Origin of the sequence: Arthrobacter globiformis, assembly GCF_046536215.2 — a bacterium.
In the GTDB taxonomy this organism is placed as follows: domain Bacteria; phylum Actinomycetota; class Actinomycetes; order Actinomycetales; family Micrococcaceae; genus Arthrobacter; species Arthrobacter globiformis_E.
The window spans coordinates 514,980-745,665 of sequence record NZ_CM143421.1 but is presented as its reverse complement, the minus strand read 5'-3'; the positions used below and the strand labels follow the sequence as shown (position 1 = coordinate 745,665).

At 66.2% G+C, this 230,686-nt stretch carries 192 protein-coding genes and 3 pseudogenes (2 of these 195 only partly in view); 111 read left to right on the top strand and 84 right to left on the bottom strand.

Annotated elements, in window-relative coordinates; genetic code table 11:
* The 3 genes from R5O87_RS03445 to R5O87_RS03435 all read right to left on the bottom strand — a co-directional run.
* Window positions 1-375, bottom strand: the 5' portion of a protein-coding gene (locus R5O87_RS03445) for a DUF429 domain-containing protein (protein WP_410557594.1). The gene continues 378 nt to the left of window position 1, outside the view; only the first 375 of its 753 coding nucleotides appear in the window; the start codon lies at window positions 373-375; the stop codon falls past the left edge of the window.
* A 108-nt stretch (window positions 376-483) separates the two neighbouring features.
* On the bottom strand, window positions 484-1,182 hold the full coding sequence (locus tag R5O87_RS03440; RefSeq protein ID WP_410557593.1) for an Lrp/AsnC family transcriptional regulator: 699 nt from the start codon (window positions 1,180-1,182) through the stop codon (window positions 484-486).
* 159 nt (window positions 1,183-1,341) lie between these two features.
* The gene (locus R5O87_RS03435; RefSeq protein WP_410557592.1) at window positions 1,342-1,488 is read right to left on the bottom strand and encodes an AsnC family protein; all 147 of its coding nucleotides are present in this window, start codon (window positions 1,486-1,488) and stop codon (window positions 1,342-1,344) included.
* A 140-nt stretch (window positions 1,489-1,628) separates the two neighbouring features.
* Between R5O87_RS03435 and R5O87_RS03430 the strand changes: the two genes are divergently transcribed.
* Complete coding sequence (locus R5O87_RS03430; protein WP_410557591.1) at window positions 1,629-3,038, top strand: MFS transporter; 1,410 nt, start codon at window positions 1,629-1,631, stop codon at window positions 3,036-3,038.
* On the top strand, window positions 3,035-4,258 hold the full coding sequence (locus R5O87_RS03425) for an amidohydrolase (protein WP_410557590.1): 1,224 nt from the start codon (window positions 3,035-3,037) through the stop codon (window positions 4,256-4,258). The genes R5O87_RS03430 and R5O87_RS03425 overlap by 4 nt, the downstream gene beginning before the upstream one ends.
* A 66-nt stretch (window positions 4,259-4,324) precedes the next feature.
* On the opposite strand, the gene R5O87_RS03420 is transcribed toward R5O87_RS03425, so the two are convergent.
* Window positions 4,325-5,542 carry a CaiB/BaiF CoA transferase family protein gene (locus R5O87_RS03420; RefSeq protein WP_410557589.1) on the bottom strand — a complete coding sequence of 406 codons (1,218 nt, stop codon included), beginning with the start codon at window positions 5,540-5,542 and terminating at the stop codon, window positions 4,325-4,327.
* A 166-nt stretch (window positions 5,543-5,708) separates the two neighbouring features.
* On the opposite strand from R5O87_RS03420, the gene R5O87_RS03415 reads away from it, so the two are divergent.
* Complete coding sequence (locus R5O87_RS03415) at window positions 5,709-6,527, top strand: IclR family transcriptional regulator (RefSeq protein ID WP_410557587.1); 819 nt, start codon at window positions 5,709-5,711, stop codon at window positions 6,525-6,527.
* 89 nt (window positions 6,528-6,616) lie between these two features.
* Here the strand turns inward: R5O87_RS03415 and R5O87_RS03410 are convergent, their stop codons facing one another.
* A complete protein-coding gene (locus R5O87_RS03410; RefSeq protein WP_410557586.1) occupies window positions 6,617-8,089 on the bottom strand; it encodes a purine-cytosine permease family protein in 1,473 nt (490 codons plus the stop codon).
* A 255-nt stretch (window positions 8,090-8,344) separates the two neighbouring features.
* Between R5O87_RS03410 and R5O87_RS03405 the strand changes: the two are divergent.
* The 3 genes and pseudogenes from R5O87_RS03405 (at window position 8,345) to R5O87_RS03395 (ending at window position 14,359) form a co-directional block, all read left to right on the top strand.
* Window positions 8,345-9,534: pseudogene (locus R5O87_RS03405) on the top strand (acyl-CoA dehydrogenase family protein).
* A 169-nt stretch (window positions 9,535-9,703) separates the two neighbouring features.
* Window positions 9,704-11,425 carry a urocanate hydratase gene (hutU, locus tag R5O87_RS03400; RefSeq protein WP_410557585.1) on the top strand — a complete coding sequence of 574 codons (1,722 nt, stop codon included), beginning with the start codon at window positions 9,704-9,706 and terminating at the stop codon, window positions 11,423-11,425.
* 204 nt (window positions 11,426-11,629) lie between these two features.
* Window positions 11,630-14,359 carry an aminotransferase class I/II-fold pyridoxal phosphate-dependent enzyme gene (locus R5O87_RS03395; RefSeq protein WP_410557584.1) on the top strand — a complete coding sequence of 910 codons (2,730 nt, stop codon included), beginning with the start codon at window positions 11,630-11,632 and terminating at the stop codon, window positions 14,357-14,359.
* Between the two features lie 202 nt (window positions 14,360-14,561).
* Here the strand turns inward: R5O87_RS03395 and R5O87_RS03390 are convergent, their stop codons facing one another.
* Both R5O87_RS03390 and R5O87_RS03385 read right to left on the bottom strand, forming a co-directional pair.
* Window positions 14,562-15,521: a 2-hydroxyacid dehydrogenase gene (locus R5O87_RS03390; RefSeq protein WP_410557583.1), complete on the bottom strand. Its 960-nt coding sequence runs from the start codon at window positions 15,519-15,521 to the stop codon at window positions 14,562-14,564.
* Entirely contained in the window at window positions 15,518-16,717 is a 1,200-nt protein-coding gene (locus R5O87_RS03385; protein ID WP_410557582.1) for a pyridoxal phosphate-dependent aminotransferase, read from the bottom strand. Before R5O87_RS03385 ends, R5O87_RS03390 begins: the two co-directional genes overlap by 4 nt.
* Before the next feature lie 212 nt (window positions 16,718-16,929).
* Between R5O87_RS03385 and R5O87_RS03380 the strand changes: the two genes are divergently transcribed.
* Window positions 16,930-17,880: a cation diffusion facilitator family transporter gene (locus R5O87_RS03380; protein WP_410557581.1), complete on the top strand. Its 951-nt coding sequence runs from the start codon at window positions 16,930-16,932 to the stop codon at window positions 17,878-17,880.
* A gap of 163 nt (window positions 17,881-18,043) precedes the next feature.
* Entirely contained in the window at window positions 18,044-18,649 is a 606-nt protein-coding gene (locus R5O87_RS03375; protein ID WP_410557580.1) for a dihydrofolate reductase family protein, read from the top strand.
* 12 nt (window positions 18,650-18,661) lie between these two features.
* On the opposite strand, the gene R5O87_RS03370 is transcribed toward R5O87_RS03375, so the two are convergent.
* The 5 genes from R5O87_RS03370 to R5O87_RS03350 form a co-directional block, all read right to left on the bottom strand.
* On the bottom strand, window positions 18,662-18,940 hold the full coding sequence (locus R5O87_RS03370) for a hypothetical protein (protein WP_410557579.1): 279 nt from the start codon (window positions 18,938-18,940) through the stop codon (window positions 18,662-18,664).
* A 356-nt stretch (window positions 18,941-19,296) separates the two neighbouring features.
* Window positions 19,297-20,205: an alpha/beta fold hydrolase gene (locus R5O87_RS03365; protein WP_410557578.1), complete on the bottom strand. Its 909-nt coding sequence runs from the start codon at window positions 20,203-20,205 to the stop codon at window positions 19,297-19,299.
* Complete coding sequence (locus R5O87_RS03360) at window positions 20,202-20,810, bottom strand: RraA family protein (RefSeq protein WP_410557577.1); 609 nt, start codon at window positions 20,808-20,810, stop codon at window positions 20,202-20,204. The genes R5O87_RS03365 and R5O87_RS03360 overlap by 4 nt, the downstream gene beginning before the upstream one ends.
* Window positions 20,807-21,469 (bottom strand): RraA family protein, encoded by a 663-nt coding sequence (locus tag R5O87_RS03355; protein ID WP_410557576.1) that lies wholly within the window; start codon window positions 21,467-21,469, stop codon window positions 20,807-20,809. Before R5O87_RS03355 ends, R5O87_RS03360 begins: the two co-directional genes overlap by 4 nt.
* Complete coding sequence (locus R5O87_RS03350; protein ID WP_410557575.1) at window positions 21,469-22,137, bottom strand: RraA family protein; 669 nt, start codon at window positions 22,135-22,137, stop codon at window positions 21,469-21,471. The genes R5O87_RS03355 and R5O87_RS03350 overlap by 1 nt, the downstream gene beginning before the upstream one ends.
* Window positions 22,138-22,215: 78 nt before the next feature.
* Between R5O87_RS03350 and R5O87_RS03345 the strand changes: the two genes are divergently transcribed.
* Window positions 22,216-23,124: a LysR family transcriptional regulator gene (locus R5O87_RS03345; RefSeq protein WP_410557574.1), complete on the top strand. Its 909-nt coding sequence runs from the start codon at window positions 22,216-22,218 to the stop codon at window positions 23,122-23,124.
* A 335-nt stretch (window positions 23,125-23,459) separates the two neighbouring features.
* Here R5O87_RS03345 and R5O87_RS03340 read toward each other — a convergent pair whose 3' ends face one another.
* The 5 genes from R5O87_RS03340 to R5O87_RS03320 form a co-directional block, all read right to left on the bottom strand.
* A complete protein-coding gene (locus tag R5O87_RS03340; RefSeq protein ID WP_410557572.1) occupies window positions 23,460-25,154 on the bottom strand; it encodes a SulP family inorganic anion transporter in 1,695 nt (564 codons plus the stop codon).
* A 78-nt stretch (window positions 25,155-25,232) separates the two neighbouring features.
* Window positions 25,233-26,420, bottom strand: coding sequence for a metallophosphoesterase family protein (locus tag R5O87_RS03335; protein ID WP_410557571.1), 1,188 nt, complete (start codon window positions 26,418-26,420; stop codon window positions 25,233-25,235).
* Window positions 26,421-26,526: 106 nt separating this feature from the next.
* Entirely contained in the window at window positions 26,527-27,582 is a 1,056-nt protein-coding gene (locus R5O87_RS03330) for an LLM class flavin-dependent oxidoreductase (RefSeq protein WP_410557570.1), read from the bottom strand.
* Window positions 27,583-27,771: 189 nt separating this feature from the next.
* A complete protein-coding gene (locus tag R5O87_RS03325) occupies window positions 27,772-28,209 on the bottom strand; it encodes a CBS domain-containing protein (protein WP_410557568.1) in 438 nt (145 codons plus the stop codon).
* A gap of 109 nt (window positions 28,210-28,318) precedes the next feature.
* Entirely contained in the window at window positions 28,319-28,711 is a 393-nt protein-coding gene (locus R5O87_RS03320) for a nucleotide pyrophosphohydrolase (RefSeq protein WP_410557567.1), read from the bottom strand.
* A 54-nt stretch (window positions 28,712-28,765) separates the two neighbouring features.
* On the opposite strand from R5O87_RS03320, the gene R5O87_RS03315 reads away from it, so the two are divergent.
* A complete protein-coding gene (locus R5O87_RS03315; RefSeq protein ID WP_410557566.1) occupies window positions 28,766-29,128 on the top strand; it encodes a cupin domain-containing protein in 363 nt (120 codons plus the stop codon).
* Window positions 29,129-29,135: 7 nt separating this feature from the next.
* On the opposite strand, the gene R5O87_RS03310 is transcribed toward R5O87_RS03315, so the two are convergent.
* The 3 genes from R5O87_RS03310 to R5O87_RS03300 form a co-directional block, all read right to left on the bottom strand.
* Window positions 29,136-30,377 carry an NAD(P)/FAD-dependent oxidoreductase gene (locus R5O87_RS03310; protein WP_410557565.1) on the bottom strand — a complete coding sequence of 414 codons (1,242 nt, stop codon included), beginning with the start codon at window positions 30,375-30,377 and terminating at the stop codon, window positions 29,136-29,138.
* A gap of 66 nt (window positions 30,378-30,443) precedes the next feature.
* Complete coding sequence (locus tag R5O87_RS03305; RefSeq protein WP_410557564.1) at window positions 30,444-31,469, bottom strand: aldo/keto reductase; 1,026 nt, start codon at window positions 31,467-31,469, stop codon at window positions 30,444-30,446.
* A gap of 18 nt (window positions 31,470-31,487) precedes the next feature.
* Window positions 31,488-32,375 carry an aldo/keto reductase gene (locus tag R5O87_RS03300; RefSeq protein WP_410557563.1) on the bottom strand — a complete coding sequence of 296 codons (888 nt, stop codon included), beginning with the start codon at window positions 32,373-32,375 and terminating at the stop codon, window positions 31,488-31,490.
* Window positions 32,376-32,477: 102 nt separating this feature from the next.
* Between R5O87_RS03300 and R5O87_RS03295 the strand changes: the two genes are divergently transcribed.
* Window positions 32,478-33,359, top strand: a complete 882-nt coding sequence (locus tag R5O87_RS03295; protein WP_410557562.1) for a helix-turn-helix transcriptional regulator — start codon at window positions 32,478-32,480, stop codon at window positions 33,357-33,359.
* A 143-nt stretch (window positions 33,360-33,502) separates the two neighbouring features.
* The gene (locus R5O87_RS03290) at window positions 33,503-33,778 is read left to right on the top strand and encodes a hypothetical protein (protein WP_410557561.1); all 276 of its coding nucleotides are present in this window, start codon (window positions 33,503-33,505) and stop codon (window positions 33,776-33,778) included.
* A gap of 81 nt (window positions 33,779-33,859) precedes the next feature.
* On the opposite strand, the gene R5O87_RS03285 is transcribed toward R5O87_RS03290, so the two are convergent.
* The gene (locus R5O87_RS03285; protein WP_410557560.1) at window positions 33,860-34,531 is read right to left on the bottom strand and encodes a hypothetical protein; all 672 of its coding nucleotides are present in this window, start codon (window positions 34,529-34,531) and stop codon (window positions 33,860-33,862) included.
* A gap of 139 nt (window positions 34,532-34,670) precedes the next feature.
* Between R5O87_RS03285 and R5O87_RS03280 the strand changes: the two genes are divergently transcribed.
* The 3 genes from R5O87_RS03280 to R5O87_RS03270 all read left to right on the top strand — a co-directional run bounded on the left by R5O87_RS03280 (window position 34,671) and on the right by R5O87_RS03270 (window position 37,813).
* Window positions 34,671-35,285, top strand: coding sequence for a carbonic anhydrase (locus R5O87_RS03280; RefSeq protein WP_410557559.1), 615 nt, complete (start codon window positions 34,671-34,673; stop codon window positions 35,283-35,285).
* Window positions 35,286-35,430: 145 nt separating this feature from the next.
* Window positions 35,431-37,251: a glycoside hydrolase family 15 protein gene (locus R5O87_RS03275; RefSeq protein WP_410557558.1), complete on the top strand. Its 1,821-nt coding sequence runs from the start codon at window positions 35,431-35,433 to the stop codon at window positions 37,249-37,251.
* Between the two features lie 199 nt (window positions 37,252-37,450).
* Window positions 37,451-37,813: a cupin domain-containing protein gene (locus tag R5O87_RS03270; RefSeq protein ID WP_410557556.1), complete on the top strand. Its 363-nt coding sequence runs from the start codon at window positions 37,451-37,453 to the stop codon at window positions 37,811-37,813.
* Window positions 37,814-38,011: 198 nt separating this feature from the next.
* Here R5O87_RS03270 and R5O87_RS03265 read toward each other — a convergent pair whose 3' ends face one another.
* Together R5O87_RS03265 and R5O87_RS03260 are read right to left on the bottom strand one after the other, a co-directional pair.
* Complete coding sequence (locus R5O87_RS03265; protein ID WP_462836433.1) at window positions 38,012-38,311, bottom strand: LysR substrate-binding domain-containing protein; 300 nt, start codon at window positions 38,309-38,311, stop codon at window positions 38,012-38,014.
* 119 nt (window positions 38,312-38,430) lie between these two features.
* A pseudogene (locus R5O87_RS03260) lies at window positions 38,431-38,574 on the bottom strand (hypothetical protein); the annotation flags it as partial.
* Between the two features lie 361 nt (window positions 38,575-38,935).
* Here R5O87_RS03260 and R5O87_RS03255 point away from each other — a divergent pair.
* On the top strand, window positions 38,936-39,082 hold the full coding sequence (locus R5O87_RS03255) for a hypothetical protein (RefSeq protein ID WP_410557636.1): 147 nt from the start codon (window positions 38,936-38,938) through the stop codon (window positions 39,080-39,082).
* 26 nt (window positions 39,083-39,108) lie between these two features.
* Here the strand turns inward: R5O87_RS03255 and R5O87_RS03250 are convergent, their stop codons facing one another.
* Entirely contained in the window at window positions 39,109-39,333 is a 225-nt protein-coding gene (locus tag R5O87_RS03250; RefSeq protein ID WP_410557555.1) for a hypothetical protein, read from the bottom strand.
* A 263-nt stretch (window positions 39,334-39,596) separates the two neighbouring features.
* On the opposite strand from R5O87_RS03250, the gene R5O87_RS03245 reads away from it, so the two are divergent.
* Complete coding sequence (locus tag R5O87_RS03245) at window positions 39,597-41,057, top strand: MFS transporter (RefSeq protein WP_410557554.1); 1,461 nt, start codon at window positions 39,597-39,599, stop codon at window positions 41,055-41,057.
* Here R5O87_RS03245 and ftsW read toward each other — a convergent pair.
* Together ftsW and R5O87_RS03235 are read right to left on the bottom strand one after the other, a co-directional pair.
* Window positions 41,054-42,289, bottom strand: a complete 1,236-nt coding sequence (ftsW, locus tag R5O87_RS03240; RefSeq protein ID WP_410557553.1) for a putative lipid II flippase FtsW — start codon at window positions 42,287-42,289, stop codon at window positions 41,054-41,056. The two genes, R5O87_RS03245 and ftsW, sit on opposite strands and share 4 nt — an antisense overlap.
* A 163-nt stretch (window positions 42,290-42,452) precedes the next feature.
* Window positions 42,453-42,941, bottom strand: a complete 489-nt coding sequence (locus R5O87_RS03235) for a CHAD domain-containing protein (protein WP_410557552.1) — start codon at window positions 42,939-42,941, stop codon at window positions 42,453-42,455.
* 239 nt (window positions 42,942-43,180) lie between these two features.
* Between R5O87_RS03235 and R5O87_RS03230 the strand changes: the two genes are divergently transcribed.
* Window positions 43,181-43,801, top strand: a complete 621-nt coding sequence (locus R5O87_RS03230; protein ID WP_410557551.1) for a dihydrofolate reductase family protein — start codon at window positions 43,181-43,183, stop codon at window positions 43,799-43,801.
* Window positions 43,802-43,818: 17 nt separating this feature from the next.
* Here the strand turns inward: R5O87_RS03230 and R5O87_RS03225 are convergent, their stop codons facing one another.
* Window positions 43,819-45,132, bottom strand: a complete 1,314-nt coding sequence (locus R5O87_RS03225; protein WP_410557549.1) for an aspartate aminotransferase family protein — start codon at window positions 45,130-45,132, stop codon at window positions 43,819-43,821.
* Window positions 45,133-45,337: 205 nt separating this feature from the next.
* Here R5O87_RS03225 and R5O87_RS03220 point away from each other — a divergent pair, with 205 nt between their 5' ends.
* Window positions 45,338-45,973 (top strand): dihydrofolate reductase family protein, encoded by a 636-nt coding sequence (locus tag R5O87_RS03220; RefSeq protein ID WP_410557548.1) that lies wholly within the window; start codon window positions 45,338-45,340, stop codon window positions 45,971-45,973.
* Between the two features lie 39 nt (window positions 45,974-46,012).
* Here R5O87_RS03220 and R5O87_RS03215 read toward each other — a convergent pair whose 3' ends face one another.
* The 5 genes from R5O87_RS03215 to R5O87_RS03195 form a co-directional block, all read right to left on the bottom strand.
* On the bottom strand, window positions 46,013-46,756 hold the full coding sequence (locus R5O87_RS03215; RefSeq protein WP_410557546.1) for a GntR family transcriptional regulator: 744 nt from the start codon (window positions 46,754-46,756) through the stop codon (window positions 46,013-46,015).
* Between the two features lie 36 nt (window positions 46,757-46,792).
* Window positions 46,793-47,566 carry an IclR family transcriptional regulator gene (locus R5O87_RS03210; RefSeq protein ID WP_410557544.1) on the bottom strand — a complete coding sequence of 258 codons (774 nt, stop codon included), beginning with the start codon at window positions 47,564-47,566 and terminating at the stop codon, window positions 46,793-46,795.
* Window positions 47,567-47,747: 181 nt separating this feature from the next.
* Window positions 47,748-49,394: an L-glutamate gamma-semialdehyde dehydrogenase gene (gene pruA / locus R5O87_RS03205; protein ID WP_410557543.1), complete on the bottom strand. Its 1,647-nt coding sequence runs from the start codon at window positions 49,392-49,394 to the stop codon at window positions 47,748-47,750.
* A 48-nt stretch (window positions 49,395-49,442) separates the two neighbouring features.
* Complete coding sequence (locus tag R5O87_RS03200; RefSeq protein WP_410557542.1) at window positions 49,443-50,117, bottom strand: GntR family transcriptional regulator; 675 nt, start codon at window positions 50,115-50,117, stop codon at window positions 49,443-49,445.
* 73 nt (window positions 50,118-50,190) lie between these two features.
* Window positions 50,191-51,102: a proline dehydrogenase family protein gene (locus R5O87_RS03195; RefSeq protein ID WP_410557541.1), complete on the bottom strand. Its 912-nt coding sequence runs from the start codon at window positions 51,100-51,102 to the stop codon at window positions 50,191-50,193.
* A 655-nt stretch (window positions 51,103-51,757) separates the two neighbouring features.
* Here R5O87_RS03195 and R5O87_RS03190 point away from each other — a divergent pair.
* The 4 genes from R5O87_RS03190 (at window position 51,758) to R5O87_RS03175 (ending at window position 54,796) form a co-directional block, all read left to right on the top strand.
* The gene (locus R5O87_RS03190; RefSeq protein WP_462836376.1) at window positions 51,758-52,549 is read left to right on the top strand and encodes an amino acid ABC transporter ATP-binding protein; all 792 of its coding nucleotides are present in this window, start codon (window positions 51,758-51,760) and stop codon (window positions 52,547-52,549) included.
* 7 nt (window positions 52,550-52,556) lie between these two features.
* On the top strand, window positions 52,557-53,204 hold the full coding sequence (locus R5O87_RS03185) for an amino acid ABC transporter permease (RefSeq protein WP_462836375.1): 648 nt from the start codon (window positions 52,557-52,559) through the stop codon (window positions 53,202-53,204).
* Window positions 53,204-53,866: an amino acid ABC transporter permease gene (locus R5O87_RS03180; protein ID WP_462836432.1), complete on the top strand. Its 663-nt coding sequence runs from the start codon at window positions 53,204-53,206 to the stop codon at window positions 53,864-53,866. The genes R5O87_RS03185 and R5O87_RS03180 overlap by 1 nt, the downstream gene beginning before the upstream one ends.
* 63 nt (window positions 53,867-53,929) lie before the next feature.
* The gene (locus R5O87_RS03175) at window positions 53,930-54,796 is read left to right on the top strand and encodes a substrate-binding periplasmic protein (protein ID WP_462836374.1); all 867 of its coding nucleotides are present in this window, start codon (window positions 53,930-53,932) and stop codon (window positions 54,794-54,796) included.
* A 368-nt stretch (window positions 54,797-55,164) separates the two neighbouring features.
* Here the strand turns inward: R5O87_RS03175 and R5O87_RS03170 are convergent, their stop codons facing one another.
* Both R5O87_RS03170 and R5O87_RS03165 read right to left on the bottom strand, forming a co-directional pair.
* A complete protein-coding gene (locus R5O87_RS03170) occupies window positions 55,165-56,412 on the bottom strand; it encodes an allantoate amidohydrolase (protein WP_410558474.1) in 1,248 nt (415 codons plus the stop codon).
* The gene (locus tag R5O87_RS03165; RefSeq protein ID WP_410558473.1) at window positions 56,409-57,569 is read right to left on the bottom strand and encodes an FAD-dependent oxidoreductase; all 1,161 of its coding nucleotides are present in this window, start codon (window positions 57,567-57,569) and stop codon (window positions 56,409-56,411) included. Before R5O87_RS03165 ends, R5O87_RS03170 begins: the two co-directional genes overlap by 4 nt.
* Window positions 57,570-57,700: 131 nt before the next feature.
* Here R5O87_RS03165 and R5O87_RS03160 point away from each other — a divergent pair, with 131 nt between their 5' ends.
* From R5O87_RS03160 to R5O87_RS03135, 6 genes are all read left to right on the top strand, one after another.
* The gene (locus tag R5O87_RS03160; protein ID WP_410558472.1) at window positions 57,701-58,579 is read left to right on the top strand and encodes a LysR family transcriptional regulator; all 879 of its coding nucleotides are present in this window, start codon (window positions 57,701-57,703) and stop codon (window positions 58,577-58,579) included.
* A 134-nt stretch (window positions 58,580-58,713) separates the two neighbouring features.
* Entirely contained in the window at window positions 58,714-60,063 is a 1,350-nt protein-coding gene (locus R5O87_RS03155) for a flavin monoamine oxidase family protein (RefSeq protein WP_410558471.1), read from the top strand.
* A gap of 337 nt (window positions 60,064-60,400) precedes the next feature.
* Window positions 60,401-62,884 carry an FAD-dependent oxidoreductase gene (locus tag R5O87_RS03150; RefSeq protein WP_410558470.1) on the top strand — a complete coding sequence of 828 codons (2,484 nt, stop codon included), beginning with the start codon at window positions 60,401-60,403 and terminating at the stop codon, window positions 62,882-62,884.
* A 148-nt stretch (window positions 62,885-63,032) separates the two neighbouring features.
* Window positions 63,033-64,046, top strand: coding sequence for an Ldh family oxidoreductase (locus R5O87_RS03145; RefSeq protein ID WP_410558469.1), 1,014 nt, complete (start codon window positions 63,033-63,035; stop codon window positions 64,044-64,046).
* Between the two features lie 40 nt (window positions 64,047-64,086).
* Window positions 64,087-65,229 (top strand): proline racemase family protein, encoded by a 1,143-nt coding sequence (locus tag R5O87_RS03140; protein WP_410558468.1) that lies wholly within the window; start codon window positions 64,087-64,089, stop codon window positions 65,227-65,229.
* Between the two features lie 263 nt (window positions 65,230-65,492).
* Window positions 65,493-66,557, top strand: a complete 1,065-nt coding sequence (locus R5O87_RS03135) for an MFS transporter (protein WP_410558466.1) — start codon at window positions 65,493-65,495, stop codon at window positions 66,555-66,557.
* A gap of 46 nt (window positions 66,558-66,603) precedes the next feature.
* Here R5O87_RS03135 and R5O87_RS03130 read toward each other — a convergent pair whose 3' ends face one another.
* Complete coding sequence (locus R5O87_RS03130) at window positions 66,604-67,947, bottom strand: MFS transporter (protein WP_410558465.1); 1,344 nt, start codon at window positions 67,945-67,947, stop codon at window positions 66,604-66,606.
* A gap of 288 nt (window positions 67,948-68,235) precedes the next feature.
* Here R5O87_RS03130 and ribA point away from each other — a divergent pair, with 288 nt between their 5' ends.
* Entirely contained in the window at window positions 68,236-70,110 is a 1,875-nt protein-coding gene (ribA, locus tag R5O87_RS03125) for a GTP cyclohydrolase II RibA (RefSeq protein ID WP_410558464.1), read from the top strand.
* Between the two features lie 73 nt (window positions 70,111-70,183).
* Here ribA and R5O87_RS03120 read toward each other — a convergent pair whose 3' ends face one another.
* Genes R5O87_RS03120 through bioB form a run of 6 tightly spaced genes read right to left on the bottom strand, consistent with a single transcriptional unit; the run spans window position 70,184 to window position 75,956 of the window.
* Window positions 70,184-71,374 carry a cytochrome P450 gene (locus R5O87_RS03120; protein ID WP_410558462.1) on the bottom strand — a complete coding sequence of 397 codons (1,191 nt, stop codon included), beginning with the start codon at window positions 71,372-71,374 and terminating at the stop codon, window positions 70,184-70,186.
* An 8-nt stretch (window positions 71,375-71,382) separates the two neighbouring features.
* Entirely contained in the window at window positions 71,383-72,057 is a 675-nt protein-coding gene (gene bioD / locus R5O87_RS03115) for a dethiobiotin synthase (protein ID WP_410558460.1), read from the bottom strand.
* Window positions 72,054-73,211: an 8-amino-7-oxononanoate synthase gene (locus R5O87_RS03110; protein WP_410558477.1), complete on the bottom strand. Its 1,158-nt coding sequence runs from the start codon at window positions 73,209-73,211 to the stop codon at window positions 72,054-72,056. The genes bioD and R5O87_RS03110 overlap by 4 nt, the downstream gene beginning before the upstream one ends.
* An 8-nt stretch (window positions 73,212-73,219) precedes the next feature.
* Window positions 73,220-74,605, bottom strand: coding sequence for an adenosylmethionine--8-amino-7-oxononanoate transaminase (locus R5O87_RS03105; RefSeq protein WP_410558476.1), 1,386 nt, complete (start codon window positions 74,603-74,605; stop codon window positions 73,220-73,222).
* 32 nt (window positions 74,606-74,637) lie between these two features.
* A complete protein-coding gene (gene bsaP, locus R5O87_RS03100; RefSeq protein WP_410558458.1) occupies window positions 74,638-74,910 on the bottom strand; it encodes a biotin synthase auxiliary protein BsaP in 273 nt (90 codons plus the stop codon).
* Window positions 74,907-75,956: a biotin synthase BioB gene (bioB, locus tag R5O87_RS03095; RefSeq protein ID WP_410558457.1), complete on the bottom strand. Its 1,050-nt coding sequence runs from the start codon at window positions 75,954-75,956 to the stop codon at window positions 74,907-74,909. Before bioB ends, bsaP begins: the two co-directional genes overlap by 4 nt.
* A gap of 183 nt (window positions 75,957-76,139) precedes the next feature.
* On the opposite strand from bioB, the gene R5O87_RS03090 reads away from it, so the two are divergent.
* Window positions 76,140-77,180: an LLM class flavin-dependent oxidoreductase gene (locus R5O87_RS03090; RefSeq protein WP_410558456.1), complete on the top strand. Its 1,041-nt coding sequence runs from the start codon at window positions 76,140-76,142 to the stop codon at window positions 77,178-77,180.
* 81 nt (window positions 77,181-77,261) lie between these two features.
* On the opposite strand, the gene R5O87_RS03085 is transcribed toward R5O87_RS03090, so the two are convergent.
* The 3 genes from R5O87_RS03085 to R5O87_RS03075 form a co-directional block, all read right to left on the bottom strand.
* Window positions 77,262-78,674, bottom strand: coding sequence for an aldehyde dehydrogenase family protein (locus R5O87_RS03085; protein ID WP_462836373.1), 1,413 nt, complete (start codon window positions 78,672-78,674; stop codon window positions 77,262-77,264).
* Between the two features lie 27 nt (window positions 78,675-78,701).
* The gene (locus tag R5O87_RS03080; RefSeq protein ID WP_410555545.1) at window positions 78,702-79,502 is read right to left on the bottom strand and encodes a MoaF C-terminal domain-containing protein; all 801 of its coding nucleotides are present in this window, start codon (window positions 79,500-79,502) and stop codon (window positions 78,702-78,704) included.
* 62 nt (window positions 79,503-79,564) lie between these two features.
* Window positions 79,565-81,004: an APC family permease gene (locus R5O87_RS03075; protein WP_410555544.1), complete on the bottom strand. Its 1,440-nt coding sequence runs from the start codon at window positions 81,002-81,004 to the stop codon at window positions 79,565-79,567.
* 217 nt (window positions 81,005-81,221) lie between these two features.
* On the opposite strand from R5O87_RS03075, the gene R5O87_RS03070 reads away from it, so the two are divergent.
* Window positions 81,222-81,830, top strand: coding sequence for a TetR/AcrR family transcriptional regulator (locus tag R5O87_RS03070; protein WP_410555543.1), 609 nt, complete (start codon window positions 81,222-81,224; stop codon window positions 81,828-81,830).
* A gap of 20 nt (window positions 81,831-81,850) precedes the next feature.
* On the opposite strand, the gene R5O87_RS03065 is transcribed toward R5O87_RS03070, so the two are convergent.
* Both R5O87_RS03065 and R5O87_RS03060 read right to left on the bottom strand, forming a co-directional pair.
* Window positions 81,851-83,158: a flavin monoamine oxidase family protein gene (locus R5O87_RS03065; protein ID WP_410555542.1), complete on the bottom strand. Its 1,308-nt coding sequence runs from the start codon at window positions 83,156-83,158 to the stop codon at window positions 81,851-81,853.
* A 35-nt stretch (window positions 83,159-83,193) separates the two neighbouring features.
* Entirely contained in the window at window positions 83,194-83,547 is a 354-nt protein-coding gene (locus R5O87_RS03060; protein WP_410555541.1) for a cupin domain-containing protein, read from the bottom strand.
* Between the two features lie 117 nt (window positions 83,548-83,664).
* Here R5O87_RS03060 and R5O87_RS03055 point away from each other — a divergent pair, with 117 nt between their 5' ends.
* The 6 genes from R5O87_RS03055 to R5O87_RS03030 all read left to right on the top strand — a co-directional run bounded on the left by R5O87_RS03055 (window position 83,665) and on the right by R5O87_RS03030 (window position 89,155).
* Window positions 83,665-84,249 (top strand): TetR/AcrR family transcriptional regulator, encoded by a 585-nt coding sequence (locus tag R5O87_RS03055; RefSeq protein ID WP_410555540.1) that lies wholly within the window; start codon window positions 83,665-83,667, stop codon window positions 84,247-84,249.
* A gap of 18 nt (window positions 84,250-84,267) precedes the next feature.
* Complete coding sequence (locus tag R5O87_RS03050) at window positions 84,268-84,843, top strand: dihydrofolate reductase family protein (RefSeq protein WP_410555539.1); 576 nt, start codon at window positions 84,268-84,270, stop codon at window positions 84,841-84,843.
* 73 nt (window positions 84,844-84,916) lie between these two features.
* A complete protein-coding gene (locus R5O87_RS03045; protein WP_410555538.1) occupies window positions 84,917-86,050 on the top strand; it encodes an amidohydrolase family protein in 1,134 nt (377 codons plus the stop codon).
* A 15-nt stretch (window positions 86,051-86,065) separates the two neighbouring features.
* A complete protein-coding gene (locus R5O87_RS03040) occupies window positions 86,066-87,412 on the top strand; it encodes a type I glutamate--ammonia ligase (protein ID WP_410555537.1) in 1,347 nt (448 codons plus the stop codon).
* Between the two features lie 6 nt (window positions 87,413-87,418).
* Entirely contained in the window at window positions 87,419-88,600 is a 1,182-nt protein-coding gene (locus tag R5O87_RS03035) for a M20 metallopeptidase family protein (RefSeq protein WP_410555536.1), read from the top strand.
* 90 nt (window positions 88,601-88,690) lie between these two features.
* The gene (locus tag R5O87_RS03030) at window positions 88,691-89,155 is read left to right on the top strand and encodes a phage tail protein (protein WP_410555535.1); all 465 of its coding nucleotides are present in this window, start codon (window positions 88,691-88,693) and stop codon (window positions 89,153-89,155) included.
* Between the two features lie 46 nt (window positions 89,156-89,201).
* Here the strand turns inward: R5O87_RS03030 and R5O87_RS03025 are convergent, their stop codons facing one another.
* Complete coding sequence (locus R5O87_RS03025) at window positions 89,202-89,789, bottom strand: HhH-GPD-type base excision DNA repair protein (RefSeq protein WP_410555534.1); 588 nt, start codon at window positions 89,787-89,789, stop codon at window positions 89,202-89,204.
* Between the two features lie 67 nt (window positions 89,790-89,856).
* Here R5O87_RS03025 and R5O87_RS03020 point away from each other — a divergent pair, with 67 nt between their 5' ends.
* On the top strand, window positions 89,857-90,795 hold the full coding sequence (locus R5O87_RS03020; RefSeq protein WP_410555533.1) for a 5'-3' exonuclease: 939 nt from the start codon (window positions 89,857-89,859) through the stop codon (window positions 90,793-90,795).
* 3 nt (window positions 90,796-90,798) lie between these two features.
* Here the strand turns inward: R5O87_RS03020 and R5O87_RS03015 are convergent, their stop codons facing one another.
* The gene (locus R5O87_RS03015; RefSeq protein ID WP_410555532.1) at window positions 90,799-92,955 is read right to left on the bottom strand and encodes an amylo-alpha-1,6-glucosidase; all 2,157 of its coding nucleotides are present in this window, start codon (window positions 92,953-92,955) and stop codon (window positions 90,799-90,801) included.
* A gap of 196 nt (window positions 92,956-93,151) precedes the next feature.
* Between R5O87_RS03015 and R5O87_RS03010 the strand changes: the two genes are divergently transcribed.
* A complete protein-coding gene (locus R5O87_RS03010; RefSeq protein WP_410555553.1) occupies window positions 93,152-94,393 on the top strand; it encodes an MFS transporter in 1,242 nt (413 codons plus the stop codon).
* Window positions 94,394-94,519: 126 nt separating this feature from the next.
* Window positions 94,520-96,346 (top strand): gamma-glutamyltransferase, encoded by a 1,827-nt coding sequence (ggt, locus tag R5O87_RS03005; protein WP_462836372.1) that lies wholly within the window; start codon window positions 94,520-94,522, stop codon window positions 96,344-96,346.
* Window positions 96,347-96,396: 50 nt separating this feature from the next.
* On the opposite strand, the gene R5O87_RS03000 is transcribed toward ggt, so the two are convergent.
* Window positions 96,397-97,035, bottom strand: a complete 639-nt coding sequence (locus R5O87_RS03000) for a hypothetical protein (RefSeq protein WP_410555530.1) — start codon at window positions 97,033-97,035, stop codon at window positions 96,397-96,399.
* A gap of 189 nt (window positions 97,036-97,224) precedes the next feature.
* Between R5O87_RS03000 and R5O87_RS02995 the strand changes: the two genes are divergently transcribed.
* The 3 genes from R5O87_RS02995 to R5O87_RS02985 all read left to right on the top strand — a co-directional run bounded on the left by R5O87_RS02995 (window position 97,225) and on the right by R5O87_RS02985 (window position 102,649).
* Entirely contained in the window at window positions 97,225-97,956 is a 732-nt protein-coding gene (locus R5O87_RS02995; RefSeq protein WP_410555529.1) for a hypothetical protein, read from the top strand.
* 199 nt (window positions 97,957-98,155) lie between these two features.
* The gene (locus tag R5O87_RS02990; RefSeq protein WP_410555528.1) at window positions 98,156-99,598 is read left to right on the top strand and encodes an HNH endonuclease signature motif containing protein; all 1,443 of its coding nucleotides are present in this window, start codon (window positions 98,156-98,158) and stop codon (window positions 99,596-99,598) included.
* A 339-nt stretch (window positions 99,599-99,937) separates the two neighbouring features.
* Window positions 99,938-102,649 carry an ATP-dependent RNA helicase gene (locus R5O87_RS02985; protein ID WP_410555527.1) on the top strand — a complete coding sequence of 904 codons (2,712 nt, stop codon included), beginning with the start codon at window positions 99,938-99,940 and terminating at the stop codon, window positions 102,647-102,649.
* 65 nt (window positions 102,650-102,714) lie between these two features.
* Here the strand turns inward: R5O87_RS02985 and R5O87_RS02980 are convergent, their stop codons facing one another.
* A complete protein-coding gene (locus tag R5O87_RS02980) occupies window positions 102,715-103,746 on the bottom strand; it encodes a glycosyltransferase family 4 protein (protein ID WP_410555526.1) in 1,032 nt (343 codons plus the stop codon).
* 100 nt (window positions 103,747-103,846) lie between these two features.
* Window positions 103,847-105,976, bottom strand: a complete 2,130-nt coding sequence (locus R5O87_RS02975; protein ID WP_410555525.1) for an amylo-alpha-1,6-glucosidase — start codon at window positions 105,974-105,976, stop codon at window positions 103,847-103,849.
* 249 nt (window positions 105,977-106,225) lie between these two features.
* On the opposite strand from R5O87_RS02975, the gene R5O87_RS02970 reads away from it, so the two are divergent.
* Window positions 106,226-108,406 (top strand): elongation factor G-like protein EF-G2, encoded by a 2,181-nt coding sequence (locus R5O87_RS02970; RefSeq protein ID WP_410555524.1) that lies wholly within the window; start codon window positions 106,226-106,228, stop codon window positions 108,404-108,406.
* 34 nt (window positions 108,407-108,440) lie between these two features.
* On the opposite strand, the gene R5O87_RS02965 is transcribed toward R5O87_RS02970, so the two are convergent.
* Together R5O87_RS02965 and R5O87_RS02960 are read right to left on the bottom strand one after the other, a co-directional pair.
* Complete coding sequence (locus tag R5O87_RS02965) at window positions 108,441-110,309, bottom strand: M23 family metallopeptidase (protein WP_462836371.1); 1,869 nt, start codon at window positions 110,307-110,309, stop codon at window positions 108,441-108,443.
* Between the two features lie 591 nt (window positions 110,310-110,900).
* Window positions 110,901-111,590 carry an alpha/beta hydrolase family protein gene (locus tag R5O87_RS02960; RefSeq protein ID WP_410555522.1) on the bottom strand — a complete coding sequence of 230 codons (690 nt, stop codon included), beginning with the start codon at window positions 111,588-111,590 and terminating at the stop codon, window positions 110,901-110,903.
* 191 nt (window positions 111,591-111,781) lie between these two features.
* On the opposite strand from R5O87_RS02960, the gene R5O87_RS02955 reads away from it, so the two are divergent.
* Window positions 111,782-111,946, top strand: coding sequence for a hypothetical protein (locus R5O87_RS02955; protein ID WP_410555521.1), 165 nt, complete (start codon window positions 111,782-111,784; stop codon window positions 111,944-111,946).
* Here R5O87_RS02955 and R5O87_RS02950 read toward each other — a convergent pair.
* Window positions 111,913-113,775 carry an alpha-amylase family protein gene (locus R5O87_RS02950; protein ID WP_410555552.1) on the bottom strand — a complete coding sequence of 621 codons (1,863 nt, stop codon included), beginning with the start codon at window positions 113,773-113,775 and terminating at the stop codon, window positions 111,913-111,915. The two genes, R5O87_RS02955 and R5O87_RS02950, sit on opposite strands and share 34 nt — an antisense overlap.
* A gap of 314 nt (window positions 113,776-114,089) precedes the next feature.
* Here R5O87_RS02950 and ligD point away from each other — a divergent pair, with 314 nt between their 5' ends.
* Window positions 114,090-115,112, top strand: coding sequence for a non-homologous end-joining DNA ligase (ligD, locus tag R5O87_RS02945; protein WP_410555520.1), 1,023 nt, complete (start codon window positions 114,090-114,092; stop codon window positions 115,110-115,112).
* A 340-nt stretch (window positions 115,113-115,452) separates the two neighbouring features.
* Here ligD and R5O87_RS02940 read toward each other — a convergent pair whose 3' ends face one another.
* The gene (locus R5O87_RS02940; protein WP_410555519.1) at window positions 115,453-115,608 is read right to left on the bottom strand and encodes a hypothetical protein; all 156 of its coding nucleotides are present in this window, start codon (window positions 115,606-115,608) and stop codon (window positions 115,453-115,455) included.
* Between the two features lie 103 nt (window positions 115,609-115,711).
* Between R5O87_RS02940 and R5O87_RS02935 the strand changes: the two genes are divergently transcribed.
* Window positions 115,712-116,158, top strand: a complete 447-nt coding sequence (locus tag R5O87_RS02935; RefSeq protein ID WP_410555518.1) for a hypothetical protein — start codon at window positions 115,712-115,714, stop codon at window positions 116,156-116,158.
* A 33-nt stretch (window positions 116,159-116,191) separates the two neighbouring features.
* On the opposite strand, the gene R5O87_RS02930 is transcribed toward R5O87_RS02935, so the two are convergent.
* Together R5O87_RS02930 and R5O87_RS02925 are read right to left on the bottom strand one after the other, a co-directional pair.
* A complete protein-coding gene (locus R5O87_RS02930) occupies window positions 116,192-116,509 on the bottom strand; it encodes a PAAR domain-containing protein (RefSeq protein ID WP_410555517.1) in 318 nt (105 codons plus the stop codon).
* A complete protein-coding gene (locus R5O87_RS02925) occupies window positions 116,509-117,321 on the bottom strand; it encodes a COG1470 family protein (protein ID WP_410555516.1) in 813 nt (270 codons plus the stop codon). The genes R5O87_RS02930 and R5O87_RS02925 overlap by 1 nt, the downstream gene beginning before the upstream one ends.
* A gap of 253 nt (window positions 117,322-117,574) precedes the next feature.
* On the opposite strand from R5O87_RS02925, the gene R5O87_RS02920 reads away from it, so the two are divergent.
* From R5O87_RS02920 to R5O87_RS02880, 9 genes are all read left to right on the top strand, one after another.
* Entirely contained in the window at window positions 117,575-118,195 is a 621-nt protein-coding gene (locus R5O87_RS02920) for a response regulator transcription factor (RefSeq protein ID WP_111902576.1), read from the top strand.
* A gap of 237 nt (window positions 118,196-118,432) precedes the next feature.
* Window positions 118,433-119,089, top strand: coding sequence for a Pvc16 family protein (locus R5O87_RS02915; protein ID WP_410555515.1), 657 nt, complete (start codon window positions 118,433-118,435; stop codon window positions 119,087-119,089).
* A gap of 79 nt (window positions 119,090-119,168) precedes the next feature.
* Window positions 119,169-121,175, top strand: a complete 2,007-nt coding sequence (locus R5O87_RS02910; RefSeq protein ID WP_462836370.1) for an ATP-binding protein — start codon at window positions 119,169-119,171, stop codon at window positions 121,173-121,175.
* A 130-nt stretch (window positions 121,176-121,305) separates the two neighbouring features.
* Window positions 121,306-122,052, top strand: a complete 747-nt coding sequence (locus R5O87_RS02905) for an eCIS core domain-containing protein (RefSeq protein WP_410555513.1) — start codon at window positions 121,306-121,308, stop codon at window positions 122,050-122,052.
* Window positions 122,053-122,237: 185 nt separating this feature from the next.
* Window positions 122,238-126,149 (top strand): phage tail protein, encoded by a 3,912-nt coding sequence (locus R5O87_RS02900; RefSeq protein ID WP_410555512.1) that lies wholly within the window; start codon window positions 122,238-122,240, stop codon window positions 126,147-126,149.
* A gap of 262 nt (window positions 126,150-126,411) precedes the next feature.
* Window positions 126,412-127,971 (top strand): phage tail sheath family protein, encoded by a 1,560-nt coding sequence (locus tag R5O87_RS02895; RefSeq protein WP_410555511.1) that lies wholly within the window; start codon window positions 126,412-126,414, stop codon window positions 127,969-127,971.
* Window positions 127,972-127,996: 25 nt separating this feature from the next.
* Window positions 127,997-128,440: a phage tail protein gene (locus tag R5O87_RS02890; protein ID WP_400481560.1), complete on the top strand. Its 444-nt coding sequence runs from the start codon at window positions 127,997-127,999 to the stop codon at window positions 128,438-128,440.
* A gap of 170 nt (window positions 128,441-128,610) precedes the next feature.
* The gene (locus R5O87_RS02885; protein WP_410555510.1) at window positions 128,611-128,904 is read left to right on the top strand and encodes a hypothetical protein; all 294 of its coding nucleotides are present in this window, start codon (window positions 128,611-128,613) and stop codon (window positions 128,902-128,904) included.
* Complete coding sequence (locus R5O87_RS02880) at window positions 128,901-129,059, top strand: DUF6760 family protein (protein WP_395403622.1); 159 nt, start codon at window positions 128,901-128,903, stop codon at window positions 129,057-129,059. Before R5O87_RS02885 ends, R5O87_RS02880 begins: the two co-directional genes overlap by 4 nt.
* A 1,182-nt stretch (window positions 129,060-130,241) precedes the next feature.
* On the opposite strand, the gene R5O87_RS02875 is transcribed toward R5O87_RS02880, so the two are convergent.
* Window positions 130,242-130,394 (bottom strand): hypothetical protein, encoded by a 153-nt coding sequence (locus R5O87_RS02875; protein ID WP_410555509.1) that lies wholly within the window; start codon window positions 130,392-130,394, stop codon window positions 130,242-130,244.
* Window positions 130,395-131,991: 1,597 nt separating this feature from the next.
* On the opposite strand from R5O87_RS02875, the gene R5O87_RS02870 reads away from it, so the two are divergent.
* The 7 genes from R5O87_RS02870 to R5O87_RS02840 all read left to right on the top strand — a co-directional run bounded on the left by R5O87_RS02870 (window position 131,992) and on the right by R5O87_RS02840 (window position 139,264).
* Window positions 131,992-132,426, top strand: coding sequence for a phage tail protein (locus R5O87_RS02870; protein ID WP_400481564.1), 435 nt, complete (start codon window positions 131,992-131,994; stop codon window positions 132,424-132,426).
* 15 nt (window positions 132,427-132,441) lie between these two features.
* Window positions 132,442-133,287 carry a CIS tube protein gene (locus tag R5O87_RS02865; protein ID WP_410555508.1) on the top strand — a complete coding sequence of 282 codons (846 nt, stop codon included), beginning with the start codon at window positions 132,442-132,444 and terminating at the stop codon, window positions 133,285-133,287.
* On the top strand, window positions 133,277-135,097 hold the full coding sequence (locus R5O87_RS02860; RefSeq protein WP_410555507.1) for a VgrG-related protein: 1,821 nt from the start codon (window positions 133,277-133,279) through the stop codon (window positions 135,095-135,097). Before R5O87_RS02865 ends, R5O87_RS02860 begins: the two co-directional genes overlap by 11 nt.
* A 39-nt stretch (window positions 135,098-135,136) precedes the next feature.
* Complete coding sequence (locus R5O87_RS02855) at window positions 135,137-135,550, top strand: GPW/gp25 family protein (RefSeq protein WP_410555506.1); 414 nt, start codon at window positions 135,137-135,139, stop codon at window positions 135,548-135,550.
* Window positions 135,550-137,499 (top strand): putative baseplate assembly protein, encoded by a 1,950-nt coding sequence (locus R5O87_RS02850; protein WP_410555505.1) that lies wholly within the window; start codon window positions 135,550-135,552, stop codon window positions 137,497-137,499. Before R5O87_RS02855 ends, R5O87_RS02850 begins: the two co-directional genes overlap by 1 nt.
* A gap of 10 nt (window positions 137,500-137,509) precedes the next feature.
* Window positions 137,510-138,055, top strand: a complete 546-nt coding sequence (locus tag R5O87_RS02845) for a phage tail protein I (protein WP_410555551.1) — start codon at window positions 137,510-137,512, stop codon at window positions 138,053-138,055.
* Window positions 138,056-138,724: 669 nt separating this feature from the next.
* Window positions 138,725-139,264, top strand: a complete 540-nt coding sequence (locus tag R5O87_RS02840; protein WP_410555504.1) for a hypothetical protein — start codon at window positions 138,725-138,727, stop codon at window positions 139,262-139,264.
* Between the two features lie 5 nt (window positions 139,265-139,269).
* Here the strand turns inward: R5O87_RS02840 and R5O87_RS02835 are convergent, their stop codons facing one another.
* From R5O87_RS02835 to R5O87_RS02825, 3 genes are all read right to left on the bottom strand, one after another.
* Complete coding sequence (locus R5O87_RS02835; protein ID WP_410555503.1) at window positions 139,270-142,227, bottom strand: BTAD domain-containing putative transcriptional regulator; 2,958 nt, start codon at window positions 142,225-142,227, stop codon at window positions 139,270-139,272.
* Between the two features lie 138 nt (window positions 142,228-142,365).
* Entirely contained in the window at window positions 142,366-142,986 is a 621-nt protein-coding gene (locus tag R5O87_RS02830; RefSeq protein ID WP_410555502.1) for an L-threonylcarbamoyladenylate synthase, read from the bottom strand.
* A 68-nt stretch (window positions 142,987-143,054) separates the two neighbouring features.
* Window positions 143,055-145,031: an APC family permease gene (locus tag R5O87_RS02825; protein WP_410555501.1), complete on the bottom strand. Its 1,977-nt coding sequence runs from the start codon at window positions 145,029-145,031 to the stop codon at window positions 143,055-143,057.
* Between the two features lie 210 nt (window positions 145,032-145,241).
* Here R5O87_RS02825 and R5O87_RS02820 point away from each other — a divergent pair, with 210 nt between their 5' ends.
* The 3 genes from R5O87_RS02820 (at window position 145,242) to R5O87_RS02810 (ending at window position 148,482) form a co-directional block, all read left to right on the top strand.
* Complete coding sequence (locus R5O87_RS02820; protein WP_410555500.1) at window positions 145,242-147,242, top strand: DUF4118 domain-containing protein; 2,001 nt, start codon at window positions 145,242-145,244, stop codon at window positions 147,240-147,242.
* On the top strand, window positions 147,239-147,913 hold the full coding sequence (locus R5O87_RS02815) for a response regulator (protein WP_410555499.1): 675 nt from the start codon (window positions 147,239-147,241) through the stop codon (window positions 147,911-147,913). The genes R5O87_RS02820 and R5O87_RS02815 overlap by 4 nt, the downstream gene beginning before the upstream one ends.
* Before the next feature lie 137 nt (window positions 147,914-148,050).
* Complete coding sequence (locus R5O87_RS02810) at window positions 148,051-148,482, top strand: VOC family protein (protein WP_410555498.1); 432 nt, start codon at window positions 148,051-148,053, stop codon at window positions 148,480-148,482.
* Between the two features lie 110 nt (window positions 148,483-148,592).
* Here the strand turns inward: R5O87_RS02810 and R5O87_RS02805 are convergent, their stop codons facing one another.
* The 5 genes from R5O87_RS02805 to R5O87_RS02785 all read right to left on the bottom strand — a co-directional run bounded on the left by R5O87_RS02805 (window position 148,593) and on the right by R5O87_RS02785 (window position 154,770).
* Window positions 148,593-151,001 (bottom strand): phosphoketolase family protein, encoded by a 2,409-nt coding sequence (locus R5O87_RS02805; RefSeq protein WP_410555497.1) that lies wholly within the window; start codon window positions 150,999-151,001, stop codon window positions 148,593-148,595.
* Window positions 151,002-151,104: 103 nt separating this feature from the next.
* Window positions 151,105-151,884, bottom strand: coding sequence for a maleylpyruvate isomerase family mycothiol-dependent enzyme (locus tag R5O87_RS02800; RefSeq protein ID WP_410555496.1), 780 nt, complete (start codon window positions 151,882-151,884; stop codon window positions 151,105-151,107).
* Window positions 151,884-152,708: a fumarylacetoacetate hydrolase family protein gene (locus R5O87_RS02795; protein WP_410555495.1), complete on the bottom strand. Its 825-nt coding sequence runs from the start codon at window positions 152,706-152,708 to the stop codon at window positions 151,884-151,886. Before R5O87_RS02795 ends, R5O87_RS02800 begins: the two co-directional genes overlap by 1 nt.
* Window positions 152,709-153,839 carry a cupin domain-containing protein gene (locus R5O87_RS02790; protein ID WP_410555494.1) on the bottom strand — a complete coding sequence of 377 codons (1,131 nt, stop codon included), beginning with the start codon at window positions 153,837-153,839 and terminating at the stop codon, window positions 152,709-152,711.
* A gap of 133 nt (window positions 153,840-153,972) precedes the next feature.
* The gene (locus tag R5O87_RS02785; RefSeq protein WP_410555493.1) at window positions 153,973-154,770 is read right to left on the bottom strand and encodes an IclR family transcriptional regulator; all 798 of its coding nucleotides are present in this window, start codon (window positions 154,768-154,770) and stop codon (window positions 153,973-153,975) included.
* Window positions 154,771-154,819: 49 nt separating this feature from the next.
* Between R5O87_RS02785 and R5O87_RS02780 the strand changes: the two genes are divergently transcribed.
* The 6 genes from R5O87_RS02780 (at window position 154,820) to R5O87_RS02755 (ending at window position 160,250) form a co-directional block, all read left to right on the top strand.
* Entirely contained in the window at window positions 154,820-156,133 is a 1,314-nt protein-coding gene (locus R5O87_RS02780; RefSeq protein WP_410555492.1) for an MFS transporter, read from the top strand.
* Entirely contained in the window at window positions 156,126-157,394 is a 1,269-nt protein-coding gene (locus R5O87_RS02775) for an FAD-dependent oxidoreductase (protein WP_410555491.1), read from the top strand. The genes R5O87_RS02780 and R5O87_RS02775 overlap by 8 nt, the downstream gene beginning before the upstream one ends.
* A 71-nt stretch (window positions 157,395-157,465) precedes the next feature.
* A complete protein-coding gene (locus R5O87_RS02770; protein ID WP_410555490.1) occupies window positions 157,466-157,984 on the top strand; it encodes an HAD domain-containing protein in 519 nt (172 codons plus the stop codon).
* Between the two features lie 188 nt (window positions 157,985-158,172).
* Window positions 158,173-159,402, top strand: a complete 1,230-nt coding sequence (locus R5O87_RS02765; RefSeq protein ID WP_410555489.1) for an inorganic phosphate transporter — start codon at window positions 158,173-158,175, stop codon at window positions 159,400-159,402.
* Window positions 159,399-159,620: a hypothetical protein gene (locus R5O87_RS02760; protein ID WP_410555488.1), complete on the top strand. Its 222-nt coding sequence runs from the start codon at window positions 159,399-159,401 to the stop codon at window positions 159,618-159,620. Before R5O87_RS02765 ends, R5O87_RS02760 begins: the two co-directional genes overlap by 4 nt.
* Before the next feature lie 81 nt (window positions 159,621-159,701).
* On the top strand, window positions 159,702-160,250 hold the full coding sequence (locus R5O87_RS02755; RefSeq protein WP_410555487.1) for a dihydrofolate reductase family protein: 549 nt from the start codon (window positions 159,702-159,704) through the stop codon (window positions 160,248-160,250).
* Between the two features lie 36 nt (window positions 160,251-160,286).
* On the opposite strand, the gene R5O87_RS02750 is transcribed toward R5O87_RS02755, so the two are convergent.
* Window positions 160,287-160,799 (bottom strand): hotdog fold thioesterase, encoded by a 513-nt coding sequence (locus R5O87_RS02750; protein WP_410555486.1) that lies wholly within the window; start codon window positions 160,797-160,799, stop codon window positions 160,287-160,289.
* Between the two features lie 178 nt (window positions 160,800-160,977).
* Here R5O87_RS02750 and polA point away from each other — a divergent pair, with 178 nt between their 5' ends.
* From polA to rpsA, 3 genes are all read left to right on the top strand, one after another.
* Window positions 160,978-163,617: a DNA polymerase I gene (polA, locus tag R5O87_RS02745; RefSeq protein ID WP_410555550.1), complete on the top strand. Its 2,640-nt coding sequence runs from the start codon at window positions 160,978-160,980 to the stop codon at window positions 163,615-163,617.
* A 119-nt stretch (window positions 163,618-163,736) separates the two neighbouring features.
* Window positions 163,737-165,023: a GNAT family N-acetyltransferase gene (locus tag R5O87_RS02740; protein ID WP_410555549.1), complete on the top strand. Its 1,287-nt coding sequence runs from the start codon at window positions 163,737-163,739 to the stop codon at window positions 165,021-165,023.
* 191 nt (window positions 165,024-165,214) lie between these two features.
* Window positions 165,215-166,690, top strand: coding sequence for a 30S ribosomal protein S1 (gene rpsA, locus R5O87_RS02735; protein ID WP_076803245.1), 1,476 nt, complete (start codon window positions 165,215-165,217; stop codon window positions 166,688-166,690).
* 105 nt (window positions 166,691-166,795) lie between these two features.
* Here the strand turns inward: rpsA and R5O87_RS02730 are convergent, their stop codons facing one another.
* A complete protein-coding gene (locus tag R5O87_RS02730; protein WP_410555485.1) occupies window positions 166,796-167,362 on the bottom strand; it encodes a type 1 glutamine amidotransferase domain-containing protein in 567 nt (188 codons plus the stop codon).
* An 86-nt stretch (window positions 167,363-167,448) separates the two neighbouring features.
* The gene (locus R5O87_RS02725; protein WP_410555484.1) at window positions 167,449-168,135 is read right to left on the bottom strand and encodes a YigZ family protein; all 687 of its coding nucleotides are present in this window, start codon (window positions 168,133-168,135) and stop codon (window positions 167,449-167,451) included.
* Window positions 168,136-168,512: 377 nt separating this feature from the next.
* On the opposite strand from R5O87_RS02725, the gene coaE reads away from it, so the two are divergent.
* The 3 genes from coaE to R5O87_RS02710 all read left to right on the top strand — a co-directional run bounded on the left by coaE (window position 168,513) and on the right by R5O87_RS02710 (window position 173,217).
* The gene (gene coaE, locus R5O87_RS02720) at window positions 168,513-169,748 is read left to right on the top strand and encodes a dephospho-CoA kinase (RefSeq protein ID WP_410555483.1); all 1,236 of its coding nucleotides are present in this window, start codon (window positions 168,513-168,515) and stop codon (window positions 169,746-169,748) included.
* A gap of 59 nt (window positions 169,749-169,807) precedes the next feature.
* Window positions 169,808-171,928 carry an excinuclease ABC subunit UvrB gene (gene uvrB, locus R5O87_RS02715; protein ID WP_410555482.1) on the top strand — a complete coding sequence of 707 codons (2,121 nt, stop codon included), beginning with the start codon at window positions 169,808-169,810 and terminating at the stop codon, window positions 171,926-171,928.
* Window positions 171,929-172,191: 263 nt separating this feature from the next.
* A complete protein-coding gene (locus R5O87_RS02710; protein ID WP_410555481.1) occupies window positions 172,192-173,217 on the top strand; it encodes a TerC family protein in 1,026 nt (341 codons plus the stop codon).
* A gap of 197 nt (window positions 173,218-173,414) precedes the next feature.
* Here the strand turns inward: R5O87_RS02710 and R5O87_RS02705 are convergent, their stop codons facing one another.
* Both R5O87_RS02705 and R5O87_RS02700 read right to left on the bottom strand, forming a co-directional pair.
* Window positions 173,415-174,770, bottom strand: a complete 1,356-nt coding sequence (locus R5O87_RS02705) for an alpha/beta fold hydrolase (protein ID WP_410555480.1) — start codon at window positions 174,768-174,770, stop codon at window positions 173,415-173,417.
* Window positions 174,763-175,263: a GNAT family N-acetyltransferase gene (locus tag R5O87_RS02700; protein WP_354260201.1), complete on the bottom strand. Its 501-nt coding sequence runs from the start codon at window positions 175,261-175,263 to the stop codon at window positions 174,763-174,765. Before R5O87_RS02700 ends, R5O87_RS02705 begins: the two co-directional genes overlap by 8 nt.
* A gap of 99 nt (window positions 175,264-175,362) precedes the next feature.
* Here R5O87_RS02700 and R5O87_RS02695 point away from each other — a divergent pair, with 99 nt between their 5' ends.
* A complete protein-coding gene (locus R5O87_RS02695) occupies window positions 175,363-176,172 on the top strand; it encodes a 4'-phosphopantetheinyl transferase family protein (protein WP_410555479.1) in 810 nt (269 codons plus the stop codon).
* A 35-nt stretch (window positions 176,173-176,207) separates the two neighbouring features.
* Here the strand turns inward: R5O87_RS02695 and R5O87_RS02690 are convergent, their stop codons facing one another.
* Window positions 176,208-177,218, bottom strand: a complete 1,011-nt coding sequence (locus R5O87_RS02690; RefSeq protein WP_410555478.1) for a M28 family metallopeptidase — start codon at window positions 177,216-177,218, stop codon at window positions 176,208-176,210.
* 490 nt (window positions 177,219-177,708) lie between these two features.
* Between R5O87_RS02690 and ectB the strand changes: the two genes are divergently transcribed.
* The 5 genes from ectB to R5O87_RS02665 all read left to right on the top strand — a co-directional run bounded on the left by ectB (window position 177,709) and on the right by R5O87_RS02665 (window position 185,883).
* Complete coding sequence (gene ectB, locus R5O87_RS02685) at window positions 177,709-178,986, top strand: diaminobutyrate--2-oxoglutarate transaminase (protein WP_410555548.1); 1,278 nt, start codon at window positions 177,709-177,711, stop codon at window positions 178,984-178,986.
* 75 nt (window positions 178,987-179,061) lie between these two features.
* Complete coding sequence (locus tag R5O87_RS02680; protein WP_410555477.1) at window positions 179,062-180,573, top strand: aspartate kinase; 1,512 nt, start codon at window positions 179,062-179,064, stop codon at window positions 180,571-180,573.
* A gap of 43 nt (window positions 180,574-180,616) precedes the next feature.
* The gene (locus R5O87_RS02675; protein ID WP_410555476.1) at window positions 180,617-184,882 is read left to right on the top strand and encodes a Pls/PosA family non-ribosomal peptide synthetase; all 4,266 of its coding nucleotides are present in this window, start codon (window positions 180,617-180,619) and stop codon (window positions 184,880-184,882) included.
* 109 nt (window positions 184,883-184,991) lie between these two features.
* Entirely contained in the window at window positions 184,992-185,537 is a 546-nt protein-coding gene (locus R5O87_RS02670) for a hypothetical protein (RefSeq protein ID WP_410555475.1), read from the top strand.
* Between the two features lie 106 nt (window positions 185,538-185,643).
* Complete coding sequence (locus R5O87_RS02665; RefSeq protein WP_410555474.1) at window positions 185,644-185,883, top strand: hypothetical protein; 240 nt, start codon at window positions 185,644-185,646, stop codon at window positions 185,881-185,883.
* A 36-nt stretch (window positions 185,884-185,919) separates the two neighbouring features.
* Here R5O87_RS02665 and R5O87_RS02660 read toward each other — a convergent pair.
* Window positions 185,920-188,465: pseudogene (locus R5O87_RS02660) on the bottom strand (DEAD/DEAH box helicase).
* A gap of 103 nt (window positions 188,466-188,568) precedes the next feature.
* Between R5O87_RS02660 and R5O87_RS02655 the strand changes: the two are divergent.
* The 17 genes from R5O87_RS02655 to R5O87_RS02575 all read left to right on the top strand — a co-directional run bounded on the left by R5O87_RS02655 (window position 188,569) and on the right by R5O87_RS02575 (window position 208,376).
* Window positions 188,569-189,342, top strand: coding sequence for a trans-aconitate 2-methyltransferase (locus R5O87_RS02655; protein WP_410555472.1), 774 nt, complete (start codon window positions 188,569-188,571; stop codon window positions 189,340-189,342).
* 128 nt (window positions 189,343-189,470) lie between these two features.
* Window positions 189,471-191,297 (top strand): ABC transporter ATP-binding protein, encoded by a 1,827-nt coding sequence (locus R5O87_RS02650; RefSeq protein WP_410555471.1) that lies wholly within the window; start codon window positions 189,471-189,473, stop codon window positions 191,295-191,297.
* Between the two features lie 13 nt (window positions 191,298-191,310).
* Window positions 191,311-193,170 (top strand): ABC transporter ATP-binding protein, encoded by a 1,860-nt coding sequence (locus tag R5O87_RS02645; protein WP_410555470.1) that lies wholly within the window; start codon window positions 191,311-191,313, stop codon window positions 193,168-193,170.
* Window positions 193,167-193,547 carry a GntR family transcriptional regulator gene (locus R5O87_RS02640; protein ID WP_410555469.1) on the top strand — a complete coding sequence of 127 codons (381 nt, stop codon included), beginning with the start codon at window positions 193,167-193,169 and terminating at the stop codon, window positions 193,545-193,547. Before R5O87_RS02645 ends, R5O87_RS02640 begins: the two co-directional genes overlap by 4 nt.
* A 60-nt stretch (window positions 193,548-193,607) precedes the next feature.
* Window positions 193,608-196,532 carry an excinuclease ABC subunit UvrA gene (uvrA, locus tag R5O87_RS02635; RefSeq protein ID WP_410555468.1) on the top strand — a complete coding sequence of 975 codons (2,925 nt, stop codon included), beginning with the start codon at window positions 193,608-193,610 and terminating at the stop codon, window positions 196,530-196,532.
* Window positions 196,533-196,760: 228 nt separating this feature from the next.
* The gene (locus tag R5O87_RS02630; RefSeq protein WP_410555467.1) at window positions 196,761-197,477 is read left to right on the top strand and encodes an HAD hydrolase-like protein; all 717 of its coding nucleotides are present in this window, start codon (window positions 196,761-196,763) and stop codon (window positions 197,475-197,477) included.
* Entirely contained in the window at window positions 197,464-198,132 is a 669-nt protein-coding gene (locus tag R5O87_RS02625; protein WP_410555466.1) for a lysophospholipid acyltransferase family protein, read from the top strand. The genes R5O87_RS02630 and R5O87_RS02625 overlap by 14 nt, the downstream gene beginning before the upstream one ends.
* A 105-nt stretch (window positions 198,133-198,237) precedes the next feature.
* Window positions 198,238-200,298, top strand: a complete 2,061-nt coding sequence (gene uvrC, locus R5O87_RS02620) for an excinuclease ABC subunit UvrC (protein WP_410555465.1) — start codon at window positions 198,238-198,240, stop codon at window positions 200,296-200,298.
* 121 nt (window positions 200,299-200,419) lie between these two features.
* Window positions 200,420-201,343 (top strand): RNase adapter RapZ, encoded by a 924-nt coding sequence (rapZ, locus tag R5O87_RS02615; protein WP_410555464.1) that lies wholly within the window; start codon window positions 200,420-200,422, stop codon window positions 201,341-201,343.
* On the top strand, window positions 201,343-202,356 hold the full coding sequence (locus tag R5O87_RS02610; protein WP_377996036.1) for a gluconeogenesis factor YvcK family protein: 1,014 nt from the start codon (window positions 201,343-201,345) through the stop codon (window positions 202,354-202,356). Before rapZ ends, R5O87_RS02610 begins: the two co-directional genes overlap by 1 nt.
* Before the next feature lie 10 nt (window positions 202,357-202,366).
* The gene (gene whiA / locus R5O87_RS02605) at window positions 202,367-203,347 is read left to right on the top strand and encodes a DNA-binding protein WhiA (protein WP_003805560.1); all 981 of its coding nucleotides are present in this window, start codon (window positions 202,367-202,369) and stop codon (window positions 203,345-203,347) included.
* Window positions 203,348-203,480: 133 nt separating this feature from the next.
* On the top strand, window positions 203,481-204,104 hold the full coding sequence (locus R5O87_RS02600; protein WP_003805561.1) for a superoxide dismutase: 624 nt from the start codon (window positions 203,481-203,483) through the stop codon (window positions 204,102-204,104).
* Between the two features lie 260 nt (window positions 204,105-204,364).
* Entirely contained in the window at window positions 204,365-205,375 is a 1,011-nt protein-coding gene (gene gap, locus R5O87_RS02595; RefSeq protein ID WP_003805562.1) for a type I glyceraldehyde-3-phosphate dehydrogenase, read from the top strand.
* Between the two features lie 10 nt (window positions 205,376-205,385).
* Entirely contained in the window at window positions 205,386-206,612 is a 1,227-nt protein-coding gene (locus R5O87_RS02590; RefSeq protein ID WP_410555463.1) for a phosphoglycerate kinase, read from the top strand.
* Between the two features lie 114 nt (window positions 206,613-206,726).
* Window positions 206,727-207,542 (top strand): triose-phosphate isomerase, encoded by an 816-nt coding sequence (gene tpiA / locus R5O87_RS02585; RefSeq protein ID WP_410555462.1) that lies wholly within the window; start codon window positions 206,727-206,729, stop codon window positions 207,540-207,542.
* 47 nt (window positions 207,543-207,589) lie between these two features.
* Window positions 207,590-207,847 (top strand): preprotein translocase subunit SecG, encoded by a 258-nt coding sequence (gene secG, locus R5O87_RS02580; RefSeq protein WP_306923517.1) that lies wholly within the window; start codon window positions 207,590-207,592, stop codon window positions 207,845-207,847.
* Between the two features lie 151 nt (window positions 207,848-207,998).
* Window positions 207,999-208,376, top strand: coding sequence for an RNA polymerase-binding protein RbpA (locus R5O87_RS02575; RefSeq protein WP_410555461.1), 378 nt, complete (start codon window positions 207,999-208,001; stop codon window positions 208,374-208,376).
* Here the strand turns inward: R5O87_RS02575 and pgl are convergent.
* The 6 genes from pgl to tkt are packed head-to-tail and all read right to left on the bottom strand — an operon-like array spanning window position 208,347 to window position 216,575.
* Window positions 208,347-209,165: a 6-phosphogluconolactonase gene (gene pgl / locus R5O87_RS02570; RefSeq protein WP_410555460.1), complete on the bottom strand. Its 819-nt coding sequence runs from the start codon at window positions 209,163-209,165 to the stop codon at window positions 208,347-208,349. The two genes, R5O87_RS02575 and pgl, sit on opposite strands and share 30 nt — an antisense overlap.
* On the bottom strand, window positions 209,155-210,096 hold the full coding sequence (locus tag R5O87_RS02565) for a glucose-6-phosphate dehydrogenase assembly protein OpcA (protein WP_307102693.1): 942 nt from the start codon (window positions 210,094-210,096) through the stop codon (window positions 209,155-209,157). The genes pgl and R5O87_RS02565 overlap by 11 nt, the downstream gene beginning before the upstream one ends.
* Window positions 210,093-211,652: a glucose-6-phosphate dehydrogenase gene (zwf, locus tag R5O87_RS02560; RefSeq protein ID WP_410555459.1), complete on the bottom strand. Its 1,560-nt coding sequence runs from the start codon at window positions 211,650-211,652 to the stop codon at window positions 210,093-210,095. The genes R5O87_RS02565 and zwf overlap by 4 nt, the downstream gene beginning before the upstream one ends.
* A 15-nt stretch (window positions 211,653-211,667) precedes the next feature.
* Complete coding sequence (locus R5O87_RS02555; RefSeq protein ID WP_410555458.1) at window positions 211,668-213,302, bottom strand: glucose-6-phosphate isomerase; 1,635 nt, start codon at window positions 213,300-213,302, stop codon at window positions 211,668-211,670.
* Between the two features lie 6 nt (window positions 213,303-213,308).
* Window positions 213,309-214,427, bottom strand: coding sequence for a transaldolase (gene tal / locus R5O87_RS02550; protein WP_410555457.1), 1,119 nt, complete (start codon window positions 214,425-214,427; stop codon window positions 213,309-213,311).
* A 30-nt stretch (window positions 214,428-214,457) separates the two neighbouring features.
* Entirely contained in the window at window positions 214,458-216,575 is a 2,118-nt protein-coding gene (tkt, locus tag R5O87_RS02545; RefSeq protein ID WP_410555547.1) for a transketolase, read from the bottom strand.
* A 520-nt stretch (window positions 216,576-217,095) separates the two neighbouring features.
* Between tkt and R5O87_RS02540 the strand changes: the two genes are divergently transcribed.
* A complete protein-coding gene (locus R5O87_RS02540) occupies window positions 217,096-218,043 on the top strand; it encodes a heme o synthase (RefSeq protein ID WP_410555456.1) in 948 nt (315 codons plus the stop codon).
* Window positions 218,044-218,559: 516 nt separating this feature from the next.
* Here the strand turns inward: R5O87_RS02540 and R5O87_RS02535 are convergent.
* Genes R5O87_RS02535 through R5O87_RS02525 form a run of 3 tightly spaced genes read right to left on the bottom strand, consistent with a single transcriptional unit; the run spans window position 218,560 to window position 221,235 of the window.
* On the bottom strand, window positions 218,560-219,504 hold the full coding sequence (locus tag R5O87_RS02535; protein ID WP_410555455.1) for a COX15/CtaA family protein: 945 nt from the start codon (window positions 219,502-219,504) through the stop codon (window positions 218,560-218,562).
* A gap of 7 nt (window positions 219,505-219,511) precedes the next feature.
* Window positions 219,512-220,270 carry an ABC transporter permease gene (locus R5O87_RS02530; protein ID WP_410555454.1) on the bottom strand — a complete coding sequence of 253 codons (759 nt, stop codon included), beginning with the start codon at window positions 220,268-220,270 and terminating at the stop codon, window positions 219,512-219,514.
* Window positions 220,267-221,235, bottom strand: coding sequence for an ABC transporter ATP-binding protein (locus tag R5O87_RS02525; RefSeq protein ID WP_410555453.1), 969 nt, complete (start codon window positions 221,233-221,235; stop codon window positions 220,267-220,269). Before R5O87_RS02525 ends, R5O87_RS02530 begins: the two co-directional genes overlap by 4 nt.
* A 106-nt stretch (window positions 221,236-221,341) precedes the next feature.
* Between R5O87_RS02525 and R5O87_RS02520 the strand changes: the two genes are divergently transcribed.
* From R5O87_RS02520 to R5O87_RS02495, 6 genes are all read left to right on the top strand, one after another.
* The gene (locus R5O87_RS02520; RefSeq protein ID WP_410555452.1) at window positions 221,342-222,193 is read left to right on the top strand and encodes a helix-turn-helix transcriptional regulator; all 852 of its coding nucleotides are present in this window, start codon (window positions 221,342-221,344) and stop codon (window positions 222,191-222,193) included.
* A complete protein-coding gene (gene sufB, locus R5O87_RS02515; protein ID WP_387103375.1) occupies window positions 222,193-223,656 on the top strand; it encodes a Fe-S cluster assembly protein SufB in 1,464 nt (487 codons plus the stop codon). Before R5O87_RS02520 ends, sufB begins: the two co-directional genes overlap by 1 nt.
* Entirely contained in the window at window positions 223,656-224,897 is a 1,242-nt protein-coding gene (gene sufD / locus R5O87_RS02510; protein ID WP_410555451.1) for a Fe-S cluster assembly protein SufD, read from the top strand. The genes sufB and sufD overlap by 1 nt, the downstream gene beginning before the upstream one ends.
* 55 nt (window positions 224,898-224,952) lie before the next feature.
* Window positions 224,953-225,312: a non-heme iron oxygenase ferredoxin subunit gene (locus tag R5O87_RS02505; RefSeq protein ID WP_395403716.1), complete on the top strand. Its 360-nt coding sequence runs from the start codon at window positions 224,953-224,955 to the stop codon at window positions 225,310-225,312.
* Between the two features lie 108 nt (window positions 225,313-225,420).
* Window positions 225,421-226,209, top strand: coding sequence for a Fe-S cluster assembly ATPase SufC (gene sufC, locus R5O87_RS02500; protein WP_387103381.1), 789 nt, complete (start codon window positions 225,421-225,423; stop codon window positions 226,207-226,209).
* A gap of 16 nt (window positions 226,210-226,225) precedes the next feature.
* Window positions 226,226-226,558: a metal-sulfur cluster assembly factor gene (locus R5O87_RS02495; RefSeq protein ID WP_377966737.1), complete on the top strand. Its 333-nt coding sequence runs from the start codon at window positions 226,226-226,228 to the stop codon at window positions 226,556-226,558.
* Between the two features lie 152 nt (window positions 226,559-226,710).
* Here the strand turns inward: R5O87_RS02495 and ypfJ are convergent, their stop codons facing one another.
* Window positions 226,711-227,607, bottom strand: coding sequence for a KPN_02809 family neutral zinc metallopeptidase (ypfJ, locus tag R5O87_RS02490; RefSeq protein ID WP_410555450.1), 897 nt, complete (start codon window positions 227,605-227,607; stop codon window positions 226,711-226,713).
* Window positions 227,608-227,667: 60 nt separating this feature from the next.
* Between ypfJ and R5O87_RS02485 the strand changes: the two genes are divergently transcribed.
* Window positions 227,668-229,074, top strand: coding sequence for a class I adenylate-forming enzyme family protein (locus R5O87_RS02485; RefSeq protein ID WP_410555449.1), 1,407 nt, complete (start codon window positions 227,668-227,670; stop codon window positions 229,072-229,074).
* Window positions 229,046-230,317, top strand: coding sequence for a thiolase family protein (locus R5O87_RS02480; RefSeq protein ID WP_410555448.1), 1,272 nt, complete (start codon window positions 229,046-229,048; stop codon window positions 230,315-230,317). Before R5O87_RS02485 ends, R5O87_RS02480 begins: the two co-directional genes overlap by 29 nt.
* Window positions 230,318-230,328: 11 nt before the next feature.
* Here R5O87_RS02480 and R5O87_RS02475 read toward each other — a convergent pair whose 3' ends face one another.
* Window positions 230,329-230,686 carry the 3' portion of an SRPBCC family protein gene (locus R5O87_RS02475; protein ID WP_410555447.1) on the bottom strand. The gene runs 77 nt beyond the window's last position, so the window shows 358 of its 435 coding nt (coding positions 78-435); its start codon lies off the right edge, out of view — the gene reads right to left on this strand; the stop codon is at window positions 230,329-230,331.

Below are 230,686 nucleotides of genomic sequence, written 5' to 3'. Positions count from 1 at the left end.
AATAACGGCGCAGCGCATGGCCGGATGCGCCAGCCTGTCCGCTGACACGCTCAACGGAATCAGCCCTGTTTTCTCAGTGACGAAACGGTCGGTGGCCCGGTAGACAAGCTCACGGCGTCCCGCCAATCCGTCATGGCAGAGGACGGCATCTGGGTCTTCCCGGGAATGACCGAGAAGGAACGAGAGGAAGGGCGTCGGCCAGCCGAGAGGACAGTCGACGCCGGTCACGTCTGAGGCTCCGAAAAGCTCGACGACGGCTTCGTCCGTTACGCCGAGGGACAAGTGGACTAGCCTCGCTTGCCCGTCGCGCCACTCGATGACCGCAGCAGCCGTTCTCTTCGGATCAGCAGCCAGATCAACCCCAAGAGTCTTCACCCTGCCACTTTAACCACCAGAGAAACCTCAAACCCACGCACCGCTGCTTGCCGCCAGGGTGACTTACCTCCGGGCCCTTCCCGCTGGCTCCACGTTTCCTGCTTGTTCCTAGGAACCGTTCCGCCACAGCGATAATGGCACCACTTTCCGGCTGCATCCCGATTCGTCCAGGACGTGGCCCAGGCGTTTATAAGTCCTGACTACAGCCTGGCGGGAGATGACAGTGCTGCCGGGAGCCCGCTCGGACAGTTCGCGTTCGTAGGTCTGGACTTCCAGGTAGTTGCGGACCCACAGGGTGACCAGCAGGTTCTGCGCACCCAGGACTTGGGCGCTGAGCCGGCAGTTGCCCAAAGCAGCGAAGTAGCGTCCGACGTCGTCAACATGCTGGGCAGGGACGTTCAGGACAAGCGTGACTTCCCGGAGTCCCTGCTGGGCAGAAGTCGACGTATCGCACCGAAGCGCTATGTAGCCCGTTGCGAGGAACCGTTCCACCCGCCGTCGGGCTGTTTGCGGTGAGACGCCGCAGGCGGCACCCAGCTCTGCCCAGCTGGCACGGCCATCCCTGGTGAGTTCGTCCAGCAGCGCCGCATCAACCCGGTCCGGCGCGAAGGCCGGCTGCTCCCGGAGGGGTTCCGCGGATACGAGCCTGGCGCGTGCGGGTTCGAGGGTCCCGCTGCGCCAATCAGAGGCTTGCCGGTACAGCTTGGTGACGAAAACAACCTCGCGGTGCGTGACGCCGGGCAGTCCCGGGAAGGAGCCTATGACGATGTCCATCAGTTCGTCGTGGCTGGATGCGAAGCAGTCCACGAAGAGGTCGTGCGAGCCGGTGACCAGGGAGACGGTGCCGAACGCGGGTTCCGAGCACAGGCGTTCGATGAGTGCCTCACTGTCGCCGGGCGTCGAGGAGAGGTGGATGAACGCCGACCAGCCCGCATTGAGGTATCGCTGACCGGGAGCAGGCGTGATTCACGCCTGGCCGTGGCCGCTGAGGGCGTTCCATCGTCGTGCGACCGTTGGGCCCGACAGGCCCAAGGCATCCGCAACGCGGCTCCATTCCGCCCGGGGGTTGATCTGGAGCGCATTTACGATTTCAAGATCTAGCTCGGAGATCATGGCCGATTCATTCAATATTTCCTGCCTAAGCGCGATTTAGAACATTTCTAAGGCCAGTTTAGACGGCCGCCATAACGTGGTGACTTGCATCACGAGTGGCGGATCCCGCCGAAGACAGCAAGCACACCATAAGGAATCACATGGAAAGCAAGACGGCCACGGCGGACACAACACGCAGGACGATCGCGGGCATGATCCTGGCGATGGCATTGATTGAGTCCCTCAGCGGAGTTACGCAGGGATACCTGAATCCCATCCTGCCGGCGCTTGGGCCGGTCTTCGAGATCGACGACCCGACCATCAACGGCATCTTCCTCATCTCGAACGTCAGCTTTGCGGTACTCACCCCGATCATTTCCCGGCTCGGCGACAGCTACGGCTACCGGCTGGTGCTCCGTTGGTCCATCGGCGTCGTAGCGGTTGGCGTGCTTCAAATGGCCCTGTGGCCGTCACTGTGGACGGTAACGCTGGGTGTCGTCATGATCACCTGCGTGGTGGGCTTCATCCCGCTGATGATGGGAATCCTGCGCGTGAGCAGCCCCGCGCGTACCCGCACGGGCGTGAGCGTCATGATCGGCATGCTGATGATCATGGTGGGGGCCGGCGGGCTTCTTGCCGGCATCGTCGGCGTCACCGACCCGACGCTCGGATTCTGGGTGGCCGTCCCGTTCGCGGTGGCCGCCGTCGCCTGTTCGTTTGTGCTGCCCGACGCCGGGATCCCGACTCGTGAGGGCATCGCCCTGGCGCCGCTCCTGGCTTGCTCGCTCGGGCTGATTGGTTTTGTTGTGGCGCTCTCCATGGCACCCGAGTGGGGGTGGGTCGACGCCCGGACCCTGGTGGCCGGAGTGGCAGGGCTCGCACTTCTGGCGTACTGGGCCAAACGCGATTCCAGCGCCTCCGAAGGCCGCCGGTTCATGGACCTGCGCATGATCGCCAACCCGCGCATCCGCACCGTCTCGCTGGCTACCTTCTTCTTCGGCTTCGCTTCCATCAGCTACTTCGGCACGAATGGCATCTTCCTGCATGCCAGCCCGGACAAGACCGGTTATGGCTTCGCCCTGAGCCCCCTGATGATCGCGATTGTCCTCGCTCTGGCCTCAGTTCTCTCGCTGGTCTCCTCACTGCTGACCGCCAGGGCCATGAGGAAGTTCGGCGAACGCTCCACCCTGGTGTTCGCCGGCGTCCTGCTGGCGGCCGGCTTCCTGGTGATGGTGGCTGCCCACGGCTCGCTTGCGGGCTACTCCGCTGGTTTCGCCATGTTCAACCTGAGCCTGGGCATGTACCAGGCGGGAACCCGGGCGCTGTCCGTTGAAGGCGTCCCCTTGGAGGAAACTTCGACCGCGGCCGGGCTCAACGAACTGGCCCTGTCCGTAGGTGTCGCGGTAGGAGCGGCCGTGGTGAAGCTGATCTCTTCAGCGTCTGTGGAATCCGGGCACATCACTGAGGCCGGGCTTTTCCTGATCTGGGGGGCCTTGGCCGCCGCAGCCCTGGTCGCTGCCGCTGCCGGTGCCCGCTACCCGAAACGGCAGGCTATGGAGGCGAGTGCATGATGACCGGACCCAACAGCGAGATGCGGGGAACCGCCGTCGAGCACGTATCCCACGACGGCATCCAGGCAGCACTTGCTGCCGAGGTGGAACGCTGGCAGACGGACGTCCTGGATCTAAGCCATGCCATCCACGCAGACCCTGAGCTTGGCGGGCAGGAATTCCGTGCCGTCAAGCGGGTGCGGCGGCTGCTGAGGAAGGCTGGGTTCAGCTTTGATGAGGTCCAGCCCGGGCAACCCACGGCATTCAGTGCACGCTTCGGAACCGGTGACCTTGTGGTGGCACTCTGTGTTGAATACGACGCACTGCCCGCCATCGGCCATGCATGCGGGCACAACGTGAACGCTGCCAGCGCGGTTGGGGCAGCGCTGGCTCTGGCTGCCGTGGCGGAGGATGTCGGCATCACCGTCAAAGTGCTTGGGACCCCCGCCGAAGAGACCACGGGCGGCAAAGTGGACCTCATCGAGGAAGGGTTCTTCGACGACGTGTCCCTGGCGATGATGGCCCACGCCGCGGCAACTGATGTGGTTGGTGGTACGTCGTTAGCCATGTGCATGTGGAATGTGCTGTTTGAGGGGTATCCGTCGCATGCCGCCGCTGCTCCTTCGGAAGGCGTCAACGCCTTGGATGCGCTGGTTGTTGCACAAACGGCCATCGCCCTGGCCCGGCAGCAGCTGCCCGCCGGTTCGATCGTTTCGCTGATCGTCACCGAAGGCGGCAGCGCAGTGAACGTGATACCCGACCGGGCCCGGGCGACCATCGAAATGCGGGCTCCCGGCATCGCGAGCCTCAGCAGGATCCAGGACAGGGTGCGGCGGGCCCTTGAAGCGGGCGCCCACGCAAGCGGCAGCACGCTACAGATCACGCCGCACGGCAACGACTATGCCGAACTCCGTCAGGACGCTTTCCTCTCGGAGGCCTACCACGCAGCCATGACGTCACGGGGAAGGAGCGTTGCCTTCAGCGCAGAGCCCGTCGCCTCCACAGACATGGGGAACGTTTCACAGACTGTGCCAAGCATCCATCCGATGGTCGGCTATGACGTGAGGGGCAGTGCCCACCACACCGCAGAATTCGCCGCGTTCGGGGCGTCAATAGGGGCGGACCAGGCAGTCCTGGACGCTTCCTTCGGCTTGGCAGCGGCCGCCTGCGCCGCTGCCCTGGACCGGGAGGAGAGGAACCGGCTGCTCCGCCAGGCACACGGGTTGGCATGTCAGGCCTGACCAACAGCGCGTCAGGATCGTGACGTTGTTGCTTCGGACGCCCGGGGGTCTCTCGTGCGCGTGCGACTACCCGCACAGGCCGGTACGTTCGGGGCCGGCCAGCCAGGCGTCAAGACAGTCGTTGTGTTCTCCGAGTCCGGGGGCAGGGACGGGGGTGGACGAGCCCAGGAGCCGCAGGGGGGAAGCCAAGGTGCGGAAGCCGTCAGATTCTGTATAGACCAGACCTCGGGCAATGCTGTGTTCGCTGGCCAATGCCTGGTTGACGGAAAGGACCTCCGAGGCAGGTACCTGGTGGGCATTGAGGATTTCCAGGGCCTCTTCGCTGGTCCACAGGGCGAGGGCTTCTTCCAGGGCCTCCCTGAATTCGGCCCGATGATGATTGCGTTGCCGGGCCTCGTTGAATCGTTGATCGTCGAGCCATTCCGGATGGCGGAGGGCCTGGGCGAGCCGTTGAAACAGTCGATCACCGGTGATGGCGATGGCAATGCTTCCAGTCTTTGTGCGGAAGGTTCCGAAGGGCGTGGACATGGCGTGGTCGCTGCCGCAGGCCACGGGTGTCTCCCCGTGCAGGGCCCGCAGCCCTACAGATTCGAGGATTGATACCAGGGAGTCGAGCATGCCAACGTCAACATGCTGGCCCCTACCTGTGATGCCCCGCTCGTTGATGGCTGCCAGGGTCGCGATCGCACCGTAGAGCCCCGGAACGATGTCTCCGATGCTTATCCCGACGCGGGTAGGCTCGCCGCCTGGCCACCCGGTAACAGACATGAGCCCGCTCATCGCCTGTGCAATGAGGTCATAGGCAGGGGCCTCGCGAAGAGGCCCCTGCTGCCCGAAGCCGCTGATGCTTATGACGACCAGACGCGGATTGATGGTCAACAGGCGGCTGGCCGGGATGCCCAGCCGGTCCATCACTCCCGGCCGGAAGTTCTCCACAACGACGTCGGAACGGCGGACGAGCTCCAGGAAGCTTGCCCGGTCTGCACCGTCCTTGAGGTTCATCGTGATGCCGTATTTGTTTCGGTTGAATAGCCGGTAGTAGGCAGAGTCACCGTTGTAGTCGGGGCCGAAATGCCGGGAGTCGTCGCCTCCGGCGCTTTCGATCTTGATGACTTCGGCGCCGAGGTCGGCAAGGATCATTGCGCAGAACGGGCCGGCCAGGACTCGGGAGAGGTCCAGGACGCGCAGGCCTTCCAACGAGCCTGGGCGGCCGGTGCTGGTGTGCGGAAGCGTTTCGGGGGTGTCATCCGTTACGTTCCGGAGTGCCGAAGGCTGAGAAAGCATGGTTTGTTCCTTACTGGTTTTAAGCGCTTGCTGTTATTGACGGATTGGTTAAATCACAGCGGACCAGCGGCAGGAGGGCCATGGTGTGGGCGGGCTGGCCGTACGGTATACCGGACAGCCGAGGGCGTATTCTGTGCTCATGAATCATTCCAGGATCCGGGCGAAAGTGCCTGCCGCCACGAACGTGCTGGCGGTTTTGAGGTATCTGGGGAGCCAGGCCGGCCCGGTCGGGGCTTCTGTGATCGCCAGGGATGTGGGCTTGGCGCGGTCCAGTACATATGACCTGCTGCAGGCGCTGATGGATGACGGTTTTGTTGTCCACCTGCCGGAGGAACAAAAGTATGCCTTGGGTGTGAGTGCCCACGAACTGGGGACCGGGTACTCCCGGCAGGTGCCCCTCCAGCGGATCGGACGCTTTCCCTTGTCCAAGCTTGTGGCACGGACCCGCCGCACAGCGCATCTGGCCGTGATGCATGGGCGGGATGTCATTTATGTGATCGAGGAGCGGGCGCCCCGGCAGAGGCCGTTGGTGACGGACTTGGGCGTACGGCTGCCGGCGCATCTGACCGCCAGCGGGCGGGCGATGCTGGCCTGGATGGAGCCGGCCCAGGTAGCAGCGCTCTACCCTGACCGGGACGCCTTCACATCCCGCCTTGAAGACGGTCCGCAAACCCTGCCGGAGCTCCAGGAACTCCTGTCCCGGATCCGCAAAGCTGGCTTCTCTTGGGAGCAGGATGAAATCACCGTGGGGTTTTCCTCCGTTGCCGTGCCGGTACTGGACCGCGAACAGTATCGGGTCGCGAGTGTGACATTGACAGTGGCGAACCGTGCCTTTCCCGCGCGGGCGGCAGCCGCCCGGGCCGCCGGCGGGGAGCGAACCCATCATGAGCGAACAGTCCGGCTGGAGGACATGGCGAAGGAATGGGTGCCTGAAGTGGCAAGGTGCGCAAGGGAAATATCGCGGAGGCTGGGGCCGGCCGGCTAGCTAACCGGCCGGGCAGGCAGAAGACCGCCCAGCTGCTATTTCGGCAGCTGGGCGGTCTGAGGCCGTGTCAGGGCACTAATTTCACCCTCTTAAAAAACTCCTTCGGACTCGCGGTGGTTCGGTACCGCTTGGGCTGCTTCGTCGCTGGGGTAAACCATTTCGGCGGGGGGATTGGCAGTCTTCTTGGCCAGCGGATAGTAAACAAGGGCAGTGGTCACGAGCCCGACCAGCCAGGAAATGTCTGCGCCGCCCAGGAGCTCCGTCATGGGTCCGGTGTAGAGGGTCTGCGCCAGGAACGGGATCTGAACGATGATGCCGAAGGCGTAGGTGGCAAGCGCCGTGACATTCCAGCGTCCGTACCGCCCGTTCAGATCGTAAAGCGCCGGGATGTCTACCTTTTCCTTGGAGATGAGGTAATAGTCCACGAGGTTGATGGAGCTCCACGGAATGAAGACCATGAGGAGCAGAAGCACAAAGTTTTTGAAGTTGGCGATGAAGTCAGGCGAGGCAAGCACTGCAATGAGCACCGACACCGCGATGAAGCCGACCACATATGCAAACCTTGTCCAGGCCGCGACGGCGGACTTTTGGGTAAACGCCGTGATGGACGTCAGCATGGTCATGTAGCCGCCGTAGGCGTTGAGGGTATTGACAGTCAGTTTTCCCACCACGATGACGAGGTAAATAACGACGGCGACGAGACCGCCACCGCTGAGGTTGCCGAGAAAGGCGACCTGACCGTCCAGGAAGCGTTCACCCTTGGGCAGGGCAAGTGCGGCGAACAGTGCACCAAGGGTCATTGACCACTGCGAGCCGATGATCGTGCCCAGATAGGAGGATCGGAAAGTGCTCCCGGTGCTGGTTTTGGTTGGCAGGTACCGGGAGTAGTCGGCCACGTAGGGCCCGTAGGTCAGCTGCCACCCGGCGCTCAGGGAGATAGCCAGCAGGAACGTGGGGAACTCGAAGTGGCCTGCCCCCATCACTGCCCCCACATCGAAGTTGGTGAAGAGCCGAATGCCCAGATACGTGAAGCCGACGATACCCACGATGGTGGAAACACGGCCCAACAGGTGGATGTATTTGTAACCCAGTGTCGCGACCAGCACCGTGAGCGCGCCGAAGCAAACCATGCCCAAGGCTGGCGTCCCCGTATGCAGTATCTCATCTACTGCCTGGCCGGCGAGGACGGTGCCCGTTGCGGCAAATCCGAGATACATAATGACCACCAGGACCAGGGGAATAACGGCTCCGAGAATGCCGAATTGGGCTCTGCTGGAAATCATTTGTGGAAGGCCGAGCCGCGGACCCTGTGCGGCATGCAGCGCCATCACTGCCCCGCCCAGGAGATTTCCGATGAACAGGCCGAGGATGGCCCAGAGCGCGTCCGCGCCGAAGAGCACTGCCAAGGCGCCGTCAACGATTGCGGTGATCTGCATGTTGGCGCCAAACCAGAGAGTGAATTGGTGGAACGGGGAACCATGCCGTTCACTTTCAGGGACGAAGTCGATAGTGCGGCGCTCCACGCGCGGACCGCCCGTCCCGGTTCCTGTATTCGCCTGCATTGCGTATTCCTTCTATTGGAATTGAAAAGTTCTCCCCGTGGGGTCATTTCCATCAGAGCATGATGTGGATCACTGGCACCGGCCCGGAGGGCGGGTGCTGTCCGGTGTACCGGACGTCGAGGCAAAAACTGTGATCCAGCTCATCCGGGGAAAAGTATCTGGATTACCTTCGAAGAGCGGCCGTCGACGGGGGAATCCCCCCAGAGGCCTATCCACCCCAACGTCACCATCAGCCCCTTCATCGGAGGTACCACCATGGGCAACAAGACAACAGACGGCACCGTTCTTCCGTACCCAACGGCGGACTTCCTCGGCTATGAGGAACTCCTGCGGACAGAGGAACGCGTGCGCCTGCAGAGCGTCAGGGACTGGCTGGAGGCAGAAGTCCGGCCGATAGCCGGGGACCACTGGAACCGCAGCGTATTTCCCCAACACCTGATTCCAAAGATTGCCGAACTCGACATCATCAGCCCCGTCCGCCGGCAAGGTCACTCGCATCTGTTTGCCGGCATGCTTACCGCAGCCATCCACCGGGTAGATGCTTCCTTCGGCACGTTTTTCAGCGGACATGACGGGCTATTCACCGGTTCAATCGAATTGCTTGCATCGGAGGAGCAGAAGGCTGCCTGGCTCCCCGACATCTACGCGCTCAGGAAGACCGGCGTCTTTGCCATTACAGAACCCCTTGCCGGTTCCGACGTGGCAGGAGGAACCCGGACGACCGCCCGCAGGGAGGGCGGGCACTGGGTTCTCAATGGTGAAAAGCGCTGGATCGGCAACTCCACCTTCTCCGATTACGTCATCGTGTGGGCCAAGGATGAAGCCGACGGCCAGGTCAAAGGCTTCCTCGTCGAAACCGGCCTTCCGGGATTCAAAGCGACTCTGATTCCGAACCGGATTGCCCTCCGGGCCGTCCAGAACGCCGACATAGTTCTGGACAACGTACGCGTACCGGGCGACTTCAAACTCGCCGGGGCCAACAGTTTCCGCGATACCAACAAAGTGCTCAAGTCCACCCGCGCTACCGTCGGGTGGCAGGCAGTCGGCCTGCAGATGGCCGCTTTCGACGTCGCCCGGAAGTACGCGTCGAACGCCGCCAGTTCGGTAAACCGATCGCCAGCTACCAGCTCATTCAGGAACAGCTGGTAACCATGCTGAGCAACGCGATGAGCTCCATGGGCATGATGGTCCGGCTCGCCCAGCTTGAAGAGGCGGGGACAAGCAAGAATGAACACTCGGCCATGGCGAAAGCCTTCACCACCAAAAGAATGCGCGAGACAGTCGCCATGGGCCGCAGCATCCTTGGGGGCAACGGCGTGGCCGTGGATTACGAGATCGGCAAAATATTCTGTGACGCCGAAGCGATCTACACCTATGAAGGCACCTACGAAATCAACACTCTCGTGGCAGGCAGGGCCATAACCGGAGTGGCTGCGTTCACCTGAGCGGCCACCAGCATCCTTCCGGCAGTCTCCCATACCGGACAGCCGACCCATCCCTGACCTGTCGTGGAACCCGTTCGCTGGGATTCCATGGAGGCAGAAGATCTCCTGCCCGCTGATGCGGCGACAACAGCGGCTTTCAGACAGACCTCCACCTACCAAAGGAAACATCATGTCCACTTCACACGGCTCCGCCGATTTCACTACCGGTGCCCGTCCGGTCAAAGCAGCCCGCGGCACCGAGCTCACCGCCAGGTCCTGGCAGACCGAGGCGCCCCTGCGCATGCTGATGAACAACCTCGATCCCGAGGTGGCCGAACGCCCGGATGACCTGGTGGTCTATGGCGGCACCGGCCGGGCCGTGCGTTCCTGGGCCGCGTTCGACGCGATCACGCGGACCCTGGAAACGATGGAGAAGGACGAGACCCTGCTGGTCCAGTCCGGCAAGCCGGTGGGCGTGTTCCGCACCAACGAGTGGGCACCGCGGGTGCTGCTGGCCAACTCCAACCTTGTTGGTGACTGGGCCACGTGGCCCGAGTTCCGCCGGCTCGAGGCCGAGGGCCTGATGATGTACGGGCAGATGACGGCCGGTTCCTGGATTTACATCGGCACCCAGGGCATCCTGCAGGGCACGTTTGAGACGTTCGCCGCGATCGCCCGCAAGCTCACCGGGGACGGCAACGGCACGCTGGCCGGGACCCTGACCCTGACCGGCGGGTGCGGCGGCATGGGCGGGGCGCAGCCGCTGGCCGTGACCCTGAACGAGGGCGCCTGCCTGATTGTCGACGTCGACGAGACCCGCCTGCGCCGCCGGGCCGGCAAGCGCTACCTGGACGAGGTGGAGACCGACCTGGACGCCGCGATCGCCAAGGTCATGAAGGCCAAGGAAGAGCGCCGCGGCTGGTCCGTCGGGTACGTCGGGAACGCCGCCGAGGTGTTCCCGGAGCTGCTGCGCCGCCACCAGGCCGGTGAGCTGGCCATTGACATCGTCACGGACCAGACCTCCGCGCATGACCCGCTGTCCTACCTGCCGGAGGGCATTTCGGTGGAGGAGTGGCACCGTGAGGCCGAGGCCGACCCGGAGGGGTTCACGAAGAAGGCGCAGGCGTCGATGGCCAGGCACGTCCAGGCGATGGTGGAGTTCCAGGACGCCGGCGCCGAGGTGTTCGACTACGGCAACTCGATCCGCGACGAGGCCCGCAAGGGCGGCTACGGCCGGGCGTTCGAGTTCCCCGGCTTCGTGCCGGCCTACATCCGGCCGCTGTTCTGCGAGGGCCTGGGCCCGTTCCGCTGGGTCGCGCTCTCGGGTGACCCGGAGGACATCGCCGTCACGGACAAGGCCATCAAGGAGCTGTTCCCGGAGAACCAGCACCTGCACCGCTGGATCGACGCCGCCGGTGAGCGCGTCGAGTTCGAGGGCCTGCCGGCCCGGATCTGCTGGCTGGGCTACGGCGAACGCGCCAAGGCCGGCCTGCTCTTCAACCAGCTGGTCAGGGAGGGCAAGGTCAAGGCGCCCATCGTGATCGGCCGCGACCACCTGGACTCGGGCTCCGTCGCCTCCCCGTACCGGGAAACCGAGGCCATGGCCGACGGCTCGGACGCGATCGCGGACTGGCCGCTGCTGAACGCGCTGATCAACACCTCCTCCGGCGCCACCTGGGTCTCGATCCACCACGGCGGGGGAGTGGGCATCGGCCGTTCCATCCACGCCGGGCAGGTCTCCGTGGCCGACGGCACCGACCTCGCCGCCGAAAAACTCGCACGGCTCCTCACCAACGACCCCGGCATGGGCGTCATCCGCCACGTCGACGCCGGCTACGACCGCGCCATCGACGTCGCCAAGGAACGCGGCGTCCGCATCCCCATGCAGGAATCCCGCGGCTCCGGTCGCTGACCACCCGGAACAGGGAGTGACCTGATGGCAGACGCAATGGTCCTTGAACGCTCCGTCTCCCCGCTGGCTCACGCCGGCCTGCCCGCGCAACGCCAGACTGACCTCATCGAATGCGATGACGATTGCCTGTTTTGCCGGTGCCCGGAGACCGACTAGCCGGTCGCGGGGACCGGCAAAAACATAAGACACCTAAAGGGAACAAGAATGAGCGCCCATACAGAGGCACCAACGGTCAACGAACCAACGATTGGAACGCCGAGCAGCGTATGGAGGGTCCGCCGTGACGCCTGGGACTTCCTCCGTTATGCGGCCAAACAGTTGGCCTCCGACACGTCAGGGCCGCAAAATTCGAAACTGCAGAGCGAAGTCCGCAGGCTTCTGCGAGTGCTCGAAGCCATCGAAATGTACTGGGCAATGCCAGGACTGGCCTTCGTTGAGCGGCTGCGCGAGAAGGCTGAGGCGGGGGACTACAGGGACGTACTCGAATTGTCGACCACCGCGTCCTGCTCGCTGCCCGGCACGCAAAAGGAAGGGGAAGCAGACCAGCAAGCCGGCCGTCTCCGACGGGATGGTCATGGGTTGACCCGGGACGGTCGTCCCAAATTCGAGGTCCTGGTCATTGATGACACCACCGGACAGGACCAGGAGAACTTCAAGGAAGAAATGCGGAACCGTCGCCGCGCCGGTGATGACTTCCTGTACGAGCTCAATGTTGTTCCCAGCTTCGAGGACGCCATAGTCGCAATCCTGCTCAACCCCGATATTCAGGCATGCATTATCCGCCCGGGCTTTAAGTCCACGACATCACGCAGGCTTGGACGTGACCTGCTGAAGTTCCTCGACTCATTCATAGACGGAGTCCCCGACGAGGCACAACCTGTCCGCCGTATTCTGACATTGGCTGAAAGGCTGGCAGATCTCCGACCTGAGCTTGACCTATACCTGATGGCGGGGGTGTCCATAGAGAGGGTTGCGGGAGCCCTGACCCAGCGCTTCAGCCGTATATTCCGCAAGGATGACACCCTGGAACTGCACCTGTCGCTGCTGGCCGGCATCGCCGCCCGCCATGACACGCCCTTCTTCACCGCGGTGCAGCACCACAGCAGGAAGCCCACCGGAGTTTTTCACGCATTACCGATCTCCCGCGGTTCCTCGGTCGTGAACTCCAAGTGGATTCAGGACATGGGCGAGTTCTACGGCCTCAACCTCCTCCTGGCCGAGACGTCAGCCACCTCCGGCGGACTGGACTCCCTCCTGGACCCACACGGTTCCATCAAGGAGGCGCAGACCCTGGCAGCCAGGGCCTTCGGGTCGAAGAAGACCTTCTTCGTCACGAACGGCACGTCCACGGCCAATAAGATCGTCCATCAATCGATCGTTGCACCCGGGGATGTGGTGCTCGTCGACCGCAACTGCCACAAGTCCCACCACTATGCTCTTGTCCTTGCCGGCGCGCGGGTCGCCTACCTCGAGGCATACCCGCTGGACAAGCACTCCTTTTACGGTGCCGTTCCCCTGGAAAACATCAAGAAGATGCTCCTTGACTACAGGAGCGCAGGCCGCCTCGACGAGGTCAAAATGATCGCTCTCACCAACTGCACGTTTGACGGCATCGTCTACGACGCGGAGCGGGTTATGGCCGAATGCCTCGCCATCAAACCGGATCTTGTTTTCCTGTGGGACGAAGCCTGGTTCGCGTTCGCGGGCTTCCACCCCATCTACCGGCGCCGAACAGCAATGGCGGCCGCGCGCAAACTGGAGAACGACTTCAACGACCCTGCCTATGCCCAACGCCATGCTTCGCAGGCGCGGGTGCTTCACGACCCTGTCACCAGGCAACCCGTCGGCGATGAACAGTGGCTTAAAACGAGGCTTCTACCTGACCCCGCAAGGACCCGCCTGCGCGTCTATGCGACCCAATCAACCCACAAGACGCTCACGGCTCTCCGGCAGGGCTCCATGATTCACGTCTTCGACCAGGACTACGGCAACCTGAATGAAGAAGCCTTCCGTGAAGCGTATATGACCCACACCTCGACCTCGCCCAATTATCAGATTCTCGCTTCCCTCGATATCGGCCGACGGCAGGCCGAACTCGAAGGTTACGAACTCGTACAAAAGCAGACCGACCTCGCGGTCAGCGTCAGCCAGGCCATTGCACAGCACCCGCTCCTGCGGAAATACTTCCGCATACTCTCCGGCACGGACCTTATTCCCGAGGCCTACCGTCAGAGCCGTGTACCCAGCCCGTTGCGTGAAGGGCTGGCAGCGATGGAAGAGGCATGGCGGCTGGACGAGTTCGTCGTGGATCCAAGCCGCTTCACCCTCGACATCGGACGCACCGGCGTCGACGGTGACACGTTCAAGCACAAGTACCTCATGAACGAATTTGGTATCCAGGTCAACAAGACCTCACGGAACACCGTTCTGTTCATGACCAATATCGGTACCTCCCGCAGTGCAGTGGCGTACCTGATCGAGGTCCTCGTAAAGCTTGCTCGCACCTTCGAAGAAAGCACGACGGAAATGAGCACCCGAGCGAGGAAAAGCTGGGAGGGCCAAGTGGAGGCGTTGACAATGCAGCCACCCCCCTTGCCGGACTTCAGTCACTTCGCCGACCGTTACCGCACCACACCCTCCACCCCGGACGGCGACATCAGAACGGCCTACTTCGACACCTACAAGCAAGATGGCACGGCGTACCGGACACCCGCCCAGTTGAGGCAACAAATTGCGGCCGGAAAAGAAGTTGTCTCCGCTAGCTTCGTCACGCCATATCCGCCAGGTTTCCCGGTCCTGGTCCCAGGGCAGGTCATAACCCAGGGAATCCTTGACTACATGACGGCTTTGGACACCCGCGAAATCCACGGATACAACCCCGACTTCGGTTTTCGCGTTATGGCAGAACCAGAGGCGGATCAGCACGGCGCTTAGGTGAAGGCGGCTTCCGTCCCACGGCTACCAGGACGCCGGGCTGCGTACTGCCTGAACACGCAGTAACGACGGCGGTGCCCCACAGTTTATAACCGCACCCGCTGTTTGCCCCTCAGCCGGGTTAATGACGTTGGCGCCGGACTAAAAGTCCGGCGCCAACTTTGTCGTATGCCCGGGCGGACTACCTGTCCGCCACTCGCCACTAACCGATCGGTGTGGGTGGCTGCTCGCCGCGGAGCACGGCGAGCGTGTTGTCGGCGGCGAGCACTGCCATGGCGGTGCGCGTCTCGACGGTGGCCGAGCCGAGGTGCGGCACGAGTGTCACATTCTCCAGGTCCAGCAGCTCGGGGTGGACCTGCGGCTCTTTTTCGAAGACGTCCAGCCCGGCGCCGGCGATGACGCCCTCGCGCAGCGCTGCGGCGAGGGCCGCTTCGTCGACGATGGGTCCGCGGGCGGTGTTGATGAGGTACGTGGAGCTCTTCATCGCTGAAAGCTGCTCGGCGCCGATCAGGTGGTGCGTGTTCGGTCCGTAGGGACAGTGCAGCGAAATGACATCGGAAACAGTCAGGAGCTCGTCGAGGTCGACCCGCCGCGCCCCCAGTTCGGCGGCGATCGCGGGGTCGATCTCGCTGCGTGACTGGTAGACGATGTCCATGCCGAAGGCCTTGGCCCGGCGTGCTGTCGCCTGGCCGATGCCGCCCATGCCGACGACGCCCAGCGTCTTGCCCTGCAGGCTGGATCCGAGCAGGAAGAACATGCCCCATTTCCAGGCCTGGCCAGCGCGGATGAGCCGTTCGCCCTCGCCGAGCCGGCGGGTTGCCATGAGGATGAGCCCGAACGCGATGTCGGCCGTCGCCTCGGTAAGCACCCCGGGTGTGTTGGTGGCGACGATCCCGCGTTCGGTGCAGGCCGGCACGGTGATGTTGTCGTAGCCGACGGCGACGTTGGAGACGACCTTGAGCTGGGGGCCCGCGGCGTCGAGCAATTCGGCGTCGACGCGCTCGGTGAGCAGACTGACGATGGCATCGGCGCCGGCGACGCGGCGCAGGAGCTCGTCGCGGCTGATCGATTCCGGGCCGGCCCAGGCATCGACCTCGTGCTCGGCGCGAAGCTTTTCGAGTGCGGCGTCAGGAATGCGTCCTGTGACGACTACGCGGCTCATGCGGTCACGATCCATTCGCGCAGGCGGCCGAGGCCCTCGCGGATGGCTTCCGCTTCGATGCCCGAGTAGGCGAGCCGGATGTACTGCCGGTCCTCGCCGGGCAGCCGCCGGCCGAAGTGCTCCCGTGTGCAGAAGGAGACGCCGGTCTTGTACAGAGCGTCGGAGGCGAAGTCGCCGACCGCCGTGTAGCCCATGCGTTCCATGACCTCGGTGACGTCGGGGAACAGGTAGAACGTGGACTGCGGCACGGCGACGTGCATGCCGGGGATGGAATTGACGAGGTCGCATGCTGTGTCGCGGCGCGTCTGCAGGATGTCCAGCATCTGCTGCACGGAATCCTGGGGTCCGCGGAGCGCTTCGACGCCGGCCCACTGCACGTAGTGCGTGGTGCAGGACTCGTCGTTGGTGTTGAGCGTGCTGAGCACCTGGGCGATCTCGCGCGGGGCGACGGCGCAGCCCAGGCGTGAGCCGGTCATGGCGAACTTCTTGCTGAACGTGTAGAGGATGACGGTGCGCTCGGCCATGCCGGGAATCGAGGTGATCGAGCTTGAGACGCCCTCATAGCGGGTCTCGAAGTAGGCCTCGTCGGAGAGGACCCACAGGTCGTGTTCGATCGCGAGCTGTGCGATGGCCTCACGCTCAGCAGCAGTCGACTCGGCCGAGATGGGGTTCTGCAGGTCGTTGTAGATGATGGCGACCGTGTTCGGGGTGATCGACGCGCGGATCTGCTCGAGGTCGATCGCGAAACCGGTGCTGGTGGGCACATAGCGGTACGGCACGGCCGTGCCGCCGAGGTACTCGATCTGCGATTCGTAGATCGGGAAGCCGGGGTTGGGGTAGAGCACTTCCTGGCCGGGGTTCATGACAGCCTGCAGGAACTTCGTGATGACGGGCTTGCCGCCGGTCATCACCACCACGTTCTCGGGGGAGAACTCGATGCCGCGGCGCGAGCCGATGTCGTCGGCAAGGGCCTCACGCAGCTGCGGGATGCCGGGGCCGGGGCAGTAGCCCGTGTAGCCGTCGGAGATCGCCTTGTTCATCGCTTCCACGATGTTCGGGGCGGTGGGGATGTTGATGTCACCGAGGTGGAAGGGGTACACCAGGTTCCCCTTCGCCTTCCAAGCGGCGGCGGCTTGGGCGACGCTGAAGGCGGTTTCGGTGCCCAGGCGTTCAAGCCGGTGCGCGAGTTGCTGCATATTCCACTCCTCATCGAGTTGGCGTTCGATCATTCATTGACCACACCTAGTATAGAACTAATATATTAGAACGCGGAAGTTGATCGTCAAGTGAAGTTTCAGCAACTTTGGCCGCGATGGCGGGAACCTTCCAATTTCATCCCCTCCGCCACTGGATCACCGGCCAGCTGCAGGCAGGGCATCATTTCCTTCCCGTTGGGTACGGTATTTCCATGGCGGCATCCGATAAGCGCGAAGAGCCCGGCTCCACACTGCTGACTGTCATCATCGCCTTTACGGCGAACGCCCTCGTGGCGGCCGCCAAGTCGGTGGCAGCCGTCCTCACCGGATCTGCCTCCATGACCGCAGAAGCCGCGCATTCCTGGGCGGACACCGGCAACCAGGTGTTCCTCTTCATGGCGGAGCGGCGTTCCCGGCGCCCGCGGGACGGAAGCCATCCAATGGGCTATGGCCGCGAGGCCTATGTCTGGTCGATGTTCGCCGCTTTCGGGCTGTTCACCGCAGGGGCGGTGGTGTCCATCATGCACGGCATCCAGCAACTCATCGAACCGGAGCCCGCGTCCGACTTCCTGGTGGCGTACGTGGTCCTGGCGGTGGCCTTCGTCCTCGAAGGATCTTCGTTCGTCCAGGCCTTCCGCCAGACCCGCGAGGCAGCCCGCGAGCTGGACCGGAACACCCTGGAGCAGGTCCTGATCAGTTCCGATCCCACCCTGCGCGCCGTGTTTGCGGAGGATGCTGCCGCGCTCGTCGGTCTGGTGGTTGCATTTGCGGGCGTGTTCCTGCACCAAATCACCGGATCGGCTCTGCCGGACGCCGTGGGCTCGATAATCGTCGGTGTTCTGCTGGCGGTTGTTGCCGTTGTGCTGATCGACCGCAACCGGCGGTTCCTGGTGGGGCAGGGCGTGACCCCGGACATCGAACGTTCAATGTCCCGCCGGTTGCTCGAACACCGGGATATCGCCCGGCTCACGTACCTCCACATGGAGTTCGTCGGCCCCCGCAAGCTGTACCTTGTGGCGGCGGTGGACCTGCAGGGCGATCACCCGGAACACGAAGTAGCCGTTGCCCTGCGCAGGATCGAGCGCGAACTGGAGGACCACGAAACCGTGGAGGAAGCCGTGCTGACGCTGGCGACTCCGGACGAGACCGCCTTGCGCTTCTAGGCAGGCGCAGTTATGACGAGGGCTGTGAGGAAAGCCCCGGCCAAAGAGAAATGACCGCAAAGATGAGGAGCGGCGCGGCCGTCGGCGAGAATGCGGTCGCATGCTATGCTCCCCACAATTCCACTCGAACGGGTGCAAGTCGCTTTCACTCAGGAGGTTTGCGATGCCGGACACCACCTGCCACATGTCGATCTCGCTGGACGGTTTCGTCGCCGGACCTGACCAGAGCCGTGAGAACCCCTTAGGGAAGCGGGGGCGGGAGCTGCACGGCTGGCACATCGGCGACCCGCGAGCCAACGATGCCGACAAGCTCGCGAACGAGTGGCTCATGCGGCCACGGGGCGCTTATGTGATGGGCCGGAACATGTTCAGCCCGATCCGAGGGGAATGGGATGAGGAATGGACCGGGTGGTGGGGCCCCGAGCCGCCGTACCACGCGCCGGTGTTCGTCCTGACCCATTACGAACATGACCCGATCCAGATGGAGGGCGGGACCACCTTCCACTTCGTCACCGGGGGTTTTGACGCGGCCTACGCTGCAGCATGCGAGGCCGCCGGGGACAAAGGCGTGGACATCGCCGGCGGTGCCTCGACTGTCCGGCAGGCGCTGATGGCCGACGTGGTCAACGAACTCACCCTCGACATCGCACCGGTCCTGCTTGGTTCGGGCGAGCGTATCTTCGACGGCGTTGAATCCTTCGGCTTCGAACCTGCCGAAGTGCTTCACTCTCCGCTGACCACCCACATCCGCTATCGCCGCGTCAGCTAGCTCGCAGGCTGATCAGAATGCCCCTACGAGGGCGTCAAATTGAGCCGCCAAGGAAAGCTGTTCGCTGTTGCGTGGGTTGAAAAGGGCCGGCTCCCGGCTGTCCGTGGCCTCGGCCTCGGTCATCCGCTGCCCGTACAGCGTCTCGAACGGTTCGCTGTCCGAATACACCAGACGGTGGAGACCGGTCATATTGAGTTCCTCGATGCAAGACGAGCAAATGGGCAAGTCGCGGATGTGGGCGTGACTCCGATTCGTCCAGCAGACGTCGCAGTAGATTGCTTCTTCGGGCATATCGGTTCCTAACTGTCATCGCCCGCCTCCCGGGGCTTTGTGCCGGCGACTTGCGAGCAGAAGCCAAGCAAGGGATAAGGCCGAGGCATGCGACCGCTAAGACCAGCTGTTGATCTGCGAGCTGGGCTTCAGCGTGTCGGGGGCAGGTTTGTCACGGAAGTTCGGTGCATCCATCGTCGGGTTGAACTCCTGTACTCAATTTTGCCAGCCCACCGCGTCAGAGTTGGCACGGGCGACCTGTGAGATTCGCCATTAGGGGAAACCGTCACCCCGGGCGGCGTCGTATCAGGCGATCGTATAAGCCAGTTGCTCGAGCCCCGCCAGGACGGCCGCTGACCTGATCAACGACTGACGCGTCAGGAATTACGACGGCGGCCGGTCACCCGGGGTTCCAGAGACCTTGGGTGACCGCCGCAACTGATCACGGCGTGGCGGCCCCGGTGCAGGGTGAGGGTCCCGTTGGCCAGGGCCTGGAAGGCAGCAATCCTGCGCCACATTTCCTTGGCGTTGGAGTACATGGGGAAGTGGCCGCTGTTGGGGATCTCCGCGAGGACCACGCCGTTTGAGGCAAGGTGCGGGAGGTAGCTGAGGGTTTTGTTCTGCTCGCCGTACATGAACATGCGGGGGAACGGCAGAGCCAGGAACTTCCCCATCAGTTCTGCGTTGTCGGAGAGGTCCACCATGGATTCGAAGATTCCGCGGACGGCACCGGCACGCACCTTGTAGCGGACGCTGGTGGCGTACAGCGGGCTGGAGTAGAAGGGCGCCGCCCAGTTGCGGGCGATGAAGTCCTCCAGGAACCGCTCGGGGTCCTCGTGCGGGTGCAGGAAAATCTGGCGGCTGAGGAAGCAGTCCTCTGGCGCCACGTTGCCCTCAATGTCCGTGAAGCTCGCCACCCGTTCCGGGTGCTGGTGGGCGAGCATTAAGGATGTCAGCCCGCCCATGGAATGCCCCACCAGGTCGAATCGGTCGATGCCCTGCCCGGCAAGGGCGGCCAGTGCTGTTGTGACCAGGAAGGGGATGGAGACTTTGCCAAGGTTTGAGCACTCGGATTCGCCGCAGCCGGGAGCATCGTAGGCGAAGATGGGCCTGCCGGCGAAGGCAGGGTGCAGCGCGGCATCGGCGTAGTCCTCCTTGGTGGAGCCGAAGCCGTGCAGGAACACGATGGGAAGCCCGGAGCCTTTCCTGCTGATGCAGGACAGCCGCACTTCGGTCCCGTCGATGGTCAGCGTCATCGGGTGCCTGGTTAGGGCGCCGGCGGTCACCGGGCCGCCTCAGCACTCAAGCCGTAGAGCTCGAGCGTGGTCTTGCCGGCGCGGATCTCGGCGATGATGCGGTGTTCGTCGCCGACGCGCTGGTCCGCGCGGCTGATGATGGCTGCGGCCGAGTCCTGGGGAAGGACGACGACGCCATCTGCGTCTCCGACGACCAGGTCGCCGGTGTGGACCACGATGCCGCCCACACGGACGGGGGAGCGCATGTCGCCGGGGTAGTCCTTGACGGTGCCGACGACCGTAACGTGGCGGGAGAAGACCGGGAAGTTCATGGCGCCCATTTCCTCGGAGTCGCGGACGCCCCCGTCGATGACGAGCCCGGCGATGCCGCGGTGCTGTCCGGCGACGGCGAGCACTTCGCCCCAGTGGCCGTAGGCTGCGCCCTGCAGGTCGACGACGAGGACGCTGCCGGCGGGTGCGGCGAGGACGGCGTTGTGGAGGGCGAGGTTATCCCCGCCGATGCCGCGGACGGTGAACGCGGGGCCGGCGACCTTGGCCCCGGGCCAGGCTGCCTTCAGGCCCGGGTCGCACGCGCAGGGAAGTTTCGCGGCTTCGTACAGGGTGGCTGCGGAGTGTCCGCCGGCTGGGTTGCTCATGCTTTCCTCGTCTGCAGGTCGTGGTAGCCGAGGTCGGCGCGGGCCTGGACCAAAGTGGATCCTGCCTTGACGGCCTCGATGATGCGGGCTTCGACGTCTTCGATGCGTTCGGCGATCTCAGCTATCTCTTCGGCGCAGGCAGCCGGGACGGCCAGGGCACCGTCGGCATCGCCGCAGATGATGTCCAGCGGGGAGATCTGAACGTCGTTGATCGTCACCGGCTTGTTGACGGCGACCAGGCGGACGCGGTCCTTGCCGGTGCGCATGAACCGGCCGCGGCTGAACAGCGGGTAGTCCTGGCGCAGGGCGGCGTTCAAGTCGCGGCAGACGCCATTGATGACGGTGCCGCCGATGCCGCGGGCGGCAGCGATTTCAGTCATGATGCCGCCCCAGACGGTGACATCGGTGCGGGCATGGTTATCGATGAGCACGACGGCGCCGGGCGGCACATCGTCAAGGAAGTCACCGACGCTGCCGCGCTCGGACCCTGCCGGTTCGTACTGGACGGTGAAGGCGGGCCCGCCGATCCGGAAGTCGTAGGTCAGCGGGGCCAGTCCGTGCAGGGTGCCGTGGATGCCGAGGGAATCCATGGCGTCGGAAATGGACGCTGTCGGGATCGCCTTCAGTCGGGCGGCAATGTTAGAGGTGGCGGTGTTCATCAGTGTCCTTCGGTGGTTCCGGCAAGGCGCGCGTCGCGCATGGCCTCGTGGAGGGCGACGCCGGCGCGCAAGTCTGCGGCAATGCCGCGTTCGCGTTCTGCGAAGGCCTGGGCTTTTTCCAGGACTTCTTCGGCGTGGGCGCGGGGGACGACGACGACGCCGGTTTCGTCGGCGAACACCACGTCGCCGCGGGTGACGGTGACGTTGCCGAGCCGGACCGGTTCTCCGGTGGAGCGCTGCTGCAGCCGGCCCCGGGCCGTCGCCGGGATCCGGCCCTTGGCGAAAACGGGGAAGCTCAATTCCCGGGCTTCGTTCACGTCGCGGACGGCGCCGTCGGCCACGACGCCGCGGACGCCGTTCAGTGCCGCGCCCAGGCTGAGGAGCCCGCCCCAGCAGGAAACGTCTGTGCGGCCCTCGTTGTTCACCACGATCACGTTCTCGTCCGTGGCGGCAGCCACGGCAGCGGAGCCGATGTGCGCGCCGGACGGCCCGGGGACATAGGGTTCGAGCTGGACGGTGACGGCGAAGCCGACCATTTTGGGATGACCCCAGACGGGAAGGAAGCCGGCCTGCCCGGGCGGCAGGCCCAGGGCATCCAGGGCATCAGAGACAGCAGCGGAATCCAACTCCGTGTAACCGGCCAGAAGAGCAGTGTTGGAAAAGGTCATGCTTCAAGTACAGCGGAGCACGTTGATAGAGTGAAGGTCTGATTCGCTATAGCTATGAGACGAAGGGCGACTAGATCAATGGTGGAGGTACGGCAGGCCAGGTACTTCATCGCCGTGGCCGAGGAACTGAATTTCAGCCGCGCGGCGGACCGGCTGAACATGTCCCAGCCGCCCCTGAGCCAGGCCATCCTGCAACTGGAACGCCAGCTGGGCCTCACACTGCTGAACAGGTCAAGCCGCAGCGTTCTGCTGACCGATGCCGGGCAGGTGTTCCTTGAGCAGTGCCGGCTGCTCGTGGGGGCATCCGAACGAGCCCGCGAGGTCGCGGCCCTGGCAACCGGCGGCCTGGCCGGCACTCTGCGCATCGGCGCTGTGACCTCGGCGTTCGCTGAAACCCTTCCCCGGATCCTGAAGCGCTTCCGCGCCTCCCGGCCGCTCGTGGAGCTGCACGTCCGGGAGATCGACTCCCACCACGGACGCAACGCCCTCGAGCGGAGCGAACTCGACCTCGCCATCATCCGGCAAACCCCGACCGGCAAACGCCTGACCTCGGTCCCTCTGCGGCGGGACCACTTTGTCGTCGCCATGCCCGAAGACCACCGGCTGGCCGGCGCCGAGGGGCCAGTCAGTCTGGCAGAGTTCCGCGACGACCCCTGGGTGTGGCTGCCGCGGCACATCTCCCCGGACTACCACGACGAACTCGTCACTGCCTGCCGCCAGGCAGGCTTCAGCCCGGAAGCCCAGCACTACGCGAATTCCATCAACTCCCAGCTCGCCATGGTGACATGCGGGCTCGGGGTAACAATCGCCCCCGAATCCTCGGTCAGGCAGCAACGCCAGGGCCTGGTCTGGCGCGAGCTACGCAGACGCGTCGACCTGGTGGAACTCTCCGTGGTCGTCCGCGCCGGCGGCCACGAACCCCTCGTAGAACACTTCATCGCCTGCACGACGCCGGAGGGGGAGCGCGCGGAGGACGTGGCCGGATAACGTCCAAGAACTGCGGTGAAGGCGGCACCCGCGGGGCGCCGGGCCGAACATGTGGTGACTACACGGCTGATCCCCACGCACCTCCCAGATTTGCCCAGCATCCTGAAAGGGCATGCAACTAAAACTCTTGGAGTGGCAGCAAGAAGGAAAGTTGGCAGGATGGCCATGGTTGAAAACCCCGGACGGACTTCATCGCCGGTGCTCTTCTGGATCGTGATATGCACGGTCCTGGCAGTCACCGCGGCAGCATTTTGGTACTTTACCGTCACTACCGTCATCCCCTTCATCGCAGCAGTGAGGGAGGCGTACTTTTAGGCACGGCGGCGTCGGTTCCCTTATTCGTCCCTGCGCTCCCGCTGGAACGCCCTCACCGCTGCGCCCACTGTTGGGTAGAAATGTTCGGGCGTGAAGCGGGCGCCCGTGCCGTAGCGCAACAGTCTGTCTTTGACCGGTCCTTTAAGTTCGGCGAAGACCAGGTCCACGCCGTGCCGGTCCAGCCATTCATCGAGCTGCACCAGCTCGTCCAGTGCCGTCGTGTCGATTCCCGTCACAGGCTCTGCCGCCAAGACTACGCGCTGCGTGCCGTCCGCCGCCTGGTCCAGTTCGTCACGCACAAAGGATCCCAGCAAGGCTCCGTTGCCGAAGAACAGCGGCGCGTCGAAGCGCAGAATTATCATGCCGGCTATGCGTTCACCCTCGGGGTGACGGCTTAGGTCGTGATACCCCGGCACCCCAGGGACGTCCACCAGTTCAGCGCGGTAAGGGTTCCAGGCCCGGCGGATGAAATCCAGGATAGCCAGGCCGATGGCAACGGCGATGCCCGGGAGGACGCCCAATACGGTGATCCCCAGGAATGCCGCGAGCATCACCAACGATTCACTGCGGCTCATGCCGATGAGTCGCCGCACACCGGCGGGGTCGGCAATTCCTGCAGCTGCGGCGATGACAATCGCGGCGAGCGTTGCGGCGGGCAGGAACTCGGTGGCACCCGGCGCTGCGAGCATGAAGCCGAGCACCAGCACCGCGCCTACTGCGCCCGTCAGCTGTGATTTCGCCCCCGACTCGACTGCCACCGGTGTCCGGGAGGTGCTGGCCGATACAGGGAAGCCGCCCAGCAGCCCAGCGGCGGCGTTTGCGGCGCCCAGGGCTGCCATCTCATGGTTTCCCGATACCCTGCCGTCTCCGGCGACGGCCAACGATTGGGATAGGGTTCCGGTATCAACGAAGACGATGAGAGCGATCGCGGCGGCGGCGGGCAACAGGGTCACGACGTCGGCCCAGTCAATTCCGGCGAGGGCCGGTGCGGGGAGCCCCTGTGGGAGGGGCCCGGTGACCTTCAGGTTTTCGCGGAGTCCCAGCAGTCCCACGGCGATGCAGGACAAAACCACTGCAACAAGCACGCCCGGAACCTTCCATTTCAGCCAGCGGGGAATCGAAATGAGCGCCAGTGAGAACAGGCCGAGAAGCAGCGCCGTCAGGTTGGCCCCGCCGGCAATCACCTTCGGGGCGGCGGCAATAAGTTTGTCCCAGGGTGTGCCGCTTTCCACGGAGATCCCCAGCAGGGTGGGAAGCTGGGAAACTGCCACCAACAGGGCGATGCCGTTAAGGTAGCCAAGCCGGATGGGCTTCGACAGCAGTCCGGTGACGATTCCCAGTCTCAGCACCGAGCCGAGGAGCAGGATGCCGCCAATCATTATGGCCAGCAGACCCGCCAGCGCAACGGATTTCTGCTCGTTGTCCGCGGCCAGGGGAACCAGGGCTGCAACGATCATCGGCGCGAGCGCGGAGTCCGGTCCCAGCACCAGTACACGCGATGGCCCTACTGCCGCGTAGACAATCAGGGACACTACCGTTGCGTAGAGACCGGTCACCGGTGGAAGGCCGGCGGCCTGGGCATACGCCATCCCCGCGGGGATCAGGATCGCGAAAAGCGCGGCGCCGGCCATCAGGTCGTGCCGAAGCCACGCGATCTTGTAGCCGCGCAGGGCTGGCGGAACCGGCCAGACTATGGTCTTTCCGGATCGGCGCATATTCCGATAATGGCCCATCCTGCCCCCGGCACGCCATGGCGAGGTTTGTGGGTCTTCCCTGCCATGGTTCCTGCCCGGCTACTGCTGGGCCGGATCCAGCGGGAGGGGCGTTATGGGCTGGTCATTGGCGGCCAGGTCGATGCCGAAGTCCTTGGCGAAGACAAGCCGCGTGGACTTATAGACCCGTGGGTGGCTTTCGTCGAGTTCAAAGACGCGTGCACCGCGAAGCCGGTTCCGTTCAGCGCCGGGCAGTCCGTAGGCACCGAATCCCGTGCCGGGCGCATATCCAAGCTCAACGCCGTAGTAGTTGCCCACATAGGTGTTGACGTGGTCGTGGCCCACAAAGTACCCGAGCACGTCTCCGCGCTCCAGGAAGGCATTGAAGAGCCCGGAGTTGAACGGCCCCGGGCACTCGTCCTCGTTCCGCTCGCCGATGAGGCTGTGCTTGGCGACCGCGCGGTCATGGTCCGCCACGGTTCTCGAGTCGAGGCTGGCGAACCACATGTTGCGGTGCTCGTGCAGGGCGATGTGGCCCCACATGAGTGACGGAATTTTTGCTCCGTACTTCTGCTCGGTGGCGATGGACTGGTTCCGGTACCAGGCCACCTGGTCCATGCGCACCCAGTCCCAGTCGGGGTAGCCCGCGAAGTCCTGGCCATTGATGCTCTCCGGGGCGTACCGGCCGGTATCGATGAGCCAAAGGCCGAAGGCCGGAGCCTTGGTCCGCGAGGACTGGACCAGCAGCTGCGAGTTGGACGTGCCGGTCAGTCCCGGGACGGAGTCGGCATTCATGTTGTGCCCGTAGCTCTGCAGGAACTGGAGCATCTTCGCTTCAGTCATGCCTGTCCGCTGTACCGAGTCTTCGTCGTGGTTGCCGAAGGTCACGGCCCAGGGGATCTGCCGGGTCTCCATGGGCCGGACCACATGGTTGAGCGCCTGCTTGACCTCAAGTTCCGTGTCGCAGCCTCCATTGATGACGTCTCCGTTGATCACCACGAAATCCGGCTTTTCGGCATCGAGCGTACGGTCCATGAGTTCGATGGTGCGGCGGTCCGTCTGCTCATCGTCCTGGGTGTCGTTGAACTGCACGATCTTGAATGTGCCGTCCGCGCGGAAGGCCAGCGTGGGCTTGGGTGCCTTCGTGTCCGTCCCGGCCTTGCTGGCGGCGGCAGCTGACACGGTTATCCCAAGTGCACCCAAAGCTCCTGCGGTTGCCAGCGCCGCCCGCCTGCTGATGGTGGACTGGTGGCTGGGGGTGGACTCCATGATTTGCCTCTCTTCGCGGTTACGGCCTTTGGTTCAGGCCCTCGATTCCGCTCAGACGATAGGAGAGAAAAGCATCCCGCACCGGAACACCCGGTGAACGAAACACCTACAGCAAGTCCTGCCTGCCCTGGGCCGGAGTCCACCCCAGGGCAGGGCCCAGCTTGCCGGCGATGTCGGTGAGGATCTGGACGTAATCGTCGTGGTCGAAGCTGAAGGGCAGCGCGAATGCCACCTCGTCGACTTCCTGGAATCCTGCGTGTGCGTGCAGCTGCCCGGCGATTTCATCGCTGGTGCCGATCAGATCCGGGGCGAACAACATGCCCTTTGGCCCCTGCGGCGCCCGTGTGCGGGGCGTGCGTTCATCGACGTAGCGCTGGTACTTCTCCCTTTGGTCCGGGGACGCTGAATCGGTCGGGATCACAACCAGCCCCTGCGAGACGCGGGCCGGTGCATGCAGTTGGGACGCGGCGGCGGCTTTGCGGAAGGCGCGGATCTGCGCCTGCTGAATATGGGCGAAGTCCGGTTCCTGGTTGGCTTCGGGAAAGACCACGCTGCTGGAGAGCAGATTGAAACCGTTCGCCCCGGCCCAGACGGCCGACTTGCTGCTGGCAGCCCCGTACCAGAGGCGGTCCCGGAGCCCGGGGGAGTGCGGTTCGACGCGGGAGGAGTATTCCTCGACCACGCCTTGTCTCCCGGAAAAGTCCCGCACCGGTTCGCCTGCGATCAGACGGGCAAGCCGCTCCACACGGGGGTAGCCGAAATCCTCCGACTCCGAGGAATCCGGGTACAACTCGTGCTTCACGGTGTCGTAATGCATGGGTTCCCCCACGCTCAGCCCCGGGTTGATGCGTCCCCCGGCGAGCAGATCCACGGTGGCAAGGTCCTCGGCCAGGCGCAGCGGGTTTTCCCAGCCGAGTGGGGTGACAGCGGTTCCAAGCTCGATCCGCGAGGTGCGCTGGCTGGCGGCGGACATCATCGCGATAGGAGAGGAGATTCCGAACTGCAGATGGCGGTGGCGCAGCCAGGCGCTGTCGAACCCAAGCCGCTCACCCAGTTCGATGACCTGCAAAGTCGATTCATGGCCCGAGGCGGGATCCGCCGGATCGAAGAGGCCAATGGTGAGAAATCCAAGCTTGCGTAAGGGGCGTGAGGAGTCGGGCATGGGCTTCCTTCGGAATCGGGACGGCTGATCCCCAGAATATGCGCCCGGACCCCACATTCGATTCCGAAGTCAGCGCCGACAACCTCCTGGTGCACGCCGGCAAAGACGGATAAGGCGATTCAGGGGCACAAAAGTAGCGCCACGGGCGTATTCCGTGGCGCTGGGTTGCCCATGAATGGCTTGACTTTATTAGCTGCTCGGCTGCATTCGTGTGCGCTCGGAAATGTGCTCCACCAGTTCGCCCACACGGTCCTCCGAGTAGTTGCGTGCGATGTCGCCCTGGCTGATGATGCCAACCAGCTTGTGGTCAGCGATGACCGGGAGCCGCCGGACCTGGTACCTCTCCATCATTTCGATGGCCGCGTCAACGTTCACGTCGGCGTCGATCCAGTACGGCTTGCCCGTGGCGAGGTCGCGGGCCATCATTTCCCGGGGATCGCGGCCTGCGGCCACGCACTTAAGCACGATGTCCCGGTCAGTGATCATGCCCTTCAACTTGCCGTCGTCACCACAGATCGGTAACGATCCGCAGTCCAGGTCCAGCATCATCCGTGCTGCATCGGCGAGGGACTGGTTCTCCTTTATGCACTGTGCATCCGTAGTCATGAATTCACGTACAGCACTCATTGGTCCTCCTTCATCGATTGGGGTGTCGACGCAAGAGTCACCGGGCAGATGCGCCGATGGTGCCAGCCTACGCCGGGGCCGGTGCGGTGTCGACGGCGGTTCGGAACCTTCAGGGATGAGTGCGTGGCTGGCCCCCCGCTGCACCCCTGCCGGCCAGAACTGTGTACTTCAGGGCATTGCCGCGGGCGAGTTCGACTGGGTATTTCTGTTCGTTCAGGTCGATTTTGGCCCGGAGCGCAGCTTCGAGGTCGACGTCCAGCACGTCGGCGAGCCGCAGGAGGTAACCGAAGACGTCGGCCATCTCATGCTCCACCGCAGTCCTGTTGGGCGGCTCATTGAACCATTCGCCCAGCTGCTCTTCCCGGAGCCACTGAAATAGCGACAGCAGTTCGCCTGCCTCGCCGCTCAGGGCCATGGTCAGGTTCTTGGGGCTGTGGAACTGCTCCCAATCGCGGTCCTGCGCGAAGTCCCGCAACTGGGCCGTCAAAGACTCGATACTCATGGAGCCAGCCTAAGGCGCGAACATGACGCCGCAGACACCACGATGAGGAAGCACATGACGAGCGTACAAGTGAAAGTACTCCGCTCACTGGAGACCCTTTCCTTCGCTGACCTGGTACTCAAGCCAACGGCCATTAACGGCACCGAGCCAAAGGATGCAACCGATAGCACCTTGACGGTCAACGCCAGCAAAGTGGACCTCGGATTCTGGGAATGCTCGCCGGGCAGCTTTAAGACCGCCCGCGACGGTGTGAATGAGGTCATCCTAGTGCTTGAGGGCAAAGGGACCCTCGTCTCCGACACCGGCGAACGCGTGGACCACGAAGCCGGCGACATGGTGCTGATCCCGAACGGCTGGAGCGGCATCTGGGAGATTCACGAGCACTTCAGGAAGCAGTACATCACCATCGCCGTCTAGCAGGCGCCTAGTCGGGCCTCCCGACGACGACGTGTGACGGGCTGTGCGTGACGTACCCAGTGAGCCAGGAGGAAAGGGCCCGGATTTTCTGCTGGGTGCCGGGGAGCAGCGCAAGGTGAACCCCAAGCCAGGAGAGGAACGCCAGCGGTCCTTGGAGCTGGATGCGTTTGCGGCCGAGTTCGGCGACTGCTGCCCCTCGGCCGACCATGGCCATGTAGCCCTTGTCCCAGTAGGCGAAGGGCTGCCGCGTGCCGCCGGTCAGGTCAGCGTGGATGTTGCGGGCCGCCCATTTCCCGGACTGCTCGGCGACTGAGCCGAGCTGGGGCAGTTTGGCGCCGGTGGCGTCCGTAATGTTGGCCGAGTCGCCCAGGACATAGACGCCCTCGGCGCCGGGCGCAGTCAGGTCCGGCAGCACGTCGATGCGTCCGCCTTTCCCCTGCGGCAGGCCGGATTCGGCAATGACTTTTCCGGCCTTCAGGCCGCCTGCCCACACGACGATCTGCGCAGGAATGGTGGTCCCGTCCGCCAGGGTCACGCCGTCGGCCCGCACCTCTGTGACACCCTGGCCCATGTGCAGCTGAACGCCGAGCTTTATCAGCCGGTCACGGGTGTACGCCTGCGACTTGGCAGAGAAGGGCATGAGCACGTTCGGCACCATGTCCACAAGATGGACTCGGCACCGAGCTGCCAGCGCGGGCGAAAAGTACTTTGGAACTAGGTACTTGATGTTCTCCGAGAGGGCACCGGCTGTCTCGACCCCGGTGGGGCCGCCGCCTACCACGACCACGTCTGCCCGGCCGGAGTTCGCACGGTCCGCGTGGTCCAGGGCCGTCGTGAGGGCAGTGCTGAGGCGGGTGGCGTCGGCCACTGAGTACAGCGGGTAGGCATGTTCTTCGGCGCCGGGAGTGTCGAAGAAGTTCGGTACCGCACCCGCCGCAATGACCAGGATCTTCGCCTGGTAGCGGGAGCCGTCGACGGTGGTGACGGTGCGGGTGGCGGAGTCGATCGCCGTCACCTCCGCGGTGAGGACCCGGACAGTTTTGGTGCCGCGGAACACCGACCGCAGCGGCCGGGCCACAGCGGACACGCCGATCTGCGAAGCGGCGACCTGGTAGAGGAGGGGCTGGAACTGGTGGTAGTTGTTCGCGTCGATGAGGAGCACCCGGACGCCTTTGCGCCCGAGCTGCTCGGCTGCTGTCATGCCGGCGAACCCGCCGCCGACCACGATCACCTGATATGTATCGTCCATTCGTGCAACATACCCTGCCAGGCAACGGCGCAACAGGGCAGGATTCCGGTTCTGGACCATCCATCCTTAAGGGTTCCTCCGCCGTGCCCGTGCGGCGAGCTCGTGGGCCCCGTAGCTGTTGTCCTCGGGGTTGACGGTCACGCCGGGTGCCGTGATCCTGTCGATGCGGTCCAGGACGTCGGCGGACAGGGTGATGCCGGCCGCCGGGAGGTAGGACTCCAGCTGGTCCATGGTCCGGGGCCCGACGATCGCGGAAGTGACGCCCGGATGGTTGATGACAAAGGAGATCGCCAGCTCGATGAGGCTCAGTCCCGCCTCCTCGGCCAGCCGGGCGAGTTCCTCGACGATGTCGAGCTTGCGCTGGTTGGCCGGGCTGGACATGTCGAAGCGGGCGCTGGGGCGGGCCGACGATGTCGGTGCGGACGCGGAGTCTTTCCGCCAGCGCCCGGACAGCCAGCCGCCGCCGAGCGGGCTGTAGGTCAATGTGCCCATGCCGTGGCGCTGCACCGTGGGGAGGATGTCCTCCTCGATGCCTCGCACCAGGACCGAGTACGGCGGCTGCTCGGTGACGAACCGTTCCAGATTGCGTTCCCGGGACGCCCACTGGGCTTCCACGATTTGCGATCCGGAGTACGACGACGAGCCGAGGTACCGCACTTTGCCCTGGCGGACGAGGTCGGTCAGGGCGCCGAGGGTCTCCTCGACGTCGGTGTCCGGGCTGGGGCGGTGGACCTGGTAGAGGTCGATGTAGTCTGTGTTCAGGCGGCGGAGGGAGTTTTCCACCTCGCGAATGATCCAGCGGCGGGATCCGCCGCGCTGGTTGGGATCGTCCTCGCTCATGGGCATGAAGAACTTCGTGGCGAGGAAGACGTCGTCGCGGCGCCCGGCCAGCGCGTCCCCGACGATCTCCTCGGACACTCCTCCTGAGTAGACGTCGGCCGTGTCGATGAAGTTGATGCCGGCGTCGAGGGCGCGGTGGATGATGCGGGTGCTGTCGGCTCGGTCGTCGTTGCCCCAGGGGCCGAACATCATCGCGCCGAGGCATAAGGGACTGACTTGCACGCCGGTGCGGCCAAGGGGACGGTATTCCATCTGGCTTCTTCTCTCTGATCAGGCTTCTGGGATGACCATGGCGAAGCGCTCCTCGCGGGCTTCGTCCGGATCGGGTCCGTTGCGGACGCCGGCGTCGAGGGCATCGATGGCGGCGAGCTCCTGTGTGCTGAGCTCGAAGTCGAAGACGTCGAAGTTTTCGGCGATGCGTGCCGGGTTGGTCGATTTGGGGATGGCTGCGCGGCCCTGCTGCAGGTGCCAGCGCAGCATGACCTGGGCGGCGGTCTTGCCGTGTGCGTTTCCGATGGCGGCGATCGCAGGGTCTTCCATCACGTTCCGGCGGTCCTCGCCCCAGCCGGGGTAGAAGGTGATGCCGCCGATCGGTGACCAGGCCTGGGTGAGGATGCCGTTTACGGCGTCGGCAGACTGGACATCCGGTTGGGTGAAGTACGGGTGCAGTTCGATCTGGTTCACTGCCGGGACCACATCGGTCGCGGCGAGCAGCTGCTCGAGGTGGTGCGGCATGAAGTTGCTGACGCCGATTGCCCGGACCCGCCCGTCGCTGAGGAGGGTCTCCAGCGCCTTGTAGGCGGCGATGGTCTTGTTGAACCGGTCCGGGGCGGGCTGGTGCAGGATGAGTAGGTCAAGGTAGTCGACGCCGAGCTTGGCCGCTGCCTTTTCCCAGGCGTGCAGCGTTTGGTCGTAGCCATAGTCGCTGACCCAGACTTTGGTTTCGATGAACACCTCCCGACGGTCGGCGCCGGAGCGCCGGATCCCTTCGCCGACCTCCCGTTCATTGCCGTACGCGGCCGCCGTGTCGATGAGCCGGTAGCCGGCCGCGAGCGCGGCCTCGACTGCCGCCGTCGTATCCTCCGGCGGACTCTGGAAGACACCGAGTCCAAGGGCGGGCATCGTGACGCCGTTGTTGAGTTTGAGTTCCGGTTTCATGTTTTCAATGCAACCGTGATCTGCGCGCGGCCGGGAGTTCCTGCTGTTCCAAGTAATGCCAGTGCCTCCCGCGAGTAACGACTGCCGCGTAGCGTTGGCCCCATGACACACAGCGACGACGTGCGGAAGTTCCTGAGCTCCCGCCGTGCCCGGATCACGCCCGAGCAGGCCGGCCTGCCCGCCTACGGCGGCAACCGACGCGTCGCGGGCCTGCGCCGCGAGGAAGTTGCGCTGCTCGCCGGGATGAGCATCGACTACTACATACGTCTGGAGCGCGGAAACCTCTCCGGCGCGTCGGACAGCGTCATTGAGGCACTCGCCCGGGCGTTGAAGCTCGACGACGCCGAAACGGCTCACCTTTTCGACCTCGCCCGTGCCGCCACCGCATCTCCCCGTGTGCGGCGCAGGAGCAGCCCGCAGACAGTCCGGCCCAGCCTGCAGCGCGTTCTCGACGCGATCACCACGGCCCCTGCCTGGGTCCGCAACGACCGCGGGGACGTCCTGGCCTCCAACGAGCTCGGAAGCGCTCTTTACATGGACCTGATGGCCGAGCAGGTCACCCCGCCGAACAGCGCGCGGTTCACCTTCCTGAACCCGAAGGCACGGGAATTCTTTGCCGACTGGGAACGGAGTGCGGATGACATCGTCGCTGTCCTGAGGTCCACCGCCGGGAAAAACCCCTACGACAAGGACCTCACAGACCTGATCGGTGAGCTCTCCACACGCAGCGAGGAGTTCCGCACCCGCTGGGCCAGGCACGACGTGAAGTACCACCGCACCGGCCGCAAACGGCTCCACCACCCGGTCGTCGGGGACCTGGACCTGAGCTTCGAAGCGCTCGAGCTCCCCGCTGATCCCGGGCTGCGGATCAACGTGTACACGGCCGAGCCCGCGACCCCGTCCGAGGATGCGCTGAAAGTCCTGGCCAGCTGGGCCGCCACCCAACGGGCCGCGGCAGAAGTGCCCGTCGAGGAGAAGAAATAAACAGCGCACCTCCACAATGCTGATCGTCGGCGCCGCCGGACCGTGACCTTCGACTCTTATCCGCCCGGACAGGAATAACAGTGTCCCCAAGTAGCTTTCACCAGACGGGCCCCGACCACCGGTTGCCCGTGAAAGGACACTTTTTGCCCACCGCTTTCATCCCGTTCACCATGTGCGCCACAGCCGGCGACGACCGTTCGCGCTCCTTCCGCACCGACTTGGAACGCCTCACCTCCAGCCACCGCAGTTGGGCGCCGTTGGACGTTGTGAAGTCCACCAACACCAAGGCGCTTCTCCGTGGAGCCATCCCGCAAAGCGATCACACCGCCACAGACGCGAGTCTTGCCCGCTACCTCCAGGACCGCCTTGTGGCCGACGTCGACATCCACCTGGATCTTGTGGTCAGCATCCAGCGCTAACTGAATCTCGGAAAAGCCCCGGACCGTGCGTCCGGGGCTTTTGTGTGGACACTCAGGAGCAGGTGCGCACCAGGGGCCGCCTCAGGCGTACGTCAGGCTTACCAGCAGAGCCTTGAGCTGGGCGTACTGGTCTGTGGCCATCCACGCCCTGGCTGCGCCCGCGTTCAGGAAACCCGGTTCGGTGAAAAGAACACGGGTGCTCAAGCCGCCGTTGCCTGTTGGCACGAGATTGCACCATGATGCGACGTCCCCGCCTTCCTCGAGTGACCGGTGATCGGTCAGCCCCATTATGTAGGCAGTTCCATTACCGTTCCCGTAGCTTTCCGCGGCGAACCCGAAAACAGGCACCGTGCCATCCGATGCGGTCATTCCCGGAACGGTTGCCTGGTCGAGTACACGACGCGACACGGGACCGCCGGTACAACCAGCGGTGAATCCATTGCCCACGGACAGCAGATCGTTGCCGGCATTGTCAGCGACGATCGCTTCAACACCGGGAACGCCGGCAGGGGGGAGCACGGTCCGCACCGTCCACGTCGCCGGATAGGCGAACGAGATGAGTCCGTCGGGAAATGTGAAGGTCTTCAGTTCCGGATCTGCATGCTTCTTCGACGAGGCTGCCACCACTGATACGGGCACCTTGTCGGCGGCAGGGTTGGTTCCTGTATGCGACCCGCATCCGCCAAGCACGAGGCTGGCGGCAATACCTGCCGTGACGACGGCCGTAAAGAAGCCGCTGCGCTGTGCATTCATTTTCTGTACCCCCGGTTTCTGTGACGGCGGGCTGAACTGCCCGCTCGACAACTAGGTTTCCGGGACTCCGCCAGGGGTTACCGTCAGAGGAACGAAATTCGCCCGCTGCGCGGGGCAGGACGCCCGTAAGGTAAGCAGGGTGACGAATAGAATCAGCCCGTACGACGCATGGCAGCGCCTGCTTGAAGGCAATGAACGCTTCGTCACGGGGGATTCGAAGCACCCGAACCAGAACGCCTCCCGGCGCAGCGAACTGGTGCACGCCCAAAATCCGTTCGCCGTCATTTTTGGCTGCGCGGACTCCCGTCTGGCTGCGGAGATCATTTTCGATGTCGGCCTTGGCGACGTCTTCGTCGTGCGGACGGCCGGGCATGTCATCGATGACGCCGTTCTCGGCTCACTCGAATACGCCGTCTCGGTGCTCCACGTACCGCTGATCGTCGTCCTCGGACACGACAACTGCGGTGCTGTCACCGCCGCAAAGGAAGCGGTGGAAACCGCAGAGGTGCCGCATGGCCACATCCGCGACCTGGTGGAACGGATCACACCATCGGTGCTGAGCGCGCTGCGTGAGCACAAAACCGACATCAACGACATGGTGGTCGAGCACGCCAAGCAGACGGTGCGCCGGCTGCTGGACAGTTCACGGACCATCTACGATGCCGTGGACAACTACTCCGCCGCGGTCGTCGGCGTCGCATACCGGCTCGATGAAGGCCGGGCGCAGCTCGTATCTACGTCGGGCGTCCTCTAAAAGCCTGCGAGTCTCACTTACGCAGATATCCGGTCCTTTGCGGTTTGCGGGGCCAGACATATGTTCCTCGGGGTCTGATTCCCGCCAGGGCAACTTTTCCGCCAGCGGCCTGACGTGGACAAGCCAGTTGTGCTTTAGTAAAGCCATGGCTGCTCCCATTGAGGACTACGCGCTGCTGTCGGATCTGCAAACCGGGCCTCTGATCTCGAGGAATGGGAGCATTGACTGGCTTTGCTTCCCGCGGTTCGATTCGCCGTCGCTGTTCAGTTCCCTGCTTGGAGTCGAGAGCCACGGCCGCTGGCTCCTGGCTCCCCGCCAAGCCGAAGCAGCCGTCGTGGAGCGGCACTACGTCGACTCAACATTTGTGTTGGAAACGGTCTGGAAGACGCCCACGGGACTTGCCCAGGTCACGGACTTCATGCCGGTGGGGCACACCGGTTCGTCGATTCTGCGCCGGGTCACCGGACTGGAGGGGCGGGTCGAGATGTGTCAGGAACTCATCATCCGCCCGCGGTACGGCACGGTGGTGCCCTGGTCCAGGCGAGTCCAGGACGGCGCAGCACCCGGCGGCATGGTGCTTTTGGCCATGGCCGGCCCGGATGCCGTTGCGCTGCGGGCGCCGCACCTGCCTGAGGCCCACGCGCATGGGCACTCCGGCGAATTCGACGTAGCGGAGGGCGAGGTTGTCGACTTTGAACTGACGTGGTTTCCTTCACACCGGCCTGTCCCTCCGGCGGTGGACGTCGACGCCGCACTTGAACAGTCCATCGATTACTGGACACGGTGGGGAAGCCACTGCCGCTCCGACGGTCCCTACGGGGGCGCGGTGAAGCGTTCCCTGCTGGTCCTGCGGGCGCTGACGAATTACGAGACCGGCGGCATCGTTGCCGCGCCCACCACCTCCTTGCCGGAGGAGTTCGGGGGACCGCGGAACTGGGACTACCGCTTCTGCTGGTTACGTGACGCTGCCTTGACCCTGGAGTCCATGCTGACCCACGGCTATGAAACCGAAGCCCTCCAGTGGCGTAACTGGCTGCTTCGTGCCCTCGCCGGCGAGCCGGAGGATCTGCAGATCATGTATGGCATCGGGGGCGAACGTGACTTGCCGGAGAGCGTCCTGGACCATCTGCCCGGTTACCAGGACTCACGGCCCGTGCGCATCGGTAACGCTGCGGTCGCCCAGTTCCAGGCCGACGTCGTAGGCGAAGTGATGGTCGCCCTTGAAAGACTCCGTCTGGCTGGCGGCAAGGAAGACCACTTCTCCTGGGCACTGCAGCAAATCCTGCTCGGCTACGTTGAGAAGCACATCGAGGACAAAGACTTTGGCCTGTGGGAAATGCGGGGCGACCCGCAGTTCTTTACACACTCACGGGTGATGATGTGGGCTGCCTTCGACTGCGGAATACGCGCAGTCCGGAACCATGGGCTGGAAGGACCTGCAGATCACTGGGAGCAGCTTCGCGAGAGGCTACGGGCCGAAATTCTTCGCGAAGGATTCGATCCGGAGCTCAATTCCTTCACTCAGACCTACGGCGGAGGCCAGACGGATGCGGCCCTGCTCGTCATGCCCCAGATCGGGTTTCTTCCCTACGACGACAACCGCATGCTGGGGACGGTTGCGCGGCTGGAGGAGGAACTCCTCACCGACGACGGTCTGTTGTTGCGGTACCGCACCGAGACCGGCGTCGACGGGCTGGACCCGGGGGAGCACCCCTTCCTTGCGTGTTCCTTTTGGCTGGTAGAGCAGTACGCCCGCACGGGCCGCAAGTTCGAGGCGAGGAACCTCATGGACAAGCTGGTGGGCTTCTCCAATGAACTTGGCCTGCTCAGCGAAGAGTACGCCACGAAGGAAGACCGGATGGCCGGCAATTTCCCGCAGGCGTTCTCGCACCTGGCGCTGGTCCGGGCAGCGGACGCCATGCACGGCGTGGACCTCCTGAGCCTGGCAACCGAAGCCAAAATCTGACTCAGCGCTCTTCTTGGAGAACCCCCGTCTGGCGGCCGGGAAAAGCGACCAGCCCAAAAGGGTAGTTAAAACCATCCAGAATAGGTGTTTTATCTGCCTGTCGACCCACGAATGATGGAGTCAGGCCCACCCCTCGGGGAGGGGTGAACCAGGACTTCGCCGTTGCCGACACGGTGAGTACAGCAGAAAGGCAGACCCAATGAGCAAAACCTTCCAGCCCACCGCTCTCTTCCAGGGGAAACTCGACGAAGCCCCGCTCGGACCTCCCCTGGCAGAGGTGCTGGGCGACGAGATTCAGACGCGAATCGCCGTACCCTTCACTAGCGACGACTCCCGCATCCTCTCCGGAGTCTGGGAAGCCGAACCGGGCCTCTCCCGGTGGGAGTTCCTGGAGCGCGGTGAAGTCATCCACGTCCTTGAAGGACGCATGGTTGTTACCGAGGACGGCGGGCAACCGGTCACTCTGGAAGCCGGAACTGCGGGCTTCTTCCCCATCGGCTGGCAGGGAACCTGGGAGATCCAGGAACGGATCCGCAAGTTCTTTGTGATCTTCAATTCCTAACAGCTGCCGGTGAAGGCCCGGCGCGCATACCTGGCCTGACAGGCTGAAATCGTGAGCGGGCTCCCCATCGGGGCAGTGGTTACCGGATCTTCCGTGTCTCTCAACCGGGGGGACTAAGCGAGGCATACGGACATTCGGTAGCCACTGCCACCCTGGGGAGCCCGCTCTATTTGTTTTGCCGTCAATCGTGCCCATCGATCAGCTGGTGGCCGGCGCAGGGCGGGTGGCGTAGGCGGCGCTGGCCCGCTCCGCGGAGGACGTGGCAGGGCGGATGGCGGGCCGGTCCCGGGCCGCCTCCCGGCAGGCGAGCAGCACTTTCCGGTTCTGGATGCCCGGCGCGGTGGGGAACATCCGGACGTTGGATGCAGCTTCATGCAGGGCCAGCCCGGGCAGGACGGCCACCCCGGCGCCGGTTTCCACGAAGCGCAGCTGGACGGCGAGGTCCTCGGTGGAGCAGATGATCCTGGGGTCGAAGCCGGCCTTCCGGCATTCATTGATGACCCAGGTCCACGGGGCGGAATGATGCTTTGCCGGTGATCGAGGGAATCAGCGGTGGAAGCGTCCGTCGCCAGCCACAGCGGGTCGTCGAAGAGCTCGGTGAAGCTGATCCCCGGCGTCGATTGCACAGGAATGCCGGGATACGACTCGGTGATGACGAGGTCGTATCCGGCGGACTGCAGTGCGGGCAGTGTCTTCTCGGGCTCGCCCTGATGGAACTCGATGGTCAGTTGGGGATGCCGGTCCCGGAGGTCCTTGATCATCTGGGGGACCAAGGTCATGGCGGCCGACTGGAAGGCGGCGATTTCGAGGCCCAGAGGGCACGGCATACTGCCCATGAGGCACCAAGGATCTCCAGCGTGGTTCCGGACCTGGCAGAGATCACCGTTGACCTTCGCAACCCCGATAACGCACTGATGGCAGAGGCGGAAGCCGATCTGGAGGCTTTCCTGGCCGGGCTTCCGCAGGCGCAGCCCGGCCTGCGCGTTGAAACGAAAAGGATGGCCAAAACCAATGCCGTTCCCTTCAGCGAGGAGATCCAGTCGGCCATCGCGTCCGCAGCCGGGGAACTGGGACACGAAAACCATGAGGCTCATGTCCGGGGCCGGGCATGATGCCCAGGAAATGGCTGCCATCACGCTAACAGCCATGGTCTTCATCCGCGGCCAGTACGACGGGATTAGCCACAACCCCCGCGAATACTCGACTCCCGACGATTGCGCGGCAGGCATCAACGTCCTCGCCAGGACTGTACTGGAGCTCACCGCGTAGGAGCCGTGCCGGGCTGGCCGACCCGGTCAGTGCAGAATGGCGCTGATCTCAGCCCGGACCAGCCGCTCGGCCAGTTCGCCCAGGTCCAGGTTCAGGACGGCCTTGAGGGCGCGGGCCATGGTGGGGGCGGCGGCGAGGAATTCGGCGAGGCCGGGATCGGATTCCAGGTCCCGGCCAAGCTTCTCCCTGACGTCATCGGCGGTCCAGTGGCTGTCGGTATGCTGACTGGTGAGTACAGTCCTGGTGTTCATGGCCCTGCCCTTCCTTCGTCCCATGCATTGGCTTTGCCATTACCGACTTTGCCGCCGCGGGCTCAAGAATCGGTCAGGCAACAGTCCAGATTTGGACAGGTTTCGCCCAAGTTTTGATAAAGGACGTGGCGCCGGTCACCCGGGAGGCGGGACTAATTCGGCGGCCGGCGCAGTTATGCACAAAGGGCTGGGGGCTGGAACTTGGGGGCAGGCCGGGCTGCGCCGTACGCGCCGCACTTGAATGACGACGGGAATGAGATTAAATGACGACGACGGCTGCCGAAGGAGTCGGATTCCGTTCCCGGCGGGGACCCATCCTCATCGCCCTGATGCTCTCGACGGGCCTCGTGGCGATCGATTCGACCATCGTTGCGACGGCGGTACCTTCGATCGTCGATGACGTTGGCGGATTCACGTCGTTTCCGTGGCTTTTCTCGGCTTATCTGCTGGCGCAGGCCGTCTCGGTGCCCGTCTACGCGAAACTCTCGGACGTCGTCGGCCGCAAGCCGATCATCCTCACCGGTATCGGCCTGTTCCTGCTCGCTTCGATCCTGTGCGGCGTGGCCTGGAGCATGCCCGCCCTGATCGCGTTCCGCGTGCTGCAGGGCCTTGGCGCCGGAGCTGTCCAGCCGGTGGCGATCACCATCGCCGGGGATATCTACTCGCTGGCCGAGCGGGCCAAGGTGCAGGGCTACCTTGCCAGCGTGTGGGCGGTCTCCTCTGTTGTTGGACCGACGCTCGGGGGTGTGTTCTCCTCGCTGGGCATCTGGCGCGGGATCTTCCTCGTGAACATTCCCCTCTGCCTCCTGGCAGGCTGGATGCTGGTCCGGACGTTCCACGAGAACGTCGAGCGCGCGAAGCACCGGGTGGACTATCTGGGGGCGGCCCTGCTGACAGTCTCGCTCAGCCTGCTCATCCTTGGGGCCCTCGAGGGTGGGCAGGCATGGGCCTGGAACTCTCCGGCCAGCATCGCTGTCTTTGCCGTCGGGGCGCTCCTGTTCGCTGTTTTCGTGCTCGTCGAGCGGAAGGCCGCGGAGCCGGTCCTGCCGCCGTGGGTCGTGTCCCGGCGGCTGCTCGCGACGACGGCGATGATCTCCTTCGGCGTCGGCGCCGTCATGCTTGGCCTCACCTCATATGTCCCCACGTTCCTCGAAGGAGCCCTCAGGACCTCGCCGATTCTGGCCGGGCTCGCCTTGGCGGCATTGACCATCGGCTGGCCGATCAGCGCGTCCCAGGCCGGCCGGTTCTATCTGCGCATCGGGTTCCGGAGGACCGCCCTGATCGGTGTCACGGTCACGGTCATCGGGACAGCCGTTCTGGCCCTGACTGCCCCGGCACCCAACATTCTGGTGGCAGCGGCAGGCTGCTTCGTCGTCGGACTTGGCCTGGGGCTGGTGGCGACCCCGAGCCTCATCGCCGCCCAGTCAAGCGTCGAATGGAATGAGCGCGGCGTGGTCACCGGAACCAATCTCTTTGCGCGCTCGATCGGCAGCTCCATCGGCGTCGCCGTATTCGGTGCGGTGGCCAATGCGATCTACGCCGGTGCCCCCGGCGGCATCACCGATCCGCAGACCATCGTGTCGGCGTCGACCGCTGTGTTCATCGCCGTTCTGGTCACCGCAGTACTCACCGTGATTGCCGTAGTCGCGATGCCCGCGGCGAGCAGCAAGAGCACCACTCCCGGCGCGGCCGCCAAGGCCGGCGCGGCGGCCGCGCAGGACTAAGGCCGGACTCGGCCCGCGGTCGCCGCCAGCCGCTGCCTCTTCGGCCGAACAGCCTGAACCGGCTGCGGACGGGTGACGGCCAGGATCATCCCGACTCCGGCGAGGGAAGAGATCATCGCTGAGCCGCCGTAGGAGATGAACGGCAGGGGCACGCCAATGACCGGAAGCAGGCCAGTGACCATGGCGATGTTCACGACGGCCTGGCCGATGATCCACGTGATCACGCTGGAGGAGACAATGCGGGCAAACGTGTCCTGGGTCCGGGCAATGACCTTGAACACTGCGATGCCGAGGACCGTAAACAGCACGAGCACCAGGAGGGTTCCGGCCAGGCCGAGTTCCTCGCCGAGGATCGTGAAGATGAAGTCATTGTGGGCTTCGGGGATCCAGTTCCATTTTTGCCGGCTTTGCCCCAGGCCGACGCCGAACCAGCCGCCGGAGGCCAGGGCGTACTGGCCGTGCAGCGCCTGGTAGCCGACTCCCTCGGAATCGTCGGCCGCACCTGCTCCGAGCCAGGACGAGATTCGGGACACGCGGTTGCCGCTGGTGGCGGCCAGGACGAGGGCCAGCGCCACGCCGGCGGTGCCCGCAACACCGAAGACCTTCATCCGCACGCCGCCGTAAAACATGGTGGCGGCGAGGATCATCATGATGATCATGGCGGTGCCCAGGTCATGGCCGAAGGCGACGAGCCCGATGATGATGGCGCCGGTCGGCAGCAGCAACGGGACGATGGCATGCTTCGACTGGTGCAGGAGTGCCTGCTTGCGGGACAGGACGGCCGCCGCCCAGACGATGAGGGCGAGCTTGGCGAACTCGGAAGGCTGGACCGTGAAACCGCCGAAGCCCAGCCAGTTCCGGTTGCCGTTCACGGTCATGCCCAGGGGTGTGAACACCAGGCCGAGGGCTACGACGGCGGCCCCTAGGAGCGGCCACGCGAGCCAGCGGATGTGCCGGGTCCGGAGGCGTGCCAGCCCGAACATGATGGCTATCCCGGCTGCCGTCCACATGGCCTGCTTCAGGGGAAGGTCGTACGGGTTTTTCCCTGCCGCCACGGACTCCACTGACGACGCGGACGCCACTTCGATGAGGCCGAGGGCTGCCAGGACCAGCACGACTGCCAGGATGACCGGCCGGGTGCGGTCCCCGGACTCATCACCGAGCCAGCGCCCGATGCGGAGCAGGATGTCGCCGCGACCCGTCACCGTGCCCGACGGAAGTTTTACGGTCATTTGGCCATCACTTGTTTCCTTCCCACGGGTCCGGCCCTGCTCCGGGCCATTCCGGGAAGGAGAAACCCACCGGGGAGAAATCATACGTCCTGTCAGGCGGGATGCCGTGCTTTTCCGGGCTCCGGTGCATTGCCGGAGGCGGGCGCGCTGCCGGATACGGCTGTCATCCGCGGTAGAGATTCAGGCTGTAGAAGAGGCTGCGCCGCGGCTGCGCGGCCGGGGGACCGGAGCAGAGCTGTTGGAGATCGGCCACAAGCCGGAAATACCTGGCGGATTCGAGGGCGGCCAGTGCCCTGTCGTAGGCCGCTTCGTAGGCGGACCCGTGGGCTTCGTGGGCGGATCCGTGGGCGGCGCCCTGGCTGTTGGACCGGCTCGGATGGTGCACCGAAGCGCAGCGGCTGAGCGGAGCCAGGGACTCGGAGAGCCACGTCAGCTCTGCGCGCAGCCCGTCCACCGCGGTCCGGTTATACAGCCTGCGGTCCCCGAGGACTGACCAGACCCGGCCCGCGGCGGCACTCATGGCAGCGGAAGCGTCCTGCCCGCCGGACCGCACGCTGGGATCGTAGCGGAGCAGCGCAGCAACCTGATCGAAAAGGAAGGACGACTCCACCGATGCGTCTTGGTGGTGGGTTTTCTCCAGAGCTTTCAGCATTTTCTGTCCCGACTGTCCTGATGCCCGGGCCGGAAGAAGGCCCAGATGACTTCATCGCCTTCGATATCTTCATAGTGATCCGGGGAACTGAGACTGCCATGAGAAGCCTGTGAGGGTCTTCTCATCCGCAGGGCCACTGGACGCAGGACCATTGGACGCGGTGCCGTGGCTGTCTATGCTGATGCTTGCAAGCAAGCTCACCGCGAGGCGGCGGAGGCCGCCGTGAGGAGGGTAGTGCAGTGACCGAAGGCACGGGCCGCGTGGTCTGCGACATCACCGTCACCGCCGACGGATACTCGGCAGGGCTCAACCAGACCGAGCAGCGCCCGTTCGGCGACGACGGCGGGGACGGCTCCGGCGATGCACTGCACGCCTGGATGTTCAAGACTCCCGACGAGAACCGGGCGGAGATTGACCAGATCGTCTCCGCCAAGGCATTCATTATGGGACGCAACATGTTCGGCCCGGTGCGTGGTGAGTGGGACCGGCAGTGGAACGGGTGGTGGGGCCAAGACCCGCCCTTCCACCGCCCGGTCTTCGTGCTCACGCACCACGCCCGCGAACCGCAGCTGATGGACGGCGGCACCACGTTCCACTTCGTCACCGACGGCATCGAATCGGCGCTGGCTCAGGCACGCGCGGCGGCCGGCGGCGGAGACGTCGCGATCGGGGGCGGCGCCACCACCATCAACCAGTACCTCGCCGCCGGACTGATCGACGAACTGCGCGTCCATATCGCGCCGCTGATGTTCGGCGCCGGCACGCGGCTGTTTGAGGGCGTGCCGCCGCTGAAGCTCGAGCAGGTGAAGTCGCGGGCGGCTAGCCTGGTCACGCACGTGACCTACCGTGTGCTGTCCTGATCCGGACTTCCCAGGTTCTAGTTCAGGTACGCGTCGGCCACGGACAGTGCCTCGTCCAGGATGGCCACGCCCTCGGCTGCATCGGCGTCGCTGACGTTGAGGGGCGGGGCGACATTGACACGGTTGCCCTGGACCAGCGGCAAAAGCCCCCGGTCCAGGCACGCCCTGGCGACGGCCGTCATCGGCGCGATGTCAGCGGCTGTTGCCCCGGCCCGGACGAGCGGCTCTTTCGTCTGCCGGTTCCGTACCAGCTCCAGGGTCCAGAGACCGCCGATACCCCGCGCATCCCCAACGGACTCGTGCTTCCCTGCCAGCTCCCTGAGGGCCGGCCCAAGGACATCGTTGCCAAGTCGGGCAGCTGCCGCCGCGGTCCCTTCCTCGTGCATCGCGTTGATGGCGCCGACTGCTGCCGCGCAGGCCAGCGGGTGGCCGCTGTAGGTCATGCCCGCCGGGTAAGGGCGTTTGGTGAATGCCTCGTAGATCGCGTCACTGACCAGGACGCCGCCCAGCGGAACATACCCGGAGTTGACCCCCTTCGCGAACGCCATCAGGTCCGGTGCCACGCCTGCGTGGTCCACGCCGAACCAGGCTCCGGTGCGGCAGAAGCCCACCATCACCTCGTCGGCGATGTAGACGATGCCGTGGCGGTCGCACAACTCACGGACCCCGCGCAGGTAGCCGGGCGGCGGCACGATGACCCCCGAACTGCCCACGACTGATTCCAGGACCAGGCCGGCGATCGTCGCCGGGCCTTCCAGCAGGATCACCTGCTCGAGATGGGCGAGCGCCCGCTCGGACTCTTCCTCCGGTGTTTGTGAGCCGAAGGCCGAGCGGTACAGGAAAGGACCAAAGAAGTGCACAACGCCAGCCGTGCCCGTGTCCGAGGCCCAGCGGCGCGGGTCACCTGTGAGGTGGATCGATGTGGTGGTCGAGCCGTGATAGGAGCGGTAGGCGGCGAGGACCTTGGGCCGTCCCGTGTAAAGCCGCGCCATCCGCACTGCATGCTCGATGGCCTCGGTCCCGCCGGTGGTGAACAGCACGTGGCCAAGATGCTCCGGTGCCACCTCGATGATCAGCCGGGCCGCTTCGCCCCGCACATCGGACGCGTGCCCCGGGGCGAGGGTGCACAAGCGGTCTGCCTGGTCCTTGATCGCGGCCACGATTCGCGGATGCTGGTGACCGAGGTTGGTGAACACCAGCTGCGAGCTGAAGTCCAGGTAGCGCCGTCCGTCGACATCGACGACGTGGCTTCCTGAGCCTCCGACCAGCGTGGGCACCTCGCGCGGCCCCTGCACCACCCAGGGGTGGAAGACCAGATCGTCGGGATTCATGACATCCTCCGTTGCTTGCGTGCCCGGTTGTTTGAATCCGGGCGTTTCGCTCCACGGCTTCACCTTGGCACCTTCCAGCGGGAGTTTCCAGATGGTGCGGGCCCTTGAACGGCCGCTCGCTCCGTGGATAGCATTGCCGGCACGGGCGTCGACGGCGGGAGCGTTCCGGCGTCCGCATCACATCGATCAGATCAGGGAGACGGCCATGGGCGGGACAACTGCAGAAACGTCATCAGCGGAACTGATGGTCGACCTGATCATTTCCCTGGACGGATATGCCTCGGCCGAGGGGTGGCCCGGCTGGTGGGGACTGGAGGGCCCGGAATACCTGGCCTGGCTCGAGGAGGAGGGAAAGAAAAACTACACCTTCCTGCTGGGCGCCAACACCTACCGGGTGATGTCCAGCATGTCTGGGGAAGCTGCGGCCGAGGACTCAGGATTTTCCGGGGACGAGGGCGCCGCCCTGACGGGCCTCGACGCCGTGCCCAAGGTGGTCTTCTCCTCCACCCTGCAGGCACCCCTGGAATGGGCCAATTCGGAGCTGGTCACCGGCGACGCCGTCGAGGCCGTAAGGGAGATGAAACGGACCGGATCACGGCCTTTGAGCACCCTTGGCAGTCTCAGCCTCTGCCGGTCGCTGCTGACCGCCGGCCTGGTGGACAGATTCCGGCTGGTCGTCTTTCCGGTGATCACAGGCCGGACCGGGCGGGAGCGCATCTACGACGGCTATCCGGACGTCTCGCTGGAGATGGTGGACAGTCGGATTTTCGACGGCCGGCTCCAGCTGCTCGAGTACGTCCCCACGGTGATCGATGGTCCGCCGGGCAGCGGCCCAAGGTAGGTCGGCTCCGGGAAAAGCGGCCGCCAGGGGGCAAAAACCCTAGTGCGGAACGAGGCGCTTCTCGAGGCGCTGCCGGGCGCTGGCCAGGGACTGCTTGGTCAGCTTGGTGGCCTCCTTCACATCCCGTGCCCGTGCTGCTTCGAGAATGGCCGGTTGCGGGGTCCACAGGCTGGCGTCGTCGTGGTCCACGGCTTCCGTCGCACCGATGACCTTGTAGGGCCTGCACTGCAGCCACAATGAGTCGATGACATTTACCAGGACCGGGTTGCCGCCGGCGGAGTAGAGCGTCCGGAGCAGGTCTTCGTCGTCGTCCAGCGCATCCCAGACCCGGCGTTCCGCAACTGCCTTCTGCATCCGGGCCAGGGCGGCTTCCATGCGGGTGACGTCGGCGTCCGTGACGTTCGCGGCTCCCCGCCGGGCGGCCTCCACTTCCAGCGTGGCCCTGACCTCGTAGATATGGATCAGTTCCCCCACCGTGAACTCCCGGACGACCGCACCCCGGTGGGCGGCCACCCGCGTGGCGAGGCCGGTCTCTTCGAGCCGGCGGATGGCCTCCCTGACCGGCATCACGCTGGTGCCCACCATCTCGGCCACGTCCCGGACCCGCAGCGGGGACCCGCCTGCCAGTTCCCCGGTAAGGATGGCGGTGCGCAGGGCCTCATAGACCTGGTCCGCCACGAGGGTGGGGGTGATGGCAAAAGCCGGCGAAGACTGGGCGGCGACGGCAGCCCCTGTCCTCCTGGTCTCCGGTGCTTGGGCAGCTTCGACTTTTTTTCCTGGCATGGAAACGATCCTATGGCGCGCGGACCGGTTTTGCTGTTATTGCAGGTCTGCGGCCGCCTGGCGGGTGGAGCTGATGAACCCGGCCCGTGCCTCGTCGGTGGCTGCGCGCTCGAGCGGCACCATGGTGGTGACGACGCCGGACAGCCGTCCGCCGTGGTCGAGCACCGGGGCGCTGACGCCCCAGACGCCCGGCGCGAGGGCGCCGGAGCTGGTTGAGTAGCCGCGCTCCCTGATGGCTGCCAGGTCGGATCGGATGGCGTGCCCCTCGTCCGGGGGAAGGAAGTGGCCGGCGAGAATGTCGTCCGTTTCCTCCTCGGGCAGGAACGCGAGGATGGCCCGGGCGCTTGCCCCGTTCAGCAGGGGGCGGGAGCGTCCGGCGGCGTAGCTGCAGCTGAGGATGTGCGCGCTTTCCACGGATTCGACGCACAGGACGTCGCTGCTGCTCTGCACCAGGTAGGCGGCCAGCTCGCCGGTGTCCTGTGACAGTTGCTCAAGCCGGTTCCGTACCTCGCCCTGGGCCAGGGCTTCGTCGCGGTAGTTGTCGGCAAGCCGGACCACTTCAGGGCCCGCCGAATAGCGGCCGATGAGCTGGTTTTCCACCACGAATCCGGCCTGGAGCAGGGTCTGCAGGTGCCGGTAGACAGTGGAGGCCGGTATACGGAGGAGGCCGGAGATCTGTTCGCTGCTCAGGGTACGGTGGCGGGCAAACAGGAGCAGGATGGACATCGCCGTGCCGCGCTCGTCGCGCCGTTTCAGGGGCGCCAGTGCGTTCGGGGTGTTTTTGGGTCGGGAGCTGATGCGTTTTTTCATGGTGAACTTCCGTGGCTGGGTGGAAGGCCGGGGGAGGGCAGCAGCCGCTGCCTGCACAGGTCAGGCAGCGGCTGCTGGGAAGCCGTTCGGTTCGTTGCGGGAGTCCGACGGCGGTTGGAGGGCTGGGTGCGCGGGTGCGCACCCAGCCGGTCACGGGACGCCCGGGTCAGGGGCGCCTGGATTAGTCGGCCAGGTAGGGCTGGCGCCATTCGCTGGACGGGGAGAAGTTCTCGTGGATGAAGCGGCCGCTGAGCCAGCGCTGCAGTGCCAGCCGGGAACCGGTCTTGTCGTTGGTGCCGGATGCCCGGCCGCCGCCGAAGGAGACCTGGCCCATGAGCGCGCCGGTCGGCTTGTCGTTGATGTAGGTCATGCCGGACGCGTTCCGGAGCTTGTCCAGGGCGAGCGAGACCGCGCGGCGGTCGTTGGCAAAGATGGAGAGCGTCAGGGCGTAGTTGCTGGTCTGGTCCACCAGGTCAAGCACCGACTCCCATTCGGCATCCTCGTAGACGTAGACCGTCAGGAAGGGGCCGAAGAACTCCTCGCTCATGGTGAAGGCGTGGGGATCCGTGGTCTCGAAGATGGTCGGTTCGACGAACCAGCCCTCTTCGGCGTGGACCTTGCCGCCGGCCAGGAGCGTGTGGCTCGGGAGGGCCTTGGCCATCTCGATGGCGGACTCCAGCTTGCGCAGGGACGTCTCGTCGATGACGGCGCCGGTGAAGGTCTCGTGCTCGGCCGGATCGCCGATGCGGAGGGACTTGACGGTCTCGACGAGTTCGTCCTTGATCTGGTTCCAGACGCTGCGCGGGATGTAGGTACGGGACGCCGCGGAGCACTTCTGGCCGGAGTATTCGAAGCCACTCCGGATCAGGGCGGCACGCAGGGCGTTGGCGTCTGCGCTGGGGTGTGCCACGACGGCGTTCTTGCCGCCTGTTTCGCCTACCAGGCGGGGGAAGGAGCGGTAGTTGTCGATGTTGTCGCCGGCCTTCTTCCAGAGGCTGCGGAAGACGTCCGTGGAGCCTGTGAAGTTCAGGCCCGCAAAGTCCGGGTGGCTCATGGCCTGGTCGGAGATCGCACGGCCGGAGCCGTGGACCAGGTTGATGACGCCCGGCGGGAGGCCGGCTTCCTCGAACATCCGCATGAGGACGTCGTTGCTGAGGGCTGCCTTCTCGGAGCACTTCCAGACCACCGTGTTGCCCATGAGGGCGGGTGTGGTGGGCAGGTTGCTTCCGATGGCGGTGAAGTTGAACGGCGTGATGGCCAGGACGAAGCCTTCCAGGCCGCGCTGGTCCAGAGTGTTGCCTTCGCCCTGCAGGGAAGCAGGCTGGTCGGCGTAGATCTGCTGGGCCAGGTGGGCGTTGTAGCGGAAGAAGTCAGCTACCTCGCTGGCGGCGTCGATTTCGGCCTGGTGGAACGTCTTGGACTGTCCAAGGATCGTGGTGGCCACCAGTTCGTCACGGTACTTTCCGGCGGCAAGGTCGCCGGCACGCAGGAAGATGGCGGCCCGCTCCCACCACGGGGTCCTGGACCAGTCGTGCTGTGCGGCCAGTGCTGCGTCGATCGCGGACTGGACCACTGCCTCATCTGCGGTGGGGATGCGGCCCAGCACCTGGGCGTGGCGGTGGGGAGCAGTGACGTCGCGCAGCTCGCCGGTCATGGAGCGAACTCCGTTGATGACGTGCGGCAACTCGCGGACGCTGGAAGTCACCTCGGCGATCACCTTCTTGACGGACGCTGCTTCGGGTGAGCCGGGGCGGAATTCGCGTGACGGCTCGTTGTACGGGGTGGGTACCTTGAAGTTTCCAGTAACGCTGACTGATTGGGTGGACATTATCTGGGTATCTCCTTGAGTGTTCCCGGGCCGGAAGGCGCAGGTTGGTTAGTGGGTTTCGAGACGGCGCTCCAGCCGGCGCAGTGCGCTGGCCAATGAGTCCGCGGTGATGGTGGTTGCAGCGGCGGCGTCGCCGGCAACCAGTGCCTGGACCAAAGCTGGCTGCGAGGTCCAGAGGGTGCTGTCGTTCTGGGCGAGGGCTTCAGTCGCGCCGATGACCTTGTAGGGCCGGCACTGGAGCCAAAGCTGTTCGATGGTGCTGACGAGGACGGGATTTCCAGAGGCCCGGTACAGGGTCCGGAGTACGTCCTCGTCGAGGTCCAGGGCATCAATGATGCGGCCGTCCGCGACGGCTTGTTGCATCCTGGCGCAGGACGCTTCCATGTCCCGCAGGTCCGGCCGGGTGACCCGGCTGGCGCCCTGGGTTGCCGCCTGTACCTCGAGAATGGTCCTGACGTCGTAAATGTGAATCAGTTCGGTGACAGTGAACGTCCTGACCGCCGCACCCTTGTGCGGGATGCGTGTTGCCAGTCCTGCCTCTTCGAGGCGGCGGATCGCTTCCCGGACGGGCATGACGCTGGTGCCCACCATGGCGGCGAGGTCGCGGACCCGCAGCGGTGATCCGGATTCCAAGGACCCGGTCAGGATGGCATTCTCCAGAACCTCGTACACCTGGTCAGCCACCAATGTAGGGGTGACCGGACTGGACGTGTGAAGGCTCATGGCGTTCTCCGCTCTGCACCGCATCGCTCACTGATTGATATGTGATCACATCCAAGACTACGTTAAAGTCCGCTTAGCCTCCAATAAGGGAGCGGAGGAAGAGTAGGAGGTTGGCCGGCTTCTCAGCCATGCGGCGCATCAGGTACGGGTACCACTGCGTCCCGTAGGGGAGGTAGACGCGGACCCGGTACCCCTCGCGGACCAGCTCATCCTGCAGCTTCCGCCGTACGCCGTACAGCATCTGGAACTCAAAGGAGCGCTTGCCCAGCCCCAGCTCGCGTGCGGTGTCCTTGATGACGTCGATGCACGTGTCGTCATGGGTTCCGAAGGCGGGGTCCGGAAGGTGCTGCAGCGCCCAGCGGGACAGGTACTTGTACTGCTCGGTGACTTCATCCGCATCGCAAAGGGCCGCGGATGAGGATTCGTCGAAGGCACCCTTGACGAGCCGGATCCGGGGCTTGATGTCCACGAAGGACAGCAGGTCCTCGGGGGTCTGGCGCATGTTCGCCTGAATGGCAACACGCGTGTTCGGGTGGTCGGGAAGGATGCTCCTAAAAATGGCGAGCGTGTCCCTGCCAACAGAGCTGTGCTCCATGTCCACCTCGACGGTTGCCCCGTGGGTGGCGGCGGCGTCGAGGAGCGTCTTGAGGTTGTTGGCGCACTCCTGGGGGTCGATCATGATCCCCAGCTGCGACAGCTTTACCGAGACGGTGGAGCCCGGCGCCTGGTTCTGGATGTTCTCGATGGCTCCCTGGTATTCCCGGGTGGCCACCTTCGACTGTCCAAGATCCCGAACCGATTCGCCCAGCAGGTCCAGGCTGACATCGATCCCGGCCTGGTTGAGGGCCTTGGTGGCTTTCCAGGCCTCGGCCAGTCCGCGGCCGGCGACGTACCTGTCCACGAGTGGGCGGGTGAGCCGGTTCCGTGTGGCGATGGCTTCGAGTTTCTTGTTTTCTGCGACATGCAGAAGAAGTCTGTTCGGCATGGGTGCACTTCCTAAGAGTCGCCGCGGACGGACCGCGGTTCCCGGCCGTTCCCTGGATTTGGGTCCGGCGATTTTTCCAACCCCCTTGCGAGTGTTGCTTAGACCACAGTATGTTGTGATCACAAATCACACAAGAGGGCGGGAAATATATTTTCCCCGGTTCGAAAGGAATGGATCCGTGAATGCAATCCCTGCACCAAATGCCTTGCCTGACGACGACGACAGCTGCACCGACGGCTGCTTTTACTGCACAGGCCCGGAAACGGACTAGGCCGGCGTGCACGACCACGTCAGCTTCCCGCCCGGCATCGCCCGGTTGATCCGCCCTGGGGCGGCAGCCGGGTGACCGGCGCGGGCGGAATGAATTTACAGCAGTGTTACAAGTCATCCATTGACCGATTTGTGATCACAGATTACAGTTTTGAATGTGACTCCAACCACATCGGGCCCGGCTCCCAAATGGCCGGGTCCCCCTGGCACCCAAGACCGGGGCTAAAACCTAGGGCCGGCGGCACCGCCGGCCCTCAGATGATGCAGTGAGGCATCATCTGACAACTTACGCAGGCGCTGAGCATCCGCCCGGCCCTTGCAGATCATCAAAAATGCGCGGACCGATATCGGGGTACACGCGTCCGCTACCCGAAGGAATCGAAAAATGGGCTTAAGTTTTGGCACAAAAGCTCCGCCGACCGCGCTCTCTGGCGAGGTTGTGGTGTCCGGGCTCGGCAAGAGTTATGGAGCAGCCCGTGTGTTGTCGGATGTGAATCTGACGATGAACGAGGGCGAAGTCGTCTCGATCATCGGGCCCTCCGGAGCGGGCAAGAGCACGTTCCTGCGGTGCCTGAATTACCTGGAAACACCGACGGAGGGCACGATCTCGATCGGCGGGGCCACCGTTGTGGCCGGCGGGAAGCTGCCGGACAAGGCGAGCCTGGACCACCTCCGGCGGGTTACTGGCATGGTCTTCCAAAGCTTCAACCTCTTCCCGCACCTGACCGTGATGGAGAACATCACCCTGCCCCAGCGCAAGGTCCTAGGCGCCAGCAAGGAACAGGCCCAGGACACCGCGGAAAAACTCCTCAAACGCGTCGGCCTCCCGGACAAAGCACAGGCCTACCCGGCCCGGCTGTCGGGCGGGCAGCAGCAGCGCATCGCGATCGCCCGCGCCCTGGCCCTCTCGCCGAAGGTCATGCTCTTCGACGAACCGACCTCGGCCCTGGACCCGGAGATCGGCCTCGAAGTTTTGGCCGTCATGCGCGACCTGGCGGATGAGGGCATGACGATGCTGGTGGTCACGCACGAGATGCACTTCGCCCGGGACGTGTCCGACCGGATCATGGTGATGGGCAACGGCGGCGTGCTGGAGATCGGCCCGTCCGAACAGGTGATGTCGCACCCGGAGAACGAACGCACCCGGCAGTTCCTCAAAGCCGTCCTGGACCGGTGACACAGCGATGATCACCCAACTGCTGTCCTCGATCGCCCAGGGCGTCGGACTCACCCTCTACGTCACCGGCGCCTCGCTCCTGTTCGGCGGGATCATCGGCCTGCTCCTGGTCGGCGCCGCCCGCTCACCCATCGCCATCATCCGTGGTGCCGCCACGCTGTATATCAACGTGGTCCGGGTGATCCCGCCGATCACCTGGCTGTTCCTGATCTATTTCGGCCTGCCCCAGTTCGCGCTGCGCCTGACCACGATCCAGGCCGCGATCATCGGGTTCTCCATCATCGCCTCCGCGTTCATGGCCGAAATCTACCGCTCAGGCCTGTTGAGCATCCCCGACGGGCAACGCGAAGCCGCCCACGCCCTGGGCCTGTCCACCATCACCACCGTCGGGCACATCATCACCCCGCAGGCGTTCCGGGTCGCCCTGCCCGCGATCGCCACCTACGGCATCGGACTCCTGAAAGACTCCGCCCTGGCCTCCACCATCGGCGTCCGCGAAATCACCTACTACGCCCAGCAGGCCGCGAAACAAACCCACGAAGGCCTCCTCTCGTTCGTCGTCGCCGGGGCGCTCTACATCGTGATCAGCCTCGTCGTCGCCCTCATCTCACGCCGGGTCGACCTCACCCTGCGCCGGAAGATCGGAGTCGCGTGATGGACATGCTCACCCAATGGCTCGGCTGGCTGCCCAACCTCACCCCCGGACTCATGGTCAGCCTCCAACTGACCGGACTCTCCCTGCTCTTCGGCTTCCCCCTCGGCCTGCTCTTCGCCGTCATGGCAGCCTCCAAACTCGCGCCCCTGCAGTGGATCTCGTTCCTGTTCGTCGAAATCGGCCGCGGCCTGCCCGCCCTGGTCCTGCTCTACCTGCTCTACTTCAGCCTCCCCGACGCCGGCATCACCCTGACCTCGCTCACCACGGCGATCATCGCGCTGACCTGGAACACCGGCGCGTACGCCTCCGAATACTTCCGCGCCGGAATCGCGTCCGTCCCGCTCGGGCAGAAAGAAGCAGCCCTCACCTCCGGGCTGCGCGGCTGGACCGGGTTCCGGCTCATCATCCTGCCCCAGGCCCTCAGGATCTCCACCCCGCCCCTGGCCGGCCTCGCCGTCCTCGTCTTCCAAGGCAGCGCCCTCGCCTTCGTCATCGCCGTCCCCGAACTGATGTCCAAGGCCTTCGAAATCGGATCCATCACCTTCGAATACCTGTCCGTCTACCTCCTCACCGCGGCCATCTACGGCTCCCTCACCCTCGTCTTCCTCGGCCTCGTACGGGTCCTCGAACAACGGCTCGGCCGCCACCTCCAACGCAACTAGAACCCCCAGTCCCACCCCTCCAGGGCAATCCGCCCCACCACCTCAGGAAAGAAAGAAAAATCCATGTCTCGAACTCCCCGTACCCTCGTGCGCGTGCTCTCCGCCGGCAGCGCCGCCGGCCTGCTCGCCATCTCCCTCAGCGCCTGCGGCGGCAGCGAAGCCAGCAGCGTCGCCTCCGACTGCAAACCGGCCCACGCCGACCTCAAAACCATCACCCAGGGCGAGCTCACCGTCGCCAGCTACGATTACTACCCGGCCACAAGAGTCGAAGGGGACACCGTTACCGGCATGGAGGGCGACCTGATCGGCGAGATCGCCAAACTCGAATGCCTCAAGGTCACCGTCAGCACCTCCGGCGGCGCCGGAGCCGTGATCCCGTCCGTCCAAACGAAGCGCGTTGACATTGGTTCGGGAAGCTGGCTGCGCACCAAGGAACGGAAGAAGATCGTCTACTTGAGCACGCCGCTGTGGAACGATCCCCAGGCAATCATTTCAACCAAGGGTCTCACCAGCGACGACCTCGAGGGCAAGGTCGTTGGCTCCGTCGCCGGCAACCTTTATAACAACAGCCTGCAGAAGTGGCTGGGCGACAAGTTCAAGGTCTACCAGGACGACGAGTCCATCTACGGAGACCTCAAAGCCGGCCGCATCGATGCCATCGTGGCATCCGCCGCGTCCGCCAAGGGCCGCTTCAAGGACGCCCCCATCGAGGGCGCCAAGGTGGTCGACGTCAAGCCCAACGCGCATGTGCCCGAGTTCGCTTCTGTCGGTCAGGTGATGTTGCCGTCGAGCCTGGACAACGAAGCGCTCGGCAAGGCACTGGACGAGGACATCGAAAAGCTGCGCGAAAACGGCACCATCAAGAAGATCCTCGAAAAGTACGGACTGAACCCTGCTGTCGGCCAGCCGGGGGCAGCCACCGAGCTCTGACAGGAGCGTAGTGCTGCACTTTGGCGGCGTCGGATTTAATCCGGCGCCGCCAAGGTGTCTTAAGGGCCAAGCGTGGCACGGGACTCCCGCGCGCCGCGGCCGGCGGGAGGCGTAGGGGGCAGCTGATTGCAGGACAAGCAGGAACCGGACCAACAGGAAAGGGCGGTGGGGATCATGGGATCCCACCGCCCTTTGGTCCTTCCCCGCGCTCACCCTGCTGGGTTCCATTCTGCCCACTCCGCCTTTCCGGGCAGGGGCTAGGAGCCCAAAAGCCCCGGCCGGCCGGCTGCCGCGCGAAGAGCGGCCCATGTTGCTGCACGCCAAAACACCCGCGCCGTGAAGCCGGCGCGGGTGTTTTGGTTATGCAGTCAGGCCATCAGCCCCTGCAGGGCGTCTGCCAGGGTTTGTGCCCCGGTCTCGGCGTCCTCGTCCACCACGTGTTCTTCGGGGGAGTGGGATACTCCACTGGGGTTCCGGACGAACACCATGGCCGTCGGTACGAAGGGCGCCAGCACGCCGGCGTCGTGGCCGGCCCCGGTGTCCAGGACGGGCGCCTGCGGCAGGGCGCGCTGCAGTTCCTTCTGCAGGGCGGGATCGAAGTGGACGGTTGGACTCAGCGATTCCTCGCGGAGTTCGACGCTGCAGCCTTCCTCGGCTGCGATGACCCGCGCCTGGGCATGGATGCTCTCCACCAGGGCCGCCGTGACGGCATCGTCGGGATGCCGGACGTCCAGCCAGAAGTCAACGCGCGAGGCGATGACATTGGTCCCGCCGGGGACCGGCTGGAGCCGTCCGACGGTGGCACGCGCATGGGCCTGGTTCCGGGCAATGTCGCGGATGGCAACCACCATCCTGGACGCGGAGACCATGGGATCGTGCCTGTCGGCCATCAGCGTGGTTCCGGCGTGGTTGCCCTGCCCGTGAACGCTCAGCCGCCAGCGTCCGTGTCCCAGGATGGACGACGCGATCGCAATGGGCTGGTCCAGGTCGATGAGGCCGCGGCCCTGTTCCACATGCAATTCGACGAAGGCGCCGATCTGGCCCAGGAGTTTTTCGTCCTTGCCTACGAAGCGTGGGTCCAGGCCGTTGGCCCGTGCGACGTCGGCGAACGTTGAGCCGTCCGGGTCCCGCAGGTTGCGGGCCTTGTCCGGATCGATGGCACCGGTCATCAGCCGCGAGCCCAGGCACGCGACGCCGAACCGGGAGCCCTCCTCCTCCGGGAAAACTACGACGGCGAGTGGCCGGGTGGGGGTGGCCATGCGTGCCTTGAGGATGTCCACGGCCACCAGGGCTGACGCGACGCCGAGGGGACCGTCGAAGGCGCCGCCGCCGGGCACCGAGTCGAGGTGGCTGCCGGTGACCAGGCTGTTGCTGCGGTCACCGCCGGGCACGTCCCACCAGGCCCAGATGGCGCCGTTCCGGTCCGTTTCCACGGTGAGGCCGCGCTTGGTGGCCTGATCGATGAACCAGCTGCGCAGGTCCAGTTCGGCGGTGGAGTACACAGGCCGGGTGTAGCCGCCGCGGAGCGTGTCGGTGCCGGTGCCGGCAATCTCCTGCAGCAGCCCGGTGACCGTTGCTGTCGATGCCGGGGGCAGGGGAGTGGTGCCGGGGATCATGCGTGCGCCCCGGTTGCTGCCTGCGCCTGGGCTGCGAGCCGGAACTGGTCCGGAACGGCGCCTGCACCGGTTGCCAGGTCGGCCGCGAGCCGCCCGATCAGCGGGGCAAACTTGGCCCCGTGGCCAGAGCAGGGGGAGAGGATGGTGATGCCGTCGGCGCGGTCGAGGATGAAGTCCTCCGTGGGGGTGTTGGTGAAGAGGCAGGTGGTCTCTGCGTAGGGCTCCGGAACCAGGCCCGGCAGGTACTGTTCCACGTACTCGATGACCCGGCGGCGGTTGTCCGGGTTGATCTGGCCGTCCTGTTCGGCGGCGGAGGGCAGGATCTTCCCGCCGTTGTATTCGGCGACCTTCTGCCCGCGGAATCCGGCATCGCGGCCGCCCGGCAGGCCGTAGGCCTGCCAGCCTTCGCGCTTGTGGATGAAGGTGGGCCACGGCGAGGCGTCATGGTCAGTGCCGTCGGCGTAGGGGAAGTGGTAGGCCTGTTCCTGCCGCACCTCGATCGCGGGCATGCCGGCCAGGAAGGACGAGGGCAGCGACAGCGATCCCAGCAGTTGGGGGAGCCAGCCGCCGGCCGCAACAATGACGTTGGCGGCCCGCAGCGTCCGGCCGTCCTCTGAGGTCAGCACGTAGCCGCCGTTCGAGGCGGTGATCGAGGCGACCGCCCAGTTGTTGTGGAGTTCCGCGCCGTGAGCCACGGCCTGGTCCACCATGGAGGCGACGGACTCGTGGGCGTCGATGACGCCGGTGTCCGGGTGCCACAGCACCTGGGTGTCAAAGGCGATTTGGGGCCACCGGCGGCTGGCCTCTTCCGGGGTGAGAAGCTCGTGGTCGATGCCGCGTGCTTCCAGCACGGCCGCCAGGCGTTCCGGTTGCCGGATTGCGCCGTAGTCCACTGCGCCCGTGGGCGTGATGAGCTGCTTGCCGCTGAGGCGGGCCAGTTCGTCCCATCCGGTCTTCGCTTCCTGGACGAGGCCCGTGTAGAACTCCTCGGGGTAGGCGTAGCGGAAGATGCGGGCGGAACCGTGGGAGCTGCCTGCATCGTTGGCGGGGGTTGAGCGTTCGAGCAGGGCAACGTCGTGCCCGCGGGCGGCGAGATGCCAGGCGGTGGCAGCTCCGGACAGCCCTGCACCGACGACGGCGTATTCGGTCGATTCCATGGGGTGGCTCCTCTTGGCGGGGGATGGTCAATGGGGCAGCGCCCCTCTTCCCCTCCAGTAACTCACCCATTTGTGCCTACGGTCCAATATCATTTGACTTGTAATTATTAGTGTCTGTCGAAAGAATCGCCGTGGAACTCAGGCAGCTCAGGTACTTCCTCGTCGTCGCGGACGAGCTGCACTTCGGCCGCGCCGCCGAACGCCTGCACATCACCCAGCCGCCGCTGACCGTCGCCGTCAAGGGGCTCGAGCGCGAGCTTGGCGTCCAGCTCTTCGACCGCACCACCCGCCGCGTGACGCTGACGGCGGCCGGCCAGGCGTTCAAGGACCGCATCCAGGCTGCCGTTGCGGACCTGGACGACGCCGCCGGAGATGTTGCCGACGTCGCTGCCGGGAAGAGCGGCAAGATCAGGGTGGGCTTCGTCAGTTCCGCCAGCTACACCACCGTTCCCGAAGCCATCCGGGCCTTCCGGCAGCAGCGTCCCCGGATTGACCTCGTGCTGCACCCGCTCACCAGCGGGGAACAGATTGAGCAGCTGCTGTACGGAAACCTCGACCTGGGGCTGATCCGGGATCCGGGTGACGTGCCCGGGCTGAACCTTGAACTGCTCAGCGCGGAAGACCTGGTGGCGGTCCTTCCGGAGGCACACCGTTTGGCGGCGGCGAAGGAGCTGCGTCCCGAGGACCTCGAAGGGGAGCCGATGATCCTGTTTCCCTACCGGCTGATGCCCGGGTTCGTGGCGAGGGTGCTCCGGCTCTTCGGGGCACTTCCCACCCCGCCCGTCGTCGTCCAGCAGGCCATCCACCAGGAAACCGTCCTCGGCCTTGTCGCCGCAGGGTTGGGGGTGTCGGTTCTCCCTGAGTCGGTGCAGCGGTTCCAGATGCCAGGCGTCACCACCCGCCGCTTTGTGGACAGGCCGCAGACGGAGCTCCACATAGCCCGTGCTTTTGGCGCTTCTCCCGCCGTGGACGAATTTGTCCGCTGCCTCAGGGGAGAGATTCCGGAATAGGTCTTGTGTGATCACATATCCCGGCTCTAATCTGGGCGGACATCCCAACTGGCCCGAAGTATTTGTCGTTTTGACACCCCAAAACGACAACTACTGCCAGTCAGTTGGGTCTTCGAATCAGAAAGTGGTCAAGCATGAAGACAATTCACGACGTCGTGGTGGTCGGGGCCGGGCCGGCGGGCCTGGCTCTCGCGTACGAACTCCGCGGCCTGGACATCGACGTCCAGGTGCTGGAGGCCGACGGCGACATCGGCGGGCGGACGCGCAGCATCCAGCTCGCCGGTGTCCCCGTCAACACGGGTGCCATGTTCATTTACCGCGGCACGCGGGCCGAAAAGCTCGCCAATGAACTCAACCAGGAGACCGTGCCGTTCCACCCCGCCACGTACGGCGTGCATATCGACGGCGTTACCTCCGTCGCGGGATCCACTCCGGAAATCGCCGAACGGCTCCCGCTGCCGCCGGAGTCGAAGGCCGCACTGGTCGGTTTCATGGAAGGACTGGCGCGCGAGTACCGGGACCATGTGTCGGACGAAGCCATCACGGACAGGGCTGCCGGGCTGGCGAACGAAACCGTGGCCGCCAGGCTCGCAGGCCTCCCCGGGCCCGCCCGGAGCGTCATCGAGTCCGCAGTCCGCGGCGGGGCAGTGGGGGATGCGGCCCAGCTTTCGGCGAAGTACGCCCTTCGCTACCTCGCCAGCTACATCGCCCACGAACGCGACAATCGCCTCTATCCCGTGAACGGAATGCATGCCCTGCCGCGCGCACTGGCCGCCAACGTCGGGTCCGGCACGGCCATCCGGACCGGCATCCGCGTCCAAACTGTCCGTGAGCTGGACGGCCTGTGTGAGGTGAGTGCCGCCAGCGACAGCGGGCAGGAAGTGCTTTTGGCCCGGCACGTGGTGATGGCGGTGCCGGCACCGTTGGTGGCCGGCGTCTGCCGGGACCTGCCGGAATGGAAGCGTGAGGCGCTCCGTGCCGCTGAAACGCCGGGCAGCACGACCTTTACCGTCGCCGCCAACATCGAGGGCCTGCCGGACTTCGCGGACTGGTCCTTTGTTTCCACGGTCGGCAAGAAGTTTGACGCCATCATCAATCCGCAACCGGGCGTCATGCCGGCCGATGGGATCGTCAGGTTCACCTGCTACGGCAACTCTGCAGGTTTCATTCCGGGGATCGAAAACGACGAGAGGCTCATCCAGGAGTGGACCGAGGACTTCCTGGCGGTCGCACCGCAGCTTCGCGGCCGGATCGTGGGCGCGGCAGCAGCCAGCTGGGAACACTGCTTCTCTGTCCTGTCTCCGAAACGGAACGCAGCACTGGCAGATCTGCAGCGCAGCGTGGGAAACGTCCACTTCGCGGGGGACTACACCTCGGAAACGGCCGGTTCGCACGGCGCTTATCATGAAGCCCACCGGGTGGCAGAGGCGCTGCGCGAAGCCCTCGCGCAGCGTATGGCCGAGCCCGCCGCCGCGAGGGCATAGGCGATCCACTGGCAAATATTGCGCTGATTCAATGGATTATTAAGCCGCCTGCAGTCCCGCGGCAACGGCACTTTTTCCGCGAAGCGCAGCCCGCGGAGGGCTGCGCTTCGCCCATTTAACGGCCACCCCGGGGTTCAAAAAAGAACTTCCCGAAAACGGGTAGTTGTGATCACATATCTCACCTATACTGTGATTCAGCCGACCATCAACGGGGCGTCTCGAACCCTGCAGGCGGCTGCCCAAATCTTGCCTCCCGGCCGGCGCGCAGAGCGCGGCCCGGAAGCCAACTGACATTTTGACTTGAGACGTTGACGTCTCTGACTGCAAGGGAGATAACGTGGCCTCAGCCCGAATTGACGCAGACACCCGGATCCTTATCATCGGTGCCGGTGTGGTTGGTGCCGCCCTGGCCGACGACCTGACCCAACATGGCATGAAGTCCGTGACTGTAGTGGACCAGGGGCCCCTTTACCGCACGGGCGGGTCTTCCTCCCACGCCCCTGGCTTCGCATTCCAGACCACAGGCTCACCGGTCATGACTGAACTCGCCCGGCGGACACTCGACAAGCTGGACGGGGCCACGCTCGACGGTCAGTGGATCCTTAAGCGGGTCGGCGGGCTCGAACTGGCGTGCGAACCGGAGCGGCTGGAATACCTGCACCGGCGGCACAACCTCGCCCGGTCCTGGGACGTTCCGGCCCGGATGGTTTCAGCCGACGAGTGCGGGAAGTTGTTCCCCGGCCTCGACACCACCGCGGTGCTCGGCGGCCTGCACACCCCAACGGACGGAGTAGTGAAAGCCGTACGCGCGGTTGAGTGGCAGGCCCGGCGCGCTATCGAGAACGGGGCGCGGTTCTATGGCCACACCGCGGTCACCGGGTTCCGGACGGACCGCGGCCGGGTGACCGGCGTCGACGTCCGGCCGACGCCGCCGGTACCGGGCAATCCCTCCAAAGGTGACCAGCTCCCCGAGGGGACGTCGTTCATCGAGGCGGATATCGTCGTCGTCTGCGCCGGGTTGTGGGGACCCGGGCTCGGAAAGCTGCTGGGACTGGAACTGCCCATGGTTCCGATGGAGCACTGCTCTTCCCACACCAGCCCGCTGCCGTCGCTCGCCGGCTTCAGCGATGGGGCAGAGATCGAGCTCCCGATGGTCCGGCACCAGGCCACCGGTTCCTATCTGCGCCAGATGGGCGACCGGCTGACGTGGGGTTCCTACGAGCACCGGGTGATCCCGGTGGACCAGTCCGGGATCGCCTCTCCCGAGGAATACGCCAATACCCAGGTTGAGCCCGCCATCCACCCGTTGACGTGGAACGACCTGAAGGACGGCTGGGCCGAGGTCCAGCGGCTCTTCCCCGAGACCCGGAGCTGCGAAGCGGTTGAGGGGTACAACGGGATCTTCTCCTTCACCCCGGATGGGAACCCGCTCCTCGGCGAGGTGCCCGGCATCGCAGGCCTGTGGCTGGGCGAATCCGTCTGGCTCACCCAGTCCGCCGGCGTTGCCGGCGTCCTGGCCGATTGGATCGTCACGGGGGATCCCGGCGTCGACACCACCAGCCTGGACTTCCGCCGGTTCGACCAGACGCACCTGACGCGCACCGTCAGCATTGAGCGCGCCAGCGAGAACTATGACGAGGTCTACGACATCAGCCATCCCCGCAAGCAGACGCAGAAGCTGAGGAAGTTCGCCACGACCCCCTTCTACACCCGGCAGGAAGCCCTGGGCGCGGTGTTCGGCACCTCCCAGGGCGGCTGGGAACGCCCGCTGTGGTACGGGTCCACCGACTGCCCCGATACAGCAGGCCGACGGCGGGATGCCTGGGGAACGTACGGATGGTCGCCCGCCATTTCCGTCGAGGCGAACCAGGCTGTCAGCGGCGTGGGGCTCGTCGACAGGGGAGCTGCCAGCGTCTTCGAAGTCCGGGGCAGCGGCGCTGAAAAGCATCTCCAGGAAATCCTGATGGCCGGCCTGTCCCTGGAGGTGAACGAATCCACCGGCGCCTTTGTGCAGAGCCCATCCGGCGGCATCGCCGCCGACCTGACCGTTGTGCGGACCGCAGGGGACGCGTTCCTGGTCATCGGCAGCAGCGCCGAGGATGTCTGGCACCTGCGTAGGGAAACCCCGCACCTTGCCGGCGTGGAAGTTTGGGACGTTTCGTCAGCGACGACGGCCGTGGCGCTCATCGGTCCTGACGCGGCAGCCCTCCTGGCGTCGGTCACGCGCGGCGGGATCCCGGCGGCTTCCTCGCCTGAAGCGCCTGTGCTCGACGTCGGCGGCGTCCCGGTCCGTGCGGTCGCCGACACGGCTACCGGCGTTGGCGGCTGGACGCTCTACGCGGCCACGGAACATGGGTTGTATCTGTGGGACCTGTTCGTTGCGGCAGGTGCGAAGCAGGGGATGGCCCTCGTGGGCGACGAGGCATTTACGGCACTACGGATTGCCAACGGCGTCCCCGCCTTCGGCACTGACTTCGGCCCGCAGGACACCGCCTACGAAGCCGGTCTTGCCGGGTCTCCCGCCGGTGCCGGCGACGGCGCCCTTGGTGAGGCCCGCCCCGGCCACCGGCTCCTTGTCCGGCTCCGGCTGTCCAGTGACCGCCACGCGGTGGTCCAGGGAGAACCTGTATCCCGGGGCGGAAACGTTGTGGGTTACATCAGCAGCGTTGCGGAGGATCCCGCCTCCGGCCGCTTCCTGGCACTGGCCTGGGTTGACCCGGAGGCCGCCGCGGTTGGGAACGGGCTGGAGGTGTCGCACCTTGACGCCGTATGGCCCGCCAAGGTGGACCGTTCCCCGCTGAAAACCGCCCCGCAGGATTGAGATTCCCTTAGCCGATTGCCCGCGATGCTATTGACTGATATGTGATCACAAAATAGTGTTATTGTGAGGCGAACCACAGGACTGCGGGGCCATCCGCTCCGCAGCCGAATACCTTCCAACGCGTCCCGATGAGAGGACTGAACTCCCAGTGAGCACCATCCCCAAAGAAGAACTTGCAGCATTGTGCGAACGTGCTCTGCTGGCCGCCGGCGCCCATCCAGAGGATGCCAAAGTCCTCTCAAGCGCGACGGTCGAAGCCGAACTCGTCGGCAACCGCGCCGTCGGTGTGGGACATCTCTTTGACTACCTCGACGGCTACCGGCAGGGCCGCATTGCCAGCGCCACCGAGCCGAAGGTCCGCCGTGCCGCGCCGGCGGTCATCGACGTCGATGCCGCCAGCGGCCTGGCCCAGACAGCCTTCCAGTCCGCTTTCAGGGATCTGCTTGCAGCGACGCACGAGGCCGGGATTGCCGCGCTGTGGATCCGCGACTCGTACACCTGCGGCGAGCTGGGGTATTACGCACGCAAGGTGGCGCAGCAGGGCTACATCGCCGTGGCGACCGCCAACAGCCCGGCACTGATGTCCATCGGCGGCGCTCCCAAGCGCATCCTCGGCACCAACCCGCTAGCCTACGGCATCCCCCGGCCGGGCGGCTTTCCCATGGTCATCGACCAGGCGTCCTCCTCCACCGCCTTCGTGAACATTCGGCGCGCGGCCGACGCGGGCGACCCAATCCCCGCGGGCTGGGCGCTGAATGCCGACGGTGAACAAACGGTGGATGGCAACGAAGCCCTGGCGGGAACCCTGCTGCCTTTCGGCGGGCACCGCGGCGGCAACATCGCCCTGCTGGTGGAGATCCTTGCCACGCTCTCCGGCGCATCGTTCTCCCTGGATGCGGCACCCTTCGACAGCGGCAGCACCTCGCCCGGCATCGGCGTCTTTGTCCTGTGCATCGATCCGGCCAACTTCACCGGCTCGGCCGACCGGCTGTCCAGGCAGCTGGAGAACCTCCGCGACGAGCACCAGGTCCGGCTGCCTGCCATGGAGCTCACCGAACTGCCCGGCCAGGTGGAGATTGACGCCGGCGTCCTCCGGCGGCTGGAGCAGGCCGCAAACACCGAGTCAGGCGCCAGCGAGGCATTGCACAGCCAGCGTGCCTGACTAAACACTTATTAGAAACACCTAAAAGAAGGTAAAGAGCATGACCTTTAAGCGGATGATCCAGGCCGTGGAAACCCATTCCGGGGAACCGATGCGCGTCATTACCGGCGGCGTGCCCCATATCCCGGGCAACACCGTGTACGAGCAGATGAAGTGGCTCGAAGAGAATGACGACCAGATCCGCATGCTGATGCTGCGCGAACCCCGCGGCTACCCGCCGCTGTGCTGCAACCTGATCGTTCCGCCGAAGCACCCGGAGGCGGCGGCAGGATTCATCATCATGGAGCAGGTGGAATACCCCGTGATGAGCGGCGGAAACACCATCGCCGTGGCGACGGTCCTTCTTGAGACGGGAATGATCCCGATGCAGGAGCCGGTCACGGAGTTCAAGCTCGAAGCCCCGGCGGGCCTCATCGCCATCAAAGCCGAATGCCGCAACGGCAAGGTCAAGCAGGTGACCTTTGAGAATGTCCCGGCGTTCTCGGTTTACACCGACGTGGTCATCGACGTTCCAGAGCTTGGGAAGGTGACAGTCGACGTAGCCTGGGGAGGCATGTTCTACGTCATCGCGGACGTGGCACAGTTCGAATCCCTCGAGCTCGTCCCGGAACGCGGCCGGGACATTACGCGCATTTCGTCCCTCATTCTTAGGGCGGCGCAGGACCAGCTGCCGGTGGAGCACCCCGACTACCCGGGCATCGGCATCACCATCTCCCAGCTCTCCGGCGTCACCCACAACCCCAACGCCGACCGCAGGAACGCGGTGACGGTCGCCAGCGGGCCGGTTGATTTCGACAATCCCGCCACGTGGACCGGCGGCGTTGACCGGTGCCCCTGCGGAACCGGCACCTGCGCCAAGATGGCCACCCTGCATGCAAAGGGCGAACTGGGCCTCAACCAGCCGTTCCGGCACGAGGGCGTCCTGGGCACCGTGTACACCGGGGAACTTGTTGAAGAGGTCGAGATCGCCGGCCGCACAGGCGTCGTTCCCCGGATCAGCGGCCAGGCCTGGATCACCGGATTCAGCACCTACGTGCTCGACCCCGAGGACCCTTTCCCCAACGGCTTCACGCTCGGCGACATCTGGGCACCTTCCGCGAACGAAGAGGGCGCTCCGGAGGCGGGTTTGCCCGTTGCCAGGGACGGTGACCGTACGGTCCGGCAGGTCGAAGCCTCCGTTTGATGTCCTGCTGCAGGCACCCCGTCTTCGGACCGGGGTGCCTGCAGCTTTAACGTGATTCAATGTTTCCGGACGGCAGGAATGCCGTCCCTTTTTCTGATTCGTGCTCGCGCTTTTGGCGAAGCAAATTCAATGGCCTGAAGGGGTTCTGACTATCAATGGGCGCGCTCGGATACCTCGCCGCTTCTGTCCCACCCAGAATGGCGAGTGCCGGCTCCGCCGTTGCGCTCCCCATTCTTGCCGTGCAGCAAATACATGATGTCGCCATGGGAGGGGCGCTGGTCGCGGCGTCCCTGGGCCCAAGCGTCATCGCGGCTCCGCTGGCAGGCGCAGCCCTCGACAGGGCCCGCCGGCCGGGCCTGCTCGTGGCGGCTGCCGGCCTGCTCACCGCCGTCGCCTTCGGGGTGACCGCCTTCATCGGGCAGGTGCCGCTGCCGGTTGCGTTCGCATCCCTGGCCGTGGCCGGAGCGCTCTCGCCCTTTTACATGGGCGGGCTGTCCAGTTTCGTTCTCGGCGCGATCCCTGACGTTCGCAGGGCATTCGCCTACGATGCCCTCTCCTATAACGTCTCAGCCGTTGCCGGCCCGGCATTCGTGGCCCTGGTCGCGGCGTTCCTGCCTGCCCAGATGGGTCTTTTTGCGCTGGCGGCCGCCGCCGCACTGGGCTCCATGGCCGTCCGCGCCGTCGGGCTCCGTCCCCATGCTCGAGCGGGGGGTTCGCCCTGGCAGGCCGTCAAGGCAGGTTTGCACAGAATCCTTGCCCACCGTCCGTTAGCCGTGATGACCGCCGCGTCCACGCTGACCCAGTTCGGCCAGGGCGGGTTGGCCATCGCAGCGGTTGCGCTCTCGATCGACCGGAGTGGTTCACCCAGGGACGGGGCAACCGTGGTGACGGCCTTCGCCATCGGCAGCCTGCTCGGCGCCCTCATGGAGACGGCCCGGCCCACGCGCAGCCGACCCCACGCCGTCATGATGGCGGGTTTCTTCGCCACGGGGCTGCTGACCGTCGGTGCCGCATTCGATTTCGGCACCACGTGGACCGTCGTCGCCATAGGACTGTCAGGTTTCTTTACCGCGTCCTCGACCGCAGCCATGCTCTCCCTCCGCAATCGGCTCAGCCCGCCGCATCTCAGGTCCCAGATTTTCACCGTAAGCGCCGGCCTGCGCGTCAGCGCTACGGCGGCCGGCGCGGCGCTGGCAGGCGCGGCCACGGAATCAGGCGGCGGCGTCATCCTGGGCGCAGTGGGCCTCATATGGATTGTCTCGGCCGCCCGGCTGATCGCCTACCCGCCGTCCACTCCGGATCACGCACAACTGCCCTCCGCCCGGTAGGCGGAGGGCAGTTGTGCGTTGTCACTGCAAGAGGGGGGCGGCTGGCTTAGTGCGAGAACCCTGCGGCCGTCTCGGTCAGGGACTTTCCCTTGGTTTCGGGAGCCAGCCACTGGGACAGGATGGCGCCGACAAGGGTGAGTCCTGCGGCCATCAGCATGGTGGCCTGCGGACCGTAGTTCGCCATGGACGACGGCAGCAGGAAGGTTCCTGCGCCCGCTCCCACGCGACTGACGGCAGTGGCGAACCCGGTTCCGATCCCGCGGATTTCGGTCGGGAAGACCTCGCCGGGGTAGATGCCTGTCAGCGTGTTGTACCCCGCGTTGAAGAAGGAAAAAGCGAGGAAGCAGACCAGCACCACCCAGGCTGGTGCACCTGCCCACAGTCCGATAATCAGCAGGAGCACAAAGCACAGCCACTGCGGCGGGACGGTCAGGAAGCGCCGGCCGGCCCGGTCGATGAGGATCACGGTGAGCACAACACCCGCGGTGGCGACCGCCGAGAGCCCAACCCCGCCCGCGAGTCCTTCGCTCATTCCGTAGCCCTTCAGCACGCTTTCGGCGAAGGTGGCAATCGCGAAGTAGGGAGTGACGGCACAAAGCCAGAACATGGAGCAGAACAGGGTGGCCCGCCAGTAGCGGCGCGAGAACAGCATCTTGAAGCGGCCCTCCGGCCGCTCGTGCTCGTGCTCGACGTCGTCCATGTCACCGGCGTTTTCCATGTACTTGTAGGCGACGGCGCGGGCCTCGTCGCGGCGGCCCTTGCTCCAGAGCCAACGCGGCGACTCCGGCAGCCCGAAGCGGGCGAAGAACAGGATCAGGGCAGGGAGGGTGCTTGAGCCGAGGATGATCCGCCAGTCCACCGACGTGGTGGTGGTCAGCGCGTAGCCGACGATGAACGCCACCATGAATCCGACGTAGAAGGCGACCAGCGTCAGGCCCATCAGGCGGCCCCGCATCCTGGCGGGTGCGAACTCCGACATTAGCGGCCAGCCAACCGAGTATTCGACGCCGACCGCGATGCCCATTAGCAACCGGACCAGGAACAACTGCCAGGGTTCGTGGACGAAGAACTGGAGAACGGAGCCGACGAGGAAGATCCCCATGTCGATCATGAACAGCGGTTTGCGGCCGAACTTGTCCCCGAGCCAGCCACCGACAGGCGACCCTGCCAGGATCCCGAGCGAGGAGGCAACGATCAGGCCCTCCCACAGCGGGGTGAACTCCAGTTCGGTGGAGATGGCGCCGATCACCGTGCCAATGATCCCGAGGATGTAGCCGTCCAGGAACATCCCTCCAACCAGGACAGCTGTCAGCCGGGTCAGGAAGCGGCGCTTGAAGCGTGTGGCTGCGAAATCGTCTGTGGGCGGTCTGTGGTTCTTGATGGAAGACACCTGTGGCTCCTTGCATTCAGGGGTGGCGACGTGGACTTCGCCTTCGTCTTTGGACAAGGGAGTATTTGCGGAAGGTCGGACGGACTGGAGTGTCGCGGGACCAGCCACACATGATGTGGTCGCCATCACGTCCAATGTAATGTGTGATCACATATCAGGTCAATGCGCATGTGTAACGTCAATGTAAATTCTTCAAGGTGGTCCAGGAAATTACTTGAAGCTTGAACTAAAAAGGAGTACGGTCAGTGGAAGCTTCAAGTACTTCCGTTGGAAAGCCGAGGATCGCAGATGACTGCTTGTGTTGAAACCGCCCTGCAGGCTGCAGCGCTCCCAACTGGCGTTGCGCCTGACCACGCCGGCGTGCGAACCCAGGTCACTGTGCCGCTGCGCTTTCCGGACGGATTCAGCACCACGGCCGAGGTGCTGACCTTCCGCGGCCTCGCGGACGGCAAGGAGCACCTGCTGCTCGCCCTGGGCCAGTGGGAACAGCAGCTCCTCAACCATGATGTGCCGCTGGTCCGGCTGCACAGCGAATGCATGACCGGTGACGCGTTCGGCAGCCAGCGGTGTGACTGCGGACCGCAGCTGCGCGAGGCTGTGGAGGAGATCGCCGCGGCCGGCGGATTCCTGCTTTACCTCCGCCAGGAGGGCCGCGGCATCGGGCTCTACTCCAAGCTTGACGCTTATGCCCTGCAGGACACGGGCCTCGATACGTACGACGCCAACCTGGCCCTGGGGCACGGCGAGGACGAGCGAGACTACACAGCGGCCGCCCAGATGCTGGACGCCCTCGGCGCCACCCGGATCCGCCTTCTGAGCAACAACCCGGATAAGGCTGAACAGCTGGCGGCCCTCGGCATTGACGTCACCGAACAGGTTCCCACCGGGGTGTACCTCTCGCCGGCCAACGAGGGCTATCTGGTGGCGAAGCGGGACCGGACCGCACACACGCTGGAACTTGGAACGGCCGACGTCGGACCCGCAGTTCCGGTGCCGGGAGGCACCGTTCCGGGCCACGACGAGATGCTCAGCCGCGTTGACGGCCTGGTTCCCCGGCTGCGGGAGCGGGCGGAGGAAACCGAGCGGCTCCGCCGCCTCCCGGAATCCACGATGAATGAGCTGAAGGACGCCGGCGTGTTCCGGATCCTGGCACCGAAGGAGCTGGGCGGATACGGCATGGGCGTGGAAACCTATGCTGAGGTCATCCGGCGGCTTGCCCGGGGCTGCGCCTCGACGGCGTGGACGGCCGGGCACCTGATCGAGCACGTCTGGATGCTGGCCCGCTGGCCCCAACGGGTGCAGGACGAAGTCTTCGCTCACGGACCTGCTCCGCTGGCCGCGGCCACGAGCGCTCCCGTGGGCTCGGCCAGGAAGGTACCGGGCGGATTCTCGATTTCGGGCCACTGGAGCTTCGCGTCCGGGGTGATGCATTCGGAGTGGGCCCTGCTGGCGGTGGACTCCGACGGCGTCCGCCTGCAGTGTCTCGTTCCGGTCGCCGAGTTGGAACTGCTGGACGTGTGGCACACGGACGGGCTCCGGGGGACGGGCAGCAACGACCTGCGGGCGAAGGACCTGTTTGTGCCGGAGCACCTTGCCATGGACTGGACCCTGCTGAGCGCTGCGGACAACCCGGGCAGCCTGATCCACGAGGATCCGATGATCCACACACCGATGGCTACGCTGCTGAACCTGGTGGCGCCCTCGGCCGCTCTGGGAGCCGCCGAGTACGCCGTCGACGTCTTTAGGGAAAAGATGCTGGTGCGCAGGGTTAAGAACACCGCTGACAACCGGCAGGCGGATTCACCACTGGCACAGGCCCGCTTCTCGAAAGCCCATGGACTGGTGGGCACCGCGCGCCTGCACTGGCAGGAAGCGGTCAGGGCGGTGGCTGAATCCGACCGCCGCCGGCCGTCATCGCTGACGGATGAGGAACGCGCCGGCTACCGGCTCTCCCTTGCGCTCAGCGGAGAGGCGGCGGAGGAAGCTGTCCGGCTCACCGTCGCGGGCTCGGGCGGGAGTGCCCACCGGCTGTCGCATCCGCTCCAGCGGATCCAGCGCGACGTGAATGTGCTCCTCAACCACCCGACCCTGAGTATGGATCCGATCCTTGAGCAGGCGGGCCGGGGTTTGCTGGGGCTTGGATTCACGGTGTCCTCCTTCTAGCCAGCGTCCTCCTTCCAGCCCACTGTCCTTCCAGCCAGCGTCCTTCCAGCCCAGCCCGTTTACCTGCGGCCTGTCAGCCTGCCGGACCCACCACGCTGACGGTCCGGGGTGCCTGGAAGGACAGGAGCCGGATCCATTCCGGTTCGTGGTCCCGCAGCTGAATCCCGGGCAGCGCGGCCGCGGCTTCCTGGATGATGACGGCGGCTTCCAGCTCGGCGAGCTTCGCTCCGAGGCAACGGTGGATGCCGGAACCGAAGACCAGGCCGGTTGACCGACCATGCCCGGCGTCCTCCTGCGGAGACGTGCTTCCTGGGCCAGCGGCCGCCGTGATCAGGTTGCCGGACAGTTCAAGGAGTATCTCCGTGCCGGCGGGGATGAGGTCGCCGCCGAGGATGGTTTCGTGGTCCGTCACGCGGCGCCAGGTGGGGACGGATGATTCGGTGGCCAGCACGTGCTGCACCACTGACTTGGCGCCGGCTTCTGAGGCCGCGTCCTTCCAGGCCCCGGGTGCTGAACCCTGCAGCAGCCGGAACAGCGTGGTGCTGATCAGGTGGGTGGTGGTTTCCTGGCCCGCGATCAGCAGGAAGTAGCCGAGCGAGCACATCTCGGTCCTCGAGAGGCCGTGCCCGGCCAGCGACTTGAACAGGTTGCGTCCCGGGGCGGCTACGGATTCGGCGACCAGGCGGCGCAGCCAGACGTAGAACTCGGCTGCACTGTTGGCCAGTTCAAGCTGCCGCTCCGGGCTAGGCCACCCCCAGAACAGCTCCATGGAGTCCAGTCCCCAGCGCTTGAGATTGGCAAGATCCCGCACGGGCAGCCCGAGGAGTTCAAGCATCACGACGGCGGGCGGAAACGCCGCCATCGCCTGCACGAGGTCCGCCTGGCCGGTCCGGGCGAGCTGCTTCGCGGCGTTCCCGGCAGCTTCGCGGGCCAGTTCCCGGATGCGCGGTTCCATGGCGGCGACGGTGGCAGGCGTGAAGAAGCCTGCCACCACCTTGCGGATCCCGCCGTGTGAATCCGTGTCGTTGCTGGCCAGCACGGGAGGCAACGCAAAGCCCACGCGCTGCAGCACGCGCAGCGCAGGTCCCTCCAGTGCTGTCACGGCCACCAGCGCATTCGCGGGGCTGAAGTCGGCGGGCCGGTGCAGGACGTCGCGGACCGCATCCGGGTCGCGCACCACGAGGTAAGGGCACTTGGATCCGTCGGGAGCCTGCGCCGGCGGCGCGGCCGTCGCGGCTGCGGCCATCGGCTTCGCGGTTGTCACGGCCGCGGTCATGCGGGCACCCCGTTCAGCCACGCGGCTGCGCAGGCGCGGAAGTCAGCCGGGGACAGTTCCGAGGCGCGCTCGGGCAGGGCCCCGATCACGGGAACGCTCAAGGACCCGAGCACCTGCCGGTTGCTGTGGTGCACCGCATCGGGGCGGGCGGGCCAGCTTCCGAGTACGACGCCGAGGACATGCAACCCGCGCACGGCCAGTGCCTCGAGGGTCAGGGCAGTGTGGTTCAGCGTGCCCAGCCCGGGCCGCGCGACGACCACAAAGGCCGCCGCCAGCAGCGATCCGAGGTCCGCCAGGGTGCCGCCGTTAGTATCCAGCTCCACCAGCAGGCCGCCGGCGCCCTCCACCAGGACGTGGTCGTGGGCGGCGGCGAGTTCGCGGATCCGGTCTGCGTGCGAAGCCACAGCGGGCAGCGGTGTTCCGTCGATGGCCGCAGCCGCGACGGGAGCCATGGGTTCCTGAAGAACCACGCCGGCTTCGGCCGGCACGCCGGTGAGCCGGGCAATTTCGGCCGCGTCGGAGTCGCCGTCGGCGGCACCCGACTGGCACGGCTTGTACACCGCCACGCTGCGGCCCCTTCCGTTCAAGGCGGCGGCGAGGGCCGCCGTCGTGATGGTTTTGCCGACGCCGGTGTCCGTTCCGGTGACCAGAACGACGGGGGACAGGTTCATGGAAGTTCCTCCAGAATGCCGCGCAGCACTGCGCAGCTGTCTTCGATTTCTTCGGGTGTGAGGGTGGCGCGGGCGGTCAGCCGCAGCCGCGAAATCCCGTCCGGAACGGACGGCGGGCGGAAACAGCCCACCCGGACGCCGGCGCGGCGCGCGGATTCGGCGGCGGCCAGGGCCGCTTGCGCGGACGGCAGTGGGATGGACTGGACGGCCCCCGCTGTCGGGTCTGCCATGACGCCACGGCCGGCCAGGGCCGGTGCCAGTCCGGCTGCCAGCGCTGCCGCGTTGCTGTGCACGGATGCCGCCCGCCAGGGCTCGTCCCTGATGATCTGCACGGCGGCGAGGGCGGCTGCGGCGGATGCCGGTGCCAGCCCGGTGTCGAAAATGAAGCTGCGGGCACGGTTGAGGAGGTGTTCGCGCAGCAGCGCGGATCCCAGGACGGCCCCGCCCTGGCTGCCCAGTGCCTTGGACAGCGTGGCTGTCACGGTCACGTTGGGGTGCCCGGCAAGGGCGGTCCCGGCGACGGAACCGCGCCCCTGGAAAACGCCGCGGCCGGTGACGCCGAGGCTGTGGGCCTCGTCGATGAGCAGCATGGCGTCGTACTGCTCGGCCAGGGCCAGCAGGTCGGTGAGCGGCGCCGCATCGCCGAGGACGCTGTAGACGGATTCGACGGCGATAATCGCCCGCGGTTCATTGCGGCCGGCGAGCAGCCGGCTGGCTTCGGCCATGCAATTGTGGGCGAACGATTCGGTGCGTGACCGGCTGAGCCGGAAGCCGTCGATCATCGAAGCATGGCAATGCTCGTCCGCGACGATCAGGGTCCCAGGACCGCCCAGCGCCGTGATCACCCCGATGTTGGCCAGGTAACCGGAGGAGAAGACCAGCCCGGCTTCCATCCCGGCGAAGGTGGCCAGTTCCTGTTCCAGGTCCAGGTGCAGGTTGGTGGTTCCGGCCACCAGGCGGGAGGAGGTGGCGCCGGCGCCCCACCGCGTTGCGGCCTCCGCCGCTGCCCCGGCAACGCGCGGGTCCGTGGCAAGGCCAAGGTAGTCGTTGCTGGCCAGGTCAATGTATTTGTCGTGCGCGGCGCGGGGGAGCGGCCGGCGGACCTGGCCCCGGCGTTCCCGGACGGCGGCCTGCCGTTCGAGCCACTGCGTCATCGATCCGCTCATGATGCACCTCCGGTGTGAGCCGGGACCCGTTCGTAGACCCTTTGGCCTGCCGTTTCATGGACCTCGGCGACGGCCGCCGCCATCCCGGCGGTGATCTGCGCGATGTCCGACGCGGTGCTGATGTACGGCGGCATGGTGTAGACGAGGTTGCGGAACGGCCGGACCCAGACGCCGCGGCGGACGGCAGCCGCGGTGACGGCGGTGACGTCGACGGCGTCGTGCAGCTCGATGACCCCGACGGCGCCGATGGTGCGGACGTCCCGGACCGCCCCGAGTTCCATGGCAGGTGCCAGCCCGGTGGCCAGTCCGGTGCCGATCCGGGCGACGTCGGCCCGCCAGCCGCCGCTTTCGATGATGCCGAGGCTGGCGTTAGCCACGGCACACGCCAGCGGGTTGCCCATGAACGTGGGGCCGTGCAGCAGGGCACCCGCTTGGCCGCCGGACACAGCCGCGGCCACCTCAGCAGTGCAGAGCATCGCGGCGAGGGTCAGGTACCCGCCGGTCAGGGCCTTGCCGACGCACATGATGTCCGGTGCAACGCCGGCGTGGTCGGCCGCGAACAGTTCGCCGGTGCGGCCGAAGCCGGTGGCGATCTCGTCGAAGATGAGCAGCAGCCCGTGCCGGTCCGCCACCTCACGCAGTACTGTCAGGCATTGGGCCGGGTACGCGTGCATGCCGCCGGCACCCTGCAGGACAGGCTCGACGACGATCGCCGCCAGTTCCGCCGCGTGCGCGGCCGCCAGCTCCGCCACGTTGGCTGCCCACGCCTGCACCGTCTCCGATGTTGCCGACGCCGCCGCGGGAGGGCGGGGCGCAAACACGTTGCCTGCGAGCAGACCCGGGAAGGCCGAGTGCATGCCGTCCACCGGATCGCAGACCCCCATGGCAGCGAAGGTGTCGCCGTGGTAGCCGCCGCGGAGGCTCAGGAACCGCTGCCGGCGCGGCAGGCCGGCGGCGGTCTGGAACTGGACCGCCAGCTTCAGCGCCACCTCGACGGCGACCGACCCGGAGTCCGCGAGGAACACCCGCTCCAGCCCCGGCCGGCCGGGTACGGCGGGGGCCATGGCCACCAGCCGCTCGGCCAGTTCCACCGCCGGAGCGTGGGTGAGCCCGCCGAACATCACGTGGCTGAACGTGTCCAGCTGTGCTTTCGCGGCGCCATCCAGCACCGGGTGGCGGTAGCCGTGGATCACCGACCACCACGAGGACATCGCATCGATCACCTCGTGCCGGGTGCCGTCTTCGCCGCGGAGCCGCAGCCGCACGCCGTCGGCCGCCTCCACCTCCCACAGCGGAAGGTCCGGGGACGCGGGCGCGTACGGGTGCCAGAGCCGGGCGCGGTCCCGCCGGATCAGGTCCGGCTGCTGGGAATCCTCCGTCACGGTTGACCCCTGCTTCACGGTCGAATTCTGCGTCACTGGACCAGCACCCCGTGCCGGGAGCATTCGGCGGACCAGCCCAGCGGCGTGACCTGCACCTTCATCCGGCGCCGGCAGGCGGCGCAGTAGCGCGGCGGTTCCATGGCCAGCCGTTCGCGGCACTCACGGTGAGCGGACGACGGCGGACCGTCGCCGCCGTCGTACGTCCCGCCGCAGTGCCCGCAAAAGGCACCCCCGCCGGTTGGGCTTGCCGAAACCCCGGTGGTGGCCCCAACCCCGCTGGTTGAGCTTGCCGAAACCCCGGTCACAGCGTCTTCTGGAGTTCCTTGATCGGCATGTTCAGCTCGACCAGAAGGTTCAGGTCCGCCGTCGCCGGGCGTCCGAGCGTAGTGAGGTAATTGCCGACGATCACGGCGTTGATGCCGCCGAGGAGCCCGTCGCGGGTGCCAAGGTCGCCAAGGGTGAGCTCGCGGCCGCCGGCATAGCGCAGCACGGTCCGCGGCATGGCGAGGCGGAAGGCGGCGATGGCGCGGAGGGCGTCCTTGCCGTCCATGATGCCCTGGTTCTCGAGCGGTGTTCCCGGCCGGGGGTTGAGGAAGTTCAGCGGGACCTCGTGCGGTTCCAGGGCTGCGAGCTGGGCGGCGAGTTCGGCGCGCTGTTCGGGGGTTTCGCCCATGCCGATCAGGGCGCCGCAGCACAGTTCCATGCCCGCGGCCTTGACCATGTTGCAGGTGTCAAGGCGTTCCTCGTAGGTGTGCGTGGTGACCACCTCGGGGAAATAGCTGCGGGCCGTCTCCAGGTTGTGGTTGTAGCGGTGCACGCCCCACTCGGCGAGCTGGTCCACCTGCCGCTGCGTGAGCATCCCGAGCGAGCAGGCGATGTTGATGTCCACTTCCTCGTTGATGCGGTCGATCGCGAACTTGATCTGGTTCATGAGCTTGATGTCGGGGCCGCGGACGGCGGCGACGATGCAGAACTCGGTGGCTCCGGTGGCGGCGGTTTCCTTCGCGGCCTTGACCAGTTCGGGGATGTCCAGCCAGACGCCGCGGACGGGGGAGTCGAACAGGCCGGACTGGCTGCAGAAGTGGCAGTCCTCCGGGCAGCCGCCGGTCTTGATGGAGATGATGCCCTCCACTTCGACGTCCTCACCGCAGTGCCGGAGCCGGACCTCGTGGGCCAGCTGCAGCGCGGCGGGAAGGGCCTCATCCGGAAGCCGAAGTACCTCCTCGAGCTGCGACTGGGTGAGCCCGATGCCCTCCTCGAGGACCTGCTGCTTAGCGGTTTCAAGGATGGGGAAAGTGGCCGGGATGGGCGCGTGGCTTGTGGCTTCGCCCGCGTCTGCCTGAATCGTCATTGATGGGTCCTTTGCGTGTGATGGCTGCGGATATTCCTCCGAACTGACGCTAATTCCCCAACAAGGGCAAGATTTTGTGGGGTCCCGACAAGGAGACCGGCGGGACGTTAGTCAGGTCCCTACTTTGGCGGCGCATCGGATCGCAATGGGAAATAAAACCGCATACTTGAAGGTTCAATAAATATGGACTTTGGCATCTTTACCTTCGGAGAACTGTCCCGGAGCCTCAGCACCGGCTCGGTGTTGTCACCCCAGCAGAGACTCGCGGACACCATTGAACTGGCCAAGCTCGCGGACCAGGCCGGCCTGAGCTTCCTAGGCTTGGGTGAGCATCACCGGCCGGACTTCGCATTGTCCGCACCGGAGATCGTCCTGGCAGCCATTGCCCGGGAGACCACAAACCTCAGGCTGAGTACGGCTGTCACTGTTCTGTCCACGCAGGATCCGGTGCGGCTCTTTGAGCAGTTCGCCACCCTGGACCTGATTTCCGGCGGGCGGGCCGAGATCATTGCCGGCCGCGGAGCTTTTGTTGATTCGTATCCGTTGTTTGGCCACAGCACGGCGGACTATGACGCACTCTTCGACGAGAAGCTGAGGATGCTGCTCGAACTCCGCGAGCACCCCAGCCTCAACTGGGAGGGAAGGTTAACGCAGAGCATTCCCGGAATGGACATAGCGCCCCGGCCCCTGCAGGAGAAGCTGCCGGTCTGGGTCGGGGTGGGCGGTACGCCGGCAAGCTTTGTCCGGGCCGGGCGGCTGGGCCTTCCCCTGTTCATTGCGCTCCTCTCCGGACCCCATCGGTTCCGGCACCTGGTGGAGCTTTACCGGCAGAGCGCAACCGACGCCGGCAACGATGCTGAAACCCTCCAGGTCGGAGCAGGAGGCCACTTTTACGCGGCACGGACGTCCCAGCAGGCACGGGACACGTTCTATCCCTACTACCGCGCCTACTTCGAGCAGAACATGCCACGCCCCGTGGACCACTTCCCGCGCTCAACTTTCGACGACTGGAGCGAACCGGGCGGCGGGCTGCTGGTGGGCAGCCCCCAGCAGGTCACCGAGAAACTGATCGAAATCCACCAGGCTCTTGGCAACAGCCGGTATATGGCGCAGGTCGGCCTGGGCGGCCTCCCCTTCGCGGAGACTGCACGGTCCATCGAACTGCTCGCCACCGAAATCATGCCAGCAGTCAACCGCGAGCTTATGGGAACGAAAACGGCCTAGCCACGGCGCAAGGGCCGCCGTCGCGTTGGTGCGACGGCGGCCCTCTTGTCCTGCTGTGGGTCCGGTGTTCCGGTGTGCCGGTTAGCCGTTGATGATTTGGGGGACGCCGAGGGCTTTGAGGCCTTCGACGCCGAATTCGAGGCCGTAGCCGGATTGTTTGGCGCCGCCGAAGGGGACGCGGGGGTCGACGGCGCCGTGTTTGTTGATCCAGACGGTGCCGGCCTGGATGCGGGCGGCGACTTCGCGGGCTGCGGGGAGGTTGGGGGACCAGACGGAGGCGCCGAGTCCGACGTCGAGGGCGTTGGCCATCTCCACTGCCTCGTCGATGGTGGTGTAGCGGATGATGGGCAGGGCGGGGCCGAATTGTTCTTCGGTGACGAGGGGGTTGGTGTTGTCGATGTCGGCGACGAGGGTGGTGGGGTAGAAGTAGCCGGGCTGGCCGGGGTCGGGGTTGCCGCCGAGCAGGATCCGGGCGCCGGAGTCGCGGGCAGCGTCGACGAGGGTGGCGACGATGTCGTATTGGGCTTTGTTTTGGAGCGGGCCGAGGACGTTGTTTTCGTCCAGGCCGTTGCCCATAGGCATGGTTTTGGCGATGGTGGTGAGTTCGTTGCAGACGGCGTCGTAGATGCTGTCGTGGACGTAGAGGCGTTTGAGGGCGGCGCAGGTCTGGCCGGTGTTGATGAACGCGCCCCAGAACAGGTCCTGGGCGATGGTTTTGGGGTCGGCGTCGGGCAGGACGATGCCGGCGTCGTTGCCGCCGAGTTCGAGGGTGAGGCGTTTGACGGTGTCGGCGGAGGATTTGATGATCGCTTTGCCGGCGGGGGTGGAGCCGGTGAACATGATTTTGCCGACGGCGGGGTGTTCGGCGAGGCGGGCGCCGACTTCGCGGTCGCCGGAGATGGCGGTCAGGACGTTCTCGGGGAGTTCTTCGTTGAGGACCTTGATCAGGGCCAGGACGGAGAGCGGCGTCATTTTGGAAGGCTTGACCACCACGGCATTGCCCATCCGCAGGGCGGGGGCGATCTGCCAGATGGTGATCATCATGGGCCAGTTCCAGGGGCCGATGGCGCCGACGACGCCGATGGGCTTGTAGTGGAGTTCGGCGTAGGTTTCGCCGTCGTCGACGATGACTTCGGGTGTGAGTTCGGTGGCGGCGGTGGCGCGGAGCCAGGCGGCGCAGGCGCCGACTTCGAAGCGGGCGTTGGGGCCGTTGAGGGGTTTGCCCTGTTCGCGGGAGAGGAGCTGGGCGAGTTCCTCGGCGGAGCGTTCGACGGCGTCGGCGGCCTTGAGCAGCGCGGCGGACCGGGCGTCGTGGCCCAGTGCGGCCCAGGCGGGCTGGGCGGCGACGGCCGCGGCCACCGCGGTCTCGAGGTCCTCAACGGTGTGGACCGGTGCCTCGCCCACGACGCCGCCGGTGGCGGGGTCGTACATGGTCCGGCTGTCCTGACCGGGCGCTGCGGTGATGCTGGCAAGTAATGAATCGTAGGTTTCCATTGGTGTTCCTCGGGAGTGGCCTTTTGGCTAATGCTTGTGGTTGTCCTGCGGGTATTCGGTGGTGTTCAGGACGGTGAGGCGTGAGTTGAAAGGCAGGATCACGGGTTCGGCGGCCGGTTCGTCCCAGCCAAACATCCGCCCGATGGAGCGCTGCTCGCGCAGGTCTATGAGGAGCACCGCCTCAACAGTCATCACCTTTTCGGTCCAGAAGAACAGGTACAGGTCCTCGCCAACGTCGAAAGTGAGGCAGCGGTCGGTGTCGGCGAGTCCGGCCTCGCCGCCGCGAAGGCAGTGCCAGGTGAAGGTGCCGGCGTTGAGGTAGATGTGTTCGTAGGTTTCGACGTCGCTGTAGCGGTAGTAGATGCGCTTGCCGACCAGCCCGGTGGATCGGGAATGGATGGCAGCAGACCCTTCCATGTTTCCGTGGCTGAAGTTGGTGGTGCTGCGGGTCTTGTCTCCTTCGGTGATGAAGGAGCTGACCGCTGTCGTGACGGCGCCGGTGTTCCTGTCGAGGATGATAGTGACATTCTGAGCCTGGCGGTCTTCGCCCTGGATGAAGTCGATGATGAAGATCCCCGGGCGGGCTTCGATCGCCTTGTACCTGGCTGCCCCGCCGTGGCGGTCTTCGCCGGCCGCCGTCCATGTCAGGGAATGCGCGTCGTGGAAGGTGTAGGTGGTGGTGTGGCCGCCGTCCCGGGGGAGGTGCAGCGCGGTGCCGGTCAGGGCCGCGGAGGCGGGCAGGGTCTGGTCCCCGAATCCGTCGAGCATGGTGGCCACGGAGGGCCATTCATTTTCGGGAACGTAGTCCTGGATGTCAGTCGCGGTCATGGTTTTCCTTTGGTAGAGGTGATTCGTGCTGAACGGGGTTGGTGAGGAGGAGCGTTTTAGCGTCAGACGATTTCGGAGGCGTAGTCGATGGACGGTTTCTGGGCTCCCCGGGCAATTCCTGCGATGAGGACGAGGGGGATGCCGAGCAGGAGCCAGCGGGCAACACCGCCAGCGCCGCCGAGCAGGGCGTCGTAGTTGTCCAGGGTCAGGTAGCCGATGGTGATGAACGAGATGAAGGACAGGACGGGTGCGATGACGGTTACCCAGAGGTTGTCCCGGATCCCGGCCCTGGCGAAGAAGACGATGATCGCTGCGGACGTCAGGAGGAGGATGCTGATGAAGCCGGCGGTTCCGAGGGCGACGAACCACGCGAAGACTGTGGTGATGGGATCGGCCCCTGAAATCAAGAAGACGCTGATGATCGCCAGCACTATGATGCCGTTGGCCAGCCCGGCGAACGTCGGGGCACCGGTCATGGAAACTGACGCCAGCTTTGCCGGCAGTGTTCCCGCGCGGCCCAAGGCGAAGAGGTACCGGGCGAACATGTTGGCAAGGCCGAGCATCATGGCAATAAAGCTGGTGACGACGAGGATTTGCATGGAGAGGCCGAGCCACGAGCCGGCGCTGGATTGGGCGAGGTCGAAGATCATGCCGGCGGGATTCCGGGCGGCTTCGGACTGGATGCGGTCAATGCCGATTGCTCCGCTGATGGCCCAGGTTGAAATCATATAGAAGAAGCCAACGAAGGCAATGACCAGATACGCCGCGCGGGGAATCGTCTTGCGCGGGTTCACCGCTTCTTCGGCGAAGACGACCGTCGCCTCGAAGCTGGTGAAGCAGGCAAAGGCAAACAGCAGCGAGATGCCCAGTCCGGGCCCCACGATGTTGGCGCCGGTGAACCCCTCAAACGTGAAGATCCCTAGCCCCTTTTGCGCGATCAGGGAGACTACAAGGGCCGCGACGACCAGGGTTTCGCCCAGGATCAGCACCCCCAGAACTTTCAGGCTCGCGTCCACCCCTTTCATGGTCAGGGCGGTGGCCAGGGACAGTACTAGGACGATCCAAAAGTAGGGCGGGAGCCCCAAGCCTGTCAGGCTCCCAACGAGCTGCTGGGCGAAGACGCCGAACTGGGACCAGAGCCCCACCTGGAGGCTGACATAGGTCAGGACCGCGATGCCCGCACCGCCGGTGGCCCATTTCGTTCCGAGCCCCTTCGCTATGTAGGCGACAAATCCGCCGGCGTTGGTGATGCTGTGGCTCATCCGAAGGTAGCCAACGGAAAACAGGGCCACCAGGAGAGCCGCGATGACGTAGATGACGGGGGTTCCGGGGCCGCTGGCCGCAAAGAGGACGGGGCTCGCGCCGACAACGGCCGCCATGGGTGCGGCCGCTGCGATGGCGAAGAAAGCGACCGCGACGACCCCCAGCTTGTTGGGGCGCAGGCGGCCCGAGGTGGCCGCGGTGTTCTGGTACGCGGGCATCTGCCCGGTTTGCTGGTTCATGGTGTGGCTCTTTCGCCAGGGCATGGATTCATGGGTCATGCCGGTGTGGGTAGGTATGGATACCGGCTGAAGGCGCACCCCCTTGTGCGCGTCTTCCGGCGGAAGCGATGGTGATGCGCGGCACGTGAGCCGGATCACGAAACAAAACTCTACAAGTGTTTAGTTTGGTGTGTCAAGGGTGCCCAAAGGGAAGGGGTGGGCGGGCTAAAATCGGCTTATGAGCCTGGATTCCCAACGTTTGCCCTACGGGGATGGCCGCGATGCCCTGCTGTCGGCGGTCATAGATGTTGTTGCCGAGAAGGGCCTCCGCGGCGTCACTTACCGTTCTGTCGCCGCCCGTGCGGGTGTGAACCATACGCTGATCACACATCACTTCGGTTCGATCGAGGGGTTGCTTGCCGCCACCCTTGAGTGGGCCGTGCAGCGCTCGATCGACGAAACCGGGCTGGCCCGCGTGGCGGATTTCGACGAGAAGTTCGCCGATGCCCTCCTGGCGTCCGTGTCCTCCGAGCCGGAACTGCAGCTCTTTCAGTTCGAGATGCTTCTCGAGGCCCGCCGAAAGCCCGAGCTGAGAGCCCTTCTGGACCGCCTCTATGACAACTACATCTCGACAGTGGAAACGGCTCTCCGCGGGCGTTCCCTCGATACCGACGACGAACTTTCGAGGGCGATTTTCGCTGCTCTGGACGGGCTCATGCTCCAGTTCCTGACCTTCGGAAATCCGGCGAAGATCCGTTCCGCCGTCGTCCAGGTTGGCCGCTTACTGGAGCGTTCGGGCGCAGCCGGCGACGCGAACGCCGCCGGCCTCTCCCCGGCCGGTAAGTAGCGTCTTTCGCTGACCTGCGCTCAGGCGCTGCGCTCGTCGAGGATGCTCCGGGCCGCCTCCAGGCCGCTTTCGATGGCGCCGTCGATGAAGCCGCCCCAGCCATTGGCATAATCCGAACCTGCGAACAGGAGGGCACCCTGCGGCTGTTGGAAGCTGCCCAGGGATTCTGTCAGGAAGCCCGGCCGGTGCATGGGCCAGGTCTGGCCGGACAGCGGGTCGCTGGACCAGTCGTGGCTGGCCACGTCCAGGACTTCCAGGTCCGGCGCGAGCAGGTCCAGCGCTGCCTGGACCTGCGTGGCGTCAGTGGCGTCGAGCCGGGCGGTATCGGGACCGAAGGCAACGAGGATGGTGTTGCCGTCTTGGTCGTATTCGGCCTGGACGAAGTTCAGTGGCCACCCCGCTGAGCCAACGGCAACGAACGGCTGCACTTCGCCTTTGACGGTGATCCAGACCTTGATGCCCTTGGAGACCTGGCCTTCGGCGATGCCCTTCTGGCTCGGCGCCGGCAGGGGAGGATCGAAGGCGATGGCACCCATGGCGCCGAGGGGAGGCGTGCAGATCACGTGCGCCGCCTGGAACTCCTCGCCGTCGCTGGTAATGACGGTGGCGTTCCCTTCGGCGTAGTTGACGGCCGAAACGGTTTTCCCGAGGCGGACGTGTGTTCCGGCGGCGATGCCGTTGATCAGTTTGCCTGTCCCGCCCTCGATCTTGAAGGTGGCGCAGGCCTCGAAGTTGACCATCCAGTCGCCATTGGTGAGCGCCACCCACCGGAGGGCCTGGGTGTAGGCGGCGTCGTCGACTGGACCGTTGAAGTTCAGTGCCCAGAAGGATTCCAGAATCTCGCGGGAGGAGTCCGGGATCTGCAGTTCAGCGATTTTCCGGGACAGGGAAACGTGGTCGATGCCCTTGATGTCCGGGTTAGTGAAGGGGGCGAAAGGCTCCGGGAAGTACTCACGCGACTGTTCCATCAGCTTCCGGTTGGGGGCGTCGATTTCATGCAGCAGCTCGTCCGGAGTGCCCTCGTGCCGCGCACCGCCCGCCCACCAGTAGGCCCGTTCCGGGACGGGGCTCTGAACGGTGCCGACTCCGTAGCGCTTCATTTCCGCCCAGACGTAGGGCTGGGTCCAGTGGACCCAGGTGCCGCCGATTTCCAGCGGGCGGCCAAGCCGGTCATCGAGCCAGGTGCGGCCGCCGATCCGGTCCCGTGCTTCGAGAACGGCTACGGACAGGCCGGACTGGCGCAGTTCACGGGCGGCTGTAAGGCCGGCGAAGCCTGCGCCGATAATTACGACGTCGGTCTGCTGGCTGTGGTTGTTGGTGGCAGTCACGGTGAGCCTTCTGTTTCAGGTCTTCTGGTTGACGTTCAGGAGTAGACGAAGAATTCGGTGGTGTCTTCAACGACTGTCCAGCGGGTCTGCGCGCCTTTGTTGAAGGAAGCGGCCGAGCCGGGCAACAGGACGAAACCCTCGCCGCCGTCGACCTCGATGTGCAGGTGGCCCTCGATGATGTGGATGGTCTCGTCCGCCTCGATGAGCAGGTCGAACGGCTCGGGGGCCTCGTCAGTGGTGACGTGCCAGAAACCGGCGGACAGGGCGGGGCGGTCGCCGTCTCCGCGGCGTCGCACCCACTGGACCTGGCCCAGGATGAAGGGCTCGTACTTCTGGGGGTCGAAGGCATCATGGACGGTGAATTCGACGGCGTTCGTGGACGTGGACATTGGTTCCTCCTTGGTTACTAGCAACTATGCAGATACTTAGTTGTGTGTTGCATCACAGCTAAGCATTTGCTGAGGTTCGAAGTCAAGACGCTGCTGTAAGCGGTTAGAATCGGAGGCATGAGCGGGCAGAAACAGAACGGCTATGGCACCGGGCGGGAGGCTCTGCTCGCGGCAACCGTGCATGTGGTGGCGCGCAAGGGACTGCGGGGCCTGACATTCCGTGCCGTGGCCGAGCACGCCGGCGTCAATAACACCCTGGTGGTCCATCATTTCGGCAAGCGGGATGCCCTCATCGAAGCCGCTCTCGAGTGGTCCGTGCGGCAGTCGATCGGGCTGTCACAGCTGGCAGCGCTGCCTGCCACCGAGGAGGAGTTCTGCCAGAGCATCCTGTCGCTGATTGACGACAACCCCGACATCCAGATCTTTCAGTACGAGATGATCCTGGAATCGCGGCGGCGCCCCGAGCTGGCGGGGCCAGTACAGCACCTTTACGAAAGCTACATTGCAGCGCTCTCCGACGGCCTGCAGCGGATCGGCTTCGGGGGCCAGGAAGGTGCTGCCCGGGCCGCCTTCGCGGCGCTGGACGGCCTGGTGCTGCAGCTCCTGGCCGGCGCGAACACCAAGGGCGTCGAGGCGGCAATCCGCTACCTTTGGGCCGCGTTGGGCGGCCACGTAACCACACCGGCGGTCAACGCCAGCTGACAACGGACGGAGTCCAGCATGCGCGTTCTGGCAGTGAATCACCTCAGCCTCGACGGTGTTCTGCAGGGGCCGGGGCGCCCCGACGAAGACACTCGTGACGGCTTCCGGCACGGCGGCTGGGCCCAGCAGGACAATGATCCGGCAATGTTTGCCGCCATGGGGGAGCGGATGGGCCAGGGCTTCTCGTGGCTGTTCGGCCGGCGCAGCTACGACGACATGCTCTCGTACTGGAACCAGGCCGGCGGACCGTTCAAGGACAGCCTCAACGGGACAAGAAAGTACGTCGCCTCCTCCAACCCCGAGGCCATACTGAAGTGGCCGAACTCCACGCTCCTCGGCGGGGACGTCCCCGCTCAAATCGCTGCACTGCGCGAACAGCCCGGCGGCAACCTCGTGATCATGGGCAGCGGCCAGCTCATCCGGTCCCTGCTCCCGCATGGCCTCGTCGATGAGCTATTCCTGATGATTCATCCGCTGGTGCTCGGCTCGGGCCGCCGCCTGTTCGGACCGGACGACGACGCGCGCCGGCTGCGGCTGGTCGACTCCACGCCCACGGGGACGGGGGTGCTGATGGTGACATACCGGCCGGCGTAGCGGCTTTCCTCCCGGTGACATCGGATCCATACTCGATCTAGGTGTGGCCAAACACGACCAGTTGGCGGTGACCATGACTGACACGAGCAACCGCAGGATTGACGTGCCGCTGGTCGACCACCACTGCCACGGCGTTGTCGAGGCCGAACTGACCGACGGCGAGTTCCGGAGCCTGGCCACGGAGTCCGACTGGCCGGCACCGGCGGGCACGGACAGCCTCGAGTCGCCCTTCGGCCTGGCGGTACGGCGGTTCTGTGCACCGGTCCTCGGACTCGAACCCCTGGCGCCGCTTGATGAATACCTCGCGCGCCGCAGGAGCATCGGCCCCGCTGAAGCGAACAGGCTGCTGCTTCGCAGCACCGGAACTTCCCACTATCTCCTTGACACTGGCATACGGGATGCGCGGCTTCCCGGCCCGGACGCCATGGCGGCGCGTGCTGATGCGCGTGTTCGCGAGATCGTTCGCATCGAGAGAGTAGCCGAGGACTTTGCGTCGGAGTCCACTGCGGCCGGCTTTGCAGCTAAGTTCCCGGAGACGCTGGCAGCCAAATCCCGGGACGCCGTGGGCCTGAAATCCATCCTTGCCTACCGGCACGGTTTCGACATCCCCGCGGAACGGCCATCCGGGCGTGAGGTCCTCCAGGCGGCTGACGCATGGTTCCGTACCGCCGAGGAATCCGGGTCCTTCCGGGTCACTGACCCGGTTCTGCTGAGGTTTGGGCTTTGGTCCGGGATCGATTTGGGCATCCCCATGCAGCTCCACACGGGATACGGCGACTCGGACCTTCAGCTCTTCCGCGCAGATCCATCCCGGCTCAGTCCGCTGTTCCATGCCACCAGGTCACTGGGCGTCGACTTCATGCTGCTGCACTGCTACCCCTTCATCAGGGAAGCCGGCATCCTCGCCCAGGTCTTCCCGCACCTCTACCTGGACGTGGGCCTGGTCTCGCATTACCTGGGCCCAAGTGCCGGCACGGCGATCCGCCAGGCGATGGAGATCGCACCGTTCGGTAAGATCCTCTACTCATCGGATTCGTACGGCCTTGCCGAACATTACGCCGTGAGCGCGGCCAACTGGCGGACTTCGTTTGCTGCCCTGATGGACGACTGGATCGCCTCGGGCTGGGCAACCGCGAACGACGCCGACAGAATTGCCACGAGGGTCGCCTCGGAAAACGCCAAACGCGTTTACAACCTGAATCCCTGAATCGAAAGGAAAGCTGTGACTTCAAATCCAAAGACGGATATGGATCTCCAGTACGTCAGGGCACTTGTCATTTCCTGCCTCGACAACGCGGGTGTAGCAAGGGTCAAGGTTCTGCCAGGACCCAAAGTTGAAGATGCTTTCTCCAATGGCTGCGGCGTCTCAGTGAGCGTCGGAGCCCTTTTGGCCGCTGACGACCATGTCGAGCGGTCATCCGGGATCGATCCCATCGTTGGGGACCTCCGCGGAATGCCGGACCGCTCGGCCGTTGCTGTCATCGACAAGACCAGCGGCCTCGCCTGGGCGCCGGCCGACCTGGTGGACATGCACGGTGCTCCTTATCCAACCTGCCAGCGCACGGCACTCAAACGTGTTGCTGCCGAATGGGCAACAGCCGGACTGGAGGTATCCGTGGGCCTCGAGCTGGAGTTCACGGTCTTCAGCGGCACTCGGGATGAGCCCGTCCTGGCGCACGAGGGACCGGGCTACGGTGCAGCCGCGTTCCTGCAGCTGGAGGCATGGAACCTGGACGTGCTGGCAGCGCTGGTGGAAGCCGGCGTTCCGGTTGAGCAGATCCACCCGGAGTATGGCCGCGGCCAGGTGGAAATCGCCCTGGCCCCCCGGAACCCGGTCCAGGCCGTGGATGATTACCTCCTCGCCCGGTTCATCGTCGCCCGGGTGTCCCGCCGGCATGAACTGCATGTTTCCTACTCGCCGATTGCGGATTCCAAAACTGCGACCAACGGTTGCCACATCCATTTCTCCGTGCGGAACGGTGACGGCAACGTCTTCCACGACGCTGCCTCCGCCACGCAGATGAGCCCGGCAGGCGAGCGCATGGTCGCAGGCGTCCTCGGGTACCTGGCCGAGAGCGCAGCTTTGCTGGGCGGCAGCGCACTGAGTCTGGACCGGCTTCAGCCGCAGCAGTGGGCGGGCAGCTTCATCTGCTGGGGCACGGGCAACCGCGAGGCCGCCGTCCGCTTCGTGCCGGGCCTCAAGGGCTACGAGGACAGGCAATCGAACGTGGAAGTGAAATGCTGCGATGGTGCCGCCAACCAGTACCTCGCCGTGGCAGCAATTCTTGCAGCCGCACTCGAGGGCTTCAGAGGAAAGCTGAGGCTCCCCGCCGAGGTCACCGTCGACCCCGGCACATTGAGCGAGGCGGAGAGGGAGCGCCTGGACATCCGGGCATTTGCCCGCAACATGGCCACGGCCCTGGACGATCTGGACGGCAGCAGTTTCCTCCGCAGGACGTTGGGCCATGATTTGGTGGACGCTTATGTGGCCGTGCGGCGGGGCGAAGCCGAACGTTTTGCCAAGCTCGACCGTGAGGCCGTGATCGCCGCCCTGCGCTGGCGGTACTAGCCCGATATGGACAGGGCCGCAGCCTTCGATACGGGTCCTGTACACGTACGCCTGGCCATCGAGGTGCAGAAGGCGGAGGAGCTGTACAGGCAACTGCATGCTGAGCCTCGGGTCTCGGGGGATGAGGGCGACACGCTGGCCACGCTGCTGAATGAGCTGCCGGACGCATTCCAAAAGGAAACCCTCACCGGAAACATCGGGATCGTCCGACTCGGCGGGGCCGGGGTCTCGGTTGCGATCAGGGCCGAGATGGATGCCTTGCCGATCGTGGAACAGACAGGACTTCCCTGGGCCGCCGGCAACGGCGCCATGCACGCCTGCGGACACGACGTGCACATGGCTGCATTCGTCGCGGTTGCCCGCGCCCTTGCGTCAACGTCGCCGCTGCCCTTTCCGTTCGTGGGGATTCTCCAGCCCCGGGAGGAAGTCGGCGAATCGGGCGCCCACGACGTAGTGCGGTCCGGGGTGCTGGCGGCGCAGCAGGTGGGGGCTCTCGTCGGGGCGCACCTGCAGCCGGCGATGGACTCCCTGGGGTACTCCTGCACACCGGGACCGGTCAACGCCGCCGCCGACGAATTCGAAGTGGTCATCACCGGCCAGCCCTCGCACGGCGCTTACCCCCACCATTCCTCGGACGCCCTTCTTGCCGCCAGCGCCTTTGTGGTTTCGTGCCAGCAGATCGTTGCGCGCAACGTCGATCCCACCATGTCCGCGGTGCTCACGGTCGGGACCATCCATGCCGGCGGCAGCCCCAATGCGATCCCGGAAGAGGCTGCGGTGACCGGAACCATCCGCACCATGTCAGAGCCGCAGCGGCAGATGATCCACACCCGTCTCCGCCAGGTGGCAAACGGCGTCGCCACTGCCCACGACTGCACGGTGCGCCTCGAAATCCGGAAGGGTGAGCCCATTCTGGAAAACGACGCCGAACTTGCCGTCGAGATCGGGCGTCACCTTGGCGCGCGAGGCTATGAGGTTCGTGAGTTCCGTTCGTACGGATCCGATGATTTCGCCTTTTATGCCTCGGCGGCCCGCGTGGTGATGATCTTCACCGGGATGCCCGCGGCGGGCGGCAACCTGCATGCCAGCACCTTCGCCCCGGATGAACAGGCCGTCGGCCGCGTGGCCACTGCCATGCTCACCGGCTACCTGGCTGCCGCCCGGGTGCTCGGCCGGGGCAGGGCATGAATCGCGCCCAGCCAATCAGGAATCAAGAAGCCCGCTGCCGCAAGGGACATTAAGGTGAGGAGTGTGATGAATGACAACCAGGAGGGGCGCATGCCATACACCGTAGACTTCCAGAACGTTTCCACCGTTGGCCTCGAGTCGTCACCAGTGGCGGACGCTCTGGCGGGACTGCGTGCCAACGAGGCACGTTATTACAAGAACAAGTACGACCACGTGTTCACGGTCGAACCCGCCAGCGAGGCGCCGGAAACGCTCGACTGGGTGAACCGGATCCTGTCCGACGAGCGCATCATCTCGTTCTCCGCACGTCCGCTCGAGGTCACCTCCTTCGAGGTGGACGGCCTCCGGATGGCGTATGTGTTCTACGAATCCGGGCTGTCCGTCAACGTCATGTACGGCATCGACGAAGGTGCCAAGCGGGCCGTCGGATTCAAGCTCTCACAGGGCATGGAAGTTCCCGAGGAACTCGCACCCAGCTTCAAGTTCGCACGCCAAAAGTCGAAGCTTGCCGGGGAGATCCGCGGCTCCTACTTCGTGATCAAGGGCGAGTACTAAGCTGCCCCCCAAAGGCGTCCGGCCGCCGTCGTGATTAGCTAGTGAGCTAACCGGCGGCCGGCGCCTTTGCTGCCTTCGCGGCGGCCTTGGCCGCCTGCTTGCTGGCACGCACCTTCGTCAGTGATTCCGGGTCCACGATGTCCGCGACCGAAAGGTAGGAGCCCTCCTCGCCGTAGTGGCCCGCGGCCTCACGCCAGCCCGGCGCCTGCAGCCCGCACTGCTTTCCGAGCAGAGCCAGGAAGATCTTGGCCTTCTGATCGCCGAATCCCGGCAGTGCCTTCAGCCTTCGGAGAACTTCCTTGCCGTCGGGTTCGTCCCGGGTCCAGATGGCAGTCGCTTCGCCGCCCCACTCGCTCTGCACGGCCTCGGCGAGCGCCTGGACGCGGGCGGCCATGGAACCGGGGAAGCGGTGGACCGCCGGACGTTCCTTGAAGACCTCAACGAAGCCGTCCGGGTCATGTTCGGCCACGGCGGCAGGGCTGATCGAGCCAATGCGCGTGCGGATCTTTTCGGGACCGGCGAAAGCCGACTCCATGGTCACCTGCTGGTCCAGCAGCATGCCGGTGAGCAGTGCGAAGGCGTCATCGCTGAGAAGTTTGTCGGCGGCTTCGTCGCCGGTGATGTGCAGTTCCATGCGCCCATCCTCCCACTTCCGGGCCGTGTCCCGGGCACCGCACGGTGAATCCGTGTCAGGATCAGTCATGGTCAACCGCCTGATGCTGCTCGACACCGCGTCCCTGTACTTCCGCGCCTTCTACGGCCTGCCCGACACCATCCGCCGCGCCGACGGCACACCGGTGAACGCCGTCCGCGGCCTGCTCGACATGATCGCGCGGCTCACCACCGACTACGGCGCCACGCATCTGGTGGCCTGCTGGGACGATGACTGGCGCCCCCAGTGGCGGGTGGACCTCATTCCCACGTACAAGGCCCACCGCGTGGCCGAGGTGCTGGCCGGTGCGGCCGACGTGGAGGTGGTGCCGGACGAGCTGGAGGCGCAGATCCCGCTGATCCGGCACGTACTGGGTTTGGCCGGCATCGCCGTCGTGGGCGTCCGGGAGCATGAGGCCGACGACGTCGTGGGCACTTACGCCAGCCACGCGGGCCTTCCGGTCGACGTGGTGACGGGGGACCGGGACCTCTTCCAGCTGGTCGACGACGACCGCCAGGTGCGTGTCATCTACACCGCCCGCGGCATGCGGAACCTCGAAGTCCTGACCGACGCCGTCGTCGTGGAAAAGTACCGCGTGCTGCCGCAGCAGTACGCCGACTACGCGACCCTCCGCGGCGACGCCTCGGACGGGCTGCCCGGCGTGGCCGGCATCGGCGAGAAGACCGCCGCTTCGCTGCTCCTGGAACACGGCACGCTGGACGGGCTGCTCGCTGCGGCGGCCGATCCTGGCGGCGGAGTGTCCGCCTCGGTACGCAACAAGCTCGCTGCCGCCGCGGACTATCTCAAGGTGGCCCCCGCCGTCGTCAACGTGGTGCGCAATCTGGAGCTGCCGTCCCTGGAGGAAGCGGGCGCGGAACTGCGTCCGGTCACCGGTGAGGCGAGGGAGGAACTCGAGCGGCTTTCCACCGGGTGGAACCTCGGCGGTTCGGTCGGGCGGCTCCTGCAGGCGCTGGACCGCCTCAGCTAGTCCCTACTTTCCCAGCCCGGCCTCCGCCATCAGCTCTGTCAGCCACGGCCGGTGCTCGCGGTGGAACGTCAGTCCTTCCGGCAGGCCCTGCACGGAAGCCTCGGAACCGGTGATGTCGATGGTGATCCGGCCGGACCCCATGGGTGCGTTGGTGATGTGCAGGTCCCCGTAGGAGACCGGCAGGACCGGATCCATCCATACCCCGCCGCGGGACACATGCGCGTCGTACCGCATCAGGCTGGTAACCAGCATGATCGGCGTGGTGGCAGCCCACGCCTGCGGGGAGCACGCCGTCGGATACGGCACCGGCTCGGTGACCTGCTCCCGGCTGAAACCGCAGAACAGTTCCGGAAGCCGTCCGTCGGTGTAGTCCGCAGCCTCCAGGAGGGCCGTGGCGATCCGCTGCGCCTCCTCCACGAAGCCGTAACGCAGTAGGCCCACCGCGATGACCGCATTGTCGTGCGGCCAGACCGAGCCGTTGTGATAGCTTGCCGGATTGTAGGCACCCATGTCGGTGGCCAGAGTCCGGACGCCCCAGCCGCTGAACATCTCGGGGGACATCAGCCGCTCGGCCACCATCGGCACCTTGTCCTCGTCGATGATGCCGTGCCACAGGCACTGCCCCATGTTGGACGCGCACGCGTCAACGGGCCGCTTGTCCCGGTCGAGTGCCACCGCGTAATAGCCGCGGTCCGGCAGCCAGAACTGCTCGTTGAATTTCCTCTTCAGCTCCGCCGCCTCGTCGGTAAGGCTCGCCGCCATAGCAGTGTCGCCGGCGTCGTACGCCATCCACGCCCGGGACAGGAACGCCGAATACACCAATGCCTGCACCTCGCACAGTGCGATCGGAGGCTCCGCCAGCGTCCCGTCGGCAAAGTTGATACCGTCCCACGAATCCTTCCAGCCCTGGTTGATCAGGCCCTGGTCGTTGAGCCGCTGATACTCGACGAACCCGTCGCCGTCTTTGTCGCCGTAATGCCGGACCCAGTCCAGCGCGCGGTCCGCGTGCGGCAGGAGGGCGGCGATGGTGTCCCGGCCGAATCCCCAGCGGCTGACCGAACCAAGGGCCATCACGAACTGCGGCGTGGCATCGACGCTCCCGTAGTACGCGGACTTGCCGCCCAGAGCCAGCCCGCTGGACACGCCCAGCCGGACCTCGTGCAGGATCTTCCCCGGTTCCTCCTCGCTCATCGGGTCCACCACCTTGCCCTGCCGGTCAGCCAGCGTCTGCAGGGTGCCCAGCGCGAGCGACGGATCAACAGGCAGCGCCATTTCCGAGGCCCAAAGGGAGTCCCGGCCAAACAGCGTCATGAACCACGGGGCTCCCGCGGCCACGACGATGCGCTCCGGATGGGCAGGGTCCTCGATGCGCAGCGCACCCAGGTCGTCGTAACTGCGGCGGAGGGTGCGCTCGATGGAGCGGTTGCCCATGTGCAGCTTGGGAATCTTGGCCACCCATTCCTGCCGGCGCCGGTCGCTCGGGGACAGCTCACCTGCGGCGGGACGGATTAACGACGACGGCGGGACCCCGCCGCCGTTGGCGGCCGGCGCCACGCTCACCCGCGAGCTCCACTCACCGCGCGGCGGGACCACCGTCCGGAAAGTCAGGGAGTCGGCGGTGACCTCCGCGCCGCTGGAGTTGACGATGACGCTCTTAACAAGGTCCTGCCAGCCGGCCTTAATCACCAGCGAGTCACCCTCCGGCCGGCGGGATTCCTCCCATCGCCGCTGGACACGCGCCTCCTTCACCTCAAAGAGGTCCGCGAAATCCGATTCAACACTGAGCGAAACGACGCACTCGGTCTCCTTCGAGGAGTAGTTCCGGATGGTGATCTCCTCGCGGATGCCGGCACCGACCTCCCGCAGGCGCTCCACGATCAGGGGACTGTCCGCATACCCGTCAGAGCGGGGCACCCGGCCAATGAACAGGGCCCGGTATGGCTCCTTGGTTTCCGCTGTCAGCGGCTCCAAGGGCAGGCCGTTCACGGACAGGTTCCAGCGGGACAGGATGCGGGTGTCCTCATGGAACACCCCGTGCGGATGCTCCGGATGGATGTCACCGTTCGCCGAGGAAATGCAGAAGGACGAGCCTTCCACCAGGGTGACCGTGCCCGCCCCCACAGGACCGGCAGCCGTATCAGCGTTCCAGCCAGCAGCCATTTCCGCCTCCTTCGAAGGCTCGGAAGGGAGGGCGGAACAGTGCGGACCGGGGCCGCACCGCCGTTCGCCGCCTACTCCGTTGGGCATGACGCTACGCTCGAACGCCCCTCGATAAAAGGGTCTCTGGCGGCACCGGGTGAAGACGACGAGAATGGGTTTCGTGCCCCAACTCCGCGCCGGGCCGGACAGCGAGGCGATGAACCCGGCGGCCCGCAAGGTGCAGCGCATCTATCTGACGCTGACACTGGGCAATACCCTTGCGGCGTCGTTCATCTGGGGCATCAACACGCTCTTCCTCCTCGATGCCGGGCTCAGCAACCTGGAAGCCTTCGCCGCAAATGCATTCTTCACCGCCGGGATGGTCATTTTCGAGGTGCCCACCGGTGTGGTGGCCGACGGCTGGGGACGCCGGGTCTCCTTCCTGCTCGGCACCGCCACGCTGTCCGTCTCCACGCTCCTCTACTACCTGCTGTGGCAGCTCTCCGCGCCGTTCTGGGCGTGGGCAGCGGTGTCCGTGCTGCTCGGGCTGGGGTTCACCTTCTTTTCAGGCGCCGTGGAGGCGTGGCTCGTGGATGCACTGCACTTCTCCGGCTACGTCGGCGCGCTGGAGATCGTCCTCGGGCGCGGCCAGATGGTGTCCGGCACCGCCATGCTTGTAGGGTCCGTCGCTGGCGGCGTCATCGCCCAGGCCACCAACCTCGGTGTGCCGTTCCTGCTCCGGGTGGGTGTGCTATTGGCCATGTTCGGTGTGGCCCTCTGGCTCATGCACGACGTCGGCTTCACCCCCGACCGCTCGGCGCGCCCCCTTCAGGCGGTGCGTGCCGTGCTCTCGGCGTCCATCGAAAACGGCCTGAAAAATCCGCCCGTGCGCTACGTGATGCTGTCCGCGCCCTTCACTGCCGGCGTCGGGATTTACGTCTTCTACGCCCTGCAGCCGTTCCTGCTTGAGCTGTTCGGCGACCGCGGCGCCTACGCCATCGCGGGGCTGGCCGCAGCCATCGTGGCCGGGGCCGAGGTCCTGGGCGGCTGGCTGGCACCGCGCTTCCGGCGCCTGGTACGCAAACGCACCACTGTCCTGATCCTCAGCGGAACCGTCAGCGCACTGATCCTGGTGGCGCTCGGGTTCACCCGTGAGTTCTGGGTGGCCCTGGTGCTGCTGGCTGTGTGGGCGCTGGTCGCCGAGGTGGGGATCCCGGTGGGGCAGGCCTACCTCAACGACATGATCGACTCCAGGCAGCGGGCCACGGTGCTCAGCTTCGCCTCCCTCATGGGCTCCAGCGGCGGCGTGGTGGTGCAGCCGGTGCTCGGCCGGGCGGCCGACGTGTACGGCTATTCAGCCTCGGTGGCGCTCAGCGGCGTGATCCAGCTGCTCGCCGTGCCGTTTCTGTATGCCAGCCGGCGGCAGTCCGCCGCGGCTGACGAAGCCCACAGCCGGTGACCGGGCCCGAAAGAGAGCAGGTCTGGAACTCCGGACAGGATGAATCTTTTCGCCGTTGAGTGTCCTTCCGCCGCGGAGTAGCGTGACAGTACCGTCAACCCGCATTACTCACACCCGGGAGCGACCATGCCATACCTGAGAAGCCGAGTAGCAGCCGTCACCACGGCCCTGGCGATGAGCGTGACGGCAGGGGCCGTCACCAGCCCCGCGTTCGCTGACGAGCGGGTGACCGAAAAGACCGCCACCGCCACCGGTTACGGCGGTGCCGTCAGCACCGTGGACCCGGAAGCATCCGCCGCGGCCGTCGACATTCTCCGCAAGGGCGGAAACGCGGCAGACGCCGCTGTCGCCGCGGCGGCCACCCTCGGCGTGACCGAGCCGTACAGCGCCGGAGTGGGCGGCGGCGGATACTTCCTCTTCTACAGCGCGCACACCGGGCATGTGAGCACCATCGACGGCCGTGAGACGGCGCCCGCCGCCATGCCGCATAACGCGTTCATCGACCCCAAGACGGGCAAGCCCTACAACTTCACCCCCGAGCTTGTCACCAGCGGCGTGTCGGTGGGCGTGCCCGGCACGCCGGCCACGTGGGAGCGCGCGCTGGACCGGTGGGGAACCAAGGACCTCGATGAGGTCCTCGAGCCCGCCATCAAGGTGGCCGACCGCGGCTTCGTGGTGGACGGCACCTTCCGGCAGCAGACCCTCGACAACAAGCTGCGCTTCGAGGCGTTCACCTCCACCAGCAAGCTGTTCCTTCCCGGCGGTGACGCACCCGCCGTCGGCAGTATCTTCAAAAACCCGGACCTCGCGGCCACCTACCGGCTGTTGGCGGGCAAGGGCACCCGCGGCTTCTACCACGGCGCGCTCGCCAAGGAGATAGCCTCAACCGTCCAGGCGCCGCCGAAGACCAAGACCACCAAGCTGCCCATCCCGGCCGGCCACCTGACGACGGCGGACCTGGCCAAATACTCCGCCCTGAACCAGCGGCCCACCCACATCGAGTACCGCGGCCTGGACGTCTACGGGATGGCTCCCTCGAGCAGCGGCGGCACCACGGTAGGCGAGGCGCTGAACATCCTTGAGCCGTTCGACCTCTCCGGGATGTCCAAGCCCAGCGCCCTGCACCACTACCTCGAAGCCAGCGCGCTCGCCTTTGCGGACCGCGGCAAGTACGTGGGCGACCCCGCCTTTGTGGACGTTCCCACCGACGCACTGACAGACCCGCTGTTCGGCAAGGAACGCTCGTGCGAGATCAACCCGAAGCAGGCCGCCGTGAAGCCCGTCGCGCCGGGTGACGTGGCAAATTACGACGGCGCGTGCCCGGCCGCCGCGGCGGCCCCCGCCAGCGAGAAGGACACCGAGAACATCTCCACCACCAACCTGACGGTCGCGGACAAGTGGGGCAACGTCGTCGAGTACACGCTCACCATCGAGCAGACCGGCGGGTCCGGCATCGTGGTTCCCGGCCGCGGCTTCCTGCTCAACAACGAACTGACCGACTTCTCCACCGTGTACGACCCGAAGGACCCGAACCGGATCGAACCCGGCAAGCGGCCGCGGTCCTCGATGTCGCCGACGATCATCCTCGAGGACGGCGATCCGTTCCTCGCACTCGGCTCGCCCGGCGGCTCGACGATCATCACCACCGTGCTGCAGACTATCCTGAACCGGGTTGACCTGGGAATGAACATCTCGGATGCCATCGCGGCTCCGCGGGCGGCGCAGCGCAACTCGGCCAAGGTCACCGCCGAACCCGGGTTCATTGCGCTTTACGAAAAGCAGCTGATGCCGTTCGGGCACGTGTTCACCCCGTCCGGTGACGCGTTCACCTCGGCCGCCGAGATCGGCGCGGCCACAGCCATCGAGTTCAAGTCCGGCGGGCGCATGGTTGCGGCGGCCGAGCCCGTGAGGCGCGGGGGAGGCTCCGCCATGGTGGTTAAGCCCGCGAGGTGAGTCCCGCCGTCGTTCTTCCGGGAACGCGCGGTGCTACGGAAGGCGGGCCGCTACGGAACACCGTCGCTGTTGCCCGGCAGCAGCTGCCCGTTCCTGATCTGCGACGGTCCGAACTCCACCGTGAGCGGACGGATTTCCCAGGAGCCGCTGCGTTCCCGTGACCGGTGTTCCCCTGGCTGGCTTTCCTTTAGGTAGCCCGGTGACTTCGGTTTGCCGACGGCAACGTGGGGGTGCCACCGAGGGTACCTGTAGCCCAGGGCGCGTGAGCTGAGGATGAAATCATCGGGGTTGTCCACGAGCAGGTCATCCAACAGCCCATGGAGGGCCTGGACCAGCGAGACCTGGAAATCCCTCACGTGCTGGGGCACCTCCACGTCGAGTCCGGACACCCGGCCCCCGCCGAAGAGAACGAGTCTCTCCGCCGTTCCAGAGAAGCCCTCCAGCACGGGCAGAGCGCGCAGCCACTCGGCAGTCATGACGGTGGCCTCGCCGGGATCCGTGGCGCCCTTGGTCCAGTCGGCAACGTCAGCCGCGAAGTCCTCAAGGATGCCGATGTGAAGCAGTGTCATGTGCAGCCCCTGCGGCCTGCGCAGCCCGTCTGCGTACGCGGCGAGCTGTTCGTAGTCCGCCGGTTTGGTGCCGACGCCAAGCACCGGAACCTCGATTGTGATGCGGGGAAGCCTCAGCATCCGGACCTCCTTGTCCCTGGCGGCCGTCGGAGACTCTGATAGCCGCCGTCGTATTTTTTGCCTGCGGATGATGCCATTATGCGCTTCATAGGGTTCCCCAAGGTTTCTCCAACTTCCGGAGCCGACCATGTGCCCGGGGTGCAAGCTGTATGGCTACGGAGACCAACCGAACAACAGTGAGGACATGCCATGGGCGAGCTACGGAAACTCGGCACGATCGGAAGCCTTGGGCTGCTGCTGGCGGGCAGCCTGATTTTCGGTTCATCGCAGGCCGCTTTGGCGGCCACCTGCAGTGCCGGAACGGCAGTCCCGGTGACCAACCTCGGGGGCAAGGTACTGACCGCCACAACCTTCGAGGACAACACCATTGCACCGTTCGTCGCCACCCGGTCGGGTAACAGCACGGTGGCCGTTGCCAGCCCCAGGGCCCATACCGGCACTTGTTCGGCGCACTTGCAGGCCACGAATACCGTCGGGTCCATCGCCAACATGGGCTACGGCCTGGAGGCCGGCACCAAGCGTGCCAGCGCCGACGCGTGGGTCAACATCGTGTCCGGCGGGCTGCGCGGGAACAATGTTCCCTACGTTCGGTTCTTCTCCGGCGCCACCCGCATCGCCGACGTCTTCCGCGACAACGCCACGGGCACGCCCTGGCTGCGCACCACCAACCCGAACGGAACGTTCGCGTTCACCAGACTCTCGGCGGCGAATATGAAGCTCAACGCCTGGCACCATGTGCAGATGCAGGTCAGGGCCAACGGCGACAAGTCCTCCATTGACATCTGGCTGGACGGCGCGAAGGTGTTTTCCAACAACCAGGTCGTCCTCGGCGCCACCAGCCTCAGCAAGGTTCAGTTCGGAGCCGAGCACCCGCGCCAGATGGGCGACACCTACGTCGACGACGTCGTGATCCGGCGGTAGCTTGGTCCGGAGGTAGCTGGGTCAGAAAGTAGGGCGGCCTGCCCAACTGGGTAGCAGATGAGGGCGTTCTCAGCGCTGGGAACGCCCTGTGCTGCTACCTGGTTTTCGTTCTCGGGCGGCTCGAAAAAATATTTGCGGGCGGGCCCGCGGCAGGCCCTGGCCGCCCCTAAATTGTCGTACCCCCTGTCATGCTGTGGGTATGGAAAACGCGGCAGCAGTGGAGGCGATGGAGGGCATTGGGTCCTCTGTTGCTGTGTTGGCTGGCTTTGTCCGTGAGGCCACCGGCGCCGAGGCCGGTAGTAGCTCCGTTGCCGGTGCTGCGTCCCTGGTTGGTGCCGGCTCTGTTGCTGGTGTCGGTTCCGTGGGCGCTGCGGGTCTTGGGGTGGCTGGTGATCCGTTGCGGGATGAGGCGGATGCGTGGCTGGATGTGCTGGCCGAGACGGCCCGGCTGGAGGCCCGGGTGGCGGCGTTGAAGGTGCAGGCCGGGGCCGGTTTCGTTGCTGCCGCGGCGGCTTTCACGGCTCCTGATGCGTCCGCCTCGGAGCGGGACGCGCTGGAGATGTCGGTGACGGCCGAGGTCGCTGGCGCCCTGACTGTAAGCGAAGGTGCAGCGGCGCGCTTTCTGGAAGAGTCGGCCAGGCTGAGCACGAACCTGCCGCTGACCCTCGCCGCGCTCGGGGCAGGAACACTGTCATGGCAGCACGGGCGGATCATGTGCGACGAAACCGAGGGCCTGTCAGCCGAAGCCGCGGCGGTGTTTGAGGCGCACTTCCTGGACCCGGACGCACCAAACCCGGCGCGGGGTTGCCCGGCCGGGGAGCTGACGCCGGCCAGGTTCCGGGCGAAGGCACGGTACTGGCGGGAACGGCATCATCCGGTCAGCATCGAAAAACGCCACCACAAGAGCGTGGAGGACCGGCGGCTGGAGTATGCCCCGGACCGGGACGGCATGGCCTGGCTGCCGGCGTATCTGCCCGCGGACCAGGCGGCCGGGATCTGGAACCGCACCACCGCCGCCGCCCGGGCCATGCAGGGCCCGACCGAAACCCGAACCCTGACCCAGCTCCGCGTGGACGCGTTCGCCAGCTGGTCGCTTGAACCGGCCCAGAGGGTCGCTGGCGGGGTTGATGTTCCGTCCCCGAAGGCGCAGGTCCTGGTCACGGTGCCGGTGTTCTCGCTGCTCGGCCTGTCCGAGGAACCGGCCACACTCGACGGGTACGGGCTGATCCCGCCGTCCATGGCACGCCGGCTCGTGGCCGACGGCGCAACCTCATTCCTCCGGGTCCTCACCGACCCGCGCGACGGGGCACCTCTGGAGATCGGACGCACCAGCTACCGGGTGACGAAACCAATGCGCCAATGGCTGCGGCTCCGCGACGCCAAATGCACATTCCCCAACTGCAACAACCACTCCCTCGACAACGACGCCGACCACATCCTCGCCTGGGCCGACGGCGGCGGCACCGGCGTCGCCAACCTCGGCCAACCCTGCCCCAAACACCACAGACTCAAACACTCCACGGCGTGGCAGCCGGTCGGCGCCACCCGCCACGCCCCACCGGGCTGGATCTCACCCATGGGCCGGTCCTACCCGGCCGAGCAGCAGGACTGGGAACCACCCGCTTGCCAGAACTACCGCTAGTCCAAGAACTGCCCGAGTTCCCGGCCTTGCAGAACTGGCCCGAACCGCCGCCCGTCGAAGACCGGCTGGAGCCACCGCCAGACCAGGACTGGCGGCAACTGCCAGCCAGCCAGGACTGGTCCGAACTGCCACTCAGCGACGACTGGCCCATGCCACCGAGCTGCCCTGAGCTTTCGGAACCTCCCGACGACCTTGACGGTGGTGAGTGCCCGGTGGACATCGAAGCCGTTGACTCGCCGATGCCTGCGGATCCATGGCCTTACTGGTCCTCGATCACAGCAGCCTAGGAAGACGCGCACGCGTGTCAGGTGCCGCCGCTGCCACCGGCACAATGGAAGGGTGACTTCCGCACCACTCCCGAAAGACGCTTCACCCGTCGCCCAAGCCCCATCCGCCCCGTTCAACCTCCAGGACATCGGCTCCGGCCTGGTCTTTGCGGAGTCGCTGGCGGAGCTGGCCAGTGTGCTGGCAAGGCAGGGTGAGGGCGGAACTGCGGTGGTCCAAGCGCCGCCGGGCACCGGAAAAACAACATTGGTCCCTCCGTTGGTTGCCAACTTGGCCCAGGCTGCCGCAAACGGCGGCAGGGCACGCATCGTGGTCACCCAGCCGCGGCGCGTCGCGGCCCGGGCGGCGGCACGTCGCCTTGCCGCACTGGACGGGACGAAGCTGGGGGACCGGGTGGGCTACACCGTCCGCGGCGAACGGCAGGCAGGTCCGGCCACCCTGGTCGAGTTCGTGACGCCGGGCATCCTGCTGCGCCGCCTGCTGGCCGATCCCGGCCTCGAGGGCACAGCCGCCGTCATCCTCGATGAAGTTCACGAACGCGGCCTGGAGACCGATCTCCTGCTGGGCCTGCTCGCAGAGGTACGCCAGCTGCGCGGCGATCTCGTGCTCGTCGCCATGTCGGCCACTCTGGACGCGCCGCGGTTCGCGGCCCTGCTCGGCGCGGACCCCGATGGACAGCAAACCGGACAGCAAACGGGCGAGACCCACGGCGGCGGGCCGGCTCCCGTCGTGGACTGCCCTTCCGCTCTTCACGCGCTGGAAACGGTATGGGAGCCGGCACCCGTTGCACGGCTCGACGGGCGCGGCGTGACGCGTGCCTTCCTGGACCATGTGGCGGACACCGCCGCAGCGTCCTACGCCGAAGTCCATGCCGCGGACGCCGGAACCGACGCCCTCGTGTTCCTGCCGGGCGCCTGGGAGGTGTCCCACGTGGCCGGCCGGTTGCGCACCCGGGTGGGTCCCGGCGTCGAAATCCTGGAACTGCACGGCCAGGTCAGCCCGGCAGCCCAGGACCGTGCGGTATCCGGCCGGAAACCCGGGGATCCTGCCCGGATGATCGTGTCCACCGGCCTCGCCGAATCCTCCCTGACCGTGCCCGGCGTCCGGCTGGTGGTCGACGCCGGGCTGTCCCGGGAACCACGCCGCGACGCCGGCCGCGGCATGACCGGCCTGGTCACCGTCTCCTGCTCGCGGGCCTCTGCGGAACAGCGGGCCGGACGTGCTGCGCGGCAGGGGCCAGGGAAGGTGGTCCGCTGCTACGACCAGAAGACCCTCGGCGCAGCGCCTGCCCATCAGACACCCGAGATCGCTGTCTCCGACCTGACGGGCGCCGCCCTGGTCCTCGCCTGCTGGGGTTCGCCGGGAGGCCGCGGGCTGGCCCTTCCGGACGCCCCGCCGCCGGCTGCGATGGCCGACGCCGAAGAGGTGCTGCGCGAGCTTGGCGCGATAGGGGAGGACGGACTCGCCACGGACCTGGGCAAAGCCCTGGCGCGCATCCCCGCCGACCCCCGGCTGGGACGCGCCCTCCTGGTGGGCACGGCACTGCTGGGCACCAAGGCTGCGGAGGTTGTTGCCGCCATCGAAGGGGACCAGCGAGCCACGGGCGCCGACCTGCCGCGGCTGGTTTCCGCGCTCCGCTCAGGCAAGGATCCCGCGTCCAGACGCTGGGCCGAGGAGGCACGGCGGCTGGACACCCTGGCACGCCAGGCGGCGGCCGGCGTCGGGCTTCCCTCGGTGGCGGTTCCAGCACTCGACGTGCCGGCGGGAAGCGCCGAACAGGTCGGCCTGGTGGTGGCACTGGCGTTCCCTGACCGGGTGGCCCGTCGCGTCCCCGGTGATGGCCCGGAGCGCTACCTGTTGACTTCCGGAACGCGGGCCGGCCTTCCCGCAGGGAGTCCGCTTGCCGGACATGAATGGCTGGCCGTGGCTGAGGTTGCCCGGGCGGAAGGACGGGACGCCGCCGGGACCGGTGCCGTGATCCGCTCCGCCGCACCGCTGACGGCGGACACCGCCGAGGCCGCCGCGGCGCACCTGCTGTTCGATACGGTGGAGGCAACGTTTGGCCAGGGCCGGGTGACGGCCCGCCGGGAGCGGCGGCTGGGTGCCATCTCGCTCTCGTCCACGCCCGTGCGGGCGTCCGCGGCTGAGGCCCGCGCGGCCGTCGCAAGGGCATTGGCGGACAAGGGGCTGGGAGCCATCGGATGGTCGACGGCGGCAGATGCGTTGCGCCGCCGGCTGGCCCTGCTGCACCGGGAACTGGGCGATCCGTGGCCGGACATGTCCGAGCAGGCGCTGCTGGCCCGGCTCGACGACTGGCTGGGCCCGGAGCTGGAGGCGCTGGCCGGCGGGGCCGCAACCTCCGGCATCGACCTCACCGACCCGCTCCGGCGGCTGCTGCCCTGGCCCGACGCCGCCCGGCTGGGCGACCTTGCGCCGGAATTCCTCGAGGTGCCCAGCGGTTCCCGCATCCGGATCGACTATCCGGCGGTGGGGGACGACGGCGGCAGGCCGGTTGTCGCGGTCAAGCTCCAGGAATGCTTCGGCTGGGACCGGACGCCGTTGCTGGCCGGCGGACGGGTGGCCGTGCAGTTTCACCTGCTGTCGCCGGCCCGGCGGCCGCTGGCCGTCACGGACGACCTCGCCTCCTTCTGGTCCGGACCCTATGCGCAGGTGCGCGCCGAAATGCGGGGCCGCTACCCGAAGCACCCCTGGCCCGAGGACCCGTGGACCGCGACGGCGACAGCACGGCCCAACACCCGGAAGTGAGTTGAGCGCGGCAGTGATTGCCGCGCCGAACGACTCACGCGCCGCACTATGTGGTGCCGAAATGGTTACCGCGCGGACGTCACGCCGGTAAGCCGTGCGTACAGGGCCAGATGGGCATCGACCATCCGCTCCGTGCTGAAACGGTCTTCGGCCTGGGCCCGGACTGTCCCGCGGTCCAGATCCCGCGCGCGCTGAAGAAGGCCGGCCAGGTCCTCCGGCGACGAAGCCAGGTAGCCGCTCACGCCGTCGTCAACAATTTCCGGGGCTGACCCCATCGGTGTGGCAACAACGGGTGTGCCGGTGGCCATGGCCTCGATCATCACCAGGCCGAACGGCTCCATCCACTGGATGGGGTTGAGCAGGGCGGTGGCTTCTCCGAGCAGTGCGTACTTCTCCGCGCCGCCCACCTCGCCCAGGAACTCCACGTCCGGACCCTGCAGCGGCTTCACTACATCGCGGTAGTACTGCACCTCGGCCGGTTCCCGCATCTTCGCGGCGATCCGGAGCGGAATCCCGGCCAGCTGGGCCACCCTGATGGCCTCCAGCACGCCCTTGTCGGGGCACATCCGGCCGAGGAAGCACGCGTAGCCGCCCCGCCCGTGCCCCACCGGAACAGCGGCCACCTCCATGCCATGGGGGATGATGGCCGCCACGCGGTCCGCCAGCACGCTGCTGATCTGGCTTTTGGAGATGGCGATCAGGGTGGTGTCCCGGGCCGCCGCGCCATACACGGCGGCGAACGAGGGCGACAAGTCGCTGTGTATGGTGGTCACCACCGGCAGCCCCTCGGGACGGCCCCGGTAGAGCGGGCCGGCCAGTGTGTGGTCATGGACCAGGTCCACCATGCCGTCCATCCCGGCATACGCGCTGATCACGTGGCTGAGCTCCGAGGAGGTGAACCCAACGAAGTCGGGTTCGGAGGAACGCATCCCGGGAAGGCGTTCCACCGGGCAGGTGCTGTCCGCCGCGGCGGCGAGCAGCACCTCGTGGCCCGCCCTGGAAAATCCCCTCGCCAAGGCGTCGACCACCAGTTCGATGCCTCCGTAACCGGCCGGGGGAATCGGGTACCAAGGCCCCGCAATTAAACCGATACGCATCCGCAGCTCCCTTGTCGTCCGGATCTACTGAGACCGATTAACTACTGAGACCATTCAGTTGTGGTTGGGACCGTCAGCCGGCGCTACTGCGCCATTATTGTCACGGCGCCATCAGCCGCTCCAGCGGCGGCCGGGGCTGGTTGAGCACGGTCATGCCCTGCGGCAGGCCCTCAATGGAACCCTCGTTACCGGCGGCGCTCAGGGTGATCCGGGAATGATCCATCTGCACGTTATCGGCGCGGAAACTGCCGAACCCGGCAGGCAGAACCGGGGCCAGGCAGACCTCCTCGCGGGGAAGCAGGGGATCGAAGCGCAGAAGCGTCCGCATCAGGTGCACCGGCGCCGCTGAGGCCCAGGCCTGCGGCGAGCAGGACGTGGGGAAGGGCACGGGATCGGGGAAATCGTCCCGGGAGAATCCGCAGAAGAGTTCCGGCAGCCGTCCGTCGAACTGTTCCGCCGCGTCGAACAGGCCCGTGGCAATGCGCGTCGCCTCCTCGACGAACCCATAGCGCATGAGCCCGGCGGCCACCAGCGCTGTGTCGTGCGGCCACACCGAGCCGTTGTGGTAACTGACCGGGTTGTACGCGCCCATGTCCGAGGCGAGCGTCCGGATTCCCCATCCCGTGAACATCTCGGGCGACATGAGCCGCTTGGCCACCTGGGGCGCCTTGTCCGCGTCCACGATGCCCACCCAGAGGCAGTGCCCCATGTTGGAGGCACAGGCATCCACCGGGCGCTTGTCCTTGTCCAGGGCCACGGCGAAGTATCCCCGCTCCGGGAGCCAGAACTTCTCGTTGAACTCGGCCTTGATATCAGCGGCGCGCCGGTTCCACTTGGCCGCGGTCTCCTCGTCGCCCAGCTGCTGGGCAAGCAGCGCGCGTCCCAAGTAGGCGCTGTAGACGTAGCCCTGCACCTCACACAGTGCGATCGGAGCCTCCGCCATCCGGCCGTCGGCGAAATTGATGCCGTCCCAGGAGTCCTTCCAGCCCTGGTTTAGGAGCCCGTGCTTGTTGGCGCGCTGGTACTCCACGAAGCCGTCGCCGTCGCGGTCGCCGTAGTGCTCCACCCAGTCCAGCGCCCGGTCGGCGTGTGGCAGGAGCGAGTCCAGCAGGTCGCCCGCCAGCCCCCAGCGTCCCAGTTCCGCCAGCAGCGACACGAACAGGGGCGTCGCATCCGCGGTTCCGTAGTATGCCTGGCTGCCGCCGAGTGCGAGTCCGGCGGTGACGCCCAGCCGCACCTCGTGCAGGATCCTCCCTGGCTCCTCCTCGGTGTCCGGGTCAACCTTTTCGCCCTGCAGTGAGGCCAACGTCTGGAGGGTCCCCGCGGCCAGCTTCGGATCCACGGGCAGCGCCATGTAGGAAGACAGGATGGAGTCCCTGCCGAAGAGTGCCATGAACCAGGGTGCGCCGGCGGCCACTGCTGCCCGCTCCGGGTGGTCGGGATCGAAGATCCGGAGGGCACCCAGATCCTCCTGGCTGCGGGTGAGGACCTTCTCCACGTTTTTGTCCGTCACGGTCAGCCGGGGAACATGTTCCTCCCAGGCGGCGTAGCGCTGGGCGCCCACGTGCGGAGCCGACTCATGCGTGAAGGGCTGCTCCGGCCCCGTGCCGTCAATCAGGGGTGTGGTGAGCACGGTGGCAGTCCACAAGCCGCGGGGGGCCAGTTCGGCGTCGAACGTCAGGGCATCCTCGGAGACCGCGGCGCCCGCGGCGCTGATGACCACGCCGCGATGGACGCCGTTGCGTATGGCATCAATCTGCAGGGCGTCGGCCCGGACCTTGCGGCTGTGCTCGGCGGACGGCACCACCTTTCCGCCTTTGACGTCGAACAGGTCGCTCAGGTCTGCATCCACCCTGATCTGAACCCGGCAGGTCCGCGGCTGTTCCGAGTAGTTGTGGATGTTGATGTCGTCACGCAGGCCGGGCCCGACCTGCCGGCTGTGTTCCACCACCAGCGGGCTCTCCACCGCACCGTTGGCCCCGCGGGGCCTGCCGACGAAGACCGCCCGGTAGGGCTCACGGGTCTGGCCGGACAGCGGTTCGAGAGGCACGCCGTCGACCGTTAACTGCCAGCGGGACAGAATCCTGGTGTCCTGGTAAAAGGCGCCCTGCGGCTGGCCGGGAAGGACGTCCCCGCTTTCGGCCGAGATGCAGAAGGAGGAGCCTTCCACCACGGTCACCGCTGTCAGCCCAGATGATCCTGCACCGATATTTTCATTCCACGCACTCATCGACTGCTCCCTGGCGACTAGTCGGATGGCATGGGCCGGCCTGTGCGGCCACGTTATCCATCGTCCCCCTACCGGGATGACGCCGCAACGGGTTATTCCCATCCGGCGGGGACGCTCCGGGGAGTGGCGCCCCGGCGCCGTCGGACTCCTGCCGAGGGGCCGGACCTCTTGCTGAACAGCGGGTTTAGGTGTCGAATCTTCTTACCAAGGCCGCTTGGCGGCTCACGACTAGCACGCCGGGAGATGGTCATGTCGGCAAGAGGTACTAATGGCCGGGGCAAGGGTCCCGGCCGCGGAAGTTCCGATCTCCGGCGGGCGGACGCGTCCGCCGGGTCGCCGGTGGATAAGCCGCAGGGCATCCGCAACGTTGCGCTGGTGGGACACTCCGGGGCCGGCAAGACCATGCTCCTCGAGGCGCTGCTCGCCGCCGCCGGAACCATCCCGCGGATGGGTTCCATCGTTGACGGCAACACAGTCAGTGATGCGGAGCCGTCCGAGATCCACCAGCAGCGTTCCGTGGTCCTGTCCGTGGCACCACTGATTTACGACGGCGTGAAGGTGAACCTGCTCGACACGCCGGGCTACGGGGACTTCACCGGCGAACTGCGGGCCGGGCTGCGCGCCGCGGACGCGGCACTGTTCGTGGTGTCGGCCGTGGACGGCATCGATGCCGCCACTACCGCACTGTGGGCAGAGTGCGCCCAGCTGGATACGCCACGGGCCGTGGTGATTAGCCGCCTTGACCATCCGCGGGCCAATTTCGACGCCGCCCTGGCCGCCTGCCAGAGCGCCTTCGGCCAGTCTGTGGTTCCCGCCTACCTGCCGGTCAGCGGGAATGGCGGCGTGACGGGACTGCTGGGGCTCCTGTCCGGGCAGGTCTCGGAGTACGACGGCGAGTCCCCGGAACCGGCGGTCCGGGACGCGAGTGCCGATGAGCTCGCCGCCGCCGAGTCCGAGCGCGGCACACTGATCGAGGGCATCATCTCCGAGAGCGAGGACGAGTCCCTGATGGACCGCTACCTCGGCGGTGAGGACATCGACGTCGACGTCCTGGTGGGGGATCTTGAAACGGCTGTGGCGCGCGGATCATTCTTCCCTGTCCTGCCAACCTCTGCCGAGACGGGACTGGGGATCTCGGAGTTGCTGGACATGCTGACCCGGGCGTTCCCGACGCCCCTGGAGCGTGCCGTGCCGGACGTGACGGACCTTGCCGGGGAGCCGGCCGGGCCGCTGTCCTGCGATCCGGCCGGGCCGCTGGCCGGCGAGGTCGTCCGCACCACCATGGACCCGTTCCTGGGGCGGGTATGCCTGGTGCGCGTCTTCTCCGGCACGCTGCGCGAGGATTCAGCGGTGCACGTCAGCGGCCGCGGCCTGGCCGAACGCGGCCATGAGGACCACGACAGCGACGAGCGGCTCACACACCTCTACTCCCCAATGGGGGCAAGCCTGAAGCCCGTCCCGTACAGCGTGGCGGGTGACATCTGCGCCATCACCAAGCTGGGCAGCGCCGAGACCGGCGATACGGTATCAGCGAAGGACGCCCCGCTGCTGATCACCGCCTGGGACATGCCGGAGCCGCTCATGCCGGTGGCCGTCGAGGCCGCCACCCGCAGCGACGAGGACGCGCTGGCCAAGAGCCTGGGCAAGGTGGCCGCCGGCGACCCGACACTCCGGGTGGAACGGAACTCAGAAACCCACCAGCTGATCCTGTGGTGCATGGGTGAGGCGCACGGCGAGGTGGTCCTGGACCGTCTGCGGGACCAGGGCGTGAAGCTGCAGACCGTGCCGGTGGTGACGCCGCTGCGGGAGACCTTCGCCGCGCCGGCCGCCGGGCACGGGCGCTACGTCAAGCAGTCCGGCGGCCACGGCCAGTACGCGATCTGCGACATCGAGGTGGAGGCGCTCGACCGCGGGGCGGGCTTCGAGTTCGTGGACAAGACGGTGGGCGGCGTGGTGCCGAACCAGTTCATCGGCTCGGTGGAGAAGGGCGTGCGGGCGCAGATGCAGAAGGGCGTTTCCGCCGGCTTCCCGGTGGTGGACATCCGGGTGACCCTGGTGGGCGGCAAGGCCCACAGCGTTGATTCCTCGGACGCCGCGTTCCAGTCAGCCGGCGCGCTGGCCCTGCGCGAGGCCGCGGCCGCCGGCCGCATCCAGCTGCTGGAGCCGGTCTCTTCCGTCACCATCAGCATCCCGGACGAGTACGTGGGGGCGGTCATGAGCGACCTGTCGTCGCGCCGTGGCCGGCTCACGGGCACGACGTCGTCCGGCGGGGACGCCACGGAAGTCACCGCCGAGGTCCCGGACGGAGAATTGCTCCGGTATGCGGTCCAGTTGCGGGCGCTGACCGCCGGCACCGGCCGGTTCCGGCGCAGCTACCTGCGGCACGAGCCGGTCCCGGGCAACGTGGCGCCGGCTGCGGCGAACGCCTGAGGGCCTTGGCCGGCTGCGCACAATTAGGGTGGCACTAGCTTGAGCTCACCAGCGTCTGGAATCTAGATGATTCGCGGGTGGCTGGCTTTTTCCAGGGTGGCGGACTGCCGGAAGCCTCATGTTCCTTGGCTGACGCTGGCGGTTTAGGACACCAGGGCGGCAACTGCTCCGGCAGCACTTGGCACTCGAGCGGCAATGGACACGTGGCCGGCAATTGCGCCTGTACCCCGCAGCCAGCCGGGAGGGGGCAGTTGGCAGGCATGGCGACCCCGGGTTGGTAGGCGCAAGCGGCCGGGAGGGGGCATCCGTCGGGGACTGCCGTGTTGGCCTGGGTGAGGCAGGCTGGCGGGATGGGGCAGCCCGCGGTGACGGGTTGGTTGGGCTGGATTACGCAACCTGCCGGGATGGGACAGCTGGGGGGCATGGTGCCGTTGGCCTGGATGATGCAGCCGGTGGGGAGTGGGCAGCCGGCGGTGACGGTGACCCCGGGTTGGTAGGCGCAGTTGGCAGGCAGGGGGCAGCCGTCGGGGACTGTCGTGTTGGCCTGGGTGAGGCAGGCTGGCGGGATGGGGCAGCCCGCGGTGACGGGTTGGTTGGGCTGGATTACGCAACCTGCCGGGATGGGACAGCTGGGGGGCATGGTGCCGTTGGCCTGGATGATGCAGCCGGTGGGGAGTGGGCAGCCGGCGGTGACAGGTTGGTTGGGTTGGAAGGCGCAGCTGGCAGGCAGTGGGCAGCCGGCGGTGACAGGTTGGTTGGGTTGGAAGGCGCAGCTGGCAGGCAGTGGGCAGCCGTCGGGGACTGTCGTGTTGGCCTGGGTGACGCAGGCTGGCGGGATGGGGCAGCCCGCGGTGACGGGTTGGTTGGGCTGGATTACGCAACCTGCCGGGATGGGACAGCTGGGGGACATGGTGCCGTTGGCCTGGATGATGCAGCCGGTGGGGAGTGGGCAGCCGGCGGTGACAGGTTGGTTGGGTTGGAAGGCGCAGCTGGCCGGGAGTGGGCAGCCGGCGGGAACCGGTGTGTCGGCCTGGGCGGTGCAGCCCGGCGGGAGGGAACAGCCTGCCGCCATCGGGACGTCCGGGGTGGCCTTGCATGTGTCTGTCGGCGGGCAGCCGGGTGCTTGTGGGTCGGTTTTGCATGTGTCTGTCGGCGGGCAGCCGGGTGCTTGTGGGTTGGTTTTGCATGTGTCTGTCGGCGGGCAGCCGGGTGCTTGTGGGTTGGTTTTGCATGTGTCTGTCGGCGGGCAGCCCGATGCCTGTGGATTGGTTTGGCATCTGTCTGTCAGTGGTGGACAGCCGGGTGCTTGCGGGTCGAACTTGCACTTGTCTGGCGACGGGCAGTCCGACGGCAGCGGTTTAGTGCTGCAATGCGGCGGTTGAATTGGTGGATCAGGCTCCTTCGGGCTGAAGGTTTTTCCCGCCATCGAGGGGATTGTCCAGCCCAAGGTACTCACCGAGCTGGGGTCAAAGCTGATCATCTTCTCGTCCCCGCGCAGGCGATCAATCTGACGGATGCTCAACAGGTGCCACAGATTCGGGTCCTTATGCTGTCCGTTCTCGATGACTTCAAAATGCAGGTGGCACCCAGTAGATGATCCTGTGGTGCCAACTTTGGCAACAACCTCCCCGACCCTGATCTTGCTGCCTTTCTCGGCACCTAACTTCAGCAGGTGGTTATAGGTCGTGATCAGGCCATTCCCGTGGTCAATCTCCAGTCTGTTGCCGCCTCCCCAGGGGTGCCAGCCCGCTGCACGTACGACGCCGGCGTCGGCAGCGTAGACCCGCGTTCCGCAGGGTGCCGCGAAATCCTGCCCATAGTGGAACTCGCCCAATAGACCCGTGAGTGGACTCCTACGCGAACCAAACGGAGACGTTCTGACCAAGACTTCGAGAGGCGCCATGAGGGATCCTTTAGGCGGCCGTTTTAGCAGTGCCGACGCAACACCAAGCGTCGTTGCCCCCTTGATGTCAGACTTAGAGATCACTGGTGCAAAGGGCACCTTCACCTGTGGAGTGTTGTTCGGGTCAAGGAGTGGTGCGTCTTCGCTTCCGGTGGGAGCCATCGGCAACGTGACCTCACCAGCAGAGTGTTGACCCAACTTGATTGGGCCTTGGGCGAAGGCGAACACGGCGAAACCAAGGATCAGTGCCGCCGCGAGAGTTCGCAACGTCAGCCTGCCGGCGATCTTCCTTCTAGCCGAATCCCGTTTCTTCGTTGCTTGTCGCCTACTCTGAGCTGCCACAGAATGCTCCCGAGGTTGGCCCGCCGAACTGGGCACACGGCAGGCATAGACCTCATTGTGGCTTCACGCCGACAACAGGGGAACCGGCGGTCACTGCTCCTGGGTTCTAGCATTGCCCCAAAGACCCACTTTGAGCCATGGGACATCAGCAATTCTCACAGTGAACGCGGGGAGATCTGAAGCAAGGGGGCTCGCGGGACTCAGATTGACTGCCCACTTGGGCATTGAACTGTGCCCGGACCGTGCGACTTAGTGGCCTGAAGGCTTGTTGGCTAGCAGGAACGCGGCGACGGGTGCGGCCAGCGAGGCACCGATATCCTCGGCCGTGCGCTTGTTGCCGGCAACGGCGAACGAATGGTCGCCGCCCTCGCACCACTGCAGCGTCGCGGTCGGTCCGATCCGGGACACCACGCCTTCCAGCAACTCCCGGGTAGCGAAAGTGTCGCGCGTCCCCTGCAGGAACAGCATTGGGGTTTCCACTCCATAGAGGTGCTCGTCGCGGAGCTTCTCGGGCTTGCCTGGCGGGTGCAGCGGGTAGCCGAGGAAGATAAGCCCGGCAGCCGGCATTCCCTCAGCCACCGCCATGGACGCCATCCGGCCGCCGAACGACTTCCCGGCCGCCCACACCGGCTCGGTGCCCCCAGCGGACTCCGCGCGGGCGGTAGCCTCGGACATCGCCGCACGCCAGGTGGCGATCGCCGCCGGCGGCCGGTCGGGGAACTTCCGCCCCGCCTCGCGGTAGGCGAAGTTGAAGCGCAGGGTGGCCACGCCGTCGTCGTTCAATGCGCCGGTGAACCCGCGCATGAACGGATGCTCCATGCCAGCGCCCGCACCGTGGGCCAGCACGAGCGTTGCGAACGGATTGGCCGGCCGGGCATACGCGCCGGAGACCTGGCCGTCACCGACGGCAATGGTGATGGGCGAGTCAGCGGTGGGCATGACTCCATCATGCCTGATTGGAATGCGCAGCCCGGACAGATTGCCGGAACGCCGGCGTGGTGATGCACAGCGCCCAGCATGCACAGCCCGGGCACAGACAGGCGAAAGTCTCCAGCCAGCTCCGGGCCGGACAGTTGTTGCAGAAGCGGGAGATGCCGGACACAGCACAACATCCGCCAGGAGGAACTACCATGGTCGTGTACCGGCCCGTCGCACCCCTGACCGTCGGCAGCGGCACACTCGACGCGGCGCTTGTTGCCATGGTCGTTGCCACGTTCTGCGGAACCGCAGCCTTCAATCTCGATGCAGGCGGCGACAGTTCTCAGGAAGCCGGGACCACCCGGAGCCAGGTGTAGTCCTGCGGCAGCAGCACCAGCCCCTCGTCGATCCGCACGGGATCCTCGGAAAACAGATCCAAGGCTTCGGCCGCGAACCCGGATAGTGTATCCGCCGCCACTACCTGCGGCCCGTCACTGAAATTAGCCAAGGCCAGGACCACCGTACCCTCGCCGGGCCGCTGGTACCCCAGCACGGCGGGGTTGTTCGTGTTGAACGGAATGAGGCGGGTGCCCGCCAGCTCCGGGGTTGCTGCGCGGACCTCCGTGAGCCGCCGGAGCCCCGCATACACGGCCCCCTCAGGGGTGGCCGGGTCCAGCCGCTTCGCATACTTTTCGGCAGGGAACTGCGGCCGGTGCACCCACCGGCTGTCCGCCTCGTGGCCATCCTCCTGTGCGTAGCCGTAGTCGTTGAGCTGTCCCACCTCGTCGCCCAGGTAGAGCAGTGGAACGCCACCGGTGCTGAAGGCCACCGAGTGCGCCAGCAGGACGCGGCGGATCGCCTCGGCAGACCCGTCCTCCAGGCCACACAGCGACGCCGTGGTGCCCGAGATGCGGCAGTCGCCGGTCCGCGGGTTGTCCTGGAACGGCACGCCGTGGGCGAAGCTGCCGGGGAACCGGTTGACGTAGAACGAGTTCAGGAACCGGCGGTGGTCGAAGCCGTTGATGCCGAACTCGGCGGCGTCCTCATCGGCGAAGGTCCAGCCGATGTCGTCGTGGCTCCGCACGTAGTTCACCCAGGATGTTCCCTGCGCGATGTTGTGCCGCCGCTCCAGGGCCTGGGCCAGCAGCGACACGTTCCTTGTGGCCAGTGCCTCCCAGGTCAGCGCCATCTGCAGGGGGTTGTAGGACAGCTGGCACTCGGCCGGATCGATGTACAGTGCCACTTCGTCCGGGTGCACGATCGCTTCGGACTTGAACAGCAATGACGGCGCCGCCAGCCGGCAAACGGCGTTGAACGCCTGCAGCAGGGTGTGCGCCTCGGGCCGGCTCTCGCACGAGGTTCCCAGCTGCTTCCAGATGAAGGCCACCGCATCCATCCGCAGGATGTCCACGCCGAGGTTGGCCAGGAACAGCATCTCTCCCGCCATGGCCCGGAACACCTCGGGGTTGGAGTAGTTCAGGTCCCACTGGAAGCTGTGGAAGGTGGCCCAAACCCACCGGCCGTCGGGCAGCTGCACGAAGGAGCCGGGGTGGTCTTCGGGGAAGATCTCCCGAACGTTCTGTTCGAACGCGTCCGGCATGGTCCGGTCCGGAAAGATCCAGTAGTAGTCGCTGTACCGCGCATCGCCCTCGGCGGCCCGCTGCGCCCACTCGTGCTCGTTGGAGGTGTGGTTGAAGATGAAATCCACCACCAGGCTGATGCCGCTGGCCCGCAGCTCGGCGGCGAGTGCCCGCAGCTGGTCCATGGTGCCGAGCTTCGGGTTGACCTGGCGGTAGCTCGAGACCGCATAGCCGCCGTCGGACAGGGGCTCCGGGGCCAGGAACAGCGGCATCAGGTGCAGGTAGGTAAGGCCGAGTTCCTTGAAGTACGGAATGCGGGCGCGGACCCCCTCCAGGTCGGCCGCGTACCGGTCCACGTAGCAGACGCCGCCGAGCATGCGGTTGGACTGAAACCATTCGGCGTTGCCCTCGCGGCCGGCGTCGAGCTCCTTCAGATCCGCTGGCCGCTCCTGCCAAGAACGGGCGATCTCCAGCGCCAGGGCTCCCAGCTGCTCTTCGATGTCCGGCCGTGATCCGTACAGCGAACCGAACAGCCGCGACAGGTCGGGGTAGTGGCGGTCGAAGCGCTGCTCCAGTGCCTTCCAGTCCCTGCTGCCCGGCTCCAGGCCGGCCTGCGCGGCCGCCATGCCGAACAGCTGGCGGTTGGCCGCCTGTGAGTCCCGTGCCGAGCCGGATCCCTCGGCAGCGGATGGTCCTTGGGTGGCGTCCAGACTCGGGGATTCAACCATGGAACGGGTCTCCTTCGAGGTTGCTCTGCGCCGGGCGGCGCCCGGTGAGTTTCATCCTTACAGATGGCCCCGCCGGTGCCCAGAGAGCCGGCAGAAGTTTCTGGGGGGCACGACGGCGGGACTCACCTGGGCGGTCTGCCCGCCGTGGACCGCGGCACAATCGCCGGACGCGTACTGCTGACGTCCGCGGGCCGGCGGGGTAGGTTGTCCCCATGGCCAGTGAACAGACCACCATCAGTGTCGACGGGCCCGACGGCCCCCGGGAAATGCGCGTTTCCAGTCCTAGCCGGGTGTTGTGGCCCGAACTGGGACTGACCAAGCTGGACCTGGCGCGCTACTTCGTGGATGTCGGGGAGGCGTTCATCCGGGCCAACGGAGACCGGCCGGTAGCTCTGCAACGGTTCTCGGGCAACGTGGACGGCGAGCATTTCTTCTCCAAGAACCCGCCCAAAGGAGCGCCGGACTTCATACGCACGGTGAAGGTGGTATTTCCCAGTGCGCGTTCACACCCCATGCTGGTCTTCGACGAGCCGGCTGCAGTGGTCTGGGCTGCGCAAATGAACACGGTGGTTTTTCATCCCTGGCCGTCCCATGCGGACAACTCGGACAATCCCGACCAGCTGCGAATCGACCTGGATCCCCAGCCGGGCACCGACTACGACGACGCCATCCCCGCCGCCCTGGAACTGCGGAAGGTGCTCGCCGAGGCCGGGCTGGAAGCGTTCCTGAAAACCTCTGGAAACCGCGGCCTGCACGTCTACGCCCCGATTGAGCCGACACGCGAGTTCCTGGACGTCCGCCACGCCGTGATCGCCGCAGCCAGGGAGCTGGAGCGGCGCATGCCGGACAAGGTCACCACCAACTGGTGGAAGGAGGAGCGCGGCGGGCGCATCTTCGTCGACTTCAACCAGGCCAACCGGGACCGCACCATCGCCGGCGCCTACAGCCCGCGTGCCCTGCCGCATGCTTCCGTGTCCTGCCCGATCACCTGGGACGAGCTCGCGGAGGTCAGGCCCAAGGACTTCACCATCCTCACCGTGCCGGACAGGCTAAAAACGGTGGGGGACCCATGGGCGGACATGCACGCGACAGCGGGCACCATCGACACACTGCTGGAATGGTGGGAGCGCGACCTCAAGAACGGGCTCGGCGAACTGCCGTTCCCGCCTGACTATCCCAAGATGCCGGGCGAGCCGCCCCGCGTGCAGCCAAGCAGGGCGAAGAAGCCGGAGTAGCCGGAGGGACACCGCTATCGAGAAGGCAACCGTGCCCCAATGACTGCCCATTTAGGCACGGATGCCCCGCATAAGCGACGCAGGATGGATGCCAACTGGCTGTGGGGGTGACGAACTGCCCGCCGCAGTAGCCCGCAGATGGATGGGCTTCGGTCTGAGCGGAGTGTGCGTGGATGAGTCGTTACAGGAAGCGCTGGCGCATTGTGCCGGTTCTGCTCATGGTGTTGGCCCTTGCTGGCTGTGGTCCGCGTGTGCCCGACTTGACCACCCGTCCAACGCCGGTCGTTACCGGGGGCCCGACTGGCCAGACGACGAGTTCCAGCGAGACCCCCACGCAATCTCAGCCCTCCTCGGGTTCTGGATCGCCCTCGGAGTCGGAATCGACTGGCGCCACGGAGACGGCCTCGCAGTCGACATCGCCGACGGACACGAACACCCCGACTAATACGACCACCTCATCGGGGTCGGCGGCACCGTCAACAGAGATTCCGACCATAGTGTGCACGCCTGATATTCCCGCCACGCCAGCAACTCAAGTGACCGCACGGCCGGCCCCCTTGGAGTCAACAGACGTCCTTACGGAGAAGCCAGACCTCAGCGTGGCAGTGCCACAAAAATGCGCCGTGGGCTTGGGGAATCCGCCCGAAACTACTGCTTGTCTTTTCGTGTGGCTGGAGTTGCGAATTCTGGGGCAAGGGATCCCGGCGATTCAGGTGGGAATTCACAGCGGGTCGTTAGCGGGAGATGGTGGGCTGCATCAGGAGAGAACTTTGGAAGCGGCTCCAGGAATGAAGCTGGCGGAAATTCATGCCAACATCCGGATTACTGACCTAGGACAAACTCACGAAGTGACATTCATTGCGGACCCGAATAGTGCCGTTGAAGAGACCGATGAGAAGAACAACTCAACCACCGTGAAGCTCAGCCTGCCCGCCACCTCGTCCCCTTTGTCGGTCTGCCCCACGGAAACAACTGCTCCACAGGGTGGAACGGATGGCCCTACCGCGCCCGCTCCATCTACCGAAACCGCCGCCGCCGGTGGATAAAAGGATGGACCCCGCAGGACCGACGCCAAACGTCTAACCGCCGATGATGACCGTCGGACAACCGGGGCCAGGCGCAACGGGCGCGCCGTGGAGGCTTAGATCACCCACGCGGGCAGCAGGGAAGCCACCTATGAGCACCGTCAGGCTGCCCGTAGCGATCCCGTTCGGTGCCGGAGAAACACAGACAATTCCGCCGGGAAGGGCGTTCGCCACGGCAGCAGGCATCCCGCCGATCAGCACAGTTGGTACCCCGGCGGCGGGCGTGACGGGCCCGCCGGCATGGGGCTTGGGACCGTCGGACAGTGGGCACAACGCCGTATCACCGGCCCGGAGCGCAGGGCCTGTGGGCATCACTGAATCCCGTACGGCAGAACGTTCAGGGCAGCCCCTTGGGAGGCGCCCGGCTTCGAGGGTTCGCTCACCCTGACAGACTCGACCGAGAGGTTCCACGCCACCGTCAGCGCCGCGGCGAGAAGCAGGAGAAAAAGCACCGCCTTGATCGTTCTCCACGGCAGCACGGGATCCTGAACGTGGCTCCCGTCGAGCAGAACGGGAAGTCCGCCCTCCGGCGTCGCCGTCACCGCGAACATGCGCGTGGCAGGCGTGCCACTCCAAATCTTCTCTGCGGGACGAACACGGACTGCCGTGAACTGAACCGTGCCAGGTTCGATTGTCAGTTCCGGGGGCTCCAGCTCAAATTCCAGCAGCTCGCCGGGGTCAGACCCGGCCAGTTCCACTGTGACAGGGACATTTCCCCAGTTGTCGAGGGCAACATGGTGCTTGCCCCCGCGCTTGCCCCGGGACATGCGCGGCATGAGTTCACCTGTCGTCTCAACGAACGGGAGGACCTCGACAACCCCTTCCGGCAGCACGGCGTCTTCAGGATGCTCGGTGGGCAACACGTGGATTCCAAAGACGAAGTCTCCAGCGGGGATGGAAGCGGACCGGAGAGGTTTGAATGTCGCTGCGGCCGTGGTGTTGTGTCCGGGATATAGCGAGATACGGTCTGGAAGGATTTCGGCCCAGGACGCTGCCGGGCCCACAACCCGTAGCGCATACTCCTCTACTACGTCGCTGTCGTTTCGGAGAGTCAGATGGACAACCCCCTCGGCACCAGCCTCCAGGCTGAGGCGGGGCATATCAAGCGATGCAGTAGTGCTCATAGCCTCTCCTCCGGAGCCGAGCACACGGGAAAATGCGCTCGCAAGTCCTCAGAGATTACGGCGCCGGATAAGACCGGCAGCACTCCGCCCGGCCGGACTTCTGGGCACTGCGGTTGCCCGTTGAGCCCTTGTTGACTGCACGAAGAGAAGCATCCGCTAAATTCAGGGCAGCGGATTGCCAAAATCGGGTACGTGACGCTGGTGGGGGCTACCGGTCTGGTCCGCGGCCGTTACAGGTAGCAGGGGAGGATTCATGGAACCAATAACTGTGAAAGTCCATGCGCGCGATCCGATTTCCGAAGCCGGAGTCGCCAGCGAGTTGCGGGCACGTCCCGAAGTCCGCGTGGTGCGGGCGCCGAACGCCGAAGCGAGGGTCGTCGTCGTGGTCGCAGATTCAGTCGACGAAGATGCACTGACTCTACTCCGCATTGTGCAGCGGCAGGGCGCCGCCCGGGCTGTCCTCGTGGCGGGCCGCCTGGACGACGGCGACCTCGTCAAGGCGGTGGAAACAGGGGTGGTGGGGATTGTACGTCGCAGCGAAGCGACTCCGGACCGCCTTATCTCTGTCATCCTGGCCGCCGCTGCGGGGGAGGGCAGCGTGCCGCCCGACCTGCTGGGCCGCCTGCTGGATCAGGTCGGGAAGCTGCAGCGCCACGTCCTCGGACCCCGGGGGATCATGTTCACCGGTCTTGCTCCACGCGAGGTGGAGGTTTTGCGTCTGCTGGCTGACGGGCTGGATACGTGTGAGATCGCGCGGAAACTTGCGTACTCGGAGCGCACAGTAAAAAACGTGGTGCACGACGTGACCACGCGGCTCCAGTTGCGCAACCGGTCCCATGCCGTGGCGTATGCACTCCGCGAGGGGCTGATCTAAGGGTTTGCCCGAAGGGGTAGGGAGCGGTTCCCGGACGCCTGCCCCGCACAGGGTACCGGCCGTTCGCCGTGTCGATCACCGTGGACATACGGTCCGCCGCATGGCGGACCGTATGTCCCGGCAAACGGGGGAGTCATCAGTTGTCCCTACCAAGACCAGGAGTTGCGGTCCCGACGGCGGTCGCAGCTTTGGGGCGCGGCCGCAGCCGCCGAACGCCAGGCCGACGGCGGCGGTCACGTGATTGCCCAAGTTGATGATGCGCTGCGCACACTCATCCGGAATGACGCTCTCAACGGTTCGGAAGTCGACGTCGTCTTCGACGCACCGACGAAGGACTGGGCTGCCCGCCGGAATGCGCCGACGGTCAACCTGTACCTATACGACATCCGCGAGGACGTCCGCCGTCGGGAGCGGGGTCTGTCAGAGCAGCGCGGCGAGGACGGCCATGTCCGGACCCGCCGCCCGGCGCCCCGTCATTACAAGCTGTCCTACCTGGTCACGGCTTGGACCCAAAGGCCGGAGGACGAGCATCGGCTCCTCGACCAGCTGCTTCGGTGCTTCCTCAAGTACGAGGCCCTGCCTGACGAGCTCGTGGTTGGCCAGCTGGCGGAGACCGGGCTCGCAGTGCCGCTGACCGTGGGTCTTCCCCCGCCGGAGGATCGTGCGTTCGCTGACGTGTGGTCCGCGTTGGGCGGGGAGCTGAAGCCCTCGCTCGACATCGTAGTCATCGCACCCGTCGACACAGGCATCGTCTATCAGGCCGGCCCGCCGGCGTCGCAAGGCACGCACCTTGACATGGCAGACCTGCTGGATGGGGGAGCCGACGTAGGCCGTCACCAGCACGTTGCACCGCCGGCGTCCGCCCAAGGCAACGGCAAGCGGCAGGCCCGGTGATCCCCGCATGGGGCAGAATCCGAGCCTTGCGCACATTCTGGGAAGAGTTGGCGTAGTCGAGGAGCGCATACGCGCGCTGGTGGCTTTGCGACGGGCCGATGATCCGCAACCTGACGACCCGTTCCGGGGGCTGTATCTCAGCGAAGAAGCGGTGGACCGCCTGCTTGAGGGCGCGCAGTCGTCCCTGGAGGATGGCAGCGACGGGCCCGGCGCAGCCACAGTACGGCAAGGGGAATGCGAAGCGCTGGCTGACGCTGCCCAGGAGGCAGGTCACCCGCTGAGGCTGCGGGAGCTTGCAGACACTTTCGGACTATCTGCTCTCGACCTTGACCTTCTGCTGGTGGCGCTCGCAGCTGATCTGGACCCGCGCTTCGAACAGTTCTTCGGCTACCTGAATGACGACGTCACGCGGCGCCGCCCGTCAGTGGCCGTTGCGCTGGCGCTTTGTGGCGAACCGCTTACATCCGCCGGCGCCCGCGCGCGGCTATTGTCTGGCCCGCTCATTTCGGGCGGTCTGCTGGCCGTCGAGGATCCGGAGCGCCCGCTGCCTGGCAGGGCGCTGCGGGTGCCGGACCGCGTTGTCGGGCATCTCCTGGGTGACGATGCCCCCGAGCCCGCGCTCGCCGCAGTTCTGGCCGCCGCACCCAAAATTTCGTGGGGCAATCCGGGTCCTCTGACAAGGGCGCTCAAGGCGGGCGTAAGGCTTGCCTACCTGCGGGAACCCGCAACAGGATCCGGACGCATCCTGGCAGCGGAGGCTCTCCGTTCCTTCAGCTTGCCGGCGATCCACCTTGATCTGGGACGGCTGGCGAATGAGCGGGAACCGCTTGCGCTGGTGGACGCCGCAGTGCGGGAGGCGAGGCTGAGGGGCGCCGGGCTTGTGGCCGCACCCCTGGCCGCGGTTTCCGGACATCCCGCTGTGCTGGAGGCCCTGCACGCCGAACCCCAGCCGGTGCTCCTGGTGGGCGACGCCGGGTGGGATCCGGCGTGGACCAGCCGGCCGCCGCTGTTGGTAGACGTTCCTGCAAGTTCTTCAGGCGAGCGATTGGAGCTGTGGCGGGCGGCCCTTGGGTCGCCCAACGGGCTGGACATGGAGGCAGCGACATCGGCTTTCAGGCTGCGGCCCGAGCAGGTTGTCCGCGCTGCCGGAACCGCACTTGTGCAGGCCACCCTGGCCGAGGACGGGCGGGCCACCAGCGCACATCTGCGGGCGGGGGCGCGCGGCGAGAACGGTTCGGCCCTGGACCGGCTGGCCCGGCGGGTGGAACCGGTTGTCGGGTGGAGTGACCTGGTTCTGCCCGACGCCGTCCTGCAGGCGCTCCAGGAAGTGGCGCTGCGGGCCAAGCACCGGGAGAGGGTGCTCGGCGACTGGTCCATGCGTCCCGGAGCCGGACGCGGGCACGGCGTGGCGGCACTGTTCGCGGGGGATTCGGGGACCGGCAAGACGATGTCCGCCGAGGTGGTAGCCGGGGAGCTGGGACTGGACCTTTACGTGGTGGACCTGGCCACCGTCGTCGATAAATACGTGGGGGAGACGGAAAAGAACCTGGAGCGGATTTTTGCTGCCGCAGCGGGCGTCAACGGCGTGCTGCTGTTTGACGAGGCCGACGCCGTCTTCGGTCGCCGCTCCGAGGTGAAGGACGCCCATGACCGCTATGCCAACATCGAAAGTGCATACCTGCTGCAGCGGATGGAGACATTCGACGGCTTGGCGGTCCTGGCCACGAACTTGCGCGCCAACATCGATGAGGCGTTCACCCGCCGGCTGGATGTCCTGGTGGACTTCCCGTTGCCGGATACGGCCCACCGCAGCGTGCTGTGGGACAGGTGCCTCCGGACGCTGGACCGCTCGGCGGACATCGACCTCGTATTCCTGGGCAAGGCCTTCGAGCTGGCGGGTGGTTCCATCCGCTCTGCCGCCATCACGGCAGCGTACCTCGCAGCGGACGACGGCGGCACGGTGACCATGAGGCACCTGGTCACCGCCGTGCAGCGCGAGTACCGCAAGCTCGGGCGGCTGATGCTGGAGAGCGAATTCGGCCCGTACTGGGGAATGCTCTCCACTGGGGGCAGACCGGGTGGGTGAGGGACGGAACGGTCAGGTCCGGCGACTTGCCCGTATGGGCAGCGACGGCTGCCCTTACCGTCGCCGTGGTGGCGCTTGTAGCCCCGTTAGGCAGGGGGCATCGTCGGTGTAGGTCCGATGAAAGGGATGCATGATGCTCAGCCATGACCATGACCAGACCGATGTCGACAACCTGCGGAACAAGCCTGCGCGGGCGGACACAGCGGAATCTGCCGTGCTGTTCCGGGCGGCGGCAGCCGGCCGGACCGACGTCGTCGGGTCCCGGGGAATCCTGGCGCTTCAGCGCGCCGTCGGCAACAGCGGCGTCCGCGGGCTCGCGGAAGAGGAACGGTCATCCGTGCTCGACGTCGTCTCGTCCGGAGGCGGCCAGCCACTGGAGGAGCCGGTGCGGGCCGACATGGAGGGCCGCCTGGGCCACAGCTTCTCGGACGTCCGTGTCCATACAGGCGACGCCGCCCATGATTCAGCAACTTCAGTGAACGCACATGCTTACACTGTCGGCTCCAATATCGTCTTCCAGCGGGACAAGTATGATCCGGGCTCGGACGCGGGCCGGACGATGCTTGCCCATGAGCTCACCCATGTGGTCCAGCAGCGTAGTGGGCCGGTTGACGGAACGGCGACGGGTACGGGCGTGCGGGTCAGTGACCCCTCCGACCGCTTCGAGCGGGAGGCGGCCGCCACGGCCGAACGGGCCATGTCCATTCCGGCGGTGCCGGCCACGGCCCAGCGGTCAGCGGGGGATGCCGCCGTCGTACAGCGCGATGCATCCGTCCAGCGCGAGGACGAGGAACAGGAGAAAGACACGGCGCAAGGCTCCTTCATGGCAGGTGCGCCGGTCCAGCGCGACGAGGCCGAAGAGGAAGAGCCCGGCTGATCCGGCCGGGGCAGGCCATGTCGACGGCTTTTCACAGCCAAGCGGGAAAGGTTCCGGCGCAGCGCGCCGGTCCTACAGCTTCGCGCTGGGCCACTGGCACTGCGGACAGGGAGGTCAGCGGTGCGCTGAACGCAGGCAGACTGCGGGCAGTCGATGGTTCACGGGCCGGTATGGATCCCCGTACCGTGCTGGCACTGCAGCGGCAAGCCGGTAATGCTGCTGTGGGTGCGCTCATGGCAGCGAAGCAGAAATCGCCGGGGGAGCAGGCTGTCGCTGAGATTGACTCAGCACTGACGGAGATCCGGAAGAGCGATCCCGCCATCGCCACGGTTGAGAAGGGCCTCAAGGCCGCGAGCGCCGCCGGAGTGCCCGTGGATCTGGACGGCCCGAAGCCGCCCGCCGCAGCCCTGGCGGTGACCAGGACGGGATTCGGCCCGGGGCAGGTAGCAGGGAAGAAACCGGTGCCGCCGCCTAAACCGGTGCCCGCGGTAAGCCCGCTTGGGAAGGCCGCGGGAGCCAAAGCTGGCGGCCCGGGCAAAGGCTCCACAGGAGGGAAAGTTCCTGCCGCCGCGGCGGCGCCCGTCGGCGGGACCGCGGTCCCCCTGGCACCTCTTGCGCTGCCTGCTGACAAACTCCTGCAGCCGCCCGTGGCCCCAATTCCGGTGCGGCCGGAGGAGGATCCTGCCTTCAGTCAGGTCACCGGAAGTATCGCTGGTTTCGCGCAGTCACGAAAGGCACATCCTCCCGCTGCCTCCAAGGCGAGCGAAGCCCAGGCGGCGGCGCTCCCGCCGTCGGACGACGTGGCCGGGCAGGCCAAAGCCGCCAAGGTCGACGCCATGGACGCCCAGCAGGCGGGATCCTTCGACAAGAAAGCCTTTATCGCTGCGGTCAAGGCGGCCATCGAGTCGAAGTCGCCGAAGACCCTTCAGGAGGCCGACGAGTACAAGAAGTCCGGTAAGGCGGGGGAAGCGAAGGGCGAAGTCAAGGGACTCGTCACGCAGGGCAAGGAGGGCCAGGCCAAGGACATCGAGGCGGCTACGGCGGCCCCGCCGGACCAGTCGAAGGCCGTCCCGAAGCCGGTCACACCGATGGCCCAGGAACAGCCCAGGCAGGCTGCGCCCGTTCCGGCCACCGGAGCTGTGCCCAAGCCGGCGCCCGCCGAACAGGTCAACCTTGCTGCCGGAGCCCACCAAGCCAACCAGGAGATGGCGGACGCCGAGGTCACCGAGCAGCAGTTGGCGCAGTCCAACGAGCCGGAGTTCCAGCAGGGGCTTGCCGATAAGCGGGCCGCTGCTGACCATGCCCAGGCAGCACCCGCGGAATTCCGCCAGCAGGAGCAGCAGGTTCTTCAGCAGGGCAAGGCCGAGGCTTCGGCGGAGACGGCGGCGGGCGTAACGGGAATGCAGAGCGCCAAGGCAGCGGCGCTGGCCAACCTGGTCGCAGACAAGGGCAAGACCAAATCCAAGGACGAGGCAAAGCGCGCCGAAGTCACGGCGAAGGTCCAGGGCATCTTCGCGGCCACCGAAGCCGACGTGAAGAAGATCCTCGACGGGATTGACCCCAAGGTAGAGGCTGCCTTCGAGAAGGGCGAGGCCGGCGCCCGATCAGCGTTCGAGGCGTACGTCGAGGCGAAGATGTCCGCGTACAAGAAGGACCGGTACGGCGGCTGGCTGGGCGCGTACCGCTGGCTCAAGGACAAGATCGCCGGCATGCCGCCCAAGGTCAACGAGTTTTACGAGGCTGGCCGCGAGCTGTACCTGCAGCGAATGGACGGCGTCATTTCCGACGTGGCGAATATCGTCGGGACAGACCTGACCGCGGCCAAGCAGCGGATCGCCAGGGGCAAATCCGAGATCGCCTCGTACGTGAAGGGGCTCCCGGCCGACCTGCAGAAGGTCGGGGCCGAAGCCACCAAGGAGATCGGCGACAAGTTCTCCCAACTAGAAAGTGACGTCAACGCCAAGCAGGAGTCCGTGGTGGACGCCTTGGCGACGAAGTACGTCGAGGCGCGCAAGGGGCTGGATGAGCGGATCGAGGCGCTGCAGGCGGAGAACAAGAGCCTCGTGGACAAGGCGATCGGTGCGATCAAGGGCATCATCAACACCATTCGCGAGCTTGCTGCGATGCTCAAGAACGTGCTCTCCCGCGCGGCCGGCGTCGTCGGAGACATCATCAAGAACCCGGTTGCCTTCCTGGGAAACCTGATCGAGGGCGTCAAGGGCGGCATCCTGAAGTTCATGGACAACATCCTCGGCCACCTCAAGAAGGGCCTGATGGGCTGGCTCTTCGGCGCCTTGGCGGAGGGCGGCGTCGAGATTCCGGACACCTTCGACATCAAGGGCATCATCAAGCTGCTCGCCTCGATCTTCGGGCTGACCTGGGCCAACATCCGCAACCGCCTCGTCAAGCAGATCGGCGAGCCGGCGATGGCCGCTGTGGAGAAGGGCGTGGAGATCTTCCAGGTCTTCGCCAGCCAGGGCCTGGCTGGCCTGTGGCAGATGCTTTTGGAAAAGCTCGGCAACATCAAGGACATGATCTTGGAGCAGGTCAAGGATTTCGTCATTACGAAGATCATCACCGCAGGCATCACCTGGCTGATCGGTCTGCTCAACCCGGCAGCGGCATTCATCAAGGCCTGCAAGTTGATCTACGACGTCGTGATGTTCTTCGTCAACAATGCCGAGCGGATCATGAAGTTCGTCAACACCGTCATCGACTCGGTCGCCGACGTTGTGCGCGGCAACGTCAGCGGTGTGGTGAACAAGATCAACGATGTCCTAGGCCAAATGGTCCCGATCCTCATCGGATTCCTGGCCAGCGCGATCGGTCTGGGTGGCATCGGCCAGAAGATCCGCGAGATCATCCAGAAGCTCCAGAAGCCGGTCAACCAGGCCCTCGACTTCGTGATCAAGACAGGGCTCAAACTGGCTGGCCCGGTCATCCGGGGGATCAAAGGGTTTGCGCGGAAGGTGAAGGGGAAGGTCGCCGCGGGCAAGGCCTGGGTGAAGGGGAAGGCTGAGGCCGGCATGGCCAAAGTACGGGCAGCCGGTGAGAAGCTCGGGATCATTCGTCGGCCGTTCCGTCTCGGATCCGAAGGGCATACTCTGACCCTGAATCCGGGGCCGCAACCGACGCTCATGATGGCCTCCAACCCGGAACATCTCGTCGCGAGGCTGCGTCGGGAGATTGAACTTGTGTCAGGGCATCCGGAGCAGGCCGCGGCTGCAACTGCTCTTCTCGTCCAGGCACAAAATCATGTCGAGCTCAGCAAAGTTGCACAGCCTGGAGACGTTTCCCTCCAGACAGGTCTCGATTCTTTGGCTCGCAATCTGGGGAAGTACGGGCGGACCTATGGCGTGTCTGATATTGGAAGTCGCGGGGCAATGGCCCAATCGGTTGACAATGCGTCTATCAAAGCAGGGATAGAAACTGCCGAGTCCGAAAAGCGGAAGGCCGTGGCACGTCACAAGAAGGAGGGCGGAGACCGTGGACAGGTTTGGGCCAGCGGTGGCGGGGACTTAGTCAGACAGGGTGCTGGCCAGGTGCCGACCGAAGGGGAGACGATGACACGCATGACTCCATACGTCGCAGCGGAGATGGCCAAGTTTACCGAGCTGGCGCCTGCACACGATATTGCTGCGATGACTACCCTGACGCCCATTGCAGAGAAAGAGAAGAACCGTCTGGAAGCTCGCGTCAAAGCTGCAAAGACCGAGAAATCGCGCAAGAAGTGGGAGGCCGAGCTTGATAGCCTGCTACGTCGTACTGGGAGCTACCTCCACGGGCAAGGCTACGAGGGACGCAATAAAGAGCAACGGGAGGCATATAGTCAGGCGACAAATAAGTGGCTTCCCCGTCGCAGTCCTCGCGACCAGGGTATTCCAGGCCGTGCCGACCTGGTGCACGCGGAGAAAAACATCTACCGGATGAATGGCGCCCAGGCTATTGGTGTTTCCACCCTGCCTCAGTGCCCGCAGTGCATTCTGTGGTTCAAGGATCAGGCCACCAGCGGCAAGAGATTCATTGTGGTGGCCTCCGACCAAGTGCGGGTATTCATGCCGGATGGGTCAATCCGTGGCAAGAAAGACTTCAAGTAAAAGCGACTGGGGATGACAGCAATGGCTGCTGTCGCGGGACGATCAAGGGCAAGGTCATGCTCGAGTCGAAACGCGTCGAGGTCGCGGTTGAAAGCCGAGCCGCCTTTTGCCCGACCATCCGCAGCAGCTGGCGCCCCAGTTGATGCGTTCCTGCCCCTTCGTGCACCCCATCCTTCCCGTGAGCGCATCCACATAGCCGTACCGTCGCACCCCGTCTCCGCGTGACCCTTGAACCACGTTTTGGGTTCAACGAGGAGACGAAATGCCGAACTATCTTTCGCCCGGTGTGTATGTGAACGAGGTCGAGGCAGGGACTCGGCCCATCGAAGGCGTAGGCACCGCCGTTGCTGCGTTCGTCGGACTGGCATCGAAGGGCCCTGACAACCAGCCGACCCTGGTGTCCAACTGGACACAATTCTCCGAAACCTTCGGGGACTTCATCCCCGGCTCGTATCTCGCCCACGCCGTCTACGGCTATTTCCTCAACGGGGGAGGCAACTGCTACGTCGTGCGCATCGGGGCCGACGGAGCCCGGGAAGAGAAGCCGAAGCAGCAGGCGCCCAAAGCCGTGACGGCCGCCCCGACGGCCGAGCTGGGAGGCTACCGCCTGATCGCCAAGTCCAATGCGGCCAACCCGAAGCCTATCTCCGTGGAGATCGCCGATGCCGGCGGAGAGAACCCGTCAGAGGACCAGTTCAAGATTGTCGTCACGGTCGAGGGCAAGCCGCCTGAGGTCTGGGACAACGTCACCACCAAGCGCGGACCAAACAACGCGGCCACGAAGGTCAGCGCTGAATCAAAGATCGTCACCATTGAGGAAGTCGCCACCGGCGGCGCCTTGGTCAAGCCGGACAAGGGCACCATCCAGCTGGTCCAGCCCGAACCCGAACCCGAGCCACCCACCGCCGACGAACTGAACGCGGACGACTACGTCGGCGACGCCGCCGACCGCACGGGCTTCAGCGGCCTGGAGGCGGTGGACGAGGTGACCATGGTCGCCGTGCCGGACCTGATGGCTGCCTATGAACAGGGCTCGATTGATGCTGAAACGCTCAAAGCCGTCCAGCTCGCGGCGATCGCCCACTGTGAGCTGATGGGCGACCGCGTCGCGATTATCGACCCGCCGCCCAACCTGAACGCGCAGCAGATCAAGGACTGGCGGATGGACGGCGGAGGCTTCGACTCCAAGTTCGCGGCGCTCTACTGGCCCTGGGTCAAAGTCTTCGACCCCTCCACCGGAACGAACAGGTTCGTCCCGCCCTCCGGCCACATGGCAGGCGTCTGGGCCCGCAACGACGACACCCGCGGCGTGCACAAGGCCCCCGCAAACGAGGTGGTCCGGGGTGTCACCAGCCTGCAGACCCAAATCACCAAAACCGAGCAGGAACTGCTCAACCCCATCGGCGTCAACTGCATCCGCACCTTCCCCGGCCGCGGCATCCGCGTCTGGGGGGCACGCACCCTCTCCAGCGACGCCGAATGGCGCTACCTGAACGTCAGGCGGCTCTTCAACTACCTTGAAGAGTCCATCCTCCAGGGCACGCAGTGGGCCGTCTTCGAACCGAACGATCCCGCCCTCTGGGCCCGGATCCGGAGGACCATCAGCGCCTTCCTGACCAACGAATGGCGTAAGGGCGCCCTCTTCGGCGTCACCCCTGAGCAGGCGTTCTTTGTCAAATGCGACGCCGAAACCAACCCGGCGGAGGGGATCGATGCCGGCCAGGTGGTCTGCCAGATCGGCGTTGCTCCGGTGAAACCGGCCGAGTTCGTCATCTTCCAGCTGTCACAGTTCTCCGGCGGCACCAGCCTCGTGAGCGAATAACTTCCAGTTCAAAAGGAGCAAGACCATGGCCCTCGGCGATTTTGACAACTCATCAGCGAACGGATTCACGGTCACCATTGACGGGATCGAAGTGCCGAGGGTGATCGAGGTGAGCGGCCTCAAGACAGAGGTCGACAAGATCGAGCTGAAGCAGCAGACCAAAGACGGCAAATACGTCGTCCGCCAGCTGATCGGCCGGCCGAAGGCCGGGGAGCTGACCGTCACGCGCGGTTTGACGCAAAGCAAGACCATAACTGACTGGCTCAAGACAGTCATGGAAGGCGACGTGGCCGGTGCCCGCAAGACCGCCGCCGTCGCCCTGCTCGACTACAAAGGTGAAACGCTCAAGACGTACAACTTCGTTAACTGCTGGGTGAAGAGCGTAGAGCTAAACTCGCTCAAGGCAGGCGCCACGGAACAGGCCACCGAGAAGTTCGTCATCTGCTACGACGAATCGACCATCTCATGATGCAACGGACACACGGTGTGGCCGTTCTGCCGGACTTGGAGGCTGGCAGTCCCGGGCCGCCAAGAGCACCAGCCGGCCCGACCGACAGACAGCCGCTCCGCACCGAGTTCAACTTTGAGCTGCCCAGAGGCTACGTTGACCAGGACGGCACCGTCCACAAGACAGGCGTGATGCGCCTGGCCACTGCCAGGGACGAACTGCTGCCGCTCTACGATGCCCGGGTCCAGGAGAACGCGGCATACACAACAGTCGTCCTCCTCGGCAGGGTCATCACCTCACTCGGCACGCTGGGGGCCGTTACGTCCGCCGTCGTGGAGAGCATGTTCGCTTCCGACGTCGCCTTCCTCCAGGATTTCTATCGCAGGATCAATGCCGAGGGACACACACGGATCGCCGTCACTTGCCCCGAATGCTCCCACCGCTTCACCGCCGACCTCGCTGGTGGCCGCCTGGGGGAATCATGACGTACGCGCCGGACCGGATCTACGAGGAGGTGTCCTACGTGGCCTATCACTTCCACTGGCCCCTTGACGACATCCTTGATCTGGAACATGGTCAGCGGCTCCGCTATGTCCGGGAAATCGCGGGGATTAACACCCGGCTTTCGCAGGAGCGCTGAACCATGCGGTGGCCCTGGCAACGCGAGCGCTCCGAAGCCGGGCCCCGCACGTCCGTGTCCGGGGCGGAAGCACCACCGGCAGTACAGCCGCTTCCGGTACCGCCCGCTGGCTGGGCCTTCCTGCCACCGCTTCAGCGCACCATCGGCCCCATGGAACTGGCGCACGGCCCCGAGCGCTTTGCCGGCTCGCTTGCGGCCTGGACTAACCCATCCTTTACCGGGGCCATGAGCCATCTGGTCACGGCGGACGCGCCGCCGGGGGTGATAGACGTCGACGGCGGCGGCACGGCTACCGGTGAAGCATACAGTTCGGAGCCGCCGGAGATGACGCTGCTCGCTCCTCCTGCCCGCCCACGTTCGGCGGGCGGACTTACGACGGCGGTGCAGCGCACCACGGTGCCTGCGGACGCCCCAGCCGGAACTGCTCCGGCTGTGCCGGCGCGGGCCGACCTGGAGGTGTCCGACGCTGGGCCAGCGCCGGAGCCGGGGATCGACGACGGCGGGAAGCTGGCTGGGGAGCGGCCTGTCCCCGTTCAACCGGCGGCGGTACAGAGGGCTGCTGCCCCCACCAATGTCCCGCCTCCGCTGGGCGTCCAAAATCGGGGTGGCGGCAGCAAAGACCCCGAAGTTCCCCTGGCGGCTATGGAGACGGCCAATCCTGGCGGAGAACCGGCATCAGAAGACCGGATTGCTGACTGGGACGCACCCGCATCTCCGAACAGGGGCTGGGATATCGTGTCTCCGCTCCGGCCAAACTCCGCGGACAGCGCCTCCGACGGAAGTGCCACATACGTGTCGCTGCCGGTCGCGCCGGCCGTGCAGCGCGCCGCCGAGAACAGGGCCATTGAACGGACTCCAGCCCCGGCACCGTTACCGCATGTGTATCCGAGCCGGCTGGGACTCGGGCCACCGCTGTCGTTCTCGCAGCCTGAATCCTCAGACATTTCCACGCCTGACATGCATTCGCCCCCGGCCTCATTCGCGCAGGACGTCATCCTACCGGTGCAGCGAACGCCCGCTCCACCCGAGGCGGCCCCCGTGCAGCGGCGGCTGGACCAGGGGGACTCCGCCGCAGGTCCGGACGTGCGCCCAGCCGCTGAAGCAACGGCGACACACGATGCCGGTCAGTCAGATCCAGGAAAGTTGCCTCAGGGCGGGGCATCGGAATCGGGCGTCGAGGGCCTAGATGACGGTGTTGCTCCTGGCAGCGGCGCCGCCACGGAGGCGGATATGGTTGCCGCCAGCCCAGTCCGGGCTGGCGACGAAGTTTCCCGGCCCGGCGAGGAATCCGGGCCCGCCGAGGACGTCGGGATCGAGGCCACTGGGATTCTGCAAGCGTCGCGGCCGGCACCCCCGGGCTCGTCGGTGCAGTTGATCTCGGATGCCTTGCCTCTGCCCTCGCTGTCCCCGTCAGGAGAACCCCGTTTGGAAGCGCTTCCTTTGCAGCGCTCCCATGGGGACGGCGAGGCCGATCTTCCTGTCGTGACCCGTGTGGCGTCCCATGAACAGGCACAACACAGCAGCGAGGAGGGCGGCCCACGGGGTGACTCGGAGACAGCCGGCTCAACGGAACAGGAAGTTGCGGCCGGAATGCTGCAGCCGGACGACTCCTTCGGTGACACGCCCGACGGCTCGGGTCAGGCCCCAAGCCCGGTGGGAAGCGGGAGCATCTCTTCGTCTGCTCCCGACGAGGAGGCGCCTGCCCCTAGCCGCCGCGTCCTCGGCGAGGCGGAGACCCTCGGGCAGCCTGCCAACAGCAGCGGTAGGGACCCCGGAACCGGAATCCCCGTTCAAATGTTCGAGCACGGGCAGACGGAGTCAGCCGAGCCGCAGGCCAGGACATATCCACCGGGGCCGTTCGCCCCTCACGTCATTCCGCGAGCGCCGGCCGGAGCTACACAACCCCCTGGCGCCGGGGGCACGCCGACGCCTCCAGTGCCGTCGGCCGGAACGGTTCAGCGTGCCGGGCAGGCAAACGGGACAGCTTCCGCGGGGTCCGTCTTACGCGCTTCGCGGCCCATGCACAGTGGTTTAAGGCCCGCGGTCTGGCAGCGGATGACCGCAATTCCTGCGGCAGTTCAGCAGCCCGCGGCGCAAACCGTTCCGGTGGCCCCTGCGGGGCCTACCGTCCCGGGCCCTCTTCCGGACCACCGCGATGGTGCAGCGGGTGGCTCCACCACCAGCGCCATGGCGGAGGGTCTCATCAGTCAGCCGGAATCAAGGTTCGCTTCCCTCCACGACCCAGGCAATGGCCACCTGCCCATGTGGAGTGCTTCTGCTGACCTCGGGTACGTCGAAGTGCCGCCGTTGAGTGACCTGAGGGAAAAGCCAGGGCCAAGTACCGCCGTCGGAAGTGATACCCCGCGAACACAGCCTCTCGCATTGCAATCCCTTCAGAGTGCCACGGCCCTCACTGGAACTGTTCCGGCACCCGCAAGCCATTCACCCTCGCTTTACTCTTCCCCCGAACCCGACAGGGTCATTGGTACGCCCACCCGGGACTCGGTCGTTCTGACGCTCGCTACGCCGACGGCGGCACCGACGACTGGCGGGCAGGCATCGCACGGTCCCAACGGCAGTGTCCAGAGGCTCAGCCTGCCCGAGGAGCCGGAAGCTGCGGCTCCGGCTGCAACGGGACAAGTAACCGCGCCGGCTGTGCATTCTGCTCCACCTTCTCCTGCGGAGGCCAGCGGGCAAGCGCCTCCGGGAGGCACTGAGCTTCCGGAAAGCTCTGCGCTTTCGGAAGGCACAGCCACCAAGGCAAAGGAACCGTCGACGGCGGCAGCGCCCGGCCCGCTGGCAGCCGCAACCCCGGACCAATTGGAGGAGTTGGCAAAACGCCTGGCAGGGCCCCTGATCCGCCGGATCAAAGCCGAAATGCTGCTGGACCGCGAGCGCCGCGGCCTGCGCACTGATTCGAATTGAGGAAACCATGCTGGAGGACGTCGCCACAGCCGTCAGCGTCCGGTACACCGTCGCCCTGGACAACGCCGACCTGGGGACCTTTTCCACGTGCGAGGGCCTCGGCTGCGAAGTGGTGATGGAAACCAGGGAGGAGGGCGGCAACAACTCGTTCATCTGGCAGCTCCCCACCCGTCTCAAGTATCCGAACATCACCCTCACCCGGCCTTTGGGGAAGGACACGGAGAAGATCGCCAAATGGTTCGCAAGCATGGCGTCCGGATACACCCGCTGCACCGGCGTCATCCAGGCAATGACCGCCAACGGCACCAAGATTGCCGGGTGGGAACTCTACGACGTCGTTCCCGTCCGGTGGAAGGGTCCTTCCTTCAACCCCGACCAGCCGAAAGTCATCATGGAAACCCTTGAAATCGCCCACCACGGATTCGTCGCGAAGCTTGGCTAACGGAAGGAGCATGACGTGACCACAGTGGCAGTCCCGGCACCCGCCAAGGGATCCGCGGGGTCCAGCAGTCCAGCGGCCGCTGCCGCTGCCGGAGGCGCTGCCGGACGGGGCGGAGAAAAGGCACTCGAACTTTCGCATGCCTACCTGGAGCTGTTTGAACCGTCCATAGACGGGTCACTGGACAAACCCGGTCCGCGGTTCGGCCAGATTAATTTCCAGTTCAACCCCAAAGAACTGACCATGGGCAAGTCAGCCTCTTGGGCCCGCCAAACGGCCAAGGGCAACGGAAAGGCGGGCCCACCGCAATACAAGGGACCGATGCCCTCCAAGCTGTCACTGGAAATGTTCTTCGACGCCTCCGGGAAGCAGGACGACGCGGTGGTCCAGCGGGTCAAGGCACTGTTCGACTGCTGTGTACCCACCGAAGCTTCGCTGAAGCAGCACAAGGGTTCACCACCGTGGGTGATGTTCCGGTGGGGCGAACTCACCGGCTTCCACGCGTACATATCCAGCGTCCAGGTCAAATACACGCTCTTCACCGCTGCCGGACTGCCGGTCCGGGCCACCTGCACTGTCACCCTGGAGGAAATAGCCGGAAACCCGCCCAAGCAGAATCCGAGCTCCGGCGGCGTGGTGCCACGACGGGTCCACGTGCTGGTGGAGGGGGACACCCTGGCGGGTATTGCCTACCGTGAGTATGGTGACCCATCCCTGTGGCGGGCGGTGGCAGCCGCGAACGGGATCGACGATCCGATGCATCTCCGCCCCGGCAGCTCAGTGCTGCTGCCGGCCGTGGATGAGCTAACTTCCGGGACACCGGCGAACGGTGGCCGGATGCGGGAGGTGGTCCGTGGCTCATAGCGAGGAGTTCAGCAACGTGCTGCTGGTGGAGGTGGCCGGCAGGCCGCTTCCGCCAGAGATTGCCGCACGGCTTGTGGCCGGCTATGTGGATGACAGCAGCAACGTCCCGGACCTCTTCCTGCTCCGGTTCACCGACGAATTTTCCATCGTCCTGGAGAAGGCCGGCTTCAGTATAGGTGCACCCGTGAAGCTGTCGGTACAGCAGAGCGGCCCCGGTGGTCCCGTGCCACTGTTGGAGGGTGAAGTGACTGCGCTGGAGACCGAGATGGACCACGAAGGCCTCCACACGATCGTCCGGGGCCTGGACCATTCGCACCGGCTGTTCCGGGGGCGGCGAGTTGAAGCATACCTGCAGAGCACAGCCGCCGACATTGTTCGGCGGGTGGCCCAGCGCGCGGGAATTAAGGCCGGTACCATCACCGCGAAGGGCCCTGTCCTGCAGCACGTGGCACAGGACGGCATCAGCGACTGGGACTTCCTGCATCGGCTTGCCGTCGAATCCGGGGTGGTTCTGTCCGTGTCGGGCGGTGAACTGCACTTCAGGGCGTCGACGGACTCCGCCACGGCGCCGGCCGGGACCGGCGGCGCGAAGGAGGACGCCTTGGTCCTTGAGCGGGGCATGAACCTCGTGGCCCTGCGCGGCACAGTCACCTCCGCGGACCAGGTCCCGGATGTGGAGGTCCGTGGCTGGGATGTCGCCGCAAAGAAGGCGATCGTGGCCGTTGCGCAGGCGAAGACGCGCAGTGCCAAACTGCCGGAGGTGGACCCGGCCGCACTCGCCAGGAAGTTCGGAAGTCCCCGGTACGTTGCTCCTCCCACGGCCTTTGACCAGGCGGCACAATGCGACGCTGCCGCAGCGTCCCTCGCCGCGCGTCTCGGGGGCGCCTTTGCGGAACTCGAAGGCCTCGCCCGGGGCAACCCCAAGCTGCGGGCAGGGACGGCCGTGGTGCTCAAGGGCGCGGGCAAACCCTTCGACGGCCAGTACACGCTCAGCTCTTCGCGCCACGAGTTCAGTCCCGACACCGGCTACCTCACAACCTTCACCGTCAGCCACGAATCCGAGCGCTCCCTCTACGGGGTAGCAGCCGGCGGAAACAGCCGCGGTGCCGTGCCGGCAGTGGTCAATGCCGTCGTTACGGCTGCAAAGGACCCGGAAAACCAAGGCAGGGTCAAGGTGAAGTTCCCGGTGCTGTCCGACAACTACGAAAGCTGGTGGGCACGCACCGTCCAGGCTGGCGCGGGTGCCTCGCGCGGCGCCGTCGTCCTCCCTGAAGTGGGGGATGAGGTCCTGGTGGCCTTCGGCCACGGCAGCTTCCAGCAGCCGTTCGTGCTCGGCGGCCTGTACAACGGCCAGGACCAGCCAGACAAACCTTGGGCGGACCATGTGGGCTCGACCGACGGCGCCGTTACACGGCGCGCCTTCGTCTCGCGCACCGGAATGCTCGTGGAATTCCTCGAATCCCCCGACGGCGAAAAGGTCACGGTCAGCACCAGCGGCGGCAAACAGAAGATCTCACTCGTCCAGAAACCGGAGGCCGCCATCGAGATTTTGTCGGAAGGACCGGTCAACGTCACAGCTAAAAAGGACGTCGCCGTGACGACGTCGACGGGCCAGGTGACCATCAAGGGTAAGAAAGTGACGGTGGAAGCCCTCTCGGAACTTGAACTGAAGGGCGCGACGGTAAAGATCTCCGGCAGTGCGTCCGCCGAACTGAAAGCCCCGGGCGTAAAGGTGGCGGGGGATGCGACGGCGGAACTCTCGGGCGGGGCAACCACCACCGTCAAGGGCGGCCTGGTCCGCATCAACTGAGTCCGGCCCAAGGTTCGGACAACGACAGGAGGCAGCGAGGTGGGGCAGGAGTTCATAGGCGCCGGGTGGGCATTCCCGCTGCGCACGGACCGGACCGGCAGCATTGCCCTGGTCCGTGATCAGCGGGAAATCGAGGAGAGCATCCACCTCATCCTGGCAACGTCCCCGGGCGAACGGCCGATGCGGCCGGAGTTCGGCTGCTCTGTCCACGATCACGTCTTCGCGCCCGCGAACGCGGCAACGGCTGGGGACATTGCCTATGCGGTGCGGGTGGCCCTGGACCGCTGGGAGCCCCGGATCACCCTGGAAAATGTAGCCGTCAACTTCGACGGCGTGGATGCCGGCCTGCTCCTCATCGACGTGCAGTACACGATCAGGGGCACCAACGACCCCCGCAACCTGGTGTTTCCGTTCTATGTCATTCCGCGCAACGGCGAGGAGGCCGCTTCCTAATGCTCCCTTCACCCAACCTCGATGACCGCCGTTTCCAGGACCTCGTGGACGACGCGAAACGCCTGGTGGCCCATTATTGCCCTGAATGGACAGACCATAATGTCTCCGACCCCGGGGTAACCCTCATCGAAACCTTCGCCTTCATGGTGGACGAGCTGTTTTACCGGCTGAACCGGGTGCCCGACCGCCTGTACGTGGCCTTCCTCGAATTGCTCGGCGTCACACTCCATCCGCCCACCGCTGCCTCGGTCGAGCTCCTGATGAGGCTGTCGGCGCCGCAGCCCGATGCCGTCGTTATTCCCATGGGGACCGAGGCCTCCACCCGGCGCACCGAGGAAGAGGAAGCAATCGTGTTTGCCACGACCCGCGAGCTGACCGTGCCGCCGCGCCGGCTGGCGCATGTCCTGACGCAGGCGGACGGCGCTGCGGGCGTGCCCCGGACTGAGGCCCTGCATGGAGACGGCAGCTTCGCCTGTTTCGGCACACCGCCAGTGCCCGGGGACGCGCTGCTGCTGGGCTTGAACGATGCCGCACCCTCTTGCGCAGTTGTGCTGCGGTTTGAGTGCGAGGTCAGGGGCGTGGGCGTGAACCCGAACAACCCGCCGCTGGTCTGGGAGGCCTGGGATGGCGACGCATGGGTGTCGTGCGATCTGGACAGTGACGGGACAGGCGGCCTGAACCGTCCGGGCGACGTGGTGATTCATTTGCCGCACCGCCATGCGGCATCTGTTCAGGGAGGCACCCGGGCGGGATGGCTGAAGTGCCGTGTGGTGGAACCGCTGCAGGGCTATCCGTCCTACAGCGCTTCCCCTACCGTGCATTCCGCGGGCGCGTTTACAATCGGCGGCTCCGTTCCCGCCGTCCACGCCGAGGCAATCTACGACGAGGTGGTCGGGATGTCTGAAGGCGTGCCGGGGCAGTCCTTCGAACTGGGCCGGCATCCCGTGCTGCCTGGTGGTGACGATTTCGTTGTTGAGGTTGCCGCCGGCTCCGGCTGGGAGTCGTGGACCGAAGTCGACTCCTTCGCCGGATCGGATCCGGACGACCGCGTGGTGGTGCTCGACCGGACATCAGGCGTGGTGCATTTCCCGCCGGCGGTGCGGGAGCCGGACGGTTCCCTCCGCAGCTACGGGGCTGTGCCGCCTGCGGGCAGCCCGATTCGCGTTCCGCGCTACAGCACCGGGGGCGGTCCGCGGGGAAACGTTGCTGCCCGGGCGCTCTCCGTGCTGCGCTCTTCCATCCCCTTCGTCAACAGCGTGGAGAACCGCCGCGGCGCCCATGGCGGCGTCGCGGGGGAAACCATCGAGCAGGCGAAGCAACGCGGACCCCTTGCGCTGCGGACCCGGGACCGGGCCATCACCGCCGAGGACTACGAACAGCTTGCAAAGCGTGCCGCCCCGGACATCGCCCGGGTCCGGTGCATTCCGGCCGACACCGCCGAGGAGGCAGGAGGCGTACGGATCCTTGTGGTGCCTGCCGCGGTGCCGGACAAGGACCACCGGCTGACCTTCCGCGACCTCGTGCCTGACGCCGAGACATTGGCGGCGGTGGCCGCCTACTTGGACGAACGCCGGCCTGTCGGGGCACGGCTGATGGTCGAACCGCCGTTTTACCGCGGTGTGACCGTGGTGGCGCAGTTGACCGCCCGTCCCCGGGTCTCCACGGAGCGCTTGCGTGCGGACGCCCTACGCGCACTCTACAGCTACTTCGACCCGATCCGGGGAGGGCCCGACGGCGAAGGCTGGCCGTTCGGCCGGCCCGTCCACGCGGGCGAAGTGCATGCTGTCCTCCAGAGCCTTGCAGGCACGGAGATCGTCGACGAGGTCTACGTCTTTGCCGCCGATCCCCTGACAGGGAAGCGTGGAGAGCCGCAGCAGCGCATTGAAGTCAACCGCAACGCCCTGGTCTTTTCGTTTGACCACAGGGTGCGCGTTTCGGAAGGAACCTGAGTTGCGAGGCATGGTGCCCGGGCTGGGCAGCGCAGTGCCGCTGGCCACCCGTCTGCCGGCGGTACTGCAGGAAGACGCCTTCCTGCAGCGGTTCCTGCTGGCTTTCGACGATGCGCTCGCCCCGGTCTTCACCACGCTGGACGGGCTGGCATGCTATCTGGATCCACGACTGGCGCCCGAGGATTTCCTGGACTGGCTGGCCGACTGGGTGGGGGTCAGGGTCCATGATTCCTGGTCCACGGGCCAGCGGCGGGACGTCATCGCCCATGCAGCCGAAATCCATCGGCGCCGCGGAACGGTCCCGGGCCTGGCCGATGCCGTCCGGCTGGCCGTCGGCGGCGTCCGGGACGTCGTCATCGAGGACAGCGGCGGTGCAGCCTGGTCCCAGACGCCCGGCGCAAGCCTGCCGGGCCAGGCCGTAGCGAAGCTGCACGTAAAGGTGTATGCCGACTCCGCCAGGGACGTCAGCGTGTCTCGGCTGGAGCGCATCATCAGTTCTGTGAAGCCAGCCCACGTTCCCCACACCGCTGAAGTGCTTTCCCCCGACGACGACTAGGAGCGGGCAGTGTTGATCTGTGGCGAATGCAGTGCGCACAACGCTGACGGTGAGAGTTTTTGCGGCTCATGCGGAGCCTTTCTCAGCTGGCAGGCACAGGGGGAAGACAGCCGCAAGAAACTGTCCACCGCAGGGCCGCCCCGGAGCCCCCAGACTTCGCCGCAAACGGTAACGCTGCCGCAGATTCCTGTCCCTTCGGGTGGTGGGCAGAACGATCATTCACAGGAACCGGCAGGCGGTAGAAGGCGAGCCGCGGGCAGCGGCCCACCCGAGATGGGCGACGGCCGGACCGCCCAAGGACACGTCGCAAGCGGGCAGCGAACCGCCTTCGCCGGGGCCGGAACAACCGAGCCCGTGCCAACGATTGACGAGGAGCCTGCCCCCGTGCAGCCTGGCGAGCTGATTGGCAGTGCCCCACCTAAGCGTCGCAGGGTTGAAGGGACTTCCCCTGACGCTGGCCCGCTGGTCTGTGCCTCATGCGGTACAGGGAACAAGGCAGACAGAAATTTCTGCCGGCGGTGCGCTGCCAGCCTGCGGGCCCCGAAACCCGAGGCGGAGCCCGATCAAACGTTGTCGTGGTGGGCCCGGCTGTTTAGGCGGCCAAGCCAAAAGGCGCTGCCGGCAGGCACCCGCCCATTGTGGAAGTCCCGGCGATTCCCGGTCCGGTTCGTGGCGTTTCTGGCGGTACTCGGGCTGGCAGGCGGCGTGGCAAGCGCCAACAGGGATGCGATTGGAGGTGCACCTTTGCGGATCCTTGATGAAATCCTCAATGATCACAAGGACCCGGTCTTGGTGGCTTCGGGGAGAATGGACGGGCGGGAAGAACGACTCGCCGGGGACGGTCGCGTGGACACCTCTTGGGCGACGACGCTCAAGGACGCGGAGAACGCCAACTTTCTTGAGGCAAAGTTCTCAACGGACATTCGTTTGGTCTATGTGTTCATCACGGGATGGCCATCCAAATCCGTACTTCGACAAGGGGAGAAGCCGCCCTCGAAAGTCCTGATATCCGTGCATCACAAAGGTGCAAAGGACACGTCGTATCAAAATATTCTGCCCGAAATCGAACTGCCGAATGACGGGAAAAGGCATGGCTTTTATGTAGGCGCGGACCACGTCGAGTCTGTCCGGCTTACTGTCTTGGACCCGAAGAGGACCACCAGCACCAAAACGGTGACCATTACAGAAATACAGTTCACCGGGTGGTAGCGCACTTATCTGTCGGGCTGGCGCCGAAGGTCGGAAGAGACACCCAACGCATTCAGCATGCCCTGGTAACGGCGTTCAGCCCGCTCCGCTGCAGCCAAGTCACCGGAGGAACGGTACACGCTGATAAGGGTGCGCCAGGATTCGTCCCGCCACGGGTCGATTTCGACGCTCTGCGCGGCGGCGGCAGCGGCGTCGGTGGTCTTTCCGAAGTCGAGCTCAAGAATGGCCAGCATGGCAGCGGCCTCCGCTGCGCGCAGCCGGTACCTTTCGCGGGTGTCAGACACCCACTCTGCGGAGCCATCCTCCGGCAGGACCTCACCCGCGTACAAATCGACGGCGCGGTGGAGATACGTGGCCGCGCCCTCCAGGTCACCCGCCGACCTGGCCTGCGCGGCCTCGCGCACAGCCTGATCAAACTCAAGCAGATCGACTCTGGACCGTTCGTCCAGAACCAGCACGTAGGCCTCACCCCGACGGGCAAGAAGCTGACAATCTCCGGCCACCCCGGCAGGCTGCAGCGCGCGGCGAAGACTGGATACGCTGACCTGCAGGTTGTGCAATGCCGAAGCCGCATCCAAGTCCGCCCAGAGCGTCGCGGCGAGACGGTCGCGATGCACAGGGCGTCCGGCATGGATTGCGAGAATCCGGAGGACAGTGCGGGCTTGCGGCCTCACGCGCGACAGGTCGATGCCAACGCCGTCGGCGCGGAGGGAGAACTCCCCAAAACAGCGCACGTCCAACCGTGGCGGCACAGCAAACGCAGAAGCTGCTTCGGCAGCACGGGCAAGCAGTGAGGCTGGCTGCTGTGTGCGTGGGGCTGGAGTAGATCCGATCCCAGAACCCATGGCAACCCAGGTCCATGGTCGGCAAACTAAGCCCGCTGTCTTAGCCGTTTCGATCGCCGTCTCCATCAGATCTGCGAAGTGTTCCGGTTTGAGTTGGGCCAAGGCAGCGTATGCAACGGCCCGGGCACCGGGCACGTCTGCAGTACGGGCAAAGGCCTCCGCTGCCAACGCCTCCTCGATGGCGTTGGGTAGATCCTGTGCAGCAGCGACGAGGGCACGCGCCGACAGGGCCCACGCCTCCAGGGCGCTCGCTTCCAGCTTACGGAACTTGTCGGTGAGAGCATCAAAGGCGCCATAGTCAGGCCTGCCCGTACGAAGTCGTTCGAGAGCAGCCGCCGCCGCAATTAGCGCGCCGCCCCACAAATCCCCGTCCTGCTCACATTTTTCGATGGCCGATTGAACCGCCATCTGATAACCCGCGTTCCCGGACTGGGCGGCGAGGGCTCCCTGTGCAACGCGGGCGAGCCAGCTAAACCCTAGGCGCTCAGCCCGGCGCTGAACGGCATCGATCTCTTCAGACCGCGCGTCGAGGCCCGGCATGGAAGATTCCTGAGCGAAAACAGCCAGTGTCAGTTGAGCCCAGAGGGCCGCAGGCGTCTCGGCGTACAGTTGCTCGGCACAACGTCGCAGAAATGGGATGGCCCCGCGCTGGTCGCCGGCGATGAGCAGCGCTATTCCGCGGGCAAAAGTGTCCGCAGCACCGTTCCGCTTGCTCAGGGATCGTGCCGCCGACGCAGGGCGTCCGTGAACGGCCGCTCGAAGAAGGCCGACCGGTCCGCATGAAGTGCCGCGAAAGTCGCCTGACCATTCAGCTGCGGCCTTCCGAAGGTCTGCTGCCGCCTCATGCGGGACCTCTGCGGCCAAGGTTTGTGGAAGTTCCGAGGCGGTCGCGTACGCTGCCTCCGGGTAGCCGTCGTCCAAGAGTTGCCGTGCCTTGGCCAAAGCAAAGAGGGGGTCATTCCGGATCATTGACTCGGGAGCAGCAATTACCCACCCACATGTGCCAGGCCGGAAGGCTCGGTTGCTGGCACGTTCCATCATTGCCCGCACGTGGTCCCAGTCCCCGGATTCGGAAAGTATCTGCAGTGCGGCACCGTGGACGCCCTCCTGCTCAAGGAGGGTGGCTGTGCGGTGCCGGATATTCTCCGGCGCGACGGATTCGCTATCGCCTAGTGTCGAAACCAAGTATCGTCTTACTACTTCCGGCACCCTGAAGGCCGTTCCGCCGCCGTCGCTCGCGACAACCCCGAGCTTTTCCGCCTCGTGAAGAAGGTGGCCACTGTCGGACACGCCGAGCAGGGCATTGCACCGCGAGGGCGTCAGGTGTTCCAGCAAGCATGTATGCCGCAGCAGCCGTTCCAGCTCCGGTGGGACACCAGCAAAGTAGTGGTGCCTCAGATAGTCGTGCGCATACTGCGGGACGGGACCAAGCGACTCGGCGGCACGTCGACGTTCAACAGTGGAGCGGCTCTTGGTGGCCACATGGAAAAGCTGAAGCGCGGCCGCCCAGCCATCCGTTCTCTGCGTTAGGTTGCATACGCCAGCGGAGCTTAGGGGCTGCTTGTATGCGGTCCGGAAGAGCTGCTCCACTTCGGGCGCCCTGAAGCGCAGATCGTCCCAGTCCACTTTCACAAACGACGGGAGTTCGGACCGGGCAAGGTTGAGCGCTGGCTGGCGCCTGCTGCCTATCAGAAAGTGAATCTGGGGGCAGCCTAAGGAAAGAAGCTGCTCCAGTTCAGCCTCAGCACAACTGCCAGCAACCACGTGCCAATCGTCAACGACGAAACAGAGTGAAACGGTCAGCGCGTGGGCCATTGCCGCGAGTTCCGGAAAGGAACGTGCACGTTCCTTGTCCGCGGCTGTAGCCACGGCAGCGGCGAACCTTGCCAGCATCCGTCCGGGTTCCGCGTCAGGTGGCCGTGAGCGGTGCCAGGCGACCGATCCGAAATTCTGTGCAGCCCAGTGAGTTAGCAGTGTGGTTTTGCCCGTACCCGGCGGAGCGACGACCAGCCCAAGGCGGGCCTCTGCGGTCCCCTGCAGCGCATGGATGAGCCGTGGGCGCACCAGCCCGGACACGGGCGGTGCAGGGGTAAAGAGTCCCCGCGGCGTCATTGCCATGCTGTCCTGCTTCCACAGACGGTCACGCCCCCAGCGTGGACATCAGTGTAGGGCGTGGCCGACACGGGGAACCAGTATTACGGCCTTAATGAATTCGTGACCCCGTCCCTGCTCGGGTGGGCGCCCACTCCTGCCTCCCTACTCAAACCGGGACGGGTCGCCGGTGCCGCGCCGCACCACCTCGGCGGTGCCGCCGGAGAAGTCGACGACGGTGGTCGGCTCGGCACCCGTGTCGCCGGATTCGATGACCGCGTCCACCACGTGGTCCAGCCGCTCCTTGATTTCCCAGCCCTGGGTCAGCGGCTCCTCCTCGTCCGGCAGCAGCAGCGTGCTGGACAGCAGCGGCTCGCCGAGTTCTGCCAGCAGCGCCTGGACAAAGTTGTGCCGCGGGATGCGCACGCCCACCGTCTTCTTCTTGGGGTGCAGCAGCCGGCGCGGAACTTCCTTCGTGGCTGGCAGGATGAACGTGTAGCTGCCCGGCGTGACGGACTTGATGCTGCGGAACACGTCATTGCCGATGTTCACGAACTGCCCCAGCTGGGCGAAGTCCCTGCACACCAGCGTGAAGTGGTGCTTGTCGTCCAGCTGGCGGATGGAACGGATCCGGTCCAGCGCCTCCTTGTTCCCCAGCTGGGCGCCCAGGGCGTAGCAGGAGTCCGTGGGGTAGGCGATCAGCCCGCCCGATCGAAGGAGCTCCACGATCTGCGAGATCGCGCGGGGCTGGGGGTCCTCGGGGTGGACATCAAAGAATTTCGCCATGCGTTGAGCCTACGGCCCCGGGGGCCGTCCGCGCACCCACCACCAAGGGCAGGCAACCCGGGAAGCACTCACCCCACATGCACCCACGGGCGCTTGGTGACATCCGGCTCGGCCTCCCGCAGCACTTCCCGGGTGACCGGCGCGATTTCACCCTCCCCAAGGAACAGGAAGCGCAGCAGGTTCACCACCGGGTTCCCTTCGGTCCAGCGGAAATAGATGTGCGGCATGAGCCCGGTGACATCCCGGATGTGCAAGAGCACTGACGCGATGGTGTTCGGCACCACCGGCCCGTGCACCTCCAGCACGCGGTAGCCGTGCCGCACCACGCCATGGACCTGCAGCTCGGTTTCGAAGTCAGAGGAGTCGTCAACGATCACCTCGAGGAACAGCGCCTGGTAATGGACCGGCAGGTGGCTGACCTCGATGGCGGACGTCAGCTTGTCCCGGTAAGCCTCCGCGGTCATCCGCAGCGGCTCGTGCGCAATGATGCCGATGGGCCCGCTCTCATCCGCGGCAACGAACTCCAGGGCCGTCCGGTCAAGCCGGACGTGCGTCGCATGCAGTTCAAAGGACCGCCCGATCCTGGACAGCAGCGAAATGACGATGATGCCGGCGATGAAGAACGCGGCAATGCGGATGCCCTCGGGCCGCTCAATGACGTTCGCGACCGTCGTGTAGATGAACACCAGGGCGACCAGCCCGAAGCCGATGGTGCGTGCACGCTCCCGGCGGCGCCGGGCGGACAGCGCGACGGCGACCGCCGCCGAGGTCATCAGCACCAGCACGCCGGTGGCGTAGGCACCGCCCTGGGCGTCGACGTCGGCCTCGAAAAGAATGGTGACCAGGAAAGCAATGGAGCCAAACACCAAAACCAGCGGCCGGACAGCCTTGGCCCACTCCGGCGCCATCCCGTACCGCGGCAGGTACCTCGGCACCAGGTTCAGCAGGCCGGCCATCGCGGACGCGCCGGCGAACCAGAGGATCGCGATGGTGCTGAGGTCGTAGACGGTGCCGAACCCGTTCCCCAGGTACTGATGGGCAAGGTAGGCAAGGGCGCGGCCATTGGCCTGGCCGCCGGGTTCGAATTCGACGGCCGGAATGAGGATCACCGTGATAAAGCTGCTGGCGATGAGGAAGGCGCTCATGATCAGCGCGGCGGTGGTCAGCATCCGGCGGGTTCCCTCGATGCGGCCCGCCGGATTCTCCTCCGTGTCCGAATCCCGGCCCCGGACCTGCGGCATCACCGCCACGCCGGTTTCGAAGCCGGACAGGCCCAGCGCCAGCTTGGGGAACACCAGCAGCGCTATGGCGACGGCGAGTACCGGATTGCCGTGCGATGTCCCCAGGGCCTGCCACCAGTCACCGACGGCGGCCGGGTGGCCCAGGGTTTCGACGGCGGCTCTGGCCACCACTACGACGTTCAGTCCCAGATAAACAGCCACCAGGACGACGGCGATCCCGATCGCCTCCTTGAACCCCCGCAGGAACACGGCGGCGAGCAGGGCCAGGAGCACGAGGGTCACCGTCACCTCCTGCCCCTGCAGCCAGCCCGGGGCATACGGGTTCTGGATAAGGTGAGCCGTGGCATCGGCGGCAGAGAGGGTCATGGTGATCATGAAGTCCGTCGCCGCAAAGCCCAGCAGCACCAGGACAAACAACTTGCCGCCCCAGCGGGGGAGCAGGCGCTCCAGCATGGCGATGGAACCCTCGCCGTGGGAACTCTCGCCAGCCACGCGGCGGTATACCGGCAGTGCGCCGAACAGCGTGACGGCCACCAGGACAAGCGTGGCCAGCGGGGAAATGACGCCGGCCGCGAGGGCTGCGATGGCGGGCTGGTAGCCGAGCGTGGAGAAGTAGTCCACGCCGGTCAGGCACATGACCTGCCACCACGCATGCTTCCGCTCGTGCGCCGTGGTGTGGCCGCCGGGACCCTGGTGGGACCCCTTGCTGTCCTGAAGTCCCAGCAGCAGCCAGCTGGAAAGCCGCTGCCTCCGGGTGTGGCGCAGCTCGGATGGTTCCGCCGGCGGGCGGCTCATGGTGGTCATGGTGCCTTTCATCGGTGTTGGTGCCCCGTGACGTTTTGGCGGGGCAAAGCCGAACGTAGCACCGGCCAGGAACGCCGGAACCGCCGGCAGCGGAATCTTGACGGATCCTTAACGCCGGTGTGAGGCGCCCCACCGCGCGTGCCGCCCAGGCGGGTGGACAGGAAGGGGCCGGCTGGCAGGCGGGAGCCGGTCAGGTGAAAGAATGGCGTCATGGCAGGGGAACGGATCGTCATTGGCCTGTCGGGAGGCCTTGAGGGGGAGGTCCTGATCCGCCGCGCCGTCAAGGTCCTGGACAGCGCCGGCGGCGGCGACCTGATCGCGGTTCATATCCGCTCTGCGGAGGGCGCGTCCCACGAATCAACCAGCGCCCTCGAATCCCAGCGCCGGCTGGCGGTGGAGCTGGGCGGCAGCTACCACACCGTCGCCGCGCATGACCCTGTTGAGGCGCTGCTCGGATTCGCGTCCCACGTCGGCGCCACCCGGCTGCTCATCGGCCAGTCACGGGCGCACCCGGTGTCAAGGATCCTGACCGGCGCGACGGAGACCCGGATCATCCGCCGTGCCGGTGACCTCGATGTGCAGGTGGTGCCTCATCCCCTCGCCGGGCGCGGCACGGGCCGCAGGCGGCAGCGGGACCTTGGGCGAGAGCGCGTCGCCGTCGGGTTCGTGCTGGCTGTTGCTGTTCCCATCATGATGCAGCTGGCGCTCGCCGTCATCGAGCACAGCGTGGCCACCGCCGTCCTGGTCCAGCTCGCCGGGGCCGTGGCCGTGGCGCTCGTGGGCGGGCTGTGGCCGGCCGTCGCTGGGGCGCTCTGGAGCAGCCTGCTGGTCAACTACTTCTCCACGCCGCCGGTGGGGGAGCTGGCAATCAAGGACCCGCAGGACCTGCTTGCCCTGGGCGTGTTCGTGGGCGTCTCGGTGGCCGTGGCCGGCGTGGTGGACAGATCGGCACGGCGCTCCAAGGAAGCCGCCCGGGCACGCGCCGAGGCCGCAACGCTCGGCGAGCTGGCCCGTGGAGCCACCCGCGCGGAGGACACGGTGGGCAGCCTGCTGGAACAGGCACTGGATGTCTTTGGTGTCCGCGGCGCGGCCCTGTTCAGTGGACCCGCCTTCCGGAGCGGGACGGATTCCCCGGACAGGCCCGCTTTCCGCGACACACCTGCTTTCCGCGACAGCGAGGCCGCCCGCACCGGGGGGAGCAGCCCCGAGCGGAAGCTGCTCGCAAGCGCGGGCGAGCTGACCGATTCTGAACGGGACGGCGCGGAATTCGCCGAGAACACCGTGGAACCGGTCGACGACGGCACCTGGCTGGTGCTGTTCGGCAGGACGGTGCCCGCCGCGGACAGCAGCCTGCTGGGCGCCTTCGCCGCCCACGTGCTGGCCCAGCTGGAGCGCCAGCAGCTGGCCGCCAGCCGCCTGGAGGTGCTGCGGCTGGCCGAGGGAAACACCATGCGCACCGCCATCCTGCGGGCCGTCTCGCACGACCTCCGCACGCCGCTCGCCGGCATCAAGCTCGCCGTCGGCGGTCTCCTGCAGACCGCCGTCACGTACACCCCAGAGGAGCAACAGGAGCTGTTGGAAACCATCGACGAATGCTCGGACCGGCTGGACGCCCTGGTGGGAAACCTCCTCGACATGTCCAGGATCACGGCCGACTCGGTACGCCCGCTGCTGAAGCCTGTCCGCTGGCTCGACGTCGTTCCGCCGGCGCTGCGCGGGCTTCCGCAGGGCAGCGTGCGCGTGGTGCTGCCGCCGAACCTGCCCGCCGTCGACGCCGACGCCGTCCTGCTCGAACGCGTGATCGCCAACATCGCAGAAAACGCCGTCAAGTATGCGCCCGCCTCCGACGTCACCGTGACCTCGGCGTCGGGAGGCCTCAGCGGCGCCGTCCTCAACGGCCACCCGGCCGGCGAGCTGCGGATCATCGACCACGGACGCGGCGTGCCGGACCGCAATGTGCCGGCGATGTTCCGCCCCTTCCAGCGCCTGGACGATCTCTCCCAATCAACCGGCGTCGGCCTCGGACTGGCGGTGGCCAGGGGATTCGTCTCGGCCATGGGCGGCAGCCTGTCGGCGGAAGAGACGCCCGGCGGGGGACTCACCATGGTCATCCGGCTTCCGCTGTCTACGGGAACAAACGGGCACGACGGCGGGCCATCCGCCGCTGCTGCAGTCCCACCTGCCGTGGCGCCACAGGAGACTGCCCAGTGACCGGCGTCCTCGTGGTCGACGATGACCAGCACCTGCTGAAGGCCCTGCGCATCACACTGCAGGCCCATGGCTACACCGTGGAGACGGCCGCGGACGGCGAGGCCGCGCTGATTGCCGCCTCGCGCAACCCGCCCGGGATTGTTGTCCTGGACCTCGGACTGCCCGACATGGACGGCGCGGCGGTGCTCAGGGAGCTCCGCCGCTGGAGCACCGCCCCGGTCCTGGTTCTTTCGGCCCGGCACGGCTCATCGGACAAGGTGGACGCCCTCGACGCCGGTGCGGACGATTACATCACCAAGCCCTTCGGGCTGGAGGAGCTCCTGGCCCGGCTTCGCGCGTTGCTGCGCCGGGCCCCGGAAGCCACCGAGCCGTCCACGGTGGACACCCCGGAGTTCAGCGTGGACCTGGGGCGGCGGATGGTCACGCGGAACGGAGAGCCCGTGCGGCTCACTCCCACCGAGTGGAGCATCCTGGAGCTGCTGGTGCGGAACCCGGGGAAGCTCATCACCCAGCAGCAGATCCTGGCCAGCGTGTGGGGGCCCGCGTACGAGAAGGAAGCCAACTACCTGCGCGTGTACATGGCCCAGCTCCGGCGCAAGCTAGAGGCAGACACCGGCAATCCGCGCCACCTGCTGACCGAGGCCGGCATCGGCTACCGCTTCCGGCCCTGACCGGCGGCTGGGTATCCGCCGGTGAACTTCCGTGAACGCCCGTGAACCCCTATGAAGGGAAGCCGGATTCGGGCAACATGTGTAGTGCCGGGCGCCGCACACCGGGCGCCGCACGTACAGCCGAAGGAGAACCGATCGTGTCCACCCTGCTCAATCCGTACATCAGCTTCCGTGACAATGCCCGCGACGCCATGACCTTCTACCAGTCAGTGTTCGGCGGTGAGCTGGCGCTCAGCACCTTCGGGGACTTCCAGGCCAGTGAGGATCCCGCGGAGGCGGACAAGATCATGCACGGGATGCTGACCTCGGAGAAGGGGCTCGTGCTCATGGGCGCAGACACCCCCAACTCCATGGACTACTCGCCGGGAAGCAGCATCTCCGTTTCGCTCAGCGGCGACGACGAGGCCGAACTGCGCGGCTACTACGACAAGCTGTCCGGCGACGGCGGTTCTGTCACCGTCCCGATGGAGAAGGCCCCGTGGGGCGACATCTTCGGCATGTGCACCGACAAGTTCGGCATCGCTTGGCTGGTGAACGTCAACGGAGCTTCAGCGGCTCCTGCTTCCTAGGCAACCGACCTCCCGGATAAAGCAACGCGGGGTCACTTCCCGCCCAATAACGGGAGCTTATTGGGCGAAATCTGACCCCGCGTTGCGGTTTTCCGGGAGCGGGGCAGCTGTTAAGGCTTCGGCGGCGACCAGACCCACCCGCGGATTTCGGGCAGGTCCTCGAAATGCTCCCGGATGTATTCGGTGTGGGCGTCCAGCTGCCGGTTGCAGTGATCGGCCAGTCCCTCCGCACCGTCGAACTGGTGCGGCAGCCGGCGGAGTGCCTCCAGCGCCAGGTGGTAGCGGCTCATCCTGTTGACCACCACCATGTCGAACGGCGTGGTGGTGGTGCCCTGCTGGCTGTAGCCGCGGACGTGGAACCTTTCCGGGTTCGGCCGGCCGTGCAGGAGCTGGTGAAAGGAACGGGCGTAGCCGTGCCACGCCACCACCACCTCGCAGGTGTCCGTGAACAGCGAACTGAACGTCCCGTCGTCGAGCCCGTGCGGGTGCACGTTCTGCGGCGGAAGCACCATGGCGTCCATGACGTTCACTACCCGCACCGTGGCGTCGGGAACGTGGCGCTGCAGCAGCCAGGCCGCCGCGAGTGCCTCCTCGGTGGGGATGTCGCCGGCACAGGCGAAAATGACGTCGGGTTCAGTGCTGCCGCCGTCCTCGTTGCCGGCCCATTCCCACCGGGACGCTCCGGCCTCGGCGTGCGCGCGGGCTTCAGCCAGCGTCAGGTACTGGGGGTGGGACTGCTTATCGACCACCACAAGGTTCACGTAGTCCTTGCTGAGCAATGCGTGCTCCGCCGCGGCCAGCAGTGTGTTGGTGTCCGGCGGCAGGTAGATCCTCGTCACCTCGCCGGACAGGGACAGCACAGTGTCGATCAGGCCCGGTCCCTGGTGGCTGAACCCGTTGTGGTCGTTGCGCCAGCATGTGGAGGTCAGCAGGATGTTCAGGCTCGGCACCGGCGAACGCCACTCCAGTTCGCGGGCGTGCTGTAGCCACTTCGCGTGCTGGACGGTCATGGAGGCGCTGACCATCGCGAACGCCTCGTAGCTGGCGAAGAACCCGTGCCGCCCGGTCAGCAGGTAGCCTTCCAGCCAGCCCTGGCACAGGTGCTCGGAGAGCACCTCCATCACGCGGCCGTCCGCCGAAACGTGGTCGTCGTCGCTGTTTCCGGGCAGCAGGAGGCAGCGGTCGGTGGCTTCGAAGACGGCGCCCAGCCTGTTGCTGTTGGTTTCGTCCGGGCAGAACAGCCGGAACCGGGGATGGTCGGCCGTCCCTGTGTAGAGGTCGCGGAACAGCTCGCCCAGCGGTTTGGTGGTTTCGATGCTGGTGGAGCCCGGCAGTCCGGGGTTGACGGCGTACTCCGCGAGGTCCGGAATCTCCAGCGGCACGGACGGCTGGCCGTTTGCCCAGGGCGCCGCCCCCATCCGGAGCCTGCCTTCAGGAGCGAGCGCGGCCAGTTCGGGCAGCAGCCGGCCCTCGTCGTCGAACAGCGACTCCGGCTGGTAGGACCGCATCCACTCCTCCAGCAGTGCCAGGTGCTCCGGATCGTCCTTGACGCCGGACAGGGGAACCTGGTGGGCACGGAACGTGCCCTCCACCGGACGGCCGTCAACGGTTTCCGGGCCCGTCCACCCCTTGGGCGTCCGCAGGATGATCGCCGGCCAGCGGGCCGCCGTCGTTCGCGTAAGGACGCCATCGTCGGAGCCGGCGTGCCGGGCCTTCTGCTGGATGTCCCGGATGGCGGCATAAGCGTCGTCGACGGCGGTGGCCAGGGCCCGGTGGACCTTCCCGGGCTGGTCGCCGGACACAGTCACGGGCTCCCAGCCGTTGGCGCGCAGCAGCGCCTCGACATCGTCGTCCGTGCGGCGTCCCAGGACGGTGGGCCCGGAAATCTTGGCCCCGTTGAGGTGCAGGATGGGCAGGACCGCGCCATCCCGCGAGGGGTTGAGGAAGAACGGCGCGGGCCAGGAGGCGGCGAGGGGGCCGGTCTCGGCTTCGCCGTCGCCCACCACGCAGGCGGCGATGAGGTCAGGATTGTCCATCACCGCCCCGGTGGCGTGCATGAGGGAATAGCCCAGTTCGCCGCCCTCGTGGATGGATCCGGGGGTGGCCGGGCCCACATGGCTGCCCACGCCGCCCGGCGTCGAGAACTGCCGGGCCAGCCGGCGCAGGCCGGCGGCGTCGCGGCTGATCTCGGGGTAGATCTCGGAGTAGGTGCCCTCGAGGTAGACGTTCGCAACTACCGAGGGTCCGCCGTGGCCGGGCCCGGCGATGAACAGGACTTTGGCCGAGGTGTTCCGGATCAGCCGGTTCAGGTGCGCGTAGATCAGCGACAGCCCGGGACCTGTGCCCCAGTGGCCCAGCAGCCGCGGCTTGATGTGCTCCGGCCGCAGCGGTTCCCTCAGCAGCGCATTGTCCTGGAGGTAGATCTGGGCCACCGTCAGGTAGTTCGCCGCGCTCCAGTAGCGGTGCAGGAGGTCCAGTTCTTCGTCCGAAATCGTTCCGCTTGCCCCGGCCATGCCCATGGATTGCCTTCCGTCGGATCCGCTCCAGCGCTGACCGGCACAGTCTACCCCGGCGTTGCGGCGGCCCTCAGATGCCCTGCATCCCGCAGATCCACAGTTGCCCTCAGATCCACTTCGGCGCTACGGGCACCTCGGACAGCGCGTCTTTACCGCGGGTGGCCGTGATGCCGGCGCCGCCTGCCCGGGTCGTCCGCCCGGCGGCCCAGGCAGCCACAGAGGCGAGCGGTCCGCTGACCGTGACCGGATCCCCCAGCCTGGTGTCTTGGGCTCCAGTGTCACCGAACACCAGGTCCGTGCCCGACACCCTGATAATGAGCCCCGCATCGGTGCCGCGGGCATGCCAGGCGCCGGTGATGTCGCGCAGCAGCCGTTCGAGGACAGCCTCCGGGATATCGGCGAAGGCTGCGCCGTTGCCGAGGTCGACGGCGTGGATCCACACTTCGCGAGTGCGCATCCACACGGTTTCGGACGCCGGGACCGTGCGGCCCTGGATGGTCTTCACTTCGTTGGCCCAGTCCCGGTCCGGCAGGTCGCGCCATTCGACGGACAGGTGCACAGCCGAGTGATCGAACAGGTTCCGCAGGGCGATCGGCGGCAGGGTGGCCCCGAAGTCGATCTCGTGGTCGCGCACCGCAACCGAGGGGTACATGGGCGTCTCCACGCCGGTGGCCGCCCATTCCACGAGCCGGGCGATCGCCCTGGCGTTGTACCCGACGTGGGCCACGACGTGCCGGCGCGTCCATCCGGGGAGGAGGGAGCCGCCGTCGAGCTCTGCATCGGTGAGCTCGTTGAGCTTGCGGGCGAAGAACGCGGTGCCCCGCCGGGCCTGCAGGAGTTCTTCCTGCAGGCCCGGGTCGGTGGCTCGGTCGTGCCGGGCGGCCATCAGGCTTCCTTGACCACGCGGTTGGTCAGCTGGCCCAGGCCTTCGATGGTGGTGACCAGGACCTGGCCTTCCTGCAGATAGCGCTTGGGGTCCTGGGCGTGGCCCACGCCGCCCGGGGTGCCGGTGGCGATCACGTCACCGGGATTCAGCGTGATGATCGTGGAGATGTAGGAGACCAGGAATTCCGGAGTGAAGACCAGGTCCCCGGTGGGGGTGCTCTGCTGGATCTCGCCGTCCACGGCCGACGTCATCAGCGGCCCGGCACTGAACTCGTCCTTGGTGACCAGGGCCGGGCCGAACGGGGTGGAGTTCTCCCACGTCTTGCCCTGCAGCCACTGGACAGTGCGGAACTGGTAGTCGCGCATGCTGATGTCGTTCAGGACGGAGTAGCCGGCGATGTGGTGGGCGGCCTGGGCTTCCGGGATCCGGCGGCCCTTCCTGCCGATCACGACGGCGAGCTCGGCTTCCCAGTCCACGGTGTCGGATTCCTGCGGCAGCGCCAGATCGTCGTTCGGGCCGATCAGGGATTCCTGGTACTTGGCGAACAGCGTGGGGTGGTCCGGGATCTCCCGGCCCATCTCCTTGATGTGGTTCCGATAGTTGTGGCCCACGCAGATGATCTTGCCAGGGGAAGGCACTACGGCGGCCAAATCGGCGCCGTCGAGCGCGTGCGTTGCGCCGCTGGCCGCCTTCGCCGTGGCTTCCCAGGCGGGATCCTGAAGCAGCGCTCCGACGTCGGCGAAGCCGTCGATCTCGGTGAGGGTGTTGCCGTCCTGGCGGACGGCTTTGGTTCCTTCAGCGGTGCGGAGGGTGAGGAGTCTCATCTACTTGTTGCGTCCTTCGGTGTAGGTGCGGTTGAAGTTCAGGCGTTCAAAGATGGGGGCGTCGCTGAAGCGAAACAAGTCAAACTCTGATTCCGCGTCAAGGGACCATTCAGCCCACGACGGGACGACGAACAGGTCGCCCTTGCCGAGGTCCTTGCGTTCGCCGTTGAGCAGCACGCTGCCGGTGCCCTCGAAGACCTGCCACACGCTGGAGCCGACCTCGCGGAGCGGCTCGGTGCTGGCGCCGGAGCGGAGCCGGTGGAATTCAGCGCGGATGGTGGGCATCACGTCCCCGCCGGTGGTGGGGTTGGAGTAGCGGACCGCTGCATGGCCCTGGGAGACGGTGGCCGGGTGGCCCTCGTCCTCCAGCAGCAGCTGCTCGCGCAGGGCCTTATCAGTGTGTTCCCACCGGTAGGCGGCGATGGGGGAGTTGGTGGTGTTGTCCAGGCCGGAGAGCGGGCGCAGGCCGGGGTGGGCCCAGAGCCGTTCGGAGCGGGAAATGTCCGGGGTGGCCTCGTCGGTGACCCGCTCGGTGCCGAACTCGAAGAAACCGGCATCCGCGTAGTGCACGAACGGGATGTCCAAGCCGTCGATCCACGCCATCGGTTGATCGGTGTCGTTGTGGTGGCCGTGGAAGTTCCAGCCGGGAGTGAGCAGGAAGTCGCCGCGGCGCATGGCCACCGGGTCACCGTTCACCACCGTCCACACGCCTTCGCCCTCGACGACGAACCGGAACGCGTTCTGCGAGTGGCGGTGTTCGGGCGCGGTCTCGCGGGCGCCCAGGTACTGGATGGCCGCCCACAGCGTCGGTGTCGCATAGGGCGTGCCACCCAGCCCCGGGTTGGCGAGGGCTATGGCCCGCCGCTCGCCGCCCCGCCCCACCGGGACAAGGTCTCCGGCGCGGGCAGCCAAGGGGTAGAGCTCGTTCCAGCGCCACACGTGGGGCCGGGCCTTGGGTGAGGGAACCATCGGCATCAGGTCACCGATCTCGGTCCACAGCGGGATGAGGTTCTCCTGCTCGAAGTCGCGGTACAGCTGTTCCAGCTGCACCTTCTCCTCCGGCGTGGGCTCCGGGGCCACGTGGGCGGCGGCAACTGATTCGTGGGTCGTGGTCTCGGCGCTGATGGACACGGCGGCCTCCTCGGTGATTTCGATGCGTCGGGATGGATGACGTCTGGGCGTAGTACCGAGACTAGGGAGACCGGGGCTGTGAACCACAGCATATTCTGGCAAGCAGAATTGAGTGGGCCCTCGGCCGCATCCGTCAGCCGGGCTCGGCGGGATTCGCCGCGATGTCGATTTCCAGCTGCCGGCGCGTTTCCAGCATGACCGGCACCAGGCCGGCGTCGAACACCGTGCGGAACCTGGTCACCGGCGTGGCCACGCTGAACGCGCCCACCACTTCGCCCTTCCCGTTGTGCAGGGCCATGCCCAGCGCGCTGATGCCCTCCTCGGTGCCCTCGAAGTTGGCCGCGAAGCCGTTGCTGCGGACCGTCTCCAGCTCCCGCAGGAACGCCGGGTACTCGGCGTCGGGAATGCTGTCGCCGCCAATCTCCGCATTCTGGCTCCGGAACAGCTGCTCAATCAGTGCGGGCTCCAGCTCGGCGAGCATCGCCTTGCCGCCCGACGCCTTGTTCGCGGGCAGCACTGTACCCTGCCTGTCTCCGACGCGAAGGGCGCTGGTGCCTTCAACCGTCTCCAGGAACCTGACCTTGGTGCCCACCCGGATCATGAGGTTCACGGTTTCGTTGAGGCGAGAGCTCAGCAGCTCCATGTGCGGCCGGGCAACATTGCGCAGCAGCCGGGTCCAGGTCACGCCGGCCGGGCCGGCCCCCATCGCCGGCCCGGGCACGTAGCGCCGGGTTTCGTCCTGCACTGCGAAGCCCCGGTACACCAGCATGGCCAGCAGGCGGTGCGCGGTGGACGGGGCCACGCCCAGTTCAGCGGCCGCATCCTTGAGCCGCAGGCTGCCGCCGTCCCGCAGCAGCTGCAGGAGCTGCAATGCATTGTCCACCGCCTCGATCGAATACGTCGGCTTCTTCCGGAGGGGCAAGTTCTGCATAACAGAATTCTATAGGAGAGCCATAGTTCCAGCCATGAGAGTTGGTGGCATGAATCACACATCTTCCGCTGCAGCGACGGAGCGGCCAACGCCCGGAACAGCCCTTCCGCCGGCTATGCCCCGGTTTTCCAAGCAGTCCGCCCTGGCCGTGCTCGTCTGCTGGCTGCTGGTGGTCTTTGACGGCTACGACCTCATTGTCTACGGGACCGTCCAGTCGGCCCTCATCAACGACACCGGCTGGGGACTGACCAAGGCCACCGCCGGCACGGTCGGCTCAATGGCGTTCGCCGGCATGATGATCGGTGCCGTCTTCGCCGGCCGGATGGCCGACACCTGGGGCCGCCGCAGGACCATCCTCGGCTGCGCCGCGCTGTTCTCGGTCTTCACCATCCTGTGCGCCTTCGCCCCGAACGCCTACGTCTTCGGCGCGCTGCGGCTGCTGGCCGGCATTGGCCTCGGCGGACTGGTGCCCTCCGCCAACGCCCTGGTGGCGGAACTCGTGCCGGCCAAGTGGCGGTCCACCATCGCCACCCTGATGATGTCCGGCGTGCCGATCGGCGGATCACTGGCCGCACTGGCCGGCATCCCGCTGATCCCGGCCTTCGGCTGGCCTGTCATGTTCCTCGTGGCGGTGCTGGCACTGGCGGTCGTCATTCCGCTGGGCCTGCGCTACCTGCCGGAGACCCTGCCGCCGGCCGGCGTCAAAGCGCCTGCGCCCCAAACCGCGAACGGGGACAACCGGCGCGCAGGTTTCGGTTCCCTGCTCCGGGCACCCTACCTGGGCGTGAGCGTGCTCTACGCCGTGGCCACGCTCGTGACCCTTTTTGCCTGGTACGGCCTCGGCACCTGGCTTCCCAACCTGATGCAGCTGGCCGGCTACAACCTCGGGTCCGCGCTTACCTTCGCGCTGGCCCTGAACCTCGGCGCCGTCGTCGGTTCTGTTGCCACCGCCTGGGCAGGGACCCGGTTCGGCCCCGTCCCGACGGCGGTCGCGGCGGCCGCGGTAGCCGCCGTCGCCCTCCTTGTGCTCGTCGCCGGGCCGCCCGTCACCGTGGTGTACCTCATGCTGGTCCTGGCCGGCGTCGGAACGCACGGAACGCAGTGCCTGATCATCGCCGCCGTTGCCAGCCACTATCCAGCCCACCTGCGGGGAACAGCCCTTGGCTGGGCGCTCGGCGTGGGCAGGATCGGCGCGGTAGCCGCCCCGCAGGCCGGAGGCCTGCTGCTGGCAGCCGGGCTGGGCGTCAACTCCAACTTCCTGGCATTCGCCGGGGCCGCCGCCGTCTCGGCTCTCCTGCTGATCGCCGTCGGCGCCAAAACCATCCGCACAACCTCAACCCCTGTAGGAGCTAACAATGTCTAACCCGAAACCGTCCACCGATGTCCTGGTGATCGGCGGCGGAATGGCCGGCCTCGCCGGCGCCCTCGCCCTCCGCGAGAACGGTGCCGAGGTCACCCTGCTGGAGCGGGCGCCGGAATTCGGCGAAGTCGGGGCGGGCCTGCAGATGGCGCCCAACGCCTCGCGCGTGCTCAAGCGCTGGGGCCTGCTGGAGAAGGCGCTGGAGATCGGTGTCAGGCCCAAACACCTTGTCTTCCGGGATGCCGTGACCGGCGAGGAACTCACCCGGCAGTCGCTGGGCGCCAGCTTCGAGGAACGCTACGGGGCGCCCTACGTCGTCATCCACCGTAGCGACCTGCACCGCATCCTCCTCGAGGCCTGCCGGGATGCCGGCGTCCGCCTGGTCAACGACGTCCTGGTCGAAACGGTCCGGACCGTGGACGGCCGCGCCACCGCACAGGCGGCAGACGGGGCCACCTACGAGGCCGACGTCGTCCTCGGGGCAGACGGACTCAAGTCCGCACTCCGCCGAGAGGTGGCCCAGGACGGCCCCGTGTCGTCGTCGTACGTGGCCTACCGCGGAACTGTTCCCATTACGGCGGACACGCCCCAGGGCGACCTCGAGGACGTGATCGTGTACCTCGGCCCGGACTGCCACCTGGTCCAGTACCCGCTGCGGAAGGGCGAACTGCTCAACACCGTCGCCGTCTTCAAATCGGCATCCTTCGAACGCGGCGAGGAACAGTACGGGGGAGTGGATGAGCTCGAGGCCGCCTACCGGGACTGCGTTCCCGCGGTCCGAGAAGCGCTGCAGAACCTGGCCACCGGCATCCGCTGGCCCATGTACGACCGCGACCCCATCGAAAACTGGGTGGCCGGCAGGATGGTCCTGATGGGCGACGCGGCGCACCCGATGCTCCAGTACCTCGCCCAGGGCGCCTGCCAGGCCCTTGAGGATGCGGCCGTGCTGCAGGAGGCGAGCCTCGGGACTGTCTTCACCGGGCAGGGAGCCGACGCCGCCGGCTGGGACGCGGCCATCCGGAACTTCAACTCGGCCCGTGCCGCACGCACCGCCCGGGTCCAGCGCACGGCCCGCGTTTGGGGCGAGTCCTGGCACGTCTCCGGGCTTGGCCGCACCCTGCGCAACCTGCTCTTCAAGAGCCGGAAGGACGGCGACTACCAGTACAACGACTGGCTCTACGGCCAGGACGGCGACGGCGTGCCCTCCGCGGCCGTTCCGGTGGTTCCGGCTGTTGCGGCGGTTCGGGAGAAGGTCCCGGCCTAGCGGACCCCTTGCCCGTCCCGGCGCGCGGTCCGTAGCGTTGGCTGCAGAGCCGCGGGCAGAGAAGGAACCCTGTGGAACATACAGTCACCCTGTACCTGGATGTCGACGGCGTGGTGTGCCCGTTCGGACCGACGGGCACCACGCCGTGGGGTTCAGCCTGGCGCTACGCCTACGCCGGGATGCTGGAGGTGGCGTACGCTGCGGAGCTCGTGGCGGCGCTGAACCGGCTGGCCCTGTGGCCCGGGGTCCGGTTCGTGTGGCTCACCAGCTGGGAGGAGCTGGCGCCGGCCGTGCTCTGCCCGGTCACCGGACTGGACGGCGGCTCGTGGCCGGTGCTGACCGCCGACGGGGCGGGAGGCGGTGCGGAATGGTGGAAGCTGGAAGCCATTCAGGCCGACGTGGGCGGGAACACGCCGGAGCGGATTGTCTGGGTGGACGACCAGCTCGCCTTCGAGGGCCGTGCGCAGGCGTGGGCACGGATTCTTGGCCGCCGGGCCTTGCTGGTCTCGCCCGATCCGCGGACCGGCCTGTCGCCGGGTGACCTGGCGGACATCCGCGCCTTCGCCCGGCACCCCGACCGGCAGGTGTGACAGAGCGTACCCGCCGCAGGTTGGACCTCGTCCGCAGGACGCGTACCATCGATAAGGCTTCAAGCCCGCGCTGCAGCTCCGCTACCCCCACCCCTTTAACTCTTCCTGAACACTGGGTGAACTATGCTGTGCAGTGCAGGCAGGGGAAGTGGAACTGCTGTACGTAGACTCTGCAGATTGGGCAACAGGTGGACATCACCTTCATGGTGGCGCTGGTCATTGCGCTGGCGCTATTTTTCGACTTCACGAACGGGTTCCATGACACCGCGAACGCGATGGCCACGCCCATTGCCACCGGTGCCATCAAGCCGAAGACTGCGGTTGCCCTCGCGGCGGCCCTGAACCTGGTCGGTGCGTTCCTGTCCACGGAAGTAGCCAAGACGGTTTCAGGCGGCATCATCCGGGAGGGGTCCGGGGGGGTCCAAATCACCCCGGACATTATTTTCGCCGGCCTCATGGGCGCCATCCTGTGGAACATGATCACCTGGCTCAAGGGACTGCCGTCCAGCTCGTCCCATGCGCTCTTCGGCGGCCTCATCGGCGCCGCGGTGGCCGGCATCGGGTTCCACTCCGTCAACCTTGAGACCCTGCTCCAGAAGGTCATCCTGCCCGCCGTCTTCGCCCCGGTGATCGCCGGGATTGTGGCCTACGTCTGCACCCGCGTCGCCTATGCGCTCACGTCCCGGCACGATCCGGAGACGGGCAGCAAGCTCACGCAGAAGCGCGGCGGCTTCCGGACCGGCCAGATCTTCACCTCCAGCCTGGTGGCGCTGGCGCACGGCACCAACGACGCCCAGAAAACCATGGGCATCATCACCCTGGTCCTCATCGCGGCCGGAACGCAGGAGCCCGGCTCGGGCCCGCAGCTGTGGGTCATCACGGCATGCGCCCTTGCCATCGCCGTCGGCACCTACGCCGGCGGCTGGCGGATCATCAGGACCATGGGCGCCGGACTCACCGAGGTGAAGCCCGCGCAGGGCTTCGCGGCCGAGTCGAGCACCGCCTCAGCCATCCTGGCCTCCTCCCACCTGGGCTTTGCCCTCTCCACCACGCAGGTGGCCTCCGGATCCGTGATCGGCTCCGGCATGGGCCGCCGCGGCACCACGGTGCGCTGGGGCATGGTGGGGCGGATCGCCCTCGGCTGGCTCTTCACGCTGCCCGCCGCCGGGATCGTCGGTGCCCTGACTGCACTGCTGGTCAAGACCGGCATTGTCGGCGTGGTGATCTCTGCCGTGGCCGGAACCGGTGCCGTGCTGTACATGTTCCTGGTGTCCCGCAAATCGCAGGTTGGCCACCACAACGCCGTCGAAGTCGAAGAGGCCGGACAGGCTGTCCGCTTCGCGAAGAAGAAGGCCCTCGCCAGGGCACGCGCCGCCGAGCGCGCCAAGAACAACGAACCGAAGGGCCCGCAGCGATGAAGTGGCTGGAACTCCTCACCGTAGCCGGCGCCACGCTGATCGCCGCCGTGACCGTGGTGGTCCTCTATTCCCTCGGCGTCCGGCTCACCGCCATCGCCGGTGACCGTCAGGCCACCGCACCGGCGTGGGTCAAGTACCTTGCCTACGCCTGCTTCGGGCTCTGCGGCATCGCCGTGCTGTTTGGGCTCTACCTGATCATTCCGTACTTCGGCGGCTAGCCGCCCTTGCCGGGAACAGCCGCGCCTCCGGGAACAGCTCCGCCTCTGGGAAGAGGGGACCTGAGTGGCTAGGCTGGCCCCATGCCCAGTGTCCAGTATTACGTTGCGTCCTCCCTCGACGGCTTCATCGCCACCACCGACGACGACCTCGCCTGGCTGCTGCAGTTCGACGGCTTCGAAGGCGGCAAGGAGAGCTACGAAACGTTCATGGCGGACGTCGGGTGCATCGTCATGGGCGGGACCACCTACGAGTGGCTGATGGAGCACGAGCCCGGCAACTGGCCCTACCCTGGCACGCCCTGCTGGATCTTCACGCACCATGAGTTCAGCGCCCCGCCGGGGGCCGATATCACCTTCGTGCGCGGCGAGGTCACCGAATTCATCGACGACCTCTGGGCGGACGCGGGCGGCAAAAACATCTGGCTGGTGGGCGGCGGCGAACTCGCCGCCCAGTTTGCCGGCGCCGGGCTGCTGGACGAACTGATCGTCTCAGTCATTCCGGTAGTGCTGGGCGGGGGAAAGCGGCTGCTTCCCCTCGTCCAGGGCCCGACGGCGCCACTCGAGTTGCAGGAGGCACGTCCCCAGGGGCGGGGGATCGTGGAGCTTCGGTACCGCTGGCCCGAACGCTAGCTTCGCTGTTCAGCGGCGCCGCCGCTACGAGCTCGGCTACCGGCCGATGTCCCGGATGAGGTTGGTAATGCGCGCCGTGGACAGCCGGCGCCCCTGCTCGTCGGTCATCACGATTTCGTGGGTGGTCAGTGTGCGGCCCAGGTGGATGGCCGTGCAGGTTCCGGTCACAATGCCGGCAGAAACGGCGCGGTGGTGTGTGGCGCCAACCTCGATGCCCAGCGCCTGGCGGCCGGGACCGGCATGCATCCCGGCGGCAAAGGACCCCAGCGTTTCGGCCAGCACCACGTGCGCGCCGCCGTGCAGGATGCCCGCCACCTGCGTGTTTCCCTCCACCGGCATGGTGGCAACGCACCGCTCCGGGCTCATCTCCAGGAACCTGATCCCCATCTTCACCACGAGGGCGCCGATGCCGTACCCGGCAAGCCAGTCGTGGAGGTGCTCCGGAACGCCGGCGGCAAACAACTCTTCCCGGAAGTCGGCCTTCGCCGCGGCTTCCACCGCTGTGGGGCTGGCCTCACCGGCAGGGCCGGGCGTGAAATTGTCCATCATGGCAACTAGGCTGGCACCTGTGAGTGAAACAACCAAACCGGCCCCAATTCCGTCCACAACCCAGACCCTCGAGGACGTCGCCGTGTCCCCGACCGGCGCCCCGTCGGTGTCGGCCACCGAGGCGCCCGTCGTCCCCCTGACGGAGCAGCCCCGGCTTCTGGTGCTGGACGGCCACTCCATGGCCTTCCGGGCCTTCTTCGCCCTTCCGGCCGACAAGTTCTCCACCGCCCGCGGCCAGCACACCAACGCCATCCACGGCTTCACGTCCATGCTCATCAACCTGATCAAGGAACAGAAGCCCACGCACATCGCGGTCGCTTTCGACGTCTCCGATGACACCACTCACCGCAAGGCCGAGTACAGCGAGTACAAGGGCGGCCGCAACGAGACACCCCGCGAGATGAGCGGCCAGATCGACCTCATCGACCAGGTCATGGGCGCCTGGGGCATCAAGACCATCAAGATGCCCGGCTACGAGGCCGATGACATCCTGGCCACCCTCGCCGCCATGGGGGAGAAGGCAGGCTACGAGGTCCTGCTCGTGTCCGGCGACCGGGACGCCTTCCAGCTCATCACCGACAACGTGTTCGTGCTGTACCCCAAGAAGGGCGTCAGCGACATCCCCCGCATGGACGCCACCGCCGTCGAGGAAAAGTACTTCGTCAGCCCCTCCCGCTACTCCGACCTCGCCGCCCTGGTGGGCGAGACGGCGGACAACCTGCCGGGCGTTCCCGGCGTCGGGCCCAAGACGGCAGCCAAGTGGATCAACCTCTACGGTGGCCTGGAGGGCGTCCTGGAGCACCTCGATGCCATCGGCGGGAAGGTGGGGGACTCGCTGCGCGCCAACGTGGACGCCGTCAAGCGCAACCGCAAGCTGAACCAGCTCCACACCGACCTTGACCTCCCGGTGACGCTGGACGAACTGGCCGATCCGCGGCCGGACCAGCAGGCCCTCGAGGAGCTCTTCGACGAGCTCGAATTCAAGACCATCCGCACCCGGCTCTTTGACCTGTACGCCAGCGAAGTCACCGAAGCGGACCGCGAGACCCTGGAAAGCCGCGACTTCGCAACACTGCAGGACGCCGGCTCGCTCAAGGCCTTCCTCGAGGCAGGCGCCGGGCAGCGGTCCGCCCTCGCCGTGGATGTGCTGGCCGGCCGGATAGGCGAGGACGCCGACGCCGTCGCCATCGTGCGGGACGATGCCGCCGCCTACGTGGACCTCACGGGGCTGGACGCCGAGGCGGAAAACATCCTGGCGCAGTGGCTCCGTGACGCAGATTCCCCGAAGGTGCTGCACGGCTACAAGGCGGCGCTGAAGGCCCTGGCCAACCGCGGGTTTGGCCTGGAAGGCGTGGTGGACGACACCTCCATCTCCGGCTACCTCATTGAGCCTGACCGCCGCACCTATGAACTGGCAGAGCTGGCCCAGCACCACCTGAACATCCATGTTTCCGCCGAGGCAGCGAAGGCGGGCCAGCTGGAACTGGAGTTCGACGACGACGCTGCCGCGGCGTCCGGCGCGCTGGTGCAGGTGGCCGCCGTCGTTCATAAACTGAGCCGCTTCTTTGAATCGGAACTGCAGGAACGCAAGGCTGAGGACCTGCTGGCCACGCTGGAACTCCCGGTGGCCCGGGTCCTGGCGGACATGGAAACGGCCGGCATCGCCGTCTCCCTGCAACTGATGGACGAGCAGCTCGCGGACCTGGCCCGGGTCATCGACGACGCCCAGGAACGGGCGTTCGCGGCGATCGGCCACGAGGTGAACCTCGGTTCGCCGAAGCAGCTGCAGACCGTCCTCTTCGAGGAGCTGCAGCTGCCCAAGACCAAGAAGATCAAGTCCGGCTACACCACGGACGCCGCGTCCCTGAAGAACCTGCTGGAGAAGACCGGGCACGAATTCCTGGTCCAGCTCATGGCCCACCGGGAATCAGCGAAGCTGCGGCAGATGGTGGAGACGCTGAAGAAGTCGGTGGCGGAGGACGGGCGGATCCACACCACGTACGCCCAGAACGTGGCCGCCACCGGACGCATCTCGTCCAACAACCCCAACCTGCAGAACATCCCCATCCGCAGTGAGGAAGGACGCCGCGTCCGTGGCATCTTCGTGGTCAGCGAGGGCTACGAGTGCCTGCTGTCCGCGGACTACTCGCAGATCGAAATGCGCATCATGGCGCACCTGTCCGGGGACGCCGGCCTGATCGAGGCGTACCGCGAGGGGGAGGACCTGCACCGCTTCGTCGGCTCGTCCATCTTCCACGTGCCGCCGGCCGAGGTCACCAGCGCCATGCGTTCCAAGGTCAAGGCCATGTCCTACGGCCTGGCCTACGGGCTGACGTCCTTCGGCCTGTCCAAGCAGCTCGAGATCTCCGTGGATGAGGCCCGGAACCTGATGAAGGACTACTTCGACCGGTTCGGCGCCGTGCGCGACTACCTCCGCGGCGTGGTGGACCAAGCCCGCGTTGACGGCTACACGGCGACCATCGAAGGCAGGCGTCGGTACCTGCCGGACCTCACCAGCACCAACCGCCAGCTGCGCGAGAACGCCGAACGCATCGCCCTGAACTCACCCATCCAGGGCTCCGCCGCGGACATCATCAAGCGCGCCATGCTGGGCGTCCATTCGGAACTGGCCGCCCAGGGACTCAAGTCGCGCATGCTGCTGCAGGTCCACGACGAATTGGTGCTGGAAGTGGCCAAGGGCGAACGTGCTGCAGTTGAAAAGCTCGTCACCGAGCAGATGGCTGCCGCCGCGGAACTCAGCGTTCCGCTGGAAGTCCAGATCGGCGTCGGCACCAGCTGGTACGACGCCGGCCACTAGCCTCAGCGGACTGGCCTTACCGGGCTGGACTCGCCGGGTTCAGCCGGCCGCCACAGGCATTTCAGCGTGCCTGTGGCGGTCCGGCGGGTCCATTGGCTAGGCTCGGGGTTGTGTCGAATCTGAGCGTGGACTACGAAATCCGCCGGTTCCAAGCGGCGGCCAAAGACGATCCTGCCTACGCGGAGTCGGTTGCGTGGATGCACGCGGTAGCCTTCGGCTTCCACGAAGCCCGGCGCAGCGAAGAACGCGTGGACAAAAGCATCGAACTTCAGCGCACGGACGGGCGCGTCATGACCGGCGCGTACCAGACGGGGACCGTTGCCGGGCATTCGCTCGGCGCCGATGTTCCCGTGGCCACTTTCGGCACCATGACCAAGACACTGAATATCGGTTTTGGCCGGCTGCTGGATACCCGGCTGGTGACTGCCGTGACGGTCCGGACCTCGCACCGGCGCCGCGGCCTGCTGCGCCGCATGATGGGGGAGGACCTCGCCCTGGCCCGGGCGGAAGGTCTCGCCATGGCCGCGCTCACCGCCTCCGAGGCCTCGATCTACGGCCGCTTCGGGTTCGGCGTGGCAACGTCCGAACAGGCCGTGAAGGTGGACACCACCGCACGTTTCAGGCTCAACCACACCCCCGCGGGCAGCGTCGAGGTTGCCGACCCCAAGGTGCTGCTGGAGCTGGCTCCGGAAGTCTTCGACCGGGTCCACCGCAGCACGCCGGGATCGATCGGCCGGCATGAGTTTTACCGGCAGTTCGCCTCGGGCTCAGTCAGCCGCGACGGCGGCGAGGACCCGAAGGTCAAGGTGGCGCTGCACTACGGCCCCGGTGGCGACGTGGACGGCTACGTCTCGTACAAGTTCGCCGGCTGGTCCAGCACGCCGTACACCATGGAGGTCGTGGACCTGGTTGCCGCCACCGGCGAGGCGTACCTCGAGCTGTGGCAGTACCTGGCCGCGATCGACCTCGTGGAACGCGTTACCTGGGACGAGGCGCCCGTGGATGATCCGCTGCGCTGGGCCCTCGAGGACGCGCGCTGTGTGGAATCCTCGGCGGCGCGGGACATGCTCTGGCTGCGGATCCTCGACGTGAAGCAGGCACTGGAGGCCCGGCACTACCCGGCCGACGGGCGGCTGGTGCTGAAAGTCGCCGACTCCCTCGGCCTGGCCGGCGGCACCTTCACCTTTGACGTTAACGGTGGCACCGCCGTTGTTACCGCCGCGGCGGGCGGCACGCCCGACCTCGAACTCGATGTGGCGGCGCTGTCGGCCATCTACCTCGGCGGCGTCAACCCCGTGACGCTGGCGGCGTCCGGACGTATTCTGGAGTGCACGCCGGGCGCGGCGTTCCGCGCCGCTCGGATGTTCGCCGTCGAACGCGCACCCCACTGCCTGACGCATTTCTAGCGCTTTGACCCCGGTTGGCGCTTGCCACTAGAATAAACGGGCGGATACTACGTGCCCGCATTTTCTTCAATCCACAAAATCAGGATGACCAGGTACTTCCTTGCGGAGTGCCCGCACTGCGCCTGCGTTCCATAACGCGGGCGCGGCGGTTTGCCTGACCGACTAACTATCCACAACGGAGCCCCTACTACATGACCATCACCTCCACCGAGAAGCCCGGTACCCCGCAGGTCGCGATTAACGACATCGGTACCGCTGAGGACTTCCTCGCAGCAGTCGACGCCACCATCAAGTACTTCAACGACGGGGACCTCGTCGAAGGTACCGTCGTCAAGGTCGACCGCGACGAAGTTCTGCTCGACATCGGTTACAAGACCGAAGGTGTCATCCCCTCCCGCGAGCTTTCCATCAAGCACGACGTTGACCCCGGAGAAGTTGTCTCCGTTGGCGATCAGGTCGAAGCCCTGGTGCTCACCAAGGAAGACAAAGAAGGCCGCCTGATCCTCTCCAAGAAGCGCGCTCAGTACGAGCGTGCCTGGGGCGACATCGAGAAGGTCAAGGAAGAAGACGGTGTTGTCACCGGTACCGTCATCGAGGTTGTCAAGGGTGGTCTTATCCTCGACATCGGTCTGCGCGGCTTCCTGCCCGCATCCCTCGTCGAGATGCGCCGCGTGCGCGACCTGGCTCCGTACATCGGTCAGCAGATCGAAGCCAAGATCATCGAGCTGGACAAGAACCGCAACAACGTTGTGCTGTCCCGCCGTGCGTGGCTCGAGCAGACCCAGTCCGAGGTCCGCTCCACCTTCCTCAACAAGCTGGAAAAGGGCCAGGTCCGTCCCGGCGTCGTTTCCTCCATCGTCAACTTCGGTGCCTTCGTGGACCTGGGCGGCGTAGACGGCCTGGTTCACGTTTCCGAGCTGTCCTGGAAGCACATCGACCACCCGTCCGAGGTTGTCGAGGTTGGCCAGGAAGTCACCGTCGAGGTCCTCGAAGTGGATCTGGACCGCGAGCGTGTCTCCCTGTCGCTCAAGGCTACGCAGGAAGACCCGTGGCAGACCTTCGCCCGCACCCACGCCCTCGGCCAGGTTGTTCCGGGTAAGGTCACCAAGCTCGTTCCGTTCGGTGCGTTCGTCCGCGTCGAAGACGGCATCGAAGGCCTCGTGCACATCTCCGAGCTGGCTGTCCGCCACGTTGAGCTGGCCGAGCAGGTTGTCTCCGTTGGCGACGAGCTGTTCGTCAAGGTCATCGACATCGACCTCGAGCGCCGCCGCATCTCCCTCTCCCTCAAGCAGGCGAACGAGGGCGTTGACGCCGACAGCACCGAATTCGATCCCGCTCTGTACGGCATGGCCGCAGAGTACGACGAAGAGGGCAACTACAAGTACCCCGAGGGCTTCGACCCCGAGTCCAACGAATGGCTCGAAGGCTACGAGGCGCAGCGCGCAGCCTGGGAGCAGCAGTACGCTGACGCCCAGACCCGCTGGGAAGCACACAAGAAGCAGGTTGCCCAGCACGCTGCCGACGACGCTGCAGCTGCAACGTCCGGCGACAGCGACTCCGGCGCCACCAGCTACTCCTCCGAGCCGGCTGCCACCGATTCCGGTGCAGGCACGCTTGCTTCGGATGAGGCTCTTGCCGCTCTGCGCGAGAAGCTGACCGGCAACTAATTGCCCGGTGTTGACTGAAAGTCAATAAAAAGGTGGCCGTCCCCGAGAGGGGGCGGCCACCTTTTTTGCTGCCGGCAGTTTCGCGCGCCGGCTGGCATGGCGGTGTCAGGCGGTCTGCCCGGCGTGCTCGCCTTCGGCGATTTCCTCCAGCACCTTGTTGTTGAACGCGGGAAGGTCGCCGGGCTTCCTGCTGGTCACGAAGCCCTGGTCCACCACGACTTCCTGGTCGCTCCAGTTGGCCCCGGCATTCCGCAGGTCCGTGGCCAGCGTGTGGTAGGAGGTGAGGTTCCGGCCCTTGACGACGCCCGCATCGATGAGCAGCCACGGGCCATGGCAGATGGCCGCCACCGGCTTGTGCTGTTCAAAGAAGCTGCGGGCAAACGCCTGCGCGTCCTTGTCCACCCTCAGGTGGTCCGCGTTCACCACGCCGCCCGGAATCACCAGGGCGTGGAAGTCCGACGCGTTGGCGTCCTTCAGGGTGAGGTCGACGTCGAAGGTATTGCCCTTCTCCACGCCCTCGAAACCCTGCAGCTTTCCACTCTTCGGGGCCACCAGCACAGGCTCGCCGCCGGCGTTCTTGACCGCGTCCCACGGGCTGGTCAGTTCAACCTGCTCCACGCCGTCCGTCAGCAGAAACGCGACCCTCTTGCCGGTGATGTCGTGCTCTGACATGCGTCCTCCTTTTCCGTGTGATGCCTTACAGGACCCACACTAGGAAAGCAGAAACTCATAAGCAAGCTGATCATTATGTGCTGCGGTCAGCGGGGGACGTCTATCCACTGCGTGCCCTCGCGCTGGAGGGCCGCACTCCCGGCGGTTATGGCGGCGAGCCGGTCAGCGGCCGCGGCCAGGTCCCCGGCCTCATCCGGGAGCGCGAGCCGGAGCACCGTGGACTGGGCCTCGTAGCCGGTCTCCGCCATCGCATAGCCCGCGCTGCGGAGGTCGTTCTCGAGGCGCCCGGCCGCGGCGTGCGGTACCCGCACGGCACAGATGCGCAGCCGCCGGCGCTGCACCATCGGGGCCAGCTCCAAGGCCGTCGAGACCGAATCGGAGTAGGCGCGCACCAGCCCGCCGGCCCCCAGCAGGATCCCGCCGAAATAACGCACGACGACGGCGCTCACGTCGCTGAGGTCCGTCACCCCGGGCGCGGTTTCCCGGCGGAGGAGGGCTTCCAGCATGGGGATTCCGGCGGTGCCTGACGGTTCGCCGTCGTCGCTGGAACGCTGGACGTCCCGGTCCGGGCCCAGCACGAAGGCGGAGCAGTGGTGCCGGGCGTCATGGAATTCCCGCCGGAGTTCGGAGACCACGGCGCGGGCGTCCTCTTCGGTGGCCGCCCGGCGCAGCACCGTGATGAACCGGGAGCGCTTGATCTCGATCTCGTGTCGGAAGCCGTCCCCGGAAGCCAGCGTTGTATACGCGGATGCCCTGCTCTCTTGCTCTTGCACCGCCCAAGTCTAGGACATGGGCCCACGCCGTCTGGGCCCACGCTGCCGAGGGGCCCCCATCGAGCTTGCGAGATTGGGGAGGCATCGGGGAGGTTCCCTGGCCGAGCGAAGCGAAGCTGCGGAGGCGGTGGGTGGGCCCACGCCGTCTGGGCCCACGCTGCCGAGGGGCCCCCATCGAGCTTGCGAGATTGGGGAGGCAGCGGGGAGGTTCCCTGGCCGAGCGAAGCGAGGCTACGGAGGCGGTGGGTGGGCCCACGCCGTCTGGGCCCACGCTGCCGAGGGGCCCCCATCGAGCTTGCGAGATTGGGGAGGCAGCGGGGAGGTTCCCTGGCCGAGCGAAGCGAGGTTAGGGGGACGGTGGGGATTAGTCTTGGGGAGTGCTGAAGATTGGGTTGACGGGCGGCATCGCCTCGGGAAAGTCGTTGGTGGCTGCGCGCCTGGCGGAACTGGGGGCGGTCCTCGTCGACGCCGACGCGATCGCCCGGGAAGTGGTGGAACCGGGCACTCCGGGCCTGGCCGCCGTCGTGGCCGCTTTCGGCCCGGACATCCTCGACGGCGAGAGACGGCTCAACCGGCCGCGGCTCGGGGCCATTGTGTTCCAGCATCCGGAACGGCGGGCAGAACTGAACGGCATCATCCATCCGCTGGTCCGCGAACGCGCCGCGGCGGTGATCGCGGCGGCACCGGCGGACGCGGTGGTGGTGCAGGACATCCCGCTCCTGGTGGAAACCGGTCAGCAGAAGAACTTCCACCTCGTGCTGGTGGTGGATGCGCCCGAGGCTATCCGGCTGCAGCGCATGACCGAGCACCGTGGCATGACTGAAGCGGATGCCCGTTCGCGGATGGCTGCCCAGGCGTCCCGGCAGGACAGGCTGGCCGCAGCGGACGCGGTCCTCACCAACTCCGGCACGCGCGAAGAATTGCTTGCAGCGGTGCACCGGCTGTGGGACGGGCGGGTGCTGCCCTTCTCGCGGAACATCAGCCAGGCCACAGTGGCCGCCCGCAGCGGGGCGCCCGTCCTCGCTCCACCTGACTCCGACTGGCCGCGCCAGGCTGCCGGCCTGGCCGAACGGCTGAAAGCCGCTGCCCCGGAGGCCGTCCTGGCCGTGGACCATATCGGGTCGACGGCGGTTCCCGGACTGGCGGCGAAAGACGTCATCGACCTGCAGCTTGCGGTGGCGGATCTCGCGACGGCAGACCGGATTGCACCACTGCTCAGCGCCGCCGGTTTCCCGCTCTGGCCAGGGATCCTGATGGACAGCCCGCACGGGCGCCCCGACCCCGCCGCCTGGTCCAAGCGCTTGCACGGCAATGCCGATCCCGCGCGGCCGGTGAACCTGCACGTAAGGGTGGCCGGCTCGCCGGGCTGGCGGTTTGCCCTCTGCTTCCGGGACTGGCTGCGGGCGGACCCTGCTGCCCGGTCGGAGTATGCCGCCGAGAAACGGCGTGTGGCCGCCCTGCACGCTGGCGACGATTCCACCGCCGGCTACGCCGAGGGCAAGGAAGCCTGGTTCAGCGAGGTGGCGGTTCCCCGCATGGAACGGTGGGCCGAAAGCAGCGGCTGGCAGCCGCCGTCGTACGTTTCCACCTCCGCCGACGCGGCCCAGAGGTGACGGTACAGCCCAAAGCTGAATCAGCGGTTTCTGTCAGTGGCCGGCTGTAGATTAGATGCATGAGTCTTGCGCAGGAGATCAACCGCGTCGTTGCGCCCTTCGAGGTCATCAGCGAGTTCAAGCCGGCAGGCGACCAGCCCGCGGCCATCGCCGAACTGACCGAACGCATTAAGAACGGCGAAAAAGACGTGGTCCTGCTCGGCGCCACGGGTACCGGCAAGAGCGCCACCACCGCCTGGCTGATCGAGCAGGTCCAGCGGCCCACCCTGGTGATGGTGCAGAACAAGACCCTCGCGGCGCAGCTGGCCAACGAGTTCCGCGAACTCCTGCCCAACAATGCGGTGGAGTACTTCGTCTCCTACTACGACTACTACCAGCCTGAAGCGTACGTCGCGCAGACGGACACGTTCATCGAGAAGGACTCCTCCATCAACGAGGAAGTGGAGCGGCTGCGGCACTCCGCCACCAACGCCCTGCTCACCCGCCGCGACGTGATTGTGGTGGCCACCGTGTCCTGCATCTACGGCCTGGGCACGCCGGAAGAGTACATCGCCGGCATGGTGACGCTGCGCAAGGGCGCCGAGATGAACCGTGATGACCTGCTCCGCAAATTCGTGTCCATGCAGTACGTCCGCAACGACATGGATTTCCACCGCGGTACCTTCCGGGTCCGCGGCGACACCGTGGAAATCATTCCCATGTATGAGGAACTGGCCCTCCGGATCGAGTTTTTCGGGGATGAGATTGAGAACATCCATACCCTGCATCCGCTGACCGGCGAGGTGATCCGGGACGAAGAGGAGATGTATGTTTTCCCGGCTTCGCACTATGTGGCCGGACCCGAACGGATGGCGCGTGCCATCAAGCGGATCGAGGACGAACTCGCCGAACGGCTCCAGCTTCTGGAAAGCCAGAACAAGCTCGTGGAAGCCCAGCGCCTGCGGATGCGCACCACGTACGACCTCGAGATGATGCAGCAGATGGGCTTCTGCAACGGCATCGAGAACTACTCAGCGCACATTGACGGCCGCGCCCCCGGAACCGCCCCGCATTGCCTCCTGGACTACTTCCCTGACGACTTCCTGCTGGTGGTGGACGAGTCGCACGTGACCATCCCGCAGATCGGGGCTATGTACGAGGGCGACATGTCCCGCAAGCGGAACTTGGTGGACTTCGGTTTCCGGCTGCCGTCCGCCATGGACAACCGTCCGTTGAAATGGGACGAGTTCCTGGAGCGCACAGGCCAGACTGTCTACTTGTCCGCCACACCGGGCAAATACGAACTGGGCAAGTCGGACGGCTTCGTCCAGCAGATCATCCGGCCCACCGGACTCATCGACCCCGAGGTGGTGGTCAAGCCCACCAAGGGGCAGATCGACGACCTTCTGGGTGAGATCAAGACCCGAACGGACAAGAATGAACGCGTCTTGGTCACCACGCTCACCAAGCGGATGGCGGAGGACCTTACCGACTACCTGCTGGGCCATGGCGTCAAGGTGGAGTATCTGCACTCAGACGTCGACACGCTGCGGCGTGTTGAGCTGCTGCGCGAACTCCGGATGGGCACGTTTGACGTCCTGGTAGGCATCAACCTGCTCCGGGAAGGCCTTGACCTGCCGGAGGTCTCTCTGGTGAGCATCCTCGACGCGGACAAGGAAGGCTTCCTGCGTTCCTCCACGTCGCTGATCCAGACCATCGGCCGTGCCGCCCGCAACGTCTCGGGCCAGGTCCACATGTACGCGGACCGGATCACCGATTCCATGGCGCACGCGATCGATGAAACCAACCGGCGCCGCGCCATCCAGGTGGCCTACAACACCGAGAACGGAATCGACCCGCAACCGCTGCGGAAGAAGATCGCCGACATCACGGACCAGCTGGCCAAGGAAGACGCCGACACCGATGCACTGTTGGGCAGCTTTGACTACGGCAAGGGCAAGCGCGGTATCACGGCGGCGGCCAAGCCCGGCAAGGGTGCCAAGAAGGGCGCTGCCATGGTCCGCGCCGACGGGCTGGCAGCGGCTCCTGCCGAGGACCTTGTGGGCCTGATCGAGCAGCTGACCGAACAGATGCACGGTGCGGCCGCGGAGCTGCAGTTCGAAGTCGCTGCCCGGATCCGCGACGAAGTTTCCGAGCTGAAGAAGGAACTGCGCCAGATGCAGTCGGCCGGGCACGCGTAGCATCCGGCGCGTCGGCAGGCACGGCAGGTAGGGCGCGGCAGGCAGGGAGTGTCATGTGGCGCGGCGGGCGTCACTTGGCGCGCGCAGCCGTGCCTCTAGGGTAAAGTTGTGGTCACGTAGGGGAGTATCCCAAGCGCTACGAACGTCAACACGCAGGGCACAGATGCCTTGCCGGGCGTAGCGGGCAGCCACATCAGCACAAAGTGCACAGGTTCGCCGGAGAGACTTACACCGGTTTTCTGTACCCTGCGAAAGGCATTTTTGTGGAACTTCCCGTCTGGTTCGAGGTCGGCTCGTTCGTCGTCCTCGGCATCATCCTCCTTATGGACCTGCTTCTGGTCGTGCGCCGTCCGCACGAGCCCTCCATGAAGGAAGCCGGCCTCTGGGTGGCCTTCTATGTGGCACTGGCCCTCGTGTTCGCCGGTGCCATGTTCATGTTCACGGGACCCGAGTACGGCAGCCAGTTCGTGGCCGGTTGGGTGACTGAGTACAGCCTCAGCATCGACAACCTGTTTGTCTTCATCATCATCATGGCCCGCTTCTCGGTGCCTCGTAAGTACCAGCAGGAAGTGCTGATGGTGGGCATCATCATCGCGCTGATCCTGCGCGGCATCTTCATCATGCTCGGCGCCATCGTGATCGAGCAGTTCAGCTGGGTCTTCTACATCTTCGGCGCCTTCCTTCTCTGGACCGCCTGGAAGCAGGCCCAGGACGAGGGCGAGGACGAAGAGGACAAGGAAAACGCCCTCATCGGCAAGCTCCGCAAGGTGATCCCGATGTCCGAGAAGTTCGACGGCGGCAAGTTGCGCACCACCGTAAACGGCAAGAAGGTCTTCACCCCGATGGTGATCGTCTTCATCACCATCGGCATGACGGACCTGCTGTTCGCCGTCGACTCCATCCCCGCCATCTTCGGCCTCACGCAGAGCGCCTTCATCGTCTTCACGGCGAACATCTTCGCCCTGATGGGCCTGCGGCAGCTGTACTTCCTGCTCGGCGGCCTGATGAACCGCCTCATCTACCTGAAGCACGCGCTGTCCATCATCCTGGCGTTCATCGGCGTGAAGCTGATCCTGCACGCCATGCACGTCAACGAACTGCCGTTCATCAACGGCGGCCACCACATCGAGTGGGCTCCGGAAATCCCGACGTACGTCTCGCTCGCGGTCATCATCGGCACCATCATCATCGCCGTCATCGCCAGCCTGGTGAGCTCCGGCGCGCAGAAGGCCAAGCTGGACGCCCGCCTCGAGGAGGACGCCCGGAAGAGCCTGAGCGACGTCGACTAGGTTCTGACGTCGACTGGGTTCTACTGACCCGTCTCAGCAGAAAGCAACCCCGGCCATCTGGTGGCCGGGGTTGCTTTGTCTCTTTCAAGGATGCCTGGCGGGTTTGAAGCGCGAACTGGCAGGTAATGCCCTCAAATCCCCATTTTGCGGGCATTATCTGCCGGTTCGCGCCGCATATGAATCCGTTCGCGCGGGCCTCAGCGGGCGGAGCGGACCATGCCGAGGAGCCGCCCGAAGATGGCCTCGCCGTCGTCGGCAATGCCGTCGTGGTGGAACTCGCCGGTCTCCCAGGTCTTCAGCTTGCGGACGGCGGCGGCGGTCTCCAGGGAGAGCCCGTGGTCCACGTAGATGTCGTCGCGGTAGACGGCGGCTGCCGCCGGAACGATGTTGGCCGCCAGCTGGTGCGTGTCGTACAGCGGCTTCCAGTCAGCCTTGGCCGCCAGCAGTTCCGCGACCTCCTTCAGGGGACTTAGGGCGGGATCCTGGTCGAAGTACCACGGGTAGACCATCTCGCCGGTGAGGAGGATCTCGGCAGCGTCCGGGCTGAACTCGGGGAACTCTTCGAGGACCCGCCACGCCGCCCAGTCCGTGGCCGTGCCCTGGCCGTAGATGGACTCGTGCATCAGCGCGTACAGCGGATTGGCTGCGCGCGAAACCAGGGTGCGGACCTGCTCACGGAACGGGTCCGAGAGCCGCCGGCCCCCGGGAGTGTCGACGAAGGCGTCCTCCAGCAGATTGTGGAGGTTGTCCACCCTGGTGTTTCCGCCGAGGAAGGATCCCACCATCTGGAACCTCTCCACCGTGAGCGGGGAGCCGTCGGGGAGGCGTTCCGGGGTGCTGCGAAGGTGATCGGCGATCCGGTTTACGGCATCCCGGTCTTCGGGGTACCAGCCGAAGTATTCGGCGTTGCGGGCTGCCACCCGCTTGAACGTCTCGCGGTAGACCCGCTCGGGGGAGCCGGTCAGCGGGGCCAGCCCGCCGGTGATCAGCACCTCGCGCAGGCCGGTGGGCGCGAACGACAGGTACGTCAGCGCACAGAAGCCGCCGTAGCTCTGCCCGTAGACAGTCCACGGTCCGGAGCCGAGGGCCTGCCGGATCAGCTCGGCGTCGGCAACAATCGAGTCGGCCCGGAAATGCTCAAGGTACCTTGCCTGCGCCGCAGCGTCACCGCGCAGCGGCAGGGTGTTGCGGTCAATGGGGGAGGAGAGGCCGGTGCCCCGCTGGTCCAGCATGAGGATGCGGAAGTCCTTTGCCGCCGCCTTGCTCCAGCCGCCCAGCGACGCGAAGCGGTTGCCGCGGCCGCCGGGACCGCCCTGCAGGTACAGGAGCCACGGCAGCTCCGCCGCCTCGGCCTCGCTGTGCTCGTCAGACACGTATTCGCGGGCGAAGACCGTGATGGTCTCGGCCGCGCCTGCTCCGTCCGAGCCGGCAAAATGGTCCAGCGGCAGGGTGAAGCAGTGTTCTGCGGTGCGCATGCCGCGGAACTTGTGCCGGGCACGGACTGTATGGACGGGGCCCTGGTGGACGCCGGTGTCCAGCGTTGCCTCAGCCATGGACACCAACCTCGCTGCGGCTGCCGAATTCGGCCAGCGCCGTTCCGGTCAGCCGGAACGTGGACCATTCCTCCATCGGGAACGCGCCGAGCTTGCGGTAGAAGTTGATGGACGGTTCGTTCCAGTCCAGGACGCTCCATTCGACGCGTGCATAGCCGCGTTCGACGGCGGTGGCCGCCAGATGCTGCAGCAGCGCCTTCCCGTGGCCCTCGCCGCGCGCCTCCGGGGTGACGTAGAGGTCCTCGAGGTAGATCCCGTGCACGCCCTCCCACGTTGAGTAGTTCAGGAACCACAGGGCGAAGCCCCGCACCTCGCCGTCCTCGTTCTCCGCCATGTTGGCGTACACGCGCGGGTTGCTGCCGAAGAGCACTTCGGTGAGCATTTCAGGGGTATTGCGGACGGCGTCCGGCTCCTTTTCGTAGACAGCCAGTTCGTGGATCAGCTGCAGGATGACGGGAACGTCGGCGGGTGTTGCGGGACGGATTACACTCATGGGTTCGAGCTTACTGGGTCCGCGCCTGCCCGATCAGGCCGGACAGCACACAGGGCAGCACCGGGCACATTGCCACCGGAGTATAGGCTGTTGATTCCAATGACTCACCATCAGAGCAGCAACCCTCCCGGAGGCAGTAGCGAACGGCCGGCCGGGCCGGACATTGACCGGATTCTGCTGGCCGCTGTGAAGCTGTCCAGCGTGGACCTTCGGCAGGCCGGCACGTTGGATGACGGCGAGCGTCAGCGGGCGGCGTCGTTCCGTTCCGAACTGCAGCGGGACAGGTTCCTGGCCGGCCGCATAGCGTTGCGCCGCCACGCCGCCACGGCCGCAGGAGTCGGTGCCGGCGCTCTGCAGGCCGACTATGTCTGCCGGGAGTGCACCCGGGACGACCACGTGCACGGAACGCCCCGGTACCGGGCCGGTCCATCCGGGCCCACGGTACTGGCGAGCCTGAGCCGGGCAGAGGACTGGTGCCTTCTGGCTGCAACAACCGATGAACAGGTGCTGGGAGTCGGCGTGGACCTGGAGGCCAGCACAGCCGCAGGCTTCGACGGGTTCGGGGCGGTTGCCCTTTCGGAGCGCGAGCGGGAATACCTTCAGAGGGCGGAGCCGGCACTCCGGCCGGGGGTCCAGACTCTCCTGTGGACGCGCAAGGAAGCAGTCCTCAAAGCGCTGGGCAGGGGTCTGGCCGTTGTCGACCCGAGCGATGTGGACGTGGTCGGGCCAGTTCCCTTGCTGCCAGGGCATCTAAAGGCGGCTGCCGGGCCTTTGGTGGCGGCTGTGCCTCTGGTGGGGGGCCAGGAAGGCGGCCATCTGTGGCTGGTCGGCGCCGTAGAGCCGGACTCGGTGGGGCTGCCGGATTCCTTCACTGCGGCAGTGGCGGTTCTTCTGAAGCCTCATTCGTAGCCCGCAGCCCCGGTTCGATCACTCAGTCCGCATGTTCAGTCGGGTCGGGGCGCCACCGCGTAGGCGGCTGTGGCGTAACCCAGGGCACCCGCCATTTCGTTGAGCAGTTTCGGGTCGATGTTCGAGATGGTGTCGCAGCTCTTGTGATAGCAGGGGTCCAGGTCGTCGTCCTCAACCCCGCCGAATTCCTCGACCTGGTCCGCCGTCTTGCGGTCAACATCCCCGCTGAACAGACCGCCGGTCGGGATGCCGGCCCCCAGGAAGGGCTGGTAGTCGGAGCCGCCGTCAAACACCGTGGCCTCAGCTGCCAATCCATTCTGCGCAAAATAGTCCATGAACGTGCCCTCGATCCCGTCCGATCCGGCGGGACCGGCATCCCCGAAGGTGGACCCGTCTCCATCGTGGACGAACCGTCCGCCGTTGGGCGACGCCACCATGTCCAGGTTGATGTTCAACATCGTCTGGGAGATTTCGCTGTCGCTGAGCGAGTCCACGTAGTGCTTGGAACCCAGCAGATCAACCTCTTCGGCTCCCCAGAAGGCAAAGCGCACCCTGTTCTTTGGCTGGACCTTCGTTTCTGCCATCCAGCGGGCCGTTTCGATCATGGCGGCTACGCCGCTGCCGTTGTCGTTGATGCCGGGTCCGCGGCGAACGGAGTCCAGGTGCCCACCCACGACGATGGTGTGCGCCGCATCGCCAGCCGTGTCTGCGAGGATATTGAAGGTCTCCACGTCCGCATCGTCGTCCCGGTACGTGAAGACCTGGCGGACTGGCTTGTAGCCGGCGGCGCGCAGCTGCTCCTCGACGTACCGGGCGGAGGCTTCGTAGCCCGGGGTGCCCGAGGCACGGTTTCCGCCCGAATCGTCCGCGGCCTTCTGCAGCGCCTCAAGGTGCTTCATCAGGTTCCTGCCGGCGAAGGCAGCATGTACCTGGCTGGCCTTTGCCTTCGGCGCGGGGCTGACGGTTCCCGGCCGGGGAGTGACGGTCTCCGGCAGCGTGGGCAACGGCCGGGCAGACTGCGGTGTTTCCTCCGCTGGCAAAGTCACAGCCGGCGGGGCCTGGGTGGGGGGCTTCGCGGCAGGCGACGAACACGCCGCCAGCAACACGGCGACCACAGCAACTAAGGCTCCGGTTGTGGTCTTTCGCGGTCTGCGCATCGAGCGGAACGCGTCCATATTTGAAAAGTTACCGCCTGCTTCGGGCGCGCCGGAAGGACTCTAACGAGAGTCAGGTAGGCAGCGAACAAAATGCTGCGCGTGCGAGTAAGTAGGTACTAACACTGCCCAGGATGCAGGTACTCAGAGTGGTTGCGTTGGGCCACGAAATCTGCCTACTGTCGAACCAGCAGGTTTGAAGCCTCAACTGCATTCCGGAGTACTCGCGGTGGGGAAGCCAGCTATTCGCTGCTGGGGGAAATAGCGGTGGCCGCAGTGTTCCGCACATGCCGCTGTGCGCGGCTCTTCTTGAAAAGTGAACAGGGTCTGGACGCAGATGTCCGCCACCCTTCACACACAAGCTGGCAGGAACATCCCCATGATGGACATTTTTGAATCCCTGGAATCCGAAGTCCGTTGCTATTGCCGAAATTGGGACACCGTTTTCGAGCGCGCGGCCGGCAGCATGATCTACGGCGAGGACGGGCGCGAGTACGTCGATTTCTTTTCCGGTGCTGGTGCCCTGAACTATGGACACAACCACCCGGCCCTTCTTCGCCCTCTTGTGGAGTATCTGCTCTCCGGCGCGGTGGTCCACTCCCTTGACATGAAAACTGCCGCGAAGAGGCGGTTCCTGGAGACATTCCACGAGCTGATCCTCAAGCCCCGGGACCTTGACTACAAGGTCATGTTTCCCGGGCCAACCGGGACAAACTGTGTGGAGGCCGCGCTGAAGCTGGCCAGAAAGGTGACCGGGCGCCCGCACATCCTCGGCTTTACCAACGCATTCCACGGGATGACCCTTGGTTCGCTGGCCGTGACGGGCAACTCCATGAAAAGGCACGGCGCCGGAGTCCCCCTGAGCAACGCGTCCAGCATTCCGTACGATGGTTTCCTCGACGGCGGTGCCCCCGACTTCCAATGGCTCCGCCTGGCCCTGGACGACCGTGGCTCCGGGCTGGAAAAGCCTGCCGCGATCATCGTTGAAACCGTTCAGGGCGAGGGCGGCCTCAGGGCCGCACGGGCCGCCTGGCTTCGGGAGCTCTCAGACATTTGCCATCAGCACGGGATCCTGCTCATCGTGGACGACGTTCAGGCCGGATGCGGGCGGACGGGGACCTTCTTCAGCTTCGAGGAATCAGGCATCGTCCCGGACATTGTGTGCCTCTCCAAATCCATTTCAGGTTTCGGACTGCCGCTGGCCCTCACCCTGTTCAAACGCGAACTGGATGTCTGGAAGCCGGGGGAGCACAACGGAACCTTCCGCGGACACAACCTGGCATTCGTCACGGGCGCTGCAGCCTTGGAGCACTTCTGGCAGGACAGGCACTTCGAGGCCAGGATCGCGGCGCGGGCAGACCAGCTGCAGGCCGGGCTGGCACGGATCGCCGACGCGGCCGACGGTGCCACCGTCCGGGGCCGGGGCCTGCTGGCGGGAATCCACTACACCGATGCCAACGCGGCCGGAAAGATCGCAGCCGAGGCATTTGCCCGCGGCCTCCTCGTGGAGACCTCGGGTCCGGAAGATGAGGTCCTCAAGACCATGCCGGCACTGACCATCAGCGCCGAGGATCTGGGCCGCGGACTGGCGATCCTCGCCGGGGCGGCTGAATCTGTCACCGGCACCGGCCGCAGGACCGTACTCAAAACTGTCGCCTGACCACGCAAGGGTCACCAGATTGCGCCTGACCAGGAAAAACCGCCGTACGACGACGTAAGGATCGCGGGAAATCCAATGAGCATGCCCTTTGAACGTCCGGCAGATGACGAGTCCTTCGGATCTGCACCGCCTGCAAGTCCACTCCACCCCACAGCCAGGGCCCCGCTCTGGACCGAGTGGACCCACTCCGTTTATGCCGACACCGGCCCCACAGTTCCCAGGGGTTCGCTGATCGTGCAGAAGTTCGGCGGCTCATCGGTGGCCGACGCCGCCGGCATCTGCCGGGCCGCCCGCAGGATAGCCAAGACCCGCGAGGCGGGATACCAGGTGGTTGCGGTGGTGTCGGCCATGGGCGACACGACCGACCAGCTGTGCGAACTGGCCGCCGGGGTGGCCCACAATCCGAATCCGGGCGCACTGGATTCCCTGCTCAGCATGGGGGAGGCCGTCTCCTCATCACTGCTGGCCATGGCCCTGGTGGACTGCGGCCAGGCGGCCCGGACCTTCACCGGAAGCCAGGCCGGGCTGATCACGGACAGCGTCCACGGCAAGGCGCGGATCACCGATGTCAGGCCCGGACGGCTCCGCACCTGCCTTGACCATGACACCGTGCCGATCGTGGCCGGCTTCCAGGGCAGGACGCAGAAAGGCCGGCGGGTGACGACGCTCGGACGGGGCGGGTCGGACCTGACAGCCGTGGCACTCGCAGCCGCCCTCGGGGCAGGCATCTGCGAGATCTACACGGACGTAGACGGCGTCTACACGGCGGATCCCCGCATAGTTCCTACGGCGCGGAAGATTGCTGCCCTGTCGAGCGAGGAGATGCTTGAATTTGCGGCCTGCGGCAGCAAGGTCATGCACCTGCGCAGCGTTGAGTACGCCCGCCGTTTCGGTCTGCCCATCCATGTCAGGTCGTCATTCTCGGACGACATGGGAACCCTGATCCTGCCCGGCCTTGATCGGAGCCCCTTCCAGCGGCCCGCGCCGGAGCAGGCGGTCATCACCGAGGTCTCCGGGTGCGAGGCACTGGCGGAAATCACCGTTGCCGGACTGCCAGATGACGCTGCCAGCATGTCGGCACTTTTCCGGAGCCTGTCCCAGCCGGGAAGCAGCGTCCAGTCCATCGTCGAGAAGCGGCCGGGCACCGCCCGGCGTGCCGACGTCGTGTTTTCACTGCCGGCAGCCCAGTCCGCCGGTGCCCTGTCCCTGCTCCGCTCCCGGCAGGAAGACCTCGGCTTCGAGGGGCTGCAGCACAACGGGCTGGCAGGCAAGGTCATGCTGTCCGGGCTCGGCATGAGGTCATCTCCTACGGTGTTCTCCACGTTTTTCAATGCGCTGTCAAAGGCCCGGGTGGACCTGGACCTGATCGAAATTTCAGAGACGGGCCTCGGGGCACTGACCCGGGCCGACCAGCTGGAGAATGCAGTCCGGGCTGTCCGGGCGGCCTTCGGCTTCAGCACGGACATGGTGGCGGCGAAGACGTCGGCGGCCACGCGGCTCGCAGCCGCCCGCGGCCCTCGCCCCGGCGCCGCGGGCCACCAGCACCCTTCACGGAGCGCTCAGGCGAAGCTGACACGGCGGGCATAGAGCCCGGCTCCATGGGATCGATTCCAATGAAGGAACCAGCACAATGACCAAAAACGTGAAGACCCGGAGCCGCGGTGGCCTCCGGCCCGCCGAGCTGCGCGGAATCCTGACAACAGGCCGGGACGGGGCAGGGCCGGTCCTGACTTCGGCCTTCCCCGACCATGTGGCTCGTTGGACCACAGGCGAACGGCTAAACCAGCTGTTTGAGGACCGGTGTGACGCCTATGCCGAGCAGGGCAGCGCGGACCAGCTCGCCGTTGACGCCGAGGACACAGTCCTCACCTACACGGAGCTAGACCGGCGGGCCAACCAGCTGGCACGCTACCTGCTCGACTCCGGTGCGCGGCCAGGGGACCGGATAGCACTGCTGTTCGATCAGCCGTCCTTCGCCTATGTCGCGATGCTCGGCGTGCTCAAGATCCACGCCGCCTATGTCCCGCTGGATCCGGGCTTCCCGCCGGACCGGCTGAAGTACATTGTCGAGGACGCCGATGTGACAGCCGTCCTTTCCCTGTCCCGCCTGCGGGACCTGCTGCCGGAAGTGGCCGCCCTGACGGTCTGCCTGGACGACGTTCGTGAAATCGTGGAGGCCCAGGACCCGGGCCGCCTGGATGAAGCGTCCCTGCCGGGTGGGACGCGGGATGAGCTCGCCTACATTATTTACACGTCAGGATCCACGGGCAGGCCGAAAGGCGTGGCCATCGAGCACGCCAGCATCTGCAACTTCGTCCGGGTCGCCTCTGCCCTCTACGGGATCGAGCCGGCAGACCGCGTGTACCAGGGGATGACCATTGCCTTCGACTTCTCGGTTGAGGAAATCTGGGTTTCCTGGCTCGCCGGGGCCACGCTGGTGCCCAAACCCGCAGGGTCCACCCTGCTGGGCGCCGATCTTGCCGCTTACCTGGTTGCCAAGCGGATCAGCGCACTGTGCTGCGTGCCCACGCTGCTGGCCACTATCGACGAGGACCTCCCCGAGCTGCGCTTCCTGCTGGTTTCCGGCGAGGCGTGCCCGCGGGACCTGGTGACCCGCTGGCACATCCCCGGCCGGCGCTTCCTAAATGTCTACGGACCGACGGAAGCGACCGTCACGGCCACCTGGGCGCTCGTGGACCCGGACGGGCCTGTCTCCCTGGGCGTTCCGCTTCCCACCTACTCCGCTGTCATCCTGGATCCCGTCGAAAGCCGCTGTCTTCCGCAGGGAGAATCGGGGGAGATCGGTCTGGCCGGCGTCGGCCTGGCCCGGGGATACGTCAACCGCCCGGACCTGACAGAAAAAGCCTTTGTTCCGGACTTCCTGAACATCAGCAACAATCCTTCGGGACGGATCTACCGCACCGGCGATTTGGGCAGGATCAACAAGGACGGGGAAATCGAGTACCTGGGCCGCATTGATACCCAGGTCAAGATCCGCGGGTACCGCATCGAACTCGCGGAGATCGAGTCGTTCCTCCTGCAGTTCCCGGGAATCGCACACGCAGTTGTCAACACCTTTGAACCGGATCCGGGGCTGGTGGAACTCGCGGCGTACTTCACGCTGCGCCATGACGCGGGCACCGTCGAAGCGCCGGACATTTACCGGATGCTGCGCACCAGGCTTCCCGGCTACATGGTGCCTTCTTACTACGAGCAGCTTGAATCCATTCCGATGATGGCCAGCGGCAAGGCCGACCGGAAGCGGCTGCCGCGGCCATCCGAACGGGTCAGCCTGGCCGTGTCCGGAACCTACACCACCCCGGAGACGCCGGCCGAAGTCGCACTGGCCGGGCAACTGGGCACGGTCCTGGGCCTTGACCGCGTCTCTGCCGACGCGCACTTCTTCAGCGACCTGGGTGCGAACTCCCTGCTGATGGCGCACTTCTGCGCCCGGGTCAGGAACAACACGGACCTGACAGCCCCGGCCATGCAGGACGTCTACCAGAACCCGACCGTCCGCCAGCTGGCGGGAGTGCTCACAGCCGCCGCATCCGCACCTGAAGGCACCCCCCGGACTCCGGAACCCGGCTATCCAACGGCAACAGAACCGGATCCCCCGCTCCCGGCCACCTTCCAGTACGTCCTCTGCGGCGCGATCCAGCTGGCCATCTTCCTCGGCTACACCATGTTCGCCGCGTGGCTGCTGGTCGTGGGTGTCGGCTGGACCACCACTGGAACGAGCCTGCTCGATACGTGGCTGCGCTCCGTAGGGCTTGGCGCCACCATGTTCCTCGTGCTTTCCTTGACGCCCGTGGTCCTCAAGTGGGCCCTGATCGGCCGCTGGAAGCCCCGGAAAATCCGCCTCTGGAGCCTGGACTACATCCGGTTCTGGTTGGTGAAGACGCTGACACGGCGCAATCCGATGGTGTTCTTTGCCGGTTCACCGCTTTATGTGCTGTACCTGCGCATGCTCGGGGCAAAGATCGGCAAAGGTGCGGTGATCTTCTCCCGGAACGTGCCGGCGTGCCCGGATCTGCTGACCGTTGGCGACCACGCTGTCATCCACAAGAACGCCTTCTTCCTCTGCTACCGGGCCCGCCCCGGCGTCATCGAAACCGGACGCGTGACGCTGGGAAGCAACGCCCTGCTATCGGAGAACACCACGCTCGACATCTGGACCTCGATGGGGAAGGACGCCCAGCTTGGGCACGCCTCGGCGCTGCAGACGTCCATGTCCATCCCCGATGGAGAAGTCTGGCACGGGTCCCCGCCCATCAGGGCGAACACCAACTATCGGCGCGTTCCGCCCGCGAAGTGCACTACCCGCCGGAAAGTCATTTTCAGCGTGTTCCAGCTGGTGAGCAGATTCGTCGTGGTGGCGCCCCTCGGCGTCCTCGGGCTCAGCAGTCTGTTACCCCCATACCTGGACCCTGCGAACCTGCGCCTGGGCGACCCGAAATTCCTCCTCGACGTCCTGGCCGCCACGCTGGTCCTGTTTCTGTCGGGGCTCATTGGCGGGATGATTTTTGTGCTGGCGGTTCCGCGCCTCCTCAATCCCTTGCTCAAGCCGGACAAGGTCTACCCGCTCTACGGGGTGCATTTTTCCATCCAGCGGACGATTTCCCGGATCTCCAACGCCTCGCTGTACCTGAACATCTTCGGTGACAGCTCGTACATCGTCCACTACCTCAAGGCCCTGGGCTACGATCTCTGCAAAGTCGAGCAGACGGGTTCGAACTTCGGCCCCGGGGTTGCACACGAATCCCCGTTCCTCAGCACCGTGGGAACCGGAACAATGGCTTCCGACGGCCTCAACATCATGAACGCCGACTTTTCCAGCACGTCGTTCCGGGTCTCCAGGGTGCGCATAGCGGGCCGTAACTTCCTCGGGAACCACCTCACGTTTCCGATCGGTGCGCGTGTGGGCGAGAACTGCCTCCTGGCCACGAAAGTGATGGTCCCGATCGATGGTCCGGTCCGGACCGACGTGGGACTGCTTGGTTCACCCGCGTTTGAGATACCGCGTTCGGTCCAGCGCGATGCCCAGTTCGATGAACTCAAGACGGAGGAGGCCAGGAACCGGCTTCTTCCTGCCAAGAACCGGCACAACATCATCACAATGCTGCTGTTCCTGGCCGAGAACTGGTTCTGGGTGTTTGCAGCGACCCTCAGCGGCCTGGCTGCCGCGTCGGCCCACGGGGTGCTGGGCGCGCTGGCCGTTGCCCTGTCCATGGTGGGCTTCCTGGTTGTCCGCGTGCTGTTTTCCGCGCTGGTGGAGCACGCCGTCCTGGGCTTCCGGCCCTTGAAACCGGAGTACTGTTCCATTTACGACCGGTACTTCTGGCATCACGAACGGCTGTGGAAGCTGATGACCGCGGCACCCTTTAACGGCACGCCCTTCAAGCCCATGGTCTGGCGGCTGCTGGGTGTCAGGATGGGCAAGCGGGTCTACGACGCCGGTACCGGCATTCCGGAGAAAACACTGGTGACGATCGGCGATGATTGCGTCTTCAACGAGGGCTCAATCATGCAGGGGCACTCACTCGAGGACGGGACCTTCAAGTCCGGCTATATCGTTCTGGGCGACCGGTGCTGCCTCGGCGTCGAAGCTTTCGTCCACTACGGGGTGACGATGCGCAACGGATCCACCGTGGGGGCCGACGCCTTCCTGATGAAGGGGGCTGACGTTCCTGAGGGCGCTATGTTCGTGGGCAACCCGGCCCGTGACGTGACCCGGTCGCGGGGGACCGCGGGGCCGACGCCGGCTTTGGCCGGCGGGCCCCGCCACCGGGCTATGGCGGACAGAGGGAACGACGGCGGGGCGTCCACGCGGGACGACCATCACCGGAGGTCGCACGCCAGTTCCCAACGGCACCGGAGGACGGTGCCACGGTGACGGAACTGTCAGGCCCATGGAAGCGCCGTCTTCCATCGCCGGAACCCGACCGTTCCTGACTTCGGCCACCGCCAAGCAACAGGAACCGGTACCGACGGTGGTTAGCCAGATGCATGAGACGACAGCGGGCGGCCGCATGCCGCCCGCAGTACAGGCAGGCGCGGCCGCAGGGCCGCAGGCGGCCCCGGCCGAAGGCCTCCAGGCGGGCGTGACCGTCTACTTCCCGGACGGCGGCCAGGACCTGCTCTACATTGAGGTCGGCGGCCGGTGGGTGGAGTACGTAAAGTCCGCCCCGCCGTCGGACTCTCCCGTGCTGGACCCTCCCGTGTTGGACGCCCCGGCGAACCCGGCCGGATCCGGCATCCAAGCCTGCCCGGACACCCAAGCCGGACCGGTCCACTGGGCCGGCTACACCTGCCACAGCCCGGACGAAATTACCCGGGAACGGAAGCGCCGGATCTACTACGACCCCGTTACCAGGCCGGACCTGTTGTTCTCCGCGGACGGTACGGCACCCGCCCTGGCCTTGCCGGTCCTGGAGCTTGCCGGGCCTCTGGGGGATCCGGAACCCTGGGTCGATCCCGAGTCGGGGGACCGGTTCTCGACCGGCCAGGCGAGCCTGGTCCGGAAACTGCTGAGGTACGCTCCGCGTTAACCGTTTACGGCCTTGGTGTTTGGTAATACACTGCTCGTTCACACGGAGGTTTCAGTTTGGCGCAATAGCCTGACCAGGTCAGCCAGCCTCAGCTTAGGAGAACGCAATGGCCGATGACGCAAGCACCATGGAGTTCGTCGGGCGGGTCGCTATGAAGTGGCTCGAGGATTTTGCGGACCATCCCAAGCGGGGCAGCTATATGGAAGCCGTGGCCGACCTGAGCACCCTGATCCTGGGCGGCGCCATCGACGCCGCGGGACTGGTTACCGGGGAGGACTCCGGCGTCGTTGGCTCCGGAATCATCGGTCACCAGGACGCGCTCGACGACGAGGCCCAGGCCGGCTAACGGCGCAAGGTACCCGCGCCCGGCCCGGTCCTCCCACTAGAGCCGGTTCGCTCCGGTCACCCGGACCACCGCCGTGCCGGTCTCGTCCGAGGCGGCCAGATCCACCTCCGCGGAGATCCCCCAGTCATGGTTGCCCGCCGGGTCATCGAAGATCTGCCGGACCTTCCAGACGCCGGGTTCCTCCGTGATGATGAGCAGCCCGGGGCCGCGGGCGTCAGGGCCGGTGCCGATGTCATCGTGCTCGTCAAAGTAGTCGTCCAGGACGTCTTCCCAGCGGTCCGCATCCCAGCCGGCATCGCCGTCGAGCTCGCCCAAAGCTGTGGCGTCCTCGTCGGCAAAGAGCTCGACGCGCCGGAACATTTCGTTCCGGACCATGACCCGGAACGCCCGGATGTTGGACGTGAGCGACGGCGGCGGGGAGGGGGTGCGTCGTGCGGCGTCGGGGCGGCCCCGGAGGTCAGTTCCTCCCACTCGTCCAGCAGGCTGGAGTCCACCTGCCGCACCAGCTCGCCGAGCCAGGCGATGAGGTCCTCGAGGTCCTCGCGCAGCGCATCCTGCGGCACGGTCTGCCGGAGCGCCTTGAAGCCGTCCGCCAGGTACCGCAGCACGATGCCCTCGGAGCGGGCAAGGCCGTAGAACTGCACGAACTCGCCGAAGTTCATCGCGCGCTCGTACATGTCCCGGATCACCGACTTGGGGGCCAGTTCAAAGTCGCCCACCCATGGCGCCGCCTTGCGGTACACCTCGAACGCCTCGCCCAGGATTTCCGCCAGCGGCTGGGGATAGGTGACCTCATCAAGCATGGCCATCCGCTGCTCATACTCGATGCCGTCGGCCTTCATGGCGGCAACGGCCTCGCCGCGTGCCTTCTTCTGCTGCGCAGAGAGGATCTGCCGCGGTTTCTCCAGCGTGGCCTCAATAACAGAGACCACGTCGGCGGCGTAGGAGGGCGATTCGGGGTCCATCAGATCCAGCGCGGCCAGGGCAAACGGGGACAGCGGCTGGTTCAGGGCGAAGTTCGGCTGCAGGTGGACGGTCAGGCGCACCGTGCGGCCGTCCGCCCCCTGCTCCGCGGCCGGGATGCGCTCCACAACCTCGGCCGCGAGCAGCTCCCGGTAGATCCCCAGGGCCTTCTTCATGAGCCGCAGCTGGGAAGGGCGGCTTTCGTGGTTCTCGGTGAGGAGGCGCCTGGCGGCGGCGAACGGGTCGCCCGGACGCTCCATGAGGTTCATGAGCATCGCGTGGGTCACGGTGAAGCTGGAGCTCAGCGGCTCCGGGACGGATTCCACCAGTCGGTTGTACGTGGGCTGGCCCCAGGACACGAACCCCTCCGGCGGCTTCTTCTTCACCACCTGGCGCAGCTTCCGCTGGTCGTCGCCGAACTTCGCGGTGGCCTTGGCCATCGCCTTGACGTTCTCCACCACGTGTTCGGGGGCCTGCACCACCACGGTGCCGGCCGTGTCATAGCCGGCCCGGCCGGCCCTTCCGGCAATCTGGTGGAACTCACGGGAGTTGAGCAGGCGGGTGCGTACGCCGTCGTACTTGCTCAGTGCGGTGAGCACGACGGTACGGATGGGCACGTTGATTCCCACGCCCAGCGTGTCCGTGCCGCAGATGACCTTAAGCAGGCCGGCCTGGGCCAGCTGCTCCACGAGCCGGCGGTACTTGGGCAGCATGCCCGCGTGGTGCACGCCGATGCCGTGCCGGACCAGGCGGTTCAGCGTCTTGCCGAAGCCTGCCGCGAAGCGGAAGTTCGCGATCAGCTCGGCGATCTTGTCCTTTTCGTCGCGCGTGCAGACGTTGATGCTCATCAGCGTCTGGGCGCGCTCAATCGCTTCCGCCTGGCTGAAGTGCACCACGTAGACCGGCACCTCCCTGGTGCCCAGCAGCTCTTCGAGGGTCTCGTGGACCGGTGTCTCGCGGTAGTAGTAGTGCAGCGGAATGGGGCGCTCGGCCGAGCTGACGGTGGTGGTGGGCCGTCCCGTGAGCTCGGTCATGCCGGCTTCGAAACGGCTGACGTCGCCCAGCGTGGCGGACATCAGGAGGAACTGTGCCTGCGGAAGTTCCAGCAGCGGCACCTGCCACGCCCAGCCCCGCTGCGGATCGGAGTAGAAGTGGAACTCGTCCATGATGACGGCGCCCAGCTCGGCCGCGGCGCCTTCGCGCAGGGCGGTGTTGGCCAGGATCTCCGCGGTGCAGCAGATGATCGGGGCGTCCTGGTTCACGCCGGAGTCGCCGGTGATCATGCCCACGTTCTCCGCTCCGAAGATCTCGCAGAGGGCGAAGAACTTTTCGGACACCAGGGCCTTGATGGGGGCGGTGTAGTAGCTACGCTCGCCGCGGGCCATTGCCTGGAAGTGGGCGGCAATGGCAACGAGGGACTTGCCCGATCCGGTGGGCGTCGCGAGGATCACGTTGGCGCCGGAGGCCAGCTCCATGATCGCCTCGTCCTGGGCCGGGTAGAGCTGCAGGCCGCGGCTTTCGGTCCACTCCACGAAGCGCTCGTACAGCGTGTCCGGGTCCGCGCCGGTTCCGGTGGCGATCCGTGCGGACGGGGCAGGGAGCTGTTCAACGAGTTTCATTGCTTTCCAGCTTACTGCCAGCGCGTCCCTTGGCGTTTTCAGGCCCGTCCGGCGCTAGGCTCGCTCTGCCAGGACAAATCTTCAGCAAGCAACCGGAGGCCATGTGTGGGATCCCGCCAAATACGTCCAGTTCGGGGACTACCGGCAGCGGCCGTTCTTTGACCTGACCGGCCGCGTCCTCGCCGACGCCCCGCGGGAGGTGGTGGACCTGGGCTGCGGCCCCGGCAACCTGACCGCCACACTCGCGGCCCGCTGGCCTGAGGCGCGGGTGATGGGCCTGGATTCCTCCGCCGAGATGCTGGCTACGGCTGAACAGCACCGGCAGTCCGCGCCGGGGCTGGAGTTCAGCCTAGGGGACATCGCTTCCTGGCTGCCGTCCGCGGACACCGATGTGGTGGTGACCAACGCGGCGCTGCAGTGGGTCCCGGGGCACGCCGAACTGCTGTCCGGCTGGCTGGCGGCGCTGAAGCCGGGCGCCTGGTTCGCCCTCCAGGTTCCAGGAAACTTCACTTCCGCATCCCACACCCTGATGCGCGACGTCGCCGAGTCGCCCAGGTGGGCCGGCAAGCTCGCCGGCCTGCTGCGCCACGATGAGGCGGTCGCCCCGCCCGCGCGGTACCTGGAGATCATGCTCGACGCCGGGTGCGCGGCAGACGCCTGGGAAACCACCTACCAGCAGGTGCTCACCGGTGAAAACCCAGTGCTGGACTGGGTTCGAGGCGCCGGTCTGCGGCCGGTGCTGGCCGCCCTGTCGGCGGAGGACGCCGCCGGGTTCGAGGCCGAATACGGCGCCCGGCTGACCGAGGCCTATCCGGCCACAGCGCACGGCACGGTGTACCCGTTCCGCAGGATCTTCGCGGTGGCCCGCAAGCTTTAGGGCTGCCGCTCCCCGCCGCGCGGGCAATCAATGTCCCGCGCGGTCCTTTGTGATCTGGCTTACAATGGCCACGCGGCTATTGGGGGCCTGCCCAGGGCTCCCGTACGCCCGGTAATAGAGGAGGCGCGGTGCTGATTCGCTTAATGCTCCGCCTCCTCGGCGAGCACCGGTCCGCAGTCTGGGCGATCATCGTGCTGCAGGTGGTGCAGACGGCCGGAAACCTGCTGCTGCCCACGCTGAATGCCAGCATCATCGATGACGGGATCCTGGCCGACCAGCCCGGGGTGATCCTGGGGCTTGGCGGCTGGATGCTGATCATCACCGCGGTGCAGGCTGCCGCCGCCCTCGGTGCCGGCTACCTCGGCGCCGGCGTCGCCATGAAGATCGGCCACCGGCTGCGGCGGGAGCTGTTCGCCCAGGTCCAGGCAATGTCGTCCCAGGAGATAGGGTCGTTCGGCACCCCCAGCCTCGTCACCAGGGCCACCAACGACGTCCAGCAGATCCAGACCTTCGCCGTCCTTGTCTTCACCATGCTCGCCGCGGCGCCGGTCATGGGCATCGGCGGAATCATCCTGGCGGTCGAGCAGAACGCGGTCCTGTCCTCCGTGGTGATCGTCATTGTCCCGGTGCTGGTGCTCATCATGTACCTGATCGTGCGGCGCCTCATCCCGCTCTACCGGCAGGGTCAGGGACTCATCGACGGGATCACCCGGATCCTGCGCGAGCAGATCATCGGCGCCAACGTCATCCGCGGCTTCGTCCGGCAGAAGCACGAGGTTGCCCGTTTTGCGGACGCCAACAGGCGGCTGACCCGGAACAACCTCCAGTCGGCTCTCCTGGTGGCCGGCATGCTGCCGATGATCATGATCGTGGTGAACCTCTCCTCGGTGGCCGTGGTGTGGTTCGGCGGGCACCTGATCAGCAGCGGGGCCATGGATGTGGGCGCCCTGACAGCCTTCATCGCCTACATCCTGCAGATCCTGCTGGCCATCATGATGGCCATGTACGTGTTCAGCACCGCACCGCGCGCGGCCGTCTGCGCGGAGCGGATCCAGGACGTGCTGGACGTGACCCCCGCACCGCCTGTAGCCCCGGCGCTGCCTGTGGCCCCGGCGCCGGCTGGGTCTGCTGTCGCCGGCTCCACGGGGGCGCGGCATGCTGCGGCCGCGCAGGCGGGAGTCCGGCCCGCCGCTGCGGCTGCCGGACCGAACGGCGGGGGAGTGGACTTCAGCCACGTCTGGTTCGCCTACCCCGGGGCGGAGTCACCGGTCCTGGCCGACATCTCATTTTCCGCCCTCCCCGGCACTACCACGGCCATTATCGGCGCCACCGGCAGCGGCAAGACCACGCTGCTGAATCTCCTGCCGCGGTTCCTGAACGCCACCTCCGGTGAGGTCCGGCTTGGCGGCGCCGACATCCGCACCCTGCCCGCTGACCGGCTGCGGCAGCGGATTTCCTCGGTACCGCAGCACTCGTTCCTGTTTTCGGGCACCTTGGCCAGCAATCTGCGCATGGCCGCGCCGGAGGCCACCGACGACGAACTGTGGCGGGCCCTGCGGCTGGCACAGGCTGAGGACTTCGTCAGCAGGCTCCCGGACGGCCTCCAGGCAGCAGTCGCCCAGGGCGGCGCGGGACTTTCGGGCGGGCAGCGGCAGCGCCTCTGCATCGCCCGGGCCATGCTCCGCGCCGCGGATCTGTATCTCTTCGACGACAGCTTTTCCGCCCTGGACTACGCCACCGAGGCCGCGGTCCGGCAGGCACTTGCGCCTGTGCTGGAATCAGCCACTGTGCTGATGGTGGCCGAACGCATTCCCAGCATCATGGGCGCGGACCGGATCCTGGTGCTGGAGGAAGGCCGGCTGGTGGCCCAGGGTACGCACGCCGAACTGCTGGCATCGTCGCTCACCTACCGGGAGATCGCCGAGTCCCAACTGGCCCTGGATGAGCAGCCGTGAGCGGCGGACCGCCATGAGTGGCACCCACGCAGCCAGGCGCACCACCAGCAGTTTCCTTCCGGCGGCCAAACGCCTCCTGGGGCTGCTGCGCCCGTCCAAGGGCAGGATGGCCCTGGCCGTCGCGGCAACCTGCGGCTTCGCCGCCCTCAATGTGGCCGCGCCCAAGCTCCTCGGAGACGCCACCGACGTCGTCGTCGACGGATTCATGCACGGCACGTTCGACGCTGGGAAACTTGCCATGCTCCTCGTTGTGGTCTCGCTGATGTACGTCGGCACGTCCGTCTTCAACTGGGTCCAGGGTGCACTGACCGCCCAGGCGGTGCAGCGCCTGGTCTTCGGCCTGCGCGCCGCCGTCGAGGACAAACTGCACCGGCTGCCGTCGTCGCATTTCCACGAGCAGGCCCGGGGCGATGTCCTCAGCCGGGCCACCAACGACGTCGACAACATCTCCCAGGCGCTTAACCAGCTGCTCACGCAGCTGATCATGTCCGTTCTGATGCTGTGCGGTTCACTGGCGATGATGCTGTGGATTTCGCCGCTGCTCGCGGCCATCGCGCTCGTGTCCGTGCCCATCTCCACGCTGATAACGGTGTACATGGCGCGGCAGGCCCAGACCTATTTCGCCGCGCAGTGGGCCTCAACCGGGGAGCTGAACGCCCACATCGAGGAATTCATCACCGGCCACGAGGTGATCAAGGCGTTCGGGCAGCAGGACACGGCGTCGGCCATCTTCGGCCGCGGCAACGACCGGCTGGCCCGCACCAGCGCACGGGCCCAGTTCGTTTCCGGAGCCGTGCAGCCGCTGATGGTCCTCGTCGCCAACATCAACTACGTGGCGGTGGCCGTCGTGGGCGCCCTGCAGGTGGCGGCCGGGGCCATGACGATCGGCGGCATCCAGGCGTTCATCCAGTTCAGCCGGCTGTTCACCCAGCCGATGGGGCAGATCGGCGGCATGCTCACCCTGATGCAGTCCTGCGCGGCCTCGGCGGAGCGGGTGTTCGAGCTGCTTGACGAGCCGGAAATCCCCCGTGAGGGAGAGGCCGCCGGCGGTCAGGAAAACCTGCGCGGCCGGATTGACTTCGAGGACGTCACCTTCGCCTACACGCCGGGGGCGCCGGCCGTCAAAGGGCTGTCCTTCTCCGTCCTGCCGGGCCAGACCGTGGCCATCGTGGGCCACACCGGTGCCGGCAAGACCACCGTGGTGAACCTCCTCATGCGTTTCTATGAACTTGATTCCGGGCGCATCACCATCGACGGCACGGACATTGCCACGGTTCCTGTGGACTCGCTGCGGTCCAACTTCGCCGTGGTCATGCAGGACGTCTGGCTGTTCAGCGGCACGATCCGGGACAACATCGAATACGGCTGGCCGGGCGCAAATGATAAGCGGGTCCTGGCCGCCGCCGAGGCCAGCCACGTGGACCACTTTGTCCGGTCGCTGCCCGCCGGCTACGCAACGGTCCTCGGAGACGACGGCGATTCGCTGAGCCAGGGCCAAAGGCAACTGATCACCATCGCCCGCGCCCGGCTCGCCGACCGCAGCGTCCTCATCCTGGACGAGGCAACAAGCTCCGTGGACACCCGGACCGAGGTGCAGATCAAGCTGGCGATGAACCGGCTGAGGCAGGGCAAGACGAGCTTCATCATCGCCCACAGGTTGTCCACGGTGCGCGACGCTGATCTAATTCTCGTCATGGATCACGGACGCATTGTTGAACAGGGGACGCACAGCAGCCTGCTGTCCGTGGACGGACATTACCGGCACCTGTATGAGGCCCAGTTCCGCGGGGTGGACCGCGAACTCAGCGCCATCCGCCGGCACCACGGCAGGCACGCCGCCGGCCAGCAGCGCTACCGGGAGTCAGGCCTGTGACCGGCGGCGATACCTTCCCGGGGCGGTGGAAGCCGAACACCGGCAGCTCCGTGGCCCTCTTTGAGCAGCTGCGGCTCCACGTGATCGAACAGGCGGACCAGGGAAAGCTTGCCCCGGGCACACGGCTGCCGGCGGTGCGGGCCCTTGCCGGAACCCTCGGCGTCGCACCCCACACGGTGGCACGGGCGTACAAGGAGCTCGAAGCCGCGGGCGTCGTTGCCACCAAGGGCCGCAACGGGACCGTGGTCTGCGCCCGCGACGAGCGCTGGGGGGCTTTGTCCGAGGCCGCAGCCGATTATGCCGCAGCCGCCAAATCCCAGGGCGCAACCTTCGCCCAGGCCGTCCACCTGCTGGCGGCCGCCTACGACGCCGAGTAACGGGAGTGTCGTAGCACACCTGCGTGGATATTCGAAGAAGTTTTCGACTAGCATTAGTGGGTGCCTAAAGCCGTAGCTGAAGAAACCGCTGTCGCCCCCTCCGCCGTCGTCCCCCTGAGCCCCGCCAAACCGGCGCGTCCGGACCTGTCCCGGCTGGTGGTCAAGGGCGCCCGTGAGCACAACCTCCGCAACGTCGATCTCGACCTGCCGCGCGACGCCATGATCGTCTTCACGGGCCTGTCCGGCTCCGGAAAGTCGTCCCTCGCCTTCGACACCATCTTCGCCGAAGGCCAGCGCCGCTACGTCGAATCGCTCTCCGCCTACGCCCGGCAGTTCCTCGGCCAGGTGGACAAGCCCGACGTCGACTTCATCGAGGGCCTGTCGCCTGCCGTCTCGATCGACCAGAAGTCCACCAGCAAGAACCCGCGCTCCACCGTGGGCACCATCACCGAGATCTACGACTACATGCGTCTGCTGTGGGCGCGCGTGGGCCGTCCGCACTGTCCCGTCTGCGGCGAGCCCGTCATCAAGCAGACACCCCAGCAGATCGTGGACCAGCTGCTGGAGCTGGAGGACGGTACCCGGTTCCAGATCCTCGCGCCGGTAGTGCGCGGCCGCAAGGGTGAATTCGTCGACCTCTTCAAGGAGCTGACGGCCAAGGGCTACTCCCGCGCCCGGGTGGACGGCGACCTGATCCAGCTGAGCGATCCGCCCAAGCTGGGCAAGCAGTTCAAGCACACTATCGAGGTGGTGGTGGACCGGCTCGTGGTCAAGGAAGGCATCCGGCAGCGGCTGACCGACTCGATCGAGACGGCGCTCGGCCTCGCCGAGGGGCGGGTCCTGGCTGACTTCGTCGACCTCGAGGCTGACGACCCCCACCGCACGCGGGCCTTCTCGGAAAACCTGGCCTGCCCCAACGAGCACCCGCTGGCCATCGACGAGATTGAGCCCCGGTCCTTCTCGTTCAACAACCCGTTCGGTGCCTGCTCGGCCTGCAGCGGCATCGGCACCCGGCTCGAGGTCGACGAGGAACTGATCATTCCCAACCCGGAGCTGGCACTGGAGGACGGGGCCATCGCGCCGTGGTCCCTCGGCACCGCCACCACCGAGTACTGGAACCGTTTGCTCGGCGGTCTCGCCAAGGAGCTTGGGTTCTCCATGACGACGCCGTGGCAGGACCTTCCGTCCGACATCCGGCAGACTGTCCTGCACGGCAAGGACCACAAGGTTGTGGTGCAGTACCGCAACCGGTTCGGCCGGGAGCGCAAGTACAGCACCGGCTTCGAAGGCGTGGTGCAGTACGTGCACCGGAAGCACACCGAAACCGAGTCCGACTACGCCCGGGACCGCTATGAGGAATACATGCGGCAGATCCCCTGCCCCGCCTGCGACGGCGCGCGGCTGAACCCGGCGTCGCTCTCGGTCCTCATCAACGGCAAGTCCATTGCCGACGTCGCACGGCTGCCCATGCGCGAATGCGCAGCGTTCCTGGACAACCTCGTGCTGACCGGCCGTGAGGCTCAGATTGCCCATCAGGTGCTCAAGGAAATCCAGGCCCGCCTGACCTTCCTGCTGGACGTGGGCCTCGAGTACCTGAACCTGGAGCGCCCCTCCGGCACCCTTTCCGGCGGCGAGGCCCAGCGCATCAGGCTGGCCACGCAGATCGGTTCCGGGCTCGTGGGCGTCCTGTATGTCCTCGACGAGCCTTCCATCGGCCTGCACCAGCGCGACAACCGTCGCCTGATTGAAACCCTGACCCGGCTCCGGGACCTGGGCAACACCCTCATCGTGGTCGAACACGATGAGGACACCATCCACGAGGCCGACTGGATCGTGGACATCGGCCCGGGAGCCGGCGAGCACGGCGGGCAGGTGGTCCACTCGGGTTCCTACAAGGAACTCCTGGAGAACACGAAATCCCTCACGGGCGATTACCTCTCCGGCCGGAAGAGCATCGACGTCCCGAAGAAGCGGCGCAAGTACGACAAGAAGCGCGAGCTGAAGGTGGTAGGCGCCCGCGAGAACAACCTCGTCAACGTGGATGCCGCCTTCCCGCTGGGGCTGTTCACCGCGGTGACCGGCGTCAGCGGCTCGGGCAAGTCCACGCTGGTCAACGAGATTCTGTACAAGGTGCTCGCCAACAAGCTCAACGGCGCCAAGCAGGTGGCGGGCCGCCACCGCACCGTCCAGGGCCTCGAGCACCTGGACAAGGTGGTGCACGTGGACCAGAGCCCGATCGGCCGCACCCCGCGCTCCAACCCGGCCACGTACACGGGCGTGTTCGACCACATCCGGAAGCTCTTCGCCGAGACCACCGAGGCCAAGGTCCGCGGTTACCTGCCCGGCCGGTTCTCCTTCAACGTCAAGGGCGGCCGCTGCGAAGCCTGCTCCGGTGACGGCACGCTGAAGATCGAGATGAACTTCCTGCCTGACGTCTACGTGCCGTGCGAGGTCTGCCACGGTGCGCGGTACAACCGCGAGACCCTCGAGGTGCACTACAAGGGCAAGACCATCGCCGACGTGCTGAACATGCCCATCGAGGAGGGCGCCGAGTTCTTCGCCGCTTTCTCCCCGATTGCACGCCACCTCAAGACGCTGGTGGACGTCGGCCTCGGTTACGTCCGGCTCGGCCAGCCCGCCACCACGCTGTCCGGCGGCGAGGCCCAGCGCGTCAAGCTCGCGGCCGAGCTGCAGAAGCGGTCCAACGGGCGCAGCGTCTACGTCCTGGACGAGCCCACCACCGGGCTGCACTTCGAGGACATCCGGAAGCTGCTCATGGTGCTGCAGGGCCTCGTGGAGAAGGGCAACACGGTCATCACCATCGAGCACAACCTAGACGTGATCAAGAGCGCCGACTGGATCGTGGACCTCGGCCCCGACGGCGGCTCCGGCGGCGGCCGGATCGTCGCCACGGGCACCCCGGAGCAGGTCTCCAAGTCCTCGGAGAGCCACACGGCGAAGTTCCTGGCGGAGATCCTCGCCTAGCTGCGCCCGCCAGGACCAGCGCACGGCGGCCCGCCAGACCAACTGGCGGGCCGCCGTCGTACCTAAGTCCCGCCGTCGTCCTCCGTCCTTTGAGTTTTTGTCCAGATAATGGCCGCTAAACACCTCTGAAGTCGCGATACGTGGACAAAAACTCCATCCTGGGGGTGGAAGTATTCCTCAGAGGGCATACGAGTTTGAGCAGGCGTGCCATCGTGAGAAACTAAGCCGGTGACTTCAACAACTGTGCCCGTGATCTTCGACCTGGACGGCACTCTTGTCGATCCGGCTGGCGGAATAACGGACGGAATAGCCGCCGCCCTTCGGGAACATGGCCTTCCCGTCCCCAGCCAGGACCTCCTCGATGCGATGGTAGGGCCCAAGCTGAGTGATTCCCTGCTGAATGTTGCGGCCGTGCCCCCGGCCATGCTGAAGGCGGTCATCCGCACCTACCGGATGCATTACCTCGACGTCGGCATTTCCCAGAGCCGGCTGTACCCGGGCATCGTCGAGCTGCTGGACGAGTATGTGGAGGCCGGCCGGCCCGTGGCCGTCGCGACGCAGAAGCCGGAAGCCCTTGCCCACATTGTGCTTGAGCACCACAAGATCGCCCGCCAGTTCCTCACCATCAAGGGGTCCGCGGCAGACGAGACCGCCGCTGCCTCCGGTCCGGTCGGCAAGGCCGGCATCATCGCGGCGGCCATGACGGCCCTCGGCACCCAGCACGCCATGATGGTGGGTGACCGTGCCCAGGATGTGGCCGGTGCACTCGCCAACGGACTCGACTGCATCGGCGTCAGCTGGGGCTTTGCGCCCGACGGCGAACTGGAAGCGGCCGGGGCCGTGGCCGTGGTGGACGACGCCGACGGCCTGCGGAACAAAGTGGAGGAGCTGGAAAGCGTCCGTTCCGCAGCCCTGAGCGAGGTGCGCAACGATGGAGCTGTTTGACGGCGTCCGCTGGACCACGCGGACCCTCATCTCCGGCAGCTGCCGGCCAACCGTCATCGGGCTGGAGAATGTGCCCAAGAACGGACCGTTCATTGTGGCGCCCAACCACCTCTCGTTTCTGGACAGCGTGATTGTCCAGGCGCTCATGCCCCGTCCGGTCGCATTCTTCGCCAAGGCGGAATACTTCACCACCAAGGGCTTCAAGGGCCGCGTGATGAAGTCCTTCTTCACCGCCGTCGGGTCCATTCCGGTGGAGCGAGGCGAACAGGCCGCGAGCGTGCAGGCCCTCAAGACGCTGCTGGACATCCTCGAGGACGGCAGGGGCATCGGCATCTACCCCGAGGGCACCCGGTCGCGCGACGGAATCCTGTACCGCGGCCGGACCGGCGTAGGCTGGCTTGCCCTCACCACCGGCGCGCCGGTGATTCCGGTGGGACTGATCGGCACGCAGAAGCTGCAGCCCGCGGGCCGCAACGCCGTCAAGCCCCAGCACTTCACCATGAAGGTCGGGGAGCCGCTCTACTTCGACAAGACCGGCCCGGACCATTCGCTTCCCGCGCGGCGCCAGGTGACCGACAAGATCATGGACGCCATCGCCGAGCTCAGCGGCCAGCAGCGCTCCACCAGCTACAACCAGAGCAAGGTCATCGAGTAGGCCTGCTGCCTTCGAGGCAGCCGGAGAGTCCCTCAAGTTGGCCCGGCCGGTCGCCCAGGAAGCCCGGCGGCAATCCGCAGCCCCTCAGCTCAGTAGACTGGAAACGTGGCAGATCCATCGAGTTATAGACCCCAGACGGGTGAGATTCCGACCAATCCGGGTGTTTACAGGTTCAGGGATCCACATGGGCGGGTTATCTACGTCGGCAAGGCCAAGAACCTCCGGTCGCGGCTGAACTCGTACTTCGCGAACCCGGCAGGGCTCCTGCCAAAGACCCACGCCATGGTGTACGCGGCCAGCAGCGTCGAGTGGACCGTGGTGGGCAGCGAGCTGGAATCCCTCCAGCTGGAATACACCTGGATCAAGGAATTCAAGCCGCGGTTCAACGTGGTTTTCCGGGACGACAAAACCTATCCGTACCTCGCCGTCACCATGGGCGAGAAGCTGCCGCGCGTGCAGGTCATGCGAGGCGAACGGCGCAAGGGCACCCGGTACTTCGGTCCCTACACTGCCGGTGCCATCCGGGAGACCATGGACACCCTGCTGCGGGTCTTCCCCGTGCGGAGCTGCAGTGCCGGCGTGCTGAAGCGTGCCCAGGCCAGCGGCCGGCCCTGCCTGCTCGGCTACATCGACAAATGCTCGGCGCCCTGCGTCGGCCGGGTAACACCCGAGGAACACCGCGCCCTGGCCGAGGACTTCTGCGCCTTCATGGGAGGCGAGGCCAAGCGCTTCATCTCGCGGCTCGAAAAGGAGATGGGGACCGCCGTTGCCGTCCTTGACTACGAGCGCGCCGCCCGGCTGCGTGACGACATCATTGCCCTCCGGAAGGTCTTCGAGCGGAACGCCGTGGTGCTCGCCGAGGACACCGACGCCGACGTTTTCGCCCTGCATGAGGACGAGCTCGAAGCCGCCGTCCAGGTGTTCCACGTCCGGGGCGGGCGGGTCCGCGGCCAGCGCGGCTGGGTGGTCGAGAAGGTGGAAGACTTCACCACCCCCGACCTCGTCGAACACCTGCTCCAGCAGGTCTACGGCGAGGACGCCGAGATCCAGGGCAGGCTTCCCCGCGAGGTCCTGGTGCCGGTCGAGCCGAGCAACGCGCAGGACCTGGCCGTCTGGCTGGCCGGCATCCGCGGAGCCAAGGTGGACATCCGCGTTCCGCAGCGCGGCGACAAGGCCGCCCTCATGTCCACGGTCCGCGAGAACGCCGAGCACGCACTCCGGCTGCACAAGACCCGCCGGGCCGGCGACCTGACCGTCCGGTCGCAGGCGCTGCAGGAACTGCAGGAAGCTCTGGAACTCCCCGTCCCGCTGCTGCGCATCGAATGCTACGACGTCTCCCACGTGCAGGGCACCAACGTGGTGGCCTCCATGGTGGTGGTGGAGGACGGGCTGCCGAAGAAGTCGGACTACCGGAAGTTCTCCATCACCGGCGCGGCGGCCACGGACGACACAGCGGCGATGCACGACGTCCTGACCCGGCGCTTCCGGCACTACCTCGTGGACAAGACGGCGCAGGTCGAGGCCGCCGAACTCGTCGCGGCGCCGGCAGCTGCCGGCGCCATCGGAACCACCGGCGACATCGGGACCAACAAGGCGGCGGCTGCCGCCCTGGATGCCGCGCTTTCCGACACCACCACGCCCGCACCGCGCGCAAAGTTCGCCTACCCGCCCAACCTCGTGGTGGTCGACGGCGGCAAGCCCCAGGTCAATGCGGCCGCCCGGGCCCTCGAATCGCTGGGCATCGACGACGTCTACGTGGTGGGGCTCGCCAAGCGCCTCGAGGAGGTCTGGCTGCCGGACAGCGACTTCCCGGTCATCCTGCCCCGCTCCTCACAGGGCCTCTACATGCTCCAGCGCATCCGCGACGAGGCCCACCGGTTCGCCATCTCGTTCCACCGGCAAAAGCGCGGCAAGGCGATGACCGTCTCGGCGCTCGACGGCGTTCCCGGCCTGGGCGAATCCAAGAGGAAGGCCCTGATCGCCCACTTCGGTTCCGTCAAGAAGATCAAGGCGGCGACGGCAGAGGAACTCACCGCTGCCAAGGGGGTCGGCCCGGCGCTGGCCGCGGCCATCGTCACGCACTTCAGTCCCGGCGGAGCCGGCGGCGATTCGGGCGACACAGTTCCCGCGATCAACATGACCACGGGCGAAGTGCTGGAAACTTAGTCCGCGCCCCGAAACTTGGTTAGGGTAAGTACGGGAAATCGGCGTGCGCCGCAAACACGAGCAGACAGCTCCCGCGCGCAACGGCGCGCGGGAAGCAACAGCAGGAATGAGGCTGGAATCAATGGCAGAGTCGACGGCGGAGTCCAGCACGGAAGAGGACGGCCTGACACCGGTCAAGCCCGCCGAAGCGGAACTGCTTATCGTGACCGGAATGTCCGGCGCAGGCCGCAGCACCGCCTCCGATGCGCTGGAGGACCACGGCTGGTACGTCGTCGAGAACCTGCCGCCGCAGATGCTGGGGACGCTCGCCGAACTCGTCTCCCACGCCCCGCAGTCCATCCCCAAGCTTGCCGTGGTGATGGACGTCCGCAGCAAGGCGCTGTTCGCCGATATCCGGGCAGCACTGCGGGCGCTCGAAGCCAGCGGTGTCACGTTCCGGGTGCTCTTCCTTGACGCGAGCGACGACGTCCTGGTCCGCCGCTTCGAACAGGGCCGGCGCCCGCACCCGCTGCAGGGCGGCGGCAGGATCCTGGACGGCATCGCCGCTGAGCGTGAACTCCTCAAGGAGCTGCGCGACTCGTCCGACCTCGTCCTGGACACCACGTCCCTGAACGTGCACGGCCTCGCCACCGCGATCACCGAACTGTTCACCGAGACGGGCCCCATCGCGATCCGCCTGAACATCATGAGCTTCGGCTTCAAGTACGGCCTGCCCGTGGACGCCAACTACGTGGCCGACGTCAGGTTCATCCCGAACCCGCACTGGGTGCCCGCGCTGCGGCCGCACACCGGCCTGGACCAGGACGTCAGCGAGTACGTCCTCGGAGCCGAGGGCGTGCCGAACTTCGTGGAGCGCTATGTCCTTGCCCTGGAGCCCGTCCTGGAGGGCTACCGCCGGGAGAACAAGCACTACGCCACCATCGCCGTCGGCTGCACGGGCGGCAAGCACCGCTCGGTTGCGGTCGCCATGGAGCTCTCCAAACGGCTCGCGCAATATCCGCGGGTTACCGTGACCACGACGCACCGGGACCTGGGCCGCGAGTAATGGGTGTTCTTACCGGCCCGCTGCCCCTGATTCCGCCGGCCGGCCTGACCGGTTCCCAACAGGCCAAGGGTCCCACCGTCGTCGCGCTCGGCGGCGGCCACGGCCTTTCGGCCTCCCTCTCGGCGCTGCGCCTGCTGACGTCCGAACTGACGGCGGTGGTCACCGTGGCGGACGACGGCGGGTCCTCCGGCCGTCTCCGTGAGGAGTACGGCGTCCTCCCGCCCGGTGACCTCCGGATGGCGCTGTCCGCCCTGTGCGATGACACCGACTGGGGCCGCACCTGGCGGGACGTCATGCAGCACCGCTTCCGGTCCGCCCGGGGCGGCGCCTCGCTGGACGAACACGCCATGGGCAACCTGCTGATCGTCACCCTCTGGGAACTGCTCGGGGACGCCGTGGCCGGCCTGAAATGGGCCGGCGCCCTGCTCGGCGCCCGCGGACAGGTGCTCCCCATGTCCACCGTTCCGCTCACCATCGAGGGCGACGTCCGCGTGACGGCCCCGGACGGCAGCAGCACGGTCACCACCATCACGGGCCAGGCGCGCTGCGCGGTGGCGGGCTCGCTTGAGAGTGTCCGGTTGCTGCCCGAGCAGGCTCCGGCCTGCGTTGAGGCGCTGACCGCCGTCGAGCTTGCCGACTGGGTGGTGCTTGGTCCTGGCTCCTGGTACACGTCCGTGCTCCCGCACCTGCTGCTGCCGGAAATGCGCCAGGCGCTGTGCGATACGCCGGCCAAGCGCTGCCTCACCATGAACCTCGCCATGGACACCAAGGAAACGTCCGGCATGTCCGCCGCCGACCACCTTCACGTCCTGCGCGACTACGCCCCGGAGTTCAGCGCCGACGTGGTGCTCGCGGACCCGGCTTCGGTTTCGGACCTGGCCGAGTTTGAGCGGGCAGCGGGGATGATCGGCGCCGAGGTTGTCTTGGGTAGAGTAGGGGCTTCGGGCCGGCGACCGGTCCACGACCCCTTGCGGCTGGCCACGGCCTACCAGGATATTTTCGGGAACAGTTAGGAAAGGTGCCATGGCACTGACAGCATCAGTCAAGGAAGAACTCTCCCGCCTGGACATCAAGAAATCATCAGTCCGCAAGGCTGAGGTCTCGGCCATGCTCCGCTTCGCCGGAGGACTGCACATCATCTCGGGCCGGATTGTCATCGAGGCCGAGGTGGATCTCGCCTCCACCGCCCGGCGCCTGCGCGCCGCAATCGCCGAGGTCTACGGCCACCAGAGCGAGATCATCGTCGTCTCCGGCAGCGGCCTGCGTCGCGGCAGCCGGTACGTCGTCCGCGTCGTCCGCGACGGCGAGGCGCTGGCCCGGCAGACCGGCCTCCTTGACGGCCGGGGACGGCCCGTGCGCGGGCTGCCGTCCGTCGTCGTCAACGGCTCGGCCGCCGACGCCGAAGCCGTGTGGCGCGGGGCCTTCCTGGCGCACGGCTCGCTCACCGAACCCGGCCGGTCCTCGTCCATGGAGGTGACCTGCCCCGGTCCGGAATCCGCCCTGGCGCTGGTCGGCGCGGCGCGCCGGCTCGGGATCCAGGCCAAGGCCCGGGAGGTCAGGGGAGTGGACCGCGTGGTGATCCGCGACGGCGATACCATCGCCGCGCTGCTCACCCGGATGGGCGCCCACGACGCCCTCATGGTCTGGGAGGAACGGCGCATGCGCAAGGAAGTGCGGGCGACGGCGAACCGGCTCGCCAACTTTGACGACGCCAACCTCCGCCGCTCCGCGCAGGCCGCCGTGGCCGCCGGTGCCCGGGTGGACCGGGCCCTGGAAATCCTTGGCGACGACGTCCCGGACCACCTCAAGTACGCCGGAGAACTCCGGGTGGCCCACAAGCAGGCCAGCCTCGACGAACTTGGCCGGCTCGCCGATCCGCCCATGACGAAGGACGCCATCGCCGGGCGCATCCGCAGGCTGCTGGCCATGGCGGACAAACGGGCATCGGACCTTGGCATCCCGGGCACGGATGCCAATGTGACGCCGGAAATGCTGGACGAGTAAACGGCGCCCATAGAATCAAGACCAGGTGGCGGCTGTTGCCGCCACCGCAGTTTTCCGGACGACCCGTCGTCCGGGATGCACAATCCGAGAGTTAGCACAACCGGACAAACTGTCCACGACATTGGAGGATTTTGTGACCGAGTACGTTCTGCCCGAACTCAGCTACGACTACGCAGCCCTCGAGCCCCACATCTCTGCACGTATCATGGAGCTGCACCACAGCAAGCACCACGCCGCGTACGTGACGGGCGCCAACAACGCTCTGGCCCAGCTGGCAGAGGCGCGCGAAAAGGGCGACTTCGCCAACATCAACCGCCTTTCCAAGGACCTGGCCTTCCACACTGGTGGCCACATCAACCACTCCGTGTTCTGGAACAACCTTTCCCCGGACGGAGGCGACAAGCCCGAAGGTGAGCTGGCCGCAGCCATCGACGATGCCTTCGGTTCGTTCGACGCCTTCCGTGCCCAGTTCTCCGCAGCCGCCCTCGGCCTGCAGGGTTCGGGCTGGGGCTTCCTGGCCTACGAGCCCATCGGTGGCAACCTCGTCATCGAGCAGCTCTACGACCAGCAGGGCAACGTCGCGCTGGGCACCACCCCGCTGCTGATGCTGGACATGTGGGAGCACGCCTTCTACCTGGACTACGTCAACGTCAAGGCCGACTACGTCAAGGCGTTCTGGAACATCGTGAACTGGGCTGACGTGTCCGCCCGCTTCGCCGCGGCGCGCGCCAACGCGACGGGCCTCATCACCCTCTAAGTGTGATTTGGCGTACACAATGCAGTAACAAACTTCACATTCGGCGACTTTAGGGCCGAATTCTGGACGGTCTGCCCCCGCACTTGCGGGGGCAGACCTACTTAAACGTAAGATGGATCACGGAAGGCGGTTAGCCTTCAGCAATGAGGCTGGTCGCCCTCCTATCTGAAAAATATCTCTGCCCAATGGCGTGCGGGATCTGTTAGTTGGCTTGAACGCCCGCTTACTAGTTGTGCTTCCAAGGCACAAAGGAGACAAAAGTGACGACCCGTATTGGTATCAACGGCTTCGGCCGCATCGGCCGCAACTACTTCCGCGCAGCGCTTGCCCAGGGCGCGGATCTTGAGATCGTAGCCGTCAACGACCTCACCAGCCCCGAGGCGCTGGCCCACCTGCTCAAGTACGATTCCGTGGGCGGACGCCTGGCCGAAACCATTGAGGTTAAGGAAGGCAACCTCGTCGTCAACGGCAACGCCATCAAGGTCCTGGCCGAGCGCGATCCCGCAAACCTCCCCTGGAAGGACCTGGGCGTTGACATCGTCATCGAATCCACCGGTTTCTTCACCAAGGCAGCTGCCGCCAAGAAGCACATCGAGGCCGGCGCCAAGAAGGTCCTGATCTCCGCCCCCGCCTCCGACGAGGACATCACCATCGTGATGGGCGTCAACGACGGCCTGTACGACCCCGAGAACCACCACATCATCTCCAACGCTTCCTGCACCACCAACTGCCTCGGCCCGCTGGCCAAGGTTGTTAACGACGCCTTCGGCATCGAGCGTGGCCTGATGACCACCGTGCACGCCTACACCGCAGACCAGAACCTGCAGGACGGCCCGCACAACGACCTCCGCCGTGCCCGCGCCGCCGCCATCAACATGGTCCCCACCTCCACGGGTGCGGCCAAGGCCATCGGCCTGGTCCTGCCGGAGCTCAAGGGCAAGCTGGACGGTTACGCCATCCGCGTACCGGTCCCCACCGGCTCCGCCACCGACCTCACCGTCACGGTCTCCCGCGAGACCACCGTCGAGGAAGTCAACGCCACGCTCAAGAAGGCTGCAGAGTCCGATGAGTGGCAGGGCATCCTGACCTACACCGACGCCCCGATCGTCTCCTCGGACATCGTCGGCGACCCCGCATCGTCCATCTTTGACTCCGGTTTGACCAAGGTCATTGGCAACCAGGTCAAGGTTGTTTCCTGGTATGACAACGAATGGGGCTACTCCAACCGCCTCGTGGACCTCACGGAGCTTGTTGCGGCAAAGCTGGGCTAGGGTTAGCTACATGACATCTCACACCCTCAACGAACTGATCGCTGAAGGTGTCCGCGGGCGGTACATTCTGGTTCGAAGTGACCTGAATGTGCCGCTCGACGGCTCTACAGTGACTGACGACGGCCGCATCCGGGCCTCACTGCCAGTGCTGGGAAAGCTCACGGACGCCGGTGCCCGCGTGCTGGTAACAGCCCACCTTGGCCGCCCCAAGGGCGCCCCTGAAGACAAGTACTCGCTCAAGCCGGCGGTTGCCCGCCTGGCCGAGCTGGCTTCCTTCCCTGTCTCCCTCGCGGAGGACACGGTGGGACCCTCGGCCAAGGAGAAGGCCGCTGCGCTGCAGGACGGCCAGGTCCTGGTCCTCGAGAACGTGCGGTTCGACGCACGCGAGACCAGCAAGGACGAGTCCGAGCGCGGCGCGTTCGCCGACGAGCTGGTGGGCCTCACCGGCGAAAACGGCGCCTTCGTGAACGACGCCTTCGGCGCCGTGCACCGCAAGCACGCCAGCGTTTACGACGTCGCCACCCGGCTGCCGTCGTACCTGGGCGACCTTGTGGGCACGGAGGTGGAGGTCCTCCGCAAGCTCACCGCAGACACCCAGCGTCCCTACGTTGTGGTGCTGGGCGGCTCGAAGGTTTCGGACAAGCTCGCGGTCATCGACAACCTGCTCGGCAAGGCTGACACCATCCTGGTGGGCGGCGGCATGCTGTTCACGTTCCTGGCAGCCGCAGGCCACAAGGTGGCCGGCAGCCTGCTGGAAGAGGACCAGATCCCGGTCGTCCAGGATTACCTCAAGCGTGCAGCCGACGCCGGCACGGAGTTCGTGATCCCCACGGACGTCGTGGTGGCAGCCAAGTTCGCGGCCGACGCCGACCACGAGACGGTTAGCGCCGATGCCATCGAAGGCAGCAGCTTCGGGGCGCAGGGCATCGGCCTGGACATCGGACCTGAGTCCGCCCGGGCGTTCGCCGAGCAGATCAAGGGCGCCAAGACGGTGTTCTGGAACGGCCCCATGGGCGTCTTCGAGTTCGAGGCGTTCTCCGCAGGCACCCGGGCCATCGCCCAGGCGCTGACGGAGACGGACGCGTTCACCGTCGTCGGCGGCGGCGACTCCGCGGCCGCCGTGCGCACGCTCGGCTTCGCCGACGACCAGTTCGGCCATATTTCCACCGGCGGCGGCGCCAGCCTGGAATACCTTGAAGGCAAGGAACTTCCCGGCCTGAGCGTTCTGGACCGCTAAAGAGACACCAGCCGGCAGGGCACCCTTCGCACCGTGCTTCACTTAAAAGTACGCGGAGGCGCCCTGCCGGCTGTTCACATGATCAGCAGATTGACCGGCACTATTGGAGAACACGTGACTACGTCAACCAACGGCACCTTTGACCGCACGCCTTTGATCGCAGGCAACTGGAAGATGAACATGGACCACGTCCAGGGCATCACCCTCCTGCAGAAGCTGGCCTGGACCCTGTCCGACGCCAAGCACGACTACAGCCGCGTGGAAGCCGCTGTCTTCCCGCCCTTCACCGACCTCCGCGGCGTGCAGACCCTCGTCCAGGGCGACGAACTGGACATCGCCTACGGCGGCCAGGACCTGTCCCAGTTCGACTCCGGTGCCTACACCGGGGACATCTCCGGCCAGTTCCTGAACAAGCTTGGCTGCAAGTACGTCCTGGTGGGCCACAGCGAACGCCGCACCGTCCACGCCGAGTCGGACGAAGTCCTGAATGCCAAGGTCAAGGCGGCCTACCGCCACAACATCATCCCCGTCCTGTGCGTCGGCGAAGGCCTGGAGATCCGCCAGGCCGGCACCCACGTCCAGCACACGCTGGACCAGCTCCGCGCCGACGTCGAGGGCCTCACCGCCGAGCAGGCGGCCCAGCTCGTCGTCGCCTATGAGCCCGTCTGGGCCATCGGCACGGGTGAGGTTGCGGGTCCGGAGGACGCCCAGGAAATGTGCGCCGCGATCCGCGCCGAACTTACCGAACTGTTCGACGCCGACGTGGCTGCCAAGGCCCGCCTCCTGTACGGCGGTTCGGTCAAGGCCAGCAACGCTGCCGCCATCCTCAACGAGCGCGACGTCGACGGCGTGCTGGTGGGCGGCGCCAGCCTTGATCCCGCTGAGTTTGCTAATATTGTCAAGTTCGAGAGCCACCTCGTAACGGGCTAGTCCTTTACTGGCACGCTCCCGCATCCACCAACTTTGGAAAGGCCGTCGTGGACGTTCTTCATGTGATTCTGCAGATCCTGCTGGGCATTACCAGCCTTCTGCTGACCCTGCTCATCCTGCTCCACAAGGGCCGCGGCGGTGGCCTGTCGGACATGTTCGGCGGCGGAATGAGCTCGGGGCTGGCCTCCTCAGGCGTTGCTGAGCGCAACCTGAACAGGTTCACCATCATCCTCGGCGTCACCTGGGGCGTTGTGATCATCGCGCTCGGCCTGCTGATGCGCTTCACGGGTGTGGCTGACTCCTAGGGCTCACGCACCCGTCGGGCACAAAAGCCCGGCCCGATCAGGATTCGTTCCTGATTGGGCCGGGCTTTTCCGTGCCGCCAGGGGAAGCACGCACTAAACTGTCGCTATCGGATCTAACGGCAGCGCCGCCATTAGTAGCGAGGGAGTTCCCATGGTGCATACCTCTTCAGGATTCCGCGGCACCCGTGTGGGTGTCATTCAAGGGGCCGGATTGAAGAACCAGGGGGATGATCCTCTCGGGGAGCCCCTGCCGCGTATTTGTGTCTCCTACTGGTGCGCCATGGGACATGAGACGCGCCCCGTTTTTCTCAAGCTGCCGGACGACCAGATTCCGGACGTGTGGGACTGCCGCCACTGCGGCCGGCCGGCGTCGCGTAACCCCGGCGCCGGGGTGCCCCGCGAAGCCCAGGAGGAGGGCTTCAAGACCCACCTCGAATACGTTAAAGAAAGACGCTCCAGCCAGGACGCCGAAGACGTTCTGGCTGGAGCGCTGCAGCGGCTAAGAGCCGGCCGGCGCCTTCCTGACTAGCTGTTCAGGAACACGGGAGGCTGCGTTTTCGTCGATCAGCCACAGCGTCCGGGACCGGCCCGCGGGACCGGCCGCCGGCACCTGCACGGGATTGGCCCCGGCGAGGGCCAGGCCCACCGCACCGGCCTTGTCCTCGCCTGCCACAACCATCCACACCTCGGCGGAGGTGTTGATCGCCGGCAGGGTCAGGGAGATCCGCTCCGGCGGCGGCTTGGGGGAGTTGCGCACCCCCACCACCGTCAGCTGCTTCTCGCGGATGCCGCCCTGCTCCGGGAAGAGGGACGCCACGTGCGCGTCGGGACCCACACCCAGCAGGACGACGTCGAACCGGGGAAGCCGGCCCGGCTCCTCAGGGCGGTCGTCCGAAGCGTCCGCGGCATGCTCGGCTGCCGCTGCCTCGCTGAGGCGGCGTGCGTAGTCCTCTGCCGCCTCTTCCGGTGTTTCAAAGTCATCCGTCGACCCGGGCACATGGACGCGCGCAGGGTCAACGTCGATGTGCTTCAGGAGGGCCTCATGGGCCTGGAGTGCGTTGCGGTCCGGGTCCTGGGAGCCGAGAAAGCGTTCGTCGCCCCACCAGAAGTTCACTTTGGCCCAGTCGACTGCGGGGGCGGCCGGCGAATCGGCCACGGCCTTCAGCGTCCCGATGCCCACTGTGCCTCCGGTAAGCACCACAGTCGCTTCACCGAATCGGTCCTGCACATCCACGAGCTTCGTGATGAGGCGGGCCGCAATGGCGGCCATGAGTACGGAAGAGTCAGGATGGATGCTTACTCTGGGCTCAGCGCTCACTGGGACGGACACTCCTTAGATTGGTACGGGGCAGTCCAATAGTAATCACTTCGCCGAACACTTCGTCGGGGTCCAGGCGGCGGAGTTCTTCTGCGAGGCAGTCGCGGAGGCTGCGCCGGGGGAGGGAGATCCGTTGCGCGGGCTGGCCGGGCTGGGTGAGTTCGGCAATGGAGAGCCCGGGGCGGAACAGCTGCACGTCGCCGCCGGGGCGGGTGAGCCGGACGCGGCGGATGCCGGTGCCTGCGGGGTCCGCCACGATCGTGACCGGGGCGTCCAGGGACAGGGTCAGCCACGCTGCGAGCAGGATGGTGCTGGGGGAGTCCGAGGCGCCTTCGACCGCGACGGCGGTGACGGGGGACGAGTCGGCCTGGTCCAGGACTGCGGCGAGCTGGATGCGCCAGTTCGTCAGCCGGGTCCAGGCCAGGTCGGTGTCGCCTGCCTTGTAGGTGTTGCGGATGTTCTCGAGCGCCACCTGAGGTTCGGCCTCGTTCGCGGAGTCGGTGATGCGGCGGTGCGCGATGCGGCCGATCGAGGTTTCGGATGCGTTTTTCGGTGCACCGTGCGGCCACCAGGCCACGATCGGGGCGTCGGGCAGCAGCAGCGCGGCGACGAGGGACTCGCTTTCCTCGGCGAGTTCACCGAAGCCGCGGAGCACGATGACCTCGGAGGCGCCGGCGTCGCCGCCGACGCGGATCTGCGCGTCGAGGCGGTTCGGCGCGGACGAGCCGGCGTCGGCGAGCACGATGATCCGGCAGGGGTGTTCACGGCTGGCCTCGTTGGCCGCCTCGATCGCTTCTTCCTCGAGCCCGGACTTGGTGACCACGACGAGGGTCAGGACCCGGCCCAGGGCGATCACGCCGCCCTGCTCGCGCAGGGACTGGATCTTCTTGGAGACGTTCGAGGTGGTGGTGTTCGGCAGGTCTACGATCATGGCCTTCTCCAGGTGCGTCCGTCGCGGGCGAGCAGCTCGTCAGCGGAGGCCGGGCCCCAGCTGCCGGGCGCGTACGGCTCGGGCTGTTCGCCCAGGCCTGCCCAGTACTCTTCGAAGGGGTCCAGGATCTTCCAGGACAGCTCCACTTCCTCGTGCCGCGGGAACAGCGGCGGCTCGCCCAGGAGCACGTCCAGGATCAGCCTTTCGTAGGCCTCGGGGCTGGACTCGGTAAACGAGTGCCCGTAGCCGAAGTCCATGGTCACGTCGCGGACTTCCATCTGGGTGCCGGGGACCTTGGACCCGAACCGGATGGTGGCGCCTTCATCGGGCTGGACACGGATCACGACGGCGTTCTGCCCGAAATCGTCGTCCCCGTGGTCGCGGAAGAGGAGGTTTGGTGCCCGCTTGAAGACGACGGCGATCTCGGTGACGCGGCGTCCGAGGCGCTTGCCGGCGCGCAGGTAGAACGGCACCCCGTTCCAGCGCCGGGTGTTGATGTCCACCCGGATCGCGGCGTAGGTCTCGGTGGTGGAATCGGCCGGGATGCCCTCTTCCTCCAGGTACCCCTGGACCTGCTCGCCGCCCTGCCAGCCGCCGGCGAACTGCCCGCGGGCAGAATGCGTGGAGAGGTCGTCGGGGAGCCGGACCGCGGCCAGGACCTTTTCCTTCTCGGCACGCAGGTCATCGGCGTTAAAGGAGATGGGCTCCTCCATCGCTGTCAGGGCCAGCAGCTGCAGCAGGTGGTTCTGGATGACGTCGCGGGCAGCGCCCACGCCGTCGTAATAGCCTGCGCGGCCGCCGGTGCCGATGTCCTCGGCCATGGTGATCTGCACGTGGTCCACGTAGTTCGCGTTCCAGAGCGGTTCGAACAGCTGGTTCGCGAAACGCAGCGCCAGGATGTTCTGGACCGTCTCCTTGCCCAGGTAGTGGTCGATCCGGAACACCGCGTCCTGCGGGAAGACCGACTCGACAATGTCGTTCAGCTGCCGGGCGGACTCGAGGTCGTGCCCGAACGGCTTCTCGATCACCACACGCCGCCACTTCTCGCCCTCGGCCTGCGCCAGTCCGTGCTTGGACAGCTGCCGGCAGACCTGCTCGAACGCCTTCGGCGGGATCGAGAGGTAGAACGCGTGGTTGCCGCGGGTGCCGCGGTTTTCGTCGAGTTCCTTGATGGTCTCACCGAGCCGCTCAAACGCGGAGTCGTCGTCGAACGCGCCCTGCACGAACCGGATGCCCTCGGAGAGCTGGTTCCAGACCGCCTCATCGAAGGGGGTCCGGGCGTAGGACTTCACCGCGTCCTTCACCTCGGCGGCGAAGTCCTCGTTGTCCCAGTCCCGGCGGCCGAACCCGACCAGCGCGAAGCTGGGCGGCAGCAGGCCACGGTTGGCGAGGTCATACACGGCAGGCATAAGTTTCTTGCGGGCAAGGTCCCCGGTGACTCCGAAGAGCACAAGCGAGGACGGTCCGGCGATCCGGTTCAGCCTCCGGTCCCGCGGATCCCGCAACGGGTTCCCGGACCGGCTGGCTGGCCTTTTGCCGTTTAAAGTATCTGGCATGGTGGAATCGGTGCCTTAGCTCTCAGTGGCGGATGCTGCCTTGCTGGCCAGCGACGAAACGATCTCCTGCAGCTGGGCAACGCCCGCCGCGCGGTCGGTGAGGTGCAGGCGCAGCACGGGCCGGCCGTGTTCGCCCAGGACCTGGGCATCGCCGGCGGCCTGGGCCGCGATCAGCTCGCCGAAGGTGAACGGACGCTCCGGAATCGCGAGATCCTGGCCGGAAGCCGCCGTGACCTGCAGGAACACACCAATGGCGGGGCCGCCCTTGTGGAACTGCCCGGTGGAGTGCAGGAAGCGGGGACCCCAGCCGAAGGTGACAGGCCGGCCGGACACGGCCGCGAGCTCGTCGCGGACGCCCTCGAGCGGCGCGTACGCCAGCCGGTCGAAGTACGCCTGAACGCTCAGGTACCCGTCGTCCTCGAGCTGTGCCAGCAGCGCCGACACAGCATCCGCTGCCGTGGCGGCGGTCCCCAGCCACTCGCCGCCGCGGACCTCGATGGCACCGTCGGTGAAACGGGCCGGCGTCGGCTCCGGCTGTGCGTCCAGCAGGCCGCGGGCAGCCACCTTGGCGGCTTCGACGTCGGGCTGGTCAAACGGGTTGATGCCCAGCAGGCGCCCGGCCACAGCGGTGGCGAACTCCCACACCATCATCTGCGAGGCGAGGCCGCCGGCAATGGCAACCTCATTCTCGCCGAGTTCGACGTCGGTATCCGTGCTGACCAGCCGGACCACCAGAACGTCTTCGGCGCCGGAGCTGACCTCCGGGGCGTTCGGACCGGCGACCACCGGCAGGATGCCGGTGCCCAGCTTGCCCGTGGATTCGGCGATGAGCTGTTCGGCCCAGTCAGCGAAACCCACGATCCCGGAGCCGTCCTCCGCGATGACCACCTTGTTCCGCAGCGGGCTAGTGCCGCCCAGGGCGGCGCCCAGGACCAGCCCGATGTTCTCGGGCGCGTCCTCGTTCAGGATCTCGGCCGCTTCCTCAGCCTCGTCCAGCAGGGACGCGATGTCCACGCCGGCCAGGCCGGAAGGCACGAGCCCGAAGGCCGTCAGCGCCGAGTAGCGGCCGCCCACGTTCGGGTCAGCGTTGAAAACGGCACGGTACCCGGCGTCGCGGGAGGCCTTGTCCAGCGGGGAACCGGGATCGGTGACCACGATAATCCGGCTCTTGGCATCCAGGCCGGCCTCGGTGAAGGCCTGCTCGAAGATCCGGCGCTGCGAATCCGTTTCCAGGGTGGAACCGGACTTCGAGGAGACCACGATCGCGGTTTCTGTCAGACGGTCCGCGAGGGCAGCACCGACCTGTTCAGGGTCGGTGCTGTCCAGCACAGTCAGCTCGACGCCAGCGGTGCCGGCGATGACTTCAGGAGCCAGGGACGACCCGCCCATGCCACACAGGACAATACGGGTCACGCCTTCGGCCTTCAGGGCATCCCGGAGTTCCAGGATGCCGTCCACCAGTGCCCGGGAGACGGTGGCCGCCTCGACCCAGCCCAGGCGGATGGCCGACTCGGCCTCCGCGTCCGGACCCCACAGGGTGTGGTCCTTGGCGAAAATCCGGGTGGCCACGCGGTCCTCCACAAGGGCGGGCAGATGCTGCTCAAGAGCCTTCCGGGCGGCACCGGTGGCGTCGTAGCTGAGTGTGCTCATGTTGGGTTAGGAAGCCTTCCGTGCGGTGGCGAGGGCGCCTTCAACGTCGGCCAGCAGTTCCTTCCAGCTGGCCACAAACTTGTCCAGGCCTTCGGATTCCAGCAGGGCGACGACCTCGTTGTAGGACACGCCGAGCGCGTCGAGGGCGTTGAGCGTGGCGTTCGCTTCATCGTAGTTGCCGGTGATGGTGTCACCGGTGACCACGCCGTGGTCGAACGTGGCGTCCAGGGTCTTCTCCGGCATGGTGTTCACCACGCCGGCGGCAACAAGCTCGGTGACGTACAGGGTGTCCGGGTAGGCCGGGTCCTTCACGCCGGTGGAGGCCCACAGCGGACGCTGCGGCAGGGCACCGGCCTCGGCCAGCACGGCCCAGCGTTCGGTGGAGAAGAGCTCCTCGTAGACCTGGTAGGCGAGGCGGGCGTTGGCCACACCGGCCTTGCCCTTGAGGGCCTTGGCTTCCTCGGTGCCGATAGCATCCAGGCGCTTGTCGATCTCGGTGTCAACGCGGGAGACGAAGAACGAGGCCACGGAGTGGATCTTGGACAGGTCGTGGCCGTTGTCCTTGGCCTGCTCCAGACCGCTCTGGAAGGCGTTGATCACAGCGCGGTAGCGTTCCAGCGAGAAGATCAGGGTCACGTTGACGCTGATGCCTTCGGCCAGGGTGGCCGTGATGGCTTCCAGGCCCTCAAGCGTTGCCGGGATCTTGATGTGGACGTTGTCGCGGTTGACCTTCTTGTAGAGGTGCTTCGCTTCGGCGATCGTGCCTGCGGTGTCCCAGGCGAGGCGGGGGTCCACCTCGATGGAAACGCGGCCGTCGACACCCTTGGTTGCCGCGGCGATCGGGGCGAAGAGGTCGCAGGCGTCGGCGACGTCCGTCGTCGTGATTTCGAAGATGGTCTCTTCGATGGAGGCGCCGGCGGCGGCCTCCTTGGCGATAACGGCGTCGTAGTCCGTGCCCGAGGTGATGGCAGCGTGGAAGATGCTGGGGTTCGTGGTGACACCCACAACGTTCTTCTCTTCGATCAGCTTCTGCAGCGTGCCGGTCTTCAGGCGGCCACGGGAGAGGTCATCGAGCCAGATGGAAACGCCGGCGTCGGAAAGCTGCTGGGTGGGAGTGCTAGTCATTTCTAATCTCCTTGAACTATGGGGGTGCTGTCAGGACTGGAGTCCGGCGAGGGAATCCTTGGCGGCGGCGACAACAGCTTCTGCGGTGATGCCGAATTCCTGGAACAGGCGCTTGTAGTCGGCGGATGCGCCGTAGTGCTCGAGGCTGACGGAGCGGCCGGCGTCGCCGACGAATTCCTTCCAGCCCAGGGCAAGTCCGGCTTCGACGGACACACGTGCCTTGACCGCTGCGGGCAGGACTGCCTCGCGGTAGGCGGCGTCCTGCTTGTTGAACCACTCAACGCACGGCATGGAGACCACGCGGGCGGCGATGCCTTCGGCCTGGAGTGCTTCGCGGGCCTCGACGGCCAGCTGGACCTCGGAGCCGGTGCCGATCAGGATGACCTGCGCGTCCACGGTCTTGCCGTCCTTGGACGCCTCAGCCAGGACGTAACCGCCCTTGGCGACGCCGGCGGTCGACGCGAAGGTGTCACCCTCGGCCGCGCCCTCGCCACGCTCGTAGGTGGGGATGTTCTGGCGGGTCAGGACAATGCCGGCCGGGTTCTCGTGGTTCTCCAGCATGGTCTTCCATGCTGCCGCGACTTCGTTGGCATCGCCCGGACGGACGACGTCGAGGCCGACGATCGCACGCAGCGACGCGAGCTGCTCAACCGGCTGGTGCGTCGGGCCGTCCTCACCGAGGCCGATGGAATCGTGCGTCCAGACGTACAGGGACGGCACGCCCATGAGGGCGCCGAGGCGGATGGCGGGACGCTGGTAGTCGCTGAAGATCAGGAACGTGCCGGAGAACGCGCGGGTGTTGCCGTGCAGGCTGATGCCGTTCACGATCGACGCGGCGGCGTGCTCACGGATACCGAAGTGCAGGACGCGGCCGTACGGGTTGCCGGACCAGGCGTTGGTCTGCTTGCCCGCAGGAACGAACGACGGCGAGCCCTCGATCGTGGTGTTGTTGGACTCCGCGAGGTCTGCCGAGCCGCCCCAGAGTTCCGGCATGACCGGGCCGATGGCGTTCAGGACCTTGCCGGAGGCGGCGCGGGTGGAGACGTCCTTGCCGGCCGGGAAGACCGGCAGGACGCCGTCGAGCTCGGTCGGGAGTTTGCGGGCTTCGACGCGCTCCAGCAGGGCGGCGGCTTCCGGGTTGGCGGACTGCCAGGCGGAGAAGGACTCTTCCCATTCCTTGTGTGCGTGGGCACCGCGGTCGACGACGGCGCGGGCGTGGGCGAGCACGTCCTCATCCACCTCGAAGGACTTCTCGGGGTTGAAGCCCAAGACGTTCTTGAGTGCTGCCACCTCTTCCGAACCCAGGGCGGAGCCGTGGATCTTGCCGGTGTTCTGCTTCTTGGGGGCCGGGTAGCCGATGATGGTGCGCAGCGAGACGATGGACGGCTTGGAGGTCTCCGCCTTGGCGGCCAGCAGGGCCGAGTACAGCTCCTGGACGTCTTCCTTGTAGTCGCCGGTCTTGGTCCAGTCGACACGCTGGGTGTGCCAGCCGTAGGACTCGTAGCGCTTCAGGACGTCCTCGGTGAAGGCGATGTCGGTGTCGTCCTCGATGGAGATGTGGTTCTCGTCGTAGATGACAACCAGGTTGCCGAGCTCCTGGTGGCCGGCGAGGGAGGAAGCCTCGGAGGTCACGCCTTCCTGCAGGTCGCCGTCGGAAGCGATGACCCAGATGGTGTGGTCGAACGGGCTGGTGCCGGCGGGAGCATCGGCGTCGAACAGGCCGCGCTGGCGGCGTTGGGAGTAAGCGAAGCCCACGGATGACGCGAGGCCCTGGCCCAGCGGGCCGGTGGTGATCTCAACGCCGGCGGTGTGCTTGTATTCCGGGTGGCCCGGGGTCAGCGAGCCCCAGGTGCGGAGGGCTTCCAGGTCCTTCAGTTCCAGGCCGTAGCCGGAGAGGAACAGCTGGATGTACAGCGTCAGGGACGTGTGGCCGGGGGAGAGGATGAAGCGGTCGCGGCCGATCCAGTCCGGGTTCGCCGGGTCGTGGCGCATCAGCTTCTGGAAAAGAAGGTAGGCGGCCGGGGCCAGGCTCATCGCGGTGCCGGGGTGGCCGTTGCCGACCTTCTCCACGGCGTCGGCGGCCAGGACGCGCACAGTGTCAACGGCGCGCTGATCGAGGTCGGTCCAAGTCAGTTCTTGCTCTTTCAAATGTGCCACGTAACCGGGCCCCTCTCTGTGTTAACGGCAGCGGTAAGAACACACACAGCGGCAGGGCATAATTGGTGCCCCGCTGCATTTAGTGCGTACCAGCCGTTCACCATTGAAACGTTGATCTTCATTCAGTCGCCGGACAGTCCGGAATGCGGTTTCTAGCCCGTTTTCCAGTGTGCGCTGATCTGCAGACAGCTTAGCTCTATTCCATACTTCGGGCGGCCAAAATCTCACCAGTTGGACGCAATTTCTCTTTTGTGAACCATTCGTGCCGTGAGGCTGCGTTAATGTGATTGAAGCGAGCACGAACGAATCATTTTCAGTGATTTGCCGTCACACGCCGATGCCAACGATCCATGCGGGACCGCGGTATGATATCGGGAGGCCACCGGCGGACAGGGCGGGTTCAACTGCGCACATGACAGCCCCGCCAGCCGCCGTTGAGGGATCGGTCCGGACCATACGTCCAGAGCGGCCGATCAGATAAACAGCCAGATAGAAACAGAGTGACTGCCACGTGAGCACAACAGATACGCCGCTGACCTCGTCCCGGGTCCACGGAAGAGCCGGACTAGCCCGCAAGGCGAAGGCGTACCTTGCACTCACCAAGCCCAGGGTCATTGAGCTCCTGCTGGTCAGTACCCTGCCCACCATGATTTACGCCCAGCGTGGCTTCCCGTCCCTCGGCCTCATCATGGCCACCCTCGTGGGCGGCGCGTTCGCTGCCGGCAGCGCAGGTGCCTTCAACTGCTACATCGATCGCGACATCGACAAGCTGATGCACCGCACCGAGAAGCGTCCCCTCGTAACGGGTGAAGTCACACCCCGCGAGGCCCTGGTCTTTGCGTGGCTGCTGGGTGCGGCGGCCATCGCCATCCTCTGGTTCGGCGCAAACCCGCTCTCAGCCTGGCTCGGACTCGGCGCCATCGTCTTCTATGTCGTCATCTACACGATGATCCTCAAGCGCCGCACGGCCCAGAACATCGTCTGGGGCGGCGCCGCCGGCTGCTTCCCGGTGCTGATCGCCTGGTCCGCCGTGACCAACACCGTCGAGTGGCCGGCCATCGTGCTGTTCATGGTGATCTTCCTCTGGACCCCGCCGCACTACTGGCCGCTGTCCATGCGCTACGGCGAGGACTACCGCAACGCCAACGTGCCGATGCTCGGTGCCATAGCCGGTGCCAAGGTCGTGTCCGTGCAGGTGGTCCTCTACGCCTGGGCCATGGTGGCGTGCTCGCTGCTCATGATCCCCGCGGGCAGCGCCGGCTGGGTCTACACCGCAGTCGCCGCGCTGGCCGGTGCCTGGTTCCTGTACGAGTCCCACGCCCTCTACAACCGGGCACAGGGCGGGGACCTCTCCGACAAGGGCGCCATGAAGGTCTTCCACGGCTCCATCAGCTACCTGACGCTGCTCTTCATCGCACTGGCCGTTGACCCGTTCGTCGGCTCGCCGATCATGGGCTAACCCGCTAACCCACCAATACCCCAGCTCGCCAGGACGCTCTCTCACTTCCTGCGGGTTTCCCGCGGACCCTCTCTCACCTCCCGCAGGTTTCCCGCGGACCCTCTCTCACCTCCCGCAGGTTTCCCGCGGACCCTCTCTCACCTCCCGCAGGTTTCCCGCGGACCCTCTCTCACGTCCTGCAGATTTCCCCAGGACCCTCCCTGACCTCCCGCAGGTTTCCCCCGGAAGCTCTCTCACCTCCTGCGCTGATTACGAAAAATGCTCCCTCGCGTTGCTAGCATTTTTTGTTCATGCGAAGCGGCCAGACGGGCGAGCGGGGGCCGCGGTTGGAGGCAGGCCAGCGGAGAAATACTAGAGAATGGACACTCCGGCGGCCGGCTGCGAGGAAGCGTTGTGGTGGCAAGCGGCAGGTAGTGATAGAGCATCAGCCCGAAAGCCGCAGGTGGTGATAGAGCATCAGCCCGAAAGCCGCAGGTGGTGATAGAGCGTCCGGGAGAAACGGCCCGGGGAGGGGGGTTACCTGACGGGGCTGGAGCGGGCGATGTCGGCGGCGTTGGTTGCCGCGGCCATCAGCAGCGCGGCGCCCAGCATGTGCGCGCCCACGAGGAGCGCCGGGATGCCGTTGTAGTACTGCGTGAAGCCGATGACGGCCTGCAGCACGGTGACGCCGAGGAGCATCAGCACAGCCGTCCGGAAGGTACCGGCGATCCTGCCGCGGAACACGAAGTACACGGCAAGCAGCGTGCCGGCGGTGACCAGGTAGGCGGGCACGGCGTGGATGTGCGAGAACAGGTCCCAGTCCAGGTCGTTGCGCGGCGCGTTGGCGTCACCCGCGTGCGGGCCGGCGCCGGTCACCACGACGCCCAGCATGACCGCAATCCAGGCAAACACCGCGACGGCGGTCATCGCCGGCCGCAGGACGCCCGGCAGGGCGGTGAGCGGCGAGATCCGGAACTGGCCGGTCCTGCCGTACGCCCGGTTGACCAGCAGGGTGGCGAAAACCACGAGGGCCATGGACACCAGGAAGTGCAGGCCGACCACCCACGGGTTCAGCTGGGTGAGCACGGTGATGCCGCCGATGATGGCCTGCGCCGGGATGCTCGCCAGCAGGCCAAGCGCCAGCAGGAACAGGTCCTTGCGCTCCTTGCGGAGGTTCCACAAGTACACGAGCATCAGGGCGGCGACGGCGGCAAGGGCGAACGTCAGGAGACGGTTGCCGAATTCGATGAAGCCGTGGATGCCCATCTCCGGGGTGTTGACCAGGGAGTTGCTCGTGCATCTGGGCCAGGTGGGGCAGCCCAGGCCCGAGGCGGTCAGCCGGACGGCACCGCCGGTGACCACCAGCACCGTCTGCCCGATCAGGGACAGCACGGCCAGACGGCGGACGGTCGAATCGACGGTGACGGGCAGCTTGGATGCCAGGCGGCCGACGAACTGGGGAAGGCGTGAAGCCGTGCTCACTTTATTCTCAATTCCATTTGAACCAGCGGATGGCTGCTGCGCCGGCGAGAACCGTCCACATCAGCAGGACAAGGACAGCGTTGCCGTTCACGGCGCCGTGCAGGAACGCGTCCCGCAGGCCTTCGCCAAGGGACCCGGACGGCAGCAGGTGGACGGTGTTCTGGGCGAGTTCGGGCAGCCGCTGCATGGGGATCACAATGCCGCCCACAGCGCCGAGCAGGATCCACAGCAGGTTGGTGATGGCCAGGGTGGCCTCAGGCCGGACGGTGCCCGCCACCAGCAGGCCCAGGGCGGTGAACGCGGCTGCGCCAAGGACCAGCAGGCCGAGGCCCGGCAGGATCCCCATGGCATTGGGCTGCCAGCCCAGGGGAAGGGCGACAGCGGCGACGATCACCACCTGGATCACCAGGACGGCCAGGACGGCCAGGATCTTCCCGGCGATGAGGCCGGCCCGCCCCAGCGGTGTGGTGGACAGGAACCGGAGCACGCCGTAGCGCCGGTCGAAGCCGGTGGCGATGCCCTGCCCGGTGAACGCCGTGGACATGGCGCAGAGCGCCAGGATGCCGGGGACGGCAACGTTGACCCGGCTGTCCCCGATGCCGTCAAGCAGCGGCGTGACCGTCAGTCCGATCAGCGCAAGGAGCGGCAGGACCACGGCCAGGATCAGCTGCTCGCCGTTCCGGAGCATGGTGGTGGCCTCGTACTTGCCCTGCAGCAGGATCCGGCGGAGCAGGGGAGCGGGTGCGCTGCCCGTGGCTGTCGTCATCGGATTTCCCTTCCGGAAATGTCAAGGAACACGTCTTCGAGGCTGCGGGCCTCCATGCTCAGCGAGCCCGGCATGATGCCGTGGTGCGCCCACCAGGCTGTCAGTGCGGCCAGATCCTCGGGGGTCAGCGCACCGGTGGCCGTGTAGCTCCCGGAACGGGTCTCGCGGATCTCGATCTCGGCAGGCAGCACGCCGTCGAAGTCCAGCCCCGGCAGTGCCTCGAAGTGCAGCGTCCGGACGTGATCCCGGTGGGGCGCCTCCGGCATGTTGTGCTGCAGCAGCTGGGCAACAGTGCCCTCCGCAACGTTCCTGCCGGCGTCGATGATGTACACGTAGTCGGCCAGCCGCTGCGCGTCATCCATGAGGTGGGTGGTGAGGATGATCCCCATACCGCCGTCCCGGAGTTCGCCAATCAGTTCGAACACCAGCTGGCGGGACTGCGGGTCCAGGCCGGCGCTCGGTTCGTCCAGGAACAGGACCTCCGGATTGCCGATCAGGGCGGCGGCGAGGGCCAGCCGCTGCTTCTGTCCGCCGGACAGCCGGCGGACATTGGTTCTGCTGAACGTGTCGATGCCCAGCCGCTGCACCAGTTCATCCAGTGGCCTGGGATTCCGGTACATGCCGGCAATGTGCCGGAGGAGTGGAATGGGACGGGCCGACGGCGGGAGGCCGCCGTCCTGGAGCATGACGCCGACGCGGGCTCGCAGTTCCGCTCCGGCAGCGCCGGGGTCGGCGCCGAGGAGCGTAATAGATCCGCCCGTTCGCTGCTGGAGCCCCTGGGCGCATTCGATGGTGGTAGTCTTGCCGGCACCGTTGGCTCCGAGCAGGGCCGTAACCTCGCCGCGGCCGGCGACGAGTGAGACGTCGCTCACCACCCTGAGCATCTTGCCATCGAGGGTGGGGAGCGGACCGACGTCCTTGATGAGCCCGTCGATGGTCAATACGGGGGATTTGGGGGATCGCACCCCAATATTCTACGTGAAGTAGTACTGTCACGCTGGAGCCGCGTGCCGGGCAGAGGTCAGCCTTGCCTTACTGGAACGCCGCAATAAATTACGACATGATTGTGTTGTGTATTCCATGACCCATACCACCTCCGCGCCTTTGGCCGGGCAGGGCGCGCCTGCAGGTGCGCTCCACGGTGGAAAACGTGCTGCCCTGGCCTCCGTGCCGTCCGCGGCCGACTCCGACGAGCGCACGCGCGACCGCGTCCTCAGCGCCGTCCTGGAACACGGGCCGGTCAGCGCCGCGGAACTGGGCGAACTGCTCGGCTTCACCCCCGCTGCCGTCCGCCGCCACCTGGACCACCTCTCCCGCGCCGGCGTGATCGAGGTCAAGCGCGTGGCCCACGCAGGCGCCGGTGCCGGCCGCCCCGCCCGCCGCTACGTCCTCAGCTCCCAGGGCCAGTCCTCGCTGGGCGACGACTACCTGAACATCGCCACCCTGGCGCTCAAGCAGCTCGGCGCGGTGGCGGGCGATGAAGCCGTCCGCCAGTTCGCCGTCGAACGTTTTGCGGAGATGGAACGCCGCTACGCCCCCGAGGTGGAAGCGGCCGGAACGGACATCACCGCCCGCGCGCAGGCCCTGTCCGCCGCCCTGTCCCGGGACGGCTTCGTCGCTTCCACTGCCACCATCGAAGCCAAAGCTCCGCTGCCCGCAGCCCTCTCCAGCGTCCAGCTGTGCCAGGGCCACTGCCCCATCCAGCAGCTGGCCACCCAGTTTCCCGTGTTCTGCGACGCAGAGACGGAAATGTTTTCGCGCCTCGTCGGTGTCGATGTCCGCAGGCTTTCCACGCTCGCCCGCGGGGGACACGTCTGCACCACCCACATACCCACAGGCCGTCCGGCCGTGACAATGGCCGCGGCCGCTGACGCACCGGACAACCTGGACGAAGTATCCAACCATCTGCAAGAAAGGCCGTGATGACGGACCAACTATCAGAGAAGAAGGTTGCCGAGCCTGGTGTTATTGCCGAGATTCTGGAAAAGAATCCCGAGCTGCACGGCATCGGAACCTATGAGTACGGCTGGGCCGACAAGAACGACGTCGGCGCTAACGCCCGCCGTGGCCTCGACGAGGACGTTGTCCGCGACATCTCGGCAAAGAAGAGCGAGCCGGAATGGATGCTGGACCTGCGCCTCAAGGGTCTGAAGTACTTCGACCGCAAGCCCATGCCCACATGGGGTGCTGACCTCTCCGGCATCGACTTCGACAACATCAAGTACTTCGTGCGTTCCACCGAGAAGCAGGCCGCTTCCTGGGAGGACCTGCCCGAGGACATCCGCAACACGTACGAGAAGCTCGGCATCCCGGAAGCTGAGCGCAGCCGCCTGGTCTCCGGTGTGGCAGCCCAGTACGAGTCCGAGGTTGTCTACCACCAGATCCGCGAGGACCTTGAGGCTCAGGGCGTCATCTTCCTGGACACCGACACCGCGCTGCGCGAGCACCCGGAGATCTTCCAGGAATACTTCGGCACCATCATTCCGGTGGGCGACAACAAGTTCGCCTCGCTGAACACGGCCGTCTGGTCCGGCGGGTCCTTCGTGTACGTGCCCAAGGGCGTGCACGTGGACATCCCGCTGCAGGCCTACTTCCGCATCAACACGGAAAACATGGGCCAGTTCGAGCGCACGCTGATCATCGCCGACGAGGACTCCTACGTCCACTACATCGAAGGCTGCACCGCGCCGATCTACACCTCGGACTCGCTGCACTCGGCCGTCGTCGAGATCGTGGTCAAGAAGGGCGCCCGCGTCCGCTACACCACCATCCAGAACTGGTCCAACAACGTGTACAACCTCGTGACCAAGCGCGCCATCTGCGAAGAGGGCGGCACCATGGAGTGGATCGATGGCAACATCGGCTCCAAGGTCACCATGAAGTACCCGGCTGTGTACCTGACGGGTGAGCACGCCAAGGGCGAGACCCTGTCCATCGCGTTCGCCGGCGAGGGCCAGCACCAGGACACGGGCTCCAAGATGGTGCACATCGCGCCGAACACCAAGAGCTCCATCATCTCCAAGTCCGTTGCCCGTGGCGGCGGACGCGCGGCCTACCGCGGCCTGGTCCAGGTCCGCGAGGGTGCCAAGCACTCCGCGAACACGGTGCGCTGCGACGCGCTGCTGGTGGACACCATCAGCCGCTCGGACACCTACCCGTACATCGACATCCGCGAGGATGACGTGCAGCTGGGACACGAGGCAACCGTCTCGCGCGTTTCCGAGGAGCAGCTCTTCTACCTCATGTCCCGCGGCATGCGCGAAGACGAAGCCATGGCCATGATCGTGCGCGGCTTCATCGAGCCGATCGCCCGCGAACTGCCGATGGAATACGCCCTCGAGCTGAACCGCCTCATTGAACTCCAGATGGAAGGATCCGTCGGTTAATGACTGCCGAAATTACTACTGAAAAGGCCCGCATCGGAGCTCCTTCCATCGCCGGGTTCACGGAGGAAGGCGAGGCGCTGGTCCCCGCGAAGGTGGACCACAGCCACAACCACGGCGTCACCGTCATGTCCTCGCGCGCCGAACGGCTCACGAGCTTCAACGTCGCCGACTTCGCGCTGCCCACCGGCCGCGAAGAGGAATGGCGCTTCACCCCGGTCCGCGGACTGGCCAACCTGTTCTCCGATGCTGCGACGGACGGCGAAGCGGCCGCGTTCACCGTGGAAGCCCCCGAAGGCTACATCCGGAGCAGCCTGGCGCAGGGCGCTGCCCCGCGCGGCACCGTCCTGACCCCGGCCGACCGGGCCGCCGTCGTCGCGTCCGCCAACACGGACGATGCGCTGCACGTGGTCATCCCGGCCGACGCGGAACCGGCTGAGCCGGTCCGCATCCTGGTCGACGGCGCGGGCGCAGGCCGCCGCTCCAACGCACACTTCGTGCTGGAAGCCGGCGCCAACTCCCGCAGCGTGGTCATCGTCGAGCACACCGGTGCCGCTGACCACAACGGAAACCTGGAAGTGATCGTCGGCGACGGCGCCCACCTCACCGTGATCTCCGTCCAGCTCTGGGAAGACGACGCGCGGCACCTGGGCCAGCACGACGCCCAGGTGGGCAAGGACGCCGTCTACAAGCACATCGCCGTTTCGCTCGGCGGTTCCGTGGTGCGCCTGAACTCCAACGTCCGCTTCTCCGGTGAGGGCGCCGAGGCCGAGCTCCTGGGCCTCTACTTCGCCGACGCCGGCCAGCACCTGGAGCACCGGTCCTTCGTTGACCACAACGTGGCCAACTGCAAGTCCAACGTGCTCTACAAGGGCGCCCTGCAGGGCAAGAACGCGCACACCGTCTGGGTGGGCGACGTGCTGATCCAGAAGCAGGCCCTGGGCACCGACTCGTACGAGAAGAACCAGAACCTGGTGCTCACCGACGGCTGCCGTGCGGACTCCGTCCCGAACCTCGAAATCGAGACGGGCCTGATCGAAGGTGCCGGCCACGCCAGCTCCACCGGACGTTTTGACGACGAGCACCTGTTCTACCTGATGGCCCGCGGTATTCCCGAAGACGTGGCACGCCGTCTCGTGGTGCGCGGCTTCCTCAACGAGATCATCCAGCAGATCAAGGTCCCGGCACTCGAAGAGCGCCTGACCGAGGAAGTCGAGCGCGAGCTCGCCGCCAACGAGAACTGACCGTACGGAACCAGGCCCGGCCCAACCGGCCGGAAACGACAGCACAGGACAACGGATGACTGAACAGCCAAAGGGCGAGCTCGTCTGCAAAGCAAACGAGATTCAGCCCAAGCAGGCCCTGCGGATCCTGATCGACGACTTCCCCGTCGCGATCGTCAAGGACTCCATGGGAGAAATCCACGCAATCGGAGACACGTGCTCGCACGCCGACATCTCGCTCTCCGAGGGCGAAGTGGAAGGCTGCGCCATCGAGTGCTGGGGGCACGGCTCCCAGTTCGATCTCCGCAGCGGGGAACCCCTGCAACTGCCGGCCTACGACCCCGTTCCGGTGTTCGCGGTGGAGATCCACGGAGACGACGTCTACGTGGACACCAGCAACGTCCTGAACGGCGCCGAAACGCCGAACTTCAGCTGATCCCGAAGCTCAGCCGGCACCCCGGCCGGGCCTGTACCAGAACTTAACAACTTCCAGACCAAAGACCGCACCGCTGCCTGGGCAGCGGCGCAGAGGAGAACAAGACACATGTCTACTCTTGAGATCAAGGACCTGCACGTCAGCATCGACACCGAGCAGGGCACCAAGGAGATCCTGAAGGGCGTCAGCCTGACCATCCGCACCGGTGAGACCCACGCCATCATGGGCCCCAACGGCTCCGGCAAGTCCACCCTGGCGTCCACCATCGCCGGCCACCCGCGCTACAACGTCACCGGCGGCACCATCACCCTGGACGGCGAAGACGTGCTGGCCATGAGCGTTGACGAGCGCGCCCGCGCCGGCGTCTTTCTCGCCATGCAGTACCCGGTTGAGGTCCCGGGCGTCACCATGACCAACTTCCTGCGGACCGCCAAGACCGCCATCGACGGCGAAGCCCCGGCCCTGCGCACGTGGACCAAGGACGTCAAGGCCGCCATGCAGCAGCTGCGCATCGACGCCGACTTCGCCCAGCGCAACGTCAACGAAGGCTTCTCCGGCGGTGAGAAGAAGCGCGTGGAGATCCTGCAGCTGGAACTCTTCAAGCCGAAGTTCGCCGTCCTCGACGAGACCGACTCCGGCCTCGACGTCGACGCCCTCAAGGTGGTCTCCGAGGGCGTCAACCGTGCGCACGCCACGGGCAACATGGGTACGCTGCTCATCACGCACTACACCCGCATCCTGCGCTACATCAAGCCTGACTTCGTTCACGTGTTCGTGAACGGCCAGGTTGTGGAAGAGGGCGGCCCGGAACTGGCCGACCGCCTCGAAGAAGAAGGCTACGACCGCTACGCCGGTGCCGCCGGAACCGCCACGGCTGCCGCTGCGGTCCAGGCCTAGTTAGGACTGACCGACCATGACCGAAATCGACGCAGCCCGCACGGCGCTGGAGGATGTCGAAGAGGCGCTCAAGGACGTCATTGACCCTGAGCTTGGGGTCAACGTGGTGGACCTGGGCCTGCTGTACGGCCTCCGGTACTCGGACGACGACGGCGCCCTGCTCATCGACATGACGCTCACCACCGCGGCCTGTCCGCTGACCGACGTGCTCGAGGAGCAGGTCGGCAAGGCGCTTGACGGCGTGGTGGACGAGTGGCGCCTGAACTGGGTATGGATGCCGCCATGGGGTCCGGAGCGGATCACCGACGACGGCAAGGACCAGATGCGGGCCCTCGGCTTCAACATCTGATTCCCAAAAAGATCCAAAAGTACGACGACGGCCGGTCACCTTCCCAGCGAAGGTGACCGGCCGTCGTCGTCCCCACCCACCGACCCGTCGATTGCTCCGTAGGTGCCCTTATGGCGCCCCAAAAGGGCGTCTTCGGAGCAATCGATGGGGATTTAGAGCGTTGCGGCGCCGAACGTGTCGCACTGGTTGATGTCGCCGGTCTTGTAGCCCTGGTAGAACCACTTCTGCCGCTGCGCGCTGGATCCGTGAGTCCAGCCTTCAGGGTTGACGCGTCCCGTGGCGGCCTTCTGGATCCGGTCGTCGCCGACGGCGGAGGCTGCCGAGAGCGCGTCGTTCAGGTCCTTCTGCTTGAGCGGCTCAAGGAAGGGTTTGCCGGTTTTCGGGTCCTTCTGCGTGGTGGCGTACCGGGTCCAGAGCCCTGCGTAACAGTCGGCCTGCAGTTCCACCCGGACGGCGCCGGACTCAGCACCCTGCGGATCCTGCTGGGCCTTGTCCAGGTCGCCGAGGATGTTCTGGATGTGGTGGCCGAACTCGTGCGCCACCACATATTCCTGGGCCAGAGGGCCTCCGGAAGAACCGAACCGGGTGACCAAGTCCTGGAAGAAGCCGGGATCGAAGTAGGCCGTGGTGTCCGGCGGGCAGTAGAACGGGCCCACCTCGGATGTGGCCGTGCCGCAGCCGGTGCGGGTGGCGCCTTCGAACAGCACAGCCTTCGGCCGCGGGTACTTCACGTTGTAGTCGGCGAGGTACGCGGGCCAGAACGCGTTCAGGCTGTTCACCGTCCCGGCGATCCGGCAGTCGAGGTCCTTGTCGGCATCGGCGCCCAGCTTGCACTGGGTGAGGGGTGTTCCCGTGCTCTGGGCCGGCTGTTCCTGCCCGGAACCCAGGAGCGGGCCAAGCAGCTGCGGGTTGATGCCGAACAGTGCCGCAAGGAGCAGGATGACGCCGCCCCCGATGCCTCCGCCGATCTTTGTGCCGCGGCCGATTCCGCCGCCGCGCCGGTCTTCCACCTGGGATGGGTCCAGCTCGACCCCGTCGTTGAAGCTCATGTTGTCACAATAGTCTTCACCACAGGGCCGTGGCGGGTTCGGCCCGGTAAAGTTGATCCGATGCCTTTTCTCAACAACCTCCAGCGTTGGGCCGATGAACGCCCCGACGACACCGCCGTCGTCGTGGCCGGAAAACGGCTCAGCTGGGCCGAGCTGCGCGACGCTGCGCAGGCTGCCGCGGCGTGCAGTACGGCTGCGATCACGGTCCTGGCCCAGCCCAATTCCACCGGGTTTGCGGTGGATTTCGCCGCGGCCGTGGCCGGTGACCGTGAGTGCGCGGTCCTGGACCCCACCTGGCCGGACCAGCTGCGGGACGAGATAGTCCAGCGCCTGGGCAGCGGCGTTGACCCGGTTCCGGGGGCTGCCGGCGGTGAACTGGCAGACGGCGACCCGGCGTCCTCGTTCCTGGTCGGCCTGACTTCCGGCACCACCTCCGTGCCCAAGGCGTTCACCCGCTCGCGCCGCTCGTGGCAGCAGTCCTTCGATGCGTCCATGGAGTTCTTCGGGCTCAGCCAGGGCGACAAAACGCTCGCGCCCGGGCCGCTGGCCGCGAGCCTCAACCTCTACGCGCTGGCCGAATGCCTCTACGCCGGCTCCGAGTTCCACACGCTTGAATCGTTCGACGTCGGGGACGTCCATGCCGCCATCGCCCACGACGGCATCACCCGCCTGGTGCTGGTTCCCACCATGCTGCGGCTGCTCAGCGAACGTGGCCTGCTGGGCTGCGTGGACGCGTCGGGCGTCCGGACCATCATCTGTGCGGGCTCAAAGCTGGATGCGCGCACGCTGGAAGCCGCCCGCCGCTGGGCTCCGCATGCCACTATTTTCGAGTACTACGGCGCCTCGGAGCTGAGCTTCGTCTCCGGCGCCGGGCTGGCGGCGGGGGAGCCGTTCGCGGCAGGAAGCACCGCGATCGGCCGGCCGTTCCCGGGCGTCGAGGTACGGATCCTGGACGACTCCGGCACGGAACTCCCTGAAGGGGCGGCCGGCAACATCAGCGTCCACAGCGGGATGGTCAGCAACGGCTACCTTTGGGGCGACGACGGCCAGGCACTTCGCTGCTTCGACGGCTGGTTCACGGTGGGGGACCAGGGCTACCTGCTGGATGGTGTGCTGCACATCCTCGGCCGCCGCGCCGACATGATCATCACAGCAGGCAAGAACGTCTACCCCCATGAGGTGGAACTGGCGCTCTCGTCGGTGCCCGGAGTCGCCTCGGCCATTGCCGCCGGCATGGAGGATGACCTCCGCGGACAGCGCGTGGTGGCAGGCATCGTTCCCTCGCACGGCGGGGTCACCGCGACGCAGCTCAAGACAGGTCTTGAGGACGTTCTGGCCAAGGACAAGCGGCCGCTGCAGTACTTTGCCCTCGACGAGCTTCCGGTGACAGACCGTGGAAAGGTGAGCCGCCGGCTGCTGCTCGACTGGATCGCGGCCCGTGACAGCCGGGTCCGGCACCTTGCCTAGCGGGGCTTCCGGGCCGGTGCCGGGCCGTCCGGCGTTCCAGCTCCCCGACGACCGGCAACCGGTGATCATCGCCGCTCTGCGCACGCCCGTCTGCCGGGCGAACGGTGCGCTGAAACACCTGCGCTCCCACGAACTCCTGGCACCGGTTCTGGCGGTCCTGCTTGCGGAAACGGGAGCGGGTGCGGAGGGCGTGGCGGACGTCGTCATCGGCAACGCCGTGGGTGCCGGTGGCAACGTCGCGCGGCTGGCCGCCCTCCAGGCCGGCCTGCCGGTCACCGTCCCGGGCCTCACCGTCGACCGGCAGTGCGGCTCCGGCCTGGACGCCATCGTCCTCGCGTCCCGGCTCGTCGCGGCCGGGGGCGGCACGTACCTTGCGGGCGGCGTTGAGAGCATCAGCACCGCGCCGCTGCGCGCGCACCGGAACGACGACGACGAACCCGCCTTTTTCAGCCGCGCCCAGTTTGCGCCGCACAACCACGGCGACCCGGACATGGGAGTCGCGGCCGAGAACGTGGCCCGGGAGTACGGCATCAGCCGTGCACGGCAGGACGAGTTTGCGCTGCGCAGCCACCGCAGGGCGGTGGCCGCGCAGGCCAGCGGGACGTTTGACCGGGAGACGGTGGCGCTGCCCGCCGCTTCCGGAGCTGCTGCTCCGGCACCCGACACTGTCCCGGCGACGGTTGCGGCCGACGACGGGCCCCGGCCCAAACTCAGCGAGGCCCTGATGGCGCGGTTCCCCGCGGCGTTCGTGGAGTCCGGGACTGTCACCGCCGGAAACTCGTGCTTCGACGCCGACGGTGCAGCCGCCGTCGTGATCACGTCCCTTGCCAGGGCCCGGGAACTGGGCGCTGCCGACGGGCTGGCCGTACTCGGCACGGACACGGCCGGGGTGGAGCCGCAGCTGCTCGGCATCGGTGCAGCAGCCGCCGCGTCGCGGCTGCTGGCCGCGCAGTCGGTGGACGCGGCGGATGTGGACCTCGTGGAGTTCAATGAGGCTTTCGCCTCGCAGACCCTGGCGTGCCTGGATTATCTGGGGATCGATCCGCTGCGGGCCAACGCCGACGGCGGGGCGCTGGCTTTAGGCCATGCCTACGGTGCGTCCGGCGCCGTGTTGGTGACCCGCCTGTTGGCGCAGGCCCGGCGGGATCCGGCCGCGGCACCTGATGGAAAACTGGCTTTGGCGATGATCAGCATCGCCGGTGGCATGGGGACTGCCGCGCTGTTCCGCCACATCCGGCTGTAGATCCGGTTAACTTACCGGGCCTCGAGGACTTCCTTCAGCTTGTGCAGCTGGGCGACCTCGGACTCCATGGTCTTGGTCACGAGGGAGTCCAGGACCCGCATAAGGATCGGCAGCTTGAGGTCTAGGCTGAAATGGACTCTGGTGCCGTCGCCGCTCTCCGTCAGTGCGTAGCTGCCGACCGGGCGCGCCGGACCAGCAACCACCTGAAAGCCCAGGAGCCGGCCGGGCTGGGCATCGGTGACCCTGTAGTCGCCCTGCAGGGGGCGCCCCTTCGGCCCGGTCAGCGTCTGGCTGTAGACCGCACCCGTTTCACCCGCCACGCCCTCCTTGAGCGCAATGCTTTGCACGCCGGAACGCCACTTTGGATTG

Excerpts from the sequence above, each read along its gene's own strand:
- R5O87_RS02890 (WP_400481560.1), top strand. The coding sequence starts at position 127,997 with ATGGCCCTCGGCGATTTTGACAACTCATCAGCGAACGGATTCACGGTC.
- R5O87_RS03075 (WP_410555544.1), bottom strand. The coding sequence starts at position 81,004 with ATGAACCAGCAAACCGGGCAGATGCCCGCGTACCAGAACACCGCGGCC.
- R5O87_RS03225 (WP_410557549.1), bottom strand. The coding sequence starts at position 45,132 with ATGAATCCCGACGATCTGGTCTTCCACCCCTGGGTGGTGCAGGGGCCG.
- R5O87_RS02730 (WP_410555485.1), bottom strand. The coding sequence starts at position 167,362 with ATGTCAGAGCACGACATCACCGGCAAGAGGGTCGCGTTTCTGCTGACG.
- R5O87_RS03235 (WP_410557552.1), bottom strand. The coding sequence starts at position 42,941 with ATGCTGAAAGCTCTGGAGAAAACCCACCACCAAGACGCATCGGTGGAG.
- R5O87_RS02880 (WP_395403622.1), top strand. The coding sequence starts at position 128,901 with ATGACGTACGCGCCGGACCGGATCTACGAGGAGGTGTCCTACGTGGCC.
- R5O87_RS02565 (WP_307102693.1), bottom strand. The coding sequence starts at position 210,096 with ATGATCGTAGACCTGCCGAACACCACCACCTCGAACGTCTCCAAGAAG.
- R5O87_RS03190 (WP_462836376.1), top strand. The coding sequence starts at position 51,758 with ATGGGCTTAAGTTTTGGCACAAAAGCTCCGCCGACCGCGCTCTCTGGC.
- R5O87_RS03110 (WP_410558477.1), bottom strand. The coding sequence starts at position 73,211 with ATGACGCAGTGGCTCGAACGGCAGGCCGCCGTCCGGGAACGCCGGGGC.
- R5O87_RS02925 (WP_410555516.1), bottom strand. The coding sequence starts at position 117,321 with ATGAGCACTACTGCATCGCTTGATATGCCCCGCCTCAGCCTGGAGGCT.
- R5O87_RS03080 (WP_410555545.1), bottom strand. The coding sequence starts at position 79,502 with ATGACCGCGACTGACATCCAGGACTACGTTCCCGAAAATGAATGGCCC.
- R5O87_RS03275 (WP_410557558.1), top strand. The coding sequence starts at position 35,431 with ATGGCTGCTCCCATTGAGGACTACGCGCTGCTGTCGGATCTGCAAACC.
- R5O87_RS03170 (WP_410558474.1), bottom strand. The coding sequence starts at position 56,412 with ATGATCCCCGGCACCACTCCCCTGCCCCCGGCATCGACAGCAACGGTC.
- R5O87_RS03000 (WP_410555530.1), bottom strand. The coding sequence starts at position 97,035 with ATGCTGAGGCTTCCCCGCATCACAATCGAGGTTCCGGTGCTTGGCGTC.
- R5O87_RS03175 (WP_462836374.1), top strand. The coding sequence starts at position 53,930 with ATGTCTCGAACTCCCCGTACCCTCGTGCGCGTGCTCTCCGCCGGCAGC.
- R5O87_RS02845 (WP_410555551.1), top strand. The coding sequence starts at position 137,510 with ATGGTGCCCGGGCTGGGCAGCGCAGTGCCGCTGGCCACCCGTCTGCCG.
- R5O87_RS03210 (WP_410557544.1), bottom strand. The coding sequence starts at position 47,566 with ATGAAAAAACGCATCAGCTCCCGACCCAAAAACACCCCGAACGCACTG.
- rapZ (WP_410555464.1), top strand. The coding sequence starts at position 200,420 with ATGGCAGAGTCGACGGCGGAGTCCAGCACGGAAGAGGACGGCCTGACA.
- R5O87_RS03255 (WP_410557636.1), top strand. The coding sequence starts at position 38,936 with ATGGCTGCCATCACGCTAACAGCCATGGTCTTCATCCGCGGCCAGTAC.
- R5O87_RS03305 (WP_410557564.1), bottom strand. The coding sequence starts at position 31,469 with ATGGAATACCGTCCCCTTGGCCGCACCGGCGTGCAAGTCAGTCCCTTA.
- R5O87_RS02970 (WP_410555524.1), top strand. The coding sequence starts at position 106,226 with ATGTCGGCAAGAGGTACTAATGGCCGGGGCAAGGGTCCCGGCCGCGGA.
- R5O87_RS02885 (WP_410555510.1), top strand. The coding sequence starts at position 128,611 with ATGCGCCTGGCCACTGCCAGGGACGAACTGCTGCCGCTCTACGATGCC.
- R5O87_RS03285 (WP_410557560.1), bottom strand. The coding sequence starts at position 34,531 with ATGAATGCACAGCGCAGCGGCTTCTTTACGGCCGTCGTCACGGCAGGT.
- polA (WP_410555550.1), top strand. The coding sequence starts at position 160,978 with ATGGCCTTCCGGGCCTTCTTCGCCCTTCCGGCCGACAAGTTCTCCACC.
- R5O87_RS03045 (WP_410555538.1), top strand. The coding sequence starts at position 84,917 with ATGACTGACACGAGCAACCGCAGGATTGACGTGCCGCTGGTCGACCAC.
- R5O87_RS03355 (WP_410557576.1), bottom strand. The coding sequence starts at position 21,469 with ATGAACACCGCCACCTCTAACATTGCCGCCCGACTGAAGGCGATCCCG.
- R5O87_RS02750 (WP_410555486.1), bottom strand. The coding sequence starts at position 160,799 with ATGATGGACAATTTCACGCCCGGCCCTGCCGGTGAGGCCAGCCCCACA.
- R5O87_RS02705 (WP_410555480.1), bottom strand. The coding sequence starts at position 174,770 with ATGGCTGAGGCAACGCTGGACACCGGCGTCCACCAGGGCCCCGTCCAT.
- R5O87_RS03320 (WP_410557567.1), bottom strand. The coding sequence starts at position 28,711 with ATGAGTATCGAGTCTTTGACGGCCCAGTTGCGGGACTTCGCGCAGGAC.
- R5O87_RS02940 (WP_410555519.1), bottom strand. The coding sequence starts at position 115,608 with ATGGTCGGAATCTCTGTTGACGGTGCCGCCGACCCCGATGAGGTGGTC.
- R5O87_RS03250 (WP_410557555.1), bottom strand. The coding sequence starts at position 39,333 with ATGAACACCAGGACTGTACTCACCAGTCAGCATACCGACAGCCACTGG.
- R5O87_RS03135 (WP_410558466.1), top strand. The coding sequence starts at position 65,493 with ATGGGAGGGGCGCTGGTCGCGGCGTCCCTGGGCCCAAGCGTCATCGCG.
- ggt (WP_462836372.1), top strand. The coding sequence starts at position 94,520 with ATGCCATACCTGAGAAGCCGAGTAGCAGCCGTCACCACGGCCCTGGCG.
- R5O87_RS03425 (WP_410557590.1), top strand. The coding sequence starts at position 3,035 with ATGATGACCGGACCCAACAGCGAGATGCGGGGAACCGCCGTCGAGCAC.
- R5O87_RS02555 (WP_410555458.1), bottom strand. The coding sequence starts at position 213,302 with ATGAGCACACTCAGCTACGACGCCACCGGTGCCGCCCGGAAGGCTCTT.
- R5O87_RS03340 (WP_410557572.1), bottom strand. The coding sequence starts at position 25,154 with ATGCGCCGATCCGGAAAGACCATAGTCTGGCCGGTTCCGCCAGCCCTG.
- R5O87_RS03020 (WP_410555533.1), top strand. The coding sequence starts at position 89,857 with ATGGTCAACCGCCTGATGCTGCTCGACACCGCGTCCCTGTACTTCCGC.
- R5O87_RS02795 (WP_410555495.1), bottom strand. The coding sequence starts at position 152,708 with ATGAGACTCCTCACCCTCCGCACCGCTGAAGGAACCAAAGCCGTCCGC.
- bioB (WP_410558457.1), bottom strand. The coding sequence starts at position 75,956 with ATGACGATTCAGGCAGACGCGGGCGAAGCCACAAGCCACGCGCCCATC.
- R5O87_RS03345 (WP_410557574.1), top strand. The coding sequence starts at position 22,216 with ATGGTGGAGGTACGGCAGGCCAGGTACTTCATCGCCGTGGCCGAGGAA.
- R5O87_RS03165 (WP_410558473.1), bottom strand. The coding sequence starts at position 57,569 with ATGGAATCGACCGAATACGCCGTCGTCGGTGCAGGGCTGTCCGGAGCT.
- R5O87_RS02495 (WP_377966737.1), top strand. The coding sequence starts at position 226,226 with ATGACCGAAATCGACGCAGCCCGCACGGCGCTGGAGGATGTCGAAGAG.
- R5O87_RS03035 (WP_410555536.1), top strand. The coding sequence starts at position 87,419 with ATGGACAGGGCCGCAGCCTTCGATACGGGTCCTGTACACGTACGCCTG.
- R5O87_RS02805 (WP_410555497.1), bottom strand. The coding sequence starts at position 151,001 with ATGGGCATGGCCGGGGCAAGCGGAACGATTTCGGACGAAGAACTGGAC.
- R5O87_RS03325 (WP_410557568.1), bottom strand. The coding sequence starts at position 28,209 with ATGAGTGCTGTACGTGAATTCATGACTACGGATGCACAGTGCATAAAG.
- R5O87_RS03300 (WP_410557563.1), bottom strand. The coding sequence starts at position 32,375 with ATGAAACCGGAACTCAAACTCAACAACGGCGTCACGATGCCCGCCCTT.
- R5O87_RS02820 (WP_410555500.1), top strand. The coding sequence starts at position 145,242 with ATGGCAGGGGAACGGATCGTCATTGGCCTGTCGGGAGGCCTTGAGGGG.
- R5O87_RS02505 (WP_395403716.1), top strand. The coding sequence starts at position 224,953 with ATGACTGAACAGCCAAAGGGCGAGCTCGTCTGCAAAGCAAACGAGATT.
- ftsW (WP_410557553.1), bottom strand. The coding sequence starts at position 42,289 with ATGACCGTAAAACTTCCGTCGGGCACGGTGACGGGTCGCGGCGACATC.
- R5O87_RS03215 (WP_410557546.1), bottom strand. The coding sequence starts at position 46,756 with ATGCCAGGAAAAAAAGTCGAAGCTGCCCAAGCACCGGAGACCAGGAGG.
- R5O87_RS02980 (WP_410555526.1), bottom strand. The coding sequence starts at position 103,746 with ATGCGTATCGGTTTAATTGCGGGGCCTTGGTACCCGATTCCCCCGGCC.
- R5O87_RS02990 (WP_410555528.1), top strand. The coding sequence starts at position 98,156 with ATGGAAAACGCGGCAGCAGTGGAGGCGATGGAGGGCATTGGGTCCTCT.
- R5O87_RS03090 (WP_410558456.1), top strand. The coding sequence starts at position 76,140 with ATGGACTTTGGCATCTTTACCTTCGGAGAACTGTCCCGGAGCCTCAGC.
- R5O87_RS03420 (WP_410557589.1), bottom strand. The coding sequence starts at position 5,542 with ATGCTTTCTCAGCCTTCGGCACTCCGGAACGTAACGGATGACACCCCC.
- R5O87_RS03430 (WP_410557591.1), top strand. The coding sequence starts at position 1,629 with ATGGAAAGCAAGACGGCCACGGCGGACACAACACGCAGGACGATCGCG.
- whiA (WP_003805560.1), top strand. The coding sequence starts at position 202,367 with ATGGCACTGACAGCATCAGTCAAGGAAGAACTCTCCCGCCTGGACATC.
- R5O87_RS02955 (WP_410555521.1), top strand. The coding sequence starts at position 111,782 with ATGGTCGTGTACCGGCCCGTCGCACCCCTGACCGTCGGCAGCGGCACA.
- R5O87_RS02850 (WP_410555505.1), top strand. The coding sequence starts at position 135,550 with ATGCTCCCTTCACCCAACCTCGATGACCGCCGTTTCCAGGACCTCGTG.
- R5O87_RS03350 (WP_410557575.1), bottom strand. The coding sequence starts at position 22,137 with ATGACCTTTTCCAACACTGCTCTTCTGGCCGGTTACACGGAGTTGGAT.
- R5O87_RS03390 (WP_410557583.1), bottom strand. The coding sequence starts at position 15,521 with ATGAGCCGCGTAGTCGTCACAGGACGCATTCCTGACGCCGCACTCGAA.
- R5O87_RS02895 (WP_410555511.1), top strand. The coding sequence starts at position 126,412 with ATGCCGAACTATCTTTCGCCCGGTGTGTATGTGAACGAGGTCGAGGCA.
- R5O87_RS03360 (WP_410557577.1), bottom strand. The coding sequence starts at position 20,810 with ATGAGCAACCCAGCCGGCGGACACTCCGCAGCCACCCTGTACGAAGCC.
- R5O87_RS03155 (WP_410558471.1), top strand. The coding sequence starts at position 58,714 with ATGAAGACAATTCACGACGTCGTGGTGGTCGGGGCCGGGCCGGCGGGC.
- R5O87_RS02965 (WP_462836371.1), bottom strand. The coding sequence starts at position 110,309 with ATGGCGCCTCTCGAAGTCTTGGTCAGAACGTCTCCGTTTGGTTCGCGT.
- R5O87_RS02645 (WP_410555470.1), top strand. The coding sequence starts at position 191,311 with ATGAGTGGCACCCACGCAGCCAGGCGCACCACCAGCAGTTTCCTTCCG.
- R5O87_RS02785 (WP_410555493.1), bottom strand. The coding sequence starts at position 154,770 with ATGCAGAACTTGCCCCTCCGGAAGAAGCCGACGTATTCGATCGAGGCG.
- R5O87_RS03410 (WP_410557586.1), bottom strand. The coding sequence starts at position 8,089 with ATGCAGGCGAATACAGGAACCGGGACGGGCGGTCCGCGCGTGGAGCGC.
- R5O87_RS02960 (WP_410555522.1), bottom strand. The coding sequence starts at position 111,590 with ATGCCCACCGCTGACTCGCCCATCACCATTGCCGTCGGTGACGGCCAG.
- R5O87_RS03315 (WP_410557566.1), top strand. The coding sequence starts at position 28,766 with ATGACGAGCGTACAAGTGAAAGTACTCCGCTCACTGGAGACCCTTTCC.
- R5O87_RS02755 (WP_410555487.1), top strand. The coding sequence starts at position 159,702 with ATGCCCAGTGTCCAGTATTACGTTGCGTCCTCCCTCGACGGCTTCATC.
- pruA (WP_410557543.1), bottom strand. The coding sequence starts at position 49,394 with ATGTCCACCCAATCAGTCAGCGTTACTGGAAACTTCAAGGTACCCACC.
- R5O87_RS03070 (WP_410555543.1), top strand. The coding sequence starts at position 81,222 with ATGAGCCTGGATTCCCAACGTTTGCCCTACGGGGATGGCCGCGATGCC.
- R5O87_RS03335 (WP_410557571.1), bottom strand. The coding sequence starts at position 26,420 with ATGGAGTCCACCCCCAGCCACCAGTCCACCATCAGCAGGCGGGCGGCG.
- R5O87_RS03060 (WP_410555541.1), bottom strand. The coding sequence starts at position 83,547 with ATGTCCACGTCCACGAACGCCGTCGAATTCACCGTCCATGATGCCTTC.
- R5O87_RS02870 (WP_400481564.1), top strand. The coding sequence starts at position 131,992 with ATGCTGGAGGACGTCGCCACAGCCGTCAGCGTCCGGTACACCGTCGCC.
- R5O87_RS02485 (WP_410555449.1), top strand. The coding sequence starts at position 227,668 with ATGCCTTTTCTCAACAACCTCCAGCGTTGGGCCGATGAACGCCCCGAC.
- R5O87_RS03185 (WP_462836375.1), top strand. The coding sequence starts at position 52,557 with ATGATCACCCAACTGCTGTCCTCGATCGCCCAGGGCGTCGGACTCACC.
- R5O87_RS03055 (WP_410555540.1), top strand. The coding sequence starts at position 83,665 with ATGAGCGGGCAGAAACAGAACGGCTATGGCACCGGGCGGGAGGCTCTG.
- R5O87_RS02995 (WP_410555529.1), top strand. The coding sequence starts at position 97,225 with ATGGGCGAGCTACGGAAACTCGGCACGATCGGAAGCCTTGGGCTGCTG.
- R5O87_RS02775 (WP_410555491.1), top strand. The coding sequence starts at position 156,126 with ATGTCTAACCCGAAACCGTCCACCGATGTCCTGGTGATCGGCGGCGGA.
- ectB (WP_410555548.1), top strand. The coding sequence starts at position 177,709 with ATGGACATTTTTGAATCCCTGGAATCCGAAGTCCGTTGCTATTGCCGA.
- R5O87_RS03010 (WP_410555553.1), top strand. The coding sequence starts at position 93,152 with ATGAACCCGGCGGCCCGCAAGGTGCAGCGCATCTATCTGACGCTGACA.
- R5O87_RS02905 (WP_410555513.1), top strand. The coding sequence starts at position 121,306 with ATGATGCTCAGCCATGACCATGACCAGACCGATGTCGACAACCTGCGG.
- rpsA (WP_076803245.1), top strand. The coding sequence starts at position 165,215 with ATGACCATCACCTCCACCGAGAAGCCCGGTACCCCGCAGGTCGCGATT.
- R5O87_RS03200 (WP_410557542.1), bottom strand. The coding sequence starts at position 50,117 with ATGAGCCTTCACACGTCCAGTCCGGTCACCCCTACATTGGTGGCTGAC.
- R5O87_RS02930 (WP_410555517.1), bottom strand. The coding sequence starts at position 116,509 with ATGCCCACAGGCCCTGCGCTCCGGGCCGGTGATACGGCGTTGTGCCCA.
- R5O87_RS03030 (WP_410555535.1), top strand. The coding sequence starts at position 88,691 with ATGCCATACACCGTAGACTTCCAGAACGTTTCCACCGTTGGCCTCGAG.
- R5O87_RS03270 (WP_410557556.1), top strand. The coding sequence starts at position 37,451 with ATGAGCAAAACCTTCCAGCCCACCGCTCTCTTCCAGGGGAAACTCGAC.
- R5O87_RS03375 (WP_410557580.1), top strand. The coding sequence starts at position 18,044 with ATGCCGGACACCACCTGCCACATGTCGATCTCGCTGGACGGTTTCGTC.
- R5O87_RS03370 (WP_410557579.1), bottom strand. The coding sequence starts at position 18,940 with ATGCCCGAAGAAGCAATCTACTGCGACGTCTGCTGGACGAATCGGAGT.
- R5O87_RS03245 (WP_410557554.1), top strand. The coding sequence starts at position 39,597 with ATGACGACGACGGCTGCCGAAGGAGTCGGATTCCGTTCCCGGCGGGGA.
- ligD (WP_410555520.1), top strand. The coding sequence starts at position 114,090 with ATGGCCAGTGAACAGACCACCATCAGTGTCGACGGGCCCGACGGCCCC.
- R5O87_RS02665 (WP_410555474.1), top strand. The coding sequence starts at position 185,644 with ATGGCCGATGACGCAAGCACCATGGAGTTCGTCGGGCGGGTCGCTATG.
- R5O87_RS02800 (WP_410555496.1), bottom strand. The coding sequence starts at position 151,884 with ATGGCCGCCCGGCACGACCGAGCCACCGACCCGGGCCTGCAGGAAGAA.
- tal (WP_410555457.1), bottom strand. The coding sequence starts at position 214,427 with ATGACTAGCACTCCCACCCAGCAGCTTTCCGACGCCGGCGTTTCCATC.
- zwf (WP_410555459.1), bottom strand. The coding sequence starts at position 211,652 with ATGCCAGATACTTTAAACGGCAAAAGGCCAGCCAGCCGGTCCGGGAAC.
- R5O87_RS02625 (WP_410555466.1), top strand. The coding sequence starts at position 197,464 with ATGGAGCTGTTTGACGGCGTCCGCTGGACCACGCGGACCCTCATCTCC.
- R5O87_RS03295 (WP_410557562.1), top strand. The coding sequence starts at position 32,478 with ATGACACACAGCGACGACGTGCGGAAGTTCCTGAGCTCCCGCCGTGCC.
- sufB (WP_387103375.1), top strand. The coding sequence starts at position 222,193 with ATGACGGACCAACTATCAGAGAAGAAGGTTGCCGAGCCTGGTGTTATT.
- R5O87_RS02835 (WP_410555503.1), bottom strand. The coding sequence starts at position 142,227 with ATGGCAATGACGCCGCGGGGACTCTTTACCCCTGCACCGCCCGTGTCC.
- R5O87_RS03195 (WP_410557541.1), bottom strand. The coding sequence starts at position 51,102 with ATGCCGAACAGACTTCTTCTGCATGTCGCAGAAAACAAGAAACTCGAA.
- R5O87_RS02610 (WP_377996036.1), top strand. The coding sequence starts at position 201,343 with ATGGGTGTTCTTACCGGCCCGCTGCCCCTGATTCCGCCGGCCGGCCTG.
- R5O87_RS03385 (WP_410557582.1), bottom strand. The coding sequence starts at position 16,717 with ATGCAGCAACTCGCGCACCGGCTTGAACGCCTGGGCACCGAAACCGCC.
- R5O87_RS03140 (WP_410558468.1), top strand. The coding sequence starts at position 64,087 with ATGACCTTTAAGCGGATGATCCAGGCCGTGGAAACCCATTCCGGGGAA.
- ribA (WP_410558464.1), top strand. The coding sequence starts at position 68,236 with ATGACTGCTTGTGTTGAAACCGCCCTGCAGGCTGCAGCGCTCCCAACT.
- R5O87_RS02695 (WP_410555479.1), top strand. The coding sequence starts at position 175,363 with ATGACTCACCATCAGAGCAGCAACCCTCCCGGAGGCAGTAGCGAACGG.
- R5O87_RS03085 (WP_462836373.1), bottom strand. The coding sequence starts at position 78,674 with ATGGAAACCTACGATTCATTACTTGCCAGCATCACCGCAGCGCCCGGT.
- R5O87_RS02920 (WP_111902576.1), top strand. The coding sequence starts at position 117,575 with ATGGAACCAATAACTGTGAAAGTCCATGCGCGCGATCCGATTTCCGAA.
- bioD (WP_410558460.1), bottom strand. The coding sequence starts at position 72,057 with ATGAACCTGTCCCCCGTCGTTCTGGTCACCGGAACGGACACCGGCGTC.
- R5O87_RS02680 (WP_410555477.1), top strand. The coding sequence starts at position 179,062 with ATGAGCATGCCCTTTGAACGTCCGGCAGATGACGAGTCCTTCGGATCT.
- R5O87_RS03220 (WP_410557548.1), top strand. The coding sequence starts at position 45,338 with ATGGGCGGGACAACTGCAGAAACGTCATCAGCGGAACTGATGGTCGAC.
- R5O87_RS02700 (WP_354260201.1), bottom strand. The coding sequence starts at position 175,263 with ATGAGTGTAATCCGTCCCGCAACACCCGCCGACGTTCCCGTCATCCTG.
- R5O87_RS02825 (WP_410555501.1), bottom strand. The coding sequence starts at position 145,031 with ATGACCACCATGAGCCGCCCGCCGGCGGAACCATCCGAGCTGCGCCAC.
- uvrB (WP_410555482.1), top strand. The coding sequence starts at position 169,808 with ATGAGTCTTGCGCAGGAGATCAACCGCGTCGTTGCGCCCTTCGAGGTC.
- R5O87_RS03310 (WP_410557565.1), bottom strand. The coding sequence starts at position 30,377 with ATGGACGATACATATCAGGTGATCGTGGTCGGCGGCGGGTTCGCCGGC.
- R5O87_RS02590 (WP_410555463.1), top strand. The coding sequence starts at position 205,386 with ATGACATCTCACACCCTCAACGAACTGATCGCTGAAGGTGTCCGCGGG.
- R5O87_RS02760 (WP_410555488.1), top strand. The coding sequence starts at position 159,399 with ATGAAGTGGCTGGAACTCCTCACCGTAGCCGGCGCCACGCTGATCGCC.
- sufD (WP_410555451.1), top strand. The coding sequence starts at position 223,656 with ATGACTGCCGAAATTACTACTGAAAAGGCCCGCATCGGAGCTCCTTCC.
- R5O87_RS03015 (WP_410555532.1), bottom strand. The coding sequence starts at position 92,955 with ATGGCTGCTGGCTGGAACGCTGATACGGCTGCCGGTCCTGTGGGGGCG.
- R5O87_RS03050 (WP_410555539.1), top strand. The coding sequence starts at position 84,268 with ATGCGCGTTCTGGCAGTGAATCACCTCAGCCTCGACGGTGTTCTGCAG.
- R5O87_RS02830 (WP_410555502.1), bottom strand. The coding sequence starts at position 142,986 with ATGGCGAAATTCTTTGATGTCCACCCCGAGGACCCCCAGCCCCGCGCG.
- R5O87_RS03435 (WP_410557592.1), bottom strand. The coding sequence starts at position 1,488 with ATGATCTCCGAGCTAGATCTTGAAATCGTAAATGCGCTCCAGATCAAC.
- R5O87_RS03180 (WP_462836432.1), top strand. The coding sequence starts at position 53,204 with ATGGACATGCTCACCCAATGGCTCGGCTGGCTGCCCAACCTCACCCCC.
- R5O87_RS02575 (WP_410555461.1), top strand. The coding sequence starts at position 207,999 with ATGGTGCATACCTCTTCAGGATTCCGCGGCACCCGTGTGGGTGTCATT.
- R5O87_RS02670 (WP_410555475.1), top strand. The coding sequence starts at position 184,992 with ATGCATGAGACGACAGCGGGCGGCCGCATGCCGCCCGCAGTACAGGCA.
- sufC (WP_387103381.1), top strand. The coding sequence starts at position 225,421 with ATGTCTACTCTTGAGATCAAGGACCTGCACGTCAGCATCGACACCGAG.
- R5O87_RS03395 (WP_410557584.1), top strand. The coding sequence starts at position 11,630 with ATGAGCGCCCATACAGAGGCACCAACGGTCAACGAACCAACGATTGGA.
- hutU (WP_410557585.1), top strand. The coding sequence starts at position 9,704 with ATGTCCACTTCACACGGCTCCGCCGATTTCACTACCGGTGCCCGTCCG.
- R5O87_RS03380 (WP_410557581.1), top strand. The coding sequence starts at position 16,930 with ATGGCGGCATCCGATAAGCGCGAAGAGCCCGGCTCCACACTGCTGACT.
- R5O87_RS02950 (WP_410555552.1), bottom strand. The coding sequence starts at position 113,775 with ATGGCGGCCGCGCAGGCCGGCCTGGAGCCGGGCAGCAGGGACTGGAAG.
- R5O87_RS02530 (WP_410555454.1), bottom strand. The coding sequence starts at position 220,270 with ATGACGACAGCCACGGGCAGCGCACCCGCTCCCCTGCTCCGCCGGATC.
- R5O87_RS03330 (WP_410557570.1), bottom strand. The coding sequence starts at position 27,582 with ATGCCCGACTCCTCACGCCCCTTACGCAAGCTTGGATTTCTCACCATT.
- R5O87_RS03025 (WP_410555534.1), bottom strand. The coding sequence starts at position 89,789 with ATGGAACTGCACATCACCGGCGACGAAGCCGCCGACAAACTTCTCAGC.
- R5O87_RS02675 (WP_410555476.1), top strand. The coding sequence starts at position 180,617 with ATGACCAAAAACGTGAAGACCCGGAGCCGCGGTGGCCTCCGGCCCGCC.
- R5O87_RS02975 (WP_410555525.1), bottom strand. The coding sequence starts at position 105,976 with ATGAGTGCGTGGAATGAAAATATCGGTGCAGGATCATCTGGGCTGACA.
- R5O87_RS02780 (WP_410555492.1), top strand. The coding sequence starts at position 154,820 with ATGAATCACACATCTTCCGCTGCAGCGACGGAGCGGCCAACGCCCGGA.
- ypfJ (WP_410555450.1), bottom strand. The coding sequence starts at position 227,607 with ATGAGCTTCAACGACGGGGTCGAGCTGGACCCATCCCAGGTGGAAGAC.